The organism is Aliirhizobium wenxiniae (genome assembly GCF_019511445.1).
Classification (GTDB): domain Bacteria; phylum Pseudomonadota; class Alphaproteobacteria; order Rhizobiales; family Rhizobiaceae; genus Neorhizobium; species Neorhizobium wenxiniae_A.
This window is the reverse complement of the sequence record NZ_JAEUAN010000002.1, coordinates 229007-414957: the sequence shown is the minus strand read 5'-3', so window position 1 is coordinate 414957 and position 185951 is coordinate 229007. Positions and strand designations below refer to the sequence as shown.

Sequence of the window (185951 nt, the reverse complement as noted above, 5' to 3'; positions counted from 1 at the left end):
GGGGATGGTTGCCGGGGGTGAGTCATTGCCCGAGGCATCTTCCGCGATAACCTGAAGATCGCGGCCATCGGTCTGGGCGGGGTTGAGCGGAATGCTGAAATTGCCAGTCGGGCCGACGCTTACCGTGCCGACCACGACGCCATCGGCATCCGTTACCGTAATCTTTGCGCCCGGCTCTCCGCGTCCGGTCAGGACTGCACCATCCTCGCTGATGCTCAGGTTGGTGGGGGCAGAAGGTCCGCTGAGATCCGGGGCTTCGGTCGTTCCCGGCAGGGATGCGTTGCCAGCCGCGTCCGTCAGCACCACTTCGAGCGTGCCGCCATCCGTCTGGGTGGGGTTAAGCGTGACGGTGAAGGTGCCGTTCGGGCGAACCGTTGCCGTACCGATCTCGTCGCCAGCCGCATTGGTGACGATTACCGTTGTGCCCGGTTCGCCGCGGCCGGTGAGGGTGGTGCCCGCATCGTTGACATCGAGATTGGTCGGGGCGGCCGGATCGATCAAGTCGGGAGACGAAATCACGCCGGGCTGCGACGTGCCGTTGTCGTCGCTCTGAACCACGCGCAGTTCACCACCGTCGATCTGGGCCGGGGCAAGCGTAACGGTGAACGTGCCGTCATTGGCGACCGTCGCCGTGCCGATGATCTGGCCGCTGGCATTGGTAACCCTGATCTGTGCGCCGGACTGCCCCTCGCCGGTCAAAATCGTGCCGGAACCGTTGACGCTCAAATCGGTCGGAGCTGGCGGTGCGTCGGGATCGGGCGACAGTACGGTGCCCGGGTCAGACGCATTGCCGGCGCCATCCGTCAGTACGACCTCAAGTGCGCCGCCATCGAGTTGAGCCGGGTTGAGATTGATCGTGAATGTGCCGTTGGCGCCGACCGTGCCGGTGCCGACCGGATCGCCATCAGCGTTGGTCACGGTCACCGTTGTGCCGGGCTCGCCGCGCCCGGTGATCACTGTGCCGCTGCCATTGACGCCGAGATTGGTCGGTGCCGAAGGGGGCAGGGTGTCGTCGACATCGACCGCGCCCGGTTGAGACGCGTTTCCGGCTGCATCCTTGAGGGTGACTTCTAGTTCACCGCCGTTGTTCTGCGCGGGATCCAGTTCAATCGTGAAGGTGCCGTTCGCGCCGACTGTTCCGGTGCCGACGGTTACACCATCGGCATCCCTGACCGTCACCGTCGTTCCCGGTTCGCCGCGACCGGTCAGGACTGCGCCATCATCACCGATCGCAAGATTGGTTGGCGCGTCGGGTGCGGTGAGGTCCGGGGACGGCGTTGTGCCGGGATCGGAGGTGTTGCCTGCGGCATCCTCCAGAACGACATCCAATTCGCCACCGTCTACCTGGGCAGGATTGAGCGTGATGCTGAACGAGCCATTTGCGCCAACGATGCCCGTGCCGACAACTACACCGGCCGCATTGGTCACGATTACTTCCGCGCCCGGCTCTCCGCGTCCCGTCAGGGTCGTTCCTGTGTCGTTGACCGAAAGATTGGTCGGTGCTGCGGGTGCCTCGGTATCTGAATCGGAATCCGAGTCCGCATCGGCATCGGCATCTGCATCCGCGTCGGCATCCGCATCCGCATCCGCATCAGCGTCCGCATCGGCGTCTGCGTCAGCGTCCGCATCGGAATCAGCATCCGCATCGCTGTCATCGGAGTCGCTTCCACCCGAGCTTGATCCGATGCCGACAGCTGCGGCACCGAGACCCAGGGCGGCTGCGAGGCCTAGTATCGATCCGGCACCGCCTGCTCCGGCTGCCGCACCTGCGCCTGCCAGCTGGTCGATCGGAGCGCCGTCCACAAATTCGAAATTCGCAAGTTCATCCGTATATTCGCCCTGCCAGACATTGCCTGAGGAATCTTCGAGCACGAGTTCGCTGCGCTCAGCGCCATCGCCAGTGTAAAAATTCTCGATCCGGATATCGGGTCCGTTGCGGACATCGATGAGTAGGTCATTCCCGGCGCGGGTGGTTGCGGCAATCTGGTCTGGAGATAGGGAAAGCTTGACGGTGCTTGGCTTGGAAAGGACGATATCGTTGCCGTTTACGGTTGTTGTCTGTCCGCTTGTCTTGTCCAGTATTACAGCGACCATCTGACTCTCCCTGTGAGGCGCCGGGCATCATGCCCTTTTCTGGTGCTCTGCCCCCCCGCCTTGAAAGCGAGTCCTCCCGTTCCTCGTCACCGGTCAGGGCTGACGTGGCTCGTTGGATGTCGTTAGCAGCACACCTGAATGAAGTTGCTGTAATTCATGCAATCTTCAATTAGATGTCGCTTATGTTTGTCTTTGTGGCTTAAGGAAGCGTAAACGGGCGAACCGAAATGAAGCGTTGCCGTCCCAGGTTGCGACGAAGACGTCACTCGGACGCTTCATCCCGATATGCTTTTGCCGTGCTGCTGTGGAAAACCGGATCTGAATTCAGGTGCGGGGTGCCCGGAGCTGCATCTTTTGAGCATCCGCCGAGATCTCTTCCGGAGAAGGAGGGGAGGCGCGTGAGGATAGTCCAAAAGCGTCACGAAGCCTGCCGGCTGCATAGGCGCATTCGACGTTCAGCTTGTAGAGGTCAAACCGCGTGTTGACCTCATCGAAACGTGCAGAATGCAGTTCCTGATCGGCGTTCAATACGTCGAGCAGCGTGCGGGTGCCGAGGTCGAGAAACTGTTTTTGATACAGATCCCGCGTTTCGCGCATCATTGTCTGCCGTGATCCGAGTGATTTCAGAAGCGTGCTCAGGCTGGTGACCTGGGAAGCCGACTGGATCCATGATCTCTGGGCGTCATACCTGCCAACCGCGATGGCGGCATCGGAGGCCTGCGCGCCATATCGGGCGGCGTTCTGGCGAGCCCTGAAGGAACCTCCGTTGTAGAGATCTCCTTTAACGGTCACGCCGATCATATAATCGCTATCGCCGTCACCCCATGTCTTCATCCGGGTCGTGCCTTCCAGCGCGATCGTGGGTAGCATGTCGGCACGGGCCAGCTTGACGCGCGCATCCGCTTCCCGCTTGCGGGATTTGGCGGCCACAACGGTCGGAACGGATTCCCACACGGGTTCGGGGCCGGCGCAGGCCTTGTTGAGGGACGAGGGGAAGGACGGGCGCAGCTTGGCCGCGCTGACCTGGCCAAGCAGCGAGTTCAACGAGCCCTCCCAGCGCTGCTTTTCCGCATTGATCTCCAGCGCGGTCGACTGTGCTGCCTGGATACGGGCCTGCGCCTGCAACTTGTCCGAACGCGTGCTGGCGCCGCGATCGGTTCTCGCATCTACCAGTTCGGCGATGGCCGAGACATCGTTGACCTGTTCCCTTGCTATGGCTGCAAGTCTTGCATTGCGCATGACCTCTACGGAGGCCAGTACCGTTTCGCGGATCAAATCATCGACCGTGGCGAGAAATTCCGCCCGGCGGACGTCGGAAATGGCGGATTCCGCTTCGACCCGACCAGAGACCTTGCCGAAGTCGTAGATCATCTGGCTGGCGGTGACGTTAAATTTCGGCGCCCAGTCGCCCCGGTCGCCTTTCTGCGCGGCAAGATCGAGGCCACCGCCGACCGACGGTCGATATCCCGATCGTGCGTCGGCAATCAATTCGTTCTGCTGCCTGATACGGCCGGTCGCTTCCTGGATCGAGGGGTGCCAGCTGACAACACGGCGGACTGCGCTTTCAATGTCGGTGACTGGCGCAGGGGCCGCTATTGATCCCGTCACTTCGGGCGAGGGTTTCGTCGGGGATGGAGCAAGCGTCTGTGCCTTTGCCGCCTGCTGTCGCTGAACGGCATTCCGGTGCGATGTCTGGCTGCACGCTGTCTGGATGATGGCAGCCGCAATCAAGAGGCCAAGTTTGATGGTGCGACCTGAACGCATCTAGTCTCCATAGACCGAAGATCGAAAGCTGAACCGGCCTACGCGACACCACTGGCTGGAGAAACGCTCCCAAGCACTTAGATTCGCTAGATATATAAGTGATTCGTGAGATGCTGCAAACCTGAGTTGAATCGTCTTGACTGCCGTTTGTGATTGCGCCACACCAACGTCGCCGGTTTTGCCGTGTTGATCGACAGGTTGAGAGCCGATGCGAAGGATGCAATGGGCTTAAGCAGCGATTTCCATCAATGATTTAATTTTAGTAAAATATAATTAAGTGTTGAGTATATTTTCGGAAATATATCGTAACCATCTTCCTGAATTGTATTTGAATGGGACGCCTCTCTCGTGTTCCATCACTCCAGGGACAGGATGTCTTTGTAACGTAACGGATCCTTTGTTTTGCTCTCGATGGCCCTTGAAGCGGACGACATGAATGTTTCCGGGATGGCGGACTGGCCCCATGTGGTGCTGGGCGGTCTGCCGATCGTGCGCTCGACGATGGCCGAGGCGGCTTCAGGCTTTATCGACCAGGCTCTTCGCGCCCGCGGGCAGAACAACCTTCCCTTTTATTCGACCTCCGCCAACGGCCAGGTTCTGGCCATGTGTGTTCGAGATCCCGAATTCATGAACCTCATGCTCAAGGCGGATCAAATCCACGCCGATGGCATGCCCATGGTTCATTGCTCGAAATTTCTCTGCCAGACTGCATTACCCGAGCGAGTGGCGACAACCGATCTCGTTCATGCGGTTGCCGAGCGGGCACAGGATGAGAACGTCACCTTCTATTTCCTTGGCGCAAGCGAAGAGATCAACGCCAAGGCGGTGGTCGCGATGTGCAAGCTCTATCCGCGCCTGCGCTTCGTGGGGCGTCGTAACGGCTATTTCAGGCCGGAAGAGGAAGAGGCAATCGTTTCCGATATCCGCGCCAAGCGTCCGGATATCCTCTGGATCGGCCTCGGCTTTCCGTCCGAACAGAAATTCGTCAGCCGTAATCTCGAAAAGCTGCGTGGCGTTGGCGTGATCAAGACCTCGGGCGGATTGTTCGACTTCCTGTCGGGCAAGAACCCGCGCGCGCCGATGTGGATGCAGCGCCGCGGGCTGGAATGGGCATATCGGATGTATAACGAGCCAAGGCGCCTGACGCTTCGCTACATGCTGACAAATCCCGTCGCAGTCTACGCATTGCTGCGTTACTCGCGATAAAGGCTTCTATGTTTCAAACGACAGATAGAGTTGAGTCGGCGCCCCTTGAGGCGCCGTTTCGGGTTTGAGGTTCAGGCGCGTTGCCTGTCGCTCGGCCGCATCGAGATCAGGCTCAGGAACCCGAGAGCAAGAGCAATACAGCAGCCCAGAACGAAGCCGCCGAACAGGCCTCCTGCCGTCAGATAAAGCGTGCGGGGAGGATAGCTGCGGGTCTTTGGAATGGTCGGCGGCGAGATCACCCTGACATTGGTCGTGTTGATCTGCTGGCGTTCGGCGATCTGTTTGGCGCGCCCCATGAACGCCTGGTAGACGGCGGACTTCGATTCCGCCTCACGTTCCAGCTGACGCAGCTGCACGAGAGCTTCATTGTCGCCAAAGACGACGGATTTCATCGTGTTCGCCTGGTTCTGCTGCGCCATCAAAGCGGCTTCGGCCTGTGCCAGTTCTGATCTGGCTGCGGTGAGGATGCGGCTCTGCTCAGCCGCGATCTGGGCCTGGATCGCTTCCAGCTGCGGCCGCATGGCGGAAATCCGCGGATGCCTTGCGCCGAAGACAGCGGATTGTGCGTCGAGTTCCCGCTTCACGGCAGCATATTGGGTCCGCAGCGCCGTCATCGTCTGGGAATCGATCGAGGCGCTGTCGAGGCGATTGTCCGGGCTACCCGTCGAAAGTTCCTGATAGCGGCTTCGCGCCCGGATGGTACGGGCCTGAGCGTCGACGAGCTGTGTATTGGTCTGGTTCGCAACGATGCTGCTGACGAGTTCGCCGGAGGAGGACAGTATGTTATGCTCGCGCTTGAATTTCTGTACGGCTTCATCGGCGACCGAAACTTCGTTCTTCAATGCATCGAGCCGTGAGAACAGTTCCGTCGCGGCCCGGCCGGCATTATCCGCCTGCGCCTTCATCAGTTCGTCCTGGAAATTTTCGATGATGGAATTGGCGATTTCCAGCGCCTTGGGAGCGGACTCACTTGAGACATCGAGATTGACGACGAAGGAATTTTCCTCGCGCCTCGCGAGGATATGTTTTTCGAGCGCGCGCAGCGCATCGAGCCGTGCGGACTGGGATACGCCGGATCCCTCGTCACGGAATTCCGGATCCTGATCCAGATGAAGCGCGTCGATAACTTTGTTGAGTACGCTCGCCGATGTCAGGATGCGCAACTTGCTCTCGACATCGTAGATCTGCATGTCGAGCTGGTTGTTGGAGGCGAAAATATCATCGTCGACGACCCTCAAATTGGTCGGATCGATAAAGATCTGCGAACCTACGGTGAATTTCGGCTTGGAGAAATTCCCAAAGCCATATCCGGCAAGCGCGCCCAGAATGATGAACAGGAGGACAAGATACCTGCCGGCCCAGAGCCAGCCGAGCACCATGCCAGGACTGATATCCGGCCATGTCATCTGTGCAGGCGCAGGTGGCGGCTGCACAGATCTTGCCGACGACGAGGCGGCCTGAGGTTCTTCGTCCGATCCGAGATAGGAAAGCAGAGAATGGTGACCGGGGGCGGAAACAGCATTACCCGCAGTGTCGCCGGCTTCTTTCGAAGCCGCGTCCCGTCGAAGAAATTTTGGTGGTCTTAACATGGCATACATGGGGCCGGACCTGCCTTTCGCTGCCAATGAAACTCTATCTACGCTAATAAGCGGTAAACCATGCCGCAGAAGATGGTGGCTGGTGCCGGTTATTGGCGCCTTGCTCCTCAGTTTAGGCGCAGAAGTTTAAGAGTTACCGGTTCTGGTTGGGGAAATTCCTGGATTGAATGGATCACGGACATTGACGCGTTATCTCGTACTTGGATCCGATGCCACGACCGTCTGTGGTGTGGAGGCATTTACCCGTAATCTCTCGGTCAGACTGGGGCCGCGTGCCGTCAGCGATATTCTGGACGGAAATCTGGGGCGGTTGTCACGAAATCTGGCGCAAGCCGATGCGGTCGTCTTCAATTTCCCCATCGTTGCCTGGAAGAGAAGGTTGGTGGAGCCATTTGCGGCAGCCATCCTGGCGAAGCTGAAGCGCACCGAAGTGATCGTCGTTCTACATGAGTGGGCAAGCCTCGACTGGAAACGGCGGTTAATCCTCTGGCCGGTCATCCTGTTTGCCGATGCCATTCTTTTCTCGGCGCCCGAGGTTCGGCGTGAATGGCTGGAGAGCCGCTATCCCGTGGGCCGGAAGAGAACAGCGATCATTCCAATTCCGCCGAATCTTTTGCCGAGCGGGAAAGAGCAGGCGGAGCCGGCCGCCCTTGCCATTCGCAAACTCCGTGCAGGCGGGCGGACAATCCTCGGTCAATTCGGATCTATCTATCCGAAAAAGAACTGCGCCGAACTTCTGGCAATCGCGCGAACCCTTGTTGACGATGGACAGGATGTGGCAGTCGCCTTTGTCGGCTCGTTCATCAAGGGCATGGACAATGTCGAAGAGGATTTCCGCAATCGGGTCGAGGCGCTAGGACTTGCCGATCGGGTGATCGTCACGGGTTATCTTGCCACGGACGAGGACGTCTTTGCGGCCTGCCGCGAGGTCGATATCTTCTGTTACCGGTTTTCAGAAGGGCTTACCGCGCGGCGTGGCAGTGTGCTTGCGGCAGCGCTCGGTGGCCGGATCGTCGTCACCAACGCACCGGTTGACCCTTCAGGGCTTGAGCATCATGGCCTGTTTCAGGCGCTGATCCGCAACGGAAACATCGTCCTTTGCCCGCATGATGCAGATGTCGAGACGATGGCGAAAGCTGTTGGCGACATGATCGGGCGCTTGCCGCAACCGCTGGACATGGATGCCGAGATCGCTTCGCTTTGGAATGCGATCATCGGCCAAATCGATTCCGTCTCAGCCTACAGAATGGCTCAACTCAACCCGGAAAGGCTCTAGCTCCAGAGATTACGGGTCAATGCCACACGTCTGATCAGCGAGGTGTCGGTCTGCGTATGCGACTGTATGGCGATCGCATATTGATCCTTGCCCATGCTGTCGATCAGGTTTGCAATGCCCCTTTCGTCAAGCGCGGGTCCGCTCCAATAGGTGGCGCAGAAGCTTTGCTCGACAATGCGATGGCGGCCCATCAGGGATGGATTGCTGGCGACGCCGACGCCATAGAGGATGTATTCGGAAAAATCGCGCGCCTTGCACAGAGCCTTCCACCAAGGCAGGTCGGTCACGGTCTCTATCCTGTCCATGACGGTATTAAGGCTTTCGCGATCCCAGACGATCATCTGGCCGATATAATCGTCACCGGGCAAAGGCGGCTCCGGTGTATCGATGACGCGGTAGGCATTTTTCTGCCACAGGATGTGGTTCGGGCGTGTGTCGTTCACTCCGCCCAGGTCGACATAAAGGGGCGAGAGAAGATCACCGGCAAATCTTGCGACGTCGAACGGGCGCACGAAGCAATTGTCGCTGTCGATGCACATGACCCGCTCGCAGGATTGCAGCAGCGCCATCGCAAGTTTCCGCAATTGCTGCACATGCCAGCCATAAACGGGAAGGCCCGTGCCGGGGGCCCAATAGTATTGACGGCCCTTCCATTTCAGGAAGCCTGGCAATGGATATAGCTTGCCGGGCAAGAGCACCGAATCGGGAAGCACCAGCCGCTTTTCATTGCCAAGCTGCGAGAAAAGCTCAAGGTCGCTATCGGCGACGAGCAGATAATGCCGATCGTAACCGGTAATGTATGCATCGATCGAATCGCACAGAAGACGGCATGACTCGAAGTCGCGGGAATATGTTGGCGTAACGAGACTGACGGTGGCGGTCATTCGATGATCATGGCTCCGGACATAGCAGAATGCAGACTGCCAAGGTTCGACCTAAGGCTCCGTTAATCCCGTTCGCGCATAGTGCTGGCCGGTGCGAATATCCAAGGATAGACAGCCGCACCGGCATGCAGGCTTTTACGACATAAAGGCCGCCGGTTGGAGGTAACGAGTGGGATTGAGGTCCAAGCACGAATTCCGGCAATTCGCCCGCCATCTCGGTACCTATGTCGGATCGAGCGGGGCACTGCTTGCATCGAGCGTCACCATGCTTTTGACCTTCGCGCTGCTTGCGCGTCATCTCGGCCATGAGCAGTTCGCGCTGAATGCAACGATCACCGCGCTGACCAATCTCGGCATACAGGTGTGCGGTCTAGGGTCGCAGGAATCGCTGGTCCGGCGAGTTGCGCAGGAACCGGGCTTCTATCCCGACATGCTCGGGCATGTGCATATTCTCAATCTCGTTTCAGGCGCGGTCCTGGTGGTTGCCGGAATGATCGCCATTCCGCTGATATTTCCCGTCTCGGATGACGTGCTGACAACGCTTGTCGCCACGGCGTTGATCCTTTTCACCAATATCATCCTGTTGAAGATCATCTGGCTCGCGACGAACAGCTATATCGCCCATTCGCGCTTTTCGGTCGCCAACAGGATCGAGTTCCTGTTCGCCGCGCTGCGCATGATGGCGGCGGTCGTCAGCTGCCTCGTCTTCAACATCACCACCGTGGCGGAATGGGCTGTCTGGAATTTCGCCGCGCATGCGGTCGTTGCGGTGATTGCGTTGATCGCGATACGCCGGTTGGGCCGGCCGAAATTCAGGATCGTTCGCGAAGAGGTGCCGATCGGCATCATGTTCGCCAGCCAGTTCTTCTTCAAGGCGGGGCGCAGCAATGCCGATATTCTTGTCCTGAGCGCCGTGGCTGGGTCGGAAATCGTCGGCAGTTATTCGATTGCCCGCCGGTTGACGGAAGCTTCCTATATGGCGGTCGAGGCGCTTAACCGGATCGTCTATCCGAGCTATGCCGCCGCAGCCTTGAGCGGTGTAGGGGCTGTTCTGGCACGCGCCAGAAGCATGCTGGTTCTGACGACGGCGATCGGCATTGCAGCCGGCCTGTTCATCTGGATCATCACGCCATGGCTGCCGCTTCTGTTCGGGCATGACTATGTTTCATTGTCCTGGATGACCCGGACGCTGTGCTGGGCGGTGATCCCGATTGCGGTCAGCGCCACCGCTTTCGAAGCGCTCGGTGCATCCAGCCTGCAGAATGTGCGGGCAAAAATTCTCAATGTCTCGAATATCGCGGGTGCGGGGCTCGTGGCTGCCGCTGCCTATTACGCCAGTGTCAGCGGCGTGATCGCGACGACCTATGTGCTGGAAATCCTGATCGCAATTCTTGCCTGGCGCGCGCTTTTCCGGGCGCAGAACGATATCAGGCGTTCGTCACGGACGGCCGATGGGTCGCCGGAGCCGGCAAAACAGCGGACAGCCTGACTTGCAGGTAAAATCAGCTCTCGGTGATGTGCTGTCCGGCCTTTAGTGCCGGCTGACGCTCGGCAGCCGGAATTTCGCTCGCCTTGTAAGGCACCGGAAGGAAGCCGAAGCTTGCGGTGACCCGACCGATCGACATCAATACCGGATGTGTGGCCGGGAGAAGGCGTTTTGTCCGAGCCAGAAGCCCGATCGCCTTGAAGATGCTGAGGCCCAGCGAAACAAGGTTCTTGGCATGAAGTCTGGCAGGTGCGGCCATACGCTTGCGGTCGATGACATAGTTGATGCTGCCGGTGCGGATCGAGCGGCGCATCAGCCATTTCGGCGTCGTGCGTTCTGCCGCGACCGTTTCATGGATTACCGCTTCCTCGCACCACCAGAAGGTAAAGCCGGCTGCGCGGCAGCGGGCAAAGAATTCCATGTCGCCGCCGCCGAGGAAGTTGAAGGCGATGTCGAACAGGGCCGGTTCCAGACGGACGAAGACATCCCTGTGAATGAGGCAGTTTCCGGTGCCGTGAATGACGGGAACCTGCCTTGTCGGTCCATTGATGAAGCCGTAAAGCGGGTGCCGGCTGACGGATGGCGATACCGGCACATCGAATTGACGGATGACCGGGCCACCGACGATCCTGGCTCCGGTGCGGCGCGCCGTCGAGACCATCTTTGCCAGCCAGTCGGGGCTTGCGATCTCGTCATCGTCGATCATCAGGAAGTAATCTGCAGACGGAAAACGCTCGCGGGCTTCCGTGAATGCCCGGTTGATCGCGTGGCAATTGCCCTGGCTAGCTTCGATCACAACGGCGGACGGAACATCGGAACCATCAAGCGTTTCGCGCGCGGAGACGGCGCCCACCGGATTTTCGGCATCATTCTCGACAACCATGATTGCGAAGCGCATGTCACCCTGCTGGGCCAGCAGCGACTGGAGCGTGCGCGCCACGCCATCCGGTCGGCGGAAGGTCGGAATGCAAATGACAGCCTCTACGGAAGCTCTGCTAACGTCCTGCACGCTTGGCTCTCCGGTCCTGTTCGCGTTTGTGCTGTTCACTGCCCTTGCGCCTGCCGCGTGGGGCGACGTGTTTCAATACGAAAGGAGATCAGTGAATACAAATCTATGTTCGGCTTTCAGTTAACATCACATGGCATCAACGACACCGTCATCACATCTGCCGAGACTGAAGGCTGGCGAGCGCCTGCAATCTAAGGCCGAACACGGCGATGAGCATGGTGAACCACAGTGGGCCGTTGTTGACGAAAAAGAGGTTTTCCATGCCTGCCAGAAGGATCGAGAAAATCCAGATCCGGAGAAACAGGCGCGTCAGGTTCGGATCGTTCTGCGTGGCAAAGGCTTCATCCGCATCCCTGAGCGGCAGGATGAGGAGCCAGAGGACCATGAGTATGAGGGCCGGGAAACCGCCATTCAGAAGTGTTTCCAGGAACGAGTTATGCGAATGCGCGGCGAGGTGGGCCCAGGATTCCGTGGTGATGTTGCGAAGAAATTCGCTTCCCCAGAACAACTGAAAGCCATAACCGATGAACGGGGATTCGGAGACGCGGGCAAGGGCAAAGCTCCAGATCGCGCTTCGCCCTGTGAAGGTCGCGTCGATCCCGAGGTCGGCCACCATGGCACCGATTGCCGGCGAGCTTGAGACTTCGATGAGGATGACGTTCATCGCAATGACCAGCCCGACGGTGATGAAACCACGCAATGGTTTGCAGTGTTCGAACAGCCAGCCCAGCAGCAGGACGACGGGAAGCATCGCTGTTGCAGTCTTGCCGCCAGCGAACAGAAGAAAGATGGCGGATAGAACCGCGATGAGAGATCCCAGCTTCGGATAGGACGCTTTTCGCAGGTAGAGACCGAAGAGGGCCAAATAGGCCATGCCGGCAGCGGCGGCGTTCTTGTGCCCGAAAATCCCGCGCCAGTCTCCGGCGAGTGCCGCTTCGACTTCATGGGCCCCATGGACGCCGACCGAGGGTATGACCAACACGGCGAAATAATTGAGCAGCAAGGTCAGCGTCGCGCAGGTGGCGATGATCCTTGCAAAGTCGCGGCTGTCCCGCGGCAGCAAAAGTGCGGCATTGGCGCAACCGCAGACGAGAAATGCGTAGATGATCCTGCGAAAGGCCGTTACCGGATCAAAGGAAAACACGGAGGCGAAGGAGAACCAGACAAGGATCAGGGCTAGCAAGAGATGCGGACTGAAAAATACGCTCTTGCCCGGATTGCGCCACAGGCTTGCAATGGCGGTGGTGAACAGGACTACGACGGAAATCTGGTTTAGCAGGTTGCCGGTGGAAGGGAGGCCTCCCCTGCCATCCGAGTGAGCAAAGGGCGAAAGGCCGATCCAGAAATAGCAAAAGAGCAGCAGCAAGATCACGGAGCCGAAACTCCATGTGGCGGGGTCGGCGCGCATGGCCGGCAACATTCCTGGCCGGGAAATTTCCCCTGCTTGTTTCAAGCTGATAGGTCCTGTGGTGCTGGACGAAACCGCGGTCCGTTTCAACAGGAAGCCGAGATATGTTAACCGCTGGTAAATAACCTTCGTCAACCAAGGTAATATTATCATAACGTCGCCCAGTTAGCGTCTCATGCAGCTCCTAGCTTCCTCCGATCAAGGCGAGATAGATCCATGCGCAGACGGGATTTCGTTCAGGTTGGCCTTGCCGTAGCGGCGCATGCGGCGCTTCAGGTTCCCGCGACCCATGCCGCTGCACCATCGCGACGGATACCCTATGGCTCGGCGGTACGCGGCGATGCTTTGGTGGATGACTATGATTATCGGACAGTCCTTGCCGAGCATTGCCAGCTGGTGGTCCCGGAGGGTGGGCTGAAATGGGTAGTGGTGAGGCCTTCGGAGGATCGGTTCGATTTCTATGAAGGTGACAAGCTGCTCGCTTTCGCCGATCAGAACGGCATGAAAATGCGCGGCCACACGCTGATCTGGCACGGGGCGATGCCGGACTGGACCTCGTCCATTCGTGGCGCGGAGGCCGCTGAAAAGGCGATGACCAAGCACATCCATACCGTCGTGGGGCAATATAAGGGACGCATTCCGAGCTGGGATGTCATCAACGAGGCAATTGCAGAGGACCCGCGTGGCTCCGACTATCTGAGGCCCAATCTCTGGCTTGAGAACATGGGCAAGGGATATATCGAAACGGCACTTCGCCTGGCGGCAGAAGCAGATCCGCAGGCGCAGCTTGTCATCAATGAATATGATATCGAATGTGTCGGCGAGTATTACGAGAACCGGCGGAATGCGCTCCTGCGTGTCGTGCGCGATCTTCGTGATCGCGGCGCCCCGATCCATGCGGTCGGCTTTCAGGGGCACCTGAAGGGACAGTATGAAATAGACAAGGAAGGCGTGTCGTCCTTCGTGGCCGAACTCAAGGCGATGGATGTCGATGTGCTGGTCACGGAGCTCGATGTTATCGACAATCTCCTGCCCGCTGACGAGAAAAAGCGCGATCAGGTCATCGCAGTACGAGTCACGGATCTGTTGGAGGCAATTTCCGATGCGAACCCGCCGACCGCGATCCTGACCTGGGGGATTACCGATCGCTATACATGGGTGCCCACGTGGTTTACCCGCGATGACGGACGCCTGAACCGTCCATTGCCTTTGGATCGCGACTACAAGACCAAGCCAATGATGGACGCGATCAAACGTTTTGCCGCTCGCGCATAGGCGAGAGACCTCCGATCTTTAATCCTGCCCGCTATGCGCGAAAAATGATGCTTCAACCTATGACGGTTCTGTCTGCGATTGGTCCAGCTGTAGTAAATCGGAGCGAATTTTCGCAAGGCTACGACTATAGCTGCATCTTCCCGAATAATTGTTTGAGCCGAGGTAACGCTTCATTAGCAACGCCTCCCAGCAAATTCTAAACCCTAATCGAAATTGTCAGGGAAAATTCGCTCCAAACCGGAGCAAGATCCCGCCTTATTAACTGCTCATTCTTGGTTGCGGCATATTTTCCCATCAGCCGCGATGCAATGTTTGGTTGTGGCTGAATGTCAGATGCCAACGGAAATCCGCCGAGCCAAGCCAGGCGAGCAGATTGAGCGAAGCTTTTTCGATCCGGACGCCATGACGTTTCGACTTTGGCTGAGGGATTATTTTGACAATGAATGTGCGTTTACAGAACATCGTTGACATACCTCTGGCGGTCGATCTGGACGGGACGCTGATCTCCACCGATCTTCTGTGGGAAAGCGCGTTCCAGCTCATCAGGGCGAACCCCCTCTATCTATTTCTCCTGCCGGTCTGGCTGCTTTCGGGCAAGGCGCGGCTGAAGACGGAAATAGCGCGGCGGGTCACGCTGGATGCCAGCCATTTGCCTTATCGCGAGGACTTCGTTTCCTACCTGCGTGCAGAGCGTGTTCGCGGACGCGACCTCATTCTCGTGACGGCGGCCGCCGAGCCGTTTGCGAAAGCCGTGGCGGCACATCTCGGCCTGTTTAGCGCCGTCTATCATACGGACGAAAAGACCAATCTGGCTTCGCACCGCAAAGCCGCGCTGCTTTCAGAACTCTACGGGCCGCAGGGCTTTGATTATGCCGGTAACGACCGTGCGGATATTGCGGTTTTCGAGATTGCACGCAGTGCGATCGTGGTTGCGCCGGATGCTGCGGCTGATCGATATCAAAGAGCGCATTCCTCGATGCGTTTTGATGCCAGGCGCTCTGATATCAAGACTTATATCAAGATGCTGCGCGTGCATCAGTGGCTGAAGAATTTCCTGGTTTTTGCCTCTCCGGTACTTGCGCACACGATCTTCCAGCCTGAGACCTTCATCGCGACAGCGCTGGCCATGGTGGCGTTTTCGTTTTCGGCATCCGCCATCTACATCATCAACGACATTCTCGACCTGCCGCTCGACCGCCAGCACCCGAGGAAGCGGAACCGGCCTTTCGCAAGTGGCGCCATCTCCATTCCTTATGGCCTTACGGTTTCCGCGCTGCTTCTCGTCGCGACGGCGGCCATCTGCTCGCTGCTGCCTTTGCAGTTCGCTGCGGTCATCGTTCTTTATCTGGTGGTGACAACTGCTTATTCCCTGGCCCTGAAGCGGATGCTGCTGATCGACGTCCTCTGCCTTGCCGGTCTCTATGCCCTGCGTATCCTTGGAGGCAAGGCGGCAACAGACCTGCCGCTGTCCTTCTGGCTGATCGCTTTCGGCCTGTTCTTCTTCCTGTCTCTGGCGTTGGTGAAGCGCTATGTCGAATTGCGTCACACGACGGCCGACGTCGGAGACCGCATTGCCGGCCGCGGTTATCGCCCGGAGGATATTCATATCGTCGCCCAAAGCGGCGTCTCTTCCGCATTTGCTGCCGCGATGGTTCTAGCCCTCTATATCCAGTCGGAAGACATCCGCACACTTTATAGCGAGCCCTGGGTGATCTGGCCGTTGGTGCCGATGGTTCTCTATATCAATGTCCGCATCTGGATCCTGGCGCATCGCAAGGAGCTGGACGATGATCCGGTCGTCTTCATCGCAACCGATTGGCGCAGCCAGTTGGTGATTGCAGTCGGCGTCATGCTCTTCGTTGCAGCGAGTGTGCTGTGATGCAGGCGAGCCTTGACAGTTTCGGTCGCATCAGCCGTCATGCCAGACAGGCAATCGCCTTTGAACAGGCGATTGAGGTGCTGCGCGGAGGTGCAGCCGGCCGGTCGGGTCTGCTGGCTTTCGGCAACGGCAAATCCTACGGCGACAGCTGCCATAATGATGCAGGCTCGCTCGTGCCGATGCGTCAGCAGAAGGCCGTGCTCGGCCTTGATCTCGAGACAGGCGTCGTGGAGGCGCAGGCGGGCATCTCGCTGGAAGAGCTGGTCGCCTATATCGCTCCGCACGGGTTCTTTCTGCCGGTAACGCCGGGGACGCGTTTCGTCACGCTCGGCGGTTCGATCGCCAATGACGTTCACGGCAAGAACCACCATCTTCGCGGAACGTTCGGCTGCCATGTCGAAAGCTTCGAATTGCTGCGTTCCGATGGCCACATCCATCATTGCAGCGCGACGGAGAATACAGACCTGTTCTCGGCGACGATCGGGGGGCTGGGGCTGACGGGGCTTATTCTGTCCGCCAGACTAAAGCTCATGAAGGTCGGCTCGCTCGACATTGACGAGAAGGTGACGGCCTTTTCCAGCCTCGAGGGCTATTTCGATCTTGCGGCCGATGCCGACCGGGAAAACGAATATTCCGTCGCCTGGCTGGATCAGCTTGCCTCCGGTAGATCGGCGGGACGTGGCGTGCTGATTACCGGCAATCATGCGGATAACGGCAATTTCCGCACCGAGGGTGTCAAGGCGAAGATCCGCGTTCCGTTCGAGCTGCCGTTTTCGGCGCTGAACCGGGTGAGCCTCGGGCTGTTCAACACGGCCTATTTCAACGTCAACAGGCTGAAGTCCGCACCGCATTTGGCCGGTTACGGCAAGTTCTTCTATCCGCTCGATGGTGTTGGAGACTGGAACCGGCTTTATGGGCCGAAGGGCCTCTTCCAGCATCAGAGCGTCATTCCGTTCGAAGCCGGGCGTTCGGTCATTCCGGCCATGCTGGAAGCAAGCCGCAAGGCCGGTTTGTCGTCCTTCCTCACAGTGTTGAAGCGTTTTGGCGATGTGCCTTCACCAGGTTTCATGTCGTTTCCGCGTCCGGGCTACACGCTGACGATGGATTTTCCCAATCACGGCGAAAAGACGCTTGAGCTGCTAACGCGTCTCGATCACATGACGCTCGATGCCGGCGGACGGGTCAACCCGTACAAGGACAGCCGCATGAGTGCCGACGTGTTCAAAACCGGCTTTCCGCAATGGACGCAGTTGGAAACGCTGCGGGACGAAAGTTTCTGCTCTGATTTCTGGCGCCGTACGGCGCTTGCCACGGATCACCCACGAGGACGCCCATGAAATACATCCCGTTTATCCTCTTCACGGTGCTGACCAACGCGGCGGCACAGCTGCTGCTGAAACAGGGCATGCTGTCGCTCGGTCCGCTGAGTTTCTCTGCCGACACGATGATCCAGCGGATTTTTCAGATCGTCTTCAACCCCTGGGTTTTCTTCGGGCTGACCACCTTCGTCATCTCGATGGCGTCGCATCTCTATGTGCTCTCCAAGGTCGATCTGTCCTTCGCCTATCCCTTCCTCAGCCTTGCCTATGTGGCCGTCGCCGTTCTGGCCTGGCTGCTGTTCAAGGAGGAACTGGGCGCCATGAAGATCGCAGGCATCGCCTTCATCTGCGTCGGCACAGTGCTGATCGCGCAGAGCGGGCATAAGGAAACACCGGAACAGACAGCGTCCATCGAGCGCGTCAACTCCTGACCAACCAGTTTTAGAACCGACAGAACGACGGGGATTCAAACCATGAGACATATCATTTTCGGCGGCGACGGTTTCGTAGGACGTCATCTTGCACCAAGGCTGCAGGCTGAGGGCCATGAAGTCATCGTTGCGGATATCGCCAAGAGCGATCTGCCGCACTATGGCACTATCCGCTTCGAAAACGTCGACGTGACCGATCCCGCCTCGATCGCCAAGCTCGGCATCCATGCGGATGACATGGTCTACAACCTCTCCGCCAAGATGCTGTCGCCGCTGCAGGTGCGCGCCAAGCGGCACGACTTCTTCTTCCCGGTTAACTATTACGGTACCGAGAACATCATAAAGGCGATGGATCAGGCGGGCGCAAAGTCGCTCGTGCATTTCACCACCGACATGGTCTACGGGCACACCTATGTCTGGCCGCAGACGGAAGAGCACCCGGTGGCTCCGCTCGGCGAATACGGTCTTTCCAAGCTGAAGACCGAGGAGCTGTCGGCCGAATGGCGCAAGCGCGGCATGAATATCTCGCTGTTTCGCCCGCGCCTGATCATCGGCCCGGGCCGTCTCGGCATCCTGTCTAAACTGTTCAAGCTGATCGACAACAACCTGCCGGTGCCGATGATCGGCTCGGGCAAGAACCCGTATCAGTTCATTTCGGTCTTCGATTGCGCATCCGCTGCGCATGCGGCTTTTAACGCCGGTGTGCCGAACGAGGTCTATAATCTCGGCTCTCTCAATCCGCCGCCGGTGCGCAAGCTGCTTGGCGATCTGGTCAAGCATGCCGGTTCGAAGTCGATCCTGCTGCCGACGCCTGCCTGGGCGGTGAAGCGCACACTCGACCTGTTCGACCTGATCAACATGCCGATCATGGATCCGGAACAATATCTGATCGCCGACGAAATGTGTGTTCTCGACGTCTCCAAGGGCGAGCGCGAGCTCGGCTGGGTGCCGCAATATCGCGACGAGGACATGCTGATCGCCGCCTATTCCGAATATCGCAAGGGACTTGCCGGCGGTTCGCAGGACAATGTTTCCCACGCCAAGGCAGCTTGAGAAGGAAATGACGATGGCCAATGCAATCAGCCTCAACAGTGACGATGCGATGATCGATCTTTCCGCAAATCCGGCTCGCGAACCGATCGCCAAGCCGGCGCTTTTATCGGTCGAGGACGCCAAGGCGCTCGATGTGGCGAAGATGACGGATCTCTTCACCCGCCACCTCAATCCCGGCCAGCTTCACTTCATGAAGCTCTTGGGCTTCCACAAGGTGAAGATCGAGCGTGCCGAGGGCATGTATTATTACGATCAGAACGGTCGCAAGATTCTCGATTTCTTCGGCGGCTTCGGCTCTCTGGCGCTTGGCCACAATCACAGCCGCATCCTCGACGCGCGCCGCAAATTCCAGGACGAGAACCGCCAGGAAATCGCCATCGCCTTCATGTCGCAATATGCGACGGCGCTGGCGCATAACCTTGCCGCCTGCTCGCCGGGCGAACTCGACATGGTGTTCCTCGGCTCCTCCGGTTCGGAAGCGATGGAAGCTGCGATCAAGGTGGCCGAGCGTGCCGCCGGTCCGAAGCGGCCGAAGATCGTCTATGCGGAAAACTCCTTCCACGGAAAGACCAAGGGCGTTTTGTCGATTACCGACGGTTCGCTTTATCGCGGCGAATTCAAGCTTGTCGACAACACCGTGCGGGTGCCGTTCGGCGATATCGATGCGATCGAAAACGCTTTCCGCAACGATCCGGAAATCGGTGTCATCGTGCTCGAAACCGTTCAGGGCGGCGGCGGCATCATTCAGGCCGAAACTGCCTTCTGGCAGCGCCTGCGCGAGCTTTGCGACAAGTATGGCGTTCTGTGGGTCGCCGACGAAGTACAGTGCGGTTTCGGCCGCACCGGCAAGTTCTATGCGTTCGAACATCATGGCGTCGTGCCGGATGTGACGGCGCTGGCGAAATCGCTCGGCGGCGGCAAGTCGGCTGTCGGCGCAATGATCGCCAAGCGCGATGTCTACATGAAGGCCTATGGCACGCCGAAAACGGCGATGATCCATGCGATGGCAACCTTTGGCGGCATCGGCGAAGCCTGCGTGACGGCTATCGAAGCGATGAACGTGCTTTACGACGAGCACCTGATCGACAATTCGGCGAACACGGGCGACTATTTGCTCGAGCGCCTGAAGGAACTTCAGGTCCGCTATCCGTCGCTTCTGAAAGAGGTACGCGGTCAGGGCATGATGATCGGCATCGAGTTCCACGATCTGTCCAAGACCATGCCGCTGGTGCTGCGCCCGGTTGTCGCCATGCTGGACGACAAGCTGAAGGGCTCGCTGCCGGGCTTTATAGGCAGCCATCTGTTGCGCGATCACGCCGTGCTGGTGGCGTTTACCGAATACAATCGCAACGTCATCCGGCTGGAGCCGCCGTTGATCTGCGAAAAGAGCCATGTGGATGATTTCATCACGGCGCTGGACGAGGTCATGTCCCGCGGTATCGTCCGTATCGTCAAGGATTTCGTCGCTGCCCAGGTGAAGTGAGCATAACGAACTGAACCAGTGTCGAAGGCCGGGAGCTGTTCCCGGCCTTTGCTGTTTTTTGGCCCTTATTGCTTTGCGGCGAGGATATCGCGGCGCAGAAGAATGTCCCAGCAGGGGTGGACTTCCACGACCTGCCGATCCTTCAATGCCGGTTCATAATGCTCAAAAAGCTTGCGGCGTCCCGGCGTCAGCGGGCATTTCGGTCGCAGTACCGCGGCCGTCTCGCCAATCGCTCGTATTGCTTCCTCATCCAGGGGCGGGACGGTGCGGTAAGGGTCTGCGCCGATCTGGATGTGTTTCGTCGCATTGCGGTCCAAGAGCCAGGGGAATGGGTTGGTGAAGTCGAGATTCATCAGGCTGTCGAGCCGGACATTGTTCTGCGTCTCGAATGTCTTGAGTGCTTCCACCAGACTGTTGGCCGAGATGATCCAGTAAAGCTGGAAATCGAGTTCCGAATAATATTGCCAGCTCGGCAGCTGCCCATGGTCGGTCAGGTCCGCATAGGCGGAGGCGAAATTTTCGTAGTGGCTTTCGAGATACGTTGCGCGCTCGATGATCTCCCGTCGCTGCGATACCTGCTGCATGTTCTTCACGTCCGGCAGGTGCAGCGTGTCGTAGGTCGGGGCGACGACGATGGCACGGAGTGTCTTATGCGCAACCTTGGTGAAGGTCGGGATGACGCAGAATGCGGCGAGTGCGAGGAAGGCCATTTTCGGGCCTTGCTCGACAAGCCTGACACGCTGGAAGACCATCAACAGGACCGGCCAGATAAAGATGAATTCCTGGCTGCCGGTGTTCTGGGTCTCGAATATCACACCGCCCGCAACGACAACCGAGAACCACCAGACGTTATGATCGAAGAACCGGATGCTCCTGTCGGCCCGAGTCCAGTCGATCCAGAGCAGCAGAAGCGTCATCAACGCGGCTGGCAGAACGACATCGAGCTTCAGGGAGACTGCTGTCAGGAAGCGGGGAAGCAGCGAGCCTTCGTTCATGCCTGCGAGTTGGATGATGTCATGCACGTAGCCCGACACGATGCCGGTGAGCAGTTCTGCAATTCCGAGCGGTATCAGGAACAGCACGACGGCGGCGATGCTGTTGCGCAGGGAGGTGCGGCCGGACAGAAGCGCCAGAAGGCAGAACAGGCCACCGACCAGGAAGCCCGTGACCTTGGTCATCAATAAGGCCAGCATCGTGGCCGCGATCAGCAGGACCATCCTGCGACCGTCTTTCAGGAAAAGGAGGCCGGTTGTCAGGACATAGAGAAAGACGACGCTGTGGCGGTTGTAGATGCCAAAACCGTCCAATGTTGGAAACGGGTGATAGGCGCTCACATTGGATGGAAAGGTGGCGAAGACGACGAAGGGCACAAGCAGCGCGAAAGCGTAAGCCCTGCCGTGTCTGGAGAGGTCTGAAAGAGCGAGCGCCAGAAGAGGGGCGGCGACCGGCAGGATGCACCACTGGGCCAGGAGAAGCGGCTGCGCATTCGCAAACAGTTTCAGGCCCGCCGCAAACAGATAATAGGGCATGGGGCCAACCGGGGTCGGGAAGTCGACACTCGGGATCTGGCCCATCCATATGCGCTGCGCCGCATCAAGATAGAGATAGGTGTCCCAATACATCGGCCCGATCGGGGCCACCGTCGGGATGATGAGAAGCAGGATCAGCGGGAAAAATGCAACGAGCAGCCAGAAGACAGGCCGCGAGAAAATACTTCTGAACCTGGATACGCCAGTCATTTTTGCCCCCGAATTCATCGTAATGGCGATGTTCCCAGTCACGCGAGCATCGAACGTGTCCAGATACTTAGCTTACAAATATAATTAATTCATTATCGCTGGCTGGCCAGAAATACCGATCAATGTTGCTCCCGAATCCACTCACCTAAACCTTCGAATTGGTAATGACATTCGAGCCCCCGGAGGATTATGCCGAAAAGAGCGTGGTGGTTCGTCGTTCAGCGGTGGGTTGATAATGCCGTTGCTTTCCCCGAGCGTGATCGTCAGCGGGTGTGGCAAAATATTTGAAGCTTGTAATTTCTTATCTGCTGGTGTTGGCTGCTGCCGACCAACCTTCGGGAGCAGCCTATGCCTGACGCCTTCCTCTGCGATTATATCCGTACCCCTATCGGCCGTTTCGGTGGGGTTCTTGGCTCGGTACGTACGGACGATCTGGCGGCAGTTCCGATCAGGGCGCTGATCGAGCGCAATGCCGCCATAGACTGGAATGCCGTCGACGACGTGATCTACGGCTGCGCCAACCAGGCAGGGGAGGACAATCGCAATGTCGCGCGCATGGCCGCGCTGCTTGCGGGCCTGCCGGCTACGGTTGCGGGCACGACGATGAACCGGCTGTGCGGGTCGGGCATGGATGCGGTGATCGCTGCTGCGCGGGCCATCAAGGCGGGCGAAGTGGACCTGATGATTGCAGGCGGCGTGGAAAGCATGAGCCGTGCGCCGTTCGTGCTGCCCAAGGCGGACAGCGCCTTTTCCCGCACCGCCGAAATCCACGACACCACGATCGGCTGGCGGTTCGTCAATCCGGCGATGAAAAGGCAATATGGCATCGACTCCATGCCGGAGACGGCCGAGAACGTGGCGGAAGAATACGGCATTTCCCGTGCGGATCAGGATGCGTTTGCACTTCGCAGCCAGGCGAAGGCGGCGGCCGCACAGGAGAATGGCCGCCTCGCGGTCGAGATCACACCGGTGACGATTGCCCAGCGCAAGGGCGATGCAACCGTGGTCTCGAAGGACGAGCATCCGCGCGCAACGACGATCGAGGCGCTGGCAAAACTGGGAACTCCGTTCAAGCAGGATGGCGGCACGGTGACGGCGGGCAATGCCTCCGGCGTCAACGATGGCGCGGCGGCAATGATCATTGCCTCAGAGGCTGCGGCGAGGAAATATGGCCTTACGCCGATTGCCCGTATCATGGGCGGCGCGGTTGCCGGGGTGGCGCCGCGTGTCATGGGCATCGGGCCGGTACCGGCGACGCGGAAACTCTGCGCGATGCTGAAGCTTTCGCCGCAGGATTTCGATGTGATCGAGCTGAACGAGGCTTTTGCCTCACAAGGCATAGCGGTGTTGCGCGAGCTGGGGCTTGCCGAAGATGCCGACCATATCAATCCGAATGGCGGCGCGATTGCGCTTGGTCATCCGCTGGGGATGTCGGGAGCGAGAATTTCGGGAACTGCAGCGCTTGAGCTTTCCCGGCGTGGCGGACGCTATGCGCTTGCGACTATGTGCGTCGGGGTCGGGCAGGGGATCGCCGTGGCGCTGGAACGGGTGTAGCAGCGCCACAGGTATTGGTGATCAGTGGTGGGGCTTGCCCGGGCGACGGTAGATGAACCAGTAGACGCCGCCGACGAGGAGAGCGCCGCCGACCCAGTTTCCGGCCGTGACGACGGTCAGGTTGGTGAGGACGCCGCTGAGCGGGATTTCGCCGGGTGCATGGCCGATGGCGGTCCAGAAGCTTTCCGGCGCGCCGTAACGGATCATCAGGCCGAGGCTGAGATAGTACATGTTGGCGACGCAGTGCTCGAAGCCTGCGGCAACGAAGGCTGTGACCGGGAAGACGATGGCGAGGATCCTGTCGGCAACGGAGCGTCCGGCCAATGCCAGCCAGACGGCCAAGCAGACCAGCACGTTGCAGAGGATGCCGAGCGTGAAGGCTTCGACCACCGGAAGGGCGGATTTCGCTTCGGCATAATGCATGGCTGCGATACCGATTGCATTGCCGCCAAACGTGTAGTGGCCCGAGAGGAAGACGAGGCCGGCGATGACGACCGCGCCGACCAGATTGCCGAGCCAGACGAGCACCCAGACGCGCACCATGCGTTTGGTGGCGATCCGGCGGCTTGCCCAGGCCATGACCATCAGCATGTCGCCGGTGAAAAGCTGCGCGCCGCCGATCAGGACGAGAATGAGGCCCAGCGAGAAGCTCAGCCCGGCCAGAAGTCGGGTGAGACCGTAGGACAGCATTCCATCCGCACCTGCGACCGTCGTCGTGGCGAACATTGCGCCGAGCCCGATAAAGGCACCGGCGAGAACCGCCAGACCCAGCAGGGTCAGCGTGTCATAGCTGGCTTTCTTGACGCCCATTTCTTCAGCCGCGATCGCAATCGCGTCCGGCGTCAGGGAGCCGCCTGCCTCCGGCCCTCGAAAGAAGGCCGAAGTCATCTTGTCCCGGCTTTCCGGGTCCTGCTGGGCTATGTTCATGCGTTCACCGCGTCCTTGCGCGCCGGTTCGGAACCGGCTTCACCTGCCGCCTGCTGGTCCGCCTGGATGGCAGTGAGCGCGATGGTGAAGACGATGTCATCGACGAGCGCACCGCGCGACAGGTCGTTGACCGGCTTGCGCAGGCCCTGCAGCATCGGGCCGACGGAAACGACGTCGGCAGAGCGCTGAACGGCCTTGTAGGTGGTGTTGCCGGTGTTCAGGTCCGGGAAGACGAAGACATTGGCGCGGCCTGCGACCGGGCTGTCGGGAGCCTTCGAGCGGCCGACGCTTTCGACGCTTGCCGCATCATACTGGATCGGGCCGTCGATCAGGAGATCGGGCTTGCGCTGCCTGGCAAGCTCGGTTGCTTCGCGCACCTTGTCGACATCACCGCCGGTGCCCGACGTGCCGGTCGAATAGGAGATCATCGCAACCCGCGGATCGATGCCGAAGGCCTTTGCCGTGTCGGAAGACTGGACGGCGATTTCGGCCAGCTGGTCGGCCGTCGGGTTGGGGTTGATGGCGCAATCGCCATAGACCAGAACCTGATCGGGCATCAGCATGAAGAAGACCGAGGAGACGATGCTCTGGCCCGGTTCCGTCTTGATCAGCTGCAGGGCAGGGCGCACCGTGCTGGCCGTGGTATGAACCGCACCCGAGACCAGGCCATCGACTTCACCGACGGCGAGCATCATCGTGCCGAGGACGACCGTGTCTTCCAGCTGGGCGATTGCCTGGGGAGGCGTCATGCCCTTGGACTTGCGCAGCTCGACCATGGCGTCGACATAGTTGGCGCGCACGGCGGCCGGGTCGAGGATTTCCAGATCGGCCGGCAGCTCGATGTCCTTGGCCTTGGCGATCATCTGGATGGCATCGGGCCGGCCGAGCAGAACGCAACGGGCGATGCCCTTCTGGTGGCAGATGACGGCGGCCTGCAGCGTGCGGGGCTCTTCACCTTCGGGAAGCACGATGCGCTTGTTGGCGCGGCGTGCCCCTTCGATCAGGTGATTGCGGAAGCGCGGCGGCGACAGCCGGGCTTCGGTCGAGGTGCCGATCCGGTCGCGCAGCGAGGTCGTGTCGATATTTTCGGCGACGAAATCGATGACCTTTTCCATATGCTGGCTGTCATCCTGGCTGACATGGTAGCTCAGATGGGCGAGACGCGAGGCCGTTGCATAAGTGTCGTCGGGGGTGGACAGGATCGGCAGGATGTTGGAGCCGACCGAGGCCATCAGATCTGCAACCGGGGTGGCTAACGGTGCGCCGCAGGTGAGCAGCAGGCCGGCAAGCGGTACGCCGCGGCTATGGGCAAGCGCCGAGGCAAGCGCGATATCGCTGCGGTCACCGGGCATGACGACGAGGGTTTCCGGGCGCAGGCGGTCGATCATCTTTTCGACCGAACGGGCGCCGACGACGATCTCGCGCACTCTGATGGCATCGAGTTTCGAGCCCTGCACGACGCTCAGATCGAGCGACGAGACCAGATCCGACAGGCGCGGCGTGTTGAGGTTCGGCTCGTAGGGGATCGCGCCGAGGATGGTCGAGGAGGCGAGGCCGAACGGCGTCAATGCCTCCTTCAGCCGCTCGCGGTCTGCATTCACCTTCATCTTGTTGATCATCAGGCCGAGAAGCGGCGAATTTCCTTCGCGCGCATACTGGCGATGGATGAGAGCGACCGTTTCGGCGATGAATTTCGGCTCGTAGTCGACACCGCTCAGGACCGGAATGACGTCTGCACCAAGGCTGCGGACAATCTCGACATTGAGGCGCAGCGCGATCTGGGCGCTGGCGAGCGGGATGAGACCCTCGACGACAACCACATCATGGTCGGTGCGCAGGGCTTCCGTCATCGTGGCGATATCTTCGAGCAGGGCCGCGAGGTCGCCCTTGCGGATCTGTTCTTCTGCCCGCTCGAAGGGAATGGGATCCGGCGAGTTGGTCATGCACAAGGTGCGGGCGAAGTGGCTCGAGGTATCGATGCCTTTTTTCTGGCTCCGGCTTTCAGACCTCGGCTGGGCGATCGGCTTGACGAAGGCGACCTTCATCCCGTCGCGTTGCAGTGCCCGCACCAGGCCAAGCGAAAGCGACGTCAGGCCGACGTCCTGGGCAGCGGCCGCGAGGAAAATTATACGTGCGCACATTTAGAATTATCCTTCTGTATGTTCGCGGTCTTTATGAACTGGTTCAAATAGCGTGATCCCTGAAGCGGCTACGCCTTGGTCGAGTCTGCAACGGCATCCAGCGTATCGTGGGCGATCATCCATTCCTCGTTGGTGGCAATGACCGCAGCGGCCGCCTTGCTGTCCTTGGTGGTGATGACGCCGCAGCGGCCGCCGAACATCTGACCGTTGGCTTCCTTATCGAGCTTGATACCGAGAACCGACAGGCGATCGACCGTGCGCTCGCGCATCGTTGCCGAGTTTTCACCGATGCCACCGGTGAAGATGACGGCATCCAGGCGTTCGAGCGAGGTTGCCAGACCACCGATGTAACGGGCCAGGCGATGGACGAAGACATCGAGAGCAAGCTTTGCGCCCTCATGGCCTTCCTTCTCGGCATTCTCCAGCGTGCGGCAATCGTTGGACAGGCCGGACAGGCCGAGCAGGCCGCTCTTGCGGTTGAGAAGCGTGTCGAGTTCGTCGATGGTCAGGCCGTCTTCGCGGGCGATGTGGAAGAGTGCGCCCGGATCGATGTCGCCGGAGCGGGTGCCCATGACGAGGCCTTCGAGCGGGGTGAAGCCCATCGATGTGTCGACGCTCTTGCCGTTCAGGACGGCAGTGGCCGAAGCGCCGTTGCCCAGATGGGCGATGACGAGGCCATGGTTATTGGGGTCGAGGCCGAGAAGCTCGACGGCTTCGGCTGCGACGAAGCGATGGCTGGTGCCGTGGAAGCCATACCGGCGAACGCCGAGATTGCGGTAGCAATCCTGCGGGACGGCATAGGTGAATGCGGCCGGCGGCATGGTGGTGTGGAAGGCGGTGTCGAAGACTGCTGCATGCGGAACGTTGGGCAGCGCCGCCATGGCAGTCCGGACGCCGAGAATGTTTGCCGGATTATGCAGCGGGGCGAGGTTGGAAAGCGCATCCATCTCGCGCAGGATTTCATCGGTAACAAGGGTGGAGGCGGTAAAGCGCTCGCCGCCGTGAACCATGCGGTGGCCAACGGCAACAACCGAGCTCAGCCAACCCTTCTGTTCCAGAATGCCGAGAAGCTTCTGAAGGGCAACGTCATGGCTGCCGCTGTCCAGCGAGATTTCGGTCTTTTCACCCTTTTCCTTGACGACAAGCCGGCTTTCAGGCTGGCCCAGGTTTTCTGCCAAAGCGGAAAGAAGCGGGTCGCGGTTCGTGCCTGCGAAAACGCCGAATTTAACGGAAGAGCTGCCGCAGTTCACCACGAGAACGAGCGAGCGAATATCGATCATATTGGTATTCCTTGTCATTTTAATTTGATTGGGAACGATTTTCCGGTGCACGCGGTCTTTAAAAGACCGTCAGCCCGCGTTCCGCGAATATTGATCTTGCTTCAGCAGTGGATTCCGGGGTTGGCGTCGGGGCTCCGGCAAGCGGATAATCCATTCCCAACTGCGCCCATTTCTGAGTACCCATCTGGTGGAAGGGGAGCACTTCGACACGCTCCACGATCGAGCCAAGGTCGGCGACGAAATCGGCGAGCCTGGCGATGTCGTCATGACCATCGGTCCAGCCTGGCACGAGGACATACCGCAGCCAGATCTTCTTCTGCAGTCTCTGCAGGCGATGGGCGAAGTCCAGTGTCGGCTGGAGCGGCTGCGCGGTCAGGCGCTGATAGACTTCGGGGTCGCTGTGCTTGATGTCGAGAAGGACGACGTCAACATTGTCGAACCACGCGTCGTCGACAGACGCGTGAAGATAGCCCTGGGTGTCGAGAGCAGTGTGAAGGCCGAGTTCAGTCTTGAAGCGCTTGAACATCTCGCCGACGAAAGGCGCCTGCATCAAAGGCTCACCGCCTGAAATGGTTACGCCGCCGGCCATTCGCAGAAAGCCCGCATAAGGCTTGACTTCCGCCAAAGCGTCTTCGACCGTTATCTTGCGGCCGTTGTGAAGCTTCCACGTATCCGGGTTGTGGCAGTAGACACAACGGAACAAGCAACCGGCCATGAAGAAGACGAAACGCATGCCCGGTCCGTCAACGGCCGCGCCGCTTTCAACCGAATGCAGGTAACCGAAATCCGTCGAAGAATGGGTGCCTGCGGGGGCATGCGCCTTCGGCGGGCGGGTGATCGCTCGATGAACATCCATGGGGCATCTCATGTCTTTAGATAATTTTGGTCAACAGCGTGGGCGCATATGGGTTCCATATGCGCCCAGCGTAACGGCTATGCGTTACATCTTCGAGTGGAACGTGCGGGAAATGACGTCGAGCTGCTGTTCACGAGTAAGCTTGACGAAATTGACCGCATATCCCGACACGCGAACCGTCAACTGCGGATACAGTTCCGGATGGTCCATGGCATGGACGAGCGTGTCACGGTTGAAGACGTTGACGTTGACATGGAAGCCGCCTGCTGCCGTGTAGGCATCCAGGCAATTTGCCAGGTTCTTGGCACGTTCCTCGCTGGTGCGACCGAGCGAGTCCGGTGTTGCCGAAGCCGTCCAGGAAATACCGTCGAGGGCGGCGTCGTAGGGGATCTTGGCAACCGATGCGCCGGCTGCGACGAAGCCCTTGGTATCACGACCGTTCATCGGGTTTGCGCCCGGTGCGAAAGGTTCGCCTGCACGGCGGCCGTCCGGCGTGTTGCCCGTCTTCTTGCCGTAGACCACGTTGGAGGTGATCGTCAGCACCGACTGGGTCGGCATCGAGTTACGATAGAAGTAAGGCTGTGCTGCGACCTTCTTCATGAAGGTTTCGGTCAGCCAGACAGCGATACTGTCAACGCTGTCGTCGTTGTTGCCGTAAGCGGGGTAGGTGCCTTCGATCTTGTAATCGACGGCGAGGCCTGCCTCGTTGCGGATGACCTTGACCTTGGCATGCTTGATAGCCGACAGACTGTCCGCCGCGACCGACAGGCCGGCGATGCCGCAAGCCATGGTGCGCAGAATGTCGCGGTCATGCAGCGCCATTTCGATACGCTCGTAAGCGTATTTGTCGTGCATGTAGTGGACGGTGTTGAGTGCCTTGACGTAGGTCTGGGCCAGCCAGTCCATCATCTTGTCGAACTTGGCCATGACTTCATCGTAATCAAGGACGTCGCCCTTGATCGGTTCGAAGCCCTTGGCAACGACTGCACCGCTCTTTTCATCGACGCCGCCGTTGATCGCATAGAGCAGAGCCTTTGCGAGGTTGGAGCGGGCACCGAAGAACTGCATCTGCTTGCCGATCCGCATGGCCGAGACGCAGCATGCAATGCCGTAGTCGTCGCCCCATTTCGGACGCATCAGGTCGTCGTTTTCGTACTGGATGGCGCTGGTATCGGCAGAGACCTTGGCGCAGAAGTTCTTGAAGCCTTCCGGCAGCTTGGTGCTCCACAAAACGGTCAGGTTCGGTTCTGGAGCCGGGCCGAGGTTGTAGAGCGTGTGCAAGAAGCGGAAGCTCGACTTCGTTACCAGCGGACGGCCGTCTTCACCGACGCCACCGATCGATTCCGTAACCCAGGTCGGATCGCCCGAGAACAGCTGGTCATACTCTGGCGTGCGCAGGAAGCGGACGATCCGGAGCTTGATGATCATGTCGTCGATCAGTTCCTGCGCCTGTTCTTCGGTCAGGATGCCTGCGTCGATATCGCGCTGGATGTAGATGTCGAGGAAGGTCGAGACACGGCCGAGCGACATCGCCGCACCGTTCTGTTCCTTCACGGCTGCCAGGTAGGCGAAGTAGGTCCACTGGACGGCTTCGCGGGCATTGGTGGCCGGCTTGGAAATGTCGTAGCCATACTTGGCAGCCATTTCCTTCAGTTCGTCGAGAGCGCGGTACTGTTCGGACATCTCTTCACGCAGACGCATGACGTCGTCGTTGAAGACTTCGTTTTCGATGGCGCGGAAGTCCTTCAGGCGGAAGGCGCGCAGTGCGTCCGTGCCGTAGAGGGCAACGCGGCGATAGTCACCGATGATGCGACCACGGCCATAGGCGTCCGGCAGGCCGGTGATGACGCCGGACTTGCGGGCGGCGAGAATTTCCGGGCTGTAGACGTCGAAGATACCCTGGTTGTGGCTCTTGCGATATTTTGTCCAGACTTCATGAACCGACGGGTCGAGCGTGAAGCCGAAGGCCTCAAGGCCGTTTTCGACCATACGCAGGCCGCCGTTCGGCATGATTGCGCGCTTGAGCGGCGCATCGGTCTGCAGGCCGACGATCAGTTCGATGTCCTTGTCGATATAGCCCGCATCATGTGCGGTGATCGTCGAGGCGCGATCGGCGGATACGTCGAGAACACCCTTCTTGCGTTCCTCAGCGAGGAGCACTCCGAGTGTTTCCCAGACCTTCAAGGTGCGTGGCGTAGGGCCGGCGAGAAATGCGCCGTCCGCCTCGTAGGGCTTGTAGTTGTTCTGGATGAAGTCGCGCACGTCAACGGCGTCGCGCCACTTGTCGCCCTTAAAACCGGCCCAAGCGTCGGCGGGGACGATTGTTTGGGAAAGGATGCCCATTAGTCTTCTTCCTCTTGCTTTGCCTTTCGGCATTTGGTGAAGCGCCCTCCCAACCGCAGTCCTCTAAAGATGAGATCTTAAAGGACCGTGGCTTCCACCTGCAACCTACCAATGTAGAGCGCATCGAAGTTTGATTCCGATCAACGTAGAAATTGATGAGTGTGAATATGGTCGGCCTCGGCGCTGGACGACGTCTTAATCCAAGCCCCTTTTATCGGACAGCGCGATGCCTTTAGGGGCGGAAGGGAGGCAAAATGCCACTGGAAATACGCGTAGCATCGATCGGCGAATGCATGGTCGAACTGCAACGCAAACCGGACGGCTCGATCACGCAGGCTTTCGGAGGTGATACCTTTAATACCGCCGCTTATATGGCGCGGTTGGGGGCCGGTCTGGGACCGTTCGTCTCGTACATAACTGCAATCGGCGACGATCCTTTCAGCGAGGACATGGCGGCGTTCTGGAATTCCCAGGGTGTCGACGATCATCTCGTGTTGCGCAGAAAGGGCCAGCGGCCCGGTCTTTATTTCATCAAGACCGATCCGACCGGTGAGCGTCGCTTCTTCTACTGGCGCGGTGAGGCTGCCGCCCGCGAAACGTTCGAGGGTGAGGGTTCTGACGAACTTCTTGCTGCGCTCGAAGGGTTCGCGAGCGTCTATATCTCCGGCATCAGTCTGGCTGTGTTGAAACCGGAAAGCCGCGAGCGCCTGCTCGTCAAGCTGGAAGAGCTCGCACGTGCCGGTATCGCCGTCGATTTCGATGGCAACTATCGTCCGCTGCTTTGGGGCGGTATCGAAAATGCGCGTGCAGCCTATGAACGCGTCATCGCATTTTCTACCCGCGTTCTCGTTACCATCGAGGAGCTCGAAGTGTTTGGGCTTGCCCAGACCATGGAAGCAGGCATTGAATATTTTGCGAAAATGCCGCAGCTGGAAGTAGTGATCAAGGACGGACCGGGCGTTGCAACGCTCATCCATGGCGGTAAGGTCGAAACCGTACCAGCCACCAAAGTCGAGAAAGTTGTCGACACAACCGCTGCCGGCGACAGTTTTTCAGCAACTTATATTTTAGGTCGTAACCTTGGTATCGAACCCGCGGAAGCAGCACGCCGTGCCCACGTCGTCGCTGGCGCGGTCGTTCAGCACCATGGTGCAATCATACCGAAAGACGCCACACCCGACGTCTTCAAGACGGAGATCGCTAGCCGCGGCAATTTAACCACCGCGGCGGAATAGCGAACTTCATATTAAGGAGGAATACAAAAATGAATATTAAAAAGGCAATTGATAAGGTCCCGGGCGGTTTGATGCTCGTGCCGCTCATTCTCGGCGCACTCTGCAAGACCTTTTTCCCCTGGGCCGGAAGTTATTTCGGTTCGTTCACCAACGGCCTGATCTCGGGCACGGTTCCGATCCTCGCCGTCTGGTTCTTCTGCATGGGTACCTCGATCGACCTTCGCGCAACCGGCACGGTTCTGCGCAAGTCGGGTAACCTCGTCGTCGTCAAGACGCTCGTTGCCTGGGGCGCCACCTACATCGCTGCCCAGTTCCTGCCGCTCGAAGGTGTGCAGTCGGGCCTGTTCATCGGCTTCTCGGCCCTGGCCATCTGCGCCGCCATGGACATGACCAATGGTGGTCTCTACGCCGCCATCATGCAGCAATACGGCACCAAGGAAGAATCGGGCGCCTTCGTCCTGATGTCGATCGAATCGGGTCCGCTGGTCTCGATGCTGATCCTCGGTGCAGCCGGCGTTGCAACCTTCGAACCGCACCTGTTCGTCGGCGCCGTCCTGCCCTTCCTGATCGGCTTCATCCTCGGTAACCTGGACAAGGATCTGCGCGCCTTCTTCAAGGGCGGCGTCACCACCCTGATCCCGTTCTTCGGCTTCGCGCTTGGTAACGGCATCGACCTGAACGTCATCGTTCAGACCGGTCTCGGTGGCATTATCCTCGGCGTTCTCGTCATCGTCGTCACCGGTATTCCGCTGATGCTTGCCGACAAGTTCATCGGTGGCGGTAACGGTACCGCCGGTCTGGCCGCTTCGTCGGCTGCCGGTGCTGCTGTCGCCAACCCGATGATCATCGCTGAAATGGCTCCGCAGTTTAAGCCTGCCGCTGCCGCCGCTACCTCGCTGGTTGCTGCCGCATGCCTCACTACCGCGATCCTGGTCCCGATCCTGACCGGCACGTACGCCAAGTACATGAAGAAGCGGGCCGGTGTCGTCGAAACAGTGGAAGCCGATGAGGCCGATGCGGGTGACACCCTGAAGGCTGCTCATTAAGCTCTGAACGGGGCCGGTGCTTCGCCACTGGCCCCATCCAGTACATCCGAGGAAAAAGTCATGTATCTCAGCAATCTCGCCACGCTCGACCGCGATGCCGCAACTCTGCCGGCGAACATCCAGAAGGGCCTCAAGTTCCTGGCCGAAACGGATATCGCTGCATTGCCTGCCGGACGTGTCGATATCGAAGGCGATAGCATCTTCGCCCTGATCCAGGATTACGATACGGCTCCCAAGGCCGAGAAGCGTCCGGAATCCCACGCCCGCTACATCGACATTCAGTTCGTCTTCAGCGGTCGCGAAATCATCGGTTATGCACCGCTTGCTGCCGATTACACGGTTGAAGAGGATCTTTTCGAAACCAAGGACGTCAAGTTCTACTCGAAGGTCACCGACGAGACCGATCTTCTTCTTGGAGCCGGCGCTTATGCCGTCTTCTATCCGACCGACATCCATCGTCCCGGCTGTGCCGCCGAGGCGCCCGGTAAGGTGCGCAAGGTCGTCATCAAGCTTCTGGCCTGATAGACGTCACTCGTACACATCCCATCATACTTAGAGGAGTAATATCATGGACATCCGCTATTCGGCCAGCCAGAAGGATTTCAAGCGCTACACGACCGAGGAAACGCGCGCCGAATTCCTGATCGAAAAGGTTTTCGCCGATGACGAGATCGTCGCCACTTACAGCCACGTCGACCGCATGGTCGTGTTCGGCTGCAAGCCGGTCAATGAAGCCGTCCCGCTCGACAAGGGCATCGACTGCATGAAGAATTTCGGCACTAACTACGTGCTGGAACGCCGCGAACTCGGCATCTTCAACCTTGGCGGCGAAGGTTCTGTCGAGGTCGACGGCGAAATCTACAATCTCGCCTTCAAGGATTGCCTCTACGTCACCAAGGGCCACAAGTCGGTCGTCTTCAAGAGCAAGGACAAGGCCAACCCGGCCAAGTTCTACATGATCTCGGCTCCGGCCCATAAGGTCTGCAAGACGACCTTCCTGTCGATCGCCGATGCCCAGAAGAAGCCGGTCGGTGATAACGCAACTGCCAACAAGCGCGTCATCAACCAGTTCATCCACCCGGACGTTCTGGAAACCTGCCAGCTTTCGATGGGCCTGACCGAACTCGATCCGGGCAATGTCTGGAACACGATGCCGGCGCATACCCATGAGCGCCGTTCGGAAATCTACTACTACTTCAACATCGCCGAAAACCAGGCCGTCTTCCACATGATGGGTGAAGGCGATCAGACCCGCCACATCCTCGTCCAGAACGACCAGGCTGTTATTTCTCCGTCGTGGTCGATCCATGCCGGTTGCGGTACCGCCAACTACACCTTCATCTGGGCAATGTGCGGCGAAAACCTGACCTTCGACGACATGGACCACATCGCCATCAGCGACCTGCGCTAAACCTCGCCTTCACCGGGGCGGCATAAGTGTCGCCCCGATTTTTCAAAATAATGTAAGGATTTCAGACATTGACTTACGCAGATAGCTTCTCGCTCAAGGGCAAGGTCGCGCTGGTTACCGGTGCTTCCTACGGTATCGGTTTTGCTCTGGCCAGCGCACTCGCCGAAGCCGGTGCCACGATCGCCTTCAACGACATCAACGAAGATTTTCTGAAAAAGGGCCTTGAAGCCTACAAGGAAGCCGGCATCGACGCCAAGGGTTACATCTGCGACGTGACCGATGAACCGGGCGTACAGAAGATGATCGCCGAAATCGAAAAGGACCTCGGTTCTGTCGATATCCTCGTCAACAATGCCGGCATCATCAAGCGCGTGCCGATGCACGAAATGGACGTCAAGGACTTCCGTCAGGTCATCGACATCGACCTGACCGCTCCGTTCATCCTCGCTAAGGCCGTCATTCCGGGCATGATCAAGCGCGGTGGTGGCAAGATCATCAACATCTGCTCGATGATGAGCGAACTCGGTCGCGAAACCGTGTCTGCTTACGCAGCCGCCAAGGGCGGTCTGAAGATGCTGACCCGCAACATCGCTTCCGAATACGGTTCGCAGAACATCCAGTGCAACGGTATCGGCCCGGGCTATATCGAAACCCCGCAGACCGCGCCGCTGCGCGAGCCTGGCCATCCGTTCAACTCCTTCATCCTGGCCAAGACCCCGGCAAACCGTTGGGGTACCACGCAGGACCTGAAGGGACCGGCTGTGTTCCTGGCTTCGTCTGCATCCGACTTCGTCAACGGTCACGTTCTCTATGTCGACGGCGGTATCCTCGCCTATATCGGCAAGCAGCCCTGATCCATTCGGCGCCTTTGCGCCGGACACTCGATAATCGAAACGCCGTCCGTGCTCAGTACGGGCGGCGTTTTCGCGTTTGCGGGCCGATCAGCGGCTTTTCCGGCTTCGTGTCATCAGGACGTTGCGGATCGAAAAGCTCGAATGGATGCGCAGCACGCCCGGAAGTGCCGAGAGGATCTCCTTGTGGATGCGCTCGAACTCGCCGGCATTGGCGACTTCGACACGCAACAGATAGTCCGAGCCACCTGTCATCAGGAAACATTCCCGGATTTCCGGATATTTGCGAACGGCCGCCTCGAAGCGGTTGAGATATTCTTCCGTCTGCCGTTCCAGCGTGATGTTGATGATGACGGCGATGCCGTTCTGATCGTTGTCGACAAGCGCCGTATAGCCGCGGATGATGCCCGCCTCCTCCAGCAATCGGATACGGCGGAGGCAGGCAGAAGGCGATAGACCGACCTCCGTCGCAAGTGCTGCATTGCTCATGCGGGCATTGAGCCGCAACAGACGCAGTATGTTGCGATCGATAGTGTCAATGGTCGTCATGAAGATTGTTCCAAAATTTCGCAGATCGTTTCAATAAATATACTTTCGTCAAATTTTCTGCCATTGATCGGCAGGAAATTCCACGATCATTTCATTATGGTCCCCTGAAAAGAGGGGTTTGGATGCGTGAGAGAATGGCTGCTTCCAGCGGCGCTATAGATCAGCGACGCGGCCTGTTTTTAAACGAGCGATCTTGTGCAGGCGACCAGAACGATCTCCTATGAGATCCTGATCGGTCTATCTCGCGACAGCATCATCCATCCTTGAAATTTGAATACGCAGAAATCGGGGAATTCCATGAAAGTCATCGTTCTCGGAGCCGGCGTTGTCGGCGTGACATCCGCCTATCAGCTGGCCAAGGCCGGCCATGAGGTTACGGTTGTCGACCGGCAGGAAGGTCCGGCGCTGGAAACCAGCTTCGCCAATGCCGGTGAGGTTTCCTTCGGTTACTGCTCCCCCTGGGCGGCTCCCGGCATTCCGATGAAGGCGATGAAGTGGCTGTTCATGGAACATGCCCCTCTGATCCTGCGCCCGAAGATGGACACCACCATGCTTTCGTGGATGGCGCAGATGCTGATGAACTGCACGTCGCAGCGTTATGCGATCAACAAGAGCCGCATGCTGCGCATTGCCGATTATGCCCGCGTTTCGCTTGCGGAAGTGCGTGCTGAAACCGGGATTGCCTATGACGAGCGCATGCAGGGCACGCTGCAGCTGTTTCGCACCCAGCAGCAGCTCGATGCATCAGCCAAGGACGTCAAGGCGCTTGCCGCGGATGGCGTTCCTTATGACGTGCTAGATCCCGAAGGCTGCATCCGCGTCGAGCCGGCGCTCAGGCATGTGCGCGAAAAGATCGTAGGCGGGTTGCTGACGCCGAAGGACGAAACGGGTGACTGCTTCAAATTCACCAATGCGCTGGCGCTGAAGGCTGCAGACCTCGGCGTCAAGTTTGTCTACGGCACGAATATCAAGGCGCTTGATGTCGAGAATGGTGTTGTGCGCGGCGTCGTGACCGACCGCGAAACGCTGCGTGCCGATGCCGTCGTTGTGGCGCTTGGCAGTTATTCGCCTCTGCTGGTCAAGCAATTCGGCATCAAGCTGCCCGTCTATCCGGTCAAGGGCTATTCGCTGACGATCCCGATCGTTGATGCATCGCGCGCACCGGAATCGACCGTCATGGACGAGACCTACAAGATTGCCATCACCCGGCTTGGCGATCGCATCCGCGTCGGCGGCATGGCGGAGATTTCTGGCTATACCAACGATCTCGGCCAGAAGCGCCGTGCGACGCTGGAACATTCCGTCACCGATCTTTTCCCGGGCGGCGATGTCAGCAAGGCGGATTTCTGGTCCGGCCTTCGCCCGATGACGCCGGATGGCACGCCGGTGATCGGCGCGACCAAGGTGAAAGGCCTGTTCCTCAATACCGGTCACGGCACGCTCGGCTGGACGATGAGCTGCGGCTCGGCAAAGCTGATCAGCGATCTCGTCAGCGGCCGCAAGCCCGAAATCGACGCCACGGACCTTGCCGTCTCCCGCTACGCCTGACACCCCTGGCTGAACCCGCCGCGGGCACCCGATATGCTCGCGGCGGGTTTATGACTTTTCTATTTCTTCGCTCCCCCGTTCCAATCGAATGGCTATGGGGCGCTCGCTACCTTGTCATCAGGCATCGCATTCGATGTCCGTTCCGCAGGCCATGCCGCGGAACTTCGATCGACAAGGAGTGACCCATGTATGGTCGTCTGGGCAGTATCTATCTTCTCCATCTCACCGAGGCGGGCGCGCAGCGTCGCCGGTTGACGCAGGCCCATCCGGGCGCGCATCGCGCCGGCAGCGTTGATGCCGGAATGAGCCTCCCGATGCTCTTTCGCCTTGCTGCGGTTCTGGGTGTCGGCTTCTGCGCCATTGCGGCGCTGGCCGTTATGGTCGGTTGAGGAGGCTGACATGGGCAAGTTTGCAATGAACGACCGGGAGCCTCCCGCGACGGGCATCCGATTTACCGTTGGCCGCGATGTGCGTGGCCGCTGGATCGTCAACGACGCGCTCGGAAAGGTCGGTGGGCTTTTCACCGACCGCGCCTCGGCGGTGCATTTCGCCATGTTCGAAAGCGACCACATGCCGGGTGCCGTCTGGTGCCTGCCGGAGCATGTAACACTGACTTTGGGCGAGGCATTCGAGCCGCGCCGGCTCTCGGCGACCAGCCGGGTCGCGGGCAGGGCGTGAGGCTGATCTGATGTCGAATGCGTTTCAGTATTTGCGGGGGTATGTTTATCCCCGTGGCCAGCTGCCGCAAGGGGCAGGGCCGCGACGATTGCGCGGCTCGGATGTCATCCTTGTGATGCTGGTGGTGGTCGGCATCGCTTATGCGGTCGAAGTGGTGCTGTTTTGATCCGCTAGCGCTTTGCCAGGAGCAGCCCCTCATCCGCCTGCCGGCACCTTCTCCCCGTTCTGACGGGGAAAGGACAGTTGCCGCACCCTCCCGGCCTCAAGCAGGCCACGTCCCCTCTCCCCGCAAGCGGGGAGAGGGGTAGGGTAAGGGGCAGCTCGTCCGCCAACACCCGACAAATTCCTATAAAATTCCTATATCTTTGCTCTCCCGTCCGTCTCGAACCCCTATGCGCTCCAGCGCCATATTCGGGCACGGGAGATCGAAAGATCCTCTTCACACCAGAACCGCCGATGTGCCGTCCAGCCGGATGGCGCCTGTCGGTTTGTCTGGCATCGATCAGATCAAAGGGACCCGGATCATGATGGACCTTATTCTCGTTTGCACTGCAGTCGTCTTCTTCGGCTTGTGCTTCGCCTATACCCGCGCCTGCGATAGGCTTTGAGGGGAGGGCGCGATGATACTCGATTACGTGCTCGGCGGTGCAGTCACCGTCTTTCTCACCCTTTACCTCACCTATGCTCTCATCCGCCCCGAACGCTTCTGATGACGCCTTCGGGAACTGAAAGTTTCGTCATATGACCCTCAATGGATGGTTACAGATCCTCGTCTTCTGCGGGATCGTCCTTGTTCTCGTCAAACCGCTCGGCGCCTATATGACGCGGGTGTTTTCCGGCGAACGTACATTGCTTTCACCGGTCCTCGTTCCGATCGAACGGGGGCTTTATGCGCTGGCCGGCACGAATGAACGGGAAGAGCAGCATTGGACCGGCTATGCCTTTGCCATGCTGATGTTCAATTTTTTCGGCGTGCTGGTTCTCTACGGGCTCTTGCGCCTGCAGGATGTGCTGCCGCTCAATCCGGCGGGAATGTCGGCGGTGCCGTCCGAGCTGTCATTCAACACAGCCGTCAGCTTCGTCACCAATACCAACTGGCAGAACTATGGCGGTGAAAGCACTCTGTCCTATCTGACGCAGATGATGGGTCTGGCCGTGCAGAATTTCGTTTCGGCTGCGACCGGTATTGCCATCGCGATCGCACTGATCCGTGGTTTTTCGCGCGCATCCGGCAAGTCCGTCGGTAGCTTCTGGGTCGATATGACCCGCGCGACGCTCTACCTGCTCTTGCCGATCTGCATCATGCTCACCGTCGTTTACGTCTGGCTCGGCGTGCCGCAGACCTTTGGTCCCTATGTGGAGGCCACGACGCTTGAAGGTGCGAAACAGACGATTGCGCTCGGCCCGGTCGCCTCTCAGCTTGCCATCAAGATGCTCGGCACCAATGGTGGCGGCTTCTTCAATGCCAACTCGGCGCATCCGTTCGAAAATCCCGACGCGATCTCCAACCTGATCCAGATGGTGTCGATCTTTGCGATCGGTGCGGCGCTGACCAATGTCTTCGGACGCATGGTCGGTAACCAGCGCCAGGGCTGGGCGATCCTTTCGGCGATGGGCGTTCTGTTCATGGCCGGTGTGATTGTCGTCTATTTCGCGGAAGCTTCCGGCAATCCGATCATGCACCAGCTGGGCCTTTCCGGCGGTAACATGGAGGGCAAGGAGGTCCGCTTCGGCATCGTCCTGTCTTCGCTGTTCGCAGTCATCACGACGGCAGCATCCTGCGGTGCGGTCAATGCCATGCATGGTTCGTTCACGGCTCTCGGTGGTCTTATCCCGATCATCAACATGCAGCTCGGCGAAGTCATCGTCGGCGGTGTCGGCGCCGGTTTCTATGGCATCGTGATGTTCGTCATCGTCGCTGTCTTCGTGGCGGGCCTGATGGTCGGTCGCACGCCGGAATATCTCGGCAAGAAGATCGAGGCGAAAGAAATGAAGATGGCATTGCTCGCCGTCCTCTGCCTGCCGCTTGCCATGCTCGTCTTCGCCGCGATCGCAACCGTGCTTCCATCCGCCGTCGCCTCGATCGGCACGGCCGGCCCGCACGGGTTCTCGGAAATACTCTACGCCTATACGTCCGCTGCCGCCAATAATGGCTCGGCTTTCGGCGGTCTTTCCGGCAACACGCCCTGGTACAATGTCACGCTCGGCCTTGCCATGCTGATGGGGCGGTTCCTGGTCATCATTCCGGCACTTGCCATTGCCGGCTCGCTGATTGCCAAGAAGACGGTTCCGGCCTCTGCCGGCACGTTCCCCACCGATGGCGGGCTGTTCGTCGGTCTTCTCGTCGGCACGATCCTGATCGTCGGCGGCCTGACCTTCTTCCCGGCTCTCGCACTCGGCCCGATCGTCGAGCATCTGTCGATGATTGCCGGACAAACCTTCTAAAGGAGACCCGACATGAGCATTCGCCATGCACTCCACAGGCCGTCAAACCTTGCCGCGCAGCCGCGCGGCAAGGAGACGAACGGGAAGCGCCAGAGATGGTGCGGTTCCAATGCAATTCTCGCAATGATGGCGGCCATTTTCGCCATCGTCTGCGTCGTCGAAATCCTGCACGGCTAACCCGCATCCCTGACAGTTCAGGGCGCCTCGGTCGCCTCATCCAAGCTGGAGCCTCTTCATGAGCCAGGCACAATCCGCGTCTATCCTCGATAGTCGCATCCTCATCCCCGCGATCGGTGCGGCTTTCACCAAGCTCAATCCGCGCACGCTCGCCAAGAACCCGGTCATGTTCGTCGTGGCCACGGTGTCGGTCCTGACGACCGTTCTTTTCCTGCGCGATCTCGCCTTCGGCGGCGCAAATCTCGGCTTTTCCTTCCAGCTCAACGTCTGGCTCTGGTTTACCGTGCTGTTCGCCAATTTCGCAGAGGCGGTTGCCGAAGGCCGCGGCAAGGCGCAGGCGGACAGTCTGCGCAAGGCGCGCACCGAAACCCAGGCCAAGCTCTTGACCAGCGCCAATGGCCGCGATTTCAAGATGGTTGCCGGTACTTCGCTGAAGGTTGGCGATATCGTGCTGGTCGAGGCCGGCGATATCATTCCGTCCGATGGCGAGGTGATCGAAGGCGTGGCCTCGGTCAACGAAGCGGCGATTACCGGCGAAAGCGCCCCGGTCATCCGTGAATCCGGCGGCGACCGGTCGGCCGTGACCGGGGGGACGCAGGTTCTCTCCGACGTCATCCGTGTGCGGATCACGGCCGCTGCCGGCTCGACCTTCATCGACCGGATGATTTCGCTCGTCGAAGGGGCCGAACGGCAAAAGACGCCGAACGAGATCGCGCTGAACATCCTGCTTGCCGGGATGACGCTGATCTTCGTGCTCGCCACTGCCACAATCCCGAGCTTTGCATCCTATGCCGGTGGCTCAATCCCGGTCATCGTACTTGTCGCGCTGTTCGTCACGCTGATCCCGACCACGATCGGTGCGCTTCTGTCGGCGATCGGCATTGCCGGCATGGACCGCCTTGTTCGCTTCAACGTGCTGGCCATGTCCGGCCGCGCCGTGGAAGCCGCCGGCGACGTCGATACGCTTCTTCTCGACAAGACCGGCACGATCACGCTCGGCAACCGCCAGGCAACCGAGTTCCGGCCGGTGCGTGGCGTCTCCGAGCAGGAGCTTGCCGATGCCGCACAGCTCGCCTCGCTTGCTGACGAAACACCGGAAGGCCGTTCGATCGTGGTGCTCGCCAAGGAGAAATATGCGATCCGTGGCCGCGACATGGGCGGGCTGAAAGCCACGTTCGTGCCGTTCACCGCCCAGACGCGGATGAGCGGCGTCGATCTTGATGGCAGCCAGATCCGCAAAGGCGCGGTCGATGCCGTACTGGCTTACGTCAACGGCGGCACACTGCCCGTTGCCGGCAATACGGCCGTTGCCGCCAGCCCGCAGTCGCAGACAGTGCGTGAACTGCAGTCGATCGCTGAAGAGATCGCCAAGGCTGGCGGCACGCCGCTGGCCGTTGCCCGCGACGGAAAGCTGCTTGGCGTCATTCACCTCAAGGACATCGTCAAGGGCGGCATTCGCGAGCGTTTTGCCGAATTGCGCAAGATGGGCATCCGTACCGTGATGATCACCGGCGACAACCCGATGACGGCGGCTGCGATTGCTGCGGAAGCGGGTGTCGATGATTTCCTCGCCCAGGCGACACCTGAAAACAAGCTGTCGCTGATCCGCGAGGAGCAGGCCAAGGGCAAGCTGGTTGCCATGTGCGGCGACGGCACCAACGACGCTCCGGCGCTTGCCCAGGCCGATGTCGGCGTGGCGATGAATACCGGCACGGTCGCCGCCCGCGAGGCCGGTAATATGGTCGATCTCGACAGCGACCCGACGAAGCTCATCGAGATCGTCGAGATCGGCAAGCAGTTGCTGATGACCCGCGGGGCGCTCACGACATTCTCGATCGCCAACGATATCGCCAAATACTTTGCTATCATCCCGGCGATGTTCCTGGCTTTCTACCCGCAGCTCGGCGTTTTGAACGTCATGGGCCTTGCCACTCCGCAGAGTGCCATCCTGTCGGCGATCATCTTCAATGCGCTGATCATCATTGCGCTGATCCCCCTGTCGCTGAAGGGCGTCAAATATCGCGCTGTCGGTGCCGGTGCGCTTCTATCCCGCAATCTGCTGATCTACGGCCTCGGCGGCATCGTCGTCCCGTTCATCGGCATCAAGGCGATCGACGTGGTCATCACCACGCTCGGCCTCGCTTAAGGAGTCTTTTCGATGTTGAAACAACTTCGTCCGGCCATCGTGATGATCGTTGCCACCACGGCCATTACCGGCCTCATCTATCCTTTCGCCATGACCGGCATTGCACAGGCCATCTTCCCGGCTCAGGCGAATGGCAGCCTGATCGAAAAGGATGGCCAGGTGATCGGCTCTGCCCTTATCGGTCAGGCCTTTACCGGCGAGCAGTATTTTCACGGCCGTCCGTCGGCCGCAGGCGATGGCTATAATGCCGCCGCGTCCTCCGGCTCCAATCTCGGCCCGACCAGCAGCAAGCTGATCGATCGGGTTAAGGCAGATTACGAGGCTGCGAAGGCTTCCAATCCGGATGCCGAGGTGCCGATCGATCTCGTCACGGCGTCCGGCAGCGGACTTGATCCGCATATCTCGCCGGAAGCTGCCTATTTCCAGGTTGCCCGTGTCGCCAAGGCGCGGGGGATGGATGAGGCGAGCGTGAAGGCGCTGGTCGATGCGCATGTCGAGGGCCGCGAGCTCGGCTTCCTCGGCGAGCCGGTGGTCAACGTGCTGGCGTTGAACATGGCGTTGGATGGCTCTAAGACGTAACGAATGCAGGCGTTTGCCCCTCATCCGCCTGCCGGCACCTTTTCCCCGTAAACGGGGCGAAGGGACCAAGCCGCAAGCTCTCCGTTGCTCCTCGTCCCGCTTGCGGGGAGCGGGTGGCCGAGCGAAGCGGAGGCCGGGTGAGGGGCGGTGCCATCTGCCCTTGCACAGGTAAACCATGCCCGACGCCCATCGTGAGAACGGCCGAGATAGCGAGACCAGACCTTCCCCCGACGCGTTGCTGCGCGAAGCCGAGCGGGAGAGCCGTGGGCGACTGAAGATCTTTCTCGGCGCTGCTCCCGGCGTCGGCAAGACCTATGAAATGCTGATGTCCGGCCGTGCCAGACAGGCGGATGGCGTCGATGTCGTGATCGGTGTGGTCGAGACCCATGGTCGCAAGGAAACCGAGGCGCTGGTCGAGGGGTTCGAGATCACGCCCCGCAAGCAGATCGATTATCGCGGGCAGAGGCTGGAAGAGATGGATCTCGACGCCATTCTCGCCCGCCGGCCTTCGCTGGTCCTGGTCGATGAACTGGCGCATACGAATGCCAGCGGCAGCCGCCATCCGAAACGCTACATGGACGTGCAGGAGCTGCTGGCGCAGGGCATCGACGTCTATTCGACCCTCAACATCCAGCATGTCGAAAGCCTCAACGATGTGGTGGCGCAGATCACCCGCATCCGGGTGCGCGAGACGGTGCCGGACCTGATCATCGACCGGGCCGACGATGTCGAGATCATCGACATCACGCCAGACGACCTGATCAAGCGGCTGAGTGACGGCAAGGTCTATATGCCGAAAACGGCACGCCGGGCGATCGAGAACTATTTTTCGCCGGGCAACCTGACAGCATTGCGCGAGTTGGCGTTGAGGCGCACCGCGCAGCGGGTCGACGAGCAGTTGCTCAACCACATGCAGGCGAATGCGATTTCGGGGCCTTGGGCCGCGGGCGAAAGACTACTTGTCTGTATCGATCACGGCCGCAACGGCGCCAGCCTGATACGTTACGCAAGGCGACAGGCCGACCGGTTGCGCGCGCCCTGGGCGGTGCTGCATCTCGATACGCCGCAGGATGCGACCCTTGCGGAAGAGGACAAGGACAGGCTCGCGGCCAATATGCGGCTGGCGCAGCAACTCGGCGCAGAAGTGGTGACGCTGCCGGGGCTTGTCCCCTCGCGTGAAATCATCGCTTATGCCAATGCCAACAATTTCACCCATATCGTCGTCGGCCGACCGGGAAAACCGCGCTGGCGTCAGTTATGGCAGGGATCGGTCACACACGACCTGATCCGGCATGCCGGCAATGTCAGCATCCATGTCATTTCCGGAGATGCGCGAGACGGTGAACCCGAACGCGGGGTCAAGCCGGCGCAGGCCGTGAAACGCTTCCGGGCGAAACATTATGTGCAGAGCGCCATCTTTGTGGCTCTGGCGATTGCGGCGGGCATCGCGCTCGACCGCACGCTCGATGTGCGCAATCTGGCTTTGGTGTTCCTGATGTCGGTGCTTGCCTCGGCGGTGCGCGGCGGGCTGGGGCCGGGGTTGTTTGCCTCGCTGCTCGGTGCGGTGGCCTTCAACTTCTTTTTCCTGGAGCCGCGTTACACATTCACGGTGCGGGATCCGGAAAGCGTCATCGCGCTGTTCTTCTATCTCGGCGTGGCGGTCGTCGCCTCCAATCTGACGGCGGCCGTGCAGCGGCAGGCCGTTGCCGCCCGCCAGCGTGCGAGGACGACCGAGGATCTCTATCTCTTTTCGAAGAAGCTCGCCGGCACCGGCACGCTGGATGATGTGCTCTGGGCGACTGCCTTCCAGATCGCCTCGATGCTGAAAGTACGCGTCGTCATCCTCTTGCCCGAGAATGGATCGATTGCGGTCAAGGCCGGATATCCGCCCGATGATACGCTGGTCGATGCCGATATCGCTGCCGCCAAATGGGCCTGGGAGCATAATCGGCCTGCAGGCCGCGCGGCCGATACGTTGCCGGGTGCAAAGCGGTTGTACCTGCCGCTTCGTACGGGCCGCGAGGCAGTCGGCGTGATCGGCCTCGACAATGACCGCCAGGGCCCATTGCTGACGCCTGAGCAGCAGCGCCTTTTCGATGCGCTGGCCGATCAGGCGGCGCTCGCAATCGAACGCATTCAGCTTGTGTCCGATGTCGACAAGGCAAGGCTTGCCGCCGAGACGGACCGATTGCGGACTGCGCTTCTGACCTCGATCAGCCATGACCTGAAAACCCCGCTGGCGGCAATCATGGGCTCGGCCGACATGCTGAAGGATCTCGGGAGCCAATTGCCGGAAGAGACGCGGAAGGAGCTTCTGTCGACGGTGATCGACGAGTCCGAACGGCTCAACCGCTTCATCGTCAACCTTTTGGATATGACACGGCTCGGATCGGGTGCGATGCAGCCCAATTACGCCTTCCATTTCGCCGGAGACATGGTGGGCACCGCGCTCAGCCGGGCGGCGAAGATTGCGTCCGGGCACAGGATAGAGGTCGGCATTCCGGCTGACTTGCCGATGCTGAAGGTAGATCCGGTTCTGTTCGAACAGGTGCTGTTCAACCTTATCGACAATGCCGCCAAATATGCGCCGGAAGAGACGGTGATCGATATTCGGGGACGTCGCGACGGCAATATCGTCGTGCTGTCCGTCATGGACGAGGGGCCGGGCATACCGCCCGAGGATCTGGAGCGGATTTTCGACAGTTTTTACCGGGTTCGCAAAAGCGATCAGGTGAGGGCGGGAACCGGGCTCGGGCTTTCCATCTGCCGTGGCTTTGTCGAAGCCATGGGTGGCACGATCCGGGCGGACAATCGCTCCGACCGATCAGGCGCGATCTTCACGATCCGAATGCCTGTACCTTCCGAGATGCCTGTCGTAGGAGACGAGCAATGACCAATAGCGGTGTCAAAATCCTGATCGTCGATGACGAGCCGCCGATCCGCAAGCTGTTGCGGGTCGGGCTGGCGACGCAGGATTACGCCGTCGTCGAAGCGATGAATGCCAAAGTGGCGATGGAGCTGGTCAATAGCGACAAGCCGGACCTGATCATCCTCGATCTCGGTCTGCCGGATATGTCCGGGCATGATCTGCTTGCCAAATGGCGCGGGGAGGGGATGACGTTGCCGATCGTCATTCTATCCAGCCGCACCGACGAGGCAGGCATCGTCAAGGCGCTGGAACTCGGCGCTGATGACTATGTGACGAAACCCTTCGGCATGAACGAGCTTGGGGCACGCATTCGCGTGGCGCTGCGCCACCGGCTGCAGACGCAGGGCGAAAAGCCGGTTTTCCAGACCGGCGATCTTACGGTCGATCTCGTCAAGCGCATCGTCAGGGTGGCCGGTAACGAGATCAAGCTGTCGCCGAAGGAATACGATATCCTGCGCATCCTCGTGCAGCATGCCGGCAAGGTGCTGACACACCGGTTCCTCTTAGAGCATGTCTGGGATGGGCTGACCGATGTGCAATATCTGCGCGTCTATGTGCGCCAGCTTCGCCAGAAGATCGAGGCCACACCCGATCAGCCGCGTTACATCCTGACGGAAACCGGTGTCGGTTATCGTCTGGCCGAAGGCCTCTAACTATTATTTCAATGGAGCATTTCATGCAGTTGAGCGATCATCTGTCGCCCGAAAACGTCGTGCTGGATCTGGCCGTGGCCTCGAAGAGGGAGCTGATCGTCAAGCTCTCCGACCTTGCGTCCAAGCGCACCGGCCTTGAGGCCTCCGTCATCGCTGCGGCATTGACGAGCCGGGAGAACCTCGGTTCTACGGGTATCGGTCAGGGCATTGCCATTCCGCATGCGATCGTCGAGGGCGTGTCCGATTGCCTCTGCCTGTTTGTGCGGCTCGCCAAGCCGCTGGATTTCGAAGCGGTGGATGAAGTGCCGGTCGATGTCGTGGTCCTGCTTCTGTCTCCGCCGGCAGATCAGCGGCAGAACCTCAATCTGCTTTCCTGTATTGCCCGACGTTTGCGCAATGACGAGGCGACTGATGCGGTCCGTTCTGCCGGCACACCGGAAGAGGCCTATATTCTGCTGACGCGGGACTGAGCCTGTTTCAGAGCCAGCCGACCTTCTTGAAGCGGTAATAGAGCAGGCTGCAAAGGATGACGATTGCGCAGAGCACGACGTAATATCCGTATTCGGTCTTCAGCTCCGGCATGTTTTCGAAATTCATGCCGTAGATGCCGGCAACCGCTGTCGGCACGGCAAGGATCGCAGCCCATGAGGCGAGCTGGCGGGTGATGACGCCCTGGCGCTGCTGTTCGAGAAGGTTCGATGCTTCGAAGACCGAGGTGATGACTTCGCGAAGACCGCCGACCATGCTTTCCACCCTTCTGGTGTGATCCAGCACATCGCGAAAATAGGGTTTTGCGTGCTTGTCGAGGCAGGGAAGGTCGAGATTGACCAGCTTGCCTACCAGCTCCGACATCGGGCCGAGAATGCGGCCGAACAGGATCAGTTGGCGCCTCAGTCTGAACAGCCGGCGGATCTGGTCTCGTTCAAGAAAATTGGCAAGCATACGCTGCTCCATTTCCAGAACCCGATCCTCGATCGTCTGCACGGTCGGCAGGTAGCCGTCAACGATGAAGTCGAGAATGCCGTGCAGGACGTAATCCGGTCCCTGCGACAACAGGCGGGGAGATGCTTCGAGCTGGGCGCGGACGCCGATATGGTTGCGCAAGGAGCCGTGTCGCACGGTGATGATATGGTGGCGCCCGACGAAGATCGCCGTTTCCCCATAGCAGATCTTGTCGCCTTCCAGATGGGCGGTCTTGGCGACGACGAATAGCTGATCGCCATAAGCCTCGACCTTGGGGATCTGATGGGCGTGCAGTGCATCCTCGACCGCAAGCTCATGCAGGCCGTAGGTTCTGGCCAGCATCTTCAATTCGTCGGCTGTCGGCTCGTGCAGGCCGATCCAGGCGAATTCGTCTCCGGTGAGCTTCGGGCACGGTTCGTCTATCGCGAGAGGGCGCCCGCGCTTTCCGTTCGTATAGACATAGGATGCGACGACGGTCATGGGGCTCTATTTCTGGTTTAACGCAATTCCTGACGCAAAACCGGTATCCACTTTAAATCGCGACCTGCTCACCAAGTTCCACCACGCGGTTCGGCGGCAGTTTGAAATAGGCGGACGGGTCGATGCCGAAATCGGCGAGGATGATATAGAGCTTCTCCTGCCAGCGCGGCAGGCCGGTATTCGGTGTCTCGATCAGGTTGCGGCGGCCGAGATAGAAGGAGGTCTGCATGATCTCGAACTTGAAGCCCTTCTTCTTGCAGACCGTCAGCGCCTTGGCGACGTTTGGTTCGTCCATATAACCGAAGGTGATATCGAGGCGGATAAAGCGCTTCGACAGCCTCGTCATCTCGACGCGATCCGCCTGCGGCACATAGGGCTTGTCCTGTGTCCAGATGGTCAGAATGACGTTCTGTTCATGCAGGACGTGGTTGTGCTTGAGGTTATGCAGCAGAACGGCGGGCGTGCGGTCCGGCACGCTGGTCAGGAATATCGCCGTGCCCGGCACGGTGACAGGGGCGCTGGCGGTTTCCCGCTCGATCGAGCTTTCGATCGAGTTGATGAAGGTTTCCAGCGGAATGTCGTTTCTGGCCGTCTTTTCCTTGAGATGCTTGGAGCCCTTGGTCCAGGTCCACATGGTCAGCATGATGATCAATGCCAGCATGACGGGAACCCAGCCGCCGTCATGAACCTTGAGCAGGTTTGCTGCGAGGAAGACAACCTCGATGGCGAAGAGCGGAGCCAAGAGGAGCGCGGCGGTAATCGCCTTGTAGCCCCAGACCGCGCGCAGGAACTGGAAGGACATCAACGAGGTGACCACCATCGCGCCGGTAACCGAGATACCATAGGCGGTGGCAAGCGATTCCGAATCTCCGAAGGAGAAGATCAGGATGATGACGCCGAGGAACAGGATCATGTTGACGGCCGGGACATAGATCTGCCCGGTATTGGTCTCGGAGGTGAACTTGATCGCAAGGCGCGGCAGGAAGCCCAGATGGACGGCCTGGCGGGCCAGCGAGAAGGCGCCGGTGATGACCGCCTGACTGGCGATGATCGTTGCCATCGTGGCCAGGATCACCATCGGCAGCAGCGCCCAGTCGGGATAAAGCAGGTAGAAGGGATTGGAAATCTTGGTCGGATCGGCAAGCACGAGCGCGCCCTGGCCGAGATAATTCAATGCCAGCGCCGGGAAAACGAGGATGAACCAGGCGACGCTGATCGGCTTGCGGCCGAAATGCCCGAGGTCAGCGTAAAGCGCTTCTGCGCCGGTAACGGTCAGGAATACTGCGCCGAGCACGATCAGACCGGCCCAGCCCGCATGGGTGATGAACCAGAGCGCATTGACAGGATTGAGCGCCTGCAGGATCGTCCAGTCATCGCCGATATGAATGAGCCCGCCCCATGCCATGGCCAGGAACCAGACAACAGTGATCGGCCCGAAGAACTTCATGACCGCCGCTGTGCCCTTTGACTGTACCATGAACAGACCGACCATGATGGCGGCAGAGAGCGGCAGGACGTAATCCGAAAAAGCCGGGGTAATAAGCTTCATGCCTTCTAGCGCCGACATGACCGAGAGCGCCGGCGTAATCATCGCGTCACCGATGAACAGCGCCGAGCCGATCAGGCCGGCGAAGAACAGAACCGGCATATAGCCTCCGGTCTTCTTCATCAGCAGCGCCAGAAGCGACAGCGTGCCGCCTTCGCCGTCATTGTCGGCGCGCAGCAGGAAAAGGACATATTTGAAGGTGACGATGATGGTCAGCGTCCAGACCATCAGGGAGATTAGCCCGATGACGTGCTCATCCTGTATGCCATTGGCGGTAAACGGGCGCAAAGCCTCGCGGAAAGCGTAAAGCGGACTCGTCCCGATGTCGCCATAGACGACCCCGATAGACCCAATCAGCAACACAAGAAATTTGCGAGTTTCCGAAGATTGATCGGAATCAGCGGCAGGCGATGCGGTCATAAAGTCTCCAGGCGCAGGGCCAAGGTGTCGTTCAGTGTCGTTGTCTGGCGCGGAATATGGTGCATCGCCGCGGTCAAGGCAAATGGATGTATATAAGACTTTGATGTCATAGTCTCTCCCTACACATCGAAATCCTATGCGTGTGGAGCAATGTTGGTTTCTGTAAAAACAGGAGCCAAACCATGACACCCTTCCTTCGTGCAAGGCGTCAAACTTACACACCCCTGCTTACCCCCTTCAGCGAAGGCCGGGTCGACCTTGCGGAATTCGAGGCGGCGATCGATCGTCAGATCATCGCGGGAGTGGAGGGAATTGTCGTGTGCGACGTTATCGGCGAGGGGCCGGTGCTCGGTACGGATGAATGGCAAAGCCTGATCGAAACCGCCGTTTCACGCGGCAGGCCGCATCTGAGTGTGATCGCGGCGACCGGTACGAACTGCACGGCGAAAACTGTCGAGCAATGCCGCCGCGCTGAAGAACTCGGCGCTGATGCCCTGCTGGTAACGGTGCCGTATTATTCGAAGCCGACACTGAAGGGTGTGATCAATCACTTTCGCGAAATTGCCGCTGCGGTCGGTATCCCTGTTCTTGTGGATGACGATCCGGGGCGTACGGCAAAGGACTATGGTCCGGCGCTGGTGGACGCGCTTGCCGAAATCGATCTGATCGTCGGCATATGCCATGGTGCCGGTCGTCTCGAACATTTCGCGGCCTTGCCGGCATCGCTCAGGGACCGTTTCCTGCATCTTTCGAGAGACGACAGGAGGCCGGTGGAATTCCTGGATATGGGCGGGCACGGTGCTTTGTCGGCGCTGGCCAATATCATTCCCTCACCGGTGCAGACCATGGTGGCCATGGCGGAGCGTAGCAGCGGCAGCGGTTCTTTGCTGCAGGCCATGTCCGTTGCGTCGAAGTCTGTTGGAGAGGATGATGTGGCGGCGCTGAAGGAGGCGCAATTCTTCCTGCACCAGTCACCGGCTGATGTTCGCTTGCCATTGGTGGCGGCCGAGCCAGAAACGATCCTGCGCGTGCGGCACGCCTTTGCGCCCTTTGCCAGATGCGAACCGTCGACACGACGGGCGGCATGAACATGCATATGTGGTACGTCGATAAATAGTTCGTGGGCAACCTGCTTGACGATTGCAAAGCATCGGCTTTTTAGCGAAACTTGATGCAAGAATTGGCCCGGGAGGAGCCCATGCATCCCGTTTCCCTGCATGCGGACGAGGTTTATGCCTCGGCCCAGTCCGCTGCGGCAAGCTCGCCTGTCGTCGCTTCGTGGCGGCGCTGCATGGTCATGCACCATCTCGCGCCCGAGCAGGAGCGTACGCCCGAACGCCTTACCGACAGCGAATTTCGCCAGACGCGGCAGGCCTCGGAGCGCCTGATCGTCGAGGCGCGCGAGGAAATGGACAAGCTGTTTTCCACTGTCGGAAAGTCTGGCTGTTGTCTGCTCCTGACTGACCGGAACGGCGTGGCGCTGGAACGGCGCGGCACAGCCGGCGATGACCGGGCCTTTCACGATCTCGGCCTGTGGACAGCGGCGATCTGGACCGAGGCCAGTATCGGGACCAACGGTATCGGCACGGCACTGGCGGATGAACGAGCCGTATCGATCTTTCGCGACCAGCATTTTTTCTCATCAAATACCGGGCTTTGCTGCACAACCGCGCCGATCCGCGATCATCGCGGCGAGGTGGCGGCGGCGCTCGACATTTCCACATGCCGGGACGACGTCAATGAAATGGTGCTGTCGATCCTTGCCCAGACAGTGCGTGACGCGGCGCTGAGGATCGAGCTAAACCTGTTCCGCTCCGCTTTTCCCGGCGCCCGTTTCCTGATCGTGCCGCATGCGGCGCATGCGGCGGCTGCACTTCTGGCGGTCGATCGCAACGATCTCGTCATCGGCGCGACGCGTGCAGCGCGTCTGGCGCTTGCGCTGGACGACAACCGTATTGCTGCAGGCATTCCGGCAGCGGACGCTCTCGACGAAAACAGGGCGGGAGATCGCCAGGATCTGGTCGAAGCGGAGCGGGCGGCGCTGATGCGCGCTCTTTCGCGCGCCAACGGCAATGTCTCCCAGGCGGCGATTGCGCTCGGCATGAGCCGGGCGACGCTCCACCGAAAGATGAACCGTTTCGGCCTCCATTGAGTTAAATCGAATTCTGTTGCGGTGCCGCATGGTTTGCGGCGCTCCACTGTCGCACGGGTGCGACAGTGTGCGCTGCCATATGGTCGCAGCCTGCTTTTCGTCAAGAACGGGACGACGCAGATTTCCTTCCGGGCCCGGTCACGAACCGAGAAGCCAGCTCATCATGGGAGGATGACATGCTGCACCAGAAAATCGTCGAATCGCCGTTCAAGCTGAAATACGGCAACTATATCGGCGGCGAGTGGAGGGAGCCGATCGGCGGCAAATATTTCGACAACATCACGCCCGTCACCGGCGGCAAGTTGTGTGAAATTCCCCGTTCGGACGAGAAGGATATCAACGCGGCGCTCGATGCCGCGCACGCCGCCAAGGACAAATGGGGCCGCACCGCACCGGCGGAACGCTCCAACATCCTGATGAAGATTGCCCAGCGGATGGAGGACAAGCTGGAAGTACTGGCCCAGGCCGAAACCTGGGACAATGGCAAGCCGATCCGCGAAACCATGGCGGCAGACATTCCGCTCGCCATCGACCATTTCCGCTATTTCGCGTCCTGCATTCGCGCTCAGGAAGGCTCGATCGGCGAGATCGACAACGACACTGTCGCCTATCACTTCCATGAGCCGCTCGGCGTCGTCGGCCAGATCATTCCGTGGAATTTTCCGATCCTGATGGCCGCCTGGAAGCTTGCGCCCGCCCTTGCCGCCGGCAATTGCGTCGTCATCAAGCCGGCCGAACAGACGCCTGCGTCGCTGCTCGTCTGGGCGGAAATCATCGGCGATCTGCTGCCTCCGGGCGTCTTGAACATCGTCAACGGTTTCGGTCTCGAAGCCGGCAAGCCACTGGCATCCAGCCCGCGCATCGCCAAGATCGCTTTTACCGGTGAGACGACGACAGGCCGTCTGATCATGCAATATGCCAGCCAGAACCTTATTCCGGTCACGCTCGAACTCGGCGGCAAATCGCCGAACATCTTCTTTGCCGATGTGGCGAACGAGGATGACGATTTCCTCGACAAGGCGTTGGAAGGGTTCGCGATGTTCGCGCTCAACCAGGGCGAGGTCTGCACATGCCCGAGCCGTGCGCTGGTGCATGAGAGCATCTATGACCGGTTCATGGAACGGGCGGTAAAGCGCGTGAACGCCATCGTGCAGGGCAACCCGCTCGACAGCGCCACGATGATCGGCGCGCAGGCCTCCAGCGAGCAGATGGAAAAAATCCTTTCCTATCTCGATATCGGCAAACAGGAAGGCGCTGAAGTGCTGACCGGCGGCGATCGCAACGATCTCGGCGGCGAGCTGGCCAACGGCTATTACATCAAGCCAACCATCTTCAAGGGCCACAACAAGATGCGTGTGTTCCAGGAAGAGATCTTCGGGCCGGTGGTTTCGGTCACCACGTTCAAGGATGAGGACGAGGCACTCTCTATCGCCAACGACACGCTTTACGGCCTCGGCGCCGGCGTGTGGACGCGTGACGGCAACCGCGCCTATCGCTTCGGCCGCGAGATCCAGGCCGGTCGAGTGTGGACCAATTGCTATCACGCCTATCCGGCGCATGCGGCCTTCGGCGGCTACAAGCAGTCCGGCATCGGTCGTGAGACGCACAAGATGATGCTCGATCACTACCAGCAGACCAAGAACATGCTGGTGAGCTACAGCCCGAAGAAGCTTGGTTTCTTCTGATCCAAGCCGGAGCCGGGCAGGGCGTGGTGCTTCTGCCCGGCTTTCTCGTCCATCAACCGCCTTGAAATTCTTGCGAAAGGAATATTTCGATAGGTAGTCAGGATCCGGCAGCCGAGATATTCCGCGATGTCGAATGAAAACGAACCGCTGGTCGAAATGCTTTTCCGCAACGGCACGCTGACCGTTGTGGGGATCATTCTCTCTTTCTCGCTCACCTTTCTCAGCCAATGGGCGCAAAACCCGATCCCGTGGACCCTGATCGATTTGCCGACGATGCTTCTGCTCTCCGCCGGGATCATCACGCAGGGCAGTTCTCTGGTGATCTTCCTGCGGCACGATTCGCTGCAGCGGCGGGTCTATGACCGGGCCAGCAGAGTGTTTCTCTGCGGACTGGCGATGACGGTCTCGGGTGTTTTCATGGCGATTGTGATAGACTTCATTCAGCTCATCACCTGAGCAAAATTGCTCTTTGGGAGGAGAGACCATGAATACGCATGTCAACGGAGAGCCGCGGGTTACCGCGACCGATGCCGCACTCGATCTCATTACCGAGATAAGGCAGGACTACCCGGAAATCCTTTTCCACCAATCCGGCGGATGCTGCGACGGGTCATCGCCGATGTGTTATCCGGCAGATGATTTCATCATCGGTGATCACGACGTGAAGCTGGGCGAGATCGGCGGGGTGCCGGTCTATATCAGCGGTAGCCAGTTCGAGGCCTGGAAGCACACGCAATTGATCATTGACGTCGTGCCGGGCAGAGGCGGAATGTTTTCGCTCGATAATGGACGGGAGAAACGGTTCCTCAGTCGCTCGCGTATTTTCGGCGGCGGCGAGGCCTGTACCATCCCGCGGGTTGGGTGACAAAGACAGTCGATAGGTTTTGTCTATCGAGCCATATAAACAATCGGCTTGAAGCGCTTTTGACGATCGTCAATAGCATCCGTCATGACTGCATCGTTTATTGGCAAGAAATCCTCTGCCGCCGGCGGCTGGGGCGCGTTGAAAAGCTGCGGCAAGCGGCTTCTCGAAAGCGGATCGCCGCTTACCGGCGCCCGTACCATGTTGAAGGCCAACCAGCCGGACGGCTTCGACTGCCCCGGCTGCGCCTGGGGTGATCCGGAACATGGATCTTCCTTCGAATTCTGCGAAAACGGGGTGAAGGCGGTTTCCTGGGAGGCGACGGAAAAGCGCGCCACGCCTGCATTCTTTGCAGCCAACACGGTCTCCGAGCTTCGCAAGCTGAGCGATTACGAGCTGGAACTCAACGGTCGTCTCACCCACCCCATGCGCTATGACGCGGCGAGCGACCGGTATCTGCCCGTTGCCTGGGACGATGCCTTTGCTGAGATCGGCGGCATCCTCAAAAGTCTCGATAGCCCCGATCGGGCGGAGTTCTATACATCCGGCCGGGCCAGCAACGAGGCGGCCTATCTCTACCAGCTGTTCGTGCGCGTCTATGGGACCAACAATTTTCCCGATTGCTCGAACATGTGCCACGAGGCGAGCGGGGTTGCGCTGAAACAGGCGATCGGCATCGGCAAAGGTACGGTGCTTCTGGAGGATTTCGAAAAGGCGGATGCGATTTTCGTCATCGGCCAGAACCCCGGCACCAACCATCCGCGTATGCTCGGCGATCTTCGCCGTGCGGCGATGCGGGGTGCGGATGTGGTCGTGTTCAATCCGGTCCGCGAAAAGGGGCTGGAACGCTTTTCCGATCCGCAGGACAAGATCGAAATGCTGCGCGGCGGTTCGACCGAGATCGCCAACCACTATTACCAGCCACGTCTCGGCGGCGACATGGCGGCCGTGCGCGGCATGGCAAAGGTTGTTCTTGCAGCAGAAGATGCAGCGATAGCCGCTGGCGAACCATCGGTTCTCGACCATGCCTTCATTGCCGGACATTGTGCCGGTTCTGCCGAATATCGCGCCGCAGTCGATGCCACGAGCTGGGCCGAGATCGAGGATCAGTCGGGCCTGACCCGCCTGGAGCTCGAACGGGCGGCGGCCGTCTATATCAAGGCCGAAAAGGTGATCTGCACCTGGGCGATGGGCGTGACCCAGCATCTCCATTCGGTGGCGACGATCCGCGAGATCTCCAATTTCATGTTCCTGCGCGGCAATGTCGGGCGGGAAGGTGCGGGGCTTTGCCCGGTGCGCGGCCATTCCAACGTGCAGGGCGACCGCACGGTCGGCATCAACGAAAAACCGCCTGCCGCATTCCTTGATGCGCTGGAAAAACATTTCGGTTTTGTCGCGCCGCGCGCCGACGGGCATAATGTTCTGGCCGCGATCGGCGCCATGCTGGATGGTTCCGCGCAGGCATTTATCGGGCTTGGCGGTAATTTTGCCCGCGCCACGCCCGATAGCGCGCTGGTCGAGAAGGCGCTGGGCGGCATGAAGCTCACCGTCAATATCGCCACCAAGCCGAACCATTCGCATCTGATGCCGGGCGAGGTTTCCTATATCCTGCCCTGCCTAGGACGCACCGAGATGGATTTGAATTCGCTCGGGAATTCGCAGCTTGTGACTGTCGAGGATTCGATGAGCATGGTGCACGGATCGGCGGGTATCAATCGCCCCGCGTCGCCGCATCTTCTCTCCGAGGTCGGCATCATCGCCGGCATTGCCGAAGCGACGGTCGGCACGGATATCGTGCGCTGGGCAGCGTTGGCGGATGATTACGATCTCATCCGCGATCACATCGAAGCGACTATTCCGGGCTTCGAGAATTTCAATGCCCGTGTCCGCAAGCCGCGTGGTTTCCATCTGCGCAATACCGCGTCTCATCGCGAATGGAACACGCCGGCGGGCAAGGCGTGCTTTTCGGCTGTCGCGCTGCCGCAGGAAACCGTGCACCAGCGCGCCCGCAAGGGCGGCGGACGTTTTGCCTTGCAGACGTTTCGCTCGCATGACCAGTACAATACGACCGTTTATGGTCTGGATGACCGGTATCGGGGTGTCTATGGCGAACGCCAGGTGATCTTCATCCATCCCGAGGACCTGAAGGATATCGGCGCGGAAGCCGGTGACCGGATGGATGTGGTTACCGACTACGATGATGGGATCTCCCGGGTGGCGCGGGATTTCCGCTTCGTGCCCTATGACATTCCGCGCGGTAGCATCGCCGGTTATTATCCGGAGCTGAACGTGCTTGTGCCGCTGGGCAGTGCCGGAGAGGAAAGCGATACGCCGACCTCCAAGTCGATCATGGTGTCGTTCCGCAAGCGCGTGGCCGCATGAGCGAGGATAACGGCCAGACAGAACAGTTTCTCCGTCTGGTCGCGGAGCTTCAGGCGAGAGACCAGCGGCTGACATCGCTGCAGGCGGCGCTCATCGTTGCCGCCGAAGAAAATATCGCTCTCGACAGTCGCTCTTTTGCCCGGCTTCTCGGGGTCGCCCATGCCCTGGTCCTGAGGGAGCTCAATTCTCTTGTCGATATGGGCGGGCCTTTGCGCATCGTAAAACGGGAAGCACGGACTCTACGCAGCGTTTACGTCGTAGAACATCCGTAGCCGATGCCAGTATTACCGGATTTTCTTGCCGAACTCCGTTTGTCGCGATCATGCTCGTTTGAGTTGGAAATTCGGCTATTATCAATAGACTAAATGTCGTTCAGAATTCTTGAACATATTATGTACGGAATAGTACATATATTTCTTGCCATTTTGTCGCAGGCAGCGTTATACCGCAGGCGCGGGCATGGATGCCTGCCGCTGGCGCGCGGGGAGGGCGTGGCAAGCGACCTCGAAGTCCTCGAAAGGGACGCCTCCGACCCGCCGATTGCATATCACTCGGCTTGCCGTTCGCGTTTCTTCGACAGAAGCACGGTACCGATTTTGACGACCTTCTCCGCTCCTGACGGCACTGCTGTGGCCTTTGACTGTCGACTCTGTCGAATCCACAATTGGAGCTAGAGACACCCATGGAAACCTCTAAGGGTACCCTGTCCGCGATAGCCAAAATCTGGCTGTTCGTGCTTGGTGCCGTCCTCGTCCTCGCGGGCCTGTTCTTCGCCATTGGCGGCGGAAAGCTCGTTTCACTCGGCGGCAGCTGGTATTTTCTGCTGGCCGGGATTGCCATCGTCATCGCCGGCCTGCTGGTAATCATTCGCAAGCCTGCCGGTGCATTGCTGTTCGGCCTCGTCACCATCGCCACCGTTCTGTGGGCGGTCTGGGATGCTGGCCTTGATTTCTGGCCGCTGATTTCGCGTCTGCTCGCCTTCGGCGTCGGTGCGACCGTCATTGCGCTGAGCTTCCCGCTGCTGCGCAAGGCTGCCGGCAAGACGCCTGCCTATTTGCCGTCCTTCCTCGTTGCTGCCATTCTTGCCGTTGCTTCCGTCGCCGGTTTCGCTGGCATGATGGTGCCGCACCCGACTGTCGCCTTTTCCGGCACGCCTGCGCCGCTCACTCCGGTCGATCCGGCCAAGGAGCAGAAGAACTGGGAAGCCTATGGCAACACCAATGGCGGCTCGCGTTTCGCAGCGCTCGACCAGATCACCCGCGACAACGTCAAGGAATTGCAGGTCGCCTGGACCTATCGTACCGGCGACACGCCGATCAGCCCCGGCGGCGGCGGTGCCGAAGACCAGTTGACGCCTCTGCAGATCGGCGACCGCGTGTTCCTGTGCACGCCGCATAACAATGTCATCGCCATCGAGGCCGATACAGGTAAGGAAATCTGGAAGAACGAGATCAACGCAAAGTCGTCCGTCTGGATGCGTTGCCGCGGCCTTGCCTATTTCGATGCGGCCCGTCCGCTGGTGCAGCCGACGATCGACGGTTCGACGCCGGTCACCCCGGTCACGGTTGCCGAAGGCGCGCTTTGCCAGCGCCGTATCATCATGAACACGATCACTGCCGAGCTGATCGCGCTTGATGCCGACACCGGCGCATTTTGCCCGGATTTCGGCACCAATGGCCGGGTAGACCTGAAGGTTGGCCTTGGCGCTGCGGCTGATCCGCAATACGTGCTGACAGCCGCTCCGACGGTTGCGGGCACGACGATCATCATCGGTGGCCGTATCGCCGACAACGTCCAGGTGGACATGCCGGGCGGCGTCATGCGTGGCTTCGACGTCGTGACCGGCGAGCTGCGCTGGGCATTCGACCCGGGCAACCCGGAGATCACCAAGCTGCCGCCGGAAGGCCAGACCTATACGCGTTCGACCCCGAACGTCTGGGCCGGCACATCCTATGACGAGGCATCCAACACGGTATTCCTGCCGGTCGGCAGCCCGTCGGTCGATCTTTACGGTGCGACCCGCACCGCGCTCGACCACAAATACGGTGCGTCCATGCTGGCGCTCGATGCCACGACCGGCCGCGAAAAATGGGTCTACCAGACGGTTCACAACGACCTCTGGGATTTTGACACCCCGATGCAGCCTTCCTTCATCGACTTCAAGAAGAAGGATGGCACGACGGTTCCGGCGCTGACATTCGGCACCAAGGCCGGCCAGATCTGGGTGCTTGACCGCGCTACCGGCCAGCCGCTCACCGAAGTGGCCGAGGTTCCGGTCGTTCCGGGCAAGATTCCCAACGAGCCTTATGCACCGACGCAGAAACTGTCGGTCGGCATGCCGCAGATCGGCGCACAGACGCTGACCGAAAGCGACATGTGGGGTGCAACCCCGTTCGATCAGCTGTTGTGCCGCATCGCCTTCAAGGGCATGCGTTATGACGGCGTCTACACGGTTCCGGGTCTCGATCTGGCGCTCAACTTCCCGGGTTCGCTGGGTGGCATGAACTGGGGCGGTTTCTCTACCGACCCGGTGACGAACACCATCTTCGTCAACGACATGCGCCTTGGCCTGTGGATCCAGATGAAGGAAGCCGCACCGACCACCGCTGTTTCCAGCGGTTCGGAGGCCACCAACACCGTCATGGGCGTCGTGCCGATGAAGGGCACGCCCTACGCCGTCGACAAGAACCGCTTCCTGTCCGCTCTTGGCATTCCCTGCCAGGAACCGCCATTCGGCACGCTGACGGCGATCGACATGGATAGCCAGAAGATCAAGTGGCAGGTTCCGCTCGGCACGGTCGAAGACACCGGCCCGATGGGTATCAAGATGGGCGTTCCGATCCCGATCGGCATGCCGACCATCGGCGGTTCGCTCGCCACCCAGGGCGGCCTCGTCTTCTTCGCGGCCACCCAGGACTATTATCTGCGCGCCTTCGACAGTGCGACGGGTAAGGAAATCTGGAAGGCTCGCATGCCGGTTGGCAGCCAGGGCACGCCGATGACCTACAAGTCGCCAAAGACCGGCAAGCAGTATGTCGTCATCTCGGCCGGCGGCGCCCGCCAGTCGCCCGATCGCGGCGACTATGTGATCGCCTACGCTCTGCCGGATTGATCGATCCGACGTAGATGAAGATTGGAGCCGCGGCATGGAAACATGTCGCGGCTTTTTTCGTTTATGCAGCCGGGCATGATCTGTGGCTGACATAAACGAGGGCTTTACAGATATTTAATCCCGACTAGGTTGGTAGTGATAACGGGCGCCTAAGGGGACGGCGGCCGGCTTTCCGAAATAGAGCAGGAGTTGACCCTTGATCTATGACGTCGCTGTTGTCGGTTCCGGTTTTTCAGCCATTGCGCTGACCATCAATCTTCTGCGCCAGCTCGGGCCCGAGCGCTCGATTGCGATTATCGGCGACGATCCGGGTTTTGGCCGCGGCACCGCCTATCGCAGCGAATTCTACTTGCATCGGCTCAATGTGCCTGCCGCGCGGATGAGCGCCTTTCCAGACGAACCGGACGATTTCCTCGACTGGCTGAGGGAAAAGGGGCGCAAGCCGGTCGGCGATTATTTTGCTGCGCGTGGGGATTACGGGCTTTATCTGAGGGACAGGCTTGCCTCGCTGTTGCGTCGCCGGGATGATCGCGTCGCGGTCGATTTCATCAAGGCGAAGGCAACCGCCTGCATGATGCCGGATGAGACGGATATCGAATTCCATCTCGACAATGATACGGTACTGCGAGCCCGAAATGTCGCGCTCTGCCTCGGTGTCGGCAATGCTGAAATGCCGATCGCGTCTGACCTCATACCGGACAAGATGCGTCACCGCATCGTGCAGAACCCCTGGCGGCTTGGCTGGCTCTCATCCGTCAAACCCGATGATGATATCTGCATTCTAGGCTCCGGCCTGACGATGGTGGATCAGGTGCTGTCGCTGCGCTCGCACGGGCATCGTGGCGAGATCCATGTGATTTCCCGGCGTGGTCTCGTTCCGCATCCGCACAGCACGATCAAGCCGGAGGCTGTCGAACCTCGGCTGCCGACAAAGGGCCACGAGATCAGCGACATCCTCGCAGGTTTCCGTGCGCAGGTGCGCGAGGGAGCCGACTGGCGCGGACTGATGGATGGGTTGCGGCACCGTACGCAGCAGCTCTGGCAGGAACTGAATGATGCACAACGATCCCGTTTCATGCGGCATGCGCTTGCCTGGTGGAACATTCACCGGCACCGGCTTGCCCCGCCGGTCTGGTCGCGCTTCAAGCCGCTGATCGACACAGGCACGGTGACGGTCCATGCCGGTTTCATTCGTGAGATCAGGGAAGCCGATGGCCGGATCGGCATCCGTTTCCGCAAACGCGGGACTTCCGAGATGCAGGAGATCGCCGTCGACTGGATCGTCAACTGTACCGGCATGGAGCGCGCCGGCATCGCCCATTCGCCGCTGTTGCAGCAGATGTGCGAGACATCGGTGATCGGCATGGACCGGCTTGGCCTCGGCGTCAGCGTCGATGCCCGCTCGCGCATCTGTTGCCCGGATGGAACGGTGCGACCGAGGCTTTACGCCGTCGGCGCACTGACTGCCGGCCAGTTCTGGGAAATCACCGCCGTGCCGGATATCCGCAACCAGGCGAAACAGGTGGCGGAGGAGATTGCCTGGGAGCTGGCGGGTGATGCCGGGGTGGGGCAACGGCAGAGCGCGTGAGGTTTTTGATGAGCGGGCAACGCTCTCCTCCCTCATCTCTGTTCCTCGGGTTAAACCCGAGGAACAGAGATCCAGCCAGCCCAAGTCCTTGGGCTGAAAAGACTCCTCTCGCCGCGCCGCCGCGCGTCGGCTGGATTCCTGTCACAAGGACAGGAATGACGGAGTTCTTGGTTACGTTCTCGGCTTCAAGTTCTCCGGATCGTACAGCGGCTTGTAACCAACTGCCGCCACCTCCACCGGAAAGTCCTCGTTGAAATAGTTGACCACCAGCTTCCTCCCGACCTGGCAATAATCCCATGGCAGATAGGCAAGTGCGATATTCCTGCCGATCGTCGGACCGTAGGCGACCGAGGTGGTGTAGGAAATGCGACCCAACTCATCGACCAGCGTCTTGCCCGTTTCCGGGTCGATCACCGGCATCGCGCCGACCGGATAGCGCTTGACACCGCTCGCATCCGTGTTGTCGGTCATCACCAGCGTGCAGAGCATGGCCGGCTGGTTGGCCCGCGCCTTGTATTCCAGATGTTTTGCCTTGCCGCGGAAATCGGCTTCCTTGACCTTGGGGCGGGCGAGATCTGCCTCGATCAGATTGTACTGGGTCAGAAGATCGCCGTTCTGCAGGCGCAGCGATTTTTCCATGCGGCGGGAGTTTGCATAGGTCTCGACGCCGAAGGCCATCACGCTGGTGGCGCGCAAAGCGTCCCAGACGGCAAGGCCGTCCTCGTATTTCATATGCAGTTCCCAGCCCTGTTCACCGACATAGGAAATGCGGAAGGCAGTCACCGGCTTGCCGGCGATCTCGATCGGCTTGATGGCGGCGAAGGCGAAGTTTTCGATGTCGAGACCAGCCGGGTCGGCAACGACTTTCTTCAGCGTGTCGCGGGCGTTCGGGCCCCAGATGCCGATGGTGATGAATTTTTCGGAGACGTCGGTAATGGTTACGTCGAGGCCGCGATCCTCGGCAACACGCTTCATGTAGTGGAAGTCGCGCGGGCCGGCATCGGCACCGTTCACCAGACGGCAGCGATCTTCCATACGGAACACGGTGAAGTCGGCGCGCACCATGCCTTCGTCGTCGAGGAAGTGGGTGTAGATGCCCTTGCTGATATTGGCGTCGCCGCCGATCTTTGCGGCACAAAGCCATTCCAGCAGCTCGACATGGTCCGGCCCTTCGATATCGACCATGTGGAAGTGCGAGAGGTTTACGATGCCGCAATCCTCGCTCATCGCCAGATGTTCGGCATTCGACACGCGCCAGAAATGACGGTTGTCCCATTCGTTCTCGCGTACCGGCACCTGATTGGCGTATTTTTCCAAAAGATGCTCGTTGGCGGCGTAGCCATGGGCACGCTCCCAGCCGCCGAGTTCCATGAAGTAACCGCCAAGCTCCTTCTCGCGCTCGTAGAAGGGCGAGCGTTTGACGTTGCGGCCGGTCGCATAGGGTTCGCGCGGGTGCACTGCCGGGAAATAGATTTTTTGCGCCGCCTCGCGGGTGCGGCCCTCGATGAAGTCTTCGGTCAGCTGGTGCGGGTAGAAGCGGGAATAGTCGATCGAGTTGTGGTCGATCTCGGTGCGACCGTCGGTCATCCAATCGGCGATCAGCTTGCCGTAGCCGGGACCATCCTTGACCCAGATGGCGACGCAATACCAGAGGCCGCGCACCTTCTGGCTTTCGCCGCAAGACGGACCTCCGGCGGCTGAAACCTGCAGCAGGCCATTGAAGGAATGGCCTTCGTTATAGCCCAGTTCGCCGAGGATCGGCGTCAGTTCCATCGCACGCTCCAGCGGCGTCAGGATCTGTTCCATGTCGAGATCGCGCTGCGAGGGCGACAGGCGTGCTTCGTGTTTTTCGAGGATATCGCGCGGGTGGCAGAGGCGCGGGTTGTCGGTCTCGTAATAGCCCCATTCGATCTGGCCGCCCTCGGTCGTGTTCGGGTCGCCGGTGTCGCGCATATAGGCGGAGTTGCCCTGGTCGCGCAGCAGCGGATAGCCGATCTCCTTGCCCGTTCCGGCAAATTCGTTGAACGGACCGAAGAAGGTCAGCGGATGATCGACCGGCATGACCGGCAGATCTTCTCCCACCATTTCGGCGATCAGACGACCCCAGATGCCGGCGCAGACGATGACGTGATCGGCCATGATCGTGCCGCGATGGGTGACGACGCCCTTGATGCGGCCGTTTTCGACGACCAGCGAGGTTGCAGACGTATTGCCGAAGACTTTGAGCTTGCCGGCCTTCTCTGCAGCATCGACCAGCTTGCCCGCAACAGTTTGGCTGCGGGGAATGACAAGGCCGGCATCGGGATCGAACATGCCGCCCTGGATCTGATCCTCCTCGATCAGCGGGAATTTCTCCTTGATCTCGGCGGGCGAGACGTAATGGGCGCGGGTGCCGAAGGCCTTTGCGGACGTCAGCTTGCGCTTGATCTCTTCCATCCAGAGATCATCGCCGGTGCGGGCAACTTCAAGGCCGCCGATACGGGCGTAGTGGCCCATCTTCTCGTAGAAATCGATCGAATATTGCGTCGTCCAGACCGAGAGATAATCGTGGCTGGTCGTGTAGCAGAAATCCGAGGCATGGGCGGTGGAGCCGATGTCGGTCGGGATGCCGGACTTGTCGATGCCGACAATGTCGTCCCAACCGCGTTCCACCAGATGGTGGGCGATAGAGGCGCCGACGATGCCGCCGAGCCCAATGATGACCACGTTTGCCTTGGTTGGAAATTCTGCCATTGCCGTCTCCTGAATATGCGGGGGAGATTAACGACAGTTCGTGTTACGGCCCAGTCGATATACGACACGGAAGACGCTTGCATCCGTCATTGCGGAAAGCATATGGACCTCGTCAGTGGCCTTCATCCGGAATGTTCAACAGGTGACCGCAGGCCTTGCAGTGAACGGCATCGGTATCATGGCGCTGGAGCCCGCATTCGGGACAGGGGAAGCGCACCTTGTTCGGCCGCACGATCGCCTGTGCCAGTCTGACAAAGAGCGAGATGCCGATGATCATGGTGATGACGGAAGTCAGCTTGCCGAGCGTGCCGGGAAGCGTGATGTCGCCGAAGCCGGTCGTGGTGATCGTCGCGACCGTGAAATAGAGCGCATCGACGAAACCTTCGCCGCTCGGACGGTCATAAAAGAATGTCGTGTAGACGAATCCGGTGACCATGAAGAGGAAAACGACGAAGTTCAGGCTGGCACGTGTCACGTCTTCCAGATGCAGGCAGCCGAAGCGCCGCATCAATTCCTTCAGGAGCGGGCTCCTGCCGATTGCCCAGATGCGCATGACCCGCAAAAAGGCGAAGTTGAACAGCGTGTCGGGAAAAAGAAGCGTCGCCAGAATGATGAGGTCGACCCAGGTCATCGGCATTTTCATGAACCTGCCGAGCGAGGGGGCCGCAAGCGAACGAGCTGCCAGTTCCGTCGCGATCCAGATGGCGATCATGTAATCGATGATGAGATAGGACGGCCCGTCGCGCAGATAGGGTCCGAGCAGGAAGAAGGCGAGAATACAGATATCGATGAAGGCAAGCAGCGCCTGCCAGCGCAAGGCCCAGGTGTCGCGGCCCTTGGCGATGCGACGGATGGTTTCCCGCAGCGCGTTGATATCGAAACGGGACGTGTCTGGTGTGCCTTGAGAATCCATGCGGCGTAGATATTGGACTGCGCGGAGAGGTCAAGCAGGCGGCGCGGTAGGCCTTGCCAATATTGCGCTTGAAAAGCGTTGCGTTTGTCGTGCTTAATCGTGATGGAACGATGGCTTGGAGGGGCCTGAGTTTTCGGAAAGGCCGATCGCGCACGCATTTTACGGGTTGATCCTGCATGTCCTACACGACCACCATCGAACAGACCGTATTTCGCTTTGCCGACCTGAGGGACCTGCTGGCGAAGGCGACGCCGGAGCGCTCGGGGGACCAGTTGGCGGGGATTGCCGCGGATGGCCCGGTCGAACGGCTTGCGGCGCAGATGGCGCTCGCCGACCTGCCGCTGAAGGCGTTTCTCGGCGAGGAACTGATCTCGTCCGATGATGACGAGGTTTCCCGGCTGATCGCCAAACGGCATGATCCGGCGGCGTTTTCCGCGGTCTCGTCGCTCACCGTCGGCGAATTCCGCGAATGGCTGCTCAAGCCCGAGACGACTCATGACCGGCTGGAGGCCGTTACCTGGGGACTGACACCTGAAATGGTTGCCGCCGTGTCGAAAATCATGCGGCTGCAGGACATGATCGCCGTGTCCGCCAAGCGCCGTGTCGTAACCCGTTTCCGCAACACGATCGGGCTTGCGGGGCGGCTTTCCACCCGCAACCAGCCGAACCACCCGACCGACGACAGCCGCGGCATCATCGCTTCGGCGATCGATGGCCTGCTGATGGGATCGGGCGATGCGGTGATCGGCGTCAATCCGGCGACCGATGCGACGGATGACTATATCCGCATCGTCTCGCTGCTCGACGAACTACGGGAGAAACTGGCGATCCCGACCCAGACCTGCTGTCTCGGCCATGTGACGACGGCGATCCAAGCGATTGAACGGGGCGCGCCGGTCGATCTGGTCTTCCAGTCGGTGGCGGGGTCGGAAAAGGCCAATCGCGGTTTCGGCGTCGATCTCGCCCTCTTGAAGGAGGCGCATGAGGCGGGGCGATCGCTGAACCGTGGCATGCCGGGGGCGAATGTCATGTATTTCGAAACGGGGCAGGGCGCGGCCCTGTCCGCCGACGCACATTTCGGCGTCGATCAGCAGACGATGGAAGTGCGCGCCTATGCGGTCGCCCGTGAGTTCGATCCGCTGCTCGTCAATACCGTCGTCGGCTTCATCGGCCCGGAATACCTGTTCAACGGCAAGCAGATCATCCGCGCCGGTATCGAGGATCATTTCTGCGGCAAGCTGCTCGGCCTGCCGATGGGCGTCGATGTTTGCTACACTAACCATGCGGATGCCGATCAGGAAGACATGGATACGCTGCTGACGCTGCTCTGCGCGGCCAATGTCAACTTCGTCATCACCGTTCCCGGTGCCGACGACATCATGTTGAACTATCAGTCCCTGTCGCATCACGATGCCGTCTATTGCCGCGAGACGCTGAAACGGCCACCTGCGCCGGAGTTCGAACAGTGGCTTGCCGAGATCGGGCTGACGGATCGCAACGGCGCTTTGATCGGCGAGCCGGCAGCGCTTTCCAACTATGTCCGCCAAAGCGCATTTATTGGAGCCTGACATGGCAAAGGTGATCGAACCCTCCGCTGCCGAGAAGACGTTGGACCTCAGGGAAATGACCGATGCGCGCGTTTCGCTCGGTCGCCATGGCGCGGGTCTTCCGACACGAGCGCAGCTTTCCTTTCTGCTCGACCATGCGCGGGCACGCGAAGCGGTGTGGACCAGCGTTGACCGTGGCTTGCTCACCGATCGGCTCAACCGTCTCGGCCTCTCGGTGGTGAAGGTTGACAGCATGGCCACCGATCGCAGCATCTATGTGCGTCGGCCGGATCTCGGGCGGATGCTTTCGGTGGAGTCGGCCGAGCGGTTGAAACAGGCGGGATCGGCTAAGGGCTATGACGTCGCGATTGTCGTGGCAGACGGGTTGTCGTCCAGCGCCGTCGATCTCAATGCCGTGCCGTTGATCGAAGCGCTCATGCCGAAACTAGCTGCGTTTAACCTCTCGACGGCGCCGATCGTGCTCGCCAGCCAGGCAAGGGTGGCGCTCGGTGATCCCACCGGTGAGGCGCTTGGGACAAGGCTAACCATCGTGCTTGTCGGTGAACGTCCGGGGCTTTCCGCTGCCGATAGTCTCGGTGCTTACATCACCTATGGTCCGAAGTCGGGAAACCCGGATTCCGGCCGCAACTGCGTTTCCAATATCCGCGATGGCGGTCTGCCGATCCGCGAAGCCGCCGAAATTATTGCCGCGCTGGTCAAGGACATGGTGAAGACCCGCGTCAGCGGCGTGGCGCTGAAAGCGGCTTTAGCAAAACTGCCGTCCTCAAACGTGTAGCGGCAGGCATCACGCAGTCAGCGGCACCGCTTCGTCCGCTGCAAGCGGCAGCCTGACCTCGACGACCGCGCCTGGTCCGTCCGCCCGGTCGCGGATCGAGATCGTGCCACTATGCGCCATCATGATCGAGCGGCACATGGCAAGGCCAAGACCCATGCCATTCGGCTTGGTCGTATTGAACGGCTTGAACAGGGTTTCCGGCGCGATCGAACCCAGACCCGCACCGCTATCGGTAAAGCGTATGGTGATGCCATCGTCGGTAAGGCTGCTATGGATTGAAAGCGTGCGGGCGTCTGCCGTCTCCATCGCGTGCATCGCGTTGGATATGATATTCAGGAAAGCCTGCTGCAGCAGAACGCGGTCACCTCGAACGGCTCCGCCCTGCGCCATCAGCGAAAGGCTCACCTGCACTCCGTCAGTTGCAAGTTCCTTCTGTTTCAGCTGAACGGCATCGGAGATCGCGGCATCGACCGTCACTTCGGTATCTTCCGATTTCGATTTTCCGAGCAGCATCCGCACGCGCTTAACCACCTGGGCTGCATGTTCGGTTGCCACTACGGCATCCTGCAGCGCGAGCTTAGCCTCATCGATATCCGGCGGCTGCCGGTTCAGCCAGCGCGTTCCGGCTTGAACGAAGGTCATGATCGCCGAAAGCGGCTGGTTGACCTCATGGGCAATCGAGGCCGAAATTTCGCCGATCATTGCCGCGCGGGACGCCTGTTCCAGTTCCTGCCGGGACGTTTCCAGCGCTTCCTGAAACTGATGGCGCTCGGTCATGTCGACGATGCTTGCCTGTATGCGGTCGAGGCCGGAGCCGTCTTTCGGAAAACTCAACGCAACCAGGATCGGTATCAGGCGGCCATCCCGGCTGCGCACAATGGTTTCCGACTGGAATTCGGTCTGGCCTTCGAAAATGCCAGTCAGAAAATGCGCGAAACCACCGTCGTTGTCGGGAAGAAAGTCGTCAAGCGTGCGGAAGAATTCCTCCTTGGATGGAACGCCCATCAGCTTGAGTGCTGTCTGGTTGACGTCGGTAATCCGCACGGCTTTGCGCATGTCGACGACAAAGTCGGGATGATCCGCAAGATACAGGCGTATATCGACGATGCCGCGTTCGCGCAGCTTGTCGAGCTCTGTCTTCACCTGGCGAAAGTCGTTTTCCCAGATCGCGATCGCCAGCGTTTCGAAAATCGTCCGGTAGCGATGTTCGCTTTCCTTCAGCGCCGCTTCGTCGCCGACGCGGCGCAACAGGAGAAGTGTCGTCACGATATTGGCGGCGAGGCTGAACAGCAGGCGTAAGGTCGCCTGGGATTCCAGATCCTGTCCGTGCGAGGTGGCAAAGCTGATAAGCGTGAGGATTGCGCAGACGGCGGAGGTCGCCCGGATGATGCGTTTGCTGCCGAGATCGCCGGCGAGCACGATGACCAGCACGTAAAGCACGGCGACTGCGCTTGCCAGAGTGGTGAAGGTGTCAATGGCGAAGATGGCAAGCCCTGAGGTGATACCGAACGCCACGCGATATCTACGGCTGCCTGCGGTGTCAGAGCGGTCCCCGGCTCGCCGCATCCAATTCGTCATGTCGCTTTGCAAGTCCCGCCCCTTCGGTCGACCGTTCAGCCTTGGTCGCTATTGCCCCATTCTCGCGACAGACTATCGGAGAATTTCGTGATATGCTTCTCTGAAATAATCCTGAATTGTCCAAAATTACGCAACCGGCTCGTTTGGGTTGCCATCGGAAAGCAGGCTGCACTGTTCGCGCAGATGGATTTGTCCAAGTCGCGGGCAGGGCAGAGCGATATTGTCCCATCAGTGGAACGCAAACGCCGTAATCTCAGTTTCCAGAGCGACGGCGTGGGTGTTCGCAGCAAAACCGGAGGCATGACATGACGAACAAGCGTCAAGACGCGGAAGACGTTCTGCGTGACGGTCTCGAAAGCCTGCCTGAACCGCTCGATCTCGTCGTTGCGAGAGCGCCCGCAGGTCATGTCGAAACCGATGAGGATGTCGACGAGGCGTTGCGCGAGACGTTTCCCGCAAGCGATCCGCCGGGGTCGTTCAGAACCGCGTAATTCAAATCTCAATGAAGGATATGATCATGGAACAGACCGCCAAATCTCGCCGCTCGGCAGATCTCAAGACCCCGACGGGTCTTGGCGCCGAGGCAACCAAGGACATTTCCGGCGGAGCCAATGCGTTGCTCGCGGATGTCTTCGCGCTTTACCTCAAGACCAAGAATTTCCACTGGCATATGTCCGGCGTAAATTTCCGTGATTTCCATCTGATGCTCGATGACCACGGCGACGAGCTTCTCGCGATGACCGATCCGCTGGCCGAACGCGTCCGCAAGATCGGCGGCAACACGCTGCGCTCGATCGGCGATATTTCCCGCAAGCAGCGCATCGAGGACAATGATGCCGATTTCGTCCATCCGCATGAAATGCTGGCGGAACTGCGCGAGGACAATGCGGCCCTCATTGCCAGCATGCGCGAGCTGCATGATGTTTGCGACGAACACAACGATGTCGGCACAGCCAGCCTTCTCGAAAACTGGATCGACGAGTCGGAAAAGCGCGCCTGGTTCCTGTTCGAGATCCTGCGCGACACCAACAAGTAATGCCTCCTGCGCCGGCATCCGTTTGCGGATGCCGGCTTTTCATTGATAAAAACTGCAATCCTTGGTTGATTTTCTGGTGGGGAGCTTTGCATGCCCGATCTTCCTGTCGATCCCACCGATCCGTGGATACGCCCGGCCCAGACCTTTCCGTTGCTGACTGACGAGATGATCGAACGCATTCGCCCTTATGGGACGGAAGAGCTTGTCGAGGAGGATACTTATGTCTTCCGTCGGGGCGATCATTCGATCGATTTCCTTCTGGTTCTGGACGGCGAATTGCAGATGTTCGCCGACGATCCGATCAAGGGCCGGCATCATCTCTACAGCTATAAGCGAGGCCAGTTCAGCGGTGAGCAGAACATGTTCACCCATCGCAGCATTTTGCTCTCGGGCCTGTGCCTTGCCGGTTCGCGGGTGATCCGAGTCTGCCACGAAAAATTTCGGGCGCTGATCACCGGAGAGCCGGATATCGGCGAGACAATCATCCGTTCCTACATTCTTCGCCGGGCGGGCTTCGTGCGCCACGCGACAGGCGGCGGCATTCTGATTGGCCACCGGGAAAGCGGTGATCTTCTCGGCATACAGCGGTTCCTTATCCGCAATCTCTATCCCGTGACCGTTATGGGTGTGAACGATCCCGATGTGCCGGCGATCCTGCAGAGGTTCGGGATCGGCCCGGATGAACTACCGGCTCTGATCACGCCAGATCATGGCGTTCTCAAGCAGCCGACGAACGAAATGCTGGCCGATGAACTGGGGCTTTTCGAACCGCCGGAAGATAGTGCGCTTTATGACGTTGTCGTATTGGGCGCCGGACCGGCCGGGCTTGCCTCGGCTGTCTATGCCGCCTCGGAAGGGCTAAAGACGCTGGTGGTGGAAACCATGGCGCCGGGTGGCCAGGCGGGTACCTCCTCCAAGATCGAAAACTATCTCGGTTTCCCGACCGGCATTTCCGGGCTGGCGCTTGCCGGGCGGGCGCATATCCAGGCGCAAAAATTCGGCGCGCGTCTTTGCGTCTCGCGCAGTGCAGCGTCGCTGGATTGTTCGAACGCACCTTATGTCGTGGGTTTGAGCGATGGCCGTTCGGTCAATACCAGAACCGTCGTCGTTGCGACCGGCGCACGATATCGCAAGCTCGATGTTCCCAACTACGCCCGGTTCGAGGGGCGGGGCATCCAATATGCGGCAACCGCTATGGAAGGGCAGATCTGCTCGGGGCAGGAGGTCGTCATCGTCGGCGGTGGTAACTCGGCCGGGCAGGCAGCCGTGTTTCTCTCGCGAACGGCGCGCCATGTCCACATGCTGGTGCGCAGCCAGATTTCCGCAACGATGTCCGACTATCTGGTGCAGCGGATTAAGATTTCGCCGCATATCACGCTTTGCGAAGGCTGCGAGATCACCGAACTGGATGGTGGGCAGGCGCTTGAAACGGTGACCTGGATCGACCGCTCAACCGGTCAGGCCTCCCGCTGCGACGCCTCCAACCTGTTCGTGATGATCGGTGCGGAGCCCAATACCGACTGGCTCGATGGCTGTCTGGAACTCGACGGCCATGGTTTTGTGTGTACCGGTCTGTCATCAGACGACATGACACGGCATCCCTATGCTGCCAGCAAGCCGGGTATCTTTGCCGTGGGGGACGTGCGTGCCGGTTCCGTCAAGCGCGTGGCATCCGCGGTGGGGGAGGGATCGGTGGTGGTTGCCGCGATCCATCAGTATCTCGCCGCGGCTCATTGAACCGCGGCTTTCGCCCTTTCAACACTCAAACGTAACGCGGGATCGGGCCGACCTGTGGTGTCTGGTCGGGCAGATCGACAATCTCTTCATCGATATAGCACCATCCCCAGCCTTCCGGCGGATCATAGCCCTCGATGATCGGGTGGCGCGTGTGCCTGAAATGGGCGGTCGCGTGCTTGCCTTCCGACTGGTCACAACATCCGACATGACCGCATTCGCGGCAGAGGCGCAGGTGAACCCATGTCATGCCCTGTTCAAGGCATTCCTCGCAGCCGCGCGTTTTCGGCGTCACGGTTCTGATGAAGTTATGATGCGTACACATGCGCTTCTTCCTTCAATGTTCACGTAGTCGGCTGGGTTGCCTTCTCGATGCAATCTATGAGGATATCGACCTTGAAAGGTTTTGGCAGGACGCAGGTGTCCTTGCCGAGATCGAGCCGTCCGACCTCTTCGGCAAAGGCTGTGACGAAGATGAACGGAACCTCGCTTCCGCGCGCAGCCAGCGTCTGGAAGAGGTCGATGCCGCTCATGCCGTCCATATGCACGTCGGAGACGATGCAGGAACAGTCGGTTGCTGCCGTGGTGGCGAGGAATGCTTCTGCGGATTCGAATGCGCGGGCTTCGTAACCCAGCGATCGCAATAGGCCGCTCATCCCGCGACGAATGTTTTCCTCGTCGTCGATGATGGCAATGGTGACAGGCGCTTTCAACGGGAATGAACCAATCTCCGGGAAATCCCGGTCTTTCTCTTTGCCCCTAATATGCGCCCCGGAGACAGAGGTTTAAATTATACGAGCGTTTATTCGGCTTATTCTAACGGTGCGACAGACCAAGCAATTCTGCCATCTTCACCAGATCGGCGAAGGTTTTCGCGTTCATCTTGCGGCTGACCTTGCCGCGGTGGATCTTCACGGTGATCTCGCTCAGGCCCAGTTCGCCGGCAATCTGCTTGTTCATCAGGCCGGCTGTCGCCATGGCCATGATCTGCTGTTCGCGCGGGGAAAGCGAGGTGTAGCGGGATTTGAGATCGGCCTCGGTCTTACTGGAACCTAAAAACTCCCTATGCTTCAGCACCGCAGCAGCGACGGAATCGAGAATATCCTGATCCCTGAATGGCTTGGAAAGAAAGTCTGCCGCGCCCGCTTTCATGGCACGTACCGTCATCGGAATGTCGCCATGGGCGGTGACGAAGATGATCGGAACAACGATGCCACGGTCGGTGAGTTTCTGCTGGAAATCCAGGCCGCTGGTAAAGGGCAATCTGATATCGAGGATCAGGCAGCTCGCCTGCGGCAGGCATTCGTCCTCATAGAGGTCGAGTGCAGTTTCGAAAGTACGCACCTTATAGCCGACCGAGCGAAGCAGGGTGTCGAGCGCCTGCCGGATCAGCGGCTCGTCATCGACTACCAGAATGATTGGGCTTTCCGTCATGTGCTCAATTCGTACAAATGTTTGCTGTTCCAGCGTTTGCCTGACCCTACGCGGCCAGTTCCTCAAGGGGCAATCATACCCACGTATATGATCCTAAAACCCATGGGTACGAAAACTGACTGACTGTAGAATATCGGATCGCGGCTCGAGCTCTCAATATGGCCTGGTGAAAATTCAACAGACCCACAGGAGAGCGAAGATGTCCGCCACCGCAGCTGTTGTCGCCCGTCAGATCAACCCGCTCGACATGAGCACCATCTATGCCGACCTGACCGGCCTATATCCAGAAAATCCCTTTTCCATCGACGCGAAAATTTCCGAGCGCCAGCCTGCCCAGCTCCGGCTGGTGGGATCAGTCGCTCCGGTCGGCCCGGAAAAGCAGGTCACCACCGGCGGCCTTGCCCCCTGGCAGGTCAAGAAGGTGAAGCAATATATCGACGACCGCATCTCCCACGGCATCCCGCTCGATGAACTGGCCCAGCAGGTTCGGCTCAGCACCAGCTATTTCTCCGCCGCGTTCAAGGCGACCTTCGGCGTTCCTCCGCACAATTACGTCGTCTCCTGCCGGGTCGAACATGCTAAGCAGCGCATGCTCAGCACCAACGCCCCGCTCTGCGAGATCGCACTCGATTGCGGACTGGCGGACCAGTCGCATCTCTCCCGTGTTTTCCGACGCGTGACCGGCACCACGCCGAGTGCATGGCGTCGCTATTTCTCCCGTCCGGACGGTGCCGTCGCGCTGCAATAGGCGACGATTATGCCGTGCCGTATCGAGGCGCTGCAGGCGGCCCCCAAGGCCTGCAGCGCCTCGATTTGATGCGCCCAGTGATGCAAGCGTATCACTGTGGGTAAGCATTTTCGAAGATTGTATCAGAATGGGGAACTACTTGCCCCTGATTGCGTTAGGCGCCCGGACGGGATGGTGACGACGGTGAGGTCGGAGCCTGAAACTGGGATGCGGAGTTCTTGTCTTACCGCCGCATCCGATAGGACGGACCATGGCGGATGACGCATCAATTCAGTTGCTTCTGGTCGAAGACGACCATCTCCTGCGGCTCGATGCCGAGGAGCTTTTGACCGAAAACGGTTTTGAGGTTGCGTCCTTCGCCTCTGCCGAAGAGGCGATCGCGGCGCTCGATGCAGATGCCGCTCAGTTTTCCGGCGTCATCACCGATATCCGCCTCGGCAAGGGCGCGAACGGCTGGCAGGTCGGACGCCACGCCCGGCAGTGTCAGTCGAACATTCCCGTCGTCTATGTGACGGCCGACAGTGCGTCCGAATGGACTTCGCATGGCGTGCCCAACAGCGTGCTGATCCAGAAACCTTTCGTGCCGGCACAGCTGATCGCCGCCATCAGCGGGCTTCTCAACGATGCCGGCATGGCGAATGCGGTTTAGTTGGTGCCGCCACGCTTGCCGATGATTTCGGCCATGACGCAGAGCAGTTCGAACATCACCGTGATGCCGAGGAAGGCTGTTGCGCCGCTCGCGTCGAATGGCGGCGATACTTCCACTATGTCGGCGCCGACGATGTTGAGGCCACGCAGTTCGCGCACCACCTGCAACGCCTGATAGCTGTTCGGGCCGCCGATTTCCGGCGTGCCTGTGCCCGGTGCAAAGGCCGGATCGACGAAGTCGATATCGTAGCTGACATAGGTCTCGCCTGATCCGGCAATTTCCCGCGCCTCCGCCATGACATCCTCGACGCCTCGGGCGTGAAACTCCTCGATCGGAATGACGCGGATACCGACGGCATCGGCGAAGTCGCGGTCCTCAAAATCATAGGCCGGGCCGCGGATGCCGATCATGCAGACCCGTTTCGGATCGATCAGGCCTTCCTCGACCGCCCGGCGAAAGGGTGTGCCGTGTGTGTATTTGAAGCCGCCGAAATAGGAGTGGAAGAGATCGGTGTGGCTGTCGAAATGGATCATGCCCAAGGGCCTGTCGCGGCCAAGCGAGCGCAGGATCGGCAGCGAGGACAGGTGATCCCCGCCCGCCGTCAGCGGCATGATGCCGGCCGCCTTCACCTGATCGTAGAAGGCGGTGATGCGGTTCATGGAATCCTGCACGTCGGCCGGATTGGGGCCGACATCGCCCAGATCGGCGCAGCGTGCCAGCTCGAAGGGCAGGATTTTCGTGGCGCCGTTCTGCTGGCGGATCATCGTGGAGAGGTCGCGCAACTGGCGCGGCGCGTGGCGCGGGCCGGGCCGATTGGTCGTGCCGCTATCCCAGGGCACGCCGATCAGGCCGATATCCACCTCGCCCAGACGCGTGTCATCGAGAGGAACGTGCGGCAGGCGCATGAAGGTTGCGATGCCGGCAAAGCGCGGCAGATCGAGGCCCGAAACCGGGCGGAAGTCGGAATTGCTCATTCAGTTCCCCGGCGGCTTTGCCGCTCATGTTGTGCAAATGGATGCGGGCCGCGGTCTGGCACCGCGGCCCGGATTGTTCTGGCAATCAGCCAAACACCTTGCTCAGCGCCTTGTCGATGGCGCCGGTGATCTGGTCGATCTCGCTTGCGTTGATGATCAGCGGCGGGCTCATGCAGAGCGTGTTGTTGAGGCCGGGGACCGAACGGTTGGTGGCGCCGATGATGACGCCCTGCGCCAGGCAGTCGGCGGTGACGGCCTGAACCATCTTTTCCGGTGCCGGTTCCTTGGTGGCGCGATCCATAACCAGCTCCGCGCCGCAGAACAGGCCAAGCCCGCGGACATCGCCTATGACCTGATGGCGGGTCTGCAATTCGCGCAGATTGTTCATCAGCCGCTCGCCCATTTTCAGCGTGTTTTCGAGCAGGCCTTCGTCCTCGATGATCCGCATGTTTTCGAGTGCTGCTGCAGGCCCCGAGGTGCAGCCGCCGAAGGTGGAGATGTCGCGGAAATAGGAGAGCGGGTCGGTCGGGTCGTCCTTGAACAGTTCGAAGACCCTTTCGGTCGTCACGGTGCAGGAGATCGCCGCATAACCGGAGGCGACGCCCTTGGCCATGGTGACGAAATCCGGCTCGATGCCGTAATGCTGGTAACCGAACCATTTTCCGGTGCGGCCCATGCCGCAGACGACTTCGTCGATATGCAAGAGGACATCGTATTTGCGGCAGATTTCCTGCACCCGTTCCCAGTAACCCTTGGGCGGGGTGATGACGCCGCCGCCAGCGGTGACCGGTTCCAGGCACAGAAGACCAACGGTTTCCGGGCCTTCGCGCAGGATGACTTCCTCGATCGCGTTGGCGGCGCGGATGCCATAGTCGTCTACATCGCCCCACTGGCTGCGATATTCGAGGCAATGCGGCACCTCGACAAAACCTTCCGGCATCGGGCCGTATTGCTCGCGGCGTTCCTTCTGGCCGGCAGCGGCGAGCGTTCCGAGCGTCGTGCCATGATAATCGCGGTCGCGGTAGAGGATCTTGTACTTGCCGCCATTATGCTTCCGGTGCGCGATCTGGCGCACCATCTTGAACACCTTCTCATTCGCTTCGGAGCCGGAGTTGGAATAGTAGACGCGGGTCATGCCCGGCATCTTTTCGATCAGCTTTTCGGCGAAAAGGGCGGCTGGAACATTGCCGGCGGCACCGGCGAAATAGTTGAGCTTCACCAGCTGGTCGCGCACGGCATCGGCAATCGAAGTTCGGCCGTAACCGACATTGACGGTCCAGACGGCACCGGCCACCGCATCGAGATATTCCTTGCCGGTCGCATCCCAAACGCGGGTGCCCTTGCCCTCGACATAGATCTTCGGGTCGACGCTCTCATACTGCTTGTGCTGAGAGAGATGGTGCCAGACATGGGCGCGGTCGGCCTCGATGACGGCCTGGATGTCGTTCGGACGAGAAGCGACGTTCATGATGTTCCTCTTTCTTGCTTTATATGTCGTCCTGCCCTTTCCTCGGAGCCGGCGACGTTTGTTGAGACGCATGAAAGAGCCCTTCGCGCTTCATGTCAAAGGATTTGCGCGGGGAATTTCGCGAAAGCGGACGCGGCTTTTGAAAGCTGGCGAGGGACTGCGTGAAAAAGGCCATAAATTTATTAGCGCGGCGTACTTTAGCGGCCGCAAACGGCTTTCGAAATCGCCGCAATTCCCCTAAAATTACAGGCTCTTGGGAAATTCTGGGAGGAAACATGAAGATCACCAAGCTGGAGACCGTGCGCGTCGCGGAACGGAGCAACCTGCTCTGGGTTCTGGTCCACACCGATGAGGGCATTACCGGGTTGGGGGAGACCTTTTTCGGGGCCGAAACGGTGGAAAGCTATATCCACGAATATGTCGCCCCGCGCGTGATCGGCCGCGATCCGCTGGCGATCGATCTTCTGGCGCAGGAACTGGTCGGCTATGTCGGCTTCCGGTCTTCGGGTGCCGAAGTGCGCGGAAATTCCGCCTTCGACATCGCGCTCTGGGACATCTTTGGCAAGGTGACCGGCCAGCCGATCGCGCAGCTGCTCGGCGGGTTTTCGCGAAAGGAAATCCGTACTTACAATACCTGCGCCGGTACCGAATATATCAAGAAGGCGACCGGGCAGACGACGGCTAATTACGGGCTGTCGACCGGCAAGGATTATGACGACCTGAACGGCTTCCTGCACCGTGCCGACGAACTGGCGGAATCGCTGCTCTCCGAAGGCATCACGGCAATGAAGATCTGGCCGTTCGATCAGGCGGCGGAAAAGACCAAGGGCCAGTATATTTCGTCCGCTGACCTGAAGGCGGCGCTCGAACCGTTCGAGAAGATCCGCAAGGCTGTCGGCGACAGAATAGATATCATGGTCGAGTTCCATTCGATGTGGCAGCTTCTGCCGGCGATGCAGATCGCCAAGGCGCTCACGCCCTACAACACCTTCTGGCACGAAGACCCGATCAAGATGGACAGCCTGTCCAGCCTGAAACGCTACGCCGAAGTCTCGCCGGCGCCGATCTCGGCATCTGAAACGCTCGCCACCCGCTGGGGTTTTCGCGACTATCTGGAGACCGGGGTCGCCGGCATCGTCATGCTCGATATTTCCTGGTGCGGCGGGCTGTCTGAATCGCGCAAGATCGCCTCGATGGCGGAGGCCTGGCACCTGCCGGTCGCGCCGCATGATTGCACCGGCCCGGTCGTGCTCTGCGCTTCCACCCATCTGTCGCTCAACGCGCCGAATGCGCTGGTGCAGGAAAGCGTGCGCGCCTTCTACAATACATGGTATCGCGATCTGGTGACGGCCTTGCCCGAAGTGAAGAACGGCATGATCACCGTGCCTCCCGGTCCGGGTCTCGGCATGGAGCTCAATCCGGATCTCGACAAGGCCTTCACCGTCAGCCGTCGGCTCTCCGACGTCTCGTCCATCTGAGGAAACCGATCATGCAAATCTCCTCAAGTGCGGCCCTTCGGGGCGTATCGGTGGCCGGTCCGGCGCTGATGCTTCTCGGCATGCTGATGTTCGCGCTCAACGATACGATGGGCAAATGGCTGGTTGCCAGCTACGGGCTGGGACAGGTCGTGCTGTTGCGCAGCCTTGCGGCGCTCGTCATTCTGGTGCCGATGGTCTGGATGGCGGGGTTGCCGGCGCTGACGAAGGCCGAGCGGCCGTGGATGCAGCTTGCCCGCGTGGTCTGCTCGACGGCGGAAGTGTTCTGTTTCTATTACGCCGTCATGTATCTGCCGCTTGCCGATGTGATGACCTATTGGCTGGCGGCGCCGATCTATGTCGCGGCGCTCTCTCCGCTTCTGCTCGGCGATCATGTCGGATGGCGGCGCTGGACGGCGATTGCCATCGGTTTCGTCGGCGTCATCATCACGCTGGAGCCGTCGGCTGCGATGTTCACTGCGCCTGCGGTGATCTCGATCATCGGCAGTGCCGCCTTCGCCTTCATGATGATTTCCGGCCGCTTTCTGCGCGGTACGCCGGATACGACTTTGGTGTTCTTCCAGGTGGTTGGGGCAGGGCTGGCGGGACTGGCGTTTGCACCCTTCGACTGGTCGCCTATCCAGTCCGGCTTCGATCTCGGCCTTCTGGGCCTGCTCGGCATCGTGGCGATGGCGGCGCATATGCTGGTCAACCGGGCGCTGAAGATCTCGGATGCGGCAACGGTCGCGCCGCTTCAATATACGCTTCTGCTCTGGGCGGTCATCTTCGGGTGGATGTTCTTCGGCGATGTGCCGCGGCTGACCATGCTTATCGGAGCAGCACTCATCGTCGCCTCTGGCCTGTTCATCTTCATCCGCGAACAGATGCTGAAGAAGAAGGAAACCGTGCTCCCGGCCGTACCGGAATAAAAAGAAGCCCGCACCGGCGGGGTGCGGGCTTCACTCACGACAGCTTTTCCGGGGAGTGTATCCGGATCAGTTGCCGCGGATGGTTTTCAGCTCGGCCAGAATGCCGTCGACAACGTCGGCGCCGATCTGGGCCTTGTGCTTTTCATAAACGACCATGGACTTCTCGCGGATGCGGGTCTGCTCTTCCGGCGAAAGCTGGTTCACTTCCAGACCTGCGGCCTTGATCTTTTCCAGCGACTTCTTGTTGAGGTCGGCAATGACCTGACGCTCAACATCACGGCCAACGACCGCACATTCACGCAGGGCCGTCTGTTCTTCCGGTGTGTAGGTGTTGAAGATCGCCTTGGAGAAGAGGAAGAGGAACGGTGTGTAGGCGTGGTTCGTCTCGGTGATGTATTTCTGCACTTCGAAGAACTTCGACGTGTCGATCGTCACATAGGGGTTTTCCTGCGCGTCGATTGCCTTGGTTTCCAGCGCCGAATAAACTTCACCGAAGGCCATCGGTGTGGCATTGGCGCCGAGGTTCTGGAACGTGTCGAGGAAGATGTTGTTCTGCATGACGCGGACCTTGAGGCCCGAGAAATCTTCCCACTTGGTCACCGGATGCTGCGAGTTCGACAGGTTGCGGAAGCCGTTTTCCCAATAGGCGAGATTGACTAGGCCTGCCGCATCGAGCTTCTCGTTCATCGAGTCACCGAACTTGCCGTCGAGAACCTTGTAGGCCTCTTCAGGGGTGGCGAAGAGGAAGGGAAGGTCGAAGACGCCGAGCGCCGGAATGATGCCGACCAGCGGCGAGGACGAGGTGACGACGGCTTCCTGGACGCCGGAACGCAGCGCCTGGGTTGCCTGAAGGTCGCCGCCGAGCGCGCCGCCCCAGAATGCGGTCAGCTTCAGCTTGCCGCCCGACTTCTCGTCAAGGCATTCCTGCATGGCCTTGATACCGTTGCCGACCGGGTGATCGGCGTTGATACCGTTCGACACGCGGATATTGCGGCTGTTGAATTCGGCAAAGGCCGGAGCCGATCCCGTAATCGCCATCGCCAGTGCGGTGGTTGCGAAAAGAAGTTTCTTCATGGTTAGTCCTCCCAGTTGGACGTTAAATTGAAGGAGTGAAATACCTGTCGGTCAACGCAACCATTGCGCCGGCACGGTCACGATTTCGGGAAACGCGACGAGCAGAAGCAAAAGCAGTGTTTGAGCCAGCAAGAAGGGGCCGACACCGGCCGTCACCTTGCCCAGCGGAATCCTCCCGACCCCGCTGACGACGTTGAGCACGACGCCAACCGGCGGCGTGATGAGACCGATGCAATTGTTCATGATGAACATCACACCGAAATAGACCGGATCGATGCCCGCCTGCTTGATGATCGGCATCAGGACAGGCGTCAGGATCAGGATGGTCGGCGTCAGGTCGAGCGCCGTGCCGACGATCAGCACAAGGATCATGATGGCCAGCATCAGGAGCTTCGGACGATCGATCAGCGGTTCGATATAACCGGTGATTTCCGCCGGAATGTTGGCCGCGGTGATCAGCCAGGCCGAAACCAGTGCCGCGCAGACGAGGAACATGATGACGGCGGTCGTTTTTGCTGCGCGCAGAAAGACATGCGCCAGCTCGGACGGTTTCAGTTCGCGGTAGATGAACATACCGACGAAGAGCGCGTAGACTGCTGCAACGACTGCGGCTTCCGTCGGTGTCACGACACCGGCCTTGATGCCGCCGAGGATGATGACCGGCATGCCGAGCGCCCAGAGCGCGCGACCGGTGGCGTTGAGACGCTCCTTGCCGGATGCTTTCGGCAGCGGCTGGATATTGTCCTTCCGAACAACGATCAGCCAGGTGATGATCAGCGAAATACCCATCAGCAGGCCCGGTACGATACCGGCCATGAAAAGCTGTGTGATCGAGACATTGGCCGCCACGCCGAAGACGATGAAGGCCATGGAAGGCGGGATGACCGGGGCGATGATGCCGCCGGCGGCGATCAGGCCACCCGAACGCGGGATGTTGTAACCGGCCTTGGCCATCATCGGGATCAGGATCGCGGCCAAGGCTGCGGTATCGGCGGCGGCCGAACCGGAGATCGACGCCATGATGACGGCGGCGACGATCGCCACGATGCCGAGGCCGCCACGGATATGGCCGACCAGTGCGATGGCGAAATCGATGATGCGCTTCGACAGGCCGCCGGAATTCATCAACTCGCCGGCGAGGATGAAGAAGGGGATGGCAAGCAGGGTGAAGGTGTCGGCACCCGCGATCATGTTCTGGGCGATGATCTGCGAATTGAACATGCCCATGTACCACATGAGAATGACACCGCAGAACATCAGCGAGAAGGCGACGGGTACACCGATCGCCATGGCTCCGAGCAGGGAACCGACGAATACGAAAAGGGTCATGTCAGGTACGCTCCGCCATCTGCTCGATCGTCATGTTTTCGCCGGCAAAGGCCGAGATCTCTTCCTCGGTGACGCGGCCGGTCAGAAGACGAATGATCCGTTCGATTGCGATCAGGACGCAACCTGCGCCGGTGAAGAAGCCGATGCCATAGACCCAGGCCATGGAAATGCCGGTGACAGGCGCCGCCATGCTGGAATTGATCGGCAGCTGGACCCAGGTGCCCCAGAAGAAGATGGCGGAACACAGGATGATCGTCAGGTTGGACAGGATCATACAGATGATACGGCCCTTGCGGCCGAACATTGCCACCAGCGTCTCGACGCCAAGGTGACCGTGTTCGCGGAAGGCGACGACGGCGCCGATGAAGGTCAGCCAGACGAAGAAGTAGCGCGACATCTCGTCGGAGATGTTGAGGCCCGAATTGAAGCCGTAACGCAGCACGACATTGCCGAACACCATCAGGGCCATACCCGCCAGAAGCAGGATCAGCAGGATCTCAAGGAACTTGTAGAATAGGTCGATAATCTTTTGCATTTGCTCCTCCCTGATGCCCTTACAAAAGACCGCGCGTGGCCAGATTTTTCATCAGCGCGGTTATCCCGAATGTCCATTCGGGGCAGGTGTCGCTATGGTCCACCCTGTTCACCAACCGCCCGAGTTTGGGGCTGGAAATCTCGACGATGTCGCCGATCTCGTGGGTGAAGCCAAGGCCCTTGCCGCGGCGGTCCTTGACCGGGGCAAACATGGTGCCGAGGAAGAACAGCGCGCCATCGGGATATTGATGGTTGCGGTTCAAAAGCTGTGACGTCAGATTTTCCGGCGTACGGCTGATCGCCTTCAGCGGGCTGACACCGGTCATCTCGAAACCGTCCTCGCCCTTGACCGACAGGCTGATTTCGGCCGACTTGACGTCGTCGATGGTGAATTTGCCATCGAACAGGCGGATAAACGGGCCGATCGAACAGGAGGCGTTGTTGTCCTTCGCCTTGCTCAAGAGCAGCGCCGAACGGCCTTCGAAATCGCGCAGGTTTACGTCGTTGCCGAGCGTCGCGCCGATGATCTCACCCTTGGAGGTGATGGCGAGCACGACTTCCGGCTCAGGATTGTTCCAGTCCGATTTCGGATGGATGCCGACATCGGCACCGCAGCCGACCGACGACATGGGCTGGGCCTTGGTGAAGATTTCCGCATCCGGGCCGATGCCGACTTCCAGATATTGCGACCAGAGGCCCATATCCTGCAGCAGGCGCTTCACTTCGGCGGCCTTTTCCGAGCCTGCAACGAGGCCCTTGAGGTTGTCGCCGAGAACCGGGGCGAGGCGGCCGCGGATTTCCTGGGCGCGCAACGGGTCGCCCTTGGCCTGTTCCTCGATCACCCGCTCCAGCATGCTGTCTGCGAAAGTGACGCCGGCTGCCTTGATCGCCTGCAGGTCGGCAGGCGCCAGAAGCTCTCCGGCCTTGCCGCTCAGGAAGTCATCAAGGCTTCCGAGATCAGCAAAAGACGAGGGGTTGGACAGTTTTCCAACGAGACCGTCAATCTCCAGCAGCGCAGACAGGGTCGGCGCCAGAGACGAGACGTCCAGAAGATGTCCGTTCGAGAATAGCACCGGGCAAGGGCCAGCGGCGGCGTTCGACCATACGCGACCGACCAGAAGCGCGCTCGACGCATCCTCCGGCAAGACGATATGCGAAGACAGGGCATGCTGATATGCCAAAGAAATCCTCCCATGTTCAGGAAAAGGCCTCCACCTTTCCCGGCATTGTCAGATGTCTGACAACGTTAGAAGTGTTTTAGTGTGACTTTTGCGTTTTGTCTAGAACTGCAGGTTAACATGCGGGTGGAAAAGCACTCCGGCTTTTCGTCAGCTCATTGCCAATTCGAGATTCAGGCGACGTGCCGCGCCGTTGAGATGGCGCTTCATCGCGGTCTTGGCCGCAGCCGGTTCGCCCGTTGCGATCGCATCGCGGATGGCGACATGCTCGGCGATGGTCACCTCCACGATCTCCTCCAAGATCGCAGCGGCGCGGGCGGCGTTGATCGCCACATGCGTCCGCTCGGTTATGAAGCCGACGAATTGCTGGAAATATTCGTTATGGGTGGCGGCGGCCACTGCGCGGTGGAATGCGAGATCGGCGACAACGCCCTGTTCGCCCCATTTTTCCGCGCCGGTCATCTGCGCCAGGATCTCGTCGAGCCTGGCGAGATCTTCGCGAGAATGGTGGAGGGCAGCGAGGCCTGCGGCTTCGGTTTCCAGCGCAAAGCGCACCTGGAACAGGTCGCGGAATGCTTCCTTGTCTTCCGGCGGTCCTGTTTCGATGCGGAGCGACTGACGCTGCGCCAGTTCGGTGGCGAATGCGCCGACGCCCTGGCGGGTTTCCACCAGTCCTTCATTGCGCAGATGGGCGATCGCCTCACGCACGACCGAACGGCTGACGCCAAACGTCTGGGCCAGAATATGTTCGGTCGGCAGTTTCTGGCCGGGAGCGATGCTGCCATCGGAGATTTCCCGGCCGATCTCGGCGGCAATGCGGGTCGGCAGGTGCTCGCTTCGTCTGATCTGGGTGAAATCGGCCATGGCGGATCTGCTCCTTGTGATGGCTAGCGAATATCCGTGCCAAGGTCGATTTGGCAATGGGGGTTGAGCAGAAGGTCAGGATCGATCGCCTTCTTGATGGCGACGAGCAGGCTGCGCTTGGTGTCCGACAAGCGCTCCTCGAAATCGTCCCGCTTCAGGCGGCCGATGCCGTGTTCGGCGCTGATGCTGCCGTTGTATTTATCGACCACGACATTGACGACCTTCTTGGCCTTGTAGATTTTCTCGTGGCGTTCCTCGATGGTCGAGCCGTTCGGCGGCAGGACGTTCAAATGCACGTTGCCGTCGCCGACATGGCCGTAGGAGACACTGATACAATCGGGCAGGGCTTGCGCCACCGCCGCTTCCGCATCCACCACGAAGGCGGCAAGCTGCGACAGTGATACCGAGATATCGGTGCGCATATGGGCGCCGCGCTTGGCCTGGCCCTCGTTCATGCCTTCACGGATGAGCCAGAGATTGCGGGCCTGCGCCTGAGATGTGGCAATCGTGCCATCGACCACCAGTTCGTCGCCCATCACGGCTTCAAGGAAACGGTGCATCAGGTCGTCGATATCGACGAGGCCGGAGCCGGAAATCTCCATCAGCACATAGGCGGGATAATCGCCCGATAGCGGGATCGGCAGGTCGGGCATCGCTTCCTTGGCCAGCGTGAAGGCGAGCGGCGGCATGAATTCGAAGGCCGACATCAGGTCGCAGCAGTCGCGTCTTGCGCGGCGATAGAGTGTGATCGCGTCGTCGAGCGAATTCAGCGCCAGAAGGGCGGTCGCGACATTGTCGGGATAAGGTGTCAGCTTGACCGAGACGGCGGTGATGATGCCGAGCGTGCCTTCCGCGCCGATGAAAAGCTGTTTCAGGTCCAGCCCGCGATTGTCCTTGCGCAGGGTCGACAGGCCGTCGAAAACGCTGCCATCGGGGAGGACGACTTCGAGGCCGAGCACGAGTTCGCGGGTCATGCCGCAGCGCAGCACGTTGATGCCGCCGGCATTGGTCGAAACATTGCCGCCGATGCGGCAGCTGCCCTGCGCACCGAGTGCGAGCGGGAAGAACATGCCCTTTTCGGCGATCGCATCCTTCAGTTCGGCCAGCACGCATCCGGCCTCGACCACGGCGGAAAAATCGTCGCTGTCGATGTTGCGGATCCTGTTCATGCGCTCCAGCGTCAGCACGACCTGACGTTCCGGCTCATCCGGTATCCCGCCGAGAACCAGACCGGTATTGCCACCCTGCGGTACGATTTTTAGGCCGAGATCGCGGCAGGCCTTGACGGCTGCCTGCACATCCTGGGTAGAGCGCGGGCGGATGACGGCAACAGCAGCACTGGTCACGTCGCCGTGCCAGTCGCGGCAATATTGCAGCATGTCTTCGGAATTGGTCAGGACAAGGTCTTCGCCCAGAATTGCGCATAGCGAAAGACGCTGCTCGGCGAGCGAGCCCGAAATGTCCGTCATGTAGTCTCTCCTCCCCAGGAGTGCCCGGATGTGCTCCGGCAGTCCAAAGCCTCACGTCAGTTTTCGCCGGCGGCTTTTTTGCCTGATGACGAACTCTTCTATTTCCAAACAGACCATACAGGGTTATCAGACAACCTTACAAGAGGAAATTCGTGGGGCATCCACGGGTGTATGGGAGGAATCATGCATATTCTTGTTATCGGTGCTGCCGGCATGGTCGGTCGCAAGCTCACCCAGCGTCTCGTTTCGGAAGGGGCGCTGCATGGCAAGCCGGTCGATGCGCTGACGTTGGTCGATGTCATCGAGCCGGAAAAGCCTGCCGGTTTTGCCGGCAAGGTCACGACATTGGCTTCGGATTTCAGCCTGCCCGGCGAGGCGGAAAAGCTGATCGCCACGCGTCCGGATGTGATTTTCCATCTGGCGGCCATCGTTTCGGGCGAAGCCGAACTGGACTTCGACAAGGGTTATCGCATCAATCTCGATGGCACCCGCTATCTGTTCGATGCGATCCGGCTGGAAAACCAGAAGGACGGTTATTTCCCGCGTGTCGTCTTCACCTCGTCGATCGCGGTCGTCGGTGCGCCCTTGCCCTATCCGATCCCCGATGATTTCCATCTGACGCCGCTCACCAGCTACGGCACGCAGAAGGCGATGAGCGAGCTTCTGCTTGCCGATTACAGCCGGCGCGGTTTCTTCGACGGTATCGGCATCCGCCTGCCGACGGTCTGCATCCGCCCCGGCAAGCCGAACAAGGCAGCCTCCGGCTTCTTCTCCGGCATCTTGCGCGAGCCGCTTGTCGGACAGGAGGCGGTTCTGCCCGTCTCGGAGGATGTCCGTCATTGGCATACATCTCCGCGCTCGGCCGTCGGCTTCCTCATTCATGGCGCCGGTCTCGACCTGTCGAAACTCGGCTGGCGTCGCAGCCTTTCCATGCCGGGTGTCAGTGCGACGGTCGGCGAGCAGATCGAGGCGCTGCGCCGGGTGGCCGGTGAAGACGCGGTGAAGCTGATCCGTCGCCAGCCGGACGAGATGATCATGAAGATGGTTGCCGGCTGGGCTCCGGGCTTTGAAGCCAAGCGCGCCACCGAACTCGGCTTCACGTCCGAAAAGAACTTTGATCAGATCATCCAGGTGCATATCGAGGATGAACTGGGAGGCAAGCTATGAGTGGCGAGGCACCCAAGAGGAATATCGCCTTTCTCGGGCTCGGCCTGATGGGCCTGCCGATGGCGCGGCGGCTTGCTCGCGCCGGTTATCCGCTCAAGGTCTGGAACCGCGATACGGCGAAGGCGAAGCCGCTCGAAGCCGAGGGTGCGGTGATCGCTGCATCTGCGACAGATGCGGTGCGCGATGCCGATATCGTCTTCACCATGATGACGAATGGCGATGTCGTCGGCTCGGTGCTGTTCGATGGCGGCGTGGCGGAGGCGATGAAAAAGGGTGCGGTTCTGATCGATACCAGCTCGATCGCGCCTTCGATCGCCCGAGATCATTCCGCGAAGCTTGCCGCCATCGGGATCAAACATCTCGATACTCCGGTGTCCGGTGGTGTGGTCGGTGCCGATGCCGGCACGCTCGCAATCATGGCCGGTGGCGATGCTGACCTCGTTGCAGATCTTGCCGATGTCTTTGCCGTTCTCGGTCGCGTCACGCATGTGGGGCCGAGCGGGGCAGGGCAGGTGTGCAAGCTCGCTAATCAGCAAATCGTGGCCGTCACGATCGGTGCCGTTGCCGAAGCGATGATCCTCGTCCAGGCCGGCGGTGCATCGCGCGAGGCGTTCCGCAATGCGATCCGCGGCGGCTTTGCCGAGAGCCGCATTCTGGAACTGCATGGCGCGCGTATGGTGGAGCGGAATTTCGAGCCTGGCGGTTCGTCGAACAACCAGCTGAAGGACCTGAAGACGGTCATGGCGCTTGCCCAGGAGCTTTCGCTGCAACTGCCGCTGACGCAGACGGTGACGGGCGAATTCTCCGATTTCGTTTTCGAGGGTGGCGGAGAAAAGGATCACAGCGGCCTTCTGCTGCATTTCGAAAACATCAATCCGAAGGGCTGATTCTCTCTGCTGGCGGCGGCATATGGCAAAATCGATCCGGCCGAAGGCGCGTCTGACGCGGCTTCGGCTTTTTCATGCCCCAACGGCATAGGCCTGCGGGGTCTGTTTCGAAAAATAATCGTGTTCAAGAAAGCCTGCATAAGCCTCGATCAAGGCTGAAGGTTCAGGTTTCGCGCATCGCTTTCGCGGCCCAAATCCAACCGAGTTCGTTACCGCATCTTAAGGCTTGGGCAGGTCGCGTTAACCATTTGTTAACCATCTCAGCGGTAGAGATCGGGCAACGATTTATTAACGTAGATGACCAAAGTGCTAACAGACGCTCGCTCCATTCGCATCAAGGGCCGTTCGTTCCTGGCGGTCGTTCTTTCACCGGATCTTCCGCTGGATCAATGGCTTGTCCGCCTGGACGACCTTGCATCCCGCTCGGCCGGCTTCTTTCTCGACCGTCCCGTCGTGCTCGACGTGTCCGAGCTTTCGATCAAGAAGGCCGAGCTGAAGCAGCTGATCGACGATCTTGCCGAACGCAAGGTCCGGATCATGGGCATCGAGGGCGCGCGTCCGTCGCAGCTTACCCCCGAAATGCCACCGGCGATGAAGGGCGGCAAGCCTGCCGCGGATGTCGAGGTGACGGCGCGCGAATCGGATCCCGAGGCTGAGGCCGAATCGGAAGCCGTTGAGCAGACGCCTATCAAACAGGTGGAAGCGCAGCAGATCCGGGCGATCACGCAGTCGCTCGTCATCGACGAACCGGTCCGTTCGGGCCAGTCGATCATCTTTCCGGAAGGTGACATCACCATCGTGGGCTCGGTTGCCTCCGGTGCGGAAGTCATCGCCGGCGGTTCGATCCATATCTACGGCACGCTGCGCGGCCGGGCGATGGCCGGATCGATCGGAAATACCAATGCGCGCATCTTCTGCCGTCGCCTCGAGGCCGAGCTGATCGCCATCGACGGCATCTACAAGATGGCGGAAGACATGGATTCGAGCCTTCGCGGGCACGCCGTGCAACTGTCGCTCGAGGGCGACACGATTATGGCAGACATACTTTTCTGAGCCGGCACAAGGTTCAACACAGGAGATCAGGATGGGGAAAGTCATCGTAGTCACGTCCGGCAAGGGCGGGGTCGGCAAGACGACATCAAGTGCCGCACTGGGTGCAGCGCTGGCACAGCGCAACGAAAAGGTCGCTGTCGTCGATTTCGATGTGGGCTTGCGCAATCTCGACCTCGTCATGGGTGCCGAGCGCCGCGTGGTCTATGACATCGTTAACGTCATCAATGGCGACGCCAAGCTGCCGCAGGCGCTGATCCGCGACAAGCGTCTCGACACGCTGTTCCTGCTGCCGGCCTCCCAGACGCGCGACAAGGATGCGCTGACGGAAGAGGGCGTCGAGCGCGTCATCGCCGAGCTGAAGAAATATTTCGACTGGGTCATCTGCGACAGCCCGGCCGGCATCGAGAAAGGCGCAACGCTTGCCATGCGCCATGCGGATGTCGCCGTCGTCGTCACCAATCCGGAAGTCTCCTCGGTACGCGACAGCGACCGCATCATCGGCATGCTGGATTCCAAGACGCTGAAGGCCGAAAACGGCGAGCGGATGGAAAAGCATCTTCTGCTCACCCGCTACGACAGCAATCGTGCGGAACGCGGCGACATGCTGAAGGTCGATGACGTTCTGGAAATCCTCTCCATCCCGCTTCTCGGCATCGTTCCAGAAAGCATGGATGTGCTGAAGGCCTCGAACGTCGGTGCTCCGGTGACGCTTGCCGATACGCGCAGCGCGCCTGCCCAGGCCTATTTCGAAGCCGCCCGCCGTCTGGCCGGCGAAGCGATCCCCGTTACTATTCCGGGCGAAAAGCGCGGGATCTTCGGTAAACTGTTCGGAAGGAAGGCCGCATGAGCATACTGCGTCTTTTCACCCGCTCGCGATCCGCGCCTGCTGCGCGCGAACGCCTGCAGGTTCTGCTTGCCCACGAGCGCGCATCCGCCGGCTCTGATCTGACCGCCATCCTGCGCGAGGAAATCCTCGCCGTGATCGCCAAGCATGTCGAGCTCGATGCCGACCGCGTCAAGGTGAAGGTCGATCGCGACGAGAATGTCTCGATCCTCGAGATCGATGTCGAGATCCCGCTGGATGCCGCACGGGCAGCCTGAACCTCCCAAGACTTAAAATGAAAACGGCCCGGGCTTCTGCCACGGGCCGTTTTCATTTGACCGCTGAAAAAACACTTCGCGGCAACAAAGCCCCTGACGCTCCTCATTCCTGTGCTTGTCACAGGAATCCAGCCACGGCGCGTCTGCGCCGTGAAAAGACTCTTTCCGCCCAAAGACTTGGGCTGCTGGATCCCTGTGACAAGCACAGGGATGAGGGAGGGTTTGGTAGCCGGCCTTGGCCAAAGCTAACGCCAAGCTCTATCGGCAACCTAAAAACGACGGGAGCTTCTGGTCGAGCCCGTTCTCTTTGAAGTTTCAAACCGCGATCGGTCGATGCCTGTATCTTTGCTGCGGAAGCTGGGGCACAGGTCGCCGCAAAGTCAGCTTTCCGGCGGCATAAAACATCAGGAACGAGCCGATCTGATAGGGGAAGATCACGTCGATCTCGACGAAGGAGCGCATCAGCAACAAAAGGCTGACGGCGAAGAGAGTGATGGATGCTGGATCGTTGCGGCGGTTCAGCATGGCGCCCAGATGGCCGAAAACGTTTCTCAGCAGAACGAAAACGAGCAGCGCCAGACCGACCAGACCGTTTTCCACCGCCACCTCGATATAGGTGTTGTGGAAGTGAAAGCCCGAGCGGGTGGCGATGAAGAACTCGTCCCAGAGCTGTTCCGGCTTGGCAAACCCCTGAACCCAGAAACCCTGATAGCCCATGCCAAGGACGGGGTTGAGGTGGGCTGCCTCTATGCCCTGCTGCCACAGATAAGTCCGGCCCGTCAGTGTCGAATCCTTGCCGAACAGGCCGAGGATCGCATCGACTGCGCCCATCTGCAGGCCTGCCACGACGACGGCCGAGCCGATGACGATGATGCCGACAAAGAGAAGTTTTCTGCTGCCGGGAGAGAGAAGGCCGAAGGGCAGATAGGCGATACAGGCGGCGATCAGACCTGCCGTGGTGATGACGGACGTGGCCGATTGGGAGGCCATGAGGCAGTAAGCGCACAGAAGTGCCGCCGCACCCGCACCGACCAGCCAGATATCCCGGCGGCGGAAGACGATGGCGTAGAGGACCGAAAAGACCAGGCCGAGCGAAGCGTAAAGCCCGAGCTGGTTCTTCGATGAAAACGAGCCGACGAAACTGTAGCTGCCATCCATCGCGTCATAGCTGTAGGAGCCGAAGGCGATCGAATAGAGCATGACAACGACCGTGCCGACGATCGAACCGCGCGTCAGCGTCAGCACGCTGATCGTGCGCATGGCGATCAGGGCGCAGATCAGGTGGGTCAGGAACTGGATCGCGGTGCGCAGCGAGACGCCGGGCGCCGGCGACCAGAAAGCCGAGAGGAAACAGAGAAGCGGGAAGGCAAGGATCCAGAGATACCGGAAATAATTGCCCAGGACCCGCTTGTAATCGACCAGTATGAGAGGGAACCACAGCGCGTAATAGGCAAGGATCGACACCTGACCGAAACGGCTGGAATAGGCGAAGACGAAGAAGGATAGCGCCACTGCCGCTATCCCATAGACCTGGTTCCTGTCAGGGTCGACCAACATCGACCGAGCGATCTTCATTCGCCACCTATCACTGCATCAGAAGGTCTGATGATACCTTGATCACGTCACCGGGGCGCAGCATGGCGTTCTCGTCGACGGTGATCTGCTTCGGGCCATCGCCGCTATCGCGGACGATGACGTATTTGATCGTCGCGTCCTTGTTGGACGGATCGAATTTCAGGGCTTCGGCCGATTGCGCCAGGGCTTCCTGCATCAGCTCGCGGCTGGTCGACAGTTCGAGGCCGAGCTTTTCGAGCTGGGCTTCGGTATCCTGCAGTTCTTGAGCGCGCTGGGCATCCCAGTCGTTGCGCAGGTTGATCTCGTCCTGATTGGCCTTGTTGATATCCTGCTTGGCGCGAAGTGCTGCGGTATCGGTATCCAGCATGTTGGATTCGAGATCGGCTGCACGCTCTTCCGCCGAAAGGCGGCGGCTGGATGTGGCAAGGCCCTGTTCGCTGAGCTTGGCCATGCGGTCGCGGTCGTCGTTATAGAGCGCGAGCTGGCGCTGCTGCGTCACCGATTTCTGGCCCAAGGACTGCACTTCGGTATCGAGCAGGGTTTTCAGGTCTGCAAGCGCCTTCAACTGCAGTTCGTAACGCTCGCGCCGGGACTTCATCAGCGAGGCTTCGCTTGCCATCAGTTCCTTGGCGTTGGGTACATCCTTCAGTTCCGCCGGCATCACCAATTCCTTGGCGTTGTCGATTTCCGCCAAAAGGCGTGCCTTGCGGGCAATCAAACGGCCGCGTTCGGAATCGCTGACCTGCGCATCACCGCGTGCCCGGATGAAATCTCGGGCAAAACGCTGGCCGGCGTCGGAGCGCTTGAGGCCACCGGCGAGGCTGACGGCTTTCAAGACGGTCAGATTAGGGGAATAGGGATATTCGCCCGGCTTATCGACATCGCCGGCCAAGAAGAGCGGCCGGAACTCGGCGATTTCAACCGAAGCGGAGGGAAGATTGCGCAGGGCGAATTCGCTCTGCAACCTCTCGCCGATCGCTTTGCCCACCTCTGCCGTCGTCTTGCCGGCGGCGTCGAGATCGCCGATGAAGGGAAGCGAAAGCGCGCCGGAGGGGCCGACCGCATAATCACCGCTCACGGCATCCCAGTTGCGGACGCTGCCATCTGCCGGCTGCCATTCCGCAACGCGAATGCGCAGCTTGTCCATCACGCCGAGGCGATAGGCGCCTTCCTGGCTCTTCGCGCTGACCGCTGCCGTCGCTTGCGCGGGCTTGCTGGTCTTTGGCGCGGACTGGGCCGCAGACGGTGCCTGAGATTGAGCTTGGGGCTTCGTTGTCTGGGACTGGGGTGTCTGGGATTGAGGCTGGGCAGAAGTCTGCGCGCCTGCGGATGTGGTCAGCGACAAAACAACTGTTCCCGCCGCCATTGCCAGCGTCGGGAAGCGTCGCGCAAAGACCATTCGGATACCCATCAGATCTCCTTGGTTTTCGTGTATTTCATATGTCATCGTGATGTCCGCACCGACGGGAGGGGGCGGTGCGGGGATCGGCTTATCAGTAGCTGCCGCGAGCCATGCAGACGGCAGGAATGGTCTTCAGGATGATCGAGACATCCTTAAACAGCGACCAGTTCTGCACATACTGCGTGTCGAATGCGATGCGGGTCTCATAGGAGACGTCGTTGCGTCCGCTGATCTGCCACAGGCCGGTCAGGCCAGGGCGGGTCTGCAGATAGTAGACGGCAGAGCTGTCATAGACCTTCAGCTCGTCGTCCACGACCGGACGAGGACCGACGACACTCATCTCACCGCGAACGATGTTGAGGAGCTGCGGCAGTTCGTCGAGGCTGAGCTTGCGCAAGACACGGCCAACGGCTGTGACGCGCGGGTCATCCTTCAGCTTGCGGGTCTTGCGCCATTCTTCCGCAGCCTCGGGGTTTTCCCGAAGATGCTTGCGAAGAAGTTCATCGCCGTTGACCGCCATGGTGCGGAACTTCAGGCATTTGAACACACGGCCTTTGTGGCCGATGCGGCTGTGTCCGTAAAAGGCAGGGCCTTTGTCGGTCAGCTTTACCAAAGCCATGATCATCAAAAACAGCGGGCTGAAAACGATCAGGGCCATGCCTGCTGCGGTTACGTCAAACGTTCTTTTGACCAGGCCGCCGATCGGGAGTGTCATGGCGGCATGGTCCAGGTCTGATAGCGGCGTATCTGCCGAACGTGTCGCTGACTTCATAGAGGGGGCTCCATTTAGGTTTTGCGATAGTCGGTGCCTTAAGGCGCTTCATTGAGCTGGTATGTGATAATAAGTCTGTGTTCGTAATTTGATGCCAGACAAAAATTTCTGCCATGTGACGGAAATGGCCGGGTGACGGTCGAAAATCGGGGAAAGGTCACAGCCGCAGGTAGAGAGCGTAAATATAAAGGCTTACACAAATACTACCGTGCGTCTGTAAAATTGAATCGATCTCGACTATTAATCGTAATTGAAACTTGAGCCGAATGTATTAAGAGTGTTTTTCAGCGGTCTGATCATTCGCCGCTTCTTAAGGTTCGGGCCCAAAGTAGCTTGCCCTTAGGACCAAAGGCCTAGGCCTGCTGCACTGCAATACAATGGTGCGGCGCAATAGGGCGCATGATAGCGCCTGGTGACCTTTGTAACAATATGTGAACGGATAGCGCGGGCTTTCGGCAGGCGGCGGCGTCCATTTGTTCCAAAGGGCGGCAAATCTGGCGTAATTGTGTCAAAAGTGTGGTGTTGATATGTGGTAACGGGGTGTTGAACCGTTTGAAAGGCGCTTATTCGGCCTGATGTGGAATCTTACCAAAGATTCACTGGCCAAAATTTGTGAGCCGGCGAAAATCTTGAAAATTCTCTCGCTGCACCGTAATGTAAAAGGCATGTGAGAGGACCGATGAAATTTAAAAATTCATAAGAAAAGTCCCTCGGGAGGAATGATGATGTACGCACCGCGTGTCCTGGTGAGCATGTTGGCAACGCTCGGCGTGTTTGCAGTTGCCGCGTATGTCATGTCCGGTTCCTTTTGGACGGCGCTCGGCCAGACCGTTCTGTGCGCAGTAATACTTCAGTTTGGTTATTTTATCGGGATCGTTTACCTCGTGCGTCGCGAGAAGGCCCAGATGGAAAGCGAACGGTCCAAGGACGGCGTTTCCGGAAAATCGAGAACGGATGCGAGTGGTCGCGACAGCCTGACCGCAGAAGCGCCGGCCAGAGTGCATATCCAGGATCATTGAGTTTCCGTAGGTTGCAGCTGGCACTTTTCCGCCGCTAAAATTAGCTCTTTCACATCGCTGCCATTTTCCTAAGTTCATAAGTCTTAGCCTTGGAGCGCCTTCGCCTGTCCCTGAGACGTTAGGCCGCTCCAGCTCTGTGTTTCAACGGACGATGGAGAAGCTTGTGGCGCAAGCTGTTGACGAAACGATCTGTGTAATCATCGCAGCCAAGAATGCCGCCGATACGATCGGTCTGGCGGTGGCGTCCGCGCTTCGCGAGGCTGTCGTCTCGGAGGTCGTTGTCGTTGACGATGGTTCCAGCGACGGAACCGATCAGGCGGCACTTGCGGCAGATGACGGAAGCGGCCGCCTGAAGATCATTTCCTTTGAAAAGAACCAGGGGCCTTCCGCTGCCAGAAACGCGGCGATTGCGCAGTCGAGCGCGCCGCTGATCGCAATCCTCGATGCGGATGATTTCTTCTTTCCGGGCCGGTTCGCGCCGATGCTTGCCGAAAGCGGATGGGATTTCATCGCCGACAATATCGCCTTCGTCGCCGATCCGGCGGCTCTTGCGGTACCGGCGCGGTTTCAGTCGCGGGCGCGTGAACTGTCGCTCGTACAGTTTGTCGAAGGCAATATTTCCCAGCGCGGCAAGCCGCGGGGCGAGACTGGCTTCCTGAAGCCGGTCATGCGCCGCTCCTTCATCATCGCAAACGGCCTCACCTATGAAGAAGGTTTGCGGCTTGGCGAGGATTACGATTTCTATGTGCGGGCGCTGGCGCTTGGGGCTCGGTACAAGGTGATCGAGCATTGCGGCTATGGCGCGGTGGTGCGTGGCGATTCACTCAGCAGCAGCCATCGCACGGAGGATCTGAGACGGCTTTACGAGGCCGACAACGCCGTTCTCTCCACCATGCACCTGTCTTCGGATGCGCGTTCGGTGATCACCCATCACCGCGATCACATCAAGGCGCGGTATGAATTGCGCGAGTTTCTCGATGTGAAGCGGCAATCGGGCAAGGGGGGGGCGATCCGGCATATGCTGTCGCGCCCGGATGCGCTTGTGGCTGTCGTGACCGGCATCTTCTTCGATAAATACGATGCGCTTCGGCGCAACAAGACGTCTGCGGCCTCATTGCCGACGACCCCGCGCTATCTGTTGGCCGGCGTGCCGATGACAGGGCAGGGGTGAGACCACAAGGATAGCCAATAGGGACAAGAAGGCGGATGACTTCTCATCCGCCTTATCGCTTTCGTCTCCCAACAGAGATCGTGGTCGCCGGCCGGGTTATCCGCGCCCGCGATCGAGCTTGCCTGCACCGAGCTTCACGGCTGCGCCGAGAATGGCCGGGTCGCGCATCACCCAGCGGGCCAGCATGCCGAAATCCGGCGACTGGCGGCGTTTCAGCCGTCCCGCCTGGCTCCAGAGCGCCTGCCGTCTCGCCATGTTCTTGTAGGAGGTGATCGAGGCGACATCCTCCGGTCTGTCCTCGAAGCGGGTTTCGAGCGTATCGAGCGCCACGAGCGTGTTGAACTGCTGCTGCAGGAATTCCGGCGACTGGTTGTCGATGCCGTGGAAGATATTGACGCCCATGCCGCGGGCAGCGCCAGGCGTGTCGCACAGGACGGTCCGCTCGGCATTGAGGATGCAGTCGGCAAAGAACAGCACGTCCTCGGCGGCAAGCCGCAGCGCGGGATCGAACCTTATCGTCTGGAACAGAGGTCGGGCGATCACCATGCAGCTTAAGTGCAGGAAGGCCCAGTCCTTCAGCATGACGCTGGCCAGATTGGGGATTTCCAGCACGAGCGGATCTTCGACCAGCGTCTTGCAGTCCTCGGTCTCGGCAAGCTTGGCCATGCCGAAATGGTAATAGAATTCCTCGCTTTCCTGCATCGAGGCGAAATAGCATTCGGCCTCGAAACGGGTCATGAACTCATGGGCGTTCTTCAGGTGGTCGGTGCGCCATATGTCGTCGGAATCGAGCAGGGCGACGAAGCGGGTTTCTTCTGGAACGTTATCCAGGCCGGTATTGCGGGCAGCACCCGGCCCGCCGTTTTCCTGGCGGATGACGCGGATTTTCGCCTTCCATTCAGCGGGGGCGTCGCGCAACTCGGTGTCTGCGGGGAGGGGGGACTGGTCGTCGACGATGACGATGTCGAAGTCCTGGAAACTTTGCGCGAATATCGATTTCAGCGCGCGGGACAAAATTCCTTTTTTCCGTTGGTAGAACGGAATGACAACGGTAAAACTAGCCATGTTTTGAATTCCTTAGCAGTTCTGGAACGTGAGCTGGTGTGGCTGTCCATCTTTCTTGGAGAGAGGAGAGGGCGCGTATCGCAGGTCCGCGGCCGGGCTTTTGCCCGTTACGGCACACAGGGATGGCGGTGAAGGCATCTGCGCCCTTTGGGACGCAGGTCTATCTGTCGAAGCTGATAGCCGGGGCGGCTACAGCGGGTGGCTTGCGAGTGGTTGAGCAGGCCTGAACAGACACAGTTTTACGATCAGCGGACCTTTCCAAATTGTGAGGACGCGGACCCAATTCTTGCAGTCCGACGCCCTTTTCGGTCTGACGATTCGCGCTTCCGTCGATGCGATCGATGTCGCAAACGCTCGTTGGTGTCGCGATTGCGCAAGCGCAGAGATGCGACCCTAATCTTGGGCGGTGCACCAATTTTAAAAGGGTGAATACGGCAAAAGGGTGAGTTTCGCGCCGTTTTCCCGTGAGGCTAAGGATGCTTCAACTGTGCAAAAGCGTAGGTTTTTGCCTGAAAACAGTCGATTAAGGCGACCGACTATCATTTTTCCGACAAGAAAGCCGGGTATGCAAAATATCTGACGCTGGCGATGTTCCAGTACAAAAGCTGCCCTATCTGTGAGCAGCAATCATGAAAATACCCCAATTGCACTCCTGATAGTTTTCGTGGTTTGTTGCAGTGCAAAATGTTTCTTGGCGACGAAGTGGCTGCTGGCCGCTTCTTTCGCTTAACGGTTGAAGGGAACAGGATGACGTTCGAGGTTGTCGATATTAGCCTCATCATTTCTTCGCGTAATCGCGCCTTAGGGCTCGATAGCTGCCTGCAGGCCATCTCGCATGCCGCGCTGCAAGCCCGAGATCTCAAGCTCGAGTTCATCTTCGTCGACAATGGTTCGACCGATGCCACCTCTGAGGTCGTCGCCAAGTGGAGCGAGACGGCTCCGATCAAAACGACGCTGATTTTCGAAAGTCGTCCCGGCCTGTCGCATGCCCGCAATACCGGGATAGAGAACGCCCAGGGCCGCATCCTGGCCTTTACCGACGACGACTGCGAGGTTTCGCCGGACTATTTCACCACCATTGCCGCTCTGTTTGCCGATGACACCGCCCCGGTCATGCGCGGCGGCCGCATCGATCTCGGTGACGAACGCGATCTGCCGATCACGATCAAGACGGATACGGAACACGCAGTTCTCAACATCTACAATCATCCGGGTGGCTTCATTCACGGATGCAACATGGCCTTCCCGAAGGTGCTAGCCGACAAGGTCGGTTTGTTCGACGTGCGCTTCGGCGCCGGCGCAACGTTCCGTTCGGGCGAGGATACGGATTACATCCACCGGGCGTTCCGTGCGGGTTTCAGCGTGGAATATGTTCCGACCCTGGTGGTCAAGCATTTCCACGGCCGGCGCAGCATGGACCAGGTGCAGCGGCTGTTCGACGGATATTCCTATGGCAATGGCGCGCTCTACGCCAAATACATGTTCGTGCGCGATTCCAACATGCGCGGCATGTTCCGCTGGGATGTGCGCCAGGCGCTTAAGGAATATTTCGGCGGCAGGAACCTCGATGCAGCACTCGGGCTGACCTATCGGAACACGGTGAAGCAGAATTTTGCCGGGCTCTGGGCCTATTGGCGCAGCGGCCGGGCGGGCCAGACCTCGTAAAACATCCGGACATTTTCGGAAACGGTCCACGCCATGCGGGCCAAGACGCATATGGGGCGGTGTTTGCCGCCTTCTAATCGATTGGAATGTTCATGGATGCTCAAGCCGTCGACAGTGGCGACCTGAAAAAGAAAACCGCGACGTCGATCCTGTGGTCGATCGTGCGCGTCGGGTGGAGCACGGTCGCGACCTTCGTCATCTTCGTCATCTTGGCCCGAATCCTGGGGCCTGCGGATTTCGGCACGTTCGCGCTTGCCAGCCTGTTTGTCGAAATCGGCCGGGTGCTTGCCTATGCCGGGCTTGGCGATGCCGTGACACGCCAACTGGAACTGGATGAGGAACTGGCCGATACCGCCTTCTGGGCCTCGGTCGCCTTCAGCATCTCGGTCGGCCTGATAATCTTTTTTGCGGCACCCGCTTATGGCGAATTCGTTCGTGATCCGAATGTTGCGGAAATTCTCAAATGGTTGGCGCTTTTCCTGCCTCTGTCGTCGCTTGCGGTCATCCATAATGCCCGACTGGCGCGTGATTTCGGCCATAAGAGCCTTGCCGCCCAGAGCATTGCTGCCAGCCTGCTTTCCGGCGTCACGGCGGTCGCGGCGGCGTTTCTCGGCTGGGGTGTCTGGTCGCTGGTGGCGCAGACGGCGGTCAACGGTATCGTGCTCGTGGTTCTCGGCTGGCTTTCCTATCGCTGGATCCCGAAGCTGCGCTTCAACTTCACCATCTTCCGCTCGATCTTCCTGTTCAGCGTCAGCCTGGTGGTCAGCCAGATCCTCTGGATGATGCTGGCCCGCGTGCAGGACATTTTCATCTCGCGCTGGTTCGGGCCGACCGAGGTTGGTCGCTACCGGATCGCCTGGCGGCTGATCGAGCTGATCTCGCAGGCCGTGCTGTCGCCGATCGGCAGCGTGGCGCTGGTGACGCTGTCGAAGCTGCAGAACGATCCCACTGCCTTCCGCAACGCCTATAACCGGATCGTCGGTCTCGCGGCGCTCGGCACCTTCCCGCTGCTGCTCGGTTTCGGTGCGCTTTCGGATCAGCTCATTCTCTTCCTTTTCGGCGACAAATGGGGCAATGCCGGTGACGTCGCGACCGTGCTCGTGATGATGGCCATGCCTTTCGTGATGAACGTCTTTGCCTCCTCGGCGCTTGCCGCCGTCAACAAGGCGCAGAGCATCTTGTCAGTGGCGGCGCTGCAGCTTGCCATGACCATCCTGCTCACCTGGCTGCTGGTTCCTTACGGCATTATCGCGGTTGCCGCCGGTTACGCACTGCGGGCGTGGCTGACCATGCCCTACCAGCAATATGTGCTGAAGCGCTTTGCCCATATCGATTCCATCGGAACGCTGAAGGCGATCGCGATGCCGTTTATCGGTTCGCTGGTCATGGCCGTCTGCGTCTGGTTCGCCAAGCCGTTCATTCTTGCAGCGGTAACGCCCGCATGGCTCGGCACCGGGCTGTGCATCGCGCTGGGCGGCGCCATCTATGCCGCATTCATGCTGATTTTCGCCTTTAAGATGATCCGGCCCTATCTCGCCATGATCATGTCGATGCTGCCGGCACGCTTCCGCTTGCTGGCGCAAAAGTAGACCCAATTGGAAATGAGACCGTACGTCCAAGGAGATCCCATGCAGGAAACAAGTGCTGCCACCATCCAGAGGCTTCAGGGTGTGATCCACGATAACCTCGCCGATCTGGTCGATCTGTCCGGGCGTTACGCGCTTCTGGACTTCCCGAACCATTACAATATCGGTGACAGCGCCATCTGGCTCGGGGAATTGGCCTATTTCGACCGGGTGAAGTCGAAGCCGAGCTTCGTCAGCGAAATCCCGACCCATAGCGACGAGCGGATGCTGGCTGCGATCGGTGACGGCCAGATCCTGCTGCATGGCGGCGGCAATTTCGGCGATATCTGGCCGGGTTTCCGCGAATTTCGCGAGCACATCCTTGGAAAATACCAGGGCCGTCCGGTCATCCAGATGCCGCAGACGATCCATTTCAAGAATCAGGAAAACGTCGACAGCACGGCACGTGCGATCGAGAAGCACGGCAATTACAAGCTTCTGGTGCGCGACAAGAAGAGCTTTGAGTTCGCCAAGAAATGGTTCCAGTGCGAAGTCCGGCTTTGCCCGGACATGGCCTTCTGGATCGGCCCGGTCAAGCGCCTTGCGCCGACCCATGACCTGCTGCTCAACCTAAGAGCCGACCAGGAAGTCGGGGCGGCGCATGATACGTCGCGCGCCATCGCACGTCCGAAGGTGATCGTTGCCGACTGGCCGGAACACGAGGAAGCCGATTTCCAGAAGCGCACCAAGCGCGCGGCGATCATCAAGGGCCTGTTGCGCGGTGATGTCGGCGGGCGGGCGAAGATGACGGAACTGGCCTATCGCGAACGGGCACAGCAGCGTTTCGATCGTGGCGTGCGGCTGTTGAGTTCGGCGCGCCAGGTGATCACCGACCGCATGCACGGGCATATCATGAGCCTGCTTCTCGATGCCGACCATTGCGTGCTCGACAACAGTTACGGCAAGACCAGCACCTTCATCGATGCCTGGCAGACCGCCAATGGCGACCGGGCAGCGCTGGTGGCGAATATCGACGAGGCGCTGGGCGTTCTGGACAAGCGTACGGCCCTGAGCCGCGCGACGACCGTCTGACGACGCGATTTCCCTGCAAGGGTAAACGAAGCTCTAAATGCCTTTATCGAAACGGCCGGGCAGCAGATGCGCCCGGCCGTTTTTCATTGCGCAATTGTTCCCGTCGGAGAGATCGCAAGGGCCTGAAATACCGTACTGACAGGGGTTCTGGCCGAATCAGGCAGATCGGTGATCGCGCCGCATCTTCGCCACATTTCGGCCTCAATTCGCCATGGTTCGCGCGGTGTCTTCACGCCGGACGCACGATCCTGAGAGAAAATGTGATTGTTTTTTTCCTTTCAGGCCATGCTGCGGTGCAGCAATTTTATATTAGCTAAGGTTGTAAACCCCATATTTGCCAGTGGCTTCAGCCTGACAAAAGGCAAGCAGCTCACGCCCAAAACGCTACCACTGCTAGATTTCGCACCTGCCAAATTTGCTGCGCTGCCACATTTTACCCGAAACTTACCGTGATGCTTCTCACTCACGCGGGCTGAAGTCTGCTCTGATTGAAATGGCGGTGACGGGAGGCGCTGCCCAAAAGGGGTGACTGGTTTGACTGTTGATCAGAACATATCCTCGCGTATCAATTTGATGCGTATCCTGCTGATCTGCGGCATTGTCTTCGTACACGTGCCGCATGACCCGGCATCCGATGTGGTGATTGCCCAGACCGGTTGGTTCAACTGGCTGAGTGTTTTTCTTGGCGACAGCCTGTTTCGCATCGGCGTGCCGTGCCTCAGCATGATCTCGGGTTATCTTCTGCTGCGCAAAGGCGCGGCATCCTTCGACTATGGCAAGGTGGTCCGTTCCAAGACGATGACCGTGCTTCTGCCGTTCTTGATCTGGAATCTCGGCCTGTTCGTCGCAATCCTCGGCCTGCAGCGCGTCGGCATAGGCGTCGGTTATTTCCCGGATATCACGGCATCGGTGCGCGAAATGCTGACCTACGCGTTTGCGCTGGAAGGCATGCCGGCCAATGTGCCGCTGTATTTCCTGCGCGATCTGTTCGTCTGCATTCTTCTGTCGCCGATCCTGCTCTTCCTGCTGCGTCGCGCCGCGATCCCGGTGCTTGCCGTGCTTTTCGTTCTCGCCGTCATTCCGGACCTGAGCTTTGCCATCGTGGTCAAGCGCTCGATCCTGTTCAGCTTCGCGCTCGGCATGTATCTGGGCTTGCGTGCCGCGGATCTGAAGGCGCTGGATCGTTTCGCATGGCCGGGTTCGATCGCCACGCTTGCCGCGGCCTTCGCGCTGTCGCTGGCGATCTATCTCAGCCAGCCCGCTTACCCCTGGGGCGTCGATCTGGCGCGCAACGTGCTGTCCATCGTCGGCGCCTTCGGTGTCTGGATGATCTCGGCACTCGTGATCGAAACGCGGCTCGGCAAGCGCTTGGCGTCGACGGGCAGCCTGAGCTTCTGGGTCTTCTGCGCCCATTACCCGGTGCTTGTGGCGCTGTGGATGGTGTGGAACCGCGTCGGCTCGCCCGAAGTCTATCCGCTCTTCTATTTCGGCTCGGTTGTTCTCTCGCTTGTCATCTTGGTGATCAGCAACGCCGTCATGATGCGGATTGCGTCGCCCGTCTACCAGATCCTGACCGGCAGCCGCGGGCGCAGGGAAAAACTCGCGAAAGCGACTTCGAACCGTCCTGTCGGGTCCTCGCACCCGATTGAACCGAAACTGTCACAACAGCGCAGGTGAAACCATGACGACCATCGCCATCAAACTCGCGGCCGCCATCTCCACTCTGGGCCTCTCTTTCCTCTCCGTCGCCATGCCGGCTGCGGCGCAAGGGACGTTGAACAACAAGTCCTTCGTCGAGAATTTCGACAGTTTCGACCGGTCCTTCTGGTATGTCGCAGACGGCTGGGCCAACGGCTCGCACCAGAACTGCACCTGGTCGCGCAAGCAGATCGATACGGCGGGCGGCACGCTGACGCTGAACTTTTCCGAAGGCCAGTCGAAGGACCGCAAATTTCTCTGCGGCGAGGTGCAGACCAAGTCGCGCTACCTTTACGGTACCTATGAAGTGCGGATGAAGGCGGCGACCGGTTCGGGCCTCAACTCGGCCTTCTTCACCTATATCGGCCCGACCGACAAAAAGCCCTGGGACGAGATCGACTTCGAGGTGCTCGGCAAGAACACCAACCAGGTTCAGGTCAACCAGTATATCAACGGCAAGGGCGGCAACGAGAAGCTCATTCCCGTCGCCGGTGGCGCCGATCAGGGTTTCAACGATTACGCCTTCGTCTGGGAGAAGGACCGCCTTCGCTACTTCGTCAACGGCAAGCTCGTTCATGAGGTGACCGACCCTTCGAAGATCCCGACCAATGACCAGAAGATCATGCTCAGCCTGTGGGGTACCGACACGCTGAAGGACTGGATGGGCCGCTTCTCCTATCAGGGGCAGGCATCCATGGTGATCGACCGGGTTTCCTTCACCGCTCAGGGAGACGCGTGCCAGTTCCCTGAATCCGTCGCCTGCAATCTCGATTGAGCCTGACCGCAGCCATTTCTTCGCTTGTCATATTGCGTTGAGTTTTTCAGCACAGGAGCATGCCCGTTTGAGCATAAACGTTCTCTATCTCGCCCATGATCTGGCCGATGCGGCCATCAGGCGGCGTGTGCTTACCCTGAAGGCCGGGGGCGCGGACGTGACGGTTGCGGGCTTTACCAGAGGACGCAATCTGCTCGAGGGCGAGCCGGGCGTGCGCACCATCGTGCTGGGCGAGACATCCGACGGAAAGTTTGCGCAGCGGATCGGGGCGATCTTCAAGGCGAGTGCCGGGCTGAAGAGCCGGCTTGCCGGTATCGACCGTCCCGACGTGATTATCGCCCGCAATCTTGAGACTTTGGCGCTGGCAGGGCAGGCGGCGCGTCTGTTCGACCGCAGCCTGCCGATCGTCTACGAATGCCTCGATATCCATCGCCTTCTGCTCGACGAAGGCTGGAAGGGGCGTCTGGTGCGGGCATTCCAGCGCCATTTCGGCCGCCGTGCGAAGCTCTTGATCACCAGCTCGCCTGCCTTTGTCGAAAACTTCTTCCAACCGCGCTCCGGGCTTTCGCTGCCGGTTCTGCTGCTCGAAAACAAGGTTCTTGCGCTCGATCTGGATAGCCTGCCGCTTCAGCCGACACCGCGTGCGCCGAAGGCCGGCGAGCCGTGGCGGATCGGCTGGTTCGGTGCGATCCGCTGCGCCAAGTCGCTGTCGATCCTGACCGATTTTGCCCGCCGCATGGATGGCAAGGTCGAGATCGTGCTGCGCGGCCGCCCGGCCTATAGCGAATTTGCCGATTTCGACCGGATCGTTTCGGAAGCCCCACATGTCACCTTCCACGGTTCCTACCGGAACCCGGAGGATCTCGCCCGCATCTATGACGAGGTGCAGTTCAACTGGGCGATCGACTTCTTCGAAGAAGGGCTGAACTCAGAATGGCTGCTGCCGAACCGTCTCTATGAAGGCGGGCTTTACGGCGCGGTGCCGATTGCGCTGAAAACCACCGAGACCGGTCGTTTTCTCAGCCGCCGCGATATCGGCATGACGATCGATGCCGCGACGCCGCAAGTGCTGGAAGCCCTGTTTTCGCAGATGACAGCCGAAATTTACGCCGAGCAATTTGCCCGGATCGCCGCGATCGAGCGCGGCCAATGGATTACCGGCCCGGCCGACTGCCGGGCGCTGGTGGCAAAGCTCGCATCGCTAAAACCCGATTTTCGCTCGCCTGCTGAAATACAGGCTGCGTCAACCATGCAGTCGTGAGGTGGAATATGGTCATGAGTAGCGTTTCCGGTTCCGACATGTCGAACCAACCTTCTGAAATAACAGCCAATCCGCGTGTTCTGATGGTCATCCCATGCCTCAACGAGGCAAAGACGATCGAGGCGCTGTTGCGCAAGTTCTCGCTGCAGAGGGGCGAGACGGACATGCTGATCGTCGTTGCCGATGGCGGCAGCCGCGATGGCACGCCGGATATCGTGCGCCGCATGATCGGTGAAATCCGCGACCTCGTACTGCTCGACAATCCCAAGCGCATCCAGAGTGCGGCAATGAACCTCGCGGTCAAGACCTACGGTGACGGTCGCGACTATCTGATCCGTATCGATGCCCATGGTGACTATCCGGACAATTATTGCCAGGCGCTGATCGAGGAAGCTGTTACTCACCAGGCGGATTCGGTCGTGGTCGGCATGGAAACGGTCGGCTTCGGCGCTTTTCAACAGGCCGCGGCGATCGCGCAGAATTCCAAGCTCGGCAATGGCGGTTCCAAGCACCGCGCCGGTGGCGGCGGTGAGTGGGTCGATCATGGCCACCATGCGCTGATGCGGATCGCAGCCTATCGTCAGGTCGGCGGTTACGACGAGACATTCAGCCATAACGAGGATGCCGAACTGGACTTCCGGCTTCGTAACGCGGGCTTCCGCATCTGGATGACGGGCGAAACCTTCATGACCTATTATCCGCGCTCCAGTGCATCGGCGCTGTTTCGCCAGTATCTCGGTTATGGCCGGGGCCGGGCGAAGAACCTCCTGAAACATCGCTCCATCCCTAAGATCCGCCAGGCTATTCCGCTTGCGGTCGCGCCCGTGGTTGCCGGTGCGGTTCTCGCCTTGCTCTACTGGTGGGCGGCGGTTCCGGTTGCCGTCTGGATGATCGCCTGCGTCGCCTACGGTGCCTATATGGCGGTCGGTCAGCGCAACATGATCGCACTCTTCGCCACCATCCCCGCGATGATCATGCACCTCGCCTGGTCCGCCGGGTTCTGGATGGAACTGCTTCGCATTCGACGAAAGAGGGTTGCATGACGGCTGATCTCACCGTGGCAAAAATCGACATAGGCATCTGCACCTATCGGCGTCCGGCGCTGAGGGAAACGCTGGAATCGTTGTTCAAGCTGAACGTTCCCGAAGGCGTCTCGCTGCGCCTGATCGTGGCCGACAATGATGCGGTTCCGAGTGCAAGCGACCTTGTGGAGAGCCTGCGCGCGCACTCCCCGTTCCCGATCCTCTATGTCCATTGCCCGAAGTCGAACATCTCGATTGCCCGCAATGCCTGCCTCACTTCGGCCGACGCGGATTTTCTCGCCTTCATCGACGATGACGAGACGGCGACGCCGGAATGGCTGGCAGCCCTTTATGAAAAGGCTCGCCGGACGGGTGCGGAAGCCGTGCTCGGCCCGGTGCGTGCGCTTTATGGCGACGACAGTGCCGCCTGGATGCGCAGTGGCGATTTCCATTCGACCATGCCGGTCTGGGTCGATGGCCGGATCATTACCGGCTACACCTGCAATACGCTGCTCGACATGCGCTCACCGCTCATTGCAGGCCGCCGTTTCGCGCTGGCGCTTGGCCAGAGCGGGGGCGAGGATACGCATTTCTTTTCGCAGCTGACGGAAAGCGGCGGGCGGATCGAATTTGCCGAGGATGCGCTGGTGCTGGAGCCGGTGCCGGCGAGCCGGGCCAGCTTCATGTGGCTTGCCAAGCGTCGGTTCCGTTCGGGCCAGACGCATGGCCGGATCGTTGCTGCGAAAAATGGCGGCGTGAAGCGTTTCCCCAAGGCTCTCATCGCTGCCACAAAGGCGAGCTATTGTGGCGCCATCGCCGCAGCCTTCACGCTGATGCCGGTGAAGCGCAATCGTTATGCGTTGCGTGGCGCGCTGCATGTCGGCGCGGTGATGGGCATGCTCGGCGTTCGTGAAATCCGCCAATACGGCACCCCGGAGGCTGCGTGAACATGGATAGCGGGATACCCGATATCAGCTTCATCATTGCCGCCTATAACGCGGAAGAGACGCTTGCGCGTGCGATCGACAGCGCTTTGGCGCAGGTCGGTGTGACTGTCGAGGTGATCGTCGTCGACGACTGTTCGACCGACGGGACGGTAGCGCTTGCCGAGACCTATACCGATCCGCGCGTGCGGCTGATCTGCCAGCCGCAGAATGGCGGGCCGGGCAGGGCACGCAATACCGGTATCGCTGCCGCGACCGGCCGGTTCGTCGCGACGCTTGATTCCGACGATGCCGTTTATCCGGAACGTTCGCTGTCCATGCTGCAGCGGGCGGCGGCGCTCGACGCGCAGATGGTGGTCGATAATGTCGATGTCGTTCCGATCGAAGGTGGTCCTGCGAAGACGATGTTCGACAAGCGGCATTTGAGAGAAAAGCCGGAGATCACGCTTGCGGAATTCATCGATTCCAACCTGATCTTCAAGACGACCTTCAACTACGGTTACATGAAACCGATCTTCGATCGCGCCTTTCTCCTGGCGCATGATCTCGGTTTCGACGAAGGCTTGAGGATTGGCGAGGATTACATCCTGTTCGCCTCGGTTCTGGCCAGCGGCGGGCGTTGCGCCACGGATCCCAATCCGGGTTATGTCTATTATCTCATGCAGGGGTCGATCTCCCGCGTGCTCAAACATCAGCACCTCGATGACATGCTGGAAGGCGACCGCCGGTTCATGGCGCGTTACTCTCTCGGCCCGGTCGAAATGGCGGCGCAGCGTCGCCGCACGCACAGCATCATCGAAGCCCGCTCGTTTCTCACTCTCGTCGACGAGGTCAAGGCCAAGTCGCTCGGTGGGTTCCTCAAAACCGCGTTGAAAGCACCGGGAGCGCTGAAGCACTTCCGCATGCCTATCGCTGTTCGCATGCGCCGGTTCGTCAAGGCGGCCGGTGTCAACTGAAATCCGATCAATCGGGCATGTAGGCCCCCTGGAAAGGACTAGGAATGAACTTGAAGAGACCAGTTCGGAAGGCAGTAATCCCTGTCGCAGGCAATGGAACCCGCTTCCTGCCCGCGACAAAGGCCATGCCGAAGGAAATGCTGACGATCGTCGATCGTCCGGTCGTGCAATATGCCGTTGATGAAGCCATGCAGGCGGGTATCGAAAACATCATTTTCGTCACCAGCCGCAACAAGACTGCCATTGAAGACTATTTCGACAGCAATCCCGAACTGATCGCCAGCCTCACCCGTTCCGGCAAGACCGTGCAGGTGACGCAGCTGGAAAAGATGCTGCCGCTCGCCGGTACTGTCAGCTACACGCGCCAGCAGGTGCCGCTCGGTCTCGGCCACGCGGTCTGGTGCGCCCGTGAACTGGTGGGTGACGAGCCTTTCGCGCTGCTTCTGCCCGACATGGTTTCCTATGGCGCCCGCGGCTGCATGTCCGGCCTGATGGACCTCTATGAGGAAGTGGGCGGCAACGTGTTTGCGGTCGAGGAATGCGCGCCGGAAGAGACGTCGAGCTATGGCGTGGTTGCCATCGGCCAGGACGTTCGCCACGGCTTCCAGGTCACCGGCATGGTGGAAAAGCCGAAGCCGGCCGATGCGCCGTCGAACTATTACCTCAATGGTCGTTATATTCTGCAGCCGCAGATCTTCGAGCTTCTCGAAAGCCAGGAGCGCGGCGCCGGCAACGAGATCCAGCTGACCGACAGCATGCAGAAGCTGTTGAAGGTTCAGCCGTTCCATGCGCATCCTTACCAGGGACGTACATTCGACTGCGGATCCAAGCGCGGCTTCATCGAGGCAAACGTCGCCTTTGCGATGATGCGTGCGGACATGAGCGGCGACCTGGCCGTGACGATCCAGGAACTGCTCGATGCGCACGCGACCAAGGTACGCGCGGCTTGACGCATAATGATTACGGGAAAGGCGAGACATTCGCCTTTCCTGCACTATTTCCCCAGAGCGGATGACACAATGGATCAGGCTAACTTTCGACCGATGACGATATTTCCCCCGGAACCGAAAGACCACGACACGTTCATCGACCTCGACAAGCTGTGGTCTGCAGCGATGCGGCGGCTTGGCGTGATCGCTGCTTGCGTCGTTGCTATGGTTGTTCTGGCCGGGATTTATCTGGTCTTTGCCCAGCCGATGTACACGTCCATGACCAACATTCTCATGGACGACAATCTTTCCCGTTATGCGGAAGAAAACGCATCGGACGTCCAGTCGGCGCAGATGCTCGACAACCGCATGTCCAGTGCGGTGGAAATCCTGAAATCGAAGGAACTGGCGCTCAGCGTCGTCGACAAGGCGAAGCTCGATGAGAACGCCCTGATCGTTGATCCGCCGAAATCGCCGGTCGATCATGTCAAGGGTATGATCCGCGGTGCAACCTCGATTTTTTCGGCCTCCACACCGCCTTTGACCGAGGAACAGATCGCCGCAGGCCGCCGTGAGAAGGCCGCAGCGATCATTCAACAGTGGCTGACGGTGGAACGCGTCGGGCGCAGTTCGGTCGTTGCCGTTTCCGTGCGCTCGCCGGACAAGCTGCTTTCGGCGCAGATCACCAAGACCTATGCGCAATCCTATCTGACGGAACAGCTCAATGCCAATTTCGACGCCACCGAGCGCGCCAGCATCTGGCTGCAGGAGCGGCTGAACGACCTGAATACCCGCTCGCAGCAGGCGTCGCTCGCCGTCGAACAGTTCAAGCGTGAAAAGGGCCTGATTTCCCCGCGCGGCGAACTTCTGTCGGCGCAGCAGCTTTCGGATCTCAACAGCCAGCTGATCGTGGCCCAGGCCGATGCGGCAACCGCCGCCGCCCGCTACAACCAGTACAAGGCGATTATCGACAAGGGGCCGGAAGCGGCCGTGCACAATGCCGTGGTTTCGAACCGCGACACCGACAACACCGTGATGCAGGACCTGCGCAAGCGCTATATCGGCATCAACGACCGCGAACAGGCGATCATCCAGCAGTTCGGCGCCGATCATCCGCAGGCAATCGCGATGAAGGCCGAAAAGCAGGACGTTACCAATCAGATGTTCCGCGAATTGCAGCAGCTGACCGGCAGCTTCAAGAACGATCTGGACGTTTCGCAGTCGCGCGTTGAATCGATGCGGGAAAACATCCAGCGCGTTGCCGGCAACAATGCCGATGCGAATGTGAACATGGTGCAGTTGCAGGAACTGGAGCAGCGCGCTTCGGCTCTCCGGACGCTTTACGAGTCCTACCTGCAGCGTTTCGAACAGGCCTCGCAGCAGCAGTCCCTGCCGATCGCCAAGGCGCGCGTTATTTCCGATGCCGGCGTGCCGGTCTCTCCGTCCAGCCCGCGCAAGACGCTGACGCTGGCACTGTCGGTCATTCTCGGCCTTCTGATCGGCTGTGCGGCTGCTGCCGTTCTGGAACTCCGTGAACGGTTCTTCCGCACCGGCGAAGACGTTCAGCAGAAGCTCGGCATGCGCTTCCTCGGTTACCTTCCGCGGATTGCCGGTGCCGCGCGTGAAGACGCGCCGAAGCCTGCCGCTGTGCCGGAGCAGGGTGAGGCCGCCAACCAGCCGGTGGGCGATCCGATTTCCTTCCGCCGGATGATGCGTGTCGCAGTCGAGGCGCCGCGTTCGCAGTTTGCCGAAACGCTGCGTAACACCAAGCTTGCCTGCGATATCGTGCTGCAGGGCAAAAAATGCGCCGTCATCGGTGTCGTTTCCTGCCTGCCGGGCGAAGGCAAGTCGACGGTGGCCGCCAATTTTGCCGGTCTCATCGCATCGAGCGGCGCGCGCACACTCGTTATCGACGCCGACCTTCGCAATCCGGGTCTTTCGAAGATGCTGGCAAGCGAGCCGGAAGTCGGTCTCGTCGACGTCATCCTCAACAAGACGTCGTGGACCAGCGTTGCGCGTGTCGACCGCCGTTCGCGCCTCACCATCCTGCCGATGACGACGCGCGGTCGCCAGGTGACCCATACGAGCGAGCTTCTGGCTTCCAGCGGCATGAGCCAGTTCCTGGAAAGCATCAAGGACACATTTGACGTCATCGTCGTCGACCTTGCGCCGTTGATCCCGGTCATCGACGCCAAGGCGTTCGAGCCTTACGCAGATGCCTTCGTCTTCGTCACCGAATGGGGCGCGACGCCGGCCAAGGCGGTGCAGAGCGTGCTGCAGTCGGAACCGCAGATCGCCGCCAAGACGATCGGCGTCATCCTCAACAAGACGGATCTTTCCGAGCTGCACAAATATGCCGATCCGGGTGCGCCGGAGCGGCTGCGCTCCAACTACCTGTCCTATTACCGGGACTACAAGGAAGTTGCCGCCGAGTAGCGGCGCTGCGGTACCCATCAAACAGAAACGGTCCGGTTTTCCGGGCCGTTATACGTTACGCCCCTCATTCCTGTCCTTGTGACAGGAATCCAGCCACGGCGCGTCCGCGCCGTGAAAAGACCCTTTCCGCCCAAGGACTTGGGCGGCTGGATTCCTGTGACGAGCACAGGAATGAGGGTGAGTTTGGTTGCCCGTAGTGGCTAAAGCAGACCTCAGCGCCTCACGCGCAATCCATCCATCAACAACCCGATCAGGCGGTTGGCGCTGTCGCGCCATTCGGGTGTATCGGGGATCGAATAGATGCTGGACATGGCATGCATCAGGTCCGATTGGCCGATATCCTTGCGGATCAGGCCCTGCGCCTGCGCGGTCGTCAAAAGCGTGTCGAAGGAGGAGCGGATACGCCCGAACCCTTCTGCAAACATGGTGGAGTTGGAGCTTGCGATGATCTTCAGGCTGCTCGCCATGCCACGCTTGGTCGCCATATAGTTGACGAAACGTCGCATCCATTGTTCGAGCGCGATATCGGCGGCTTCGGTGCGCGACAATTCGTCGGCGGCATCCGCCAGGTTCTGCAGCTCACGCCGATAGACGACTTCGACCAGATGTTCGCGTGTCGGAAAATGCCGGTAGAGCGTGCCGATGCCAACACCGGCCTTGCGGGCGATATCTTCCAGCGAGGTCTCGACGCCATTGTCGGCAAAGGCCTGAGCGGCGATTTCAATCAGCTTGTCACGATTGCGGCGGGCATCCGCCCGCAGTTTCGGCGTCTTCTGATCTGCATTTTCCGGCGTGGCCGAGGCCAAAATCATGCTCCTGCGTGATCGGCAACTGACGCTTGGGCATCAAGTCACTGGTTTGAATGGAGGAGCCTCCGAATTGGAAGTCCTTCTCGTTTTAAACCGGAAGCAGGGTGGATGTCATGTGTGAAATGCTGTGGTGCGCGAGTGGGTGATGATCTCAGACGCTGATGAGGTCAACACCATCACTGTTCTCTTCTGTTGTGAAAGGACAAAGATGTTTGCAGGAGCATGTTGTTACCTGACACTTGAGCGGCTTCCGACCCTAACGTCTCCCGAGGTTATCTTTGGATCTCCGTGAACCGGGTAGATGTACCCAGTGTTTGGCTTTGCATTCGGCATCCGCGAAGGGAATGTCGTTCGCGCAAACTGCATGTATCGTGCATCGGCTTTCGGATTGCCGGTCGAATCCCGCATGGACACGGATGCCATTTTGCCATTCGCGTCGGTTCTGACGAGCACTGCTCCTATACGTTTTGTCATGGGACTGCAGCTGACGACAAACAGGCTCAGGAGAAAAATCACAATCAGACGCATAAATAGCTTTCTGGAAAAAAGATCGGATTATTGCTGGTGCTGATCGGTATTGATTCTCGGAAAAATTGCAATCCACTGAGACGTCGCGACCGCCTCCTTGATTCCACAAGGTGCCAAGCTTTCAATCCGCCGAATACCGCTCCTCGTTCCACGGATCACCGCGCATGTGATAACCGTTCTTCTCCCAGAAGCCGGCGTGATCCATGCCGTTGAAATCGATCCTTTTCAGCCACTTGGCGCTTTTCCAGAAATAGAGATGCGGCACGACGAGGCGCACGGGGCCACCATGCTCTTCGCTCAGTGGCGCGCCTTCCCAGTCGGTGACGATGATCGCATTGGGTGAGGCAAAATCGGAAAGCAGAAGGTTGGTCGTGTAGCCGTCGTAACTCGTCAGCATCACCGAATGGGCCTCTTCCTTCGGATCGACGAGATCGAGGAAGTCGCGGGTGGAGACGCCCTTCCAATTGTTGTCGTAACGCGACCATGTGGTGACGCAGTGGATGTCGGAGAGCATGTCCGTCTGCGGCAACGCCTGGAATGTGGCCCAGTCGAGCGTCACCGGATTGTTGACGAAGCCATGGACCTCCAGCCTCCATTGGGCGGTCGAGATGCTTGGCTGCTGACCGAGATCGAGAACGGGCCAGTTCTTCACCAGATGCTGGCCGGGCGGCAGCCTGTCCGTTTCCGGCCTTGCATGGCGGCCGGTGAGGAATTTCCCTTCATCGGCCCATTTGCGCTTGGTGATCGTCAGTTTCGAGTCCCGAGCCGGGGTGTCATCGGCCATGAACGTCTCTCCTGTCACGGTGATCTTGCGTCCCTCGATAATCTGATGAACATGGGCGTGAAATCAATCACCCGTCTTTCACATTCCTCTGCCGGAACCCCATGCTCGCCTCGAATTCCCGCTTCAATCCGCTCGTCGACAAGCTTTCGCTTCCGCCCGTTCCCTCCGTTGCCGCGTGGGGTCGCGCCTATGATGGAGCGAAGGGGCCGCTGATCGATCTTTCGCAGGCCGTTCCTGGTTATCCGGCGCATCCGGAGATGTTGCGGCTGCTCGGGGAAACGGCATCCTCCACCGCTTATACCGGTTACGGTCCGATCGAGGGTGATGCGGTTCTGAGGAATGTCTATGGCGCCCATGTCGCCGAGGTCTACGGCGCGGCACTTTCCGCCGCCAACACGCATATCACCTCCGGCTGCAACCAGGCCTTCGTCTGCGCCGCGATGACGGTTGCCGGTCCCGGCAATACGGTGCTGATGACCGAACCCTTCTACTTCAACCACGAAACCACGCTTTCGATGATGGGCATCAACACCGCCTTCGTGCCTTGCAAGGCGGAAGACGGATTTCTGCCGGAGGTTTCCGCGATCGAGGCGGCAATCACGCCACAGGTGAAGGCGCTCGCTCTCGTTTCGCCCAACAATCCGACGGGCGCGATCTATCCGCCGGCGCTGCTGGAAAAGATCTTCAAGCTCTGCCAGGACAAAGGCATCTGGCTGATCCTCGACGAGACCTATCGCGATTTTCTTCCCGAAGCCGGGCAGAAGCCGCATGGCCTGTTTAATCTCGATGGCTGGGAAGAGACGCTGATCAGCCTCTACAGCTTTTCGAAATCCTTCTGCATTCCCGGCCATCGTCTCGGTGCGATCACGGCGAGCGAAGCGGTGATCGGCCAAGTCGCCAAGATCATGGACAATCTGCAGATCTGCGCGCCGCGTGCTGCGCAGGGTGCGGTAGCTGCAGCATTGCCTTTACTTGCCGCATGGCGCGAGGAAAACCGGCAGGAAATCGGCCGTCGCGCCAAGGCTCTGAAAGCCGTCATGCAGCAGCTTCCGGAGTGGAAGCTCGATGCGATCGGCGCCTATTTCGCCTTCGTGCGCCATCCGTTTGCCGGTGTCGGCTCGGCGGAAGTGGCGGAGAAGCTTGCCAAACGCGCCGGCATTACCTGCATTCCCGGCGTCTATTTCGGCGAAGGCCAGCAGAATTACCTCCGCTTTGCCTTTGCCAATGCGGATGTCGAAACGATCGGGCGGATCACGGAACGTTTGGCGAACTTTTCACTGTCGTAAGCGGCTCGGCGCGCCTATAACGGGGCATGGCTCAACGTTCAGGCAGCGCCGATCTTCCGCTTCACAGCGGCCGGGTTCCCCGGTGGCTCGGCGAACGCATGACACGGCTCGGCGCCGTCATCACCGAAGCGATCGTCATCCATTACGGCCGCGACGAACTGCTGGCGCGGATGGCGCATCCTTTCTGGTTCCAGTCCTTTGGGGCCGTAATGGGCATGGATTGGCACTCATCGGGCATTACCACCAGCGTCATCGGCGCGTTGAAGCGCGGGCTCACGCCTTTATCCGGCGAACTCGGCATCCATGTCTGCGGCGGGCGCGGCAGGAATTCGCGCCAGACGCCGGAGGAACTGATCGCCATTGGCAACCGCGTCGGCATCGACGGCGGAGCGCTGGCAAAGACCAGCAAACTCGTCGCCAAGGTGGATAGTGCCGCGGTGCAGGACGGGTTCGATCTTTACCTCCACGGTTTCATCGTTACCGATGACGGCAAATGGGTGGTCGTCCAGCAGGGCATGAACGATGCGCGGCGACAGGCGCGACGGTATCACTGGCATTCCGAAGGGCTGAAGAGCTTTCTCGATTCACCCCATGCGGCGATCGAGGGCAGAGGGCAGGGCGAGATCGTCAATCTCGCCGACCACCGGGCATTGCCTTCCCGCACGGGCCAGCTCGATCTGCTTGCCTCACTCGGACCGGACAAGATTGTGAGGGAGGTGATCTCGCTCGATCCATCGCGATTGAGAAAGCCGTCGGCCCAGCCGATGCTGCCGCATCTGATCATGCCGGAGCATCACGATGTCCGCGAGGAAGACGTCAACATGCGCCGCCTGCACGGCACGCTCGCGGCTGCTGCCGATCGCGGGCCTAAGGATTTCGAGGATCTCTTGATGACGCCGGGTGTTGGTGCCCGCACCGTTTCGGCGCTCGCCATGGTGGCCGAAGTGGTGCATGGCGCGCCCTGCCGTTTTTCCGATCCCGCCCGTTTCTCGCTCGCCCATGGCGGCAAGGACCGGCATCCGTTTCCGGTGCCGCTGAAAGTCTATGACGAGACGATAAGAGTAATGAAATCCGCTGTCGGCAAGGCAAGGCTCGGCCGCGAGGAAGAGCTGCAGGCGCTGCGCCGCCTCGACGATCAGGCCCGGAGCCTCGAACGCTACGTCACCGGCCCGGATTTCAAGGAAATCATCGCCGGCGAGTTCCGCCATTCGCATGAATGGGGCGGGCGCAGCGTCTTCGGCTGGGAGCCGCCGGAGGATGAAGGCGGCCGGCCGGGGCAGAGCGGAAAACGCGCCCGTTGATATCCCTGGCAGGATCTTTTGAACAAGGACAGTTCAAAGCATCGCGTATTCGTACTGATCAGACTTCTACGCATCGATAACGGCGATCGCGTCCATCTCGAACAGGATTGCAGGATGAAAAAATGCCGACACCTGCACCAGCGTGCTGGCGGGAGGTGTTTTCTGATGAATAAAGCGATCACGCACTTCCCTCAAGACTGCAAGATTATTCATATCCTTCAGGTACATACCTATCTTTACCAAGTGCTCGAAACCGGCTTGTGCATCCGCCAGTGCCATCCCTAAATTCTCGAACACCTTTTCGGCTTGCAGCTTAAAATCATCCTCACCGACCAAACGGCCGTTATCGTCCAGCGGGACCTGCCCGGAAATATAGATCGTGCGCATACCGGCGGGGACGATTACGGAATGCGAATAGCCCGCCGTCGGTGGAAGCGCCGTCGGGGTCCGGTACACAAGTGAAGACACATCTTACTCCTAATCTGCAGCAGACGCAGAATATGCGCGCTCTGCTTCAACAACAATGTGCGGCCTTGGCGCAGTGCGCTGATTTGACAGCAATCACTTGAACCTCCGACAGAGTGTCGCGGCATAGGCTTTGCTGCGGCCCTGCGGCATACCGGACGCTTGTCACAATCCGGCTACCGCCTAGGCTGCGTATCAGGAGACATATGAAAGGGAGTAGTCATCATCATGCCAGCCTTATTGGATCGCCGTCAGCTTCTCACCGCCGTCGCAGCCTCGGCGCTTTTGCCGGTCGCCGCGCTCGCGCAGAATTCCGGCGCAACGCCGGTTGCCGTTGCGGGAAAGCCGGGTGAGATACCCGAGGGGATGAAGCTGCCGCTTCTGCCGCAGCTGGAAAGTTTTCCGATCTGGCCGGAAGGCAAGGTGCCGGGAAGCGCCGGTGTGGCGGCTAAGGAGGAGTGGATCCTGCGCAATCCGAAGGATGGTGATCCTAACGATACGGCGGCCATGCATGTGACCAATCCGATCCTGATGGTGCAACGGCCGGAAAAACCCGATGGCTCGGCGATCCTGATGATCCCGGGCGGAAGTTATACCCGTGTTGCGGTCACCCGTTCCGGCAGCAGCATCGACAGAACATTTGCCGGTCTCGGTTCGACTGTCTTCATCATGACCTACCGCCTGCCGCATGACGGTTGGGCTGCGGGACCGGGAGCACCGCTGCAGGATGCGCAGCGGGCAATCCGGCTGATCCGCCACCGCGCCAAGGAATTCGGTATCGACCCCGCCCGCGTCGGCGTTGCCGGTTTCTCGGCCGGCGGGCATCTGGCAGGCTGGCTGACGGAGAGCTTTGGCCGGGAAACCTATGAACCGGTCGATGAGGCCGACAAGCTCTCGACCAGGCCGCTCGTTACCGGCATGTTCTTCCCGGTGATGACGATGATGGCGCCCTATGCGCATGAGACCTCGGTCAAGAACATGTTCCCCAAGGGCGGCACGGATGAGGAGAAGCGCAGGATCTCGCTGGAGTTCAACCTGCCCGCCGACATGCCGCCGACCTTTCTGGCGCATGCCGGTGACGACCCGGCCGTTGCGCCGGAAAACAGCCTGATCCTGTTCAATGCCCTGCGCGCCCAGAAGACACCGACCGAACTGCATCTCTTCGAAGTCGGCGGGCACGGGCTGATCGAGAACGGCAAGGATCTTCCGCATCTGGCACTGTTCGAGACTTTCGCGAAGCGCCATGGCTTGTGGAAGTAGGACAGGCGGCAGACGCCGGACGGTCTGCAAAAGCTCCCGCGGGGCATCCGCGGGAGTCTTGGTGCATGCCGTGCGGCCGGCCACGGAACAATCTTTCCGCCTGCGGGGTTATCGAAGACAACTGGAGGAGGATATGATGACCCGTGAAAGCACATCGGAAGAAGCCACCCGTTTCGGCAGTAGCCAGCCGAGCGTCGCCAGCAGCTGCGGCACCGGCGAGGTGATGTTCAAAACGAGACCGAGTGCGACAAGTATTGAGCTCAACAGAGCCCGCAAGGCATGCGGCGTCGGGGCCGGTTCCCTGGACCGCGACGAGCGCGTTGCCGATGCTGGTGATGCGGGCTGATATTGTTTAACGTGGTGGCCGGATCTCGCGTGATCGCCGCTCAGGCGTTGGAAATATCCTCCCGGCTGGGCTAATCTTGCCGCATGACGAATCCGGTTTTCATTGGTGCTGCTTCCCCACTTTTTGCGGTGGCGGGCACCTATCTGCTCAGCCGCTGCATTTCGAGACTGTGGAAGATCATTTTTCCGGCGGTGAAATATCGCTTCTCTGCGGGAAGTGCGCCTTACCGGATGAACCTGCCGGTCGCGGGGCGCTATGTGGTCAGCGTCGTCATTCCGGCCATGACGTTCATCACCGGTGTCTCCTATTTTTCGGCCCGCTTTTCCATCATGCAGCAGCCGTCAGGGACTGCGCTGGACTACCGCCCCGATAGCCGTTTCCTGTTTCGGACCGAGCGCACCGATATGAGCGGTAAGAAGTCGTTTCCGCTTGGGGCGTTCGAATGCCCTAAGCCCGGCGATTTCGAGATCACCTGCCTCAATCCGGAAACGATAAGAGAGACTTTTCAGTTGGAAGTCTCGCCGCATGTGCCGGCGCTTTATCTCGTCGCCCTTATCCTTGCGACAATCCTGTCGTCCTTCATGGCGATCGGCGGATTTGTCTTCTGCATTCTATGGCTGGCGGGAAGACTGTAAGCAGCCTCCCGCCAGGTCTCGATCAGCGGATATGCAACGGCGCTTCCTTATGCGCAACGATGCGGCCGGCGAGCTCGCCGATCCGCTGCATCGCCGTCTCCAGCACATTTTCGGGAACAGTCAGCGAAATGCGCAGGAAACCCGCCGCTTGATCGCCGAAGGAGGTGCCGGGCATGACGGCGACTTTCTGCTGCTTGAGCAGTTCCCAGGCGAATTCCTCGCCGTTCAGGCCGGTTGCCGTTACGTCGAGCAGAATGAACATGCCTCCTTCCGGCGGCATCGGTTTTACCAGATTGCTGCCGGCAAAGGCTTTTTCGACGATCGCGGCGCGGCGGGCGTAATTCTCGCGCATCATGTCGGCGGTGTCGAAATGCTTGGAAAGCGCCAGCGCCGTCATATCGGAGATGAAGGGCTGCACGCCGAAGAGCATGGTTTCGGACACCGGCAGAAGCCGTTCGCAGAATTCCTCCGGGCCAGCCGCCCAGCCGGAGCGGAAGCCCGGTGCCGCATGGGATTTCGAGATCGAAGAAACGGCAATCGTCCGCTCTGCCAGTTCCGGCATGTCGAAGGGCGAGGCGAATTCGGTGCCGTCGAAGATCAGCTGCTCATACACCTCGTCGGAGATGATCCAAAGGTCGTGCTTGCGGCAGACTTCACCGATCGCAGCGATTTCGGCTTTGGTCAGCACGGCCCCAGTCGGGTTGTGCGGGGTATTGAGCAGCAGCACGCGGGCTTCCGGAGTGATGGCGCGCTCCAGATCCTCCGCCTGAAGATGGAATTTCTTCTCGGGCCGCAGCGGCACCGGGATCATGTGGGCACCGGTCGAGGCGATCACGCCTTCATAGGTCGCATAAAGCGGATCACCGACCAGTACGCCGTCGCCTGCCTCGACCAGTCCGGTCATCACGCCGTAAAGTGCTGTCTGGGTGCCGGGGAAGCAGAGGAAGTTCTTCTCGGTCACGCCCTTGCGACGCTTGGAATATTTGTCGACCAGCGCCTTGAGGACTGCCGGTTCGCCGCGGCCGTTGGAATAGCGGGTGCGACCGGCATACATGGCGCGCGAGGCTTCATCCAACAGTGCGGTGTCGGGTGCCACGTCCGGTTCGCCGATCGTCAGTTCGATGATCTCTTCTCCCTCGGCCTTCATCCGCCGGGCGGTGAGATGCAGGGCCCAGCGGCCGGAGCCGAGATGGGCAAGGCGGTCGGTGATCGAAGCATAACGCATGCATGGTTTCCTTACTTTTCCAGGGCCAGTTCGCCCGGGGTCAATCTCAACAGTGCCTCGACAGAGGCAAGCGCTGAATCGGCGAGTTCGTGTTCGTCAAACAGATCGGCGGCAAGCGTGCCTTCCAGCCACAATCCATCGACCAGAGCATTCAGCGAGATAGCGAAGCTCCGGCATTGTTTCGGCGAAAGCGCGGTGCCGCGCTCGTCGAAAAAAGCGAGCAGCAGCGTTTCGACTTCCTGCAAAAACGCCAGATAGTTTTCCCGGTGAATGGCGGCAAAACTCGGGTCTGTCTGGATGTGGCTGATGAAAGCCGCCCAGAGCGACAGCGTGCGGCTGTCGGTGATCGGCGGCGTCAGGTTGGCGATGATAAAGCGGCGAAGCCGCGCCCTTGGGGCTTCGTCCTCACGGGCGGCCTTTATCGCGGTCCTGGTCATGCCGTCCATCACAGCGCGATAGGCCGCCTGCAGCATCTGGTCCTTGCCGGTGAAATAGTGGCGGATCAGCCCTGCCGTCACGCCTGCGCGTGCCGCAATCTGGCGCACGGTCGCGCCCTTGATCCCATCCTCGGCGATACAGTCCAGCGTCGCCAGGATCAGGTCTTCGCGGCGCTCAGCCTCGCTGGCGCGGCTATAGGAGCGGCGGGCTGATGCCATCTCGTCGTCACGTTCTTCGTTTCGCTGCCGATCCGGCTGTTATTATACGATTGAATAATTGCCGTATAGCGGCAAGTCGCCGACCTCGCCCCTTCATTGCGAAATCGCTTCGTCTCTTATATGGATCGCAAGTCTACTATGTGAGACGATTTGAGCGCGAAAGGATTTTGGTCAGATGGAGCATGATCCTGCGGATGCGATAGCCTCCACGCTGAAGCATGAGCGAGAGGCGCGCAAATGGTCGCTTGCCGATCTCGCCGAGCGCTCGGGCGTCTCCAAGGCGATGATCAGCAAGATCGAGCGGCGGGAAGCGAGCCCGACCGCGACCGTGCTCGGCCGGCTTTCCGGCGCTTTCGGTCTTCCCCTTTCTGTGCTGATTGCGTCAGCCGAAAAGGCTGCAGAGCGGTTGAGCCTTGCGGAACGGCAACCCGTCTGGACGGATCCCGAAACCGGCTATCTCAGAAAGACGATTTCGCCCGCTGGTGCGCCGGCGGAGCTGATCGAAGTTTCTCTACCTGCCGGTGCCCGCATAAGCTATCCTGCCTCTGCCTTCTCCTTCCAGCAACAGCAAATCTGGGTTCTGGAAGGGCGTCTCGATTTTTCCGAGGGCGGCGTCGGGCATGTGCTGAAGGCGGGTGATTGCCTTCTGCTCGGTCCCCCCAGCGACTGCGCATTCTCCAATCCCGGCACGTCGCCGGCTCGATATCTGGTGGTTCTTTCCCGCGGCTAGTTCCGTTTTCGTGTTATCCTTCCGGAACAATCGGCCGATGTCGCCGCTTTGACCTTGAGGAGATGAAATGGCTCTGGGAGGAGGGTTTTCATGCAAGCTGACAGGCATCCATCCAATCAAACTGCACATGAATTGGCCGCGCGCGAGCGGGCCGGACGTCAACTGGCTGACAAGCTGTCGGGACTTGCCCTGGATGACATCGTGATCGTTGCACTTTCGCCGGACAGTGTCGCCCTTTCCTTCGATGCCGCGCAGCGTCTTGGCTGCGAACTCGATCTTGTGCTCGTGGGGCAAATTCCGGCGCCCGGTCATCCCGAAACGACCATCGGCACGGTGATCGATCTCGACGTGCCGCAGGTCATGGTCGACGAGGGGCTGGCGCGCCAGTTTCATGTGCCGCCGGGTTATCTGAAGACTGAGCGCCAGCGCCAGCTATCGGATCTCGAGCGCCGGCACTTCATGTATCTCGGAGATCATGATGGCCCGAACCATGACCATGCCGGCAAGAATGTGGTGATTGTCGATCATGGTGTGGAAGCGGTCATTCTCCAGATCGTGTTGAGGCGGCTTGGAGAAGCCGGTGCACACTCGGTTCGTGTCATCCCGGTGGCTCCCGTCGGAGAGCCATTGGACGACCGCGCGGTTGCCGGATTGCTGAAACAGGCGCGGCGGTTCCAGAAGCTGTTGCACTAGATCTCGATTGTCGCCACGAGAGGCAGGTGGTCAGAAGCGCGCTTGGCCAGAGGGATGTCGATGACCTCCGCCCCGATTACCGCGATATCGTTCGACACGAATATGTGGTCGAGCCTCAGCAGCGGAAAACGTGAAGGAAAAGTTGGGCGCAACTGTCCGGGTACATGAACGCGTATATCGATCAATTCACCCGCAAGCCGTTTGTAGGGTGGGCTGGAGGGGATCGAGTTGAAATCTCCGAGAAGTACGACCGGTTGATCCGATGTGCGGTCGTGCCTCAGCCATTCCGGGCCGAGCAGCACTTCCGCCTGGCGCATCCGGTCAATCCGCCTGAGGCCAAGATGGGTATTGAAGACCTGCAGGCGTTTTTTCCCGACTTCGACTTCGATCCAGAGCGCCCCACGCTGTTCGCCTACAGATGGCAGCGGGCCTGCCTTGACCAGTTCCGCCGGCAGCGCGGTCAGGATCGCATCACCGTAGCGCTCCTCCTCGACATCAAGAGCGGCGTGGAAATGATGCTGCATCTTGAGGATCTCGGCGATGGTATGGGCCTGATCGACGCCGCCCGAACGTTTGCGTCCGACATCGAGTTCCTGCAGGCCGATGATGTCGGGCTGTTCGGCAGCGATGACTGCGGCGATGCGTTCCGGCGCAAGGCGGCGGTCGGTGCCGATGCAGCTATGCACGTTGTAGGTCAGGAGTTTCAGGCGGTGGGACACCGGTGATCTGGCGGCTGTTGACTGCATAGGGCAGGGAACACCTGTGGCGCGTTTTCGTTCCCCTTCTGTAAGAAGACAGGAGGCCTAATGATCGGCAGGAAGCATATTTTACAACTGGCCGTGCTTGCTGCCGTCTGCATTGCCGCCTTTCTCGTCTATCGCAGTATTGGCCGCTATACGTTCGATGAAGTGGCAGATGCGGCGCAAGCCATTCCTCTTGTCAGGCTTGGGGGTGCGCTTGTTTTTGTCGCGGCATCCTATTTGTGTCTCACCGGTTTCGACACGCTCGCGGTCCGTTATGTCAAAAGACCGCTCGCATGGCGGCAGACGGCACTTGCGTCCTTCTGTGCGCTGTCGATCGGCCACAATGTCGGCATGGCTGCGCTCAGCAGCGGTGCCGTGCGTTACCGCTTCTATTCGCGCTGGGGGCTGACGGGCGGGGAGATCGCCAAGGTCATCGGCTTTTGCGGCATCACAGTTGGCCTAGGGCTTTCGAGCCTTGCCGCGCTGGTGCTGGTTCTCGATCTGGGTCCTGATACGGATCTTTTCGGCATCAGGCAGGAGACGAGGGTGGCGGCCGGTCTCGCCTGCCTTGTCCTGCCGCTCGCTTATCTTCTCCTATGTGTCTTCAAGATCCCGGTGCGGTTACGCAAATGGCGTCTCGATCCGCCGACGCCCGGTGTGGCGATGGCACAGATCGGTATCGGCACACTGAATTTCGCCTGTGTCGCGGCAGCGATCCATCAACTTATGGCGGTGTTTGGCGATATCACCTATTTCGAGGTTGCGGGTGCCTATGTCACGGCCAATGTTGCTTCACTGATGAGCCATGTTCCGGGCGGGCTCGGGGTGCTGGAGGCGACGATGCTCGGTATTCTTCCCGGAGTAGAAATCATCGGCGCACTCGTCGCCTTCCGGGTTCTCTATTTCTTCGTTCCGCTGATCATCGGCCTGCCAACATTCCTTGTCAGCGAGGCCTATTATCGGCGTCGACCGACAAGCTTCTCAAAACATTCTATGGGGTGAGAAGCGCGAAACGAGGCGGCGGAAGCCGGCCTGGATCTGCGGAACAGGCCAGAAAGGCTGTTTCGGATCGACGATGCTGGTGCCGGGAATGGATTCGGTTTCGCCCTTCTCGACATCCACATCGAAGGGCTTCAGATGCCGGCCGTTGACGTTCAGCATCTCGATCGTTCGGATCAGCGAGCCGGTCTCTTCGAAATGCCGGCGCACTAGTGCCGGATCGGCTGCCAGATGTTCGGCAAGTAGATCGATGCGAAGCTCCGCAACCGCGGCGCGGCCGGCTGCATCCTGCGGTTCCATCGCCATGTCGCTCTCGGTGTCGAGACCTTCGGAACGGTTGTTGAGGTTTGAGGAGCCGACGCGGACAAAATGGTCGTCTGCGATGATCAGCTTGGAATGGACGATGATCTCCCGTTCGCCACCCTTACCGTCTGGCGTCACAGCATAATAGACCCGTAGCCGGTCATATCGGTCGGCGCGTTTCAGCCGGCGGATCAGCCGTGTCCGGTTATGGCCCATCATCAGCTTTTCGAGAAAACCGTGGGATTCGCGGGTGACGAGCACGACGATCTCGGGACCGTTCGGCCTGCGCAGCCGCTTGGCAAGCGTGCGGGCGACGCCGAAGGAGGCGAGATATTGCGTCTCGATATAGAGATGTCTTTCCGCTGCCTTCAGCGCATCGTGGGTCAGGCGGATCGCTTCGCGGTGGCCGCGACGACCCTTCCATTTCCAAGGCTCGGTCAGTGCTAGGCCGGTCGGGCACTGGGTGAGGGCCGGCTTGAGATCTGATGGCCAGGGCGTAGGGCCGGGCACGTTAACGGGAGCAAGCTCCTCTCCATGGGTTTTCCTCCATCTGCGCCGTGCGACATCGCCGATCAGCTTGGCCATGTCACCGGTGACGATGGTCTGCATGTCATGAACGGGGCCGTAAGACGTGCCATCCGGCGAGACGCGATCGGGATTGACGATCGTGTGCTCTCTGTCGTCCCAGCGGCGTGCGGTCAGATCGATGCCGCCGAGAAAGGCGGTCTTGTCGTCGATTGCGACGATCTTCTGGTGGTGGCTTGCCCGCAACGGATGGCGGAAGTCGAAACGCAGGTCAATGCGTGGGTGATCCGCCCATTCCATCTTGCCGAACATGCGCAGGCTTTTGCCGGAATAGATCGGCCCCATGCCCCAGACGAGAATGCGGATTTCCAGATCCGGTTTTTCCTCGACCATGCGCCGCAAAAGCGCGCCGATCGTTTCGGAATCTTTTTCTCTCGGGCGCAGCCGAATGTCGGGATTAAAATCCCAGCCGACGATGAATATCGACCTTTTGGCCTGACGCAGCACTTCGTCGAGACGAAGAAAATAGTCTTCACCGTCGATCAGGAAGGCGACGCGCTCCGCCTTCGCCGAGCGCCAGACATTTCTGCCGGGCTTGATGATCCGCGTGCGGTCAAGCACCGGATCGATCAGATCAGGGTTGGAAAAACTGCTCACGTCCACCTTGCGCCACCTCGTCATGTCTGACGGATGAACGCCATGGTTTCAGATTTTGTTCCCGCGCCCGAAGCTGTCTTTGAAGGCTTACCCGGCCTTGTGAGTCTGTTGCGTGGAGACCTTGGTATCGAACGTACCGACATAAGTGTCGTCGACCATCTGCATGGCGACGAATACGGAGACCAGAATACCGGCGGTCACCACCAGCAGCTTCCACAGGCACGGTTTGAACTCGGCTGGCTGCTGGGACCGAGCTGCAACGCTGCTCGGCATGCTCTTACTCGATACTGTCATGTCGTTCTCTTCTGTGCCGCCGGTTACGCCGCATTTCCTGGCGGCATGTAGACGGGCGGTCTGTTTGTCTCATCCGGATTGGGGACCGGCGCCTCATCGGGCAGCCTGTCCGGTTCCGGTTCGTTGATCGGCGGATCCGGAGCCCATCCCGGCGCCGGCATAGGCGGCTGCTCTGTTGGCTCTCTTTGATCCTTAATCATCGGCGCCTCCATTAATGCATTGGTAACCCGGGGCGCAAGTGATGGTTCCCACCTTTTTAACAAGTGCTGATATGTCGCAAATGCATCCCTCGATGGCATAGCGCGACAATTTCGCGTTTATTGTCAGGGAACTTCCCGTCATGGTTCGGGGTTGCCATTGGCGATCACGCGCCCGTGTATTATCTGTGGATGAGACGGAGGGAGGAGCCGGATGACCCATGCGAAGGACAATTTCATTGCCTGGCTGAAAAGCGCCCATGCGATGGAGGAACAGGCGATCACCTCGCTGACGGCGCAGACGCGGCGGCTGGAAAACTACCCGGATCTCAAGGCGCGCATGCTCGAACATCTCGAGGAAACGCGAAGCCAGGCGGAAGCGCTGCAGAACCTTCTCAACGATTTTTCCGGTGCGCCATCGACGCTCAAGGACATTGCCGGGCGCATCGCCGCCACCGTGCACGGCATCCCCGCGTTGGTGATGAACGACGAGGTGGTGAAGTTCACCGCGCAGGCCTATGCGTTCGAACATCTGGAGATCGCCACCTACAGGATGCTGATCACGGCCGCCGACGAGATCGGGGAAACCGAAGCGCAGGCCGTGTTTGAACGCATCCTTGCCGAAGAAATGTCGATGGCGAGCTGGCTGGAAGACAATCTCGATCCCGTCACCCGGGTTTTCCTGATGCGCGATGAGCGGGATTTGCAGGCGAAGCGGTAATTCCTCAGCCGAAAAACGTGTAACCGTCGAAATGGCGATGCAGGCTTTTTTCGTCCTTCATGCCACGCTGGTAAAGATTGATCATCTCGACCGCCACATCGCTTGCCTGGGTGCTGCCACCTTGAAGGCCATGTTCCATGCAAACGTTATCGAAGACGCGCTTGAGGAATGCGAGTTCGTTGGGATCGAATGTGCTTGTTACTGCTGCCGGTATCATGTCTTGCCTCCATAACAGGGGGCGAAAGAACTTCGGTGAAGACCTGCCGTCTTTCAGTCGCCGACGCCCTACACATCAGCCAGCGATGGCGGTGAGCCTACTCCGTTCCGTCGCAGTTGCAAGCGTGCTTGGGTTAAATCGAGGTAATGATTCAGTGACCGGACGTTATCCGCTGAGCACGACATATCAGGCCGGCTTTCACCAAGCCGGATCGTCGGTTTCGATTGGGCAATTCCGCTTAAAATCAGGGCTCAGCGGACGCTTTTTGCCATGGCGGGATCATAGGCATCCGTAGCCTGATCGGCATCGCGGCTCACTTCTTCATCGGGCTCGCCGAGAAGCCGGCTTTCGATCCAGGACCGCGGGTTGCGGCGCGGCGTGATATAGCCGACCGGCAGCGCGATTGCCTGAAGAAAGCGGACGATCACCGTGTAGAGGCCCGTTTTCAGCCGTCCAGTTCGCAGGGAGCTGATGGCGACCGCCAGTCCAAGCCCTGCGGCGATAATCAGGGCGGGCATGGTGATGCCGGGCAGTGTCGCGATGAGCAGCAGTGAGGCGAACATGAAGCCCCAGGCAAGCGCCAGTATACCAAGCTCGGGCAGGGCGCGCAGCAGGCGATAGAAATAGGGTTTTCCGGTTGCCGCGCGCAGGAGTTCGCCGATGCCGAAAGGCTCCTTGGTTTTGACCTGCTGCAGCAGCAGATCACGAGAGCGGGGATCGCGACCGTGATAGGCGGCGAAGCGACGGTCCAGCCGATGCAGTTTCCAGCCGACGCTGCGCAGACGAATGCCGAGGTTCAGTTCCTCATAGCCGTGCAGGTTGCGGTCGGCCATATAGTCGATCTCTTCGATCGCACGGCGGCGATAAAGCCCGCCTCCGGCCAGCTGGTCCACGGCGCCGATACGCCGGTCTGGCATCAAGCCGTTGGCGGATGCGCTTCCTGCTTCGATATGACCGGTGACGCCGCCGGTGCGCGTATGGCGCTCCAGAAAGGCAATCGCTTCCGGCAGAAATGCCGGATCGAGTTCCATGTCTGCGTCGATCAGGCAGATGAAGTCGTGGCGGGCATATTGATACCCGAGCTGCGCGCCGGCGCCGCTGCGAAAGCGCGCGGGGCGGGCGATCTGGGTAAGCCGCACCGGATAAGCCGATGCGATCTCGATCGTGCGGTCGCGGGAGCCAAGGTCGGTGACGATGATTTCGCCCTCGCCATCGGGCAGAGCTTTCAGCGCGCACTCGATGGTGCGGGCAATGCGCTTTTCGTCATCCAGTGTCTTGATGATGATCGATACGGTCATGGTGTTTAACTCCCTGACTTGGTAGCGACTGGCTCGGTCGCGATTTGTGCCCACGGGTCCCGATCGTGGCGCGGCGTGCTGGAAGGCTAAAAGGCAGGCTCTTCCGATCCTCATAAAGACAATACTAAAATTTTATCGATCACGCGAGCGTGACAGGCAAAACCGCATGTCTTCGGCGTCAGGATGAACTCTTCAACGGTGTCGGTGCCTCGATAAGTGCTTGTTTTCCGGCAAAGTTCTCGGCCCAAAGCTGGGTCGAAAGAATTCCGACAAAAGCGGCGTTGTCGCGAAAACCAGCAACACTTTGCTTGCGGCATTTTCCGTGAAGTCTCGAAACCGCCATCGGATCGAACAGCCCACTGGCAGCGACGGCGCGTTCGGACAGTGCCTCGGAGACGTAAGCCTGTTCATCCGTGCCGGGGCCGGTAAAGGAACTGCTGTCGGGCGCGCGATAGGGCTGTTTCTGCCGCTCAATGACGCTGTCGGGTAACAGGCCTTTCGCCGCCTCGCGCAGGATATGCTTTTCACGCAAGCCCTTGAGCTTGGTATCGGGCGACAGTTTTGCGGCAAACTCGACCAGTCGGTGATCAAGGAAGGGGAAGCGGCCTTCGATGCCATGTGCCATCGCCATCCGGTCGCCTTGGCTGGAGAGGATGTAACCCGGCAACAGGAGCCGGGTTTCGAGATATTGCGCCTGATGCAGCGGGTGCCAGCGGCTGAAACGTTCCGGCAAGCGGCTGCTCAGTTCTTCGGCGGCATCGTAATCGCCGAGCGTTTCGCGCAGGTCCGCGGAATAGAAGATCTTCGCCGCCGCCGTGCTTTTCATCCGTGGACGATGCGAGAAAAGCGGATCGGACGGATCGGTGCCGGAGACATTGAAGAAGGCCGAAAGATATTCCGCCGATTGCTGTTTCAGTCCCGGAAGATAGGGATAGAGCTTGCGGAACAGATGCGGCCTGATCTTCGAACCGGGCTGGCGGGCGCAGAAACGACGGACTTTCGCCTCGCGGAAAATGTCGTAGCCGGCAAAGACTTCGTCCGCGCCCTCACCGGTCAGCACCACCTTCATGCCGGTTTCTCGGACAAGGCCTGCCAGTGTGTAAAGCGGGGCAGGGGCGGTGCGCAGGATCGGGCGCTCGGTGAAACGGATGATATTGGGGAATGCCGCCGCGATCGTTCGAGGCGACGACGCGATTGAGCGGTGATGGGTGCCGAGCGCCGCGGCCACCTGCTGCTGAAAGCTGCTCTCGTCATGTTCGGCGCTGTCGAAGGTGACGGAAAAGGTGTTCAGCCTATTCGGTGCCATCGGGGCAGCAAGTGCAGAGATCAACGAGGAATCGAGACCGCCCGAGAGGTAGGATCCGACCGGCACATCGGCGCGCATTCTGAGCCGCACGGCATCGGTCAGCAGGGCGCGCAGTTCTCCCGAGGGGTCGGCGTCAGAAGCGCAATCTCCGGCATCGGGAAAGTCGAGTTCCCAGTAACAGCTGAGCCGGTTTGATCCATTTTCGCGGACCAGCTTCTGCCCCGGTTCCAGCTCGAAAATATTGCGGAAGGCGGTGCGCGGCGCGATGGGAGCCCAGAGGGTGAAGATCTGGTCGAGCGCGAACGGTTCGAGTTCAGCCTCGATACCGGCCACGGTCAGAAGCGCCTTCACTTCCGAGGCGAAATAGAGCGTGCCCTTGTGCTCGGTATAAAAGAGCGGCCGCACGCCCATGCGGTCGCGTGCCAGCAACAGTTTGCGCTCGCTCGCGTCCCAGATGGCGAAGGCGAAATCGCCGTTGAGCTTTTGCAGGCAGGCCTCGCCGTCATGGGCGTAAAGCTGCAGCAGCACTTCCGTATCCGAGCCGGTACGGAAGGTTGCGCCGCGTGCCTTCAGCTCATCGCGCAGTTCGACATAATTGAAGATCTCGCCGTTGAAGGCGATCGTGTAGCGCCCGTCGGCGCTCGTCATCGGCTGCTGGCCATCGGAGAGACCGACGATCGACAGGCGGACATGCGAGAGGCCGATGCCGGGGCCGGTCCAGATGCCGTGGCCATCCGGGCCGCGATGGGCGATCGCCTGTCCCATGGCCGACAGAAGAGACGGCGCGCGTTCCGCCCCGAACCCTTCTCCCGAATAACCTGCAAATCCGCACATCTTTTCCATCCCGACAGGATCATCCGATCCCGTTGATAAGCGGAAAAGCTTGCCGATCCCCTTATGCGGGCTTCATCGAGAGAACGACGGTCGGCCAGAGTTCGGAAACTGTCGGGTGGATAGGCACCGCCCAGCGCAGGTCGTCATAGCTTGCGCCGACATTCATCAGCTCCAGCACGCCGTGGATGGCCTCGTCGCCGCCGGTGCCGAGCAGGGCCGCGCCGAGGATCTTTTTCGTCTTCGCGTCGGCGACAATCTTCATGAAACCCTTGGTTTCGCCCTTTTCGACCGCACGCCCGACATTGGTCATCGGCCGCGTGCCGACCAGAACATCGTGGCCTGCCTTGCGCGCCTCTTCTTCGCCCATGCCTACCCGACCAAGCGGCGGGTCGATGAACAGCGCATAGCCCAGCAGCCGCTGCGAAACCTTGCGGTCCTCGCCGTCGAACAGGTTGGCGGCAACGATCTCGAAATCGTTATAGGCGGTGTGGGTGAAGGCACCTTTTCCGTTGCAATCGCCCATCGCCCATATGCCGTCGATATTGGTGGCAAGCCGATCATCCACTTTAATGAAGCCGCGTGCATCGAGTTCCACGCCGGCCTTTTCCAGCCCCAGATCATCGGTATTCGGTCGCCGCCCGACCGCCAGAAGCACATCCGAGCCGATCACCTCCGGTTCGCCTTCGTCGCAATTCACGCCGACAGCTATGCCGTCTTCATGTTTGCGGAAACGGATACACTCAGCCTTGGTGCGGATATGGATGCCCTCAGCTTCGAGGATCTCGCGCACCGCGACGGAAATATCCTCGTCCTCACGGCCGATCAGCCGCGGGCCTTTTTCGACGACCGTCACCTCGGCACCGAAGCGGCGATAGATCTGGGCGTATTCCAGGCCGATATAACTGCCGCCGACGATCACCAGATGTTTCGGCAACCGATCGAGCATGACGATGTCGGTATTGGTCATATACGGGATGTCGCCCACACCGGCGAAATCCGGGATCGTTGCGCGCGAACCGACATTCAAGAAAATCTGCGGCGCGGTCAGCACCTCATCGCCGACGCGAATGACGTTGCTGCTTTCGAAACTAGCGTGGCCGCGGATCAGGCTGCAGTTCGGCATGGCCTCGAGCCAGTTCTCGTTGCCGTGGCGGCTGTCGAGCGTTACCTTGTGCGAGCGGCGCATCACCGCCTGCATATCGACCGATATGTCGCCGCCGATAACGACGCCGTATTCGGCGGCACGGCGGGCGAGGTGGGCGGCATAGGCGCTGGCGACAAGCGTCTTGGTCGGCTTGCAGCCGGTGTTGACGCAGGTGCCGCCGACATGTTTGCGCTCGATGATCGCGACCGTCTTTCCGGCATCGTTGAATCGGCCGGCAAGCGAGGGGCCTGCCTGGCCGGCGCCGATGATGATCGCGTCGAAGCGCCTCATATCGTTGCTGCCGCCGGTAGAGCCAGAATGATGATGAAGGCTGCGACGAAGGCGACACCATCCTCGATGAAGGCGGCCGGTGCATCCTTGCCGAAAATCTCGGCCAGCTTGGCGCGCGCCCATGCCCCGCCATAGGTACCGGCCACGGCGCCGAGAATGCCGGAAACGAGGCCGGCCAGCCACAGGTCGTAAGGGATGCCGATCGCCGCACCGGCGACGCCGCCGGTGATCAGCCGGGTGATGAATTGCTGCGGCACCTTGCGGCTCGGCGTGTTGGGCAATTGGTCGGTCACCAGTTCGAACACGGCAAGGATGGTCAGGATCAGCACCGCCCATTTGGAGCCGAGAAAGGACAGCCATGAACCGGAAAGATCAAGCCAGCCGAGCGCCGCCGCCCAGGTGACCAGCGCGGGCGCCATCATGGCCCTGAGGCCAGCGACGATGCCCATGAATAGCGCAAGCAAGGAAACCATCTGAACCCCTATCCCGCTTAAAGCGGTCTGCCCTCATTGATTGCACAACGACGCGATATCCTACTGCAAGTCAAGCGTCTTGGACGGGATTGCTGCCGGTGACGGGACTGTTTACCGCTCCTTGCTTGAGCCAGAATTACCAGACGCACCCGCCATATCAGACCCCATTGGAAAATTCCGCGGCGCTCCTTAAGATATGCGCGTTATGGTCGAGGGAGGAGGAGCCTTTCGGACGTGAAGCATCGTATCGCGGCAGTGTCTGTCCTGTGTCTCGTGCTCGGCCTCGTGCTGACATGGAAGGTGCATGGGTTCGTGGCGCGCAGTGCCATGGACGAGGCGGAGCTGCAGGCGGGGACGACGCTGAGGCTGGCGGTCTCGGCGCTCGACGGGCATCTGAAGCGCTACGAGGCGCTGCCGGCGCTGACCGCCGATGACGAGATCATCGAAGTGCTGATCGAAGACCCCGGCAACGAGGCGCTGCGACTTCACGCCAACCGCTATCTGAAATCCGTCAATGCGCTGCTGAAGTCGTCGGATATCTACATCATGACCATGGACGGCACGACGATTGCCGCCAGCAATTACGATTCCCCCGTCAGTTTCGTCGGCGAGAATTTCAGCTACCGTCCCTATTTCCAGGAGGCGGCGCGGGGCGAGAGGTCGCGTTTCTTCGCTGTCGGCACGACATCGGCCAAGCGCGGTTATTATTTCAGTTCGCCGATCGTGATGGAGGACAAGATCCTCGGGGTGATCGTCTTCAAGGTCGATCTCGATACGATCGAGGCCTCCTGGGCCGGTGGCGACGACCGGATTTTCGTTTCCGATCCGGAAGGCATCATCTTCATGACCGGCAGCGACGAATGGCGTTTTGCCGCGATCCTGCCGCTGACGCCGGATCGTATTGCCCGGACGGAGACGTCCCGCCGATATGCGGATGTGAAGCTGCACCAGTTGCCGCTCGCCTATGGCAGTTTCGCCGGGCATGAAACCATGCTGATCCGAAGTGGCAATGCCGAGCGGGAATATCTCTATGTGTCACAATCCATGGCGGAGGCCGGGTGGACGGTGAATGTGCTGATGGATACGGCCTCGGTGCGCTGGCAGGCGCAAACGATGATGGCCGCCGTGTTTCTGGCGCTCTGCCTTGCCGGTCTTGTCTCGGCGATCGTCCTCCAGCGCCGGGCGCGGCTTGCTGAGCGCATGCATTTGCAGGCCGAGGCGCAGAACGAGCTCGAACGGCGGGTGGACGAGCGCACCGCGGCGCTTGCCCGCGTCAACAGCCGGATCGAAAAGGAGATCGCCGAGCGCCGCCTGACCGAGCGCCGGTTGCGCAAGACACAGGCCGATCTGGTGCAGGCGGGAAAACTCGCAGGTCTCGGCCAGATGTCGGCAGCGCTTTCCCACGAACTCAACCAGCCGCTTGCCGCCGCGAAGACCTATGCCGAGACGACCGGTCTTTTGATCGAGCGGGGGCGGGTGGAAGAGGCGAGTGACAATCTCAAGCGCATCTCGGCGTTGATCGATCGGATGGCGTCTATCAGCCGTCACCTGCGCAATTTCGCCCGCAAACCGAATGAAAAGCTCGGTGCCGTCAGCGTCGAGGATGTCATTCGCGACACGATCGAGATCGTTTCCGCACGGCTGAAGGCGGCGGATGCGGAGCTTTCCATCACCATCGAACCGGGGCTACCTCGGGTGATGGCAGGCGCCGTGCGGCTGCAGCAGGTGCTGGTCAATATCGTTACCAATGCGGCGGATGCGATCGAAGGGCTCGAGGATCGCCGTATCGATGTGTCTGCCTCCGGTGCGCCTCAGAAGGTGATGATCATCGTGCGTGATCGTGGTCCGGGTGTTCCTGCCGCCATTCGCGAGCGTATCTTCGACCCGTTCTTCACCACCAAGGGCGTCGGCAAGGGGCTGGGGCTGGGGCTGTCGATCTCCTACAATATCGTCAAGGATTTCGGCGGCAGCCTTTCGGTCACGGATCATCCTGAAGGCGGGGCGGTGTTTGCCATCGAACTCGATATCGCCGATGCAAGCGTGATGGAGGCCGCCGAATGACGCTTGCGCAACGGGTTCTGCTTGTCGATGACGAGGAGGAGCTTCGCCGCTCCACTGCCCAGGCTTTGGAACTCTTCGATCTCACCGTCGACACGTTTCCCAATGCGGAAAACGTGCTGGAGCTTTCCGGCTTCGGCTTCGACGGCGTGATCGTCAGCGATATCCGCATGCCGGGGCTGGATGGCATGACGCTGCTGCACCGGGTGCGCGAACTCGATGCGGAAATCCCGGTCATCCTCGTCACCGGTCATGGCGATGTGCAGCTTGCCGTCAAGGCGATGCGCGAGGGCGCATACGACTTTCTCGAAAAGCCGTTCACGCCGCAGCATCTTGCCGGCGTCATTCGTCGTGCGCTGGAGCGGCGGGCGCTGATCCTTGAAAACCGGCGGCTTCGGGCTGTTGCGGGAAAACGCGACGATGTGGAAGCCCGCATGCCGGGGCGCACGCAGGTGATGGTCGATCTGCGCTACCGCATCCGCGCGATCGGCGCGACCGATGCCGACACGCTGGTCATCGGCGATACCGGTGTCGGCAAGGAAGTCGTAGCGCGCGCCCTGCACGATATCAGCCCGCGCGCCAACCGCCCGCTGATCGCCATCAACTGTGCCGCTCTTCCCGAAACGCTGATCGAAAGCGAGCTTTTCGGCCATGAGGCGGGGGCATTCCCCGGCGCGCTTCGGCCGCGATACGGAAAATTCGAACACGCGCGGGGAGGGACGATCCTGCTCGACGAGATCAGCTCCATGCCCTTCGACCTTCAGGCGAAGTTTTTGCGGGTGTTGCAGGAGCGGGTGATCACGCGTCTCGGATCGAACGAGACCGTGCCGCTCGACGTGCGCTTCATCGCTACCAGCAAGGTGGATCTTGAGGCGGAAGTCGCTGTCGGCCGTTTCCGCGCCGATCTTCTCTATCGGCTGAATGTCGCGACGGTTCATGTGCCGGCGCTTTCGCAAAGACGGGCGGATATTCCGCTTCTCTTCCTCCAGCTCGTGCGGGAGGCCGCCGCTCGCTACGGAAGGGAGGACATGACCGTGCCGCCGGATGTGCTGTCGCTGATCGCGCAGCGTGACTGGCCGGGCAATGTGCGCGAATTGCGCAATGCCGCCGACCGGCTGGTTTTGGGTCTCGATCCGGGTTCGGGAGAGCCGGGCGGGGCGGCAAAGGAAAACGGCGGGCGACTGGCGGAAAAGGTCGCCGCCTTCGAGCGCAATCTCATCGCCACCGAGATTGCCGCCCATGGCGGGGCGCTGAAGCCGGTCTATGAAACACTCGGCATTTCCCGCAAGACGCTTTACGAGAAGATGCAGAAATACGGTCTCGACAAGAAGATGCTTGGGACCGACAGCCTGTTGCAGGACGACCGCGTGGAGTGACACGCTCTCCTCCCTCATCCCTGTGCTCGTCACAGGGATCCAGCCGACGCGCGTCTGCGCGGCGAAAGGAGTCTTTTCAGCCCAAGGACTTGGGCTGGCTGGATTCCTGTGACAGGCACAGGAATGAGGGTCGTAGGACACTGTGCCACATGATTAGCGGGTGGAAATCCACCCATTGCATTCCGGCATTGTCCCCAAATCCACCCATGTTGCACTGCGATTTGAATATTATCAGCTCCGCTCAGTGCTGGGGCCAATTGCCAGCGTTTCCGCCCCGCCCGCTAATGGGCCTCAGCTAGGTGCCGGAGGAGAGGTGCACCTGCAGGTAAAGGCTGGACATTGGTCCCCGGAGGAGGAAATTCATGAAACTGTTTAACGCCGTTCTCGGCGCGACGGCGCTTGCCGCCGTCACGATGTTTTCCGTACAAGCGGGTGCGCAGACCTATCCCGAGCGCCAGATCACCATGGTCGTGCCGTTTGCGGCCGGCGGCCCGACCGATACGGTTGCCCGTCTCGTTGCCGAATCCATGTCGAAGGATCTCGGCCAGCAGATCGTCGTCGAAAATGTCGGCGGCGCCGGCGGCACGCTCGGTGCCGGCCGCGTCGCGGCGGCCGAAGCCGATGGCTACACGGTTCTGCTTCACCATATCGGCATGGCGACCAGCGCCACGCTCTACCGCAAGCTCGCCTATGACACGCTGAACGCCTTCGACTATGTCGGCCTGGTCACCGACGTGCCGATGACGGTCGTCGCCCGCAAGGATATGGAAGCGACCGACCTCAAGGGTCTCGTCGAATATGCCAAGGCGAATGCCGACAAGGTGACGGTTGCCAATGCCGGCATCGGTGCCGCGTCGCATCTTTGCGGCATGCTGTTCATGAGCGCCATCGAAACCCCGCTCGTCACCGTGCCCTACAAGGGCACTGGTCCGGCGATGACCGATTTGCTCGGCGGCCAGGTGGATATCATGTGCGACCAGACCACCAATACGACGAAGCAGATCCAGGGCGGCACGATCAAGGCCTATGCCGTCACCTCGCCTGAGCGTCTTTCGATCTTCAAGGATCTGCCGACGGTGAAGGAAGCCGGACTTGAAAGCATGACGGTCGGTATTTGGCACGGTATCTACACGCCGAAGGGCACGCCGGCCGAGATCAACGAGCGCCTGTCCAAGTCGCTCCAGGGCGCGCTGAAGGACGAGAATATCGTCAAGCGTTTTGCGGAACTCGGCACCGCCCCTTCGCCGGAAGGTGATGCAACGCCGGCTGCGCTGAAGGCCAAACTGGAGAGCGAAATCGCCCGCTGGAAGCCGATCATCGAGTCTGCCGGGCAGTACGCGGACTAACGCCTGACGCTTCCGCCTTGCGGATATGATTGCCCCTCATCCTAACCCTCTCCCCGCGCGCGGGGAGAGGGGACGAGATTACCGCAAGGCTGCGGGCGTCCCTCGCCCCGTTTACGGGGAGAGGGTCGCCGAGCGAAGCGGATGCGGGGTGAGGGGCAGTTTGGGCCGGGAGTTCGCCACACGGGTCCTTCGCCCCGCCTGCGGGGGTCCGGAGGACGGGACGGGGCAAGCGACCCGTCCCCGGTTGGTGCCGGCAGGCGGATGAGGGGCGGAGGCCGCGGCACGTGGTGTGGCAGAGGGGAACTCAAATCTCCAGCCATAAACGCAAGACCATCTCCCACACAAACGGAGACACCATGAATTCCAAGTCATTCGACAAAGCCAATCTGATCTGCGGCATCCTGCTGATCGCGACCGGCATCTTCTTCGCCTATCAGTCGATCGAGCTTGAACTCGGCACGGCGTTTCGCATGGGGCCGGGGTATTTCCCGTTCATCCTGGCGCTGGCGCTGATCCTGTTCGGGGCAATCATCCTGTTCCAGGCGTTTCGCGTCGAAGGAGAGCCGATCGGACCGATCGCCTGGCGCGGCATCCTCTTCATTCTGGCGGCCCCGATCTTCTTCGGGATTACCGTGCGCGGCCTCGGCTTCGTGCCGGCGCTGTTTTTCGCAGCACTGATCGCCGCGTTTGCCTCGCACAAGATGAAGCCGCTGACGGCGCTGGTGCTCGCCGTTCTGCTGACGGGCTTTTCCGTCCTCGTCTTCTCCTATGGCCTCGGTCTGCCATTCCAGCGGTTCGGGCCATGGGTGCGTTTCTAATGGGGTCCGGTTCTAATTTTCGGGAAGCTGTCTGATGGATCTTTTCAATAATCTTCTTCTCGGCTTCCAGACGGCAGGGTCGATCGAGAACCTGTTCTTCTGCCTGATCGGGGTACTGCTCGGCACGCTGATCGGCGTTCTGCCTGGCATCGGCGCCACCGCGACGATCGCCATGCTGTTGCCGATCACCTTCCAGCTCGAACCCGTCTCGTCGCTGATCATGCTCGCCGGCATCTATTACGGCGCGCAATATGGCGGCTCGACCACGGCGATCCTGATCAACATGCCGGGCGAATCCTCGTCGGCCGTTACCGCTATCGATGGTTACCAGATGGCCCGCAAGGGCAAGGCGGGGGCAGCCCTTGCGATCGCCGCGATCGGCTCGTTCTTCGCCGGCACCGTCTCGACCTTCCTCGTCGCCATCTTCGCGCCGCCGCTCACCGCGATTGCGCTGGAATTCGGCGCTGCCGAATATTTCTCGCTGATGGTCGTCGGTCTCGTATCGTCGATCGCGCTGGCGCATGGCTCAGTCATCAAGGCGCTGGCCATGGTGGCGCTCGGCTTGCTGCTCGGCCTCGTCGGCACCGATATCTATACCGGCGCGCCGCGCTTCACGCTCGGCATCCGCGAATATGCCGACGGGCTTAATTTCGTCGCGGTTGCGGTCGGCGTCTTCGGTATCGCGGAAATCCTGCGCAATCTCGAAAACGAGCGGACGCGGGAAGTGCTGATGGCGAAGGTTTCCGGCCTTCTGCCCAGTCGCGAAGATTTCCGGGCGATGATCGCGCCGGTGCTGCGCGGCACGGCGATCGGCTCGGTGCTGGGCATCCTGCCGGGCGGCGGGGCGATCCTTGCCTCTTTTGCCTCCTATACTGTGGAAAAGAAGGTATCGAAGACGCCGGAAGAGTTCGGCCATGGCGCGGTTGCCGGGGTTGCGGGCCCGGAATCGGCCAACAATGCCGGTGCGCAGACCTCGTTCATTCCGCTCCTCACCCTCGGCATTCCGGCCAACCCGGTCATGGCGCTGATGGTCGGCGCGATGATCATTCAGGGCATCGTACCGGGCCCTAATGTGGCAGCCGAACAGCCGGCGCTGTTCTGGGGCATCATTGCCTCGATGTGGATCGGCAACCTGATGCTCGTCATCCTCAACCTGCCGCTGATCGGGCTATGGGTAAAGCTTCTGACCATCCCCTATTACCTGCTCTTCCCGATCATCATGGCCTTCTGCTCGATCGGGGTCTACAGCGTCAATTCCAACGTCTACGACCTCTATGCCGTCGCCTTTTTCGGTCTGCTCGGTTACCTGCTGCTGAAACTGCGCTGCGAGCCGGCACCGCTCCTGCTCGGCTTCGTGCTCGGACCGCTGCTCGAAGAGAACCTGCGTCGTGCGATGATCCTTTCACGCGGGGATCCGTCGACCTTCGTTACCCGGCCGATCAGCGCGACGCTGCTGTTTATCGCCGTGGTCGTGCTCATCGTCGTCTTCCTGCCGAGTGTGCGCAAGAAGCGCGAAGAGGTGTTCGTCGAGGAGGATTGAGATTGCCATTCTCATCCTGGCGCGTTGCGCTGGGATGAGAATATGTTTCCAGGCCTAGCGAATTTCGACAATGATCAAAATTCGCCTTAAAGTTGATTTTTGACCTGTTTGGGTGAGGACGGCGTTATCTTTCGATGTCACATTCTAGGCCTTCAACTGCCTATGGGGGACTGGAAATGCGCCACATTAAAATCTCTGCATCTCTGACATGCCTGCTTCTCGCATCATCACTCACCGTTGCATTCGTGACTGAGGTTCAGGCTGCAGAGTTCAAGTATAATTCATCTGTATCCGTGAAAGTCGGGAAATCAGTCGTTCTAAAGGGCGCGCGCGGCAAGACATGTGAGGATGGCGCGCCATCCTGGACCGATGTTGTGGCGAACCTGCCGAAATCCACAACGGGTACTTATTCCGATGGTGGCGTTGGAACAACACGAAGCCAGCGTTGCGGTAAAGCGGTTCCCGCGCGTGGTATCAAGTTTACAGCCAAAACCGCCGGCAAGGAACGCTTGCAGGTCTATGGAGATCCCGTATCCGTCACGGTGTTCTGACCTCCAGGGTATGTGCCCTGTTGCAGGCGATGGTTGTGGGGTCAAACCTCCAGAACCGCCTGCAACTCACCCACCGGCGTTACCCCCGCCATCCGCTTTAACAGCAGCCCCGCCATCAGCCTTCCGGCCTCGGACAAATCCTCGTAGATCGTCTCGATCTGCGGCCTGACCTGATCGAACAGGCCGGATGTCTGTTTTGCCACCAGCCTGACATCCCGTCCGATCTCAAGCCCGAGATCGTGGGTGGCCGACATCACGGCCATGGCGGAGACTTCGCCGCCGCAAATGAAGCCATCCGGCCTGTCACCATCGGCCAGCCGCGCGGCCACGTGGTTGCGCACCGTATCCGCCTTGCTGTCCAGCGTTATCCCTTCCGCAATCTCGAAGCCGACGCCTTCCTCCCGCACCGCCGTCATGAAGCCGTGGCGCATGTGGTGGTGGAAGGTGAAGCGTTCGGGCGGCAGGATGATGAACAGACGCCGACAGCCCGAGGCGATCAGCTTTTTCGCCGCCTCGTAGGTGAAGCGGTAATTGTCGTAATCGACATAAGGATGCGGCGTCGCAAGCTCCGTCCTGCCGTGGCAGACGAAGGGAAAACCCGCCTCCAGCAGGAATTTCACCCGCTCGTCGGAAGGTTCGGTGCGGCTGAACAATATGCCGTCGGCCATGCGGTTACGGACGATGTGGCGGACGGGATCGATCTGCGGCGTGTCGGAAAAATGCGGGGTGATGACGAGGTGATAGGGCGTACCGCGCAGCGTCGCCGTCATGCCTCGGATCATCGAGGTGCCGTAGCCGAGGATTTCCTCATGCGGGTCGAGAACGAGGCTGATGACATTGGTGCGGCCGGTGCGCAGGCGCTGGGCCGCCCGGTCGGGCAAGTAACCGACCTTTGCTGCAGCTGCCTGAACGCGCTGGCGGGTTTCGCGGGCAATGAGCGGATCGTCGCCCAGCGCGCGCGACACGGTGGTCACCGCAAGCCCGGTCAGTTCGGCAATCGTCTTCAGCGTCGGCTTTCGGTTAGGGCCGGGATTAGACGTCGAAGAACCAGCCGCGTTCGGTTGGTGTGCGTCCTCTGCATCGTCCAGCGGCATGTCTCATCCTCCATCCGGCGGCATAACCGCTGCCGGAACTCCATATATATCGTTGCAAATTTTGCGGCGATTTCCAGATTTTTCTTTCAAGTGGCCAAATGTTCTTCTGAAAATCGATATTTGTCGAGCCGGATCAATACTTTAAAAAATTGATCGCGAGCAATTCAAAAACCTTCGTCCGTGGGTTGACACTTGCTCGGGTTATAACGTTATAAATTGCCTATCCGGAGAGGAGCCCGGATTTGGAGGAGATCATCAATGAATATTCGTGCCTTTACAAAACTGGCCGCCGGTGCCGCGTTGATCGCGATGACAGCCGGTGCCGCCAAGGCCGCAGAAGTCGAAGTCCTGCACTGGTGGACCTCGGGCGGTGAAGCTGCAGCACTCAACGTTCTGAAGGAAAACCTCGCCAAGGAAGGCGTTACCTGGAAAGACATGCCGGTTGCCGGTGGTGCCGGCTCTGCCGCCATGACCGCACTTCGCGCCCGTGTGACCGCCGGCGATCCGCCGACTGCGGTTCAGTTGCTCGGTTTCGACCTGCGCGACTGGTCCGAGATGGGCGTTGCCGCAAACCTCGACGAGCTTGCCGCCAAGGAAGGCTGGGACAAGGTCATTCCGCCGGCCCTGCAGGAATTCTCCAAATATGACGGTCACTGGGTAGCCGCACCGGTCAACATCCACTCGACCAACTGGCTGTGGCTGAACAAGGCCGCGCTCGACAAGGCTGGCGCCAAGGAGCCGACCAATATGGACGAGCTGTTCGCGCTGCTCGACAAGTTCAAGGAACAGGGCATCATCGGTCTCGCCCATGGCGGCGTTCCGTGGCAGGACGGCACGCTGTGGGAAGCCGTGGTTCTGTCGCGCGGCGGTCCGGATTTCTACAAGAAGGCCGTGCTCGAAGCCGATCCGGAAGCACTTTCCAGCGATACGATGAAGCAGGTGTTCGACGACATGTCGAAGCTGCGCACCTATTTCGACCCGAACTTCTCCGGCCGCGAATGGAACCTGTCGACGGCGCTCGTCATCGAAGGCAAGGCCGGTGCGCAGGAAATGGGCGACTGGTCGAAGGGCGAATGGCTGCGCGCCAAGAAGGAGCCGGGCAAGGATTTCGTCTGCATCCGCTTCCCCGGCACGCAGGGCTCGGTCCTGTTCAACGCCGACCAGTTCATGATGTTCGACGTGGGTGGTGATGCCGCCGACGCGCAGATGAAGATGGCGTCCGCCGTCGAAAACCCGGCCTTCCAGATCGCCTTCAACAAGGTGAAGGGTTCGGTTCCGGCCCGTACCGACATTCCGGACACGGAATTCGACGATTGCGCCAAGAAGGGCATGAAGGATCTGGCGGAAGCCTCGTCCAAGGGCACGCTGATGGGCTCTCTCGCCCATGGTTACGCCCAGCCGGCCGCTATCAAGGAAGCCATGCTCGACGTCATCACCCAGCATCTCAATGGCCAGCTGACGACGGATGCGGCGCTGAAGCGGTTGCCGGAAGCGGTGGCTGCGGCGAAGTGATGTGACTTTTGCGGTAAGGTGAGGGGAGTGATCCCCTCACTTGCGATTTCTAACACTTAGCTAAAGCTAAGATGTTGAAATCGCTTTCTCTCCCACAAGGGGAGAGATAAGGGCGCCGCTCTATTCGCGAGTCTACCTCTCCCCTTGTGGGAGAGGTTACAAAATCAAGATCTTAGCCAAAGGCTAAGTCTTAGATTTTGTTGGTGAGGGGGTCTGATGCTGATCCCTTTTCACAATCGTATTTCCGACCGGAGACCCCCATGACGACAATCGAACCGATGCCGGTCATCACCCCGGAACGGCCGCGGAAATCCTTAGGCGACACGTTGCGCAACGGCCTGCCGAAACTTGTTCTGGCGCCGTCCTTCGCCGTCATCCTGATTTTCGTCTACGGCTTCATTCTCTGGACGATCACGCTTTCCTTCACCACATCGCGCATCCTGCCTGTTTATAAATGGGGCGGGTTCGATGCCTATTTCCGGCTGTGGTCGCAGCCGAACTGGTATGTGGCGATGCAGAACCTCGCCATTTTCGGCATTCTCTACATCGCGCTCTGCACCGCGATCGGGCTTTTCATCGCCATCCTTATGGACCAGCGCATCCGTGCCGAAGGCGTGCTCAGACCGATCTTTCTATATCCGATGGCACTTTCCTTCGTCGTCACCGGTACGGCGTGGAAGTGGTTCCTCAATCCCGGCCTCGGGCTGGAACACACGATGCGCAATCTCGGCTGGGAGAGCTTTGCCTTCGACTGGCTGGTGAACCCGAACATGGCGATCTACACCGTCGTCATCGCCGGCGTCTGGCAGGCGTCTGGCTTCATCATGGCGATGTTTCTCGCGGGCCTTCGCGGCATAGACGGCGAGATCATCAAGGCGGCGCAGATCGACGGGGCTTCGACTGTCTCCATCTATCGCCGCATCATCATTCCGCTGCTGCGGCCCGTCTTCCTCTCTGCCTTCATCGTGCTCGCCCATATGGCGATCAAGTCCTACGACCTCGTCATCGCGCTTACCGGCGGCGGGCCGGGCAATGCCACCGAGCTGCCGTCCACCTTCATGTATTCCTACACGTTCAACCGCAACCAGATGAATGTCGGTTCGGCCAGCGCGGTGATGATGCTGATGGGCATTACCGCGATAATCGTGCCCTATCTCTATTCGGAACTGCGGGAGAAGAAGCAATGAGCGCCGCACCCGAAACGATCAGCGCCGGCTCGGCGCGCTTCACCCGCTATTTCATCTATGGCGCGCTGATCATCCTTGCGGTGGTCTATCTGCTGCCGCTCTATGTGATGTTGTCGACCTCGTTCAAATCGCTCGACGAAATCCGCGGCGGCGACATGCTGGCGCTGCCGACCGACCCGTCGATCGCCGCCTGGGTCAAGGCCTGGGGCGAAGCCTGCATCGGTGTCTCCTGCGTCGGCATCAAGGGCTATTTCTGGAACTCGATCAAGATGGTCGTGCCGGCCGTGATCATCTCGACGTTGCTCGGCGCACTCAACGGTTATGTGCTGACCAAGTGGCGGTTTCCGGGCCACAAGATCGTTTTCGGCATGATGCTGTTTGCCTGCTTCATTCCGTTCCAGGCAGTGCTGATCCCGATGGCGCGGCTCTTGGGCCTGATGGGCCTGTCGAACTCGACGACCGGCCTCGTCATGGTGCATGTGATCTACGGTCTCGGCTTCACCACGCTGTTCTTCCGCAATTATTACGAAGCCTTTCCGGATGAGCTGGTGAAGGCCGCGATGATCGATGGCGCCGGGTTCTTTCGCATCTTCTGGCGCATTCTGCTGCCCAGTTCCGGGCCGATCATCGTCGTCACCGTCATCTATCAGTTCACCAATATCTGGAACGACTTTCTGTTCGGCGTCTCGTTTTCGTCCGGCGAAGCCTCGCCGATGACCGTGGCGCTCAACAACCTCGTTTCATCGTCCACCGGCGTGAAGGAATACAATGTCGACATGGCGGCGGCCGTTTTTGCCGCGCTGCCGACGCTGTTCGTCTATGTCGTCGCCGGACGCTATTTCGTGCGTGGCCTGATGGCCGGCGCAGTCAAGGGATAACCGCAATGAGCTTTCTCCAGATCAAGAACATCCGCAAGAAAATCGGCAGCGTCGAGATCCTCAAGGGCATCGATATCGAGCTGGAAAAGGGCGGCTTCCTCGTGCTGGTCGGCCCGTCCGGCTGCGGCAAGTCCACGTTGCTCAATGCGATTGCCGGCCTGTTGCCGCCGTCTTCCGGCGATATCGTCATCGACGGTCAGGTGGTGACGGACCTGCATCCGTCGAAGCGCGATATCGCCATGGTCTTCCAGTCCTATGCGCTTTATCCGAACATGACGGTCGAAGAGAATATCGCCTTTGCCTTGGAGATGCGCGGCGTCGACAAAGCTGAGCGCGCCAAGGCTGTGGCGCAGGTGGCGAAAACCCTGCAGATCGAGCATCTTTTGACCCGTCGCCCGAGCCAGCTTTCCGGCGGCCAGCGCCAGCGTGTCGCCATGGGTCGTGCCTTGGTGCGTAAGCCGCGCGTCTTCCTGTTCGACGAGCCGCTGTCGAACCTCGATGCGAAGCTGCGTGTCGAAGTGCGGGCCGAGATCAAGGCGCTGCATCAGAACACCCATGCGACGATCGTCTATGTCACCCACGACCAGATCGAGGCGATGACGCTCGCCACCAAGATCGTCGTCTTGAAGGAAGGCATCGTCCAGCAGGTCGGCACGCCGGCGGAAATCTACAATCGTCCGGCCAATCTCTTCGTTGCCGATTTCATGGGATCGCCGGCGATGAACATGCTGAAGGGCAGGGCGGTTGCCGGTGGTATCCAGCTTTTCGGCGCGGGTGGTCAGGGTGTGACCGTCAGGGTGCCGCCTTCGGTCACGACAACACTTTCCGAGGGTAAAGAGGTCATCGTCGGCCTGCGGCCCGAAGCGATTTCCGACGAAGGTTCCGCCGATGCAGCGGCTGCCGCCAGTGCGCGGATCGATGCGGAAGTCACGATCGTCGAGCCGACCGGATCGGACACGTTCGTTACCGGCAAACTCGACGGCACGACATTTACCGGCCGTGCGCGTGCGGAGACCGTTGTCGAACCCGGCCAGACCTTCCGCTTCGTCTTCAATCTCGACAAGGCGGTGGTCTTCGATCCCGAAAGCGGCCAGCGGATCGGCTGATTGTCGCCCGGCAGACGGTTATCCCGCCAGCTTGTCGTTTGTCCCGGAATGATACGGCGCATACGTTTTCGCAACATTGTGGGGCAACGCGCATCCGCGTTGTTCCAAACATATGTTGGCGCGATCCCGAAAAGCGGTTAGAACCGTTTTGGGCTAAGATGTATTAGCGTAGGGCGGGACGACTGATGATCAGTGACAGCGGGCGGGCTTCTGCCTGCAGCTTTATTATTGGCTTAAGATAGCGGAATGTTTAAGTTTTCGCGTCTTTTCCCCACAGCCTCGATCGGCGCCTATCTGATGGCGCTGGTGATTGTCGTTGCCTTGCCGCTGCTGGCTTTTGTCGGCTTTCTGGTCCTGCAACTGGAAGGCCAGGAGCGCGAGGGACTGGCAAACGAGACGGCCGAGGATGCGCAGCTGATTGCGCGCTCGGTCGATCGCGAGTTGCAGGACATGGCGACCACGCTTCGCCTGCTGATCACCTCGCCGGAGCTTGAGGCCGGTGATCTCAGGGCCTTCCACGATCGTACCCAGCGCAGCCTGCGTTCCAATTCGCTTTATGTCATCGTCGTCGACAAGGATGGCCAGCAGCGTCTCAACACCCGCTCGCCCTTCGGCGAGCCGCTCGGCAAGACATCGAACATGCTGGCGCTGGAATCGGTGCTGAAGTCGGGTATTACCGAAGTCTCCAGCGTGTTTTTCGGCAAGACGAGCAACAAATGGGTGTTCAACGTCGCCATGCCGCTGCCGGATGAGCTCTCCCATTCCGGTTCTGCGATCATCATGACGCAGAATGCCGAGGACATGGAGAAGCTGGTCTCGGTCGAAGGGCTTCCAACCGGCTGGTCGGCGGCGGTCATTGATGGGCAGGGTCAGGTCGTGGCTTCGGCGGGCGCCGACAAGATCGCCTCCGGCAAGCCGTTCGACCCCGATACACTGAAGTTGATGACCGGCTTCAAAGGCACGATCGAAGATGTCGATGGCAATGAAAAGCAGATGTATGGATATTCCCAGATCACCGGCTGGACATGGAAGGCTGTCGTCTGGGGGCCGATCGCTTCGGCACAGGAAGGCATTATCACCACCTTCAAGCAACTGGTGGCGGGCGGCGTCATCTTTTTGACGCTGGCGGTCCTGTTTGCCTATACGATCGCCCGCCAGCTTCGCACGCCGATCCGGCAGATCGCCGACATGGCGGATCGGATAGGCAAGGGCGAGATCGTCGCGCCGGTCGAGACCCGGATCACCGAGGCCAATCAGGTTGCCGTTGCGCTGTCGAATGCTTCCTTCGACCGCAGCGAGGCGGAAGACCGTATTCACCTGATCCTGCACGAACTGGTGCATCGGACGAAGAATATCCTGACGCTGGTGCAGGCGATGATGCGCCAGCTCGGCCGTCAGGACACGACCATGCCGGAATTCCAGAAGGCGATCAGCACCCGCCTGCACGGGCTCGGAAAATCCATCGAGGCGCTGGCCAAGGAACAATGGGCAGGCGTGCGGCTGATGCGCGTCATCGAGATCCACCTGTCCACTTTCGAAGCCGGAGATAGGCTTCTGGTGAATGGCGAGGATTTCATGCTCAAGGCCGAGGCGGTGCAGAATTTGGGCCTGGTGCTGCACGAGCTTGCGACCAATTCGGTCAAATACGGTGCGCTGTCGGTGCCGCACGGGCGTGTGCGGATTTCATGGGACGACGTTGCCCCCGGCGAAGACGGCGAGCCGAAAATCCGGCTTGTCTGGGAAGAAAGCCGCGGGCCACTGGTAACCGAGCCCTCGCGCAAGGGGTTCGGCACGACGATCATCCAGCGCCATGCGGTGGCTGCCTTTGGCGGGCAGGTGGATGTCGAGTTCCGTCCGGAAGGCCTGGTCTGGCGGCTCACCGCGCCGCGCGCCAATCTGGAGCGCGACGATGCCGGTGAGGAGCGTCGCAGCCTGGCGATGTAGGCGATAGCGATTTGATCGGTTGGCGGAGGAACGAAGCCTGACGCGCGTCGTTCTAGCGCTCATGGATCTGTCGCTCAAAACCATCGAAATCGATGCCAAGTCGCTCAAAGCCATCGGGCTTACCTATGTCAGCGATACGGATCCGGGCATCCGCCGCTTACGACGCGGCAAGGGCTTTTGTTACAAGCTGCCGGATGGATTGCTTCTGACCGACGAGGACGACCGGTTGCGCATCGCCGCACTCGGCCTTCCGCCAGCCTATGACAATGTCTGGATCTGCATGGATGCCCAAGGGCATCTGCAGGCGACGGGTTATGATTCCCGCGGGCGAAAACAGTACCGTTATCATGCCGACTGGCAGAGTTTTCGCAGCGAGCAGAAATTCGACCAGCTCGCCCGCTTCGGCGAGGCCTTGCCGCGCATAAGGCGCAAGGTTAAGCGCGACCTTGCACTCGGCCTCGACAAGTCCGATTGTGTGCTGGCCGCCCTCGTGGCGCTGATGGATGTGACGCATCTGCGCGTCGGCAACAAAGCCTATGCCAAAGAGAACCGTACCTATGGCGCAACGACGCTGCTCAAGCGTCACATGGTGCTTTCCGGCGATGGCGTGCTGTTGAAATTCACCGCCAAGGGCGGCAAGCGGGTGCAGCACACGCTCAAACACCCGCGGCTGCAGCGTATTCTCGAAGAGATTGCCGATCTTCCCGGTCGCCAGCTTTTTTCCTTTCCCGACGAACACGGCACGCCGCGGCCGGTCGATTCCGGCAGGCTCAATGCCTATCTCGCCAAGGCTGCCGGTTTTCCGGTTTCCGCCAAGACTTTCCGCACATGGGGCGGCAGTCTGGCTGCCTTCATGGCGGCATGGACGATCGTGGAGGATGAGGACAGACGGCCGAAGATAAAGGCGCTGACAAAGGCCGCTTCGGACGTGCTGCAGAACACGCCCGCCGTCTGCCGCTCGAGCTATATCCATCCAAGCATTCTGGAGCTTGCCGAGGATGATGTGCCGTTGCGGAGGGTTATGGCGGATGCCGCCACGAAAACGGCCCCTGGCTTAAGGGTCAATGAGTCGCGGCTACTGGCGTTTCTGAAGGCGGGTTCCTGCGGCTGATAGGCGATTTGCGTTAGGTCAGCACAAGCTTCTCTCGTCAGGGTTGAATTTCCAGATGAGAGGATCAAGCGATGACAACCATAAGCGGATTTTCCAGTTCCTTCATGCTTCAACGCCTGGCAAACCCGGCTAAACCCGGAGCCGACGGCGATTTCGCCACTCAATACGAAGCTGTGGCGGATCAGTCTGACGATAGTCACGCCGACAGGATAGATCAGCTGCAGACTGAACTCGATGCACTCCAAGACCGGCAGCTCAGCATGTCGAACAGAGACTATATTCTCGCACAATTTACACTTCTGGATCAGCTTGCAGCGGAAAGGCTGCAAGCAGGAGAATATATCGAGACTCTGGGCTTTAGATTCGAAGGCCAGATTTTCAACATCGCCGGCAAGATCATGAAAGTCGATCTGTCGCAATCAATCGATAGAGGCATCGAAATGGTCGAGATTTCCAGGCCCATAGGCTCTTCGCTGGACTGATTGTATCATCCTCGAGAGAGAAGCCTTTCGAACGGATACGAAACGGGCCGGCTTTAAAGCCAGCCCGAGGATCGGATCGCCTCAAAGACGATGGTCATGCCGCACGCCTCTGGTGCAGACCTTCTTCCACTTCCTCGACGATCTTGTCGACGAACTGAGCAAGATCCGCGGGTGACCGCGAGGTGATGATGCCGCTGTCGACCACCACAGCCTCATCCTGCCATTTCGCGCCGGCATTGCGCAGGTCGGTGCGGATCGAGGAATAGGAGGTCGCCTTGCGGCCGCGCAGCGCATCCGCTTCGATCAGCAGCCATGGGCCATGGCAGATGGCGGCGACCGGTTTGCCGCTGCTGATGAATTCGCGAACCAGCTGAACGGCACTTTCGTCGTTGCGCAGGACGTCCGGGTTGATCTGGCCGCCCGGCAGGACCAGAGCGTCGAAATCCTCGACCTTTATCTGCCCGACTTCGAGATCAACGGGCACGCTGTCACCCCAATCTTTTTCGTCCCAACTCCTGATCTCACCGGATTTGATCGAGGCGATTTTCACATGAGCACCGCGTCTGCTCAGCTCTTCGAGCGGCACGCGCAGCTCTGAGCGTTCATAGCCATCTGTGGCCAAAATGAGGATGTTGGCGGATTGGATATTCGCCATGAGAAGCTCCTTCTGGAATTGTTCTTCTTGGATCGTCGCGGTGGCTCGAGATGTCAGAGCCGACCGGTGGACAAGTCGCGTCCGTTGATTGACGCCGGCACGCTGATTTCATCACGCGGCGTCTTGGGTAACGGAAGCACCACGGCATCCGGCACAACGACCTGAATGTCTTCAGGGCGTGCGGCCTGAAATACCGGCGGTTCCCCGCGGGATAGAAAACGGTTCCTGAGCATTGCGAAAAGGTGTTGCATTGCAGTCTCCCGTATCAATCGTCCGCAACAATGGCGGCGACCTGTCACGCTGGGCTAACAAGGCGGGGAGGGGAAACGTTCCCTGAATTTTACGGAGGATAATGGATTGTGAAGCGATCAGCGACGGCGCTTCGTCTCAAACGAATGCTCCCGCGGCAACCAAGCTCCAAGAGCTTGGGCCACGAGAGCGTGGGGCCTCGTTTGCCGAGGCCTCATTCCCCTCCTCGGGAAACTTCTAAACCGGAATAACGAACATGTAGCAGGCGGCGATAACCAGCGCGAAACCTGCGACTTCAAACCATTCCCTGACCATTGTCGCCTCCATCGAACTCTGGACCCAAGAACGTTGCCAGTGCCATTCTAGTTCCATGAAATCGCCATAAACATGGCAGGGCTGCCACAAATGTGAATGGCCGCTAAAATTAACGAAGGCGCATATGTCTAGCTGATCGAGGCACGGGCCTTCGCTGCTTCCAGTATGGCGCGGACTTCCCGTGCTGCCGCGTTTTCAATCGCAAAGGCGGTTTCCGGGATCACGCCGGGATCTTCCTCATTGTCCTTGAAGGTGGCGTCATCTCGCAGCTTCTTCAGGAAGGCCGTTATCGTCACCTCTCCGCCGATCATGGCGGAGAGCATTTCTATCATCAGTTCGCGATGGGCGTTCAGCCGCCCTTCCAGTTCCTGGGGTGTCAGGGATGTCATCGTTGTTCCTCCGGTCGCCGTCGCCAAAAAAATGAGGCGGGTGAGGCCAAGGAACGATCCTGTCGATCATCTCGTTCCGTCACGTCTTACATGCGGAACCAAATGCCGCGCTGCACCATTGTAGGGCAGATTTTCAACGGATCGATCTTCCGGCAAGGGGCGCTGCATGGACATGAAGACAACTCAGTTCACGATTGAAGCAGGCGACTGGACAAGGCTTGGGGCCAATTTTGATGGCGATGGCGTCAATTTCGCGATCTTCTCCGCCCATGCGGAACGCGTTGAACTCTGCCTTTACGACCCGAGCGGAAAAATCGAGATCGCCAAGCTCGACCTGCCGGAGTACACGCATGAGATCTGGCACGGTTATGTGCCGGGACTGAAGCCCGGCGCGCTTTACGGTTTTCGCGTTCACGGCCCGTTCGAGCCGGAAGCCGGCCATCGCTTTAATCCGAGCAAGCTGCTGATCGATCCTTACGCCCGCGAGCTTGCCGGCGATATCGAGTGGAACGAGGCGCATTTTGCCTATGATCTTCTGGCAGAAGACAAGGATCTGACCTTCGATACGCGCGACAGCGCACCATTTACGCCGAAAGCCAAGGTGATCGATCCTTACGCATTCGACTGGCAGGACCAGAACCGTCCGAACATTCCCTGGCCGAAGGCGGTTGTCTATGAGACCCATGTGAAGGGTTTTACGCAGCTCAACTCCGCGCTGCCGCAGGAATTGCGCGGCACGTTCGAAGGCATGGGGCACAAGGCTTCCGTCGATTATATCAAGAGCCTCGGCATCACCTCGGTCGAGTTTCTGCCGGTGCACTGGTTCCCGGACGACCAGCACCTGCTCGACAAGGGCCTGAAGAATCTCTGGGGCTACAATTCGCTCGGCTTCTTCGCGCCCGCCTCACGGTATTACGGCCCGCGGGGTATCCAGGGCTTTCGCGATATGGTGCGGTCCTTCCACGATGCCGGGATCGAGGTCATTCTCGATGTGGTTTATAACCACACGGCGGAAGGCAACGAGCTTGGGCCGACGCTCTCCTTCAAGGGTATCGACAACTTTTCCTATTACCGGACCCTGCCGGATAACCACCGCTATTATATCAACGATACCGGCACCGGTAACACGGTCAACACCTCGCATCCGCGGGTGCTGCAGATGGTGATGGATTCACTTCGCTATTGGGCGGAGCATATGCATGTCGACGGTTTCCGCTTCGATCTAGGTACCATTCTCGGCCGCGAGCCGGAAGGGTTCGATCAGCGCGGCGGTTTCTTCGATGCGATGACGCAGGATCCGGTTCTGTCGAAATTGAAGCTGATCGGCGAGCCTTGGGATATCGGCCCGGGCGGTTATCAGGTCGGCGGTTTTCCGCCCGGCTGGGCCGAATGGAACGACAAATATCGCGATACGGTGCGCGAATACTGGAAGGGCGACAATGTCTCGACCGATTTCGCCGCCCGCCTTCTCGGTTCCGGCGACCTCTACGACCAGCGCGGCCGTCGCCCCTGGGCGAGCGTCAACTTCATCACCGCTCATGACGGGTTCACGCTGAACGACCTCGTTTCCTATAATGAGAAGCATAACGAGGCGAATGGCGAGGACAATAACGACGGCCATAACGACAACCGGTCGTATAATTATGGTGCCGAAGGCCCGACCGAGGACGAGGGCATCAATGCCGTGCGCGACCGGCAGAAGCGCAATTTTCTCGCCACTCTGTTCTTCTCCCACGGGACGCCGATGCTGCTTGCCGGCGACGAGTTCGGTCGCAGCCAGATGGGCAACAACAATGGTTATGCGCAGGACAGCGAAATCTCCTGGGTTCATTGGGATGACCTGCCGGAGACCTGCGAGGAACTGCGCGAGTTCACCCGCCATGTGATCAAGCTCAGGGCCGAACAGCCGCTTCTGCGCCGCGAAAACTGGCGCGACGGCATGGATATCAAATGGTTCAATGCCGGCGGCGGTTTCCAGCAACCCGACCAGTGGGACGAGGGCACGACGCTCGGCGTCTATATCGGCCGTGGCGATTTGCAGGATGAGGAGGGCGTCTGGCACGACGTGCTGCTCTTATGCAATCCGTTCGAAGGCAATGTGCCGTTCCGGATCCCGCAATTCGGAGAGGGCGGCTGGGTGCTGGAACTCACAACCTCAGACAGCGCCAAACGCGGGCTGACGATCACCAAGGAAAAGGATTTCGAGCTGGAGGGCCGTAGTCTGGCGCTGTTCCGGCGGCCTTGAGAAACAATCCCGTCAAGCTCTCGGCTGCGCGGATTTTCGCGCGGCCAGAACGTTTTCAGGCTACGGCCTTTGCCACCATCTCCGGGTGTCGGGCAATCACCTTCACATAAGCGACGGCAAAATCCGGTGGCGTGACGCGCGCCTGTTCCCAATCGCGCAATGTTCCCACCGGAACACGGAATCTGGCGGCAAATTCGGACTGGGACAGGCCTAGATCGGTTCGTGTCATGCGGATAAGGCGTGAGCGCAGCCCTCTTTCAAGCGCTTCCTCGGTGACGTCGAAGTCTTCCAAATCGTTAGGGTCAGCGGGAACTACGATATAATCTTTCTTCACTCTTGTTGCTCCTTCTCACCGAAATAAACCGCCTAACGTCGTTCCTCCACACGAACACGCCGATAAACAATCTATCTCCAACTGCACCGATGACCTTGAAGCGCTCTTCGCCATCTGCTTCGCGAATTGACGATATTACGAGGTGAGCGCGGTCTCCGAAAATCTCGTCACCAAACGAAAGCGAGAGGCCATGTTTCTCTCGGTTGGATGCATCCTTTTCGGGGTCAAATTCGCCATCCGCCATGGAATTCTAGTGTACGGTATTTCCGTATAAAGGCAATAGGCTTCCAACTATGCCGTGCAGTCCGTTGTCCGACGGCCCTGTGTCTATCAAAGCCGATCCGCAGATTGACAAGCAGGCGCAGCTTACCTAGCAGTCGAACACCCCTCCCGCGCCATTTCCTGCTTCGCTCCATGGAGCGTCACCCCTTTCAGGATCTGGCCTTTCATACAAGGACCAGAGCCACATGTCCCAGGTGACACGTATCGTCCATCGGCGCGCCAATGCCGGTTGCGAGCAGGAGTATGAAGAACTGGCGCGGGGCATGCTGGAGGCTTCGTCGAAGGCGAAGGGGTACAAGTTCTCGACTTTGATCCCGCCGCGGGTCGAAGGCGAGGAATTCCATGTCGTCCAGGTTTTTGCCACGCAGGCGGATCTCGATGCATGGCGTCACTCCGATATCTCGCATGAATGGCACGAGCGGCTGAAACAGGTTTCCGATCATCCGCCGGAATATCGTATCTTCAACACCGAGGATCTGTGGTTTTCTGCAACGGGTCTCGCCCTGCCGCCAAAGCCGCCGGCGCGCTGGCGCATGGCTTTCGTCATCTGGATGGGGATCTTTCCAACCGCATCCTTCTATGTCTATTTCCTGTTCCCCTGGCTGGCCGACATTCCGTTTCTGCTGAAAATGTTCATCGCGACGGTGCTGATCGTGCCGACCATGTATTTCGGGGTTCTGCCGCATCTGTTGCGGTGGATGGGCTGGTTCCTGAAGCGGTAAGTTTGTTCTCACCAGAATTTCAGGCGTCGCAGGCCGGTGCTCGGCGATGCCTTCTGGACGAGGCTTCGGTAGACCGCGGCATATTGCTGGCCGCTGCGTTCCCATGAAAATTTGGTCTTCATGCCCTGGTTCTGCAGCCGCGCCCACATTTTCGGCTGCTCATAGGCGTGCAGTGCGCGCCTGAGCGCCAGACGCAGGCCGTTGGTCGTGACCGGATGGAACTGGAAGCCGGTCGCAACGCGGGCGGACATGGCCGCATCATTGGCGTCGATGATGGTTTCCGAAAGCCCGCCGGTGCGCGAGACGACCGGCACGCAGCCATAGCGCAGCGCGTATAGCTGGGTGAGGCCGCAGGGCTCGAAACGCGAGGGCTGGACGATCGCGTCCGAACCACCCTGAACGAGATGCGCGGTCGGTTCGTCATAACCGATATGCACTGCCATGCGGCCGGGATAACGCGCTGCGGTTTCCAGAAGCGCCTGTTCTATGTCGTGGTCGCCCTGGCCGACGATGATGATCCTGCCGCCGTTATGGATCACCTCGTCCGCCGTCTCGGCCAGCATGTCGATGCCCTTTTGCCAGGTGATGCGGCTGATGGCGGAAAAGATCGGACCCTTGTCGTCAGGGTCAAGGCCGAAATGGTCGAGCAGCGGCTGCCTGTTGTCGCGCTTGCGGCGCAGGGTGGCGATGTCGAAAGTCTGCGGCAGGAATTCGTCGGTCGCCGGGTCCCAGACATCGAGATCGATGCCGTTGACGATGCCGCGCAGGACCTCTACCCGTTCGTTGAGCACGCCGTTCAGGCCCATGCCGAAACGAGGCGTCAGGATCTCGCGCGCATAGGTCGGGCTGACGGTGGTAATCACGTCGGCCGTCTGCAATCCGCCCTTGAGGAAGCTGATATCGCCGAAATATTCCAGCTGATCGATGGAATAGGCTTCCGGCGGCAGGCCGAGCCAGGGCAGCAGATCAGATGAATACTGGCCCTGGAAAGCGATGTTGTGAATGGTGATGACGACCGGGGTCATGCAGCCGTTGCGGCGCATATAGACCGAAGTCATTGCCGACTGCCAGTCGTGGGTATGGACAAGATCCGGCACCCAGCCGGGCAGGGCGCCGGCGGCGATTTCGGCTGCGGTCAAAGAGAGGACCGCGAACCTTTTCCAGTTGTCGGCATGATCCTTGCCGTGCTGGTCGACATAGGGACCACCGGGGCGGTTGTAGAGGGCAGGGGCATCGAGGACGAGAAGATCGAGGCCTTCGACATGGCCGTGGCGAAGCGTCGCCTTTTCGCCGAGAAGATCTTCGAACTCCATCAGCGTGGTCGCTTGTCCAAGCTGCTTCATCACCTTGGGATAGCCGGGCACAAGCGATGTCGTCTCTATTCCCAGCGGCGCAAGCGCCTTGGGAAGCGAACCGGTTACGTCTGCCAGTCCGCCGGTCTTGATCAGCGGATAGATCTCTGACGTAACGGACAATATCTTCATCCTGGCATCTTCCCCCTTTGCCGTGGCAGAACCCAAGCCTACGCGATTCCGCCGCCGGGGATAGAGGGTATTATGCGGCTCGAGGGAAACATAAGCACTCATCGGCTTGTCTCCCGCAAGATTGCGTGACCGCAGAATTGCCGATCGTCAATTGTCTGCTTTTGCTTGGGGAATTGCTGGCGCTGACGATGATGCCGGTCGAACAGGTGTCGGGGAACTGCGTTCAATCCGGTGGTCGAGCCCATGTCTTTGATCCAATACAAACATGCAAAGGGAATTGCCCGGCGACATGGTCGCCGGTCACTGTATCGTTCGCGCTAAAAAGGTCGGCTCAGACGTTGGAGCCTATTCGGCGGTCGCTTTTTTTGGCCGCTTCTTGGTCTGCTCCGGCTTTACCGCAGCAGCGGCAGCAGGAACCTTGGGTTTGGTGTCAGCCTTTGCGGCCGCTGCAGGCTTGTCCGTCTTCTTCGCCGCCTTGGGGGCTGCGGTCTTTGCGGGTTTGGCTGCCGGTGCCTTCGTGGTTTTTGCCGAAGCGCCGTTTTTAGGCGCATCGGTCTCCGTTGCCGTGGGTTTTAGCGTCGCATATTCCAGCTTGGCGCGTTCCCAATGCTCCATGTCCTTGCCGGAAGGATAGCCTTCCTGCTCCCACAATTGATACGCTCTGTGCTTGATCCAGTTTTCCTGAGAAGCCGCCATCATCGTCTCCATTGCCCAAATCGCCAAACTCATGCACTGCAGAAAAGTTCCGAGGAAATATTAAAAACTGCAATGTCGCGTGAGGACCTTGCAGGTCACCAGTTGAAATCTTCCCGAAATGGTGGAACTTTTGCGCCATTGCTCAGTTCCGTTGTCGGGAAGGAGAGTACCGTCATGCACAACTACTGCGATATAATGCCTCATGCGACCGGATGGGTCTATGTCATCGATGGCGTTCAATCTGCGTCATTCTATCACAGTTACGAATTAGCTCTCGATGCGGCCCGAACTCACCTTGCAACCCGTGGCGGACGCGACAGCCGCGTCTTCAGATGCCAGGCGCTCAACGGCAACATGCTGCCGATCGAGATCGCCGCTGTGATGCAGCCACCCGGAACAGGGATAGGACCGATTGCCTATCGTTGAAGAATAAAAAAGCCCGGAGCGATCCGGGCTTTTGTTTTCAGGCGGTTACCCTGTCACGCAGCCTTTTTCGCCGCCGCATTGACCGCGCTTTCGGCGAGATCCGTCAGAAGGTCGTCGGTCTTTGATTCTTCCTTCAGAGTTTCGGCAAGCAGCTTTGCCGCATCCTTCATGCCGAGCTGTTCGGCCCAGGCATGAAGTGTGCCATATCGGCTGATCTCGTAGTGTTCGACGGCCTGGGCTGCGGCCAGGAGACCGGCATCGAGGGCAGGCGTGCCCTTGAATTCGTCAAGGATCTCTTCGCCTTCGGACAGAATTCCTTCGATCGCGTCGCAGGTCTTGCCCTGGGCGCGTTTGCCGAGGATCTCGAAAACCTGCTTGAGCCGCTCGATCTGCCCCTCGGTTTCTTCCCTGTGGGTCTCGAAGGCGGCCTTGAGTTTCGGATCCTGAGCGCCGCGCGCCATTTTCGGCAGCGCCTTCACGATCTGCCGTTCGGCGTAATAAATGTCCTTGAGGGTTTCGTAGAAAAGGTCATCAAGCGTCTTTGACGTCGCCATCATGGTTTCTCCCTATCGATTGTCCGATTGACATTGCGGCGGTCTAACCGTGGGAGATGACCTTGGTTCCGCGTCTGTACGGTTGCGGACAATCGCGGAGATAAGGCTGGCTGAGAGAGGCTAGCGGTCCAGCTTCTCGTTAAGCGCGGTTTGCAGCTGGCGGGCGAGGTCGAGAAGGCGATCGGGAATGTCTTCCTTCTCAATCTCCGTCAGCAGGCCGGAGACCTTGCCGTTGACGCGGCGTCCCATTCTTGCCTCCCGCTCATCGACCTGAGCATTTTCCTTCGCCATTCCGACCCCTGATTTGAGAGGCGCCGAACGCAGACCCGGCAACCGACATCCAGATGTGAAGTTTACATTAGACTTCCATACAGCAAGACGGAGCGTCTCAAAATCCCGAAAATGTCACAGGCGCTGACAAACAAAAGTAATGGGCGGGATCGCTAGGTGCACCGCCCATCAAAGATCCGTCATGTTCAGTGTCTGGGCGGCTTCGGCGTGCCGGCAGGAATGGAGGTCGTGCTGGTGGCGACCGGATCGCTTGCCGGAAATGTATCTTCCAGCCCTTCGTTCAACTGTTCTTCGAGATCCTGCCTATCTCTCTTGGCACGTGCGGATTCCTCGGTGCGTTTGCGTTGATCGTCGCGCGATGTCGTGTTCGGCGAGTCTTTGTTCATACCCATGGCCTCGTCTCCTCTACTCGAGTGGTCGCGAGGATAAAAACGGGTGGCGCTCGGGCTTTGTTCCGCCGTGTCGAAACAGGTCTGAAGTTTCGGAACCAAATCGCGAATGCATGCGTTTGCCACCCGTCAATTCAGCCCTGATGCGTAAGGAGAGGTAGGCAACGGTGTCTGACTCACAGTTGAACGGTGACCCTGCTCGTCAAGATATAGTCAGGCTGATACCGGCTCTTCGCGCATTTGCCCGCACCTTCTGCCGCAACCCTTCGGATGCGGACGATCTGGTGCAGGAAACATTGATGAAGGCGCTCGCCAATCTCGACAAGTTCGAGCGCGGGACCAAGCTCAAATCGTGGCTATTCACGATCATGCGCAACACCTTCTATACACGATCGAAAATCCTTGGCCGCGAGGCGCCGGGCGTGGAGGAAAACGTTTCCGGTGACACGCCGATCGCCGCCTCGCAGGAAATGGCGGCGCGGGCGCGCGAAGTGCAGCGCGCCCTGCAAAAACTCCCGCCGCATTATCGCGAAGTGCTGACTCTCGTCGCCATCCTTGGGGAAAGCTATGAGGCGACGGCGGTGATCTGCGATTGCGCGGTCGGCACGGTGAAGAGCCGGCTCAACCGCGCCCGCCACCAGATATTGCAGGAACTGGGAGAAGAGGCGGGTTGAAGTCCCGTTTGATTAAACAGGAGAACTCCATGAAACATCTTCTCACCGCAGCTTTTGCCGCTGCCGTCACCGTTTTGCCAGGCATGGCGATGAGCCAGGATGCTTCCAAGGGGGGCGCGAGGTTCGTCGGTGCAGATGGCAAGGAGATCGGCACGGCAGACCTTACCGGTACCAAGGCCGGCGTGATGATTGCTGTCGAGATTACCGGATTGCCGGCCGGTCAGTGGGTTGCCTTCCACGTGCACCAGACCGGGAGCTGCGATCATGCAACCGGGCATGAATCGGCAGGCGGTCACTTCAATCCCACTAACAAGCAACACGGCTATCTTACCGCAAATGGCCAGCATGCCGGCGACATGCCGAACCAGTATGTGCCGGCCGACGGCACGCTCAGGGCGCAGGTGTTCAACACGGCCGTAACGCTGGAAGATGGAGACAGTGCCATCAAGGGCAGGGCACTGATGATCCATGCCAATCCCGACGATTATTCCGGCCAGCCCTCCGGCAATGCCGGCAAGCGGCTCGCCTGCGCCGTCATCGAATAAGGTCAGCCGTTCAGGTCGAGTTCGGGATAGTGCCGGAAAATTCCCGACTCGCTGAACGGCAGGCGGCGTTCGGATTTCAGATAGGCGGCGATACCTGGCCTTTTCGAAACGCTGTCGCGAAGCAAGGCGAGGCGAGGATAATCGCCTTCAACCGCTTTCATCGCCTTGGGGAAGGCGTAACGAAGACCTTCCAGCACCTGAAACAGCGACAGGTCGACATAGGTCAATCCGTTACCGATGACGAACCCGTCGCCTATCGAATTGGCGGACAGGATGCGCTCGAAATAGCCGAGAAATTTCGGGATACGGTCCCTGATGAAAGCCGCAGAACGCGCCTTGGCTTCCGTCTTCTGATCCTCGTAATAGTCGCCGGTGCTGATCGGGTGATGCGTATCATGCACTTCGGCGATAAAATCGGTGATCGTCAGCTGCAGCCCGTTGGCAATGAGGCGGTTCTTTTCGTCGTCGGGGAGAAGGCCGAGCTTCGGGCCGAGATAAGATAAGATATTGGCGACATGCGAGATGACCAGTTCGCCGTCCTTGAGGAAGGGCGGGGCGAAAGGCATCTGGTCATGCCCATGGCTACCTTTCAGGAATTCCATCATTGCCTGTGTGCCGGTCGAACTGCGGCACTTGTCGATATATTTCGCGCCTGCGTCTTCCAGGGCGAGGCGGACAAATTCTCCACGTCCCTGAATGCCATCCCAGTAGTAGAGTTCATAAGGCATGCTGTGTGAAAACTCCCTCTCCTTAGAAGAGACATAGGGACACCATGAGGTTTTCAAGGCGGCAGCGCCGATCTGCTCGTGATCATTGGTACAATCCTGCTGCATTGCATGTTCCAACCTCTGTCCTTTCCAACTGTTCCTCCTAATTTACCTTTTGCGCGGGGCCGGTTCGGATATTCACCGGAGGATCAGGTCCAGGGCGCGGGCGGGCAGAGCGTCTTCTGCCGCTTTATCGAGACATGACGAGGGTGCTCATGGCTATTCGGATCACGGCAATCATCATCGCGCTGATGGGGATCGCGCTTGCGGGCGGCGGGGCTTATCTGCTTTCGCTCGGCGGCAGCGCCTATTATCTTCTCTGCGGACTCGGCTTTCTCATCGTTGCGGCGCTTCTTATTGCCCGCAAGCTTCTGGCGCTGCACGTCTATGCGGTGATTGTCGTTGCCTCGCTTGCCTGGGCGATATGGGAGGTCGGGTTCGACTGGTGGCAGCTCGGCCCGCGCGGCGGGGTCATCATCCTTCTCGGCATGTGGCTTCTGACGCCGTGGATCCGCCGTCCGCTCGGCTTCATCAGCCCGACCGGCGCACGCTATGGCGCGACGTCCCGTCCGCTTGCTGTTGCGGTTTTGCTCGCGGTCGTCATCGCCGTCGTCTCGATGTTCTTCGATCCGCTTGACCAGAGTGGCGCTCTTCCGGAGGAAAAGGTTGCGGCAGCGCCGGTGCTTGGCGGCAACGTGCCGGATGGCGAATGGCATCAATATGGCCGCACGCCCTATGGCCAGCGGTATTCGCCGCTCGACCAGATCAATGTGGAGAATGTCGGCTCACTGCAGGAGGTCTGGCGGTATCAAACCGGTGACGTGAAGCGTCCCGACGATGTGGGCGAGACGACCTATCAGGTGACGCCGCTCAAAATCGGCAATGCTCTCTATCTCTGCACGCCGCACAATCTGGCGATCGCGCTCGATGCTGCGACCGGCAAGCAGATCTGGAAATATGACGCCAATTCCGGGATGAACCCGGACCGGCAGCACCAGACCTGCCGCGGCGTGAGCTATTACAGGGATCAGGCAGCAACCGCCGGTGCAGCATGCGCCGAGCGCGTCTACCTGCCGACTGCCGATGCAAGGCTCATTGCGCTCGATGCGAAGAACGGCGAGGTCTGCACATCCTTTGCCGAGGGCGGCACGCTGCATCTCGAAAAGGGGATGAAATACAACCCGGCCGGCTATTATTATTCGACATCACCGCCGGCGATCGTCGGTAACAAGATCATCATCGGCGGGGCGGTCAACGACAATTATTCGACTGAGGAGCAGTCGGGTGTCATCCGCGCCTTCGACGTCAATTCCGGGCAGCTGATCTGGAACTGGGATTCCGGCAATCCGAGCCAGATCCAACCATTGCCGGAAGGCCAGACCTACACGACCAACTCACCGAACAGCTGGTCGGTCTTCTCCGTCGATGAGGAACTTGGCCTCGTCTACATCCCGCTCGGCAACCAGGTGCCGGACCAGCTTGGCATGGGCCGGTCGGAGAACGTCGAAAAATATTCGTCGTCGATCGTGGCGCTCGACATCAATACCGGTGCGGACAAATGGGTGCGCCAGACGGTACATCACGATCTGTGGGACATGGACGTGCCGGCTCAGCCGGTGCTGATTAACATCACCAAGCCGGACAATTCCGTCGTTCCGGCGCTGGTCGGACCGACCAAGCAGGGTGATATCTACGTGCTCGACCGGCGCAGCGGTGAGCCGATTATTCCCGTCACCGAACAGCCGGCGCCGGGTGGTACGATCCCCGAGGATCACGCCTCGCCGACGCAGCCGATCTCGGCGCTGAACTTCCGACCGCGCACGCTGGAAGGCCGGGACATGTGGGGCGTTACCATGTTCGACCAGATGGTGTGCCGCATCTGGCTGAAGCAGATGAATTACGAAGGCCAGTACACGCCGCCCTCGCTCAATGGCACGATCGTCTATCCGGGCAATTTCGGCACGTTCAACTGGGGTTCGGTCGCGGTCGATCCGGAGCGGATGGTGATGTTCGGCATGCCGACCTATCTGGCGTTTACTTCGAAACTGGTGCCGCGCGCCGACATCCCGCCGAAAGGGCAGGACGAAAAGGGATCGGAACAGGGGCTGAACCGCAATGACGGCGCGCCCTATGGGGTGTTCATGGGGCCGTTCCTCGGACCGCTGCAAATCCCGTGCCAGGCGCCGCCATGGGGTTATGTTGCCGGTGCCGACCTGCGCACTGGGGAGATCGCCTACAAACATCGCAACGGCACCGTCATGGACATGACGCCGCTGCCGCTGCCGTTCAAGGTGGGCGTGCCGGGGATCGGCGGGCCGATGATCACCAAGGGCGGCGTTGCCTTCCTCGGGGCTGCGGTCGATGATTATCTGCGGGCCTATAACCTGACCAATGGTCGTCAGCTTTGGGAAGCTCGGCTGCCGGCGGGCGGGCAGGCGACGCCGATGACCTATGCTGTGGAGGACGGTCGCCAGTTCGTCGTCATCGTTGCTGGTGGTCACGGCTCCGTCGGCACAAAGCCGGGCGATTACGTGATCGCCTATGCACTGCCGAGATGAACGAAAAGGCTGCGGCGGCCACCGCCGCAGCCGTTATTTTGCGAGATGTGGCTTAGCGGCGTGTTCACGCTTTGAAATGTATAGTCACTTAATATGACTTCCTATTCCGTCCCATTCCGGTCATGAGACTGTCAACACCCTGTTCGAGTGACGACTCGATGACCAAAATGACTAAAGAGCTGAACGCATGAAGAACCCAGTCGCAGTAAATCGCCTCGCAGAGAACACCGTCTTTCGCAAAGGCGACGTTTTTGTTCTCTTCGGCGAATTGTTCGGTCGCGGATATGCGACCGGTCTTCTCGACGAAGCCAAGCGCGCCGGCATGGAGATCGTCGGCGTCACGGTCGGACGGCGCGACGAGAACAACGCGCTTCGTCCGCTCAATGCCGAAGAGCTCGCGGAAGCCGAAGCACGGCTCGGCGGCAAGATCATCAACATTCCGGTCATGGCCGGCTTCGACCTCGATGCGCCTGAAGGCGGTCCGACACCGACCGAGCTTCTGACCAAGCTGACGCTGGAAAACTGGCAGACCGAAAAGCTCGACTGGGATTACATCCAGAAGTGCCGGGACGCAGGCACTGCGCGGTTCAAGAATGCCGTTTCCGAAGTGATGACCGTTCTCGACGGCATGATCGGCGAAGGCCGCAATGTCTTCTTCGCCCACACGATGGCCGGTGGCATTCCGAAGGCGAAGGTCTTCCTCGTCATCGCCAACCGCATCTACAAGGGTACGGCTGCCCGTCACATGTCTTCGCAGGCGCTGATCGAAAGCGATCTGGGCAAGCTCATCCTGCAGAATTTCGACGAAGTTTCCGCCATCACCTTCCAGCACCTGATCGATGCCAGCGCCAAGATCCGTGCGCGCGTCGAGGCTGCCGGCAACCAGGTTCGTTACACCGCCTATGGCTATCACGGCACTGCAGTGCTGATCGACGGCGATTACCGCTGGCAGACCTACACGAACTACACCCAGGGCTATGCCAAGATGCGTCTCGAAGGCATTGCGGAAAAGGCTTGGGGCGAGGGCATCAAGGCTTCGGTCTACAATTGTCCCGAAATCCGCACCAATTCTTCCGACGTGTTCACCGGTATCGAGCTTCCGCTGATCCCGTTGCTGCTCGCGCTGAAGAAGGAAAACGGCGGTGCATGGGCTGAAAGCCAGTGGCAGGCCTGCGAGAAGCTTCTGAAAGACGAGTTCTCGATGAAGGACGTTCTGCAGAAGATCAAGGACATGCAGGGCAGCGCCGTGATGCGCCCGTTCTACGATTTCTCGGCATGGCCGATGGCCAACAGCCAGGATCAGGCTGACCTCACCATCTCGACCTCGAACGAGATTTCGCAGATGCATCGTGACGGCAAGGCTCTGATCAGCGATCTCCTGAGTGTCTTCGTCGTTGAAGCCACCGGCAAGCTGATCTTCGCCGAATCTTCCGAGCCGACCGGCCCGGTTCAGTGGCTCAACCACGACATCGTCGCCCGCCGCCTGAACGCATCGCATGCCGAGGCTGCCGCGGAAGCCGCTGCCTGAGACATGTTAAGCCCTGCCTGAGGCGGGGCTTTCGGATTTTCGATATTGCATCAAGGGTGCGGCGGTTTTCGCCGCACCTTTTTTATTGGGCTTTGATCAATCCCAGGCAGGCACGGTCAGATCGCCGAAATGCTTTTTGAGGATGGCGCGCACTTCCGGGGAGTTCTGGTATGTCTTGACGAATTCCAGCACGCTTTTATTCGCCTCGTCTTCCTTGCGGACGAAGAAGCGCAAGGCGTAGCGGGTCTGCACGCCGTCGAATACGAGAGCCGAGTTGGGATCGACGCCGAACAGTCCCATGCCGGACGGATATCCCTGGCCGAGATCGACATCATCGAGCGCACGGGGGATCTGCTGGTTCGGCAGTTCGATAATCTCCAGCTTCTTCGGGTTCTCGACGATATCTGCCGGAATGGCTGCGGATGTCAGGCCATCCCTGAGCTTGATCAGGCCGATTGACTGCAGCAGTTCGAGCGCCCGGCCGCCGTTGACCGGATCATCGGAGATCGCCACTTTCGCGCCTTCCGGCAACTCTTCGATCGACTTGTATTTCTTCGAATAGAGGCCAAGCTTGGTCAGCGTGCCGACGCCGACCGAGACGAAATCGTAACCGGCCTTCTTGGCGTTCTGGTCGAGAAACGGCTGGTGCTGGAAGTAGTTGACGTCGATTTCTTTCGATTTCAGCGCCTCGTTGGGCACGACCCAGTCGGTGAACTCGATGACCTCGACCTTCAGGCCCTTTTCGGCGGCTTCCTTGGCGGCCTGGTTGACGGCATCAGCCGAAAGACCGGCATTGATGCCAATTCTGATCGGGGCGAAGTCCTCGGCGTTGGCAAAGGTGGGGGACCAAATACCGGCCAGCAGGGTGAGGCCGAGCACGGACAGGATCGCGCTGCGGCGTCCGAAAGCAAGTTTCATGATCAAATTCTTTCCTGGTTTTGAAATGTCGTTCAACCGGTAACGAGCGGACGATCGGGGTCCGAAGACCAGTCCAGCAGCGAACCGTCATAGACAACGGAGCGCGCGTCTGAGCCGCTCAGCGTACGGGCAAAAACGACGTTGCTGGCGGCAACGCCGGCCCCGCAATAGGCGATCAGCGGCGCGTCCGGTTTCACACCTGCATCGGCAAAGATCTTTTCGATCTGCTGCTGCGAGAGATAGAGGCCGGTTTCGGGGTCAACGAGAGAGAATGTCGGGATGTTGACGCTGCCGGGAATGCGTCCCGGACGGCCGTAGGCGATCGGTGCATCGCCACGGAAAGCGTCCGGGCCAAGAGCATTGACCAGAGCTTCGCCGTCCGCTCGGGCGACCACCTCTTCACTGGAGACGAAGAAACCGGGCCGATAGGTCCAACCGAAGGGTTTTGAGGCCTCAGGCCGGCGCTTTGCTGCGCCCGTCTCCACGGGCAGGCCGGCATTGGTCCAGGCTTTCCAGCCGCCGTTCAAAACTGCCGCATTCTCGAAACCGAAGGCGCGAAGCATGAGCCAGACACGTGCTGCCCAGCCGGGCTGGCCGGTGGAATAGAGGATGACGTGGCTTTCTGCACCAACCCCAAGCCTGTTCAAGGCATTACCGAACTGTTCGGCCGAGGGGAGAGTGAAAAGCAGGTGGTCGGAGGGGGTGGAGAGATCGCGCTCAAGATCGACGAACTGTGCGCCGGGAATATGACCCGCTTCGAATGCCTCGCGCCCATCGGCGACAGTAAAGCCCTTGCTCGGGCCTGCTGGAAGTACGGTTGATGTGCAATCCAGAATGACCAGGTTCGGATCATCCAGTCGCGCACTTATTTCCTCGGTCGAGGCAAGGTTTTTTGATCTCTGGTAAGTCATGACAATTCTTAGGTTTTTGCTGAAATTGTCATCTGTCTTACACAGCTGTCACCCGGCTGGCGGCGATGCTTGTTCCAAAAAAACGAGCGATCGTAGAAAAGCGTTGCCGTCTCCTGCAGGCGCATCGACGGGGACGATCAGGGGCTGATCCTGATTATGTCAAATCCCGCGCTGAGCCTGATCCGGGCCGGTTACCGTGATGTCGTTCCTGACGTCGGTAACGCCTTCGACACTGCGGGCGACCTCTTCTGCGCGGGTAACTTCCTCGTACCTGAGGACCACGCCTGCAAGCGTGATGGTCGAACCGCTCGCGGTTACCGAGACATCGCTTGCATCGATGCCGCCGGACGAGGCGAGGGCGTCGGAAACGGCTGCTTCCAACACTGCCCGGCCCGGAAACTCGACCTCGATTTCCGGCGGCGTTTCGTAAAACTGCTGATGCTTGAAGACCATGTCGATGCCTCCCGTGTGGGCCTCCCGTGTTGGAACGGTGAGACAACGCATGGCGTAGATAATGGTTCAGCCCTTGTCTTGTCTGTCAGGCGCCGGTTCCGGTCACCGTGCCGATCATCTCGCTCAATTGCTGTTGCGAGAAGGGTTTCGGCAGGCGGGGCAGGTGGCTGCCGCTGCCGTCCGGAAGTTCTGCATAACCGGTCGCGAGCACGACCGGCAGGCCCGGCCATTCGGTGGCAATCTCGGCGGCGAGCTCCGCGCCGGTCATTTTCGGCATGGAATGGTCGGTAATGACGAGATCGATGCGATTGTCTTCCTGCCTGAGCGCCGAAAGGGCTTCGGAGCCGCTATAGGCCTCGATCACCTGATGGCCGAGATCTTCCAGCATCAGGGTCGTGTTCATCAGCACGAGCGCATCGTCGTCGACGGCAAGCACGATGAGCGGGCGATCGCCGAGCTTTTCGCCGTTTGCCGGGGCCTGAGTTTTTTCCTTGGGGCAGTCTTCTTCATCGATCGTCGGCAGGAAGAGCGACACGGTGGTGCCTTCGTGCCTGACGCTTTCGATCGAGAGCATTCCGCCCGATTGTTCCGTCAGTCCCTGTACCATCGACAACCCCAATCCTGTTCCCTTGCCGACACCCTTGGTGGTGAAGAAGGGGGTCGTTGCGCGTGCGACCGTCTCGGGATCCATGCCTTCGCCGGTATCGCTGACGCATATACGCAGATAGTCACCGCTTCTCAGTTTTCCACCCTCTTCGCCAATTTGGTGACGTTCGGCGCTGATCGTCACCGTGCCGCTCTCATTCATCGCATCGCGGGCGTTGACGACGAGATTGAGCAAGGCGGTTTCGAGCTGCACGCCGTCAGTCAGGACATGTGGCAGGTTGGGCGGGAAACGGGTCTCGATCCGCATGGAAGAGCGCAGCGAGCGTTCTAGAAAATCCATCATGCCGGCAACCAGCGAAGGCACGTCGACCGGCCGCATGTTCAATTCCTGGCGACGGGAAAAGGCGAGCATGCGCTGGGTCAGTGCCGCGCCGCGTTCGGCACCCTGCAGCGCATTGTCGATAAGCGGGCGCAATGCCGGATCGTCCGGCATGCGTTTGCGAAGGATTTCAAGGCTGCCCATGATCGCCATCAGCAGGTTGTTGAAATCGTGGGCGATGCCGCCGGTCAGCTGGCCGATCGCCTCCATTTTCTGTGCCTGAAACAATTCTTCACGGGTTTTGGTCAGTGCCTTCTGCGCCTCGACCTTTTCCGAAATGTCACGAGTGATCTTGGCATAACCGATCAGATTGCCGGTCTCGTCGCGAATGGCGTCGATGACGACATGTGCCCAGAAAGTGGTGCCGTCCTTGCGCTGGCGCAGTCCTTCCCGTTCGACACGGCCGATGCGGCGGGCGATTTCGAGATTGCGTTCCGGCTCGCCCTTCTTCTGGTCTTCTTCGGTATAGAAATGCGAAAAATGCCTGCCGACTGCCTCTTCGGCCGTGTAGCCCTTGATGCGTGCCGCACCGGCGTTCCAGTTGCTGACGTGACCGTCCGGGTCGAGCATATAAAGCGCATAGTCACTGACGCCGTTGACGAGCAGCTGGAATTTTTCCTCGCTGAGGCGCAGCTCCGCCTCCGCCTTCTTCCGCTCGGTCAGGTCGCGTGTCACCTTGGCAAAGCCGAGGAGATGGCCGTTACGATCCCAGATCGGATCGACGATGGCATGCGCCCAGAAGCGGGTGCCATCCTTTCGGATGCGCCAGCCTTCGCTCTCGAACCGCCCGTGGCTCATGGCCGTTTCGAGTGTCCGTTCGGGCAGACGGGCGATGCGATCCTCATCGGTATAGAAACGGGAAAAATGGTGGCCGAGGATTTCGGTTGCCTCGTATCCCTTGAACCGCTGGGCGCCGGCATTCCAGCTGACGACATGGCCCGAAGGATCGAGCATATAGATGGCATAGTCCGAGATTGCATCCACCAGAAGGCGATAGCGCTCCTGGTCGAGCAGTGAAACGTCGTGACTTTCCATCATTGCATGCATGTTCCCCCTCGAACCACGGCTTTCAGCGGTTCGGCGCCCCCAAACGCTCGATCCTGAGTTTGGTTCCAGCGCCATCCGACATTTTTGCAATGAATAACACGATCCATTCAGTCGGACCATCAAAACGGGCCGTTAACTTCAACAAGTCCTTACTTATGGTTGATGGGCATGAGTGCCTCAATGTTCGGTGGTTCGCCATTCTCAGGGTTGCACGGTCTTCTCGACAGGAACGAAGAGTGGTGCGCGTTGACAGATGACTGGTTTTGAATTACGACTGACGAAAATTAAAATTCGTCAGTCGTAATTCGTGAGGGCCTATGGATAGCGCCGACATGCAGGCAGAGGCCGTGCGCCAGGAAAATGTTCACCGGATCCTTGAGGCCGCCGAGCGGTTGTTCAAGCATTACGGCTATTCGAAAACGAATGTCGCCGACATCGCCAAGGATCTCGGCATGTCGCCGGCGAACATCTACCGGTTCTTCTCGTCCAAGGCCGAGATCCACAAGGCTCTTGCCAACAGGCTGCTGGATGCAAGCCGGGATGTTGCAGTGGAAAACGCACAGCGCCCGGTCAGTGCAGCCGAGCGTCTGCGCGATCATTTCCTGCAGCAGCACAAGATTACTATCGATACGATGCTGCATGACGACAAAGTGCATGAAATGGTGATCGTCGCCATTCAGGAGCAGTGGTCGGTGATCGAGGACCACATCATGCAGATGCGGGATATCGTGGCGGGCATCGTCCGCGAGGGTATTGCCGCAGGTGAATTTCGCGCTCAAGATGCAGATGCTGCCGCGGAATGTCTTTGTGATAGTACGGTGACCCTTTGTCATCCGCAGATCATCGCTGAATGCCTGATCGAGAACCGTCGCACGACGCCGGCCGATCTGGTCGATTTCGCCATCAGGGCGCTGAAATAGAAACACCTCGAAATCAATAGCCGGTGTCTTGAGGGCACCTTATTCAATCGCCACCGGGAGTGGGGGCCATGTCCGTGATCCAAATTCGACGTTCTTGCGTTTTCGCAAAAGGAATGTTTGTCGCAGTCGCCCTCGCTGCCCTGACGGCCTGCTCGGAAGAGAAAAAGGTCGAGGCGCCGGATCCCGTCCGGCCGGTCAAGGTCGTCGAGATCGGCGGGCCCGAGATCGGTCGCAGCCTCGTCTATTCGGGTTCGGTTCGTGCCAGAACCGAGATGAATCTCGGCTTCCGCGTTGCTGGCAAGATCACCGAACGTCTGGTCGATGTGGGTGACCGGGTGGAGCCGGGCACGGTGCTGGCAAGGCTAGATGCCGTCGATTACCAGCTTTCGGTGCGCCGCGCCGATGCCGATCTGACCTCCGCACAGAAGCAGGTAGAAATTACCGGGCTTGCCCGCAAGCGCGCCGAAACGTTGGCTGAAAAGAGCGTCACCTCGCAGTCGCAGCTCGAGCAGGCGCAGCTTGCCGCCGATCAGGCCCAGTCGCAGCTGCAGTCGGCGGAATCGGCGCTGGAAGAGGCCAATAACCAGGTGGCCTATACCGAGTTGAAAGCTACCCAGAGCGGTATCGTGACAACCGTCAGTGCCGATATCGGCCAGGTTGTCAGCGCGGGCACGACCGTTGTCGCCGTTGCAGTCGATGGCGAGAAGGAAGTGCAGATCGCGGTGCCTGAAACGGATATCGCCCATTTCAAGCCCGGCAAGGTGGTCAAGGCCAGCTTCTGGTCGGCAAGGGACTTGGTGCTCGAGGGCAAGGTGCGCGAAGTGGCCGGCAGCGCCGATGCCCAGTCCCGCACCTTTGCCGTACGTGTCAGCCTGCCCGCCGACGATCGCGTGCTGATCGGCATGACGGCGACGATCGATGCGGTCGAAGACAATGTCGCGCCGACTTTCGGCGTGCCGCTGGCGGCGCTTTCCCAGAAAGAGGGCAAGCCGGTCGTGTGGATCGTCGATCGCGATAAGGGCGAGGTCAGCTCCCGCGCAGTAACGGTCGCCGGTTATGGAGACAGCGTTGCCCGCGTTTCCGAAGGGATCGCCAAGGGCGACCTGGTGGTTTCGGCCGGCACACAGTTCATGCGGGACGGGTTGAAGGTGAAACTGCCGGAAACGGTGGCCTCGCGCTTCGGCAGAGTGTCCAGCCAGTCCACCGCTTCGATCCAGCCTTGATCGCTGTTGCGCTGAAAGGATACCCCAATGAGTTCCTCCAATCAGTCCCATCCGCAGCCAACGGGCGGTTTCAACCTGTCGCGCTGGGCGATCGGCCATCCGAGCATCGCGCGCTTCCTCTTCGGCCTCATCATCGTCATGGGCATCCTTGGCGTCATGAACATGGGCCAGAAGGAAGACCCGGATTTCACCTTCCGCGTGATGATCGTGCAGAGTGCCTGGCCGGGCGCCTCGGTCGAGGACATGCAGAACCAGGTGGTCAACAAGATCGAGCGCAAGCTGCAGGAGACACCGCATCTCGACTGGATCAAGTCCGACACGCGTGCCGGCTTCTCCATCTCGACCATTCAGGTCAAGGGTGACACGAATGCGCAGGAGGTGGCGGACGCCTTCTATCAGGTGCGTAAGAAGGTCGGCGACATCAAGCAGGACCTGCCGACAGGCTTGCGCGGCCCTTATTTCAATGACGAATTCGGCGATACCTACATCACGCTGCATGCGATTACCGGCGACGGTTACGGCTATCCGGAATTGAAGCAGTTCGCCATCCAGGCGCGCGACATGCTGCTCACCGTGCCGGGCGTCGAAAAGGCGACCATTCTCGGTGATCAGCCGCAGAAGATTTTTATAGACGTCTCCTCCAAGGCATTGGCTGAGCGTGGGTTGACGGTCACGGATATCCAGACCGCACTTGCCGGCCAGAACGATATCGACGCGTCGGGCAGCGTCCAGACCGCTGACCGTTCGGTGCGAATTTCGGTTGAAGGTGGCGTGACCACGCCGGAGGATATTCGCGAGCTGCGGATCAAGGCCGGTGATCAGGTCATCCGGCTCGGCGATATCGCCACCGTCAAGGACGGGCTCGTCGATCCCTATGAGCGAAAATTCCGTTTCAACGGGCATGACAGCGTGCAGCTCGGCATCGTCATGGCCAACGGCTTCAAGGTGACCGATGTCGGCCACAACGTCGAGGCCATGTACGAGCGGTTTGCAGAGACGCTGCCGATCGGTGCGGAAATCCACCAGATTTCCAATCAGCCGGAAGTCGTAACCGAAGCTGTCGGCGAATTTACCCAGGCGCTGATGGAAGCGCTGGCCATCGTGCTCGTCGTCTCGCTGATCTCGATCGGCTGGCGTTCGGGCATCGTCATTGCGATCGCCATTCCGCTGGTTCTCTCGGCGACGCTCGCCATCATGTATTATCTCGGCATCGAGCTGCAGCGCATCTCGCTCGGCGCGCTGATCATTGCGCTCGGACTGCTTGTCGACGATGCGATGATCGTGGTCGAGATGATGGAGCGGAAGCTGGAAGAGGGCTTGCCGCGGCTCGAAGCCGCGACCTTCGCCTATTCCTCCACCGCCTTCCCGATGCTGACCGGCACGCTGATCACCACCGCCGGCTTCATCCCGGTGGGGTTTGCGGATTCGACTGCCGGCGAATATGTGCGCTCGCTGTTCTACGTGGTCGGCATTGCGCTAGTCGTGTCGTGGTTCGTCGCGGTCTATTTCACCCCGTGGCTCGGCTACATGCTGCTCAAGCAGCGCGCCCATGCGGGAACGGGCCACCATCACGATGCCTATGATACGCGGATGTATCGCGGCGTGCGGCATGCGGTGACGTGGTCGGTGCGCCACAAGGCTATCATTCTTCTTTCGACGCTCGGTATCTTCGCGGCCAGCCTGTGGTCGTTCCAGTTCATTCCGCAAAGCTTCTTCCCGCAGTCTTCGCGGCCGGAAATCCTGGTCGACATGTGGATGCCGGAAGGAACGGCCATCGAGGAAGTGGAACGGCAGGCCAAGGCGCTGGAAGAAAAGATCATGCCCGATGAGGACAAGACCTTCATCGCCACGTTTATCGGCGAAGGCGCACCGCGTTTCTTCCTGCCGCTCGACCAGCAGCTTCGTAACCCGAACTATGCCCAGCTGCTGATCATGTCCAAGGGGCTGGAACAGCGCGAACGGCTGATCGTCAAGCTGCGGCAGATCCTGGCCGACGATTTCCCGACCGTGCGCAGCAAGGTCGACCGTCTGTTCCTCGGGCCCCCGACCGGCTGGCCGGTGCAGATGCGCGTCATCGGCCCTGACAAGGCGGAAGTGCGCCGCATCGCCGACCAGGTGAAGGAGCGTTATCATCAGAACCCCCTTTTCGGTTCGATCCATGACGACTGGATGGAGCCGGTGCCGGGCATGAAGCTGGTGATCGATCAGGACCGCGCAAGGGCACTCGGTGTCTCGTCGCAGCGCGTGCGGCAGATGCTGCAGGCGGCAACCGCCGGTGCTCCGCTTGCCGATTTCCGCGACGGCGAGGAAACCGTGTCGATCGTGCTGCGCGAGCCGGATGCGACCCGCGACCTGCTTTCCGCCGTGCAGTCGGTCTATGTGCCGACCGATTTCGGCGGCTTCGTGCCGGTGTCGCAGATCGCGCAGGTCGTGCCCGTGATGGAGCAGGGCATCGAATGGCGGCGTGACCGCCTGCCCACGATCACCGTGAAGGCAACGCTGCCCGATGGTATCGAGGCGACGCAGGCATCGATCAACTTCTACAACTCGATTGCCGATCTTCGCGGTGCTCTGCCGGCCGGTTACCGGATCGAGATCCAGGGCGGCGCCGAGGATTCGGCGGAAAGCCAGGCATCGATCGCCGCCAAAGCGCCGATCATGCTGCTCGTCATCATGCTTCTCCTGATGATGCAGCTGAAGCACTTTGGTAAAGCGATGCTGGTGCTTGCCACCGGTCCGCTCGGGATTATCGGGGCTGCGATGGCGCTGCTGATCACCGGTGCCCCGTTCGGCTTCGTGGCGATCCTCGGGGTCATTGCGCTCTTGGGCATCATCATCCGCAATTCGATCATCCTGATCGACCAGATCGACCAGGATATCGCGGCGGGAATGCACCGGCAGGAAGCGATCATCGGTGCGGCGGTGCGTCGTTTCCGGCCGATCATGCTAACCGCAATGACCGCGGTGCTGGCACTGATCCCGATCTCCTGGGGCCTGTTCTGGGGACCGCTCGCCTATGCGATGATGGGCGGCATCATGGTCGCGACCGTGCTGACCATTCTCGTCCTGCCTGCGGGTTACGCCTTGTTCTTCGGGCGTGAGCCGAAGGTGAAGGAGGGCGAAGAACAGTCGGCCAATCAGGGCGATCTGTTCGAGGGCCGCCGGGATCTGCCGATGGCGGCGGAGTGAGGGTTGGGCTTCCTGGGGGCACGATCCCCTCACCAACAAAATCTAAGACTTAGCTTTGCTAAGATCTTGATTTTGTATCCTCTCCCACAAGGGGAGAGGTAGGGTGTCGAGCTTGCCTCCCGGTATCTCTCCCCTTGTGGGAGAGATACCAATTTCGAAATCTTAGCCAAAGGCTAAGTTTCAGAAATTGCAAGTGAGGGGATCGCGACGGGCCACCACCTCCCCCAATGCGGCAATCATGCCCGATATTATCTCTGGCCTCACCACTTTGCGGCCCGCTATGATCGGGGAACAGTCAATGACACCCCGAGGCAGGCATGAGCGACAGCGCAGTTCAGACCGACGAAATCCTTTTTGACCGTATCGGGTCGGCGGCGATCATGAGGCTGAACCGGCCGAAGGCGCTGAACAGTCTCAACCTTGCCATGGTGCATGCGATGAAGCCGGCGATGGAACGGTTCGCCGAGGACAAAGACATTTCATGCGTTATCTTGGCGGGGGAGGGCGAGCGCGGGCTTTGCGCCGGCGGCGATATCCGGGCCATCTATCAGCTCGGCAAGGCCGGTGACCCGCAAGTCACCCGATTCTGGCGCGAGGAATTTCCGATCAACTACACGATCGCGCGTTACCCGAAACCCTATGTGGCGTTGATGGACGGTATCGTCATGGGCGGCGGCGTCGGGGTTGCCTCGCATGGCAGGCACCGTATCGTTACCGAACGGACGAAGCTCGCCATGCCGGAAACCGGGATTGGTTACGTACCGGATGTCGGTGCGACCTGGCTTCTGCCGCGTGCGCCGGGCGAGGTGGGGACGTGGATGGGGCTGACCGGCGAGATCGTTGGCGCGGCGGATGCCATCTATGCCGGGTTTGCGGATTACCATGTGCCGTCGGAAAGGCTTGCTGAATTGACGCAGGCTTTGGGCGCGCTCGGTGGCGGCGCGTCGGATGCGGATCTCGCGGCGGTGATCGGTGAATTTGCGACGTCGCCGGGTGCCAGCCGACTGGAGGGGCAGCGTGCGCTGATCGATCGCGTGTTCTCGTTCGATACGATCGAGGAAATTCTTGCTGCGCTTGAAAAGGAAGAGGGCGAGTTTGCCGCCTTTACCCGGAGCGTCATCGCCAAACGTTCGCCGACGAGCCTGAAGCTGACGCTGCGGCTGCTGCGCGCCGGGCGGAAAAGCTCGAGCCTGGTGGAATGCCTGGAGCGGGAGTTTACCGTTGCTTCCGAGCTTCTGCGCAACCGCGATTTCTACGAGGGCGTGCGGGCGGCGGTGATCGACAAGGACCGCAATCCGCAATGGCAGCCGGCGACGCTGGCGCAAGTGACGGAGGCGGAGCTGGACCGATATTTTGTTGGTGGGCATGCGCCGCTGTTTGCGGATCATCGGTTGTAGTGGTTGTGCGTCGAGCACGGCGATACCCCCTCTGGCCTGCCGGCCATCTCCCCCACAAGGGGGGAGATCGGCAAGACGCCGGCTCATCGCCTAAAGCAAACATCATCTTTATCTCGGCGGAGTTCTCCGCTGAATGGGGAGGGAAGGTCGTGCCAAGTGTGATCTCCCCCCTTGTGGGGGAGATGCCCGGCAGGGCAGAGGGGGGTGCCGCCAGCACCGATACCCACGCAGGCTCGCACCAGCGTGGTTGACGCGGGAATGGGGCAGGCAGTGGGTATTGGGGTATGAGGTAGATCTTGGTCTGCCTGCCCCGGCCGGTTCATCTGGTCTTCCTGGGACTTGTCAGTTCCCGCTCGACCGCGTTTCTCGACCATCATCGGAAACCGAGTTGCAACCCGTTGAGGATGCCGGTTCGCGAACCCGGTTCCCATCCGATGACGGGGATAGTGTCGCGCAATTGCCCGGCGCGAGGATGAAATGGACCCGGCATTTTGGCCAAGTCTTTTCGGGACAAGGCGAATAATTTCCACGTCGGGTCGTATCATCCCCGCTCATTGTTTGCGTGATATCTTGCCGGCCCGCGTCTAGGCGGCGTGTCAGGCTGTTTGCGGAACGCGGGCGATGACCTTGATCTCGAAATCGAAGCCGGAGAGCCAGGTTGTGCCGATTGCCGTCCAGTTCGGATAGGGCGCCGCCGGGAAAATCCGGTTCTTCACTTCCATGATCGTGCCAAACTGGTTTTCCGGGTCGGTGTGGAAGGTGGTGACGTCGATGATGTCGTCCAGCCCGGCGCCTGCGGCTTTCAGGACGGATTTGAGATTGTCGAAGGCGAGTTCGACCTGGGCCTTGAAGTCCGGTTCCGGCGTGCCGTCCTCGCGGCTGCCGACCTGGCCCGAGACGAACAGGAGATCGCCGGAGCGGATGGCGGCGGAATAGCCATGCTGTTCATAAAGGGCGTGGCGGTTCGGCGGGAAAATGGTTTCGCGCTTTGTCATGATCTGACCTTTCTTCGCGGTTTCTGCAATCGCGCATCCGATGGAATGCGGCTTCACAAGCCGGGGTCGAATTTGATATACGGCTCGTATATAAAGTGGTCGCATACGTCTCGTATGTCAAGTTCATATACGTTGCGTATTTGAAATTCGGAGTTCGTCATGGCTGGAAAACGTCTGGAGAAGATGGAGGAGAACCGCGCGAAGCTGATCGCGGCGGCGCGCAAGGCTTTTGCGGAAAAGGGTTTTGCGAATGCCTCTATGGACGAACTGACGGCCGATGCAGGCCTGACGCGCGGCGCGCTTTATCACAATTTCGGCGACAAGCGCGGCCTGCTGGCGGCGGTAGTCGATCAGCTCGACGGAGAAATGGCGGCACGGGCGCGGGAGATTGGGGCGAAAAGCGCTGGTCACGGCGAGGGTGATAGCTGGCAGGCGCTGCTGGCCGAAGGGGCGGCCTATATCGAGATGGCGCTCGATCCCGAAATTCAGCGGATCGTGCTGCTCGACGGACCGGCGGTGCTGGGCGATCCATCGCAGTGGCCGAGCCAAAACAGCTGTCTTGCCGAGACGCGCAAGGGTGTGCGGGCGATGGTCGAAAGCGGGGTGATGAAGCCCGTCGATATCGAGGCCGCGTCGCGATTGCTCAACGGTGCTGCGCTCAATGCCGCGCTCTGGGTGGCGGCGAGCGACAAGCCGGCCGAGGTCTTGCCGAAGGCAGTGGAGGCTTTTTCGCTGATGGCGGATGGATTTCGCGCCAAATCGTAACAGGCTCCATTGGCAACCGATTTCCTTCTTCGGGCGTTATGCTATTCACGTTCATCGCGCTTTAGAGGATCGGTCCTTGAGTTCTGACGAAATGCTTCATCCTCAGGATGACGATGCCCTCTTGCGCAGCGAGGCGCGGTACCGCGCCCTGTTCGAGGCAATCGACGAAGGTTTCTGCATCATCGAGTTCATCGACGGACCGCATGGGCCGCTGAGCGATTATGTGCATATCGAGGCCAATTCCGGATATGAACGGCAGACCGGGATCGCCGATATCGTCGGTAAACGGCTGCGCGAGATCGAGCCGGATGCGGCGGACAAATGGATCGCGCTTTACGGCGAGGTGTTGAGGACCGGAAAGACGGTTCGGTTCGAGCAGGAGTTCGAGGCGATCGGCCGGCATATCGAGGTGTCGAGTTCGCGGGTGGAGCCGGCGAGCCTGAGGCAGGTTTCGGTGATGTTTCGCGACATCACCGCCCGCCGGCGCGCCGAGGAGGCCTTGCGTGCCAGCGAGGCGGTTGCCCGGCGAAACGTGCAGCGGGTTCAGCTCGCACTCGCAGCAGGCGCCATTATCGGCACCTGGTTCTGGGATGTGCTGGCCGACCGCTTTACCGGCGACGATGCCCTGGCAACGGCTTTCGGTCTGGACCCGGCTGTGGGCCACAGCAACCTCACGCTCGACCAGGTCGTAGAAACGGTCCATCCGGATGACAGGGCCGGGCTGATGGAGGCGATCGGCAACGCGTTGAAGCGCGGCGGCCCCTATATCCACCAATATCGCACGAAGCGGCACGACGGCAATTATTACTGGCTGGAAGCCAATGGCCGGGTCGAGCTCGGGCCGGATGGCAAGGCGTTGAATTTTCCCGGCGTGCTGATCGACATCGAGGAGAGGCGCGCCGTCGAGGCCGAACGCGACAAGGCAATCGCGGATCTGACGCTGCTTAACGAGACGCTGGAGCAGCGTGTGGCGGCGCGCACGGAGGAGCTGATGCGCTCCGAGGAGCAGCTTCGCCACTCACAGAAGATGGAGGCTGTCGGCCAGCTGACCGGCGGTCTGGCGCATGATTTCAACAATCTTCTGGCCGGCATTTCCGGCTCGCTGGAACTGATGCAGACTCGTCTGGCGCAGGGACGGATCAGCGATCTCGACCGCTACATCACCGGGGCGCAGGGAGCCGCCAAACGCGCCGCCGGCCTGACGCAGCGGTTGCTGGCCTTTTCACGGCGGCAGACGCTTGATCCGAAGCCGGTGTTGCTCAACCGGTTGGTGTCGGGCATGCAGGACCTCATCACCCGCAGCGTCGGGCCGACGATCCATGTGGAAACGGCCTTTGCCGGTGGACTGTGGACCACATTCGTCGATGTCGGGCAGCTTGAAAATGCGTTGCTGAACCTCTGCATCAATGCGCGCGACGCGATGCCCGACGGCGGCAAGCTGACGATCGAGACATCCAATCGCTGGTTCGACGAGCGGACTGCGCGCCAACGCGGCCTTCCGCCAGGCCAATATGTGTCGCTGTGTGTCAGCGACACCGGAACGGGCATGTCGGCGGAAATCGTCGAACGCGCCTTCGATCCCTTCTACACGACCAAGCCGATCGGCCAGGGTACTGGCCTCGGGCTTTCCATGGTGCATGGTTTCGCCGGGCAATCCGGCGGAACGGCGCGCATTTATTCGGAGCTCGGCAAGGGTACGATGATCTGCATCTACCTGCCGCGTCATCTTGGCGATCACGATGGCGACGAGGATATTGCCGGTCTATCAGCGACGCCGCGATCCGCCGAAAACGAGACGATCCTCGTCGTCGATGACGAGCCGCTGGTGCGCATGGTCGCGGTCGAGATCCTCGAAGAGCTGGGCTATCATGTGCTTGAGGCAGGCGATGGGCCGACGGCGTTGAAGATCATGAATTCGGGTCAGCCGATCGATCTTCTGGTGACAGATGTCGGGTTGCCGGGCGGCATGAACGGACGGCAGCTGGCGGATGCGGTTCGCGCCGAGCGGCCGGACTTCAAGATCCTGTTCGTGACCGGTTATGCCGAAAATGCCGTGCTGAACCACGGTCATCTGGAACACGGCATGCATGTGATGACCAAGCCGTTCCTCAGTGACGCCTTTGCACGAAAGGTGAAGGAGTTGCTGTCGGAATAAGGCGGCTACTTTCGCTGCGGTTCTGGATGGTCGATGCGGTAGAGACGCGCAAAACCTTCATCGGCAACGAGATGAACGATATCGATTGTCGGCATCGGATTGTCCGGGCCGGCCATATCGGCATTCAGAAGCAGGATGTAGTCGAAGCGGTTTTTCCAGTTAGCCATATAGGGCGCATAATATGGTGCGGGCTCGGTCAGCTGTTCGGTCAGGAGCGGCATTCCTTCAGGCACGGCGATTTCACGCCAAGGCTCTCTGACGCGCAGAGGCTGCTTTCCTGATGCTGTGAACAGATAGGGCATGAAGGCGTCCCGCTCGAAGCTCGCAATGGCGGGATAGTGAATGAAGCTGGGGAACATGCCGCCGGCTATGCGCCCGATCGGCATGTTGTCGATATTCTCCGGGGTCAAACGAGGCTGGACCGGGAGGATTGCCGTACCCGGCTCAACGTGTTCCAGTACACGTTCCACGGCTGCGACATCCGCATTGCGCTGCAACCAGACATATTCGACGAAGGCCGTGCGGCAGACAATCAGAAGAAGAACGGCCGGCAGGACGAGCGATTGCAGCCGGCCCCTTATTTCCGGCCTCAGTCCGGCGGCGGCGGCAAGCGTCATCATGCACGGCAGGCGGACATCCATGCCGCCGGTGTCGAAGGCCTGGGTGGGCATGAGCATCGACAAAAGACCGGTAACGATCGCGGTAAAGACGAGGCCCCAATGCACGGTCAGAAGCTTGTGTCGGACGGTTTCCCTCACAACCACGATGAAGAGCATCACGTAGATCATGTCGATGCGCGCGTCGTAGCTCCTGAAATAGGTGAGAAGGACCTTGATCGAGCGCATGATCGACGGATTGTCCCAGTTCAGGCTGTCGAGCAGGGATACATCTTTCTGACCGGGCAATGACGGACCGAACAGGAGGAAGGCGACCAGCGGCAGGAAGACGGGAGCGACAGCTAGCACGACCCGTCCGATGGCGGCGGCGAAGGCCTTGCCTTGTCTGAAGGGAGACGCTGAGGGGCCGAATGCCAAGGCGGCCAACAGGATGGTGTAGAAAAGCAGGCCGAATGGGTGGGCGGTCAGCAGGATCGTCGCACAGGCGACCCGGAGCGGGATGGAGACCACCGCACCGCGATGCTTCAGGCATGCGTCAGCATAGGCAAAGATCAGCGCCAGACCGAGGCTGATCGAAAAACTCAAGAAGCCGAACAGAAAGACGGCATTCCAAGCCAGCACGAAGCACAGCAATTGCCACCAGTGAAAACCGCCGAAGAGCCTGCGGTTGAGCAGCGTGACGCCGATCGGCGGCAAGAGAAGCGCCAGCCCTAAAATGAAGGGAGCGATGATATCCATCGTGGCGATCTTGCCGAGCGCGAAGGCCAAAAGATCGATGGCGATATTGGTCCAGGCGACATTCCAATCGATCTCATAGAATTGCGCCATGAACGGCCGGTCGATGCCGCCTGCCAGAAGCCAGAGCCGCACATAGTGATTGGCATAATCGGTCATCGGCGGAAAGCGCACCGACAGGATAGGGATCAGCGAGATGAGGGCAGCCAGCACGATCAGGGCTGCGATCCGCCTGTCTGAAACGCGGTTTGCCTTGTTTTTGCCAGCCGTCGCCGACCCGATGTCATCCGTTCCCGATGTCATCGTCATGCCGGCTCCCTAGCGAGACACACGTTTGTCAGATCGTTCGTATTCGGTCACGGCCTTTTGCAGGTTCTCGACGTCGCCCGAGAGTTCCGCCTTGGCGTCGTTGCGGCAGATCTTGCCGATGGTGAACAAAGGCCGGCCTTTGACCTCCTGGACGACACGGCCGAGATATTCGCCGAAGACGCCCATGACGAAGAGCTGGGTGCCGGAGAAGAAGGAGATCGCCACAACCGAGCTTGCCCAGCCCGGAACGACATTGCCGGCCGCCCACTGGACGACGGCGTAGATCAGGATGGCGAAGGCGAAAAGCGAAGACATGAGGCCGAGCCAGACAGCAGCGCGCAGCGGCTTGGTCGAGAAGCTCGTCAGGGCGTCGATGGCGAGCGAGATCATCTTGCGCAGCGGATATTTGGTCTCGCCGGCAAAACGCGCATCCCGCGCGTAAGGGAATGCGGCCTGCCTGCCGCCGATCCAGCTGACCATGCCGCGAATGAACCGGTGCCGCTCGGGCATGTTATTGAGAATATCGACGACAGGGCGGGACATCAGCCGGAAATCACCGGTATCTTCAGGAATGGGAACCGAGGACAGCCTGTTCAGCAGGCGGTAAAAGACCGATGCCGTCAGGCGCTTGAATGTGGTTTCGCCGGCGCGGGCGATGCGTTTTCCGTAAACGACGTCAAACCCCTCATCCATGCGTTTGGCCATGGAGGGCAGCAATTCCGGCGGGTCCTGAAGGTCGGCGTCGATCAGCAGCACGCGTTCGCCGTTTGCGAGAGAAAGTCCTGCGGTGGCTGCCAGCTGATGTCCATGATTGCGAAAAAGTTGCACGCCGACGATGCGGGGGTCGTTTTGCGAGAGTGTCTCGATGAGAGGCCATGTCCGGTCTGAAGACCCATCATCGACGAAGATGATCTCGTAATTCTGCGTGACGGCAGAGCATGCCCGCGACATCCGTCCGGAAAATTCTTCTAGTACAGCTTCTTCGTTGAAGCAGGGAACGACGACGGAGAGCTCGGTTCTGGTCATGCGGCCAGAATAGATTTTGCCGCTTAAGATAGAATTACTTTGCGGGTTCCAGACGATGACGTGCGGCGGCTGATATGCGCCAACCACAAGACACTGTTACTTGATCCCGAGCCTGTGTTCGCGGAAGACGGTGAACAGGCCTGCCGCCACGACGATCACCGCGCCGACGATCATGTTGAAACCGATGCTTTCGCCAAAGATGACGGTGGCGATGCCGACACTGATGACGATCTGCAGATAGGTCAGCGGTTGAACCTCGACTGCGCTCAGCATTCCATAGGCCTTGATCAGGAAGAAATGGCTGAGCGTGCCGCAGACGCACAGCGCCATCAGCGCCGGCCAGTCCGCCATGGCAATCGGTGTCCAGTAGAATATGCCTATTGCAGTTGCGGCTATGGCGCCGAAGACGCCGGTATAGAGGACGCTGGTGACTGCGGAATCTTCGCGGCCGACCGCACGGGTAGCGATGCCGTAAAGTCCGAAGGAGAGTGCACCAAGCAGCGGCCAGATGAGGTGGATGCCGAATTCGATACCGGTCGGATTGAGGATGACCAGCACGCCGATGAGGCCGACGAGCACAGCCAAACCGCGCCGCCAGCCGACCTTTTCGCCCAGCAACGGTATCGACAGGACCGTGATGATCAGCGGTGTCGCCTGCATGATGGCTGTGGTCATGGCGAGACCTGCCACCGTAAAGGCGTAAACAACGACGATGATCTCAAGGACCAGCAGCGGGCCGCGCAGCATCTGCAGGAAGGGGCGTCGGGTGGCAAAGGCCTGCCGCAAGCCGCCGGGTGAAAAGGCGGCGAACAGCATGACGAAAGCGGCGAAGGCCCAGAAGCGGATCATCGTGAAGGCGATGACTGGGTATTTTTCGGCCAGAAACTTGGATAACCCGTCCTGTGCGGCAAAAATGGTTATGGCCAGCAGGACATAAAGGTAACCAGCGCTTTTGTTTTTCATTCGTCAACGACTTCGGCCTGCAATTTCAGGGCGGCGCTTGGCGCCATAGGGCGGGCCTACAGAGTTGGCCCTGATTGCACCAGAGCCATAAGCGGGTAGGAGCTATGCGCGGGTTGAGACAAGGCTTGTCATATGGCTGAAGCAAAACCGTTGCCGAATGCTGCCAAAAATGGATGAAAATTCTAAACCTCAATGTGCGGTGAGAGGGCCGTATCTCGCGGTTCTCTGGCGGTCCCGATAGTTTCTCGGCACGATTTAATCCTCGGGGACCTTTGATGAAACGCCTCCTTATTCTCGGCACCGCGATTGCCGCACTCTTCGTCCAGCCGGCCTTCGCGCAGGAGCAGAAGCTTCTCAACGCCTCCTACGACGTGGCGCGCGAACTGTTCGTTGCGGTCAACGAGGCCTTCGTCAAGGAGCATCCGGGCGTTACCATCGACCAGTCGCATGCCGGCACTTCCAAGCAGGCGCGGTCGATCGTTGAAGGGCTGGAGGCCGACGTGGTGACCTTCAACCAGTCCACCGATATCGATTTCCTCGCCAAGAATGGCTTTGTTTCTCCGGAATGGACCAAGGCATTCCCGAACGATGCCTCGCCCTTCTATTCCTTCCCGGCCTTCCTGGTGCGCGCCGGAAACCCGAAGAACATCAAGGGCTGGGCCGATCTTGCGCGTGACGACGTGCATGCCGTCTTCCCGAACCCGAAGACCTCCGGCAATGCGCGCTATACCTATCTCGCCGCCACCGCATGGGCGAAGGAAGAGTACAAGGACGATCAGGAAAAGATCGAGGCCTATATCACTAAGATTTTTGACAACGTCCCGGTCTTCGATACCGGCGGTCGTGCGGCAACGACGACCTTTGTCGAGCGCGGCCAGGGCGATGTGCTGATCACCTTCGAGGCCGAAACCCGCGGCATCGAAAAGCAGTTCGGCAAGGACAAGGTGGAGAGCGTCATTCCGTCGGTCAGCCTGCTTGCGGAATTCCCGGTTGCGGTTGTCGACAAGGTTGCCAAGAAGCATGGCACCGAGGCGCTGGCGAAAACCTATCTCGACTTCCTCTACACGGAAGAAGGCCAGAAGATCGCTGCCGAATTCGGTCACCGCGTTCATAACGAAAAGGTCGCTGCCGAATTCAAGAGCGAGTTCCCGGAAATTCGCCTCGTCAAGGTCGATGACGTATTCGGCGGCTGGAGCAAGATCCAGTCCGAACATTTCGCTTCCGGCGGCACGCTCGACAAGCTTTACGGCAGCCGCTGATTGCTCGGCCGCGGCTTTTCACGCTAGGCTGCCATCTCCACTTCCTCATTCCTGTGCTTGTCACAGGAATCCAGCCAGCCCAAGTCCTTGGGCTGGAAAAACTCTTTTCGCCGCGCAGACGCGCGTCGGCTGGATCCCTGTGACAAGCACAGGGATGAGGGATGCCACGAATTGCTGTACCACCCGGCGGATTGCCATCCACCGGGTTTTATCATGTAGTAAGGAAACGACCGCGTGAGACGACGCAATGTCCTGCCCGGCCTGCCGCTATCGCTGGGCGTGACCCTGTTTTATGTCGGCCTGATCGTCGTGCTGCCGCTGGCGGCGCTGGCATTCAAGGCGGCGAGCCTTGGGTTTGAAGATTACTGGCGGATCGTTTCGTCGTCGCGTGCGGTGGCGAGCTATCGCGTCACGGTGCTTTCGGCGCTCGGAGCCACCGTTTTCAACCTGTTCTTCGGGCTTTCGCTTGCCTGGGTAATCACCCGCTATCGCTTTCCCGGCCGTCGCATCATCGACGCCGTGGTGGATTTGCCGTTTGCACTGCCGACCGCGGTTGCCGGTATTGCGCTCACCGCGCTGTTTGCCAATAGCGGCTGGTTCGGCTCGGTGCTGGAAGGTCTCGGCATCAAGGTCGCCTATACGCCGATCGGCATCATGATCGCCATGTGCTTCACCTCGCTTCCCTTCATCGTGCGCACGGTGCAGCCGGTGCTGGAGGATCTCGATCCGGCACTGGAAGAGGCGGCGCAATCGCTTGGCGGTTCGGACTGGACGATCTTTCGCAAGGTCATCCTCCCGC

General features: G+C 59.8%; 165 protein-coding genes (1 of these 165 cut by a window edge). 100 read left to right on the top strand and 65 right to left on the bottom strand.

What is annotated here, in order from left to right:
* Both JNB91_RS04125 and JNB91_RS04120 read right to left on the bottom strand, forming a co-directional pair.
* The coding region (locus JNB91_RS04125; protein ID WP_220324242.1) for an Ig-like domain-containing protein at positions 1-2094 on the bottom strand (2094 nt) is incomplete at its 3' end.
* A 324-nt stretch (positions 2095-2418) separates the two neighbouring features.
* Positions 2419-3858: a TolC family outer membrane protein gene (locus JNB91_RS04120; RefSeq protein ID WP_220324241.1), complete on the bottom strand. Its 1440-nt coding sequence runs from the start codon at positions 3856-3858 to the stop codon at positions 2419-2421.
* A gap of 411 nt (positions 3859-4269) precedes the next feature.
* Between JNB91_RS04120 and JNB91_RS04115 the strand changes: the two genes are divergently transcribed.
* Positions 4270-5064, top strand: coding sequence for a WecB/TagA/CpsF family glycosyltransferase (locus JNB91_RS04115; RefSeq protein ID WP_223218043.1), 795 nt, complete (start codon positions 4270-4272; stop codon positions 5062-5064).
* 71 nt (positions 5065-5135) lie between these two features.
* On the opposite strand, the gene JNB91_RS04110 is transcribed toward JNB91_RS04115, so the two are convergent.
* Entirely contained in the window at positions 5136-6653 is a 1518-nt protein-coding gene (locus JNB91_RS04110; RefSeq protein WP_220324240.1) for a GumC family protein, read from the bottom strand.
* A gap of 190 nt (positions 6654-6843) precedes the next feature.
* On the opposite strand from JNB91_RS04110, the gene JNB91_RS04105 reads away from it, so the two are divergent.
* Positions 6844-7938 carry a glycosyltransferase gene (locus JNB91_RS04105; RefSeq protein ID WP_220324239.1) on the top strand — a complete coding sequence of 365 codons (1095 nt, stop codon included), beginning with the start codon at positions 6844-6846 and terminating at the stop codon, positions 7936-7938.
* Here JNB91_RS04105 and JNB91_RS04100 read toward each other — a convergent pair.
* Positions 7935-8822, bottom strand: coding sequence for a DUF6492 family protein (locus JNB91_RS04100; RefSeq protein WP_220324238.1), 888 nt, complete (start codon positions 8820-8822; stop codon positions 7935-7937). The two genes, JNB91_RS04105 and JNB91_RS04100, sit on opposite strands and share 4 nt — an antisense overlap.
* A 169-nt stretch (positions 8823-8991) precedes the next feature.
* On the opposite strand from JNB91_RS04100, the gene JNB91_RS04095 reads away from it, so the two are divergent.
* Entirely contained in the window at positions 8992-10311 is a 1320-nt protein-coding gene (locus tag JNB91_RS04095) for a lipopolysaccharide biosynthesis protein (RefSeq protein ID WP_220324237.1), read from the top strand.
* A 13-nt stretch (positions 10312-10324) separates the two neighbouring features.
* On the opposite strand, the gene JNB91_RS04090 is transcribed toward JNB91_RS04095, so the two are convergent.
* Entirely contained in the window at positions 10325-11317 is a 993-nt protein-coding gene (locus JNB91_RS04090; protein ID WP_220324236.1) for a glycosyltransferase family 2 protein, read from the bottom strand.
* 151 nt (positions 11318-11468) lie between these two features.
* Entirely contained in the window at positions 11469-12725 is a 1257-nt protein-coding gene (locus tag JNB91_RS04085) for an O-antigen ligase family protein (RefSeq protein WP_220324235.1), read from the bottom strand.
* A gap of 216 nt (positions 12726-12941) precedes the next feature.
* Here JNB91_RS04085 and JNB91_RS04080 point away from each other — a divergent pair, with 216 nt between their 5' ends.
* From JNB91_RS04080 to JNB91_RS04055, 6 genes are all read left to right on the top strand, one after another.
* The gene (locus JNB91_RS04080) at positions 12942-14000 is read left to right on the top strand and encodes an endo-1,4-beta-xylanase (RefSeq protein ID WP_220324234.1); all 1059 of its coding nucleotides are present in this window, start codon (positions 12942-12944) and stop codon (positions 13998-14000) included.
* A gap of 439 nt (positions 14001-14439) precedes the next feature.
* The gene (locus tag JNB91_RS04075; protein WP_220324233.1) at positions 14440-15879 is read left to right on the top strand and encodes a UbiA family prenyltransferase; all 1440 of its coding nucleotides are present in this window, start codon (positions 14440-14442) and stop codon (positions 15877-15879) included.
* Positions 15879-17216, top strand: a complete 1338-nt coding sequence (locus tag JNB91_RS04070) for an FAD-binding oxidoreductase (RefSeq protein WP_220324232.1) — start codon at positions 15879-15881, stop codon at positions 17214-17216. The genes JNB91_RS04075 and JNB91_RS04070 overlap by 1 nt, the downstream gene beginning before the upstream one ends.
* The gene (locus JNB91_RS04065) at positions 17213-17629 is read left to right on the top strand and encodes an EamA family transporter (protein ID WP_220324231.1); all 417 of its coding nucleotides are present in this window, start codon (positions 17213-17215) and stop codon (positions 17627-17629) included. Before JNB91_RS04070 ends, JNB91_RS04065 begins: the two co-directional genes overlap by 4 nt.
* 42 nt (positions 17630-17671) lie before the next feature.
* Positions 17672-18682 carry an NAD-dependent epimerase/dehydratase family protein gene (locus JNB91_RS04060; RefSeq protein ID WP_220324230.1) on the top strand — a complete coding sequence of 337 codons (1011 nt, stop codon included), beginning with the start codon at positions 17672-17674 and terminating at the stop codon, positions 18680-18682.
* Positions 18683-18731: 49 nt separating this feature from the next.
* A complete protein-coding gene (locus tag JNB91_RS04055) occupies positions 18732-20165 on the top strand; it encodes an aspartate aminotransferase family protein (protein ID WP_430736239.1) in 1434 nt (477 codons plus the stop codon).
* Positions 20166-20230: 65 nt separating this feature from the next.
* Here the strand turns inward: JNB91_RS04055 and JNB91_RS04050 are convergent, their stop codons facing one another.
* Positions 20231-21904: a hypothetical protein gene (locus tag JNB91_RS04050; protein ID WP_223218042.1), complete on the bottom strand. Its 1674-nt coding sequence runs from the start codon at positions 21902-21904 to the stop codon at positions 20231-20233.
* Between the two features lie 348 nt (positions 21905-22252).
* On the opposite strand from JNB91_RS04050, the gene pcaF reads away from it, so the two are divergent.
* Positions 22253-23458 carry a 3-oxoadipyl-CoA thiolase gene (pcaF, locus tag JNB91_RS04045; RefSeq protein WP_220324227.1) on the top strand — a complete coding sequence of 402 codons (1206 nt, stop codon included), beginning with the start codon at positions 22253-22255 and terminating at the stop codon, positions 23456-23458.
* 21 nt (positions 23459-23479) lie between these two features.
* On the opposite strand, the gene JNB91_RS04040 is transcribed toward pcaF, so the two are convergent.
* The 5 genes from JNB91_RS04040 to pflB form a co-directional block, all read right to left on the bottom strand.
* On the bottom strand, positions 23480-24385 hold the full coding sequence (locus JNB91_RS04040; protein WP_223218041.1) for a formate/nitrite transporter family protein: 906 nt from the start codon (positions 24383-24385) through the stop codon (positions 23480-23482).
* A complete protein-coding gene (gene pta, locus JNB91_RS04035; RefSeq protein ID WP_220324226.1) occupies positions 24382-26526 on the bottom strand; it encodes a phosphate acetyltransferase in 2145 nt (714 codons plus the stop codon). The genes JNB91_RS04040 and pta overlap by 4 nt, the downstream gene beginning before the upstream one ends.
* Positions 26527-26594: 68 nt before the next feature.
* Positions 26595-27806, bottom strand: a complete 1212-nt coding sequence (locus tag JNB91_RS04030) for an acetate/propionate family kinase (protein WP_220324225.1) — start codon at positions 27804-27806, stop codon at positions 26595-26597.
* 58 nt (positions 27807-27864) lie between these two features.
* Positions 27865-28662 (bottom strand): pyruvate formate-lyase-activating protein, encoded by a 798-nt coding sequence (gene pflA / locus JNB91_RS04025; protein ID WP_220324224.1) that lies wholly within the window; start codon positions 28660-28662, stop codon positions 27865-27867.
* An 84-nt stretch (positions 28663-28746) separates the two neighbouring features.
* Complete coding sequence (gene pflB, locus JNB91_RS04020) at positions 28747-31005, bottom strand: formate C-acetyltransferase (protein ID WP_220324223.1); 2259 nt, start codon at positions 31003-31005, stop codon at positions 28747-28749.
* A 254-nt stretch (positions 31006-31259) separates the two neighbouring features.
* Here pflB and JNB91_RS04015 point away from each other — a divergent pair, with 254 nt between their 5' ends.
* The 5 genes from JNB91_RS04015 to JNB91_RS03995 all read left to right on the top strand — a co-directional run bounded on the left by JNB91_RS04015 (position 31260) and on the right by JNB91_RS03995 (position 35551).
* On the top strand, positions 31260-32240 hold the full coding sequence (locus JNB91_RS04015; protein ID WP_220324222.1) for a sugar kinase: 981 nt from the start codon (positions 31260-31262) through the stop codon (positions 32238-32240).
* Positions 32241-32269: 29 nt separating this feature from the next.
* Positions 32270-33286 (top strand): 2-keto-3-deoxygluconate transporter, encoded by a 1017-nt coding sequence (kdgT, locus tag JNB91_RS04010; protein ID WP_220324221.1) that lies wholly within the window; start codon positions 32270-32272, stop codon positions 33284-33286.
* Between the two features lie 60 nt (positions 33287-33346).
* A complete protein-coding gene (locus JNB91_RS04005; RefSeq protein ID WP_220324220.1) occupies positions 33347-33808 on the top strand; it encodes a NanQ anomerase/TabA/YiaL family protein in 462 nt (153 codons plus the stop codon).
* Between the two features lie 46 nt (positions 33809-33854).
* Positions 33855-34697 (top strand): 5-dehydro-4-deoxy-D-glucuronate isomerase, encoded by an 843-nt coding sequence (gene kduI / locus JNB91_RS04000; RefSeq protein WP_220324219.1) that lies wholly within the window; start codon positions 33855-33857, stop codon positions 34695-34697.
* Positions 34698-34765: 68 nt separating this feature from the next.
* Positions 34766-35551 carry a gluconate 5-dehydrogenase gene (locus JNB91_RS03995; RefSeq protein ID WP_220324218.1) on the top strand — a complete coding sequence of 262 codons (786 nt, stop codon included), beginning with the start codon at positions 34766-34768 and terminating at the stop codon, positions 35549-35551.
* An 87-nt stretch (positions 35552-35638) separates the two neighbouring features.
* Here the strand turns inward: JNB91_RS03995 and JNB91_RS03990 are convergent, their stop codons facing one another.
* Positions 35639-36097, bottom strand: a complete 459-nt coding sequence (locus JNB91_RS03990; RefSeq protein ID WP_220324217.1) for an Lrp/AsnC family transcriptional regulator — start codon at positions 36095-36097, stop codon at positions 35639-35641.
* A gap of 297 nt (positions 36098-36394) precedes the next feature.
* Between JNB91_RS03990 and JNB91_RS03985 the strand changes: the two genes are divergently transcribed.
* The 12 genes from JNB91_RS03985 to JNB91_RS03930 all read left to right on the top strand — a co-directional run bounded on the left by JNB91_RS03985 (position 36395) and on the right by JNB91_RS03930 (position 47722).
* Positions 36395-37645 carry a D-amino acid dehydrogenase gene (locus tag JNB91_RS03985; RefSeq protein ID WP_220324216.1) on the top strand — a complete coding sequence of 417 codons (1251 nt, stop codon included), beginning with the start codon at positions 36395-36397 and terminating at the stop codon, positions 37643-37645.
* A 185-nt stretch (positions 37646-37830) separates the two neighbouring features.
* Entirely contained in the window at positions 37831-38034 is a 204-nt protein-coding gene (locus JNB91_RS03980; RefSeq protein ID WP_220324215.1) for a hypothetical protein, read from the top strand.
* A 10-nt stretch (positions 38035-38044) separates the two neighbouring features.
* Positions 38045-38323 carry a hypothetical protein gene (locus JNB91_RS03975; RefSeq protein WP_220324214.1) on the top strand — a complete coding sequence of 93 codons (279 nt, stop codon included), beginning with the start codon at positions 38045-38047 and terminating at the stop codon, positions 38321-38323.
* A gap of 10 nt (positions 38324-38333) precedes the next feature.
* Positions 38334-38489: a hypothetical protein gene (locus tag JNB91_RS03970; protein WP_220324213.1), complete on the top strand. Its 156-nt coding sequence runs from the start codon at positions 38334-38336 to the stop codon at positions 38487-38489.
* Positions 38490-38943: 454 nt separating this feature from the next.
* Complete coding sequence (locus tag JNB91_RS03965) at positions 38944-39033, top strand: K(+)-transporting ATPase subunit F (RefSeq protein ID WP_183820855.1); 90 nt, start codon at positions 38944-38946, stop codon at positions 39031-39033.
* 31 nt (positions 39034-39064) lie between these two features.
* Entirely contained in the window at positions 39065-40768 is a 1704-nt protein-coding gene (gene kdpA, locus JNB91_RS03960) for a potassium-transporting ATPase subunit KdpA (protein WP_220324212.1), read from the top strand.
* Between the two features lie 12 nt (positions 40769-40780).
* Complete coding sequence (locus JNB91_RS03955) at positions 40781-40945, top strand: hypothetical protein (protein ID WP_220324211.1); 165 nt, start codon at positions 40781-40783, stop codon at positions 40943-40945.
* 58 nt (positions 40946-41003) lie between these two features.
* Positions 41004-43091 (top strand): potassium-transporting ATPase subunit KdpB, encoded by a 2088-nt coding sequence (gene kdpB / locus JNB91_RS03950; protein WP_220324210.1) that lies wholly within the window; start codon positions 41004-41006, stop codon positions 43089-43091.
* Positions 43092-43103: 12 nt separating this feature from the next.
* Positions 43104-43670, top strand: coding sequence for a potassium-transporting ATPase subunit KdpC (kdpC, locus tag JNB91_RS03945; RefSeq protein WP_220324209.1), 567 nt, complete (start codon positions 43104-43106; stop codon positions 43668-43670).
* A 175-nt stretch (positions 43671-43845) separates the two neighbouring features.
* A complete protein-coding gene (locus JNB91_RS03940; RefSeq protein ID WP_220324208.1) occupies positions 43846-46563 on the top strand; it encodes a sensor histidine kinase in 2718 nt (905 codons plus the stop codon).
* The gene (locus tag JNB91_RS03935) at positions 46560-47252 is read left to right on the top strand and encodes a response regulator transcription factor (protein ID WP_220324207.1); all 693 of its coding nucleotides are present in this window, start codon (positions 46560-46562) and stop codon (positions 47250-47252) included. Before JNB91_RS03940 ends, JNB91_RS03935 begins: the two co-directional genes overlap by 4 nt.
* A gap of 23 nt (positions 47253-47275) precedes the next feature.
* Positions 47276-47722, top strand: coding sequence for a PTS sugar transporter subunit IIA (locus JNB91_RS03930; protein WP_220324206.1), 447 nt, complete (start codon positions 47276-47278; stop codon positions 47720-47722).
* A gap of 7 nt (positions 47723-47729) precedes the next feature.
* Here the strand turns inward: JNB91_RS03930 and JNB91_RS03925 are convergent, their stop codons facing one another.
* Both JNB91_RS03925 and JNB91_RS03920 read right to left on the bottom strand, forming a co-directional pair.
* A complete protein-coding gene (locus tag JNB91_RS03925) occupies positions 47730-48695 on the bottom strand; it encodes a magnesium and cobalt transport protein CorA (protein ID WP_220324205.1) in 966 nt (321 codons plus the stop codon).
* A 52-nt stretch (positions 48696-48747) separates the two neighbouring features.
* Positions 48748-50661, bottom strand: coding sequence for a potassium transporter Kup (locus JNB91_RS03920; RefSeq protein WP_220324204.1), 1914 nt, complete (start codon positions 50659-50661; stop codon positions 48748-48750).
* A gap of 182 nt (positions 50662-50843) precedes the next feature.
* Here JNB91_RS03920 and JNB91_RS03915 point away from each other — a divergent pair, with 182 nt between their 5' ends.
* The 9 genes from JNB91_RS03915 to JNB91_RS03875 all read left to right on the top strand — a co-directional run bounded on the left by JNB91_RS03915 (position 50844) and on the right by JNB91_RS03875 (position 62442).
* Complete coding sequence (locus JNB91_RS03915; protein ID WP_220324203.1) at positions 50844-51749, top strand: dihydrodipicolinate synthase family protein; 906 nt, start codon at positions 50844-50846, stop codon at positions 51747-51749.
* 110 nt (positions 51750-51859) lie between these two features.
* Positions 51860-52813: a helix-turn-helix domain-containing protein gene (locus JNB91_RS03910; RefSeq protein ID WP_220324202.1), complete on the top strand. Its 954-nt coding sequence runs from the start codon at positions 51860-51862 to the stop codon at positions 52811-52813.
* Positions 52814-52989: 176 nt separating this feature from the next.
* Complete coding sequence (gene adh, locus JNB91_RS03905) at positions 52990-54498, top strand: aldehyde dehydrogenase (protein ID WP_220324201.1); 1509 nt, start codon at positions 52990-52992, stop codon at positions 54496-54498.
* Positions 54499-54624: 126 nt separating this feature from the next.
* Positions 54625-54954 (top strand): hypothetical protein, encoded by a 330-nt coding sequence (locus JNB91_RS03900; protein WP_220324200.1) that lies wholly within the window; start codon positions 54625-54627, stop codon positions 54952-54954.
* Positions 54955-54982: 28 nt separating this feature from the next.
* Entirely contained in the window at positions 54983-55363 is a 381-nt protein-coding gene (locus JNB91_RS03895) for a DUF779 domain-containing protein (protein WP_220324199.1), read from the top strand.
* Positions 55364-55447: 84 nt separating this feature from the next.
* Positions 55448-57742, top strand: coding sequence for an FdhF/YdeP family oxidoreductase (locus tag JNB91_RS03890; protein ID WP_220324198.1), 2295 nt, complete (start codon positions 55448-55450; stop codon positions 57740-57742).
* A complete protein-coding gene (locus JNB91_RS03885; protein ID WP_220324197.1) occupies positions 57739-58014 on the top strand; it encodes a hypothetical protein in 276 nt (91 codons plus the stop codon). The genes JNB91_RS03890 and JNB91_RS03885 overlap by 4 nt, the downstream gene beginning before the upstream one ends.
* Before the next feature lie 410 nt (positions 58015-58424).
* On the top strand, positions 58425-60854 hold the full coding sequence (locus JNB91_RS03880; protein ID WP_220324196.1) for a glucose/quinate/shikimate family membrane-bound PQQ-dependent dehydrogenase: 2430 nt from the start codon (positions 58425-58427) through the stop codon (positions 60852-60854).
* Positions 60855-61050: 196 nt separating this feature from the next.
* Positions 61051-62442 (top strand): FAD/NAD(P)-binding protein, encoded by a 1392-nt coding sequence (locus JNB91_RS03875; protein ID WP_220324195.1) that lies wholly within the window; start codon positions 61051-61053, stop codon positions 62440-62442.
* Positions 62443-62613: 171 nt separating this feature from the next.
* Here the strand turns inward: JNB91_RS03875 and JNB91_RS03870 are convergent, their stop codons facing one another.
* Positions 62614-65175, bottom strand: a complete 2562-nt coding sequence (locus JNB91_RS03870; protein ID WP_220324194.1) for a GcvT family protein — start codon at positions 65173-65175, stop codon at positions 62614-62616.
* Positions 65176-65287: 112 nt separating this feature from the next.
* Positions 65288-66088, bottom strand: coding sequence for a potassium channel family protein (locus JNB91_RS03865; protein ID WP_220324193.1), 801 nt, complete (start codon positions 66086-66088; stop codon positions 65288-65290).
* Positions 66089-66264: 176 nt separating this feature from the next.
* Between JNB91_RS03865 and JNB91_RS03860 the strand changes: the two genes are divergently transcribed.
* The gene (locus JNB91_RS03860) at positions 66265-67656 is read left to right on the top strand and encodes an ethanolamine ammonia-lyase subunit EutB (RefSeq protein WP_220324192.1); all 1392 of its coding nucleotides are present in this window, start codon (positions 66265-66267) and stop codon (positions 67654-67656) included.
* 1 nt (position 67657) lies between these two features.
* The gene (gene eutC, locus JNB91_RS03855; protein WP_220324191.1) at positions 67658-68431 is read left to right on the top strand and encodes an ethanolamine ammonia-lyase subunit EutC; all 774 of its coding nucleotides are present in this window, start codon (positions 67658-67660) and stop codon (positions 68429-68431) included.
* Positions 68432-68440: 9 nt separating this feature from the next.
* Here the strand turns inward: eutC and JNB91_RS03850 are convergent, their stop codons facing one another.
* Positions 68441-69946 (bottom strand): PAS domain-containing sensor histidine kinase, encoded by a 1506-nt coding sequence (locus JNB91_RS03850; protein WP_220324190.1) that lies wholly within the window; start codon positions 69944-69946, stop codon positions 68441-68443.
* 368 nt (positions 69947-70314) lie between these two features.
* Here JNB91_RS03850 and JNB91_RS03845 point away from each other — a divergent pair, with 368 nt between their 5' ends.
* From JNB91_RS03845 to JNB91_RS03835, 3 genes are all read left to right on the top strand, one after another.
* Positions 70315-70500, top strand: a complete 186-nt coding sequence (locus tag JNB91_RS03845; protein WP_220324189.1) for a hypothetical protein — start codon at positions 70315-70317, stop codon at positions 70498-70500.
* A gap of 26 nt (positions 70501-70526) precedes the next feature.
* Positions 70527-71045, top strand: a complete 519-nt coding sequence (locus tag JNB91_RS03840) for a Dps family protein (RefSeq protein WP_220324188.1) — start codon at positions 70527-70529, stop codon at positions 71043-71045.
* Between the two features lie 90 nt (positions 71046-71135).
* The gene (locus JNB91_RS03835; protein WP_220324187.1) at positions 71136-72782 is read left to right on the top strand and encodes an FAD-dependent oxidoreductase; all 1647 of its coding nucleotides are present in this window, start codon (positions 71136-71138) and stop codon (positions 72780-72782) included.
* A gap of 25 nt (positions 72783-72807) precedes the next feature.
* Here the strand turns inward: JNB91_RS03835 and JNB91_RS03830 are convergent, their stop codons facing one another.
* The 3 genes from JNB91_RS03830 to JNB91_RS03820 form a co-directional block, all read right to left on the bottom strand.
* On the bottom strand, positions 72808-73104 hold the full coding sequence (locus JNB91_RS03830) for a UBP-type zinc finger domain-containing protein (protein ID WP_220324186.1): 297 nt from the start codon (positions 73102-73104) through the stop codon (positions 72808-72810).
* 19 nt (positions 73105-73123) lie between these two features.
* Complete coding sequence (locus tag JNB91_RS03825; RefSeq protein ID WP_220324185.1) at positions 73124-73492, bottom strand: response regulator transcription factor; 369 nt, start codon at positions 73490-73492, stop codon at positions 73124-73126.
* 103 nt (positions 73493-73595) lie between these two features.
* Complete coding sequence (locus tag JNB91_RS03820) at positions 73596-74213, bottom strand: response regulator transcription factor (protein ID WP_220324184.1); 618 nt, start codon at positions 74211-74213, stop codon at positions 73596-73598.
* A gap of 199 nt (positions 74214-74412) precedes the next feature.
* Between JNB91_RS03820 and JNB91_RS03815 the strand changes: the two genes are divergently transcribed.
* The gene (locus JNB91_RS03815) at positions 74413-74961 is read left to right on the top strand and encodes a helix-turn-helix domain-containing protein (protein ID WP_220324183.1); all 549 of its coding nucleotides are present in this window, start codon (positions 74413-74415) and stop codon (positions 74959-74961) included.
* Between the two features lie 250 nt (positions 74962-75211).
* Complete coding sequence (locus JNB91_RS03810) at positions 75212-75610, top strand: response regulator (RefSeq protein WP_220324182.1); 399 nt, start codon at positions 75212-75214, stop codon at positions 75608-75610.
* Here JNB91_RS03810 and JNB91_RS03805 read toward each other — a convergent pair.
* Entirely contained in the window at positions 75607-76584 is a 978-nt protein-coding gene (locus JNB91_RS03805) for an agmatinase (RefSeq protein WP_220324181.1), read from the bottom strand. The genes JNB91_RS03810 and JNB91_RS03805 overlap by 4 nt on opposite strands.
* Before the next feature lie 85 nt (positions 76585-76669).
* Positions 76670-78052, bottom strand: coding sequence for an aminotransferase family protein (locus JNB91_RS03800; RefSeq protein WP_220324180.1), 1383 nt, complete (start codon positions 78050-78052; stop codon positions 76670-76672).
* A gap of 275 nt (positions 78053-78327) precedes the next feature.
* Between JNB91_RS03800 and JNB91_RS03795 the strand changes: the two genes are divergently transcribed.
* Together JNB91_RS03795 and JNB91_RS03790 are read left to right on the top strand one after the other, a co-directional pair.
* Complete coding sequence (locus JNB91_RS03795; RefSeq protein WP_220324179.1) at positions 78328-79530, top strand: mandelate racemase/muconate lactonizing enzyme family protein; 1203 nt, start codon at positions 78328-78330, stop codon at positions 79528-79530.
* Positions 79531-79541: 11 nt separating this feature from the next.
* A complete protein-coding gene (locus JNB91_RS03790) occupies positions 79542-80456 on the top strand; it encodes a DMT family transporter (protein ID WP_223218039.1) in 915 nt (304 codons plus the stop codon).
* A 66-nt stretch (positions 80457-80522) separates the two neighbouring features.
* Here JNB91_RS03790 and JNB91_RS03785 read toward each other — a convergent pair whose 3' ends face one another.
* The 6 genes from JNB91_RS03785 to JNB91_RS03760 form a co-directional block, all read right to left on the bottom strand.
* Positions 80523-81530, bottom strand: a complete 1008-nt coding sequence (locus JNB91_RS03785) for a TRAP transporter substrate-binding protein (RefSeq protein ID WP_220324178.1) — start codon at positions 81528-81530, stop codon at positions 80523-80525.
* Positions 81531-81581: 51 nt separating this feature from the next.
* Entirely contained in the window at positions 81582-82859 is a 1278-nt protein-coding gene (locus JNB91_RS03780; protein WP_220324177.1) for a TRAP transporter large permease, read from the bottom strand.
* A gap of 1 nt (position 82860) precedes the next feature.
* Complete coding sequence (locus JNB91_RS03775; protein WP_220324176.1) at positions 82861-83394, bottom strand: TRAP transporter small permease; 534 nt, start codon at positions 83392-83394, stop codon at positions 82861-82863.
* 19 nt (positions 83395-83413) lie between these two features.
* Entirely contained in the window at positions 83414-84574 is a 1161-nt protein-coding gene (locus JNB91_RS03770; protein WP_220324175.1) for a fumarylacetoacetate hydrolase family protein, read from the bottom strand.
* A 147-nt stretch (positions 84575-84721) separates the two neighbouring features.
* Positions 84722-85435, bottom strand: coding sequence for a FadR/GntR family transcriptional regulator (locus JNB91_RS03765; RefSeq protein WP_220324174.1), 714 nt, complete (start codon positions 85433-85435; stop codon positions 84722-84724).
* Positions 85436-85458: 23 nt separating this feature from the next.
* Positions 85459-86904, bottom strand: a complete 1446-nt coding sequence (locus JNB91_RS03760) for an FAD-binding oxidoreductase (RefSeq protein WP_220324173.1) — start codon at positions 86902-86904, stop codon at positions 85459-85461.
* A gap of 183 nt (positions 86905-87087) precedes the next feature.
* Between JNB91_RS03760 and denD the strand changes: the two genes are divergently transcribed.
* From denD to minE, 5 genes are all read left to right on the top strand, one after another.
* Complete coding sequence (gene denD, locus JNB91_RS03755) at positions 87088-88071, top strand: D-erythronate dehydrogenase (protein WP_220324172.1); 984 nt, start codon at positions 87088-87090, stop codon at positions 88069-88071.
* Positions 88068-88958 (top strand): NAD(P)-dependent oxidoreductase, encoded by an 891-nt coding sequence (locus tag JNB91_RS03750; RefSeq protein WP_220324171.1) that lies wholly within the window; start codon positions 88068-88070, stop codon positions 88956-88958. Before denD ends, JNB91_RS03750 begins: the two co-directional genes overlap by 4 nt.
* 297 nt (positions 88959-89255) lie before the next feature.
* On the top strand, positions 89256-90011 hold the full coding sequence (gene minC / locus JNB91_RS03745) for a septum site-determining protein MinC (protein WP_220324170.1): 756 nt from the start codon (positions 89256-89258) through the stop codon (positions 90009-90011).
* 31 nt (positions 90012-90042) lie between these two features.
* Positions 90043-90858 (top strand): septum site-determining protein MinD, encoded by an 816-nt coding sequence (gene minD / locus JNB91_RS03740; RefSeq protein ID WP_220324169.1) that lies wholly within the window; start codon positions 90043-90045, stop codon positions 90856-90858.
* A complete protein-coding gene (minE, locus tag JNB91_RS03735; protein ID WP_220324168.1) occupies positions 90855-91112 on the top strand; it encodes a cell division topological specificity factor MinE in 258 nt (85 codons plus the stop codon). The genes minD and minE overlap by 4 nt, the downstream gene beginning before the upstream one ends.
* A gap of 315 nt (positions 91113-91427) precedes the next feature.
* Here minE and JNB91_RS03730 read toward each other — a convergent pair whose 3' ends face one another.
* The 3 genes from JNB91_RS03730 to JNB91_RS03720 all read right to left on the bottom strand — a co-directional run bounded on the left by JNB91_RS03730 (position 91428) and on the right by JNB91_RS03720 (position 94861).
* A complete protein-coding gene (locus JNB91_RS03730; protein WP_220324167.1) occupies positions 91428-92687 on the bottom strand; it encodes an O-antigen ligase family protein in 1260 nt (419 codons plus the stop codon).
* Positions 92688-92697: 10 nt separating this feature from the next.
* Positions 92698-94098: a polysaccharide biosynthesis/export family protein gene (locus JNB91_RS03725; protein WP_223218038.1), complete on the bottom strand. Its 1401-nt coding sequence runs from the start codon at positions 94096-94098 to the stop codon at positions 92698-92700.
* 82 nt (positions 94099-94180) lie between these two features.
* Entirely contained in the window at positions 94181-94861 is a 681-nt protein-coding gene (locus JNB91_RS03720; RefSeq protein ID WP_220324166.1) for a sugar transferase, read from the bottom strand.
* Between the two features lie 722 nt (positions 94862-95583).
* On the opposite strand from JNB91_RS03720, the gene JNB91_RS03715 reads away from it, so the two are divergent.
* Positions 95584-95880, top strand: a complete 297-nt coding sequence (locus JNB91_RS03715) for an exopolysaccharide production repressor protein (protein WP_223218037.1) — start codon at positions 95584-95586, stop codon at positions 95878-95880.
* A 163-nt stretch (positions 95881-96043) separates the two neighbouring features.
* Positions 96044-97051, top strand: a complete 1008-nt coding sequence (locus tag JNB91_RS03710; protein ID WP_346269259.1) for a glycosyltransferase family 2 protein — start codon at positions 96044-96046, stop codon at positions 97049-97051.
* 96 nt (positions 97052-97147) lie between these two features.
* On the opposite strand, the gene JNB91_RS03705 is transcribed toward JNB91_RS03710, so the two are convergent.
* Positions 97148-98116 carry a glycosyltransferase family 2 protein gene (locus JNB91_RS03705; RefSeq protein WP_220324164.1) on the bottom strand — a complete coding sequence of 323 codons (969 nt, stop codon included), beginning with the start codon at positions 98114-98116 and terminating at the stop codon, positions 97148-97150.
* Between the two features lie 747 nt (positions 98117-98863).
* On the opposite strand from JNB91_RS03705, the gene JNB91_RS03700 reads away from it, so the two are divergent.
* From JNB91_RS03700 to JNB91_RS03650, 11 genes are all read left to right on the top strand, one after another.
* Entirely contained in the window at positions 98864-99781 is a 918-nt protein-coding gene (locus tag JNB91_RS03700) for a glycosyltransferase family 2 protein (protein ID WP_220324163.1), read from the top strand.
* A 92-nt stretch (positions 99782-99873) separates the two neighbouring features.
* Entirely contained in the window at positions 99874-101370 is a 1497-nt protein-coding gene (locus JNB91_RS03695; RefSeq protein WP_220324162.1) for a lipopolysaccharide biosynthesis protein, read from the top strand.
* A gap of 39 nt (positions 101371-101409) precedes the next feature.
* On the top strand, positions 101410-102438 hold the full coding sequence (locus JNB91_RS03690) for a polysaccharide pyruvyl transferase family protein (protein WP_220324161.1): 1029 nt from the start codon (positions 101410-101412) through the stop codon (positions 102436-102438).
* 573 nt (positions 102439-103011) lie between these two features.
* The gene (locus JNB91_RS03685) at positions 103012-104115 is read left to right on the top strand and encodes an acyltransferase family protein (RefSeq protein WP_220324160.1); all 1104 of its coding nucleotides are present in this window, start codon (positions 103012-103014) and stop codon (positions 104113-104115) included.
* Positions 104116-104119: 4 nt separating this feature from the next.
* Entirely contained in the window at positions 104120-104911 is a 792-nt protein-coding gene (gene exoK, locus JNB91_RS03680) for an endo-1,3-1,4-beta-glycanase ExoK (protein ID WP_220324159.1), read from the top strand.
* 67 nt (positions 104912-104978) lie between these two features.
* Positions 104979-106172: a glycosyltransferase gene (locus JNB91_RS03675; protein ID WP_220324158.1), complete on the top strand. Its 1194-nt coding sequence runs from the start codon at positions 104979-104981 to the stop codon at positions 106170-106172.
* A 14-nt stretch (positions 106173-106186) separates the two neighbouring features.
* Positions 106187-107215, top strand: a complete 1029-nt coding sequence (locus JNB91_RS03670; protein ID WP_275957780.1) for a glycosyltransferase family 2 protein — start codon at positions 106187-106189, stop codon at positions 107213-107215.
* Positions 107212-108141, top strand: coding sequence for a glycosyltransferase family 2 protein (locus tag JNB91_RS03665; RefSeq protein ID WP_220324157.1), 930 nt, complete (start codon positions 107212-107214; stop codon positions 108139-108141). Before JNB91_RS03670 ends, JNB91_RS03665 begins: the two co-directional genes overlap by 4 nt.
* A gap of 2 nt (positions 108142-108143) precedes the next feature.
* Entirely contained in the window at positions 108144-109094 is a 951-nt protein-coding gene (locus tag JNB91_RS03660; protein ID WP_220324156.1) for a glycosyltransferase family 2 protein, read from the top strand.
* Between the two features lie 44 nt (positions 109095-109138).
* Entirely contained in the window at positions 109139-110044 is a 906-nt protein-coding gene (locus JNB91_RS03655; RefSeq protein WP_220324155.1) for a UTP--glucose-1-phosphate uridylyltransferase, read from the top strand.
* A gap of 69 nt (positions 110045-110113) precedes the next feature.
* Positions 110114-112459: a polysaccharide biosynthesis tyrosine autokinase gene (locus JNB91_RS03650; protein WP_220324154.1), complete on the top strand. Its 2346-nt coding sequence runs from the start codon at positions 110114-110116 to the stop codon at positions 112457-112459.
* 212 nt (positions 112460-112671) lie between these two features.
* Here JNB91_RS03650 and JNB91_RS03645 read toward each other — a convergent pair whose 3' ends face one another.
* Both JNB91_RS03645 and JNB91_RS03640 read right to left on the bottom strand, forming a co-directional pair.
* Positions 112672-113265: a TetR/AcrR family transcriptional regulator gene (locus JNB91_RS03645; protein ID WP_430736236.1), complete on the bottom strand. Its 594-nt coding sequence runs from the start codon at positions 113263-113265 to the stop codon at positions 112672-112674.
* 652 nt (positions 113266-113917) lie between these two features.
* Positions 113918-114580 (bottom strand): sulfite oxidase-like oxidoreductase, encoded by a 663-nt coding sequence (locus tag JNB91_RS03640; protein ID WP_220324152.1) that lies wholly within the window; start codon positions 114578-114580, stop codon positions 113918-113920.
* Between the two features lie 101 nt (positions 114581-114681).
* Between JNB91_RS03640 and JNB91_RS03635 the strand changes: the two genes are divergently transcribed.
* Together JNB91_RS03635 and JNB91_RS03630 are read left to right on the top strand one after the other, a co-directional pair.
* Positions 114682-115866: an aminotransferase gene (locus JNB91_RS03635; RefSeq protein ID WP_220324151.1), complete on the top strand. Its 1185-nt coding sequence runs from the start codon at positions 114682-114684 to the stop codon at positions 115864-115866.
* A 26-nt stretch (positions 115867-115892) separates the two neighbouring features.
* Complete coding sequence (locus tag JNB91_RS03630) at positions 115893-117167, top strand: DUF763 domain-containing protein (RefSeq protein WP_220324150.1); 1275 nt, start codon at positions 115893-115895, stop codon at positions 117165-117167.
* A gap of 66 nt (positions 117168-117233) precedes the next feature.
* On the opposite strand, the gene JNB91_RS03625 is transcribed toward JNB91_RS03630, so the two are convergent.
* Entirely contained in the window at positions 117234-117635 is a 402-nt protein-coding gene (locus JNB91_RS03625) for a RidA family protein (protein ID WP_220324149.1), read from the bottom strand.
* 225 nt (positions 117636-117860) lie between these two features.
* Between JNB91_RS03625 and JNB91_RS03620 the strand changes: the two genes are divergently transcribed.
* The 3 genes from JNB91_RS03620 (at position 117861) to JNB91_RS03610 (ending at position 119873) form a co-directional block, all read left to right on the top strand.
* Complete coding sequence (locus JNB91_RS03620) at positions 117861-118892, top strand: alpha/beta hydrolase (RefSeq protein WP_220324148.1); 1032 nt, start codon at positions 117861-117863, stop codon at positions 118890-118892.
* A 136-nt stretch (positions 118893-119028) separates the two neighbouring features.
* Positions 119029-119238, top strand: coding sequence for a hypothetical protein (locus JNB91_RS03615; protein WP_220324147.1), 210 nt, complete (start codon positions 119029-119031; stop codon positions 119236-119238).
* A gap of 83 nt (positions 119239-119321) precedes the next feature.
* A complete protein-coding gene (locus JNB91_RS03610; protein ID WP_220324146.1) occupies positions 119322-119873 on the top strand; it encodes a hypothetical protein in 552 nt (183 codons plus the stop codon).
* A gap of 22 nt (positions 119874-119895) precedes the next feature.
* Here the strand turns inward: JNB91_RS03610 and JNB91_RS03605 are convergent, their stop codons facing one another.
* Complete coding sequence (locus tag JNB91_RS03605) at positions 119896-121098, bottom strand: pyridoxal phosphate-dependent aminotransferase (protein WP_220324145.1); 1203 nt, start codon at positions 121096-121098, stop codon at positions 119896-119898.
* Positions 121099-121109: 11 nt separating this feature from the next.
* On the bottom strand, positions 121110-121754 hold the full coding sequence (locus tag JNB91_RS03600) for a TetR family transcriptional regulator C-terminal domain-containing protein (RefSeq protein WP_220324144.1): 645 nt from the start codon (positions 121752-121754) through the stop codon (positions 121110-121112).
* A 175-nt stretch (positions 121755-121929) separates the two neighbouring features.
* On the opposite strand from JNB91_RS03600, the gene JNB91_RS03595 reads away from it, so the two are divergent.
* A complete protein-coding gene (locus JNB91_RS03595; protein WP_220324143.1) occupies positions 121930-122484 on the top strand; it encodes a helix-turn-helix domain-containing protein in 555 nt (184 codons plus the stop codon).
* Positions 122485-122574: 90 nt separating this feature from the next.
* Positions 122575-123177, top strand: coding sequence for a hypothetical protein (locus tag JNB91_RS03590; protein WP_220324142.1), 603 nt, complete (start codon positions 122575-122577; stop codon positions 123175-123177).
* On the opposite strand, the gene JNB91_RS03585 is transcribed toward JNB91_RS03590, so the two are convergent.
* On the bottom strand, positions 123174-123923 hold the full coding sequence (locus JNB91_RS03585; RefSeq protein WP_220324141.1) for an endonuclease/exonuclease/phosphatase family protein: 750 nt from the start codon (positions 123921-123923) through the stop codon (positions 123174-123176). The genes JNB91_RS03590 and JNB91_RS03585 overlap by 4 nt on opposite strands.
* 60 nt (positions 123924-123983) lie before the next feature.
* On the opposite strand from JNB91_RS03585, the gene JNB91_RS03580 reads away from it, so the two are divergent.
* Complete coding sequence (locus JNB91_RS03580; RefSeq protein WP_220324140.1) at positions 123984-124922, top strand: putative bifunctional lysylphosphatidylglycerol flippase/synthetase; 939 nt, start codon at positions 123984-123986, stop codon at positions 124920-124922.
* On the opposite strand, the gene JNB91_RS03575 is transcribed toward JNB91_RS03580, so the two are convergent.
* Both JNB91_RS03575 and JNB91_RS03570 read right to left on the bottom strand, forming a co-directional pair.
* Entirely contained in the window at positions 124902-126410 is a 1509-nt protein-coding gene (locus JNB91_RS03575) for a phospholipase D-like domain-containing protein (protein WP_346269256.1), read from the bottom strand. The genes JNB91_RS03580 and JNB91_RS03575 overlap by 21 nt on opposite strands.
* A gap of 81 nt (positions 126411-126491) precedes the next feature.
* Positions 126492-126698 carry a hypothetical protein gene (locus JNB91_RS03570; protein WP_220324138.1) on the bottom strand — a complete coding sequence of 69 codons (207 nt, stop codon included), beginning with the start codon at positions 126696-126698 and terminating at the stop codon, positions 126492-126494.
* Positions 126699-127109: 411 nt separating this feature from the next.
* On the opposite strand from JNB91_RS03570, the gene JNB91_RS03565 reads away from it, so the two are divergent.
* Positions 127110-127616: a ferritin-like domain-containing protein gene (locus JNB91_RS03565; protein ID WP_220324137.1), complete on the top strand. Its 507-nt coding sequence runs from the start codon at positions 127110-127112 to the stop codon at positions 127614-127616.
* A 4-nt stretch (positions 127617-127620) separates the two neighbouring features.
* Here the strand turns inward: JNB91_RS03565 and JNB91_RS03560 are convergent, their stop codons facing one another.
* From JNB91_RS03560 to JNB91_RS03540, 5 genes are all read right to left on the bottom strand, one after another.
* Positions 127621-127833, bottom strand: coding sequence for a hypothetical protein (locus JNB91_RS03560; protein ID WP_220324136.1), 213 nt, complete (start codon positions 127831-127833; stop codon positions 127621-127623).
* Between the two features lie 251 nt (positions 127834-128084).
* A complete protein-coding gene (locus JNB91_RS03555; RefSeq protein ID WP_220324135.1) occupies positions 128085-129131 on the bottom strand; it encodes a glycosyltransferase family 2 protein in 1047 nt (348 codons plus the stop codon).
* Positions 129132-129309: 178 nt separating this feature from the next.
* Positions 129310-131271, bottom strand: a complete 1962-nt coding sequence (gene asnB / locus JNB91_RS03550; RefSeq protein WP_220324134.1) for an asparagine synthase (glutamine-hydrolyzing) — start codon at positions 131269-131271, stop codon at positions 129310-129312.
* Between the two features lie 61 nt (positions 131272-131332).
* A complete protein-coding gene (locus tag JNB91_RS03545; protein WP_220324133.1) occupies positions 131333-132706 on the bottom strand; it encodes an FAD-containing oxidoreductase in 1374 nt (457 codons plus the stop codon).
* Positions 132703-133179 (bottom strand): DUF4126 family protein, encoded by a 477-nt coding sequence (locus tag JNB91_RS03540; RefSeq protein WP_220324132.1) that lies wholly within the window; start codon positions 133177-133179, stop codon positions 132703-132705. Before JNB91_RS03540 ends, JNB91_RS03545 begins: the two co-directional genes overlap by 4 nt.
* A 234-nt stretch (positions 133180-133413) precedes the next feature.
* Here JNB91_RS03540 and JNB91_RS03535 point away from each other — a divergent pair, with 234 nt between their 5' ends.
* The 6 genes from JNB91_RS03535 (at position 133414) to JNB91_RS03510 (ending at position 140868) form a co-directional block, all read left to right on the top strand.
* Positions 133414-135240: a sensor histidine kinase gene (locus tag JNB91_RS03535; protein ID WP_430736235.1), complete on the top strand. Its 1827-nt coding sequence runs from the start codon at positions 133414-133416 to the stop codon at positions 135238-135240.
* A complete protein-coding gene (locus JNB91_RS03530) occupies positions 135237-136613 on the top strand; it encodes a sigma-54-dependent transcriptional regulator (RefSeq protein ID WP_220324131.1) in 1377 nt (458 codons plus the stop codon). Before JNB91_RS03535 ends, JNB91_RS03530 begins: the two co-directional genes overlap by 4 nt.
* A gap of 362 nt (positions 136614-136975) precedes the next feature.
* Positions 136976-137959 carry a tripartite tricarboxylate transporter substrate-binding protein gene (locus JNB91_RS03525; protein ID WP_220324130.1) on the top strand — a complete coding sequence of 328 codons (984 nt, stop codon included), beginning with the start codon at positions 136976-136978 and terminating at the stop codon, positions 137957-137959.
* 356 nt (positions 137960-138315) lie between these two features.
* Positions 138316-138777 (top strand): tripartite tricarboxylate transporter TctB family protein, encoded by a 462-nt coding sequence (locus JNB91_RS03520; RefSeq protein ID WP_220324129.1) that lies wholly within the window; start codon positions 138316-138318, stop codon positions 138775-138777.
* 34 nt (positions 138778-138811) lie between these two features.
* Positions 138812-140317, top strand: coding sequence for a tripartite tricarboxylate transporter permease (locus tag JNB91_RS03515; protein ID WP_220324128.1), 1506 nt, complete (start codon positions 138812-138814; stop codon positions 140315-140317).
* Between the two features lie 176 nt (positions 140318-140493).
* Positions 140494-140868 carry a hypothetical protein gene (locus JNB91_RS03510; protein ID WP_220324127.1) on the top strand — a complete coding sequence of 125 codons (375 nt, stop codon included), beginning with the start codon at positions 140494-140496 and terminating at the stop codon, positions 140866-140868.
* A gap of 41 nt (positions 140869-140909) precedes the next feature.
* Here JNB91_RS03510 and JNB91_RS03505 read toward each other — a convergent pair whose 3' ends face one another.
* Positions 140910-141962, bottom strand: a complete 1053-nt coding sequence (locus JNB91_RS03505; protein ID WP_220324126.1) for a LacI family transcriptional regulator — start codon at positions 141960-141962, stop codon at positions 140910-140912.
* A 264-nt stretch (positions 141963-142226) separates the two neighbouring features.
* Between JNB91_RS03505 and JNB91_RS03500 the strand changes: the two genes are divergently transcribed.
* The 7 genes from JNB91_RS03500 to JNB91_RS03470 all read left to right on the top strand — a co-directional run bounded on the left by JNB91_RS03500 (position 142227) and on the right by JNB91_RS03470 (position 150182).
* Positions 142227-143474, top strand: coding sequence for an ABC transporter substrate-binding protein (locus tag JNB91_RS03500; protein ID WP_430736238.1), 1248 nt, complete (start codon positions 142227-142229; stop codon positions 143472-143474).
* 260 nt (positions 143475-143734) lie between these two features.
* Positions 143735-144661 (top strand): carbohydrate ABC transporter permease, encoded by a 927-nt coding sequence (locus tag JNB91_RS03495; protein WP_220324124.1) that lies wholly within the window; start codon positions 143735-143737, stop codon positions 144659-144661.
* A complete protein-coding gene (locus tag JNB91_RS03490) occupies positions 144658-145539 on the top strand; it encodes a carbohydrate ABC transporter permease (RefSeq protein WP_220324123.1) in 882 nt (293 codons plus the stop codon). The genes JNB91_RS03495 and JNB91_RS03490 overlap by 4 nt, the downstream gene beginning before the upstream one ends.
* A gap of 5 nt (positions 145540-145544) precedes the next feature.
* Positions 145545-146645: an ABC transporter ATP-binding protein gene (locus JNB91_RS03485; protein ID WP_220324122.1), complete on the top strand. Its 1101-nt coding sequence runs from the start codon at positions 145545-145547 to the stop codon at positions 146643-146645.
* Positions 146646-146891: 246 nt separating this feature from the next.
* Entirely contained in the window at positions 146892-148589 is a 1698-nt protein-coding gene (locus JNB91_RS03480; RefSeq protein WP_220324121.1) for a sensor histidine kinase, read from the top strand.
* 88 nt (positions 148590-148677) lie between these two features.
* On the top strand, positions 148678-149700 hold the full coding sequence (locus JNB91_RS03475) for a DNA topoisomerase IB (RefSeq protein ID WP_220324264.1): 1023 nt from the start codon (positions 148678-148680) through the stop codon (positions 149698-149700).
* A gap of 71 nt (positions 149701-149771) precedes the next feature.
* Entirely contained in the window at positions 149772-150182 is a 411-nt protein-coding gene (locus JNB91_RS03470) for a hypothetical protein (RefSeq protein WP_220324120.1), read from the top strand.
* A 94-nt stretch (positions 150183-150276) separates the two neighbouring features.
* On the opposite strand, the gene JNB91_RS03465 is transcribed toward JNB91_RS03470, so the two are convergent.
* Both JNB91_RS03465 and JNB91_RS03460 read right to left on the bottom strand, forming a co-directional pair.
* Positions 150277-150837 carry a DJ-1/PfpI/YhbO family deglycase/protease gene (locus JNB91_RS03465; RefSeq protein WP_220324119.1) on the bottom strand — a complete coding sequence of 187 codons (561 nt, stop codon included), beginning with the start codon at positions 150835-150837 and terminating at the stop codon, positions 150277-150279.
* 692 nt (positions 150838-151529) lie between these two features.
* A complete protein-coding gene (locus JNB91_RS03460; RefSeq protein ID WP_220324118.1) occupies positions 151530-151790 on the bottom strand; it encodes a hypothetical protein in 261 nt (86 codons plus the stop codon).
* Positions 151791-151956: 166 nt separating this feature from the next.
* Between JNB91_RS03460 and glgX the strand changes: the two genes are divergently transcribed.
* Complete coding sequence (glgX, locus tag JNB91_RS03455) at positions 151957-154035, top strand: glycogen debranching protein GlgX (RefSeq protein WP_220324117.1); 2079 nt, start codon at positions 151957-151959, stop codon at positions 154033-154035.
* 55 nt (positions 154036-154090) lie between these two features.
* Here glgX and JNB91_RS03450 read toward each other — a convergent pair whose 3' ends face one another.
* Positions 154091-154369: a helix-turn-helix domain-containing protein gene (locus JNB91_RS03450; protein WP_220324116.1), complete on the bottom strand. Its 279-nt coding sequence runs from the start codon at positions 154367-154369 to the stop codon at positions 154091-154093.
* The gene (locus JNB91_RS03445; protein ID WP_220324115.1) at positions 154338-154613 is read right to left on the bottom strand and encodes a BrnT family toxin; all 276 of its coding nucleotides are present in this window, start codon (positions 154611-154613) and stop codon (positions 154338-154340) included. The genes JNB91_RS03450 and JNB91_RS03445 overlap by 32 nt, the downstream gene beginning before the upstream one ends.
* 223 nt (positions 154614-154836) lie before the next feature.
* On the opposite strand from JNB91_RS03445, the gene JNB91_RS03440 reads away from it, so the two are divergent.
* Positions 154837-155373, top strand: a complete 537-nt coding sequence (locus tag JNB91_RS03440; RefSeq protein WP_220324114.1) for an antibiotic biosynthesis monooxygenase — start codon at positions 154837-154839, stop codon at positions 155371-155373.
* Positions 155374-155381: 8 nt separating this feature from the next.
* On the opposite strand, the gene glgA is transcribed toward JNB91_RS03440, so the two are convergent.
* Positions 155382-156857: a glycogen synthase GlgA gene (gene glgA, locus JNB91_RS03435; RefSeq protein ID WP_220324113.1), complete on the bottom strand. Its 1476-nt coding sequence runs from the start codon at positions 156855-156857 to the stop codon at positions 155382-155384.
* Positions 156858-157202: 345 nt separating this feature from the next.
* The gene (locus tag JNB91_RS03430) at positions 157203-157586 is read right to left on the bottom strand and encodes a DUF2934 domain-containing protein (RefSeq protein ID WP_223218035.1); all 384 of its coding nucleotides are present in this window, start codon (positions 157584-157586) and stop codon (positions 157203-157205) included.
* Positions 157587-157727: 141 nt separating this feature from the next.
* Between JNB91_RS03430 and JNB91_RS03425 the strand changes: the two genes are divergently transcribed.
* The gene (locus JNB91_RS03425) at positions 157728-157979 is read left to right on the top strand and encodes a hypothetical protein (RefSeq protein ID WP_220324112.1); all 252 of its coding nucleotides are present in this window, start codon (positions 157728-157730) and stop codon (positions 157977-157979) included.
* A 53-nt stretch (positions 157980-158032) separates the two neighbouring features.
* On the opposite strand, the gene JNB91_RS03420 is transcribed toward JNB91_RS03425, so the two are convergent.
* The 3 genes from JNB91_RS03420 to JNB91_RS03410 form a co-directional block, all read right to left on the bottom strand.
* Entirely contained in the window at positions 158033-158533 is a 501-nt protein-coding gene (locus JNB91_RS03420) for a YciE/YciF ferroxidase family protein (RefSeq protein ID WP_220324111.1), read from the bottom strand.
* Between the two features lie 120 nt (positions 158534-158653).
* Positions 158654-158824 (bottom strand): hypothetical protein, encoded by a 171-nt coding sequence (locus JNB91_RS03415; RefSeq protein WP_220324273.1) that lies wholly within the window; start codon positions 158822-158824, stop codon positions 158654-158656.
* A 185-nt stretch (positions 158825-159009) separates the two neighbouring features.
* On the bottom strand, positions 159010-159216 hold the full coding sequence (locus JNB91_RS03410) for a hypothetical protein (protein ID WP_220324110.1): 207 nt from the start codon (positions 159214-159216) through the stop codon (positions 159010-159012).
* A 164-nt stretch (positions 159217-159380) separates the two neighbouring features.
* Here JNB91_RS03410 and JNB91_RS03405 point away from each other — a divergent pair, with 164 nt between their 5' ends.
* Both JNB91_RS03405 and JNB91_RS03400 read left to right on the top strand, forming a co-directional pair.
* Positions 159381-159887, top strand: coding sequence for a sigma-70 family RNA polymerase sigma factor (locus tag JNB91_RS03405; protein WP_346269255.1), 507 nt, complete (start codon positions 159381-159383; stop codon positions 159885-159887).
* A 29-nt stretch (positions 159888-159916) separates the two neighbouring features.
* Complete coding sequence (locus JNB91_RS03400; RefSeq protein WP_220324109.1) at positions 159917-160432, top strand: superoxide dismutase family protein; 516 nt, start codon at positions 159917-159919, stop codon at positions 160430-160432.
* A 2-nt stretch (positions 160433-160434) separates the two neighbouring features.
* On the opposite strand, the gene JNB91_RS03395 is transcribed toward JNB91_RS03400, so the two are convergent.
* Positions 160435-161160 (bottom strand): glutathione S-transferase, encoded by a 726-nt coding sequence (locus JNB91_RS03395; RefSeq protein ID WP_220324261.1) that lies wholly within the window; start codon positions 161158-161160, stop codon positions 160435-160437.
* A gap of 254 nt (positions 161161-161414) precedes the next feature.
* On the opposite strand from JNB91_RS03395, the gene JNB91_RS03390 reads away from it, so the two are divergent.
* The gene (locus JNB91_RS03390; RefSeq protein ID WP_220324108.1) at positions 161415-163757 is read left to right on the top strand and encodes a glucose/quinate/shikimate family membrane-bound PQQ-dependent dehydrogenase; all 2343 of its coding nucleotides are present in this window, start codon (positions 161415-161417) and stop codon (positions 163755-163757) included.
* A 187-nt stretch (positions 163758-163944) separates the two neighbouring features.
* A complete protein-coding gene (locus tag JNB91_RS03385; protein WP_220324107.1) occupies positions 163945-165285 on the top strand; it encodes an enoyl ACP reductase FabMG family protein in 1341 nt (446 codons plus the stop codon).
* Positions 165286-165381: 96 nt separating this feature from the next.
* On the opposite strand, the gene JNB91_RS03380 is transcribed toward JNB91_RS03385, so the two are convergent.
* The 4 genes from JNB91_RS03380 to JNB91_RS03365 all read right to left on the bottom strand — a co-directional run bounded on the left by JNB91_RS03380 (position 165382) and on the right by JNB91_RS03365 (position 169590).
* A complete protein-coding gene (locus JNB91_RS03380; protein ID WP_220324106.1) occupies positions 165382-166203 on the bottom strand; it encodes a MetQ/NlpA family ABC transporter substrate-binding protein in 822 nt (273 codons plus the stop codon).
* A 32-nt stretch (positions 166204-166235) separates the two neighbouring features.
* On the bottom strand, positions 166236-167114 hold the full coding sequence (locus JNB91_RS03375; RefSeq protein ID WP_220324105.1) for a sulfurtransferase: 879 nt from the start codon (positions 167112-167114) through the stop codon (positions 166236-166238).
* Positions 167115-167273: 159 nt separating this feature from the next.
* Entirely contained in the window at positions 167274-167567 is a 294-nt protein-coding gene (locus JNB91_RS03370; RefSeq protein WP_220324104.1) for a BON domain-containing protein, read from the bottom strand.
* Between the two features lie 85 nt (positions 167568-167652).
* A complete protein-coding gene (locus JNB91_RS03365) occupies positions 167653-169590 on the bottom strand; it encodes a hybrid sensor histidine kinase/response regulator (RefSeq protein ID WP_430736234.1) in 1938 nt (645 codons plus the stop codon).
* Between the two features lie 326 nt (positions 169591-169916).
* Here JNB91_RS03365 and JNB91_RS03360 point away from each other — a divergent pair, with 326 nt between their 5' ends.
* From JNB91_RS03360 to JNB91_RS03345, 4 genes are all read left to right on the top strand, one after another.
* The gene (locus JNB91_RS03360; protein WP_220324102.1) at positions 169917-170519 is read left to right on the top strand and encodes a TetR/AcrR family transcriptional regulator; all 603 of its coding nucleotides are present in this window, start codon (positions 169917-169919) and stop codon (positions 170517-170519) included.
* A 113-nt stretch (positions 170520-170632) separates the two neighbouring features.
* Entirely contained in the window at positions 170633-171742 is a 1110-nt protein-coding gene (locus JNB91_RS03355) for an efflux RND transporter periplasmic adaptor subunit (RefSeq protein ID WP_223218034.1), read from the top strand.
* A gap of 27 nt (positions 171743-171769) precedes the next feature.
* A complete protein-coding gene (locus JNB91_RS03350) occupies positions 171770-174931 on the top strand; it encodes an efflux RND transporter permease subunit (protein WP_220324100.1) in 3162 nt (1053 codons plus the stop codon).
* A 317-nt stretch (positions 174932-175248) separates the two neighbouring features.
* Positions 175249-176328, top strand: coding sequence for an enoyl-CoA hydratase/isomerase family protein (locus JNB91_RS03345; RefSeq protein ID WP_220324099.1), 1080 nt, complete (start codon positions 175249-175251; stop codon positions 176326-176328).
* A 596-nt stretch (positions 176329-176924) separates the two neighbouring features.
* Here JNB91_RS03345 and JNB91_RS03340 read toward each other — a convergent pair.
* A complete protein-coding gene (locus JNB91_RS03340) occupies positions 176925-177323 on the bottom strand; it encodes a RidA family protein (protein ID WP_220324098.1) in 399 nt (132 codons plus the stop codon).
* A gap of 159 nt (positions 177324-177482) precedes the next feature.
* On the opposite strand from JNB91_RS03340, the gene JNB91_RS03335 reads away from it, so the two are divergent.
* On the top strand, positions 177483-178088 hold the full coding sequence (locus JNB91_RS03335; RefSeq protein ID WP_220324097.1) for a TetR/AcrR family transcriptional regulator: 606 nt from the start codon (positions 177483-177485) through the stop codon (positions 178086-178088).
* A gap of 91 nt (positions 178089-178179) precedes the next feature.
* Complete coding sequence (locus tag JNB91_RS03330) at positions 178180-180243, top strand: ATP-binding protein (RefSeq protein WP_223218050.1); 2064 nt, start codon at positions 178180-178182, stop codon at positions 180241-180243.
* A 5-nt stretch (positions 180244-180248) separates the two neighbouring features.
* Here JNB91_RS03330 and JNB91_RS03325 read toward each other — a convergent pair whose 3' ends face one another.
* The 3 genes from JNB91_RS03325 to JNB91_RS03315 all read right to left on the bottom strand — a co-directional run bounded on the left by JNB91_RS03325 (position 180249) and on the right by JNB91_RS03315 (position 183893).
* Positions 180249-181904 (bottom strand): hypothetical protein, encoded by a 1656-nt coding sequence (locus JNB91_RS03325; RefSeq protein ID WP_220324095.1) that lies wholly within the window; start codon positions 181902-181904, stop codon positions 180249-180251.
* Between the two features lie 9 nt (positions 181905-181913).
* Positions 181914-182930 carry a glycosyltransferase family 2 protein gene (locus tag JNB91_RS03320; protein WP_220324094.1) on the bottom strand — a complete coding sequence of 339 codons (1017 nt, stop codon included), beginning with the start codon at positions 182928-182930 and terminating at the stop codon, positions 181914-181916.
* A 96-nt stretch (positions 182931-183026) separates the two neighbouring features.
* A complete protein-coding gene (locus tag JNB91_RS03315) occupies positions 183027-183893 on the bottom strand; it encodes a DMT family transporter (protein WP_220324093.1) in 867 nt (288 codons plus the stop codon).
* 275 nt (positions 183894-184168) lie between these two features.
* On the opposite strand from JNB91_RS03315, the gene cysP reads away from it, so the two are divergent.
* Entirely contained in the window at positions 184169-185152 is a 984-nt protein-coding gene (gene cysP / locus JNB91_RS03310) for a thiosulfate ABC transporter substrate-binding protein CysP (protein WP_220324092.1), read from the top strand.
* 234 nt (positions 185153-185386) lie between these two features.
* A protein-coding gene (gene cysT, locus JNB91_RS03305) for a sulfate ABC transporter permease subunit CysT (RefSeq protein WP_220324091.1) crosses the window boundary here: on the top strand, positions 185387-185951 show its 5' portion. 260 nt of this gene lie beyond the right edge of the window; only the first 565 of its 825 coding nucleotides appear in the window; it begins with the start codon at positions 185387-185389; the stop codon falls past the right edge of the window.

What these genes read in the sequence shown, in the direction of transcription:
- JNB91_RS04120 (WP_220324241.1), bottom strand. Translation starts at nt 3,858, where the DNA reads ATGCGTTCAGGTCGCACCATCAAACTTGGCCTCTTGATTGCGGCTGCC.
- JNB91_RS04115 (WP_223218043.1), top strand. Translation starts at nt 4,270, where the DNA reads ATGGCCCTTGAAGCGGACGACATGAATGTTTCCGGGATGGCGGACTGG.
- JNB91_RS04110 (WP_220324240.1), bottom strand. Translation starts at nt 6,653, where the DNA reads ATGTTAAGACCACCAAAATTTCTTCGACGGGACGCGGCTTCGAAAGAA.
- JNB91_RS04100 (WP_220324238.1), bottom strand. Translation starts at nt 8,822, where the DNA reads ATGACCGCCACCGTCAGTCTCGTTACGCCAACATATTCCCGCGACTTC.
- JNB91_RS04085 (WP_220324235.1), bottom strand. Translation starts at nt 12,725, where the DNA reads ATGCGCGCCGACCCCGCCACATGGAGTTTCGGCTCCGTGATCTTGCTG.
- JNB91_RS04080 (WP_220324234.1), top strand. Translation starts at nt 12,942, where the DNA reads ATGCGCAGACGGGATTTCGTTCAGGTTGGCCTTGCCGTAGCGGCGCAT.
- JNB91_RS04075 (WP_220324233.1), top strand. Translation starts at nt 14,440, where the DNA reads ATGAATGTGCGTTTACAGAACATCGTTGACATACCTCTGGCGGTCGAT.
- JNB91_RS04070 (WP_220324232.1), top strand. Translation starts at nt 15,879, where the DNA reads ATGCAGGCGAGCCTTGACAGTTTCGGTCGCATCAGCCGTCATGCCAGA.
- JNB91_RS04065 (WP_220324231.1), top strand. Translation starts at nt 17,213, where the DNA reads ATGAAATACATCCCGTTTATCCTCTTCACGGTGCTGACCAACGCGGCG.
- JNB91_RS04060 (WP_220324230.1), top strand. Translation starts at nt 17,672, where the DNA reads ATGAGACATATCATTTTCGGCGGCGACGGTTTCGTAGGACGTCATCTT.
- JNB91_RS04055 (WP_430736239.1), top strand. Translation starts at nt 18,732, where the DNA reads ATGATCGATCTTTCCGCAAATCCGGCTCGCGAACCGATCGCCAAGCCG.
- JNB91_RS04050 (WP_223218042.1), bottom strand. Translation starts at nt 21,904, where the DNA reads ATGACTGGCGTATCCAGGTTCAGAAGTATTTTCTCGCGGCCTGTCTTC.
- pcaF (WP_220324227.1), top strand. Translation starts at nt 22,253, where the DNA reads ATGCCTGACGCCTTCCTCTGCGATTATATCCGTACCCCTATCGGCCGT.
- JNB91_RS04040 (WP_223218041.1), bottom strand. Translation starts at nt 24,385, where the DNA reads ATGAACATAGCCCAGCAGGACCCGGAAAGCCGGGACAAGATGACTTCG.
- pta (WP_220324226.1), bottom strand. Translation starts at nt 26,526, where the DNA reads ATGTGCGCACGTATAATTTTCCTCGCGGCCGCTGCCCAGGACGTCGGC.
- JNB91_RS04030 (WP_220324225.1), bottom strand. Translation starts at nt 27,806, where the DNA reads ATGATCGATATTCGCTCGCTCGTTCTCGTGGTGAACTGCGGCAGCTCT.
- pflA (WP_220324224.1), bottom strand. Translation starts at nt 28,662, where the DNA reads ATGGATGTTCATCGAGCGATCACCCGCCCGCCGAAGGCGCATGCCCCC.
- pflB (WP_220324223.1), bottom strand. Translation starts at nt 31,005, where the DNA reads ATGGGCATCCTTTCCCAAACAATCGTCCCCGCCGACGCTTGGGCCGGT.
- JNB91_RS04015 (WP_220324222.1), top strand. Translation starts at nt 31,260, where the DNA reads ATGCCACTGGAAATACGCGTAGCATCGATCGGCGAATGCATGGTCGAA.
- kdgT (WP_220324221.1), top strand. Translation starts at nt 32,270, where the DNA reads ATGAATATTAAAAAGGCAATTGATAAGGTCCCGGGCGGTTTGATGCTC.
- JNB91_RS04005 (WP_220324220.1), top strand. Translation starts at nt 33,347, where the DNA reads ATGTATCTCAGCAATCTCGCCACGCTCGACCGCGATGCCGCAACTCTG.
- kduI (WP_220324219.1), top strand. Translation starts at nt 33,855, where the DNA reads ATGGACATCCGCTATTCGGCCAGCCAGAAGGATTTCAAGCGCTACACG.
- JNB91_RS03990 (WP_220324217.1), bottom strand. Translation starts at nt 36,097, where the DNA reads ATGACGACCATTGACACTATCGATCGCAACATACTGCGTCTGTTGCGG.
- JNB91_RS03985 (WP_220324216.1), top strand. Translation starts at nt 36,395, where the DNA reads ATGAAAGTCATCGTTCTCGGAGCCGGCGTTGTCGGCGTGACATCCGCC.
- JNB91_RS03980 (WP_220324215.1), top strand. Translation starts at nt 37,831, where the DNA reads ATGTATGGTCGTCTGGGCAGTATCTATCTTCTCCATCTCACCGAGGCG.
- JNB91_RS03975 (WP_220324214.1), top strand. Translation starts at nt 38,045, where the DNA reads ATGGGCAAGTTTGCAATGAACGACCGGGAGCCTCCCGCGACGGGCATC.
- JNB91_RS03970 (WP_220324213.1), top strand. Translation starts at nt 38,334, where the DNA reads ATGTCGAATGCGTTTCAGTATTTGCGGGGGTATGTTTATCCCCGTGGC.
- JNB91_RS03965 (WP_183820855.1), top strand. Translation starts at nt 38,944, where the DNA reads ATGATACTCGATTACGTGCTCGGCGGTGCAGTCACCGTCTTTCTCACC.
- kdpA (WP_220324212.1), top strand. Translation starts at nt 39,065, where the DNA reads ATGACCCTCAATGGATGGTTACAGATCCTCGTCTTCTGCGGGATCGTC.
- JNB91_RS03955 (WP_220324211.1), top strand. Translation starts at nt 40,781, where the DNA reads ATGAGCATTCGCCATGCACTCCACAGGCCGTCAAACCTTGCCGCGCAG.
- kdpB (WP_220324210.1), top strand. Translation starts at nt 41,004, where the DNA reads ATGAGCCAGGCACAATCCGCGTCTATCCTCGATAGTCGCATCCTCATC.
- kdpC (WP_220324209.1), top strand. Translation starts at nt 43,104, where the DNA reads ATGTTGAAACAACTTCGTCCGGCCATCGTGATGATCGTTGCCACCACG.
- JNB91_RS03940 (WP_220324208.1), top strand. Translation starts at nt 43,846, where the DNA reads ATGCCCGACGCCCATCGTGAGAACGGCCGAGATAGCGAGACCAGACCT.
- JNB91_RS03935 (WP_220324207.1), top strand. Translation starts at nt 46,560, where the DNA reads ATGACCAATAGCGGTGTCAAAATCCTGATCGTCGATGACGAGCCGCCG.
- JNB91_RS03930 (WP_220324206.1), top strand. Translation starts at nt 47,276, where the DNA reads ATGCAGTTGAGCGATCATCTGTCGCCCGAAAACGTCGTGCTGGATCTG.
- JNB91_RS03925 (WP_220324205.1), bottom strand. Translation starts at nt 48,695, where the DNA reads ATGACCGTCGTCGCATCCTATGTCTATACGAACGGAAAGCGCGGGCGC.
- JNB91_RS03920 (WP_220324204.1), bottom strand. Translation starts at nt 50,661, where the DNA reads ATGACCGCATCGCCTGCCGCTGATTCCGATCAATCTTCGGAAACTCGC.
- JNB91_RS03915 (WP_220324203.1), top strand. Translation starts at nt 50,844, where the DNA reads ATGACACCCTTCCTTCGTGCAAGGCGTCAAACTTACACACCCCTGCTT.
- JNB91_RS03910 (WP_220324202.1), top strand. Translation starts at nt 51,860, where the DNA reads ATGCATCCCGTTTCCCTGCATGCGGACGAGGTTTATGCCTCGGCCCAG.
- adh (WP_220324201.1), top strand. Translation starts at nt 52,990, where the DNA reads ATGCTGCACCAGAAAATCGTCGAATCGCCGTTCAAGCTGAAATACGGC.
- JNB91_RS03900 (WP_220324200.1), top strand. Translation starts at nt 54,625, where the DNA reads ATGTCGAATGAAAACGAACCGCTGGTCGAAATGCTTTTCCGCAACGGC.
- JNB91_RS03895 (WP_220324199.1), top strand. Translation starts at nt 54,983, where the DNA reads ATGAATACGCATGTCAACGGAGAGCCGCGGGTTACCGCGACCGATGCC.
- JNB91_RS03890 (WP_220324198.1), top strand. Translation starts at nt 55,448, where the DNA reads ATGACTGCATCGTTTATTGGCAAGAAATCCTCTGCCGCCGGCGGCTGG.
- JNB91_RS03885 (WP_220324197.1), top strand. Translation starts at nt 57,739, where the DNA reads ATGAGCGAGGATAACGGCCAGACAGAACAGTTTCTCCGTCTGGTCGCG.
- JNB91_RS03880 (WP_220324196.1), top strand. Translation starts at nt 58,425, where the DNA reads ATGGAAACCTCTAAGGGTACCCTGTCCGCGATAGCCAAAATCTGGCTG.
- JNB91_RS03870 (WP_220324194.1), bottom strand. Translation starts at nt 65,175, where the DNA reads ATGGCAGAATTTCCAACCAAGGCAAACGTGGTCATCATTGGGCTCGGC.
- JNB91_RS03865 (WP_220324193.1), bottom strand. Translation starts at nt 66,088, where the DNA reads ATGGATTCTCAAGGCACACCAGACACGTCCCGTTTCGATATCAACGCG.
- JNB91_RS03860 (WP_220324192.1), top strand. Translation starts at nt 66,265, where the DNA reads ATGTCCTACACGACCACCATCGAACAGACCGTATTTCGCTTTGCCGAC.
- eutC (WP_220324191.1), top strand. Translation starts at nt 67,658, where the DNA reads ATGGCAAAGGTGATCGAACCCTCCGCTGCCGAGAAGACGTTGGACCTC.
- JNB91_RS03845 (WP_220324189.1), top strand. Translation starts at nt 70,315, where the DNA reads ATGACGAACAAGCGTCAAGACGCGGAAGACGTTCTGCGTGACGGTCTC.
- JNB91_RS03840 (WP_220324188.1), top strand. Translation starts at nt 70,527, where the DNA reads ATGGAACAGACCGCCAAATCTCGCCGCTCGGCAGATCTCAAGACCCCG.
- JNB91_RS03835 (WP_220324187.1), top strand. Translation starts at nt 71,136, where the DNA reads ATGCCCGATCTTCCTGTCGATCCCACCGATCCGTGGATACGCCCGGCC.
- JNB91_RS03830 (WP_220324186.1), bottom strand. Translation starts at nt 73,104, where the DNA reads ATGTGTACGCATCATAACTTCATCAGAACCGTGACGCCGAAAACGCGC.
- JNB91_RS03820 (WP_220324184.1), bottom strand. Translation starts at nt 74,213, where the DNA reads ATGACGGAAAGCCCAATCATTCTGGTAGTCGATGACGAGCCGCTGATC.
- JNB91_RS03815 (WP_220324183.1), top strand. Translation starts at nt 74,413, where the DNA reads ATGTCCGCCACCGCAGCTGTTGTCGCCCGTCAGATCAACCCGCTCGAC.
- JNB91_RS03810 (WP_220324182.1), top strand. Translation starts at nt 75,212, where the DNA reads ATGGCGGATGACGCATCAATTCAGTTGCTTCTGGTCGAAGACGACCAT.
- JNB91_RS03805 (WP_220324181.1), bottom strand. Translation starts at nt 76,584, where the DNA reads ATGAGCAATTCCGACTTCCGCCCGGTTTCGGGCCTCGATCTGCCGCGC.
- JNB91_RS03800 (WP_220324180.1), bottom strand. Translation starts at nt 78,052, where the DNA reads ATGAACGTCGCTTCTCGTCCGAACGACATCCAGGCCGTCATCGAGGCC.
- JNB91_RS03795 (WP_220324179.1), top strand. Translation starts at nt 78,328, where the DNA reads ATGAAGATCACCAAGCTGGAGACCGTGCGCGTCGCGGAACGGAGCAAC.
- JNB91_RS03790 (WP_223218039.1), top strand. Translation starts at nt 79,542, where the DNA reads ATGCAAATCTCCTCAAGTGCGGCCCTTCGGGGCGTATCGGTGGCCGGT.
- JNB91_RS03785 (WP_220324178.1), bottom strand. Translation starts at nt 81,530, where the DNA reads ATGAAGAAACTTCTTTTCGCAACCACCGCACTGGCGATGGCGATTACG.
- JNB91_RS03780 (WP_220324177.1), bottom strand. Translation starts at nt 82,859, where the DNA reads ATGACCCTTTTCGTATTCGTCGGTTCCCTGCTCGGAGCCATGGCGATC.
- JNB91_RS03775 (WP_220324176.1), bottom strand. Translation starts at nt 83,394, where the DNA reads ATGCAAAAGATTATCGACCTATTCTACAAGTTCCTTGAGATCCTGCTG.
- JNB91_RS03765 (WP_220324174.1), bottom strand. Translation starts at nt 85,435, where the DNA reads ATGGCCGATTTCACCCAGATCAGACGAAGCGAGCACCTGCCGACCCGC.
- JNB91_RS03760 (WP_220324173.1), bottom strand. Translation starts at nt 86,904, where the DNA reads ATGACGGACATTTCGGGCTCGCTCGCCGAGCAGCGTCTTTCGCTATGC.
- denD (WP_220324172.1), top strand. Translation starts at nt 87,088, where the DNA reads ATGCATATTCTTGTTATCGGTGCTGCCGGCATGGTCGGTCGCAAGCTC.
- JNB91_RS03750 (WP_220324171.1), top strand. Translation starts at nt 88,068, where the DNA reads ATGAGTGGCGAGGCACCCAAGAGGAATATCGCCTTTCTCGGGCTCGGC.
- minC (WP_220324170.1), top strand. Translation starts at nt 89,256, where the DNA reads ATGACCAAAGTGCTAACAGACGCTCGCTCCATTCGCATCAAGGGCCGT.
- minD (WP_220324169.1), top strand. Translation starts at nt 90,043, where the DNA reads ATGGGGAAAGTCATCGTAGTCACGTCCGGCAAGGGCGGGGTCGGCAAG.
- minE (WP_220324168.1), top strand. Translation starts at nt 90,855, where the DNA reads ATGAGCATACTGCGTCTTTTCACCCGCTCGCGATCCGCGCCTGCTGCG.
- JNB91_RS03730 (WP_220324167.1), bottom strand. Translation starts at nt 92,687, where the DNA reads ATGAAGATCGCTCGGTCGATGTTGGTCGACCCTGACAGGAACCAGGTC.
- JNB91_RS03725 (WP_223218038.1), bottom strand. Translation starts at nt 94,098, where the DNA reads ATGGGTATCCGAATGGTCTTTGCGCGACGCTTCCCGACGCTGGCAATG.
- JNB91_RS03720 (WP_220324166.1), bottom strand. Translation starts at nt 94,861, where the DNA reads ATGAAGTCAGCGACACGTTCGGCAGATACGCCGCTATCAGACCTGGAC.
- JNB91_RS03715 (WP_223218037.1), top strand. Translation starts at nt 95,584, where the DNA reads ATGATGTACGCACCGCGTGTCCTGGTGAGCATGTTGGCAACGCTCGGC.
- JNB91_RS03705 (WP_220324164.1), bottom strand. Translation starts at nt 98,116, where the DNA reads ATGGCTAGTTTTACCGTTGTCATTCCGTTCTACCAACGGAAAAAAGGA.
- JNB91_RS03700 (WP_220324163.1), top strand. Translation starts at nt 98,864, where the DNA reads ATGACGTTCGAGGTTGTCGATATTAGCCTCATCATTTCTTCGCGTAAT.
- JNB91_RS03695 (WP_220324162.1), top strand. Translation starts at nt 99,874, where the DNA reads ATGGATGCTCAAGCCGTCGACAGTGGCGACCTGAAAAAGAAAACCGCG.
- JNB91_RS03690 (WP_220324161.1), top strand. Translation starts at nt 101,410, where the DNA reads ATGCAGGAAACAAGTGCTGCCACCATCCAGAGGCTTCAGGGTGTGATC.
- JNB91_RS03685 (WP_220324160.1), top strand. Translation starts at nt 103,012, where the DNA reads ATGCGTATCCTGCTGATCTGCGGCATTGTCTTCGTACACGTGCCGCAT.
- exoK (WP_220324159.1), top strand. Translation starts at nt 104,120, where the DNA reads ATGACGACCATCGCCATCAAACTCGCGGCCGCCATCTCCACTCTGGGC.
- JNB91_RS03670 (WP_275957780.1), top strand. Translation starts at nt 106,187, where the DNA reads ATGAGTAGCGTTTCCGGTTCCGACATGTCGAACCAACCTTCTGAAATA.
- JNB91_RS03665 (WP_220324157.1), top strand. Translation starts at nt 107,212, where the DNA reads ATGACGGCTGATCTCACCGTGGCAAAAATCGACATAGGCATCTGCACC.
- JNB91_RS03660 (WP_220324156.1), top strand. Translation starts at nt 108,144, where the DNA reads ATGGATAGCGGGATACCCGATATCAGCTTCATCATTGCCGCCTATAAC.
- JNB91_RS03655 (WP_220324155.1), top strand. Translation starts at nt 109,139, where the DNA reads ATGAACTTGAAGAGACCAGTTCGGAAGGCAGTAATCCCTGTCGCAGGC.
- JNB91_RS03650 (WP_220324154.1), top strand. Translation starts at nt 110,114, where the DNA reads ATGGATCAGGCTAACTTTCGACCGATGACGATATTTCCCCCGGAACCG.
- JNB91_RS03640 (WP_220324152.1), bottom strand. Translation starts at nt 114,580, where the DNA reads ATGGCCGATGACACCCCGGCTCGGGACTCGAAACTGACGATCACCAAG.
- JNB91_RS03635 (WP_220324151.1), top strand. Translation starts at nt 114,682, where the DNA reads ATGCTCGCCTCGAATTCCCGCTTCAATCCGCTCGTCGACAAGCTTTCG.
- JNB91_RS03630 (WP_220324150.1), top strand. Translation starts at nt 115,893, where the DNA reads ATGGCTCAACGTTCAGGCAGCGCCGATCTTCCGCTTCACAGCGGCCGG.
- JNB91_RS03620 (WP_220324148.1), top strand. Translation starts at nt 117,861, where the DNA reads ATGCCAGCCTTATTGGATCGCCGTCAGCTTCTCACCGCCGTCGCAGCC.
- JNB91_RS03615 (WP_220324147.1), top strand. Translation starts at nt 119,029, where the DNA reads ATGACCCGTGAAAGCACATCGGAAGAAGCCACCCGTTTCGGCAGTAGC.
- JNB91_RS03610 (WP_220324146.1), top strand. Translation starts at nt 119,322, where the DNA reads ATGACGAATCCGGTTTTCATTGGTGCTGCTTCCCCACTTTTTGCGGTG.
- JNB91_RS03605 (WP_220324145.1), bottom strand. Translation starts at nt 121,098, where the DNA reads ATGCGTTATGCTTCGATCACCGACCGCCTTGCCCATCTCGGCTCCGGC.
- JNB91_RS03600 (WP_220324144.1), bottom strand. Translation starts at nt 121,754, where the DNA reads ATGGCATCAGCCCGCCGCTCCTATAGCCGCGCCAGCGAGGCTGAGCGC.
- JNB91_RS03595 (WP_220324143.1), top strand. Translation starts at nt 121,930, where the DNA reads ATGGAGCATGATCCTGCGGATGCGATAGCCTCCACGCTGAAGCATGAG.
- JNB91_RS03590 (WP_220324142.1), top strand. Translation starts at nt 122,575, where the DNA reads ATGCAAGCTGACAGGCATCCATCCAATCAAACTGCACATGAATTGGCC.
- JNB91_RS03585 (WP_220324141.1), bottom strand. Translation starts at nt 123,923, where the DNA reads ATGCAGTCAACAGCCGCCAGATCACCGGTGTCCCACCGCCTGAAACTC.
- JNB91_RS03580 (WP_220324140.1), top strand. Translation starts at nt 123,984, where the DNA reads ATGATCGGCAGGAAGCATATTTTACAACTGGCCGTGCTTGCTGCCGTC.
- JNB91_RS03570 (WP_220324138.1), bottom strand. Translation starts at nt 126,698, where the DNA reads ATGACAGTATCGAGTAAGAGCATGCCGAGCAGCGTTGCAGCTCGGTCC.
- JNB91_RS03565 (WP_220324137.1), top strand. Translation starts at nt 127,110, where the DNA reads ATGACCCATGCGAAGGACAATTTCATTGCCTGGCTGAAAAGCGCCCAT.
- JNB91_RS03560 (WP_220324136.1), bottom strand. Translation starts at nt 127,833, where the DNA reads ATGATACCGGCAGCAGTAACAAGCACATTCGATCCCAACGAACTCGCA.
- JNB91_RS03555 (WP_220324135.1), bottom strand. Translation starts at nt 129,131, where the DNA reads ATGACCGTATCGATCATCATCAAGACACTGGATGACGAAAAGCGCATT.
- asnB (WP_220324134.1), bottom strand. Translation starts at nt 131,271, where the DNA reads ATGTGCGGATTTGCAGGTTATTCGGGAGAAGGGTTCGGGGCGGAACGC.
- JNB91_RS03545 (WP_220324133.1), bottom strand. Translation starts at nt 132,706, where the DNA reads ATGAGGCGCTTCGACGCGATCATCATCGGCGCCGGCCAGGCAGGCCCC.
- JNB91_RS03540 (WP_220324132.1), bottom strand. Translation starts at nt 133,179, where the DNA reads ATGGTTTCCTTGCTTGCGCTATTCATGGGCATCGTCGCTGGCCTCAGG.
- JNB91_RS03530 (WP_220324131.1), top strand. Translation starts at nt 135,237, where the DNA reads ATGACGCTTGCGCAACGGGTTCTGCTTGTCGATGACGAGGAGGAGCTT.
- JNB91_RS03525 (WP_220324130.1), top strand. Translation starts at nt 136,976, where the DNA reads ATGAAACTGTTTAACGCCGTTCTCGGCGCGACGGCGCTTGCCGCCGTC.
- JNB91_RS03520 (WP_220324129.1), top strand. Translation starts at nt 138,316, where the DNA reads ATGAATTCCAAGTCATTCGACAAAGCCAATCTGATCTGCGGCATCCTG.
- JNB91_RS03515 (WP_220324128.1), top strand. Translation starts at nt 138,812, where the DNA reads ATGGATCTTTTCAATAATCTTCTTCTCGGCTTCCAGACGGCAGGGTCG.
- JNB91_RS03510 (WP_220324127.1), top strand. Translation starts at nt 140,494, where the DNA reads ATGCGCCACATTAAAATCTCTGCATCTCTGACATGCCTGCTTCTCGCA.
- JNB91_RS03505 (WP_220324126.1), bottom strand. Translation starts at nt 141,962, where the DNA reads ATGCCGCTGGACGATGCAGAGGACGCACACCAACCGAACGCGGCTGGT.
- JNB91_RS03495 (WP_220324124.1), top strand. Translation starts at nt 143,735, where the DNA reads ATGACGACAATCGAACCGATGCCGGTCATCACCCCGGAACGGCCGCGG.
- JNB91_RS03490 (WP_220324123.1), top strand. Translation starts at nt 144,658, where the DNA reads ATGAGCGCCGCACCCGAAACGATCAGCGCCGGCTCGGCGCGCTTCACC.
- JNB91_RS03485 (WP_220324122.1), top strand. Translation starts at nt 145,545, where the DNA reads ATGAGCTTTCTCCAGATCAAGAACATCCGCAAGAAAATCGGCAGCGTC.
- JNB91_RS03480 (WP_220324121.1), top strand. Translation starts at nt 146,892, where the DNA reads ATGTTTAAGTTTTCGCGTCTTTTCCCCACAGCCTCGATCGGCGCCTAT.
- JNB91_RS03470 (WP_220324120.1), top strand. Translation starts at nt 149,772, where the DNA reads ATGACAACCATAAGCGGATTTTCCAGTTCCTTCATGCTTCAACGCCTG.
- JNB91_RS03465 (WP_220324119.1), bottom strand. Translation starts at nt 150,837, where the DNA reads ATGGCGAATATCCAATCCGCCAACATCCTCATTTTGGCCACAGATGGC.
- JNB91_RS03460 (WP_220324118.1), bottom strand. Translation starts at nt 151,790, where the DNA reads ATGACATCCCTGACACCCCAGGAACTGGAAGGGCGGCTGAACGCCCAT.
- glgX (WP_220324117.1), top strand. Translation starts at nt 151,957, where the DNA reads ATGGACATGAAGACAACTCAGTTCACGATTGAAGCAGGCGACTGGACA.
- JNB91_RS03445 (WP_220324115.1), bottom strand. Translation starts at nt 154,613, where the DNA reads ATGGCGGATGGCGAATTTGACCCCGAAAAGGATGCATCCAACCGAGAG.
- JNB91_RS03440 (WP_220324114.1), top strand. Translation starts at nt 154,837, where the DNA reads ATGTCCCAGGTGACACGTATCGTCCATCGGCGCGCCAATGCCGGTTGC.
- glgA (WP_220324113.1), bottom strand. Translation starts at nt 156,857, where the DNA reads ATGAAGATATTGTCCGTTACGTCAGAGATCTATCCGCTGATCAAGACC.
- JNB91_RS03430 (WP_223218035.1), bottom strand. Translation starts at nt 157,586, where the DNA reads ATGAGTTTGGCGATTTGGGCAATGGAGACGATGATGGCGGCTTCTCAG.
- JNB91_RS03425 (WP_220324112.1), top strand. Translation starts at nt 157,728, where the DNA reads ATGCACAACTACTGCGATATAATGCCTCATGCGACCGGATGGGTCTAT.
- JNB91_RS03420 (WP_220324111.1), bottom strand. Translation starts at nt 158,533, where the DNA reads ATGGCGACGTCAAAGACGCTTGATGACCTTTTCTACGAAACCCTCAAG.
- JNB91_RS03415 (WP_220324273.1), bottom strand. Translation starts at nt 158,824, where the DNA reads ATGGCGAAGGAAAATGCTCAGGTCGATGAGCGGGAGGCAAGAATGGGA.
- JNB91_RS03410 (WP_220324110.1), bottom strand. Translation starts at nt 159,216, where the DNA reads ATGGGTATGAACAAAGACTCGCCGAACACGACATCGCGCGACGATCAA.
- JNB91_RS03400 (WP_220324109.1), top strand. Translation starts at nt 159,917, where the DNA reads ATGAAACATCTTCTCACCGCAGCTTTTGCCGCTGCCGTCACCGTTTTG.
- JNB91_RS03395 (WP_220324261.1), bottom strand. Translation starts at nt 161,160, where the DNA reads ATGCCTTATGAACTCTACTACTGGGATGGCATTCAGGGACGTGGAGAA.
- JNB91_RS03390 (WP_220324108.1), top strand. Translation starts at nt 161,415, where the DNA reads ATGGCTATTCGGATCACGGCAATCATCATCGCGCTGATGGGGATCGCG.
- JNB91_RS03385 (WP_220324107.1), top strand. Translation starts at nt 163,945, where the DNA reads ATGAAGAACCCAGTCGCAGTAAATCGCCTCGCAGAGAACACCGTCTTT.
- JNB91_RS03380 (WP_220324106.1), bottom strand. Translation starts at nt 166,203, where the DNA reads ATGAAACTTGCTTTCGGACGCCGCAGCGCGATCCTGTCCGTGCTCGGC.
- JNB91_RS03375 (WP_220324105.1), bottom strand. Translation starts at nt 167,114, where the DNA reads ATGACTTACCAGAGATCAAAAAACCTTGCCTCGACCGAGGAAATAAGT.
- JNB91_RS03370 (WP_220324104.1), bottom strand. Translation starts at nt 167,567, where the DNA reads ATGGTCTTCAAGCATCAGCAGTTTTACGAAACGCCGCCGGAAATCGAG.
- JNB91_RS03365 (WP_430736234.1), bottom strand. Translation starts at nt 169,590, where the DNA reads ATGATGGAAAGTCACGACGTTTCACTGCTCGACCAGGAGCGCTATCGC.
- JNB91_RS03360 (WP_220324102.1), top strand. Translation starts at nt 169,917, where the DNA reads ATGGATAGCGCCGACATGCAGGCAGAGGCCGTGCGCCAGGAAAATGTT.
- JNB91_RS03355 (WP_223218034.1), top strand. Translation starts at nt 170,633, where the DNA reads ATGTTTGTCGCAGTCGCCCTCGCTGCCCTGACGGCCTGCTCGGAAGAG.
- JNB91_RS03350 (WP_220324100.1), top strand. Translation starts at nt 171,770, where the DNA reads ATGAGTTCCTCCAATCAGTCCCATCCGCAGCCAACGGGCGGTTTCAAC.
- JNB91_RS03345 (WP_220324099.1), top strand. Translation starts at nt 175,249, where the DNA reads ATGAGCGACAGCGCAGTTCAGACCGACGAAATCCTTTTTGACCGTATC.
- JNB91_RS03340 (WP_220324098.1), bottom strand. Translation starts at nt 177,323, where the DNA reads ATGACAAAGCGCGAAACCATTTTCCCGCCGAACCGCCACGCCCTTTAT.
- JNB91_RS03335 (WP_220324097.1), top strand. Translation starts at nt 177,483, where the DNA reads ATGGCTGGAAAACGTCTGGAGAAGATGGAGGAGAACCGCGCGAAGCTG.
- JNB91_RS03330 (WP_223218050.1), top strand. Translation starts at nt 178,180, where the DNA reads ATGCTTCATCCTCAGGATGACGATGCCCTCTTGCGCAGCGAGGCGCGG.
- JNB91_RS03325 (WP_220324095.1), bottom strand. Translation starts at nt 181,904, where the DNA reads ATGACGATGACATCGGGAACGGATGACATCGGGTCGGCGACGGCTGGC.
- JNB91_RS03320 (WP_220324094.1), bottom strand. Translation starts at nt 182,930, where the DNA reads ATGACCAGAACCGAGCTCTCCGTCGTCGTTCCCTGCTTCAACGAAGAA.
- JNB91_RS03315 (WP_220324093.1), bottom strand. Translation starts at nt 183,893, where the DNA reads ATGAAAAACAAAAGCGCTGGTTACCTTTATGTCCTGCTGGCCATAACC.
- cysP (WP_220324092.1), top strand. Translation starts at nt 184,169, where the DNA reads ATGAAACGCCTCCTTATTCTCGGCACCGCGATTGCCGCACTCTTCGTC.